The organism is Streptomyces aureocirculatus, from assembly GCF_000720475.1.
GTDB lineage: Bacteria > Actinomycetota > Actinomycetes > Streptomycetales > Streptomycetaceae > Streptomyces > Streptomyces aureocirculatus.
The window spans coordinates 114,833-345,518 of sequence record NZ_JOAP01000019.1 but is presented as its reverse complement, the minus strand read 5'-3'; the positions used below and the strand labels follow the sequence as shown (position 1 = coordinate 345,518).

Sequence of the window (230,686 nt, the reverse complement as noted above, 5' to 3'; positions counted from 1 at the left end):
TCCCCGTCGGGCATCGTGACGCGCGTACCCGCGGTGACGTACAGGCCCGCCTCGACGACGCACTCGTCGCCGAGCGCGATGCCGACACCGGCCTCGGCGCCGACGAGGCAGCGCTCGCCGATGACGATGCGGACGTTGCCGCCGCCGGAGAGGGTGCCCATGGTGGAGGCGCCGCCGCCGATGTCGGAGCCGTCACCGACGACGACGCCCGCGGAGATGCGGCCCTCGACCATGGAGGTGCCGAGGGTGCCGGCGTTGAAGTTCACAAAGCCCTCGTGCATCACGGTGGTGCCCTCGGCGAGGTGCGCGCCGAGCCGCACGCGGTCGGCGTCGCCGATGCGCACGCCCTTGGGGGCGACGTAGTCCGTCATGCGCGGGAACTTGTCGACGGAGGTCACCGCCAGGTGCAGGCCATCGGCGCGGGCGTTCAGGCGCACCTTCTCCAGGTCGTCGACGGCGACCGGGCCGAGCGAGGTCCAGGCCACGTTGGCGAGCAGCCCGAACATGCCGTCGAGGCTCTGGCCGTGCGGCTTGACCAGGCGGTGGCTGAGCAGGTGCAGGCGCAGGTACACGTCGTGCGCGTCCAGCGGCTTGTCGTCCAGGGACGTGATGACCGTGCGTACGGCGACGACCTCCACGCCCCGGCGGGCGTCGGGACCGATCGCCTTCGCGGCGCCCGCACCGAGCAGTTCCACGGCGCGCTCGGCGGAGAGCCGCTCGCTGCCCGCGGGGCCCGGCTCGGCGACGAGCTCGGGCGCGGGGAACCAGGTGTCGAGAACGGTGCCGTCGGCGGCGAGGGTGGCGAGCCCGGCGGCAACGGCGCCGGTAACGCGAGGAGCAGTCGTATCGGTCATGGGGGAAACCTAACCGGGGCGGGGGCGCGGAGGCGAACCGGTGACGGGGGGGCGTCTCAAGCGCCAGGCGTCCCGGCCCGCGCACCGGCGACTTCCCGGCCCACGCCGGTGGCTTCCCGGTCCGCACCACTGGTCTCCCGGCCGGCACCGGTGGCCTCCTGACCTGCACCAGTGGTCTCCCGGCCAGCACTGGTGGCCTCCTGACCCGCACCAGTGGACTCCCGGCCCGCGCCACGGATCGCGGGACCCGGTCCCGGCTCCGTGCCCGGCTCCGGGCGCCGCTCTCCCTCGCCCCGCCGCCCGGCCGCGAGGCCCCGCCGCCCGGCCGCGAGCACCACGGCTCCCGCGACCCCGGCAAGCACCGCGCACACCGGCCACAGCGCGCCCGGCGCCACCGTGTACAGGGCGCCTCCGAGCGGCGCCGCGAGCACCACGCCGCTCACGGACACCCCCGAGTACAGGCTCTGGAACCGCCCCTGCACATGGGCGGGGGCGTGGTCGGCGACGTATGCCGTGGCCGGGGTCTTGTACAGGATCTCCCCGGCGGTGAGCAGCACCATCATGGCGACGGCGGTCCCCACGCCCACGCCGAACGCGAGTACGCCGTACCCGGCGCCGACGAGCAGCACCCCGCCTCCGATGATCAGCAGCGGCCGCCGCCCGCGGAGCGCCAGCGTCACGGGCAGTTCAAGCAGCAGGATGAGGCCGCCGTTGACCGCGAGGAGCCAACCGTAGAACCCGGCGTCCAGGCCGTGCCGGCCGAGGTCGGTGGGGAGCGTCGAGTACTGCTGTCGGTAGACGAGGTCGGTCACGAGGATCACGGCGAGCAGCGTCATGACGGAGGGCCGCCGCCGCAGACACGCCCAGAGCCCGGGCCCGGCGGGGGGACCCTCTCCGGCGGTGCGCCGGGTTCCGCGCGCGGGCAGCACGCGCGCGGCGTACCCGGCGAACACCAGCGTCCCGATGCCGTCGACGACGAACAGCACGCCGTACGAGAAGTGGGCGATGACCAGCGCCCCGAGCGGGGGCCCCACCGTGAAACCCGCGTTGGCGGCGAACCGCATCACCGCGAAGCCCTGGCGGCGCGTGCCCTCCGGCACGGTCACCGCGACCAGCGCCGCGTTGGCGGCCCGTACACAGCCGCCCGCGTACTGGCTGAGCACCGGCACGACGTACAGCAGGGCGAGCGGCAGCACCGGCAGCGCGAGCACCCCGGCACCGCCGAGCAGCGAGCCGACGAGCAGCACGCGCCGGTGCCCGTAGCGGTCACCGAACCAGCCGCCGGTGAAGTTCCCCGCGACCTGCCCGGCACCGCCGATACCGCTGACCAGGCCCGCCTGCGCGACGGACAGACCGCGTTCGTGCGTCAGGTACACGAAGAAGTAGACGAAGGTGAAGGCCACCACCATGTTGAAGAACTGGCCCGCGGCGAGCAGCCACACGGTCCTCGGTACGTCGCGCAGCCCGCGCAGCATGCCACCCCCGGAGTACTAGTAAGTTCCTTTTGGGAACGGACTATGGCAGCATGCGAAGCTCCGGGTCAACGCCCCATCGGCCCGGGGAGAGTGTGAGGGACATGCCACGGCGGACGAGCCTCGGCGACGCCCACTGCGCCATCGCACAGGCGCTGGACGTCGTCGGCGACTGGTGGACCCTGCTGATCGTGCGGGACAGCGCCCGCGGGGTGCGGCGTTTCGACGACCTCCAGCGGGAGCTCGGCCTGTCCCGCAAGGTGCTCGCCGAACGTCTGCGGCTGCTCGTGGACGCCGACGTGCTGGCCCGAGTGCCGTACCAGGAGCGCCCGCCACGCCACGAGTACCGGCTCACCGCGCGCGGCAAGGCCCTGCTGCCGGTCCTGATCGCTCTGCAGGACTGGGGGGACACCTGGGTGTTGGGAGAGGGCGAGATGACGGCGACAGCACCGGCGAAGGTCTCGGCGGAGGCGCGGCGCGTCCATGAACTGATCGGCACGCGCGTGCCGGAACTGCGGCTGCCCAGGGACGAGGGCGAACCGGCGGACCCGGTGGCGGACGCGCCGTTCACGGTCCTGTACTGCTTCCCGGGCGCGTATGCCCGGAAGGACGCCTATCCGCCCGACTGGTCCGCGATCCCCGGCGCCCCGGGCTGCACCCTGGAGTCGTGCACGTACCGCGACCGCCTCGCCGAGTTCACGGCGGCGGGGGCGGCGGTGCGCGGGGTGTCGACCCAGCGACCGGACGAGCAGCGGGCGTTCGCCGAGAAGGAGGGGCTCCGCTTCCCGCTCCTGTCCGACGCGGAACTCACCCTCGCGGCGACCCTGCGCCTGCCCACGTTCCGCGCCGCGGGCGTGAGCCGTCTCAAGCGCCTGACCCTGATCGTGGACGCACAGCGGGTCGTCAGGGACGTCCAGTACCCCGTCACGGACGTGACGACGAGCGTCGAGGAGGCACTGCGGACCGTCAGCCGTCTGCGGGGCGAGGAGGACTGACCTTCGCGACGGCACGGCGGCCGTCAGCCGTCTGCGGGCCGAGGAGGACTGACCTCCATGGGCGGACCAGCCTCCGCGGCGGCACTGCGAGCCGTCAGCCGCTCGCGGGCCGAGGAGAGTCGGACTTCGCCGCGGCCAGAACCCGCCGGAGCATCTCCCGCGTGTACGCCTCGTCGTACTCCGCGCCCGTGAGCAGCACCTGGAGACAGATCCCGTCCATCATCGCGACCATGCCCCGCGCGGTGACGGGGTCCGTCCGCTCCCGCAGGACCTCGGCGACCCCCTCGCACCACTCGGCGGCCACCGGACGCAGGGCGGGGCGGCGCAGGGCGGCCAGATACAGCTCGTACTCCAGCTCGATCCCCTCCCGTCCCCCCGCGGCCCACTCGCCGAGCAGCGCCGCGAGCTCGGCGGGCAGGTCGGCGTCCGGGTCCCGGAGCACGCCGCGCTCCCGCACGAGTTGCGCGAACCCTTCGTTGGACTGCCGCAGCGCGGCCACCAGAAGGTCGTCGAGGGTCCTGAAGTGGTACGTGGTCGACCCGAGCGGCACATCGGCCTCGGCGGCGACGGAGCGGTGACTGAGGCCGGCGATGCCCTTACCGGCCGCGACCCGCATCGCCGCGTCGATGATCCGCTGCCGCCTCTCGGGGTCGTAGCGCCTGCCCATCAGTGGGCCCCGCCCAGGTTCAGGACGACGACGCCCGCGATGACGAGCAGGATGCCGGAGATCTTGACCAGGTTCGTCGACTCCCCGAGGAACAGCATCCCGATGACGGCGACCGCGGCGGTCCCGACCCCCGCCCAGATCGCGTAGGCCGTACCCACCGACAGCGTCTTCAGCGTCTGCGCGAGCAGCGAGAAGGCCAGCAGATACCCCGCGACGGTCAGCAGCGACGGCCAGAGCCTGCTGAATCCCTCGCTGTACTTCATGGCCGTCGTCCCGGCCACCTCCGCCGCGATGGCCGCGGCCAGCAGTCCGTATCCCATACGTACAAGCGTACACAACGATGCGTACGACTGTACATATGCAGGCGCATACGAAAGGGCCCGCACCGGTGGGTGCGGGCCCTTTCGGGGTGCTCGGCGGCGCTTCGCGCGGGCGGGGTCAGACGTTGAACCCCAGCGCCCGCAACTGCTCGCGGCCATCGTCCGTGATCTTGTCCGGGCCCCACGGGGGCATCCAGACCCAGTTGATCCGCAGCTCGTTGACGATGCCGTCCGTCGCGGACTTCGCCTGGTCCTCGATGACGTCCGTCAGCGGGCAGGCCGCGGACGTCAGCGTCATGTCGATGGTGGCGATGTTGGCGTCGTCGACGTGGACGCCGTAGATCAGGCCCAGGTTGACGACGTCGATGCCCAGCTCGGGGTCGACGACGTCGTAGAGCGCCTCGCGGACCTCCTCCTCGGATGCGGGCTTGGTCGTGAGGGTCTCGTTCTCGCTCATGCCGTCTTCCTTTCGGCCTCGGCGGCCTCGACGTCGGCGCCCAGTGCCTGCGCCGTCGCGTCCTTCCACGCCATCCAGCTCAGCAGAGCACACTTGACGCGCGCGGGGTACTTGGAGACACCGGCGAACGCGACCGCGTCCTCCAGGACCTCCTCCATCGCGTCGTCCGGCTCCAGCTTGCCCTTGGACTGCATCAGCTCCAGGAACACGGCCTGGATCCGCTGCGCCTCGGCGAGCTCCTTGCCGACGAGCAGGTCGTTGAGCACGGAGGCGCTGGCCTGGCTGATGGAGCAGCCCTGGCCCTCGTAGCTCACGTCCTCGATGCGGGCGCCGTCGTACTTCACCCGCAGCGTGATCTCGTCGCCGCACGTCGGATTGACGTGGTGCACCTCGGCGTCGCCGGGGCGAAGACCGCGCCCGTGCGGGTGCTTGTAGTGGTCCAGGATCACGTCCTGGTACATCGAATCCAGCTTCACACCAGCCAGCCCCTCAGCCGAAGAAGTTCCGTACGTGCTCCAGGCCGTCGGCGAGGGCGTCAATCTCGCCGGGCGTGGAGTACAGATAGAACGACGCTCGCGTGGTCGCGGGAATTCCGTACCGCAGGCAGACGGGGCGGGCGCAGTGGTGGCCGACCCGGACCGCGATGCCCTGCTCGTCGAGGACCTGGCCCACGTCGTGCGGGTGGATGTCGCCGAGCGTGAAGGAGATCGCGGCGCCGCGCTCCTCGGCCGTCGCCGGACCGATGATCCTCAGGTCGGGGACCTCAAGGAGGCGCTTGATCGCGTACTCGGTGATCGCCTGCTCGTGCTGCGCGATCCTGTCCATGCCGATCGAGGTCAGATAGTCCACCGCCGCGCCCAGGCCCACGGCCTGCGCCACCGGCGGGGTGCCCGCCTCGAACTTGTGCGGCGCCGGGGCGTACGTCGACGAGTGCATCGACACCGTCTCGATCATCTCGCCGCCGCCGAGGAACGGCGGCAGGTCCTCCAGGAGCTCCTGGCGGCCCCACAGCACGCCGATGCCCGTCGGGCCGCACATCTTGTGGCCGGTGAAGGCCACGAAGTCGGCCTGGAGGGCCTGTACGTCCATCGGCATGTGCGGCGCGGCCTGGGAGGCGTCGATCAGGACCAGGGCCCCGACCTCCTGGGCGCGGCGCACGATGGCCTCGACCGGGTTGTGGGTGCCCAGGATGTTGGAGACGAGCACAAAGGAGACGATCTTCGTCTTCTCCGTGATGACCTCGTCGATGTTCGACAGGTCGAGCCTGCCGTCGTCGGTGAGGCCGAACCACTTCAGCTTCGCGCCGGTGCGCTGCGAGAGCAACTGCCACGGCACGATGTTGGAGTGGTGCTCCATCTCCGTGATGACGATCTCGGTCTCGTGGTCCACGCGGTAGGGCTCGTCGGCCCAGCCGAGCATGTTGGCCACGAGGTTGAGCGACTCGGAGGCGTTCTTGGTGAAGATCACCTCGTCGCGGCTCGGCGCGTTGATGAACTCCGCGACCTTGTCACGGGCGCCCTCGTACAGCGCCGTGGCCTCCTCGGCGAGGACGTGCACACCGCGGTGGACGTTGGCGTTGTGCTGTTCGTAGTACTCGCTGAGCACGTCGATGACCTGGCGCGGCGTCTGCGACGTCGCCGCGTTGTCCAGGTACACCAGCTTCTTGCCGTCGTGGAGCGTGCGCTCCAGGATGGGGAAGTCCTTGCGGAGCGCCTCGGTGTCGAGGAGGCCGGGCAGCCCCTGGTGGGCCACTGTCACGCTGATACGCCACCCTTCGTGTATGCCTCGTAGCCCTCGGCCTCCAGCTTGTCGGCCAGCTCGGGGCCACCCGACTCGGCGATGCGGCCGTTCGCGAAGACGTGCACGAAGTCGGGCTTGATGTAGCGCAGGATGCGCGTGTAGTGCGTGATCAGGAGCGTGCCGACCGTACCCGTCTCGCGGAGGCGGTTGACGCCCTCGGACACCACGCGCAGGGCGTCGACGTCCAGGCCGGAGTCGGTCTCGTCGAGGATCGCGATCTTCGGCTTGAGGAGCTCCATCTGGAGGATCTCGTGGCGCTTCTTCTCACCGCCGGAGAAGCCCTCGTTCACGTTGCGCTCGGCGAAGGCGGGGTCCATCTGGAGCGCGGCCATCGACTCCTTGACCTCCTTCACCCAGGTGCGCAGCTTGGGGGCCTCGCCGCGGATCGCCGTCGCCGACGTGCGCAGGAAGTTGGAGACGGAGACGCCGGGGACCTCGACCGGGTACTGCATGGCGAGGAACATGCCGGCGCGGGCCCGCTCGTCGACCTCCATCTCGAGGACGTCCTCGCCGTCGAGGGTGACGGTGCCCTGGGTGATCGTGTACTTGGGGTGGCCCGCGACGGAGTAGGCGAGGGTCGACTTGCCGGAGCCGTTCGGGCCCATGATGGCGTGCGTCTCGCCCTGCTTCACGGTCAGGTCGACACCCTTGAGGATTTCCTTGGTGCCGTTCTCGACCTCGACGGTCACGTGCAGGTCGCGGATTTCAAGCGTTGCCATGGGTGCCTCAGGACTCCTGGGTGACGGAGGCGCGTACGTCAACGAGAACGCTGCCCCCTTCGATCTTTACGGGGTATACGGGGACGGGTCGCGTCGCGGGCAGGCCCGACGGCTTCCCGGTACGCAGGTCGAAGGCGGAGCCGTGCAGCCAGCACTCGATCTGGCAGTCGTCCACCTCGCCCTCGGAGAGGGAGACGTTCGCGTGCGAGCAGATGTCGTGGATCGCGAACACCTCGCCCTCGGTATGGACGACCGAGACCGGCGTGCCGTCGAGTTCCACCCGCTTCGGGGTGTCCTCCTCCAGCTCGCTCAGGTCACAGGCGCGTTCGAATGCCATCAGACGGACGCCTCCAGCTCCTCGTCGATCTTCACGAGGAGGCGCTCCTCGATGTCGTCGACACCGATCTGCTGGACCAGCTCGGCGAAGAAGCCGCGCACGACGAGGCGGCGTGCCTCCTGCTGCGGGATGCCGCGCGCCATCAGGTAGAACAACTGCTCGTCGTCGAACCGGCCGGTGGCGCTCGCGTGCCCGGCGCCGACGATCTCACCGGTCTCGATCTCCAGGTTCGGCACGGAGTCGACGCGGGCGCCGTCCGTCAGGACGAGGTTGCGGTTCATCTCGTAGGTGTCGGTGCCCTCGGCCTTGGCCTCGATGAGGACGTCACCGATCCACACGGCGTGCGCCTGCTCGCCCTGCAGCGCGCCCTTGTAGACGACGTTGGACTTGCAGTGCGGGACGTTGTGGTCGACCAGGAGGCGGTGCTCCTGGTGCTGGCCCGTGTCCGTGAAGTACAGGCCGAACAGCTCCGCCTCGCCGCCGGTGCCCGCGTACGTCACCCGGGGGTGCAGGCGCACGAGGTCGCCGCCGAAGGTGACCACGAAGGACTTGAAGGTGGCGTCCCGGCCGATCAGGGCGTTGTGCTGGCCGACGTGCACGGCCTTGTCGTCCCAGTCCTGTACGGAGACGACGGTCAGCTTGGCGCCGTCGCCGAGGACGTAGTCGACGTTGGCCGCGAGCGCGGCGTCGCCGGTGTGGTCGATCACCACGACGGCCTCGGCGAAGGCGCCGAGCTCGATGAGCTGGTGGCCGTAGGCGACCCCGCCCTCGCCGTGCACGGCGATGCGGATCGGCTCGGTGAGCACCGTCTCCTTGGGGACGGTGACGACACCGGCCTCCTTGAACGCGGAGTAGGCCTGGGCGGCGACGCGGTCCACGGGGACGCCCGCCTTGCCGAGCCGCGCGTCGTCACGGCCGACGGTCTCGACGACGACGGCCTCGGGGGCCTGGATGTCGATCTTCACACCGCCGCCGGTGGCGACCGCGGTGCCGTCGTGCAGCCCGCGGAGGCGCTCCAGCGGGGTGAACCGCCACTCCTCCTCGCGGCCGTGCGGCACCGGGAAGTCCGCCACGTCGAAGGACGGGGGCGCGCTCATGCGCGTGGCGACGGTCGACTCGGCGGCCACCGCGATCTGGCCCGCGGTGGTGGATCCCAGCGAGGGGGGTCCCCCCTGTCCGAGCGAAGTCGAGGACTTGGGGGCGTTCTGAGCCTCAGCCATGGCTGTCGGTCTGCTCTCTTCCTGCGTCACTACGTCGAGAAATCTGGCGGCTGCTTACGGGGGGCGGGTCTAGCCGACCGCGCCTTCCATCTGCAGCTCGATCAGCCGGTTCAGCTCCAGGGCGTACTCCATGGGCAGCTCCTTCGCGATGGGCTCGACGAAGCCGCGCACGATCATCGCCATCGCCTCGAACTCGGTGAGACCGCGGCTCATCAGGTAGAAGAGCTGGTCCTCGGAGACCTTGGAGACGGTGGCCTCGTGGCCCATGGACACGTCGTCCTCGCGGACGTCCACGTACGGATACGTGTCGGAGCGGGAGATGGTGTCGACGAGCAGCGCGTCACAGAGCACGTTGGACTTGGAGCCCGCGGCGCCCTCGCCGATCTCGACCAGACCGCGGTAGGAGGTGCGGCCACCGCCACGCGCCACGGACTTCGACACGATGTTGGACGAGGTGTTCGGCGCCATGTGGACCATCTTGGAGCCGGCGTCCTGGTGCTGGCCCTCGCCCGCGAAGGCGATGGAGAGGGTCTCGCCCTTGGCGTGCTCGCCCATCAGGTAGACGGCGGGGTACTTCATCGTCACCTTGGAGCCGATGTTGCCGTCGATCCACTCCATGGTCGCGCCCTCATAGGCCACGGCGCGCTTGGTGACCAGGTTGTAGACGTTGTTCGACCAGTTCTGGATCGTCGTGTAGCGGCAGCGGGCGCCCTTCTTGACGATGATCTCGACGACCGCGGAGTGCAGGGAGTCCGACTTGTAGATCGGCGCCGTGCAGCCCTCGACGTAGTGGACGTAGGCGTCCTCGTCGACGATGATCAGCGTCCGCTCGAACTGGCCCATGTTCTCCGTGTTGATGCGGAAGTAGGCCTGGAGCGGGATCTCTACGTGCACGCCCTTCGGCACGTAGATGAAGGAGCCGCCGGACCACACGGCGGAGTTCAGCGACGCGAACTTGTTGTCGCCGACCGGGATGACCGTGCCGAAGTACTCCTTGAAGAGCTCCGGGTGCTCCTTCAGGGCCGTGTCGGTGTCCAGGAAGATGACGCCCTGCTCCTCCAGGTCCTCACGGATCTGGTGGTAGACGACCTCGGACTCGTACTGCGCGGCGACACCGGCGACGAGGCGCTGCTTCTCCGCCTCGGGGATGCCGAGCCTGTCGTACGTGTTCTTGATGTCCTCGGGCAGGTCCTCCCAGGACTCCGCCTGCTTCTCCGTGGAGCGCACGAAGTACTTGATGTTGTCGAAGTCGATGCCGGAGAGGTCCGAGCCCCAGTTCGGCATGGGCTTCTTCTCGAACAGGCGCAGGCCCTTGAGACGGAGCTTGGTCATCCACTCCGGCTCGTTCTTCTTCGTGGAGATGTCCCGGACGACGTCCTCGTCGATGCCGCGCTTGGCAGAGGCACCAGCCGTGTCGGAGTCGGCCCAGCCGTATTCGTACTTGCCCAGGCCCTCGAGCTCAGGGTGGGCAGTCTCCGTGGGGAGAGTCATGCGGGGTTCCTCCCGGCCGTGCTTGCAGAAGTGTTGGCAGTGGTGTCTGTGACCGCAGGGGGCTGCGGGGCCGCCTTCGGGATGTACGTCGTACAGACGCCGTCTCCGTGGGCGATGGTGGCGAGCCGCTGGACGTGGGTCCCGAGGAGCGCGGAGAAGATCTCCGTCTCCGCCTCGCAGAGCTGTGGAAACTGCTCGGCCACGTGCGCGACGGGGCAGTGGTGCTGGCAGAGCTGCTCGCCCACCGGCGCGCTGCGCGCCGTAGCAGCGTACCCGTCGGCGGTCAACGCCTTCGCCAGGGCGTCGGTGCGCTGCTCCGGGGGAGCGGCTTCGACGGCCTGGCGATACGCCTCGGCCTGCTCGACGATGCGGGCGCGGGCGAATTCCGCGACCGCCGCCTCGCCGTGGGTCAGGGCGATCCAGCGCATGGCGTCGGCCGCGAGCTTGTCGTAGGACTGGTCGAAGGCGTCACGGCCGCAGTCCGTCAGCGCGAAGACCTTGGCCGGGCGGCCTCGGGTACGCGCGCCGTAGACCCGCTTCTCGCGGCCCTCGACCACGTTCTCCTGGACCAGGGCGTCCAGATGGCGGCGGACCGCGGCCTGGGTCAGGCCGAGCCGCCCCGCGAGGTCCGCGACGGTGGACGGGCCGTGGTCCAGGATGGAGCGCGCGACGCGGTTGCGGGTGGACCGCTCACCGGTCGCGAGCTCTTCCTGCGGAGCCCTCACGGGGGCCTCCCGAGCCTCGCCAACGTTTTTCACAACGCCATTGTTGCGTAATTCCTCAGAGCCTGACAACCCGCGTCCGGATCCGTGTTCGGTGCCGTGTGTCACTTAGGTTCACCTAAGCTGACCTGGGAAAAGATCTTTGATCGATCAATTCGGTGGCGCGTCCCCCTACCGTCCTGAAGACTCCCGGAACATGTCGACACCCCCTCTCACCGGGCCTTTGTGTACGCGTGACTCGCTCACGCAGGAGCTGAGGGCCCTCGGTCTGCGACCCGGCGACACCGTGCTCGTCCACACCTCGCTCAGCTCCCTCGGCTGGGTCAACGGCGGCGCGGAAGCGGTCGTCCGCGCCCTGCTGGACTGTCTGGGTGAAAACGGGACGCTGGTGGTACCCGCCCACTCCAGCGACAACTCCGACCCCGCCGAGTGGCAGCACCCGCCCGTGCCCGCCGAGTGGTGGCCAGCCATCCGCGAGACGATGCCCGCGTACGACCCGCGCACCGCCCGCACGCGCGGGGTCGGCATCGTCCCGGAGACCGTGCGCACCTGGCCGGGCGCCGTCCGCAGCGCCCACCCGCAGACCTCCTTCGCGGCCGTCGGGCCCCGCGCGAAGGCCCTGATGGACGGCCACGCCCTGGACTGCAGGCTCGGTGAGCGCAGCCCGCTCGCCCGCCTTGAGGCCGCCGGGGCGCGCGTCCTGCTCCTGGGCGCGGGCTTCGGCTCCTGCACCGCCTTCCACCTGGCGGAGTACCGGCTTCCGGCGCCGCCGCTCGTGGAGAACTCATTCGCCGTCATGACGGCCGAGGGCCGCCGCTGGATGACGGTGCGCGAGCCCTCGATCAGCGAGGACCGCTTCGACGAGCTGGGGGCGGACTTCGAGCGGGAGCGCCCGGTGGCGCGCGCGGCGGTGGGGGCTGCGACGGGCCGCCTCTTCCCGCTGGCCGAGGCGGTGGCGTACGCGCGGGTGTGGCTGCCGCAGCATCGGCCGCGGGGTGCCCCGTAAGGGGCGCGGGGCCGTGCCGGTGTGCGGCTCCGCCGCGTGAGCGCGGTCAGCGCGCGACAAGCCGCATACGCGCCTGCCGAGAAAGGCGCAGACGCGTCTGCGGGTATCGCGTGGCTGGTCGCGCAGTTCCCCGCGCCCCTTACGGGGCACCCCCCCAGGCCGGGACGGGGCGCCCCCCGGACGAGGGTTGCGCGGTCCTCTCTAGACTTCCCGGCATGGGAAATGAGTCCGTCGTCCAGGCCAAGGGTCTGGTCAAGCGGTACGGGACAAAGACCGCGGTCGACGGCCTCGACCTGGACGTCCGCGCGGCCGCCGTCACGGCGGTCCTCGGCCCGAACGGCGCCGGCAAGACCACCACCGTCGAGACCTGCGAGGGCTACCGCAGGCCGGACGCGGGCGAGGTCCGCGTCCTCGGCCTCGACCCGGTCCGGGAGGCCACCGCGCTGCGGCCCCGCATCGGCGTGATGCTCCAGTCCGGCGGCGTCTACTCCGGCGCCCGCGCCGACGAGATGCTGCGCCACGTGGCCAAGCTGCACGCCCACCCCCTGGACGTCGACGCGCTCATCGAGCGCCTGGGCCTCGGCTCCTGCGGCCGCACCACCTACCGGCGTCTCTCCGGCGGCCAGCAGCAGCGCCTCGCGCTCGCCATGGCCGTGGTGGGCAGGCCCGAACTCGTCTTCCTCGACGAGCCGACCGCGGGCCTCGACCCACAGGCCCGCCGGGCCACCTGGGGCCTGGTCCGCGACCTGCGCGCGGACGGCGTCTCGGTGATCCTCACCACGCACCACATGGACGAGGCCGAGGAACTCGCCGACGACGTCGCGATCATCGACGCGGGCAAGGTCATCGCCCAAGGCAGCCCCGAGGAGCTGTGCCGCGGCGGCGCCGAGAACACGCTCCGCTTCACCGGCCGCCCAGGGCTCGACGTCGCCTCCCTGCTCAAGGCCCTGCCACCGGACTCCGCCGCCGCCGAGCTCACCCCCGGCGCCTACCGCGTCAGCGGCACCGTCGACCCCCAGTTGCTCGCCACCGTCACCTCCTGGTGCGCCCAGCACGGCGTCATGCCGGACCGGATCTCGGTCGAACGCCACACTCTCGAAGACGTCTTCCTGGAACTCACGGGCAAGGAGCTGCGGTCGTGACCAGCACCACCGGCACATCGGGCACGCCCGGAACGTACACGCCCAAGCCGGGCGCCGCCCCGCTCCCCCGCATGATCGGCGCGCAGGCCGCCCTCGAGACGAAGATGCTGCTGCGCAACGGCGAGCAGTTGCTGCTCACCGTCGTCATCCCGACGCTCCTGCTCGTCCTGTTCAGCGCGGTCGACATCGTGGACACCGGCGACGGCAAGGCGGTCGACTTCCTCGCCCCCGGCGTCCTCGCCCTCGCCGTCATGTCGACGGCCTTCACCGGGCAGGCCATCGCGACGGGCTTCGAGCGGCGGTACGGCGTGCTGAAGCGGCTCGGCGCCTCGCCGCTGCCGCGCTGGGGCCTGATGGCCGCCAAGACGCTGTCCGTCCTGGTCACCGAGGTGCTCCAGATCGCGCTGCTCACCGCGATCGCCTTCGCGCTCGGCTGGTCGCCGCACGGGAACCCGTTCGCCGTCCTGCTGCTCCTCGTCCTCGGCACCGTCGCCTTCTCCGGGCTCGGCCTGCTGATGGCAGGCACCCTCAAGGCGGAGGCGACCCTGGCCGCCGCGAACTTGGTCTTCCTGCTCCTGCTGGTCGGCGGCGGCGTCATCGTGCCGCTCGACAAGTTCCCCGGCGGCGTCGAGTCGGCGCTCGGCCTGCTGCCCATCTCGGCGCTCTCCGACGGGCTGCGGGACGTGCTCCAGGACGGCGCGTCGATGCCGTGGGGCGACCTGGGGATCCTCGCGGTGTGGGCGGTGCTCGGGCTCGGGGCGGCGGCGCGATTCTTCCGCTGGGAGTAGCGCTTGCGCTGCGGGGCCAGGCGGAAGTCACGTAACCGGCGTCACAGATGGACCGGATACGTCCCCCTCGTGAAGCCGTGCACAAGCGGCCCCCTACGATGGGGCCGTGCCAAACGTGACCCGGGCCGAACTGGCTCAAGCAGCACGCAATCCGCTCGCCTTCATCGCGGAACGCTGGACCCCGACCGATCGGACCGTCCGGCGCGCGGTGCTCGCCTCGCTCGTGATGACGGTGGTCATCGTGGTCACCGGCGGCGCCGTCCGGCTCACCGGGTCCGGGCTCGGCTGCCCGACCTGGCCCAAGTGCACCGACGACTCCCTCACCGCGACCCATGAGATGGGTTTCCACGGCGTCGTCGAGTTCGGCAACCGCATGCTGACGTACGTGCTGTGCGCCGCCGTCGGCTGGGCCATCATCGCCGTGCGCTCGCAGAAGCCGTGGCGGCGCAGCCTGACCCGGTACGGGTGGGCCCAGTTCTGGCTGGTCATGGGCAACGCGGTGCTCGGCGGCATCGTCGTGCTCGTCGGCCTCAACCCCTACACCGTGGCCGCGCACTTCCTGCTCTCCACCGCCCTGATCGCGGTCGCCACGTCGATGTGGCAGCGCACGCGGGAAGGCGACGCGGAGCCCCGCCCGCTCGTCGGCAAGGCCGTCGCGCAGCTCGTGTGGGTCATGGTCGGAGTCTCGGTGCTGCTCATCGCCATGGGTACGGTGGTGACCGGCGCGGGTCCGCACGCCGGTGACTCCAGCGACGTACCGCGCATGAACGTCGGCGCGGTGGGCCTGGACTGGGAGGGCGTGACCAAGCTGCACGCCGTCCTCGCTTGGATCGTGGTGACGCTGACGTTCGCCCTGTGGTTCGTCCTGAAGGCGGTGGACGCGCCCCCCGGGCCGCTCGCCCGCACCCGGGACCTGTTCCTGATCCTGCTCGCGCAGGGCGTCATCGGCTACGTCCAGTACTTCACGGACCTGCCCGAGGCGCTGGTGGCGGCGCACATGCTGGGGTCGTGCCTGGTGTGGATCGGGGTGCTGCGGGTGCTCCTGTCGCTGCGCGAGCGGCCGACGGTCGCGCCGGGGGTCCCGGCACCGGCGGACCCGGCGCTCTCCACGGTCTGAACCCACCTCCCGCTCGCGGCGGTCTGAACCCACCTCCCGCTCGCGGCGGTCTGAACCCACCTCCCGCTCGCGGCGGTCTGAACCCACGTCCTGCTCGCGGCGGCCCGGTCTACTCCTCCGCCAGTCCGTAGACCCGCTCCGCGTTCCCCGCCGCGAGCAGCCCCGCCACGCGCTGCGCGTCCGTCAGCGACCACGCGCCGTCCGCGACCCAGGTGCCGAGCACCCGCCCGAGTGCCTCCCTGAACAGGTGCGCGCCCACCACATGCAGCTCGGGCAGTCCGTGCGCGCCGCTGGAGAACAGCAGCTTGCCGAAGGGGGCCAGCTCCAGGATCTCGGCGAGGACGGCCGCGGCCCTGGCCCCGGTCCGTACGAGCGCGGAGCCGAGGTCGGCGTACACATGCGGGAAGACACCCGCGAGATGGGCCGCCGCCCGGTGGTGCGGATAGGTGCCCAGGAGCACCAGATCGGTGCCGAGCCCGGCCGTGGCGCGGGCGAAGTCCTCGAAGGAGCCCTCCGGGTCGGCGGCACCCGCGTGCAGTTGCAGGGGCAGTCCGGAGGCCACGGCGATCCACAGCAGGTGCCGCAGCAGCACCGGGTCCGCGAGCTCGCCGCCCACCTGCCGTCCGGCCAGCCACCGCCCCGCCGCCCCGCGCACCTCGCCGGGCCCCGGCGGTTCGGCGGCGAGCGCCCGGCGCCCGCGCGCCCCCGCGACGGAGACGAAGGCCACGGCCCCGTTCGCGGCGCCGTGCACGGACTCGGCTAGGTTGGCGAGGAAGCAGTCGACCGTGCCGGAGGTGTCGGCGACCTGCTCGGCGAGGAGTTCCAGGCGGACGATCTCATGGGCGTCCGCCGCCCCGGCCGACGCCAGCTCACCGGGCCCTGTCAGGTCGCCGGGCAGACCGGTGTCGACGAGGTACGTCGTGATGCCGCTGCCGCGCAGCAGCAGCCGGCCCGCCTCCAGGACCCCGAGCTCGCGGCGGCGCGCGAGGTAGCGGGCGGGCGGACAGTGCGGTTCCAGACCGAGCAGCGGCGGACACCAGCGGCGCACGGCGAAACCCGTCTGGGTGTCGAAGAAGGTGGTGCCGGGGGCGGGCGGGCCCTCGCCCCGGCCGAGATGGGCCTCGAAGGTGCCGAGCCCCAGCTCCGTCCGCAGGACGCCGTGGCAGTGCTGGTCCACCAGGGACGGCGTTTCGATCATCCTGGCTCCCCTGCGTGGACCGTGTTCGTCTGGGTTCCGCAGAGCTCCTCAGAGCTCCTCAGAGTCCCTCAGCGTTCCGCTGTGTTCCTCTGTGTTCCTCTGTGTTCCCACGGTCCTAACGGGCGATCCCGGCATCAGGTGTTGCTCGCCGTGCCGCTCGGGGCCTTCCCCGCGCGTGTCTCAGCCGTTCGCCGGGCCGCCGACCTGGATGCCCGCCATGCGCGTCCACTCATACGGTCCGGTCTTCACCTTGGCCGCGAACTCGCCGTCGAAGTCCTCGTGGACGGTGATGCCGGACCGCTCCACGGCGCTCGTCGCGATCGCGTGGGTCGGCGCCACGAGGTCGCCCCAGTTGCCGTCCGCGCCGACGAGGACGATCCGCGCGCCCCGCTCGCCGATATAGGCGACCTGGCCCTCGGCCCCGCCGTGCTTCCGCGCGAACGTCGTGATCGCCTTGGCGAGCTTGGCGGCCGTGCGGTCGGCGCGGGCGGCCTCCTTGTCGGGCTTGCCGCTCGCAGCGGCCTTGTCCGTGGGGGCCGCGGCCTTGTCCGTGACGGTTTCGTCCGTGGCGGTGGCCTTGTCCGTGACGGTTTCGTCCGTGGCGGCGGCCTTGTCCGTGGCGGCCTTGTCCGTGGCGGTCCTGTCCGTGGCGGCGGTGTCCTGCTCCGCGCTCTGGTCCGTGCCTTGCTCCGTGTCAGCCATGGCACAGGATGCTACCGACGGGTAGATCGTTCGGCGACGCCCGGGTGACGTGGTCTCGGCCACGGTACGCCCGGAGTCGGCCCCCGGTCCGTGCGTACGTTCCGCCGCGCGCTGCCCCGTGGTAGGACCGGGGAACATGACCGGTCTGCTGATCGACGAGGTCTTCCGGTCCGCCGCGGGAGCGCACCCGCACCGCCCTGCCGTGGTGTGCGGGGATCGCGCACTCCGCTTCGCGGAGCTGGACGCGGCGGCCGACCGGGCCGCCGGGCGCCTGCGGGCGTGCGGTGTCCGGCGCGGCGACCGCGTCGTCTGCCTGACGGGCGACCTGTTCGCCGCGCTGCCGCTGTTCGCCGGGGCGGCGCGGGCCGGTGCGGTCTTCGTCCCGCTGGACCCCCGGGACCGGGGCGCGGCCTCCGTCCCTGTCGTACGGGCTGCGGCACCACACCTTGTCGTGACGGACGGGCCGTGGGCGGAGGCGCAGGTCGGGGCGGGGGCGCGGCTCGCCGCCGCGGTCGGGGCCCAGCACCTCGCACTCCCGAAACAGGAGGAACTCCTCGTACCGGTGCAGGAGGGACTTCACGTACCGATGCAGGAGGGATCTCATGTACCGGCACAAGAGGAACTTCTCGTACCGGCATACGAGGCCGCAGGGGTCGGGAAGCCCTGGGGCGGGCTGCCGCGACAGCCCGCCGGACGGTCACCGTCCGAGTCCGACGCCCACCTCATCCTGTTCACCGGCTCCGCCCCGCGCCCGCGAGGCATCGTCCTCTCCCACCGCGTGAGCGCCCTGCGCACCCACCCGGGGTGCAGGCCCGAGCCCCCTGGCACCCTGGTGTGCGGCTTCCCGCCGGGTCACCCGGCGGCCTGGACGGCCGTCCTGCGCCAGTGGCAGACCCGGGGCACCGTGGTCCTGCCCGCGGAGCCGGGCCCGGCGGCGGTCTGTGCGGCCGTACGTGAGCACAGGGCCACCCGTCTGACGGGCCCGCCCGACGTGTGGTGGGCCGTCCTGGACACGGCTCCCCACCAGTTGGCCCCCTTGCGCCTCGCCGTAGTGGAGGCGGCGGCTCCGGCCGACACGCCCCCGCAGTTGCTCGAAGCCATCCGCACCGCCACCCCCGCCGCGCTGGTACGCGCCGTCCTCGGCACCGCCGAGACGGGCGACATCGCCACGCTCGACCATGCCGACGTCCGCGCAAGGCCGGGTAGCTGCGGCTCGCCCGCGCCGGGTGTCGGGGTGCGGTTCGTGGACGGCGAGCTGTGGGTGCGCGGCCCGGCGCTGTTCGACGGGTACTTCGGGGACGCGAAGGCCACGGACGCGGTGCTCAGGGACGGCTGGTTCCGCACCGGCCGCACGGCCCGGCGGGACACGGACGGCTACCTGTATCCCGGCCCGGAAGCGGAACCGGTGGCGGAAGCGGAACCGGAAGCCGGACCGGAAACGGAAGCCGGACCGGAAACGGAAAGCGGGCCGGAAGCGGAAAACAGAGCGGCCCCGCCGTCCTGAGGACGACGGGACCGCTCACCGCTCGTACGGGAACCGCCGGGGGCTAGCGCAGGAAGGGATCCACCGCGACCGCCACGAACAGCAGCGAGACGTAGGTGATCGACCAGTGGAAGAGCCGCATCTCCTTCAGCTTGCCGCCGGTCGCCTCGGACTTGGCGCGGTTCTGAAGGCCGTGCGCCTCCCACAGCCACCAGCCACCAGTGACGAGGGCGACCGCGGTGTAGAACCAGCCGGTGTAGCCGAGGGGCTGCAACAGCAGCGAGACGGCGACCATGACCCAGCTATAGAGGACGATCTGGCGCGCGACGACCTTGTTGGAGGCGATCACCGGAAGCATCGGCACGCCCACGCGCGCGTAGTCCTCCTTCACCCTCATGGACAGCGGCCAGTAGTGCGGCGGCGTCCAGAAGAACATCACGAGGAAGAGGACGACCGGCGCCCAGGACATCGAGTTGGTGACCGACGACCAGCCGATGAGGACCGGCAGACAGCCCGCGATGCCGCCCCAGACAATGTTCTGGGAGGTGCGGCGCTTGAGGAGCATCGTGTAGACGACGACGTAGAAGAGCAGCGCGCCGAGCGAGAGCCAGGCGGAGAGCCAGTTGACGGTGAGGCCGAACAGGAGCGTGGAGACGACGGCGAGCGTGATGCCGAAGACCAGGCACTCCCGGGGGCTGACCATGCCGGTGACGAGCGGCCGCTGCGACGTGCGTTCCATGAGGGCGTCGATGTCGCGGTCGATGTACATGTTGAGCGCGTTGGCGCCACCGGCCGAGAGATAACCGCCCACACAGGTGAGCAGGACCAGTGTGAGGTCCGGGACCCCTTGCTCGGCGAGGAACATCACCGGAACGGTGGTGATCAGGAGCAGCTCGATGATCCGCGGCTTGGTCAGCGCCACGAACGCCTTGACTCGGGCCCCGAACGGCCGGTTGCTCGGGTTCTGGCTAGTCCCGATTACCCCCGCTGGACGGGATTCGACGGCCGTCACGCACACCCCTGACAGAGACTCCCAGCAAGCCTGCGTCGGACGTTCGGACATGAAGATCCGGTAAAGGCTCGCGCGTACCACGCCACTGTAGACGTTGCCCATACCTCGCCCTTCGCGGGGGTGGGTTCGTGTTGAGGGGCAACACGAGTGGAGTGGGAAGCGTCGCGCGCACCCGGTGCGCGGCGTCGTCGGGGCAACCGGAACCCGCCACCAGATGAGCAGTACCGCATTCACATGGTGAACGAGGCATTCCTTTCAGGAGGCGGATTCGAATCCGCCCCCGCAGTCTGGAATGACTCGAAAGAATGCACGTTCTTACAGCGGTAGGCTCGTCAGCGGCCGGTGGATCCATACGCCGCCGGCATTCGACATGTGGAGAGGAGCCCTGACCCAGGGTGAGCACCAAGCCGACCACCACAGACCTCGAGTGGACCGAACTGGACCAGCGGGCTGTCGACACCGTCCGCGTCCTGGCCATGGATTCCGTACAGAAGGTCGGCAACGGCCATCCGGGTACGGCCATGAGCCTCGCGCCTGCCGCGTACACCCTTTTCCAGAAGGTGATGCGGCACGACCCGGCGGACGCCGACTGGACCGGCCGCGATCGTTTCGTCCTGTCCGCGGGACATTCGTCTCTGACGCTTTACATTCAGCTCTACCTGGCCGGTTTCGGCCTGGAGCTCGATGACCTGAAGGCCTTCCGCACCTGGGGTTCGAAGACCCCTGGTCACCCGGAGTACGGCCACACGGTGGGTGTCGAGACGACGACGGGCCCGCTCGGCCAGGGCGTCGCCAACGCCGTGGGCATGGCGATGGCCGCCCGCTACGAGCGTGGCCTCTTCGACCCGGACACCGCGCCCGGCGAGTCGCCGTTCGACCACTACATCTACGCCATCGCCGGTGACGGCTGCCTCCAGGAGGGCATCTCGGCCGAGGCGTCCTCGATGGCCGGGCACCAGAAGCTCGGCAATCTGATCCTGCTGTGGGACGACAACCACATCTCGATCGAGGGCGACACGGAGACCGCGATCTCCGAGGACACCGAGAAGCGGTACGAGGCCTACGGCTGGCACGTGCAGCGCGTGGAGCCCAAGGAGGACGGCGACCTGGACCCGGCCGCGCTGTACGCGGCGATCCAGGAGGCCAAGGCCGTCACCGACCGGCCGTCCTTCATCGCGATGCGCTCGATCATCGCCTGGCCCGCCCCGAACGCGCAGAACACCGAGGCCGCGCACGGCTCGGCGCTCGGCGACGAGGAGGTCGCGGCCACCAAGCGCGTCCTCGGCTTCGACCCGGAGCAGTCCTTCGAGGTCGCCGACGAGGTGCTCGCGCACACCCGCGCGGCGCTCGACCGGGGCCGCGAGGCCAAGGCGACCTGGTCGAAGTCCTTCGCCGAGTGGCGTACGCAGCAGCCCGAGCGCGCCGCGGACTTCGACCGCATCGCCGCGGGCGAGCTGCCGGCCAACTGGGAGGAGAAGCTTCCGGTCTTCGAGACGGGCAAGGGCGTCGCGACGCGGGCCGCGTCCGGCAAGGTCCTGCAGGCGCTCGGCGCGGTGATCCCCGAGCTGTGGGGCGGCTCCGCCGACCTCGCGGGCTCGAACAACACCACGATCGACAAGACGTCGTCGTTCCTGCCGGAGGGCAATCCGCTGCCGGAGGCCGACCCGTACGGCCGTACGATCCACTACGGCATCCGCGAGCACTCCATGGCCGCGGAGATGAACGGCATCGCGCTGCACGGCAACACGCGCGTCTACGGCGGCACGTTCCTGGTCTTCTCGGACTACATGCGCAACGCGGTGCGGCTCTCGGCCCTGATGCACCTGCCGGTGACGTATGTGTGGACGCACGACTCCGTGGGCCTCGGCGAGGACGGCCCGACGCACCAGCCGGTCGAGCACCTGGCCTCGCTGCGTGCCATCCCGGGTCTGAACGTGGTCCGTCCTGCGGACGCGAACGAGACCGCTCTGGCGTGGCGCGAGATCCTCAGGCGCTACACCAAGGAGTTCGGCAAGGGCGCCCCGCACGGTCTGGCGCTGACCCGTCAGGGCGTGCCGACGTACGAGCCCAACGAGGACGCCGCCAAGGGCGGGTACGTCCTGTTCGAGGCGGAGGGCGGCACTCCCGAGGTCGTCCTGATCGGCACCGGCTCCGAGGTGCAGCTCGCCGTGGAGGCGCGTGAGCAGCTCCAGGCGGCGGGCGTGCCGACGCGTGTCGTCTCGATGCCGTCGGTCGAATGGTTCGACGAGCAGGACCAGGGGTACCGGGACTCGGTGCTGCCGCCGTCGGTCAAGGCGCGAGTGGCGGTCGAGGCGGGCATCGGCCTGACTTGGCACCGCTTCGTCGGGGACGCGGGCCGCATCGTCTCGCTGGAGCACTTCGGTGCGTCGGCGGACGCCAAGGTGCTCTTCCGCGAGTTCGGCTTCACCGCCGACGCGGTCGCAGCGGCGGCGCGGGAATCGATCGCAGCCGCTCAGCGCTGACGCCCATATACGACCAAGTAGGAGATGTAATTCCATGACAGACGCACTCAAGCGCCTCTCCGACGAAGGCGTCGCGATCTGGCTGGACGACCTGTCGCGCAAGCGGATCACGTCCGGCAACCTCGCCGAGCTGATCGACCAGCAGCACGTCGTGGGCGTCACGACCAATCCCTCGATCTTCCAGAAGGCGATCTCGGAGGGCGACGGCTACGACACGCAGCTCACCGACCTCGCCGCCCGCGGGGTCACGGTCGAGGAAGCCATCCGCATGATCACGACGGCGGACGTCCGTGACGCCGCCGACATCCTGCGCCCGGTGTTCGACGCGACCGAGGGCCAGGACGGCCGGGTCTCGATCGAGGTCGACCCGCGGCTCGCCCACAACACGCGCGCCACGGTCGCCGAGGCCAAGCAGTTGGCGTGGCTGGTGGACCGGCCGAACACACTGATCAAGATCCCCGCGACCAAGGCGGGCCTGCCGGCCATCACCGAGGTCATCGGGCGCGGCATCAGCGTCAACGTCACGCTGATCTTCTCCCTGGAGCGCTACCGCGAGGTCATGGACGCCTACCTCGCGGGCCTGGAGAAGGCCAAGGAGGCGGGCCTGGACCTGTCGAAGATCCACTCGGTGGCGTCGTTCTTCGTGTCCCGCGTGGACACCGAGATCGACAAGCGCATCGACGCCCTGGGCACGGACGAGGCCAAGGCGGTGCGCGGCAAGGCCGCCCTCGCCAACGCCCGGCTCGCCTACGAGGCGTACGAAGAGGTCTTCTCGTCCGACCGCTGGGCCGCGCTCGACAAGGCGCACGCCAACAAGCAGCGCCCCCTGTGGGCGTCGACGGGCGTCAAGGACAAGGCGTACAAGGACACGCTGTACGTCGACGACCTGGTGGCCCCCGGCACGGTGAACACCATGCCCGAGGCGACCCTGGAGGCCGTCGCCGACCACGGCCAGGTCACCGGCAACACCATCGCCGGTGCCTACGACCAGGCGCGCGCGGACATCGCGGCCCTGGAGAAGCTCGGGGTCTCCTACGACGAGGTCGTGCAGCTCCTGGAGGACGAGGGCGTGCAGAAGTTCGAGGCGTCCTGGAACGACCTGCTCAAGTCGACCGAGGCGGAGCTCAAGCGCCTTTCCCCCTCGGAGGGCTGACACCTTGACCGCAGTTCATGGAGCCAACCCGCTTCGTGACGCCGCGGACCGACGGCTCCCGCGTATCGCGGGGCCGTCGGGCCTCGTCATCTTTGGCGTCACGGGCGATTTGTCCCGTAAAAAGCTGATGCCTGCCGTCTATGACCTCGCCAACCGGGGCCTGCTGCCGCCCGGCTTCGCGCTCATCGGGTTCGCCCGCCGCGAGTGGCAGGACGAGGACTTCGCGCAGGAGGTGCACGACGCGGTCAAGCAGCACGCGCGCACGCCCTTCCGTGAGGAGGTCTGGCAGCAGCTCATCCAGGGGATGCGTTTCGTCCAGGGCAACTTCGACGACGACGACGCCTTCGAGCAGTTGAAGGACACCATCCAGGAGCTCGACGAGGCACAGGGCACGGGCGGCAACTTCGCCTTCTACCTCTCGGTGCCGCCGAAGTTCTTCCCGCAGGTCGTCCAGCAACTGAAGAAGCACGAGCTGGCGGACGCGCCGGAGGGCGCCTGGCGCCGTGCGGTGATCGAGAAGCCGTTCGGCCACGACCTGAAGTCCGCCAAGGAACTGAACGCGATCGTGCACGAGGTGTTCGCCCCGGACCAGGTGTTCCGGATCGACCACTACCTCGGCAAGGAGACCGTCCAGAACATCCTGGCGCTGCGCTTCGCCAACCAGATGTTCGAGCCGATCTGGAACCGGTCGTACGTCGACCACGTACAGATCACGATGGCCGAGGACATCGGCATCGGCGGCCGCGCGGGCTACTACGACGGCATCGGCGCCGCGCGCGACGTCATCCAGAACCACCTGCTCCAGCTCATGGCCCTGACCGCCATGGAGGAGCCCGCCTCCTTCGACGCCGACGCCCTTGTCGCGGAGAAGGCGAAGGTGCTCGGCGCGGTCCGGCTGCCCAAGGACCTGTCCAAGGACACCGTCCGCGGGCAGTACTCGGCGGGCTGGCAGGGCGGCGAGAAGGCCGTCGGCTACCTCCAGGAAGAGGGCATCGACCCCAAGTCGAAGACCGACACGTACGCCGCCATCAAGCTGGGTGTCGACAACCGCCGCTGGGCGGGCGTGCCCTTCTATCTGCGCACCGGCAAGCGCCTCGGCCGCCGGGTCACGGAGATCGCGGTCGTCTTCCAGCGCGCCCCGCACTCCCCCTTCGACCACACGGCGACGGAGGAGCTCGGGCAGAACGCGATCGTCATCCGCGTCCAGCCGGACGAGGGCATCACGGTCCGCTTCGGCTCGAAGGTGCCGGGCACCTCGATGGAGATCCGGGACGTGTCGATGGACTTCGCGTATGGCGAGTCCTTCACCGAGTCCAGCCCGGAGGCCTACGAGCGCCTGATCCTGGACGTCCTGCTCGGCGACGCCAACCTGTTCCCGCGCACGGAGGAGGTCGAGCTGTCCTGGAACATCCTCGACCCGATCGAGCAGCACTGGGACGAGAACGGCACGCCCGCGCAGTACCAGGCCGGCACCTGGGGGCCGGTCGAGGCGGACGAAATGCTCGCACGAGACGGACGGAGCTGGCGTCGGCCATGAAGATCGACCTGACGGACACCACGGCCAGCAAGATCAACAAGGCCCTCGTACAGGGCCGCCGCGCCATCGGCTCACCGGCCGTCGGCATGGTGCTCACCCTCGTCATCGTCACCGACGAGGAGAACGCGTACGACGCGCTGCGGGCGGCGAGCGAGGCCTCCCGCGAGCACCCCTCGCGGACCCTGGTCGTCATCAAGCGGGTCTCGCGCTCGCCGCGTGACCGTACGAGTTCGCGCCTCGACGCCGAGGTGCGGGTCGGCGCGGACGCGGGCACCGGTGAGACGGTGATCCTGCGCCTGTACGGCGAGGTGCTCAACCACGCCCAGTCGGTGGTCCTGCCGCTGCTGCTCCCGGACGCCCCGGTGGTGGCGTGGTGGCCGGTGAACGCCCCGCTCGACCCGGCCAAGGACCCGCTCGGTGCCCTGGCCCAGCGCCGCGTCACCGACACCTACGCGGCCGAGCAGCCCATCCACGAGCTGACCGCGCGCGCCGAGGCCTACTCCCCCGGTGACACGGACCTGTCCTGGACCCGCATCACACCGTGGCGCTCGATGCTGGCCGCCGCCCTGGACCAGGTGGCCTGCGAGGTCACCGGTGCGCAGGTGGAGGGCGAGGAGTTCAACCCGAGCGTCGAACTGCTCGCGATGTGGCTCGCGGAGCGCCTGGGCGTGCCGGTCAAGCGCACCCTTTCGCCGGGCCCCGGCCTGACAGGCGTGCGGATGGAGACCAACTGCGGCCCTATCGTCCTCGACCGTGCCGACGGCTCCCTCGCGACGCTGTCCATCCAGGGCCAGCCGAACCGTGCGGTCGCGCTCAAGCGCCGCGAGACGCCCGAGCTGATCGCGGAGGAGCTGCGGCGCCTCGATCCGGACGACACCTACGCGGCCGCGCTGAGGTTCGGCGTGGACCGGCTCGGTGAGCCGGTGGTGCCGGAGCCTTCGGTGGACGCGCGGGACGAGGAGTCCCCGGGGTCCGGCTCGGGGCCCTCCCGGGGTTCCGCCGCCGAGGGGGGTGCGTCCGGCGAGGATGACGCCTCCGGCAAGGGTGGCGCCCCCGGTGGGGGTGACGCGTCCGCCAAGGGCGACGCCTCGGGCAAGGGCGACGCCTCGGGCAAGGACGGTGGGAACACGTCGGGTACTGCCAAGAAGGCTGCGGCGAAGGCCCCGGCCAAGAAGGCGGCACCCAAGTGAGCACCGCCCCGCAGCTCGTCGTGCACCGCGACAAGGAGCTGATGGCCCGAGCCGCCGCGGCCCGGCTGATCACGAAGATCGTCGACGCGCAGGCCGCCCGCGGCTCCGCCTCCGTGGTCCTCACCGGCGGCCGCAACGGCAACGGCCTGCTCGCGGCGCTCAGTTCGGCGCCCGCCCGTGACGCCGTGGACTGGTCACGGCTCGACCTGTGGTGGGGCGACGAGCGGTTCCTGCCGGACGGCGACCCCGAGCGCAACTACACGCAGGCCCGCGAGGCCCTGCTCGACTCGGTGCCGCTCGACCCGGCGCGGGTGCATCCGATGCCCGCGTCCGACGGGCTCTACGAAGCGGACGCGGCGGCGGAGGCATACGCCACGGAACTCGCCGCGGCGGCGGGTCCCGAGGACCACGGCCCGGTCCCGACGTTCGACGTGCTGATGCTGGGCGTCGGACCCGACACCCATGTGGCCTCGCTGTTCCCGGAGTCGCCCGCCGTGCGGGAGACCGAGCGCACGGTGGTCGGCGTCCACGGCGCGCCCAAGCCGCCGCCCACGCGCGTCTCGCTGACCCTGCCCGCGATCCGGTCGGCCCGCGAGGTGTGGCTGCTCGCGGCGGGCGAGGACAAGGCGAAGGCCGCGGCGATCGCGCTGTCCGGGGCGGGCGAGGTGCAGGCCCCGGCGGCGGGAGCGTACGGCAGGGCGCGCACGCTGTGGCTCCTGGACGCGGCGGCGGCGTCACAGCTCCCGCGGGGGCTGTATCCCCCGGCGTCTGCTTGACGGCATGTCGGCTTGGCGGCACGCGTGTGTGACGGCTCGACGGCTTGGCGGCACGCGTGTGTGACGGCTCGACGGCTTGGCGGCACGCGTGTGTGACGGCTCGGCGGCACGCGTGTCTGACGGCACGTCGGCATGGCAGCACGCCCGCCTGACGGTACGACGGCTCGGCAGCACGCGTGTCTGACGGCACGTCGGCTCGGCGGCACGCGTGTCTGACGGCACGACGGCTCGGCAGCACGCCTGCTTGCGGGCACCTCAGCCGGACGGCACGCCCGCCCGCGGGACCTCCCGCCCGACGGCACCTCAGCCGGACGGCACCTCAGCCGGACGGCACAGCGTCTCCGGCCGCGCGAAGGGCCCCGGACCACAAGGTGGTCCGGGGCCCTTCGCGTTTCCGCGGTGCGCCACCCGGCGAGCAGCGGCCCAGGGGCCAGGGCTCAGCGCCCGCGCAGCTCCCGGTACTTGGCGACAAGCGCCGTGGTCGACGGGTCGAGGCCCGGGACGTCCGCGCCCTCCGTCAGGGCGGGCTCGACGCGCTTGGCGAGCACCTTGCCGAGTTCGACGCCCCACTGGTCGAAGGAGTCGATGTTCCAGACGGCGCCCTGCACGAAGACCTTGTGTTCGTAGAGCGCGATGAGCTGCCCGAGGACCGACGGGGTCAGCTCCCTCGCGAGGATCGTCGTCGTGGGGTGGTTGCCCTGGAACGTCTTGTGCGGAACAAGATCTTCCGGAACGCCCTCGGCGCGGACCTCGTCCGGCGTCTTGCCGAAGGCGAGCGCCTGCGTCTGCGCGAAGAAGTTGGCCATCAGGAGATCGTGCTGGGCGACGAGGCCAGGCCGCAGATCGGCCACCGGCTCGGCGAAGCCGATGAAGTCCGCGGGGATGAGCTTGGTGCCCTGGTGGATGAGCTGGTAGTACGCGTGCTGCCCGTTCGTACCCGGGGTGCCCCACACCACGGGCCCCGTCTGCCACCGCACCGGGTTGCCGTCACGGTCCACGGACTTGCCGTTGGACTCCATGTCCAGTTGCTGGAGGTAGGCCGTGAACTTGGACAGGTAGTGCGAGTACGGCAGAACCGCGTGCGACTGGGCGTCGTGGAAGTTGCCGTACCAGATGCCGAGCAGACCGAGCAGCAGCGGCACGTTCGTCTCCGCGGGCGCCGTGCGGAAGTGGTCGTCGACGAGGCGGAAGCCGTCGAGCATCTCACGGAACCGGTCCGGGCCGATGGCGATCATCAGGGAGAGGCCGATCGCCGAGTCGTAGGAGTAACGCCCCCCGACCCAGTCCCAGAACTCGAACATGTTGGCCGTGTCGATGCCGAAGTCGGAGACCTTCTCCGTGTTCGTCGACAGCGCCACGAAGTGCTTGGCGACCGCGCTCTCGTCCGCCCGCAACTCGGTGAGCAGCCAGTTCCGCGCGGACGTCGCGTTCGTGATCGTCTCGATCGTGGTGAACGTCTTGGAGGCGACGATGAACAGCGTCTCGGCGGCGTCCAGGTCCCGGATCGCCTCGTGCAGGTCGGCGCCGTCCACGTTCGACACGAAGCGGACGGTCAGCTCGCGGTCGGTGAAGGAGCGCAGCGCCTCGTACGCCATCGCGGGACCGAGGTCGGAGCCGCCGATACCGATGTTGACGACGTTCTTGATGCGCTTGCCGGTATGGCCGGTCCACTCGCCGGAGCGGACCTTGCCGGCGAAGGACGACATCTTGTCGAGCACGGCGTGCACACCCGGCACGACATTCCCGGCGTGCTCGCCGTCGACCTCGACGACCGTGTCGCGCGCGGCGCGCAGGGCCGTGTGCAGGACCGCGCGGCCCTCCGTGGTGTTGATCTTCTCGCCGCGGAACATGGCGTCGCGCAGACCGAAGACATCCGTGGCCGCGGCGAGGTCCCGCAGGAGCGCCAGGGTCTCGTCGGTCACCAGGTGCTTGGAGTAGTCGATGTGCAGGTCACCGACCTGGAGGGTGTACTTGTCGGCGCGCGCCGGGTCGGTGTCGAACAGCTCCCGCAGCCGCACCTCCCCGAGCTGCTCCTTGTGCTTGGCCAGCGCCGTCCATTCGGGCGTCTGATTCAGCCTGGTGCGGACTTCTGCATTCATCTCGGACTTCAGCTCTCTCTCGTGCAACCTGAGTACCGTGCGTGCGCCCCGGGGCCCCTCCAACCTAATTGATCAGCGCGCGCTTCGAGTCTTCTGCCCGCTGTCGGCGGACTTGCGCACGGGTCCGGCGGACTCGACCACGGGGATGAGGGCGATGACCGACAGCGCGAAGAGGGCGGCGGCGAGCAGCATCGGCGTGTTGGGGCCCCACAGGGCCGCGGCGGCCCCGCCGAGGACGGCGCCGAGGGGTGCTCCCGCGACCGCCAGGGTGCGGAACGCCGAGCTGACGCGGCCGAGAACGGCGGCGGGCGGACGCTGCTGCATGAGGGTGTGGCTGCTGACGTTCCACACCATCCCCATGGCCCCGAACAGGGTCATGCTCACGACCAGCGCCTTGAGGTCACGGACCGTGCCCATCGCCACGAGCGCGGCGACCTGGGCCGTTCCGGCGACGAGCACGCTGCGGACGCGCCCGAACCTGCGGGCGAGCCGCCCCGCCAGCGCACCGCCCACCAGGCTTCCGGCGGCGTAGGCCGTTATCGCCGCCGCGTACCCTCCGCTGCCGGCGTCAAGCCAGCGGGTGACGAGGACGACGAGGGTGGCCAGGAGCGCGCCTATGCCGACGTTGCCGAGCGCGGTCGCCACGCACAGGCCCCGCAACACCCGGTCCTGCCACAGGGCTCGCAGGCCGTGCGCGATGTCGCACCGCAGGGTGGCCCCCGCGGGTCTGGGCGGGCGCGCGGGCGCGGGCACCCGCAGGGAGGCCACGAGCGCGGCCGCGACCAGGTACGTCACCGCGTCGGCCGCGTACGGCAGGCCTGGGCCCGCGGCCATCAGGAAGGGCACCGCGGGCGCGGCGACGAGGCCGCCGGCGAACTGCTGACCGGTGAGCAGCCGGGCGTTCGCACTGCCCAGGGCTTCGCGGCTCACGAGGGCGGGAAGGAGTGCCGTGGCGGCGTTGTCGAACAGGGTCTGGAGGGTGGTGAGCAGCAGGGCCAGGGCGATGAGCAGGCCGATCGTGGCGTGACCGAGGGCGACGGCCACGGCGAAGGCGGCCACGAGCAGGCCGCGCACCACGTCCACCATCCACATGGCACGCCGCTGGTCCACCCGGTCGGCGACGGCACCGCCGAGCAGTCCGAAGACGAGCCAGGGCAGATAACCGCAGGCGGTGACCGAGGCGATCAGCAGCGGGTCGTCCGTGAGGGACGCGGCGAGCAGGGGCAGGGCGGCCTTGCGCAGCGCGTCGCCGAAGCTGGACAGGGCGGCGGCGCTCCACAGCCGTCCGAAGCCGCCGCGCCACGCGACGCTCCGCGTGCCGACGTCCGACGTCTCGACAGCAGTCGTCACAACTCCCCCTCCGCGCCGACCGGTTCACGGCCAGGCCCGGCGGTCCACCGAGCCGGGATCAACCGTAGACGCCACCACTGACACTCGGCCGAACGCGCCGCTGACCAGGCGCTCTCCGGGTGCTCTCCGGGTGCGGCGGCCATCGCCGGGCGCTGGAGGGGATACAGCTTCGGCCGGGCACCTCAGGATGCCCAGCCGGTTCATGTGCTAGATCTCGCCCCGCAGTTTGGCGAGCGCCTCCGCGAGGATGGCCTCGCCGTCCGCGTCGCTGCGCCGCTCGCGGACGTAGGCGAGATGCGTCTTGTACGGCTCGGTGCGCGGCGGGTCCGGGGGGTTGTCCCGGTCCTGGCCTGCCGGAAAGCCGCAGCGGGGGCAGTCCCAGGTGTCGGGGACCTGCGCGTCGCTGGCGAAGCTCGGCTGCGTCTCGTGCCCGTTGGAGCACCAGAAGGAGATGCGCAGCCGCGGCGCGGACTCACCGCGCTCGGCCTCGCCCATCGGCCCCGCCCCGACCCGGCTTCCCCGGATCGCGTTGCCACTTGCCACGGTCGTAACTCCCTGCGTGATGGTGCTGCCTGTGTCGAACGGCGGCTGCGCCGCGGGGTCGGCTGCGGCTCCGCTGCGGGCGCCTCAGTCTACGTAAGGCCCAACGCGCGTCCAGTGTTGGGAGTTACACCCCACCCCGACACGCAAGCCCCATGATAAGCCGCGCACGGGGGCGCGTACTGAACATGGGGCTATGAGCGGGACAGCGAACAACCGAACCGCCACCGAAAGGGCAAGCGGCTCACGCCTGCTGTCAGTTGTTGACCTTCATCAGGATGCCGAGCACGACAATGCTCGCGAACCACAGCAGACCGACCACGACCGTGATGCGGTCGAGGTTGCGCTCGGCGACCGAGGAGCCGCCGACCGACGACTGCATTCCGCCACCGAACATGTCGGAAAGGCCGCCGCCCTTGCCCTTGTGCATCAGCACCAGCAGCATCAGCAGCAGGCTGAAGACGATCAGGGCGATCGAGAACCCCATAACCACGGCTGGACCAACTTCCTCGGATCTGAATCGACGGATCTGAATCGACGACGGGGCCCGAGGCTGTGTTTGAGAGCGCGGAACGCTCGGAGACAGAGCCTCGGACCCCGCAAGAGTACGACGTATCGCCGCTAGCGCATACTCACTGGTGACGTCACTGGTCGCCGAAGCGAACGATCTTGACGAACTCCTCGGCGTCGAGCGCCGCACCGCCCACCAGGGCGCCGTCGACGTCCGGCTGCGCCATGATGTCGGCGACGTTCTTCGCCTTCACCGAGCCGCCGTACTGGATGCGGACCTTGTCGGCCAGTTCCTGCGAGTACAGCTCGGCGAGGCGGCCGCGGATCGCGCCGCAGACCTCCTGCGCGTCCTCGGGGGTCGCGACCTCGCCGGTGCCGATGGCCCACACCGGCTCGTAGGCGATCACGATGGACTCGGCCTCCTCGGCCGGTACGTCCTTGAGGCCGCCGTCGAGCTGGCTCAGCGTGTACTGGACCTGCTGGCCCGCCTTGCGGATGTCCAGGCCCTCGCCGATGCACAGGATCGGCGTGATGCCGTGCTTGAAGGCGGCCTTGACCTTGGCGTTGCAGATCTTGTCGGTCTCGTTGTGGTACTGGCGGCGCTCGGAGTGGCCGACAGCCACGTAGGAGCACTTCAGCTTGGCGAGCATCGGGCCCGAGATCTCACCGGTGTAGGCGCCGGAGTCCTGGGCCGAGATGTCCTGGGCGCCGTACTTGATCTTCAGCTTGTCGCCGTCGACCAGGGTCTGCACGGAGCGCAGGTCGGTGAAGGGCGGCAGGACGGCGACCTCGACGGCCTGGTAGTCCTTGTCGGCCAGCGCGAACGCGAGCTTCTGGACGTGGGCGATGGCCTCCAGGTGGTTGAGGTTCATCTTCCAGTTGCCCGCCATCAGCGGCGTGCGGGTGGTCTGATTCGTCATGAGGGGTGTCAGTTCTCCAGTGCGGCTAGGCCGGGGAGCGTCTTGCCCTCGAGGTATTCGAGGGAGGCGCCGCCACCGGTCGAGATGTGGCCGAATGCGTTCTCGTCGAAGCCCAGGGTGCGCACGGCCGCGGCGGAGTCGCCGCCGCCTACGACCGTGAAGGCCGACGAGTCCAGCAGCGCCTGGGCGACCGCCTTGGTGCCCTCGGCGTAGTCGGGGTGTTCGAAGACGCCCATGGGGCCGTTCCAGAAGACGGTGGCGGCGTCGGCGAGCTTCGAGGCGTAGAGCTTACGGGTCTCGGGGCCGATGTCGAGGCCCTCCTGATCGGCCGGGATGGCGTCCGCGGCGACCGTGGTCGGGTTGGCCGGGGCCTTCGTCTTCAGGTCCGGGAACTCACCGGAGACCAGGACGTCGAGGGGCAGGACGAACTCGACGCCGCGCTCATCGGCGCGCTTCAAGTAGCCCTGCACGGCCGGGATCTGGTCCTCCTGGAGCAGCGAGATGCCGACCTCGTGGCCCTGCGCCTTCAGGAAGGTGTACGCCATGCCACCGCCGATCAGGATGCGGTCGGCCTTCTCCAGGAGGTGCTCGATGACGCCGAGCTTGTCGGAGACCTTGGCGCCGCCGAGAACGACCGCGTACGGCCGCTTGACGTCCTCGGTGAGCTTCTTCAGGACACCGACCTCGGTGCTGATCAGGTAGCCGGCGTAGTGCGGCAGGCGGGCAGGCAGGTCGAACACCGAGGCGTGCTTGCGGTGCACGGCGCCGAAACCGTCGCCTACGTAGACATCGGCCAGTTCGGCGAGCTGATCGGCGAAGGCGCCGCGCTCGGCGTCGTCCTTGGCGGTCTCGCCGGCGTTGAAGCGCAGGTTCTCGATGACGGCGACCTGGCCGTCGGTGAGGGCGGCGACGGTGGCCTTGGCCGAGTCCCCCACCGTGTCGTCGGCGAAGCGGACCTCGGCGTCGAGGAGTTCACCGATCCGTCGCGCGGCCGGGGCCAGCGAGAACGCCGGGTCCGGGGCGCCCTTGGGGCGGCCGAGGTGTGACGCGACGACCACGCGGGCGCCCGCGTCGGCGAGCGCCCTGACGGTGGGCAGGACCGCGCGGATGCGGCCGTCGTCGGTGATGGTCGTGCCGTCGAGCGGCACGTTGAGGTCGGCGCGGACGAAAACCCGCTTGCCTGCGACACCGTCGGCGAGAAGTTCGTCGATCGTCTTCATGTAATAGGACTCCGTGACTGGGACTTCTGGAGAGGGGGCTCACGCACCACAGGGCCCGAACCGCGCCACCTTGCGCTGTCCGGACCCTGTGCTCACATCGAGATGCCTGGCTCTGAGACGCTGACCGCTTAGAGCTGGCCGCCGACGAAGACCGTGAGGTCGACGAGGCGGTTGGAGTAGCCCCACTCGTTGTCGTACCAGCCGAGGATCTTCACCGACTTGCCTTCCTGGACCATGGTCAGGGAGGAGTCGAAGGTGCAGGAGGCCGGGTCGCTGACGATGTCGGACGACACGATCGGGTCCTCGGTGTAGGAGAGGTAGCCCTTCAGGTCGCCGTCGTCGGCGGCCTTCTTGAACGCGGCGTTGACCTCGTCCTTGGTGACCTCGCGGGACACCTCGACGACCAGGTCGGTGGCCGAGCCCGTCGGGACAGGCACGCGCATCGCGATGCCGTCGAGCTTGCCCTTGAGCTGCGGCAGGACCAGGGCGGTGGCCTTCGCGGCACCCGTCGTGGTCGGGATGATGTTCTCGGCGGCGGCGCGGGCGCGACGCAGGTCCGAGTGCGGGAAGTCCAGGATGCGCTGGTCGTTGGTGTACGCGTGCACCGTCGTCATCAGGCCCTTGACGATGCCGAAGTTCTCGTCGAGAACCTTGGCCATCGGCGCCACACAGTTGGTGGTGCAGGAGGCGTTGGAGATGACGTGGTGGTTCGCCGCCTCGTACTTGTCCTGGTTGACGCCCATCACGATGGTGATGTCCTCGTCCTTGGCCGGAGCCGAGATGAGGACCTTCTTCGCGCCACCGGTGATGTGCTTCTCGGCGTCCGCCTTCTTGGTGAAGATGCCGGTGGACTCGATCACGATGTCGACGCCGAGCTTGCCCCACGGGATGTCGGCGGGGTTGCGCTCGGACAGCACCTTGATGGTGTGGCCGTCGACGGTGATGGTGTCCTCGGTGTGCGACACCTCGGCCTTGAGGCGGCCCAGGATGGTGTCGTACTTGAGCAGGTGCGCCGTCGTGGCGGTGTCACCCAGGTCGTTGACAGCCACGATCTCGATGTCCGCACCCTGCTCGAGCAGCGCGCGGAAGTAGTTGCGCCCGATGCGGCCGAAGCCGTTGATGCCTACGCGGATCGTCACGAACCGATCTCCTCGTTGGTACGCCGGTCTGAGACGCCGGCGAGATGTATGGGATGTCCCCGACCGCCTCCGACCCTACCTCTCTGAAGCCCCATAGGTGACATCGAGCGGGGCCGGAAACGACTCGATGGCCCGTACCCCTCGGTAGGGGTACGGGCCACCGGGTCCTTGGTCCTGACTACGCTGCGTCAACTGCGCAGATGTGCCAGGGCAGCGCCCATAAGAGCGGCCCTGCCGGCCTTTCCGGGCAGGTGCTCGAACCCGAAACCGAGCAGCACGCTGTCACGCGCTGTGACGGCCGCGTGGGGCTTGTAGAGCTCGCCGGTGCGCGCCCAGTCCCCTGTGATATTGGAGCTCCCCGCCGGGGGCGGAGCGACGGCCCAGGAGCCGAGCGAGGACTCGAATCCCTCGGTCTCGGTCGCGGTGCCGCCGACGACAAGCTGGGCGTTGTCGGCGAAGAAACCGCGCCCGCCGTCGGAGGGGTCGGTGACCGAGCTGAGCGACACCTCGACCTTCTTGCCCGCGTAGGCGCTGAGGTCGAAGGAGACCTGCTTCCAGCCGCCGGACGAGCCGGTGAAGCTGTTCCAGGCGCCACTGGTGCCGCTCGCCGTGCAGCTTGTCGCGCCGCGCGTCAGGTAGTGGCGCAGGAACGGGTGGGCGTTCATGAAGAAGCCCGCCGCGCACTGGGTGGGCACGGTGGCGGAGGTGGCGCCGCCCCGGTCCGGCAGCGTGGTCCAGTCGGCGGCGCCCGCGGTGTGCGCTTCGAGGAGCCCGTGGTCGAAGCCGGACTCCAGGCTCCAGTTGAGGGCGAGGCGCAGCTCCGGCCTGTCGGCGGCCGAGACCCCGGTCAGGTCGAAGGTGCGGGTGAGCCGCTTGTAGTCCCGGTCGGCGTGTGTCGCGGAGGCCATGCCCTGGCCCGCGAACGGCGCGTACGGGTTGGTCAGGCCCGGGTAGGAGCCCGCCGCGGCGCTCTTGAACTGCGGGAACTGCTTGGCGGGCAGGGTGTCGGAGGTGACGGTGAAGCGGCCCGCCTTGTCCAGCGGGTTGCCGTCGGCGGCGCCGAGCGGGCCCCCGGTGCCGGTGAGCGCGCCGCTGCCGGTGAAGCTCTGCGCGCCGGGCGCGGAGAGCCGTTCGTAGGCGCCCAGGTAGTACTGCGCGAAGTCGTCGGTCAGGGCCTCGCCGAGGTCGACGTCGCCGCCGGCCCGCTCGCCGGACTCGATGAGCTTGCCGCCCTCGTTGAGGTAGGCGCGCAGGGCCAGTTGGGTGGGCGCCCCGGGCACGGAGTCGCCGGTGTGGTGCACGACCGCGCGGAAGTGCGACAGGACGCCGAGGGGGTGCGGGGCGCCTCGTTCGGCGACGTCCCAGACGGCGGGCGTCCGGCCGTTCGCCTTGACGGCGTCGACGTACTTCTGGATCTGGGTGGCCTTCACGCCCTCCTCGGCGACGACGAGCGTGTCCGCTCGGGGGCGTTCGGCGACGGTGTACGTGAAGTGCTCGCTCTCGGTGCGGCCCTTCTTGGTGCGGCCGGTGAACCACACCTCGACCTTGTCGCCCGCGCGCGTGTCCTCGATCCCGGCGCGGTACTGGTCGAAGTACAGGTTGTCCTCGCCGCCGTAGGTCTCGCCGCCCTTCCAGCGCGCGAGGTCCTCGGTGTGCGTGCGGCCGCCGTCGATTCGGTAGCGGAGCTCCTTGTCGCGCACGGACCTGCGGGCGGTGACGGCGACCTCCTGGTCACCGCCGCGGGCGTAGGAGGTGGTGAAGGAGTCGGGGGTGAAGTCGGGCGCGTCGACGCCGGACACGGACACCGGGCGGTCGGGGTGCAGGGCGGTCTCGGCGACGGCGAGCGCGAAGGGCACGTTCTTCGCGAACTCCTGCTGTATCAGCTTCTCGTCGTCGGGGAAGGTGAAGATGGACGCGCAGTCCTCGGGCTTCCAGGCGTCGCCGGGGTCGACGTTCGACGCGGTCTGGCAGGTGGACATCTCCGGCGTGAACATCGCGATGCCGTTGACGTTGCCCGCGTGGCCGTCGGCCTCGCCGTTGGTGGTGTAGAGCTCGGAGGAGACCTGCGGGTGGTAGCCGGGGACCGCGGGCTTCTCGGGGGTGCCGGCGAGTGCCTTGTAGAGCACGTCGTCGGGGGTGGGCGTGGCGACCTGCCAGCCCACTCCGTAGAGGATCAGTTCGGCCGCCGAGTGGTAGTTGATCCCGTACGTGAAGCCGATGCGCTTCTGGAAGCGGTCGATCGCCTTCGTCTCGGGCTCGGACATCGCGCCGGTGCCGCGGTAGGTCTCCGAGGACGGGCTGGGGGACGAACCCTCGTTGTCGTAGCCCCACTTGTAGGCGAAGTTGCGGTTGAGGTCGACGCCGTCGCCCGCGGCGATCCGGCCGTCGCCGTCGATGTCGCGGAGGTTCTTGCGCCACTGGCGGTCGCCGTCGGCGGCGTGCGTGAAGTCGTAGCCGTCCGGGTTGGCGGAGAGCACGAACCACAGCTCGGTGGAGTTCACGAGCTTGGTGACGCGCTTGTTCTTGCCGTAGTTGTCCAGGTAGTGGTGCATCAGGCGGCGGGTCATCTCCGGGGTGATCCACTCGCGCGCGTGCTGGTTGGACATGTACAGCGTGGCGGGCTTGGAGCCGTCCTTGGACTTCTTGGCGCCCTTGGAGAGCTTCAGCGCGAGGATGTCCTTGCCCTGGAACGTCTTGCCGATGGAGACGACCTTGGTGATGCCGGGGTGGGCCCGCGCGGTCCTGACGATCTCCTCCTGGAGCCCGCCCTTGCCGCTGTAGGGCCGGTAGACGCCGTCCCCCGCGGCCTCGACCCGCTTCGCGGTGGCCGCGGAGACCTTGTGCTCCTTGAGTGCGATGCCCCGGCGCTCGAGCTTCTCGGCCTGGGCCTTCGTCAGATACAGCTCGACGCGGCCGGTGCCGTGCTCGGGCGCCTGCCCGGCGAGTTCGTGCGCGTCCTGGCCCGCCTCGACCAGGATCGGGATCTGCTTCTTGGTGACGTCGGCACGGTAGACCTGCACGGCTGTGCCGTCGTCGGTGGTCGTGGCCTTCGCCGGTCCGCTCGCCTGGGCGTGCGGTGCGGCGGCGAGTCCGCCGACGAGCAGTGCGCCTGCGGCGAGGATCGATCTCGCGCGCGCTCTTCGTCTCATGAGCCCCCCCTTGCAGTTGTCCGGCACGGTTGTGCGCGAACGCCAGGCTTGTCACCCTTCATGATCATGTCAATACGTCGGGTGGGCGGTTCCCCGCACGGGCGGGGCGGCAGCACGGGCGGGGCGGCAGCACGGCCGGGGCGGGGCGCGGCGAGCGCCGACGGCAACGAAGAAGCCGCCGGGGCCCGTGGGCACCGGCGGCTGACTGGGTCCGTGGTGGCGTCAGACCACCATGTTGTCGGCGAGCTCGTCGCTCAGATTGGACTCCGTACCCGGAATGCCCAGGTCCTGCGCCCGCTTGTCGGCCATGGCGAGCAGGCGCCGGATGCGTCCGGCCACGGCGTCCTTGGTCAGCGGCGGGTCGGCGAGCGCGCCGAGCTCCTCGAGGGAGGCCTGCTTGTGCTCCATGCGCAGCCGGCCCGCGGCCGCCAGGTGCTCGGGCACCTCGTCGGCGAGGATCTCCAGGGCGCGCTGCACCCGGGCGCCCGCGGCGACGGCGGCGCGGGCCGAGCGGCGCAGGTTCGCGTCGTCGAAGTTGGCCAGGCGGTTGGCGGTGGCCCGGACCTCGCGGCGCATCCGCCGCTCCTCCCAGGCGAGCACCGACTCGTGGGCGCCGAGCCGCGTCAGGAGGGCACCGATCGCGTCCCCGTCACGGACGACGACCCGGTCCACGCCGCGCACCTCGCGGGCCTTCGCGGCGATCTGCAGCCGCCGGGCCGCGCCGACCAGGGCGAGCGCCGCCTCGGGTCCCGGGCAGGTGACCTCCAGGGAGGAGGAACGGCCGGGCTCGGTCAGTGAGCCGTGCGCGAGGAACGCGCCGCGCCAGGCGGCTTCCGCGTCGCAGGTGGCTCCCGAGACCACCTGCGGCGGCAGCCCGCGGATGGGCCGGCCGCGACCGTCCACCAGACCGGTCTGCCGGGCCAACTGGTCACCGCCTGCAACCACCCGTACGACGTAGCGCGAGCCGCGGCGCAGGCCGCCCGGGGCCATCACGATCAGCTCCGAGCCGTGCCCGAAGATCTCCAGGATGTCCCGCTTGAGCCGCCGGGCCGCCATCGCCGTGTCCAGCTCCGCCTCGATCACGATGCGGCCGCTCACCAGGTGAAGGCCGCCCGCGAACCGCAGGATCGCCGAGACCTCTGCCTTTCTGCAGCAGGTCCGGGTGACGGGGAGTCGGGAGATCTCGTCCTTCACCGCTGCCGTCATCGCCATGGGCCGATCCTTCCATGCATCCGAAAAATACGGTCGTACGCGGCGGCCAGCAGCTCTGTGTCGTGCCTGGGGCTGCCGTCCTGCCGGGCCACCGGCGCCAGCTCCACCGTGGCGCCGAACCGCTTGGCGGCATCGGTGAGGGATCCACGGTCGGGCACGGCGGCCTCGTCGGCCAGCACCACGTCCAGGGCGAGTTTAGGGGCGTGTCGGGCCAAAACCTCCAAATGACGCTGCGGAGAGAACCCCTCGGTTTCTCCGGGCTGCGGCGCGAGGTTCAGGGAGAGCACCCGGCGGGCCTTGGTCTCCGTGAGCGCGTCGAGCAGTTCGGGCACGAGCAGGTGCGGGATCACGGAGGAGAACCAGGATCCGGGGCCGAGAACCACCCAGTCGGCGTCCAGGACGGCCTCGACGGCCTCGGGGACGGCGGGCGGGTCCTGCGGGACGACGTGCACGGACTGCACCTCGCCCGGCGTGAGCGCGACCGTGGCCTGGCCGCGGACGGTGTCCACGTCGTCGGGCCGGTCCGGGTCATGGCCCCTGACCAGCGCCTGGAGCTCCAGCGGCACGGCGGACATGGGCAGCACGCGCCCCTGCGCGCCGAGCAGCCTGCCGACCAGGTCGAGTGCCTGGACGTGGTCGCCGAGCTGCTCCCACAGGGCGACGATCAGCAGATTGCCGACCGCGTGCTCGTGCAGGTCGCCGCGGGACTGGAAGCGGTGCTGGATGACGCGTGCCCAGGTCTGGCCCCAGTCGTCATCGCCGCAAAGCGCGGCCAGGGCCTTGCGCAGATCGCCGGGCGGCAGCACCCCGAGCTCGGCACGCAGCCGCCCGCTGGAGCCGCCGTCGTCGGCGACCGTCACCACGGCGGTGAGGTCGCCGGTGATGCGGCGCAGCGCGGCGAGCGAGGCGGACAGGCCCATGCCGCCGCCGAGGGCGACGACCTTGGGCTGGGCGCCCCGCTTGCGGCCCATGCGGTTCAGGCGGAGCACCCGGCGGTTGGGCTTCATTCGCGCCCCATGTCCCGGTGGACGAGGACGGTCTCGACCCCGGCGGCGGTCAGCCGGGCGGCCAGCTTCTCGGACGTGGCGACGGAGCGGTGCTTGCCGCCCGTACAACCCACGGCGATGGTCACGTACCGCTTGCCCTCGCGGCGGTAGCCCGCGGCGATCAACTGGAGCAGTTCGGTGTAGCGGTCGAGGAACTCCTTGGCGCCGGGCTGGTTGAAGACGTACGCCGACACCTCCTCGTTGAGTCCGGTGTACGGGCGCAGCTCGGGCACCCAGTGCGGGTTGGGCAGGAAGCGCATGTCCACGACCAGGTCCGCGTCGACCGGCAGGCCGTACTTGAAGCCGAAGGACATGACCGTGGCCCGCAGCTCCGGCTCCTCGTCGCCGGCGAACTGGGCGTCCATCTTGGCGCGCAGCTCGTGCACGTTCAGGCTGGAGGTGTCGATGACCAGGTCGGCGTCGCCGCGCAGCTCGCGCAGGAGTTCGCGCTCGGCCGCGATGCCGTCGACGATGCGGCCGTCGCCCTGCAGCGGGTGCGGGCGGCGCACCGACTCGAAGCGGCGCACCAGGGCGTCGTCCGAGGACTCCAGGAACACGATGCGCCGGGTGACGTGCTTGGACTCCAGGTCCGCGAGGGACTGGCGCAGGTTGTCGAAGAAGCGGCGCCCGCGGACGTCGACGACGACCGCGATGCGCGCGACATTGCCCTGGGACCGGGCGCCGAGCTCCACCATGGTGGGGATCAGCGCGGGCGGCAGGTTGTCCACGACGAACCAGCCGAGGTCCTCCAGGCACTTGGCCGCCGTGGAGCGGCCCGCACCGGACATCCCGGAGATGATCACCAGTTCGGGGATGGCCGCTTCCGCCGCCTCGCCCGGTTCGATGGTCGTGCCCGTACTCACTTGCGCTCCGTCTTCGTCGTGCTCGCTCATGTCTCCATCCCCCGTCGTCTGTGTGCGGCGCCCACGCGCGTGGGCGCCCTAGCCGTTGCTCGGGGCCCGGTCCTGACCGGTCCCCTCCCCGTCGTGTGAGTCTCCCGCACCCGCGGGCGGCTCGCCGTCGTATGCGTCACCCGCGCGTGTGGGGGCCGCGAGCTCCTGCGGATCTGGCGCCCCCGCGGGCTCCTCCCTGTGGCCGGAGTCACCCGCGGGGGCGGGCGGCGCGTCCTGCTCGTCTTCCATGATCTCTCCGGTGGCGGTGTTCACGGCGGGTGCCACCGGTGCCGCCTGGGCGAAGGCCACCAGGACGGCCTCCGCCGTCTTGCGGCCTATGCCGGGCACCTCGCAGATCTGGTCGATGGTGGCCGACCGGAGTTTCTTCACCGAACCGAAGTGTTTGATCAGTGTCTGCTTACGGGCGTCGCCCAGACCGGGCACGTCGTCCAGCGGGCTCGACCGGAAGCGCTTGGTCCGCTTCATCCGCTGGTAGGCGATCGCGAAGCGGTGCGCCTCGTCCCGCACCCGCTGCAACAGATAGAGGCCCTCACTGGTGCGCGGCAGAATCACCGGGTCGTCCTCGCCGGGCACCCAGACCTCTTCGAGGCGCTTGGCGAGGCCGCAGACGGCGATGTCGTCGATGCCGAGCTCGTCCAGGGCGCGCTGGGCGGCGGCGACCTGCGGCTGCCCGCCGTCCACGACGACGAGCTGCGGCGGATACGCGAACTTCTTGGGCCGCCCGTCCTCCTCGGTGAGGCTCTCCTGCACCTCCTCCGAGGACCACTCGCCGGTCTTCTCCTTCTCGACCAGATAGCGCCGGAAGCGGCGAGTGATCACCTCGTGCATGGACCGGACGTCGTCCTGTCCCGCGAAGCCCTTGATCTGGAAGCGACGGTACTCGCTCTTGCGGGCGAGGCCGTCCTCGAAGACGACCATGGAGGCCACGACGTCGTCGCCCTGGAGGTGCGAGATGTCGTAGCACTCGACGCGCAGGGGGGCGCTGTCGAGGTCAAGGGCGGCCGCGATCTCCTCCAGGGCGCGGGAGCGGGTGGTCAGGTCGGAGGCGCGTTTGGTCTTGTGCAGGACGAGGGACTGCTGGGCGTTGCGCGCGACGGTCTCCATGAGGGCCTTCTTGTCGCCGCGCTGCGGGATGCGCAGCGACACGTTCGACCCGCGGCGCTGGGTGAGCCAGTCCTGGACGGGCTCCACGGGGTCGGGCAGCGCGGGGACGAGGACCTCCTTGGGGACGGCGTCGCCCGTCTCCTCTCCGTAGAGCTGCTGCAGGGCGTGCTCGACCAGGTCGGCCGTGGAGACGGCCTCGACCTTGTCCGTGACCCAGCCGCGCTGGCCGCGCACGCGCCCGCCGCGCACATGGAAGATCTGGACGGCGGCCTCGAGCTCGTCCTCCGCGACCGCGATCAGATCGGCGTCGGTGGCGTCGGCGAGGACGACGGCACTCTTCTCCATGGCCTTCTTGAGGGCCTCTATGTCGTCGCGGAGCCGGGCCGCGCGCTCGTACTCCATGTCCTCGGCGGCTTCCGTCATCCGGCGTTCCAGGCGCCGGATGTAGGTGCCCGTGCGGCCGGTCATGAACTCGCAGAAGTCCTCGGCCAGTTCGCGGTGCTCCTCGGGGGAGACGCGCTCGACGCAGGGCGCGGAGCACTTGCCGATGTAGCCGAGGAGGCAGGGGCGGCCGGTGCGGGCGGCGTTCTTGAAGACGCCGGCGGAGCACGTGCGGACGGGGAAGACGCGAAGGAGGAGGTCCACCGTGTCACGGATCGCCCAGGCGTGGCCGTACGGGCCGAAGTAGCGCACGCCCTTCTTTTTCTGACCGCGCATCACCTGCACGCGCGGGAATTCCTCGTTCATCGTCACCGCGAGGTACGGATAGCTCTTGTCGTCGCGGTACTTCACGTTGAACCGCGGGTCGTACTCCTTGATCCAGGTGTACTCGAGCTGGAGCGCCGCGGTCTCCGTGGCGACGACGGTCCACTCCACCGACGCCGCGGTGGTGACCATCGTGGCCGTACGCGGGTGCAGGTTCGCCAGGTCCTGGAAGTAGCTCGCGAGACGCTGGCGCAGGCTCTTGGCCTTCCCGACGTAGATCACCCGGCCGTGCTCGTCACGGAACTTGTAGACCCCCGGCGAGTCGGGGATCTGTCCCGGCTTGGGGCGGTAGCTGGAAGGGTCGGCCATGTCGGACAGCCTACTGGCGAGCAGTGACAGTCAGTCGCGGCAGCCGAACGCCCGGGTTCCGGTCGGCCTCCGGCCTGGGGCCCGGGACCGCCTCCGGCTCGGGGTGACCCGCCCGCCCTTGGAGGGGCGGGCGGGTGGGGAACGTCACGGCCGGAGGCCGTGACCACCTCAGCCCAGACGACGCCCCCGCCGCCGAACCACAGCGACCCCGGACAGACCGAGCGCGACCAGCGCCCCCACTCCGGCCACGGAGGAGGCGACGGTCACCGCCCCGCCCGCCCCGGCAGGGGACGCCGCGCTCTCGACCGGTGCCGAAGCGCCTCCGGCCGGACCCTGCGCGCCCTCGGCGAAGCCCCCGGCCTTGCCGGACTTCGCGTACGCCGACCCGGGCAGCTTGTCGCCGTACTCCTTGTGCACCCGCTGCTGATAGGCGGCGGTGGTCGTGCCCCCGGCACCGACCGCCCGCCGGGCGTCCTTGTCGAGCGGCAGGACGCGGGCACCGTTGGTGACGTACCAGGCGTTGATCTGCGGCTCGTGGAAGACGGTGCCTCCGGGGAGCTTGTCGGCGCCCACGCGCGCGTAGTGGGTCTCGTCGTCCCCGGTGGCGATGTTCACGATCTGCCAGGAGCCGCCCTGCCGGACGGACCAGAGGGAGGCCTCCTGGCCGTCGGCCGACACCGCCCTGCTGGCGAGGAACTCCATCCGGGCGATGGGCGCCCTCTCCTTGCCCGCGACGAAGTCCGGCGACAAGTAGTAGACGGGTACGGCCTTGTCGCCCGGCACGCGCGGGTCGGCCGCCGCCTTGGTGACGGCTCCCTCGCGGGCGAAGAAGCGGGAGAGCGTGTCCAGGGTCTTCGGGGCCTCGGCTGCTTCGTGGGCGGCGTCGCGGGCGGCCTCCGAGGGCGCGCTGGGCGCGGGCGGGGCGGGCGGCGCGGGACGGGCGGCCGGGCCCGGGTCGGCCGTGGCGTGCGGTGCCGCGAGGCCCAGGAGCAGCGCGGCGGCCGTCCCCGTGAGTGTGGCCTTCAGGATCTGACCGGTGCGGGTTTCGTGACGGGTCATCGCGCTCACGCCCCTATCCGGTACAGCGAGTGGGTCCAGGAGAAGGTGTTGTTGTTCACGTACCAGTCGTGGGAGGCCCAGTTGTAGCGGTCGCTGGAGGGCCAGGGGTCGCCCCAGTACACCCAGTTGTCGGCGGTGTCGTAGCCGTAGATGGTGTGCATGTGGCCGCCGCCGTTGGACCACAGGATGCGGGTCTCGATCGGGCGGTTGGCGTCGATCTCCGCCTGCACGGTGGGGTAGCGCAGCCAGCCCGTGACGTACGAGCCCCGGTTGATGCCCGCCCAGGCCAGGGCGTTCTGCACATTGCCCAGGGTGGCCTGGTTGTTGGGGCACTCGGTGTTCTGGTTGCGGCCGAAGGCGGCGTTGCAGAACTGGTTCTGGCTGTAGTTCTTCCCCAGGTACGTGGCGATGGTGTTGCCCGCCGCGGCCCAGCACCAGTTGGTCTTCTGCTGTGCCTGCATGGTGATGTTCAGACGCTTGGCCGCGAGAGCCGACGTGCCGGCCGCTCCCGAGGCGGCCGGAGCGTCGGTCGACGACACGCTGTGGGGAGACGGCGTCCCGTGGGGCGCGGCAGCGGCGGTGGCCGCCGGTACGGCGAGGAAGGCCGCCGCGGCGGCGGTGAGCGCGGAAATCCGTCTGCGACGGCTGAATCCGCTGTTTCTGTGGTGCATCGCGTTCCTCCCGAGCAAAGTGGGGTGAGAGGTGGAGGAGCGCGTCCGGACGCTGCGATTGAGCATCAAGTGTTGTCCGGTGCAGGTCAACACGCTTCAATGCGGAATGACTTGCAGCGTGAACGGCGGCGTACCCGTGTGAACACCGGTCGTACGCCCATCAGGCCGCCCGCCCCGGCCGGGGCGTACACCCGCGCGGCCGCAGTGAACGTTCACAGAAAGGACCTGCGGTGCGGCACGCCTCCCCCCACGCCTCCCCCGTCGCCTCTCCCCCTGTCACCCCTGTCACCCCCGTCGCCTCTCCTCCCGCCACTCCCTCCGCCTCTCCTCTCGCCACTCCCTCCGCCTCTCCTCCCGCCACCCCCTCCCTCGCTTCTCCCGCCCCGCCCTCGGACGACCGCGCGGAGGACCTGGCCACCGCCCTGCGCACCGGCCCCTTCCACGTCGCCCTGCGGGCCGCCATCGCCGCCCGGCGGCTGCCCCTGCAGCGCGTCCGCCACCACCTCGCGCGGGCGGGCGTCCATGTCGGCGTGACCAGCCTGAGCTACTGGCAGCAGGGCGCGCGGCGCCCCCAGCGCGCCGAGTCGCTGCGCGCCGTACGCGCCCTGGAGGAGATACTGCGGCTCCCCGAGGAGTCCCTGATCCGGCTGCTCGCCAAGGCCGACGAGCGACCGGACGCGGAGCGGCCCGCCGCCCGCTCGTACCGCTCCCTGATGGAGGCGTCGGACGTCCTGCAGTCGCTGCTCGCCGACCTGGAGGCGCCGCGCGACGGCGGTCTGCACACCGTCGGTCATCACGAGCGCGTACGCATCGGCGCGCACCGCGAACTCCTCGGGCGCGACTCCCAGCACGTCGTGCGCTCCCACAAGGACGGCATCGACCGTTACCTGGCCATCCATCACGGCGACCCCGGCTCCTCCCCCGAACACGTGGAGGTGCGCGCCCTGGAGAACTGTCGCACCGGCCGCGTGCGCTGGCACCACGACACCGGCGTCCTGGTCGCGGAGCTCCTGTTCGACGCGCGGCTACGGGCGGGCGACACCCATCTGTTCTGTTACGGCTTCGAGGACGGCACGGCCGGCACGAGCACCGAGTACGTACGCGGTTTCAGCTTCGCCGGCGGCCAGTACGCCCTTCAGGTCAGGTTCGCCGAGAACGCGCTACCCGTACGCTGCCACCGCTTCACCCAGCACTCGGCGGCCGCCCCGCGCCTGGGGCGCCAGGAGCTGACGCTGAGCGGCAGCCACCGGTCGGTGCACCTCGTGGAACCGCAGGTGCGGGCCGGGCTCGTCGGAATGTCGTGGGACTGGAGTTGAGCTCGGGGGCTCGGGCCCGGTCAGGCGCCTGGGCCCGCCACGATCTTGCCGCCTTCCACCTTCACCGGCAGCTCCTCCAGGGGTGACACGGCGGGCTCGCGGAGCACCTTGCCGCTCTTGGCGTCGAACTCGCTGCCGTGGCACTGGCAGGTCAGCTTGGAGCCCCTGAGCTTCTGGATGGGGCACCGCGCATGGGTGCAGATGCTGCTGAACGCCTTGTACTCGTCGTCGGCGATCCGGCTGACCACCACGTTCTCGTCGGTGTAGAGCTTGGCGGAGCCCACCGGGACCTCGTCGGCCGCGCCCAGGTCCACCGGCTCCTTCGGCGCCGACCGGTTGCCGTTGCCGCCGGTCGAGCAGGCGGCGAGCCCGAGTCCCGCTGCCGGGACGAGCGCGGCGGCGCGCAGCACGGTACGGCGGGCGGGGGACGTGCCGGGCATGGACTCTCCACAGGTCAGGGGGTTCAGCGACGCATAGACCCTACCGGGGGGCGATCCGGTGACCGGGTGCGGCTCCGCGGCGCCCGAGTGCCGCCCGCATCGACCGCACCCCGCTCCCGCGGGCCCTAGCCTGTGCGCAGGACGCCGCCGGTACGCCGTCGGGACACACCACCGGGGCACCGGAGCACGGGAGCACGGGAGCGCGGAAGGGGACCGTCAGTGATAGTCGTCGCAGGAGAGGCCCTGATCGACCTCGTTCCGCAGACCCCGACGTCACGGGACGAACGGCACGCGGCGCGGGTGGACGACGCCGGTGCCGACGCGGGCCGGAACCTGGGTGCGGGCCCGGGTGGGAACCTGGGTGCGGGCCCGGGCGCGGGCGCAGACCCGGGCGCGGGCGCAGACCCGGGCGCGAGCGCTGGCGCAAACCCAGGCGCGAGCGCTGGCGCAAACCCGGGTGCGGGCGCTGGCGCAAACCCGGGTGCGGGCGCCGAGGGCCGGGTCCCCGCCCTGCCCGCGCTGGCGCCGCGCCTCGGCGGCGGCCCGTACAACACCGCGATCGCCCTCGGCCGCCTCGGCTCCCCCACCGCCTTCTGCTCCCGGGTCTCGTCCGACGCGTTCGGCGACGCGCTGCTCGCGGGGCTGCGGGCCGCCGGTGTCGACGTGCGGTACGTCCAGCGCGGGGACGAGCCGACGACGCTGGCCGTCGCCTCGATCGGCGCGGACGGTTCCGCCGGTTACTCCTTCTACGTCGACGGCACCGCGGACCGCCTCTTCTCGGCGCCCTCCCGGCTCCCGGACGGCGTACGGGCGATGTCCTTCGGGACCTGCTCGCTCGCCCTGGAGCCGGGCGCGACCGCCTACGAGGAGCTGATGCGGGACGCGGCGGAGCGCGGCGTCTGCACGGCGCTCGACCCCAACATCCGCTCCGGTCTCATCCCCGACGCCGACGCCTACCGCGCCCGCTTCAAGAGCTGGCTGCCGTCGGTGACACTCCTGAAGGTGTCGGAGGAGGACGCGCGCTGGCTGGGCGGAACGCCCCAGGAGTGGCTGGCGGCGGGGCCCGCGGCCGTGGTGGTGACGCGGGGCGGCGACGGCCTTTCCGTCTTCACACGCGACGGCGGCGAGGTGTCCGTGCCCGGTGTCGCGGTCGACGTCGTGGACACGATCGGCGCGGGCGACACGGTCAACGCCGCGCTGCTGCACGCCCTTGACGCACGCGACGCGCTGTCCGCGGACGCGGTGGCGGGCCTCGGCGCGGACGACTGGCAGGCGGTACTGCGGTTCGCGGCGCGCGCGGCGGCGATCACCTGCTCGCGCGCGGGCGCGGAGCCGCCGTACGCGCGGGAGTTGGGCGAGGCGTAGAAGCGCCGGGCGGGGCGCAAGGACGCCAGGAGCCGTAGGGGCCCCAGGAGACGTAGGGCCGGGTCAGTCGCCCACCACGCGCAGGCCGCCGGGCCGACGGCCGTTCAGACGATCGAGCGCCGCCGTGGTGGCGTCGTCCGCGGGCAGGTGGACCAGCAGCCGCTGCCCGTCCACGTCCGGCAGGGCGAGCGACTCGTACGCGAGGCGCAGCGCACCCACCTGCGGGTGGGTCAGGCTCTGCACGCCGCTACGGCGCGGCACACCGGGGACACCTTCGATGCGCTCGGCGAACGGCTTCCCCGCGAGCACCGTCAACTCGTCGACGAACTCGCGCACATGGAGGTCGATCATCGGCGATTCGCTGCGCAGCACCGCGATCTGGTCGTCGGCGACGAGGTCCCACTCGGTGAACGCGGTGCGCGCCCGTACGTCGGTGAAGACGAAGCGCATCAGATTGGGCCTGTCGTCGTCGAGCAGTCCGAGGGGCCGGACGATCCGTTCGTAGCCCGTCGTGTACGTGAGGACGTCGCTGAGCCGGTTGAGCAGCACCGCCGGAGTGGGTTCGAGGCGGTCGACGAGGGCGCGCACGGTGGGGCGCACGGCCAGGGCGGGCGGCGGCGCCGCCGAGCAGCAGGGGTCGTCCGCCCCGCTGCTCGCCCGGTCGAGGCGGCGCAGATGCAGGCGCTCCTCGACGGTCAGCCGCAGTACGTCGGCGAGCGAACCGAGCACGGACGGCGAGGGGTTGCGGTCGCGCCCCTGTTCGAGGCGGGTCAGATACTCGACGCTGATGCCCGCGAGGGTGGCGACCTCGGAGCGGCGCAGCCCGGGGGTGCGGCGGCGCGGGCCGCTCGGCAGCCCCACTTCGGTGGGGGTGACGGCTTCGCGGCGGGCGCGCAGAAAGGCTCCCAGCTCGTTGTCGCTCACCGTTCGAACGTACCAGGACGCTTTCCGGCCTGGCCGCCCTCAGCGTGTCCCTGCCACTACCAGTCTCGGCCCGGCCTCCCTCGGGTTCCCGCGCCGCCGCAGAGTGGACGGCATGAGCTTCGAGACCAACACCGCCGCCGCTGATTCCCTGACCTCCACCGCCGTCCCCGCCCTGCCGTTGCCCGCGGGCCGCTGGGCGCACGACCCGCTGCACTCGGCCGTCAACTTCACCATCCGCCACCTCGGCATCTCCAAGGTGCGGGGCCGCTTCACGGAGTTCGACGCGGAGCTGGTGGTGGGCGAGACCCTGGAGGACACCGCGGTGAACGCCACCATCGCCCTGGCGTCGATCGACACCGGCAACACCGACCGCGACGCGCACGTGCGCGCCTCCGACCTGCTCGATGTGGAGCACCGTCCGACGATGGCGTTCCGTTCGCGGCGGATCACGGGCGCCGGTGAGGAGTGGACGATGGCGGGCGACCTGACGATCGGCGACGTCACCCGCCCGGTGACGCTCGCCGTGGAGTTCGGCGGCCTCGGCGCGTTCGGCGAGGTCCGGCACGCCGGCTTCGAGGCGACGGGCGAGATCCGCCGCAGCGAGTACGGGCTCACGTTCGCCCCCGGCATGCTCGGCGAGGTCGTGAAGATCCAGTTGGACATGCAGTTCTCGGAGCCGGGCACCGGGGAGGCGTAGGTAGCGGGTCCTGGGGTGCGTTGTCGCGGGCCCTGGCAACCCTGGCACACCGTTGTTGCGGCTACCGGGGTCCGGTGTCGCGACTACCGGGGTTCGGCCCCAGGAGGTACGCCGCGGTCATCGGGGCCGAAGGCGCCGTGCCGTCCCGCTCCCGCGGCGAACCGTGCGACGCCCTCGGCCGCTTCGGCGAGCGAGTGCAGGCCGTGCCGCAGTTCGCCCGCGAGGGCCTGCCGTTCGTTCAGCCCGTGCTGTTCGCGGGCGGAGAGCCGGTCGTGCCGCAGACAGGTCTGCGGGAACGCGGCGATCTCCGCGGCGAGCCGCTCGGCCGCCGCACGCCCGGCCCCCTTCGGTACGACGCGGTTGACGAGCCCCATGCCGAGGGCCTCCGCCGCGTCGACCGGACGACCGGTGAGTATGAGGTCCAGGGCGCGGCCCTCGCCGACGATCCGGGGCAGCCGCACCGTCCCGCCGTCGATGAGCGGTACGCCCCAGCGGCGGCAGAACACCCCGAACACGGCGTCCTCCTCGGCCACCCTCAGGTCGCACCAGAGCGCCAGCTCCAGGCCGCCCGCGACGGCGTGACCGGAGACCGCGGCGATCACTGGCTTGGACAGGTTCAGGCGCGTCGGCCCCATCGGCCCGTTGTCGGGACCGTCGGTGCCGTCGGTGCCGCTCGCGTCGTCGATCTCGGTGACGTCGTTGGCGTCGGGCGTGCCGAGGGCCTTGAGGTCGGCGCCCGCGCAGAAGGTGCCGCCCTCGCCCCACAGGACGGCGACCGAGGCCTCGGAGTCGGCGTCGAAGGCCCGGAAGGCGTCGGCGAGCGCACGGGCGGTGGGGCCGTCGACCGCGTTGCGCGCGTGCGGGCGGCAGAGGACGACCGTGGTGACGGGGCCGCTGCGTTCGACCCGCACGGGCGGGGCGTCGGGCTTGGCGTGCGTCGTCTCCTCGGTCATGGTCCGCCCTCTCCTCGCTGCTCTTGTCCGCGCCGGGCCCGGGGCCCGCACGGCCCAGCCGATCACGTCGGCGCACGCACAACAAGACGTCCGCGCGCCGTCCCTGCGGGGACGACGCGCTGACGTGACCGGAACCGGGGCCGGGGCCGGAACCGGGGCCGGGGCCGGAACCGGGGCCGGGGCCGGAACCGGGGCCGGGGCCGGGGCCGGAGAGACCGCCCCCCGAACCGGCCACGGACCGGCCCTGGCACTCAGGCCGTGCGAGACCGCGTGGCGGCCTTCTTGGCAGCACCCTTCTTGGCAACCGTCTTCTTGGGCGCCGCCTTCTTGGCCGCCGCCTGCCTAGTGGCCGCCTGCTTCGTGGGCGCCTGCTTCGTGGCCGCCTGCTTGGGAGCCACCTGCTTCGTGGGCGCCTGCTTCGTGGCTGCCTGCTTGGTGGCGGTCTTAGCCGTGGCCGTCTTCTTGGTGGTCGCCGCGGCGGCCACTGTCTTCCTGACGGTGGCCTTCTTCGCGCCCCTGCGCGCCTGCGGCACCGCCGCGTCGCTGATCCGGTCCGCGGCGATGATGTCCCGCAGGAACTTGCCGGTGTGGCTGGCGGGCACGCCGGCGACCTGCTCGGGGGTGCCCTCGGCGATGACGAGGCCACCGCCGCTGCCGCCCTCCGGGCCCATGTCGACGACCCAGTCGGCGGTCTTGATCACGTCGAGGTTGTGCTCGATGACGATGACCGTGTTGCCCTTGTCGACGAGCCCCGAGAGGACCGTGATGAGCTTGCTGATGTCTTCGAAGTGCAGACCGGTGGTCGGCTCGTCGAGGACGTAGACCGTGCGGCCCGTGGAGCGCTTCTGGAGCTCGCTGGCGAGCTTCACGCGCTGGGCCTCGCCTCCGGAGAGCGTGGGCGCGGACTGGCCGAGCCTGACGTACCCGAGGCCCACGTCGTGGAGGGTCCGCAGGTGGCGGGCGATGGCGGGCACCGCCTCGAAGAAGTCGAGCGCCTCCTCGATGGGCATGTCGAGGACCTCGGCGATGGACTTGCCCTTGTAGTGCACGTCCAGGGTCTCGCGGTTGTACCGCGCGCCGTGGCAGACCTCGCACGGGACGTACACGTCCGGGAGGAAGTTCATCTCGATCTTGATGGTGCCGTCGCCGGAGCAGTTCTCGCAGCGGCCGCCCTTGACGTTGAAGGAGAAGCGACCGGGGAGATAGCCCCGGACCTTGGCCTCCGTGGTCTCGGCGAACAGCTTGCGGACGTGGTCGAAGACTCCGGTGTACGTCGCCGGGTTCGACCGCGGGGTGCGGCCGATGGGCGACTGGTCGACGTGCACCACCTTGTCGACGAGGTCATCGCCCTCCACGCGCGTGTGCCGCCCGGGGACGGACCTGGCGCCGTTCAGCTCCCGGGCCAGGTGCGTGTAGAGGATGTCGTTGACCAGCGTCGACTTGCCGGATCCCGAGACGCCCGTGACGGCCGTGAGGACGCCGAGCGGGAAGGAGACGTCGATGTCCTGGAGGTTGTTCTCGCGGGCGCCGTGCACCGTGAGCCTGCGCGTGGGGTCGGCGGGGCGGCGGACGTCGGGGACGGGGATGGCCCGCTTGCCCGACAGATACTGCCCGGTGACCGACTTGTCGTTGTCGAGCAGCTCCTTCAGGGAGCCGCTGTGCACGACGTTGCCGCCGTGCTCGCCCGCGCCGGGGCCGATGTCGACGACCCAGTCGGCGACCTTGATGGTGTCCTCGTCGTGCTCGACGACGATCAGGGTGTTGCCCATGTCGCGCAGCCGGACAAGGGTCTCGATGAGGCGGTGGTTGTCGCGCTGGTGCAGGCCGATGGACGGCTCGTCCAGGACGTAGAGCACGCCGACGAGCCCGGAGCCGATCTGCGTGGCCAGGCGGATGCGCTGGGCCTCACCGCCGGAGAGGGTGCCCGCGGCGCGGTTCAGCGACAGATAGTCGAGGCCGACGTCGACCAGGAAGCGCAGCCGTTCGTTGACCTCCTTCAGCACGCGCTCGGCGATCTTCTTGTCGCGGGCGGTCAGCTTCAGCCTGGCGAGGAAGTCCGCGCAGTCGCTGATGGACATCGCGGAGACCTCGGCGATGGACTTCCCCATCACCGTGACAGCGAGGACGATCGGCTTGAGGCGCGTGCCCTCACAGGTGGGGCAGGGCACCTCGCGCATATAGCCCTCGAAGCGCTCGCGGCTGGAGTCGCTCTCGGCCTCGCTGTGCCGCCGCTTGACGAAGGGGACGGCGCCTTCGAAGGCGGTGGTGTAGACCCGCTCCCTGCCGTAGCGGTTGCGGTAGCGGACCTCGATCTGGGTCTTGTGGCCGTTCAGGAGTGCCTTCTTGGCGCGCTGCGGCAGGCCGGCCCAGGGCATGTCCGTAGCGAAGCCGAGCGCGTCGGCCAGGGCGCCGACCAGGCGTGCGAAGTAGTCCTTCGTGTGGCCGTGCGACCAGGGGTGGATGGCGCCCTCGTCGAGCGACTTGTCCTCGTCGGGGACGATCAGCTCGGGGTCGACCTCCATCCGCGTACCGATGCCGGTGCAGTCTGGGCAGGCGCCGAAGGGCGAGTTGAAGGAGAAGGAGCGGGGCTCGAGCTCTTCGAAGGACAGGTCGTCGTAGGGGCAGTAGAGGTGCTCCGAGTACATCCGCTCGCGCTCGGGGTCGTCCGCGGGGAGGTCCACGAAGTCCAGGACGACCATGCCGCCGGAGAGGCCGAGCGCGGTCTCCACGGAGTCCGTGAGGCGGCGCTTGGCGCTGTCCTTGACGGTGAGGCGGTCGACGACCACCTCGATGGTGTGCTTCTCCTGCTTCTTCAGCGTGGGCGGCTCGGAGAGCTGGATGGTCTCGCCGTCCACCCGGGCGCGGCTGTAGCCCTTCGTCTGGAGGTCGGAGAAGAGGTCGACGAACTCGCCCTTGCGCTCGCGCACCAGCGGCGAGAGGACCTGGAAGCGGCTGCCCTCGGGCAGCTCGAGGACCTTGTCGACGATGGCCTGCGGCGACTGGCGGGAGATCGGGCGGCCGCACTCGGGGCAGTGCGGCTTGCCGATGCGCGCGAAGAGCAGGCGCAGATAGTCATAGACCTCGGTGATGGTGCCGACCGTGGAGCGCGGGTTGCGCGAGGTCGACTTCTGGTCGATGGAGACCGCCGGGGAGAGGCCTTCAATGAAGTCCACGTCCGGCTTGTCCATCTGACCGAGGAACTGGCGGGCGTACGAGGACAGGGACTCGACGTACCGGCGCTGCCCCTCGGCGAAGATCGTGTCGAACGCGAGCGAGGACTTGCCGGACCCGGACAGACCGGTGAAGACGATGAGGGAGTCACGCGGGAGGTCGAGCGAGACATTTTTGAGATTGTGCTCGCGCGCGCCACGGACGATGAGACGGTCGGCCACGCCGGTCCGCACCTTTCTTGAGAGAAGTGACAGGGGCGGGGCCCCCGTCCTTCACAGACTAGAGCGACCCACTGACAACGCCGGGCTGGATCTCTGAGTGGACGAAGTCGGGGAGGGATGAAGCCCGACCATCAAGAGTGCCCGATGCCATCATCGAGCGTATAGCACGGGCATTCGATTTGCGGGGCTCATCCACCGCCTTCACCCGAACGTGTGGCGAAGCTATCGTCGGGCTCATGATTGATCATGTGCGCGACCTGGCGTCTGTACGTGACGCGACCGAACGGCTGCTCGCCGCAGCCACCGCCTTGGACGATGTCTCGACGGCCGAGCCGTCCCTGCTTCCCAACTGGACGCGGGGCCATGTCCTCGCCCACGTGGCGCGGAACGCCGACGCGCTCGTGAACGTGCTGGCCGGGCGGCCCATGTACGTGAGCGGTACCGCCCGCGACGCCGACATCGAGCGGGACGCGCCCCGGCCGATCGCGGCCCACCTCGTCGACCTGCGGGAGTCCGCCGCGCGCCTGGAGGCGCAGGCCGCGCTCCCCGCCGACTGGTCCCGTACCATCACGATGCGCAACGGCGTCACGGACTCGGCGTCACGGGTGCCGTTCCGGCGCTGGGTCGAGCTGGAGCTGCACCACGTCGACCTGGGGGTCGGGTACGAGCTCGAAGACCTGCCGGCCGAGTTCCTCACACGCGAGACCGACTTCCTCACCGACCGCTTCTCGGGGAACCCCGACGTGCCCGCGACCAGCGTCAGCGACGGCACGCGCGCGTGGCGCACGGGCCGCTCCGCGGAGAACCCCGAGGTGACCGTCACCGGCCCGGCTCCGGCCCTGGTCGGCTGGCTCGCCGGGCGCCGCGGCGGCGACGCCCTCGCGGCCGAGCTGACCTCCGAAGGCGGCCCTCTTCCCGCCCTCCCCCCGCTATAGGCTGGCGCCATGACGTACAGCGGAGCGGTGCGGGTCGGCGGAGCCGCGGACGTGCACGAGTTGCAGGACCTGATGATCTCCAAGGTCGCGGTCGGGCCGATGAACAACAACGCCTACGTGCTGCGCTGTCGGGCCACCGACGAGCAGCTCCTCATCGACGCGGCCAACGAGGCCCGGACGCTGCTGACGCTGATCGGTGACGACGGCATCGGGTCCGTCGTCACCACGCACCAGCACGGGGACCACTGGCAGGCGCTGGCGGAGGTGGTCGCGGCCACGGGTGCGCGCACGTACGCGGGCCGCGAGGACGCCGAGGGCATCCCGGTGCCCACGGACGTCCTGGTCGACGACGGCGACACCATCGCCTTCGGCCGGATCACGCTCACGGCCAGGCATCTGGTGGGCCACACCCCGGGCTCGATCGCCCTCGTGTACGACGACCCCCACGGCCACCCGCACGTCTTCACCGGTGACTGCCTGTTCCCCGGGGGCGTCGGCAACACCTGGAAGGACCCGGAGAGGTTCGCGAACCTCATGGACGACGTCGAGACGAAGATCTTCGGCACGCTGCCCGACGAGACGTGGGTCTACCCGGGCCACGGCGACGACACGACCCTCGGCGCCGAGCGGCCGCACCTCTCGGAGTGGCGCACGCGCGGCTGGTGATCTTGCTGGTGCGCGCGGGCTAGGCCCGCGCCACCAGCGCCGCCACCCGCTCGACACCGAACACGTACCCCTGCACCCCGCATCCGGCGATGACGCCGTCGGCGCGCTGGGAGACGTACGAGTGGTGCCGGAACGCCTCGCGCTGGTGGATGTTGGAGATGTGGACCTCCACCACGGGCAGTCCGTCGCAGGTGTTGAGGGCGTCCAGGATCGCAATCGAGGTGTGCGAGTACGCGGCCGGGTTGATGACGATGCCCGCGTGCTGCTCGCGCGCCTCGTGGATCCAGTCCACCAGCTCGCCCTCGTGGTTGGACTGGCGCAGGTCGACCGTCCCCCCGTGCGCGGCGGCCGCCTCGGCGCACATCGCCTCGACGTCGGCGAGCGTGTCGGTGCCGTAGATCTCCGGCTGACGCTTGCCGAGGAGGTTCAGGTTCGGCCCGTTGAGGATCATGACCGGGGCGGTGGCGAGGGTGTGGGGCACAGGGTCCTCCATGCGTCGGGCTACTGCTCACAGATGGTTTATCACGGTGCCTGAGCGCCGGTCCCAGCCTAGGCCGCCGCCATGATCACGCCCGCAGGACCACCAGGACCACCGGCCGGGCCGCGCCCCACCCGCCCCGCGCACCCGCTGTATCCGCCGAAGCCCGTTCCTGGCGACCGCATGGCGATCGTGTCGCCCTCGGCCGGTCTGCCCGGACTCTTCCCGCTCCCCTTCGAACTGGGCCTGCGGCGGCTGCGCGAGGACTTCCTCCTGGAGCCGGTGGAGTATCCGACGACGCGCAGGATGGGCGCCTCGCCGCGGGAGCGCGCCGACGACCTGCACGCCGCGTTCGCCGACCCGGACGTGAAGGCGGTCATGGCGAGCATCGGGGGCGACGACCAGATCACCGTCCTGCCGCATCTGGACCGGGAGTTGATCCGCGCCAGCCCCAAGCCGTTCTTCGGGTTCAGCGACAACACCAACCTGCACGCGTTCCTGTGGAGGGTGCCGAGCGGGTCGTGGAGGGCCGCACCTGGGGCGGCTGCCTGGAGATCCTGTCCGAGCTCCTGACGGCCGACCGCGAGGTGGCCCGGGACCCCGCCGAGTACAACGGGCATGTGCCGTTCCTGGAGACCACCGAGGAACTCCCCGCCGCCACCGAGGTGTTCCGGATCCTGCGCTGCCTCGGCGAGCGCGGACTGCTCACCCGCTTCGCCGCGCTGATCATGGGCCGCGCCAAGCGCTGGAGCTTCGAGCACCCCACCGGCCCCGAGGAGCGCACCCGTTACGCACACGAGCAGCGCGAGGCCGTACTCCGAGCGCTCTCCGCGTACGCCCGGCGGAGTACCGGGCCGCCAGGGCTGGCCGGGCCCGCGGTCGGCGGGGGTCCGGACCCGCAGGAGCTTGGCGAGGCGGGGCACCTTCGTGAATCGGCCGGTGTGATACGTCCCGGCGACCGAAGGCCACCGGCGTGGCGGTTGATGAACGCCGACGTGGTGGGGCCGTAGATCATCATCCCGAAGGAGGTGACGAGGGCCGCCGCGACGAGTGTGGTCAAGCCGCCCCCGAAGGCCGACCTCCGCACGCCCCCGTAACCGCCCGTCACACCGGGCAGTTGACGCAACGTGCACAATAGTCACTCTCCGTCAACAGAGCGGGCCCCAGGTGGCCCTTCGCTGCCACGGCTCGCCGCCGCGTCGCTGGCCGGAACGGCCATCGAGTTCTACGACTTCTTCATCTACGGCACCGCGGCGGCGCTCGTCCTCGGGCCGTTGTTCTTTCCGACCTTCTCCCCACTGGCGGGAACGCTCGCCGCGTTCGCGACCTTCGGTGTGGGCTTCGTGGCCCGTCCCCTCGGCTCCGTGCTCTTCGGGCATCTCGGCGACCGGCGCGGCCGGCGGCCCGTCCTGGTGCTCTCGCTGCTCATGACCGGTCTGGCCACCGTGGCCGTCGGCTGTGTGCCGACGTTCGAGTCGATCGGCGTGGCCGCTCCCCTGCTGCTCCTGGTGCTGCGCTTCGTCCAGGGCGTGGGGCTCGGCGGCGAGTGGGGCGGTGCGGTCCTGCTCACCGCCGAGCACGCACCGCCCGAGCGGCGCGCGCTGTGGTCGAGCTTCCCGCAGGTCGGCCCGTCGATCGGGTTCCTGCTGGCCAACGGCGTCATGCTGACGCTCTCGGCGACACTGACGGACGCCCAGTTCGCGTCCTGGGGATGGCGGATCCCCTTCTGGGGGGCGGGGCTCCTCGCCCTGGTCGGTCTCGTACTGCGCGCCTCGCTCGTGGAGAGCCCGGACTTCCTTCAGGTGCGCGAGCACGCGCGCGTGCCCTTCGTCGAGGTGGCGCGCGAGCACTGGCGCCTGGTGCTGCTCACCGCGGGCGCGCTCGCGGTCGGGTACGCGGTGTTCTACGCGGTCACGACGTGGTCTCTGGCGTACGGCGTGGAGCGGCTCGGCGTGAGCCGTACGGTCATGCTGGCCTGCATCATGGCGGCCGTCGTCGTCAAGGGCGCCCTGACGCCGGTGGCGGCCCTGCTCGGCGACCGGTACGGGCGGCGGCCGATGTGTCTTGCGGGGTGCGCGGCCACCGCCCTGTGGATGTTCCCGATGGTCGCGCTCCTGGCCACGGGGGAGCCGCTCCTGATGTTCTTCGGCTTCCTGGTGGCGATGCTCGCGTTCGTCTCGATGTTTGCCGTGGTCTCCGCCTATCTGCCCGAGCTGTACGCGCCCCGCGTGCGCTGCACGGGCGCGGCGGTCGGCTACAACCTCGCCGGTGTCCTGGGGGGCGCGCTCACGCCCATGGTGGCGACCGCGGCGGCCCGGGGCGAGGGCACTCCGTGGGGTGTGGCCGCGTATCTGGCGGCGATGGCGGTGCTGAGCCTCGGGTGCTTCGCGCTGCTTCCGGAGACGCGGCCCGCGCGGAAGGAGGTGGCGGTGCCGGTCGCGGGGTGACCGTACGCCGCTTCCCGGAAGCCGCCGGGGGGGCGTACGTGTGGTGCGGCGTGGTGCCCGGCCGGACCGCACGTACGCCCCCCGGGTGGGCACCAGCCCCGGCCGGACACCACGTCTCATGGATTGACCGCGAGCTCCAGGTACGCCGCGAACAGCACCAGGTGCACACCGCCCTGCAAGGGCGTGGCGCGTCCGGGAACGACCGTGAGCGTGCCGACGAGGACCGTGAGGACGAGCAGCACCATATGTGTCGAGCTGAGCCCGAGCACAAGCGGCCCGGACAGCCACACGGAGGCGATGGCGACGGCCGGGATGGTCAGGCCGATGCTGGCCATCGCCGAGCCGAGTGCCAGGTTGAGGCTGGTCTGGACGCGGTCCCTGCGGGCCGCGCGCACGGCCGCGATGGTCTCGGGAAGCAGCACGAGCAGGGCGATGATCACGCCGACCACGGCATGCGGCAGGCCCGCGGACTCGACGCCCGACTCGATGGTCGGCGACACGCCCTTGGCGAGCCCGACGACGCCGATCAGGGCGAGCCCGAGCAGGCTGAGACTGATGAGGGCGGTGCGCGCGGAGGGCCCTTCGGCGTGGTCGTCGGCGTCGACGACCTTGCCCTGCTTGGTGACCGGCAGGAAGTAGTCGCGGTGCCGTACGGTCTGGGTCGCGACGAACAGGCCGTACAGGACGAGTGAGGCCAGGGCCGCGAAGGTGAGCTGCGAGGTGGAGAACTCCGGGCCCGGCTTGGACGTCGTGAAGGTCGGCAGGACCAGGCTGAGCGTGGCCAGCGTGGCGACGGTCGCGAGCGCGGCACCGGTGCCCTCGGGGTTGAAGACGGCCACGCGGTGGCGCAGGGCGCCGGTCAGCAGACAGAGGCCCAGTATGCCGTTACAGGTGATCATGACGGCCGCGAAGACGGTGTCACGGGCCAGGGTCGCGCTCTTGTCGCCGCCATCGGCCATCAAGGTGACGATGAGGGCGACCTCGATGATCGTGACCGCCACGGCCAGGACCAGGGAGCCGAAGGGTTCGCCGACGCGGTGCGCGATGACTTCGGCGTGATGCACCGCCGAGAGCACGGCTCCGGCGAGGACCGCCGTCACCAGGGCGACGACCACACCCGGCAGATCGCGCCCCCAGGTGAGGACGAGGAGGACGACTCCGAGCACGGGCACGGCGGTCGTCCACCGCGCGGCGAGTGCCCGGAACTTAGGGATCATGTGATTGATGCTGCCCCGCTCACGGGAGGGCCGCGACTTCATGTGTGCCTTTCTACGCAAGAGCGGTGCACGGTCGACGACCGACCGTGCACCGCTCCGGGGTGGCTCTTCAGTGCGCTTACGCCTCGACGCTGTCCTTCTGGCTGTCGTCCTTGCCGGTAGGGCCGGTAGGGCCGGTAGGGCCGGTAGGGCCGGTAGGGCCAGTCGGACCGGCCTCGGACGCCTCGCGCTCGGCCTGCTTCCTGGAGGCCATGAGGCTGGTGATCGTGGTGATGATCAGCACGCCGCAGATGACGCCGAGCGACACCGGGATGGAGATCTCCGGGACGTGTACGCCGTTCTCGTGCAGGGCGTGCAGGACGAGCTTGACGCCGATGAAGCCGAGGATCACCGACAGGCCGTAACTGAGGTGGACCAGCTTCTTGAGCAGTCCGCCGATCAGGAAGTAGAGCTGCCGCAGTCCCATCAGCGCGAAGGCGTTGGCGGTGAAGACGATGTACGGGTCCTGGGTGAGGCCGAAGATCGCCGGGATGGAGTCCATCGCGAACAGGACGTCGGTGGTGCCGATGGCGAGCATGACGACCATGAGGGGCGTCAGGATCTTCTTGCCGTTCTTCTCGATGAACAGCTTCGTGCCGTGGTACCGGTCGGCGACGCCGAACTTCTTCTCGACGGACTTCAGGAGGCGGTTCTCCTCCCACTCCTCTTCTTCCTCGTCGGCACGCGCCTCCTGGATGAGCTTCCAGGCGGTGTAGATCAGGAACGCGCCGAACAGGTAGAACACCCAGGAGAAGCTGGCGATGATCGCGGCGCCGGCCGCGATGAAGATCGCACGCAGGACCAGCGCGATCAGCACACCGAACAGCAGCACGCGCTGCTGGAGGTGCGACGGCACCGAGAACTTCGCCATGATCAGGATGAAGACGAAGAGGTTGTCGACGCTCAGCGACTTCTCGGTGACGAAGCCCGCGAAGAACTCGCCGGACGCCTGACTCTCACCTGCTATCAGCAGGCCTATTCCGAACAGCACGGCGAGCACGATCCAGACGATCGTCCACGTACCGGCTTCCTTGATGGACACGTCATGCGGCTTGCGGCCGATGAAGAAGTCCATTGCGATCAGGGCACACAGACCGAGAACGGTCAGCACCCACAGGGTCATAGAAACGTCCACTGCGCCTCCGGCGTCGTACGGCTACTGATCAGCGTCGTCGCTGCCGGAGGTCTCTTCCACCCGGGCACGCTGTCCGCGCCACGGGCCGACGCCCCGGGACCGATGGCGGTCCGTATTGACGGGCACGTCGCGTACGGGAGTACTCCCCTCCGCACTGACAAGAGTACGCGAAACACCAAGGTTAGGTAAAGGGAGCGGCAAACAATGCCCAAGTGGCCAGGTCAAGACGGTAGATGAGCCGTGGACAGTCATTACGTCGACAAAGCCCGCCCGTGCTGCGGGCGGGCTTCGAGGGTAAGGAGTGACGGGCGGGCGAGAAGGGGTGAGGGGGTGGCCGTCAGCGGCTGCCGGTGCGGCGTGCCGCTCCCACCCGGTCCAGGACGTGGCCGAGCACCTCACTGCCCGGCGGCAGCGCAGGCGGCTCGTACGTCCACGCGTGGCCGACCCAGGGGTCCGCGAGGTGGTCCTCGGGCACCGGCGTCAGCCGCAGCAGCGCCCGCCACAGCGGGTCGAGCAGGGGACCGTACTCCGCGGCCTCCTCGCGGTCGGCGACCATCATCAGGTGCACGCCGACCGCGGGGCCCTCGTCGGCGAGGTAGCGGAGCTGGGTCACGGCGCGGTCGTCGAAGCCGTGGGGGAAGTCGTTGACGACGAGCAGTTGCTCGCCGGTGTCCAGGTCCTGCGGCAGCGCGTCGGCGACGCCGCCGCGGACCGCCATCTGCACCAGATCCACGCGCTGGGTGAGCCGGGTGAGCATGGCGGTGACACCGGCGGCGCCGGTCGCGGGCGGCTCGTCGAGGACTCCGGCGGTCACGAGCGGGGCGAAGGCGCTCGTGCCGGTGCCCGCGGCGTCGATGACGTGCACCGTGAACGCGCCGGGCGGATACGAGGCGAGCAGCCGGGCGGCGTGGGCGACGGCGCTGTCCAGGGCGAGGCGGCGCAGTTGGTCCGCGTCCGCGAGGGAGTCCGTGCCGGAGCGGCCGCTGTCGATCCACAGGCCGCGCTCCAGGGGCAGCCGGACGAGCATGGGGATGCGCAGCTCCGGGCGCTCGGGCAGGTGCAGGCCGCCGAGGCGCAGCGCCATCGGGACCTCCATGGGCGCGCGATAGCCCTGCCAGACGGGGCTCGACCAGTCGGCGAAGGCCACGGGCAGGGCCGGCTCCACGACCTCCGCCTCGGCGGCGAGCTGGGCCAGGTCGCGGTCGAGGGCGGCGCGCGCCTGGTCAACGAGGTCGCCGTGGCGGGCGCGGGCGGCGGCGCGCGCGGTGTCCCCGGTGCTGCCGATGCGGCTGCGCGGGTCGGAGAGGACCTTGTCGAGCTCCTGCTCCATGCGGGAGTCGGCGAAGTCCACGGCGCTGCGGTACGCGGCGGCCGTGCGGGCCAGGTCTTCGAACATGCCCCAGACCTGGTTGTAGAGCCGCTCCTCCGGGGACCAGCCGGTGGCGTCACCGGCGACGGGGGTGGGGTGCTGTCCGGGCGCCGCGGGGCGGGCCGTGGGCGGGGGCGGCGGGGGCGCGGCGGTCTGGCGGCGCGGGTGGGTGTAGTTCACGGGTCCGCCGTCGCCGGGCTGCGGCGGGACGGCGTCGCCCGGGCGCTGGGGTGCGGGTGCGCCGCCGTCGCCGGGCTGCTGGGCGGGGACGACGGGCTGGGCGGGGACCACGGGCCTGGCGGCGGGTTCGGCGGCCGGGTCGGGCGTGCTCGGCGGCTGGCCGGGGGCGGTGTGGCCCTGGGCCGCGGCGCGCACCCGGGCCTCGTCCGCGGAGCGGGGCGGGGGCGCGGCCACCGAGCGGGCCAGGCCGCGCGCCACCGCGTCGTTGATGGCGGTCGCCAGGTCCTGGGCCCTGGGCAGGCCCTGATCGGCGAGCATGTCGGCGAGACCGCCCGCATAGCCCTGGCCGACGGCGCGGACCTTCCAGGCGTCCCCCCTGCGGTACAGCTCCAGGGCGACGACGGCCGACTCGGCGGACAGGTCCGTGATCGTATAGCTGGCGATCTCGGTGCCGTCCAGGCCGGTGACGGCGACGAAGGGGGCGGCGACGGCGCCGAAGGTGACCGGGCCACCGACGCCGACCGGCAGCGCGAGCAGCACGTTCACCTGGTGCGCGCCGTCGGGCAGGGCGTCCAGGTCGACGGCGAGGCGGTGGTCGGCGGCCGCCTGCTGGGACACTTCGAGTCCCGGCAGGGTGGGCGCGCCGGGGTGCGCGACCCAGGACGTGCCGCGCACCGTGCGCTCGTGGTCGCTGAGCGTGGCACCGGCCACGATCGGCCTGCCGGCCGACACCCGGATCTCGAGGCGGGTGCCGGGCAGTGCGTGGTTCTGCCCCCTGACCAGCTCAGCCGTCATCGCGTTCGTTCCCCCTTGTGTCGGCCCCCTCACCGGGCCTGCGTACGGACTGCCGTGCCGGACAGCCGGTCTGCGGTACTACAGGTTGGCGCTTACAACTCTTCGGTGCCGTCAGCCGCGGTGCTCACGGCTGTGGTGCTCACGGCTGTGGTGCTCACGGCTGCGCTGCTCACAGGTGCGGCAGGATCGCCGGCATCAGGTCCTGGAAGGTGCGGCCGTTGGCGGGGTTGCCGAGGGCCGTCATCTGCCAGCCGGAGCCCGCGCGGTGCACCTTGGCCATGATCTGGGCGGTGTACTGGCCGCCGCCGTCGAGGGTGAAGCGGGCGAGCTCCTGGCCGTTGGTCTCGTCGACCAGGCGGCAGAAGGCGTTCTGCACCTCCTGGAAGGTCTGGCCGGTGAAGGAGTTCACCGTGAAGACGATCTGGTCGATGTGGACCGGGACGCGCTGCAGGTCGACGAGGATGGCCTCGTCGTCGCCGCCCTGGCCGACGCCGCCGACGAGGTTGTCGCCGGTGTGCCGCACCGAGCCGTCGTCGCTGACGAGGTGGCGGAAGAACACCACGTCGACGGGCTGCTTGTCGGCGAAGAGGACCGCCGACGCGTCGAGGTCGACCTCCCGGGTGCGGGAGCCGAACAGGCCGCGCCGCGGGGCCGCCTGCCAGCCGAGTCCCATGCGCACTGAGGTCAGCGCGCCCCCGTCGTTCTTCTGCAGGTTGATGGCCTGGCCCTTGGTCATGTTGACCGTCACGCGCTGTCCCCTTCTCGAACTGCCCCGACAACCGCCCGTTGCGGCGGTTGCCCGTTCACCCTATGCAGCCGTGTCCAGGGCGACGCACCCGGTCGGGCACTTTGTGTCGGTGTTGCAACACAGCGCTATGTCGAGGCGCAGCTCCGTGTCACAGCACGGGGCCATGTCGCAGCACAGCGCCGTGCCGCAACGCAGCGCTATGCCTGACCGGCTTCCTTCATCTGCCGCAGTTCCTTCTTCATCTCCGACACCTCGTCCCGCAGCCGGGCGGCGATCTCGAACTGGAGGTTCGCGGCGGCCGTGCGCATCCGCTCGGTCATCTCCTCGATCTGCGCGGCGAGTTCGGCGGCGGGGCGGTCCGTGGGTGCCTTCTTGGCACCCTTGCCCTTGGCGGATCCGGCCGCGGCGGCCTTCTTGCCGTCCTTGGCCGCGCCGCCGAGGGAGGGCACCGGGGCCTTGGCGCTCTTGCCGTCCTTCGCCTTGCGGTAGTCGGTGCCAAGGAGTTGTTCCGTGTCGACCTCTTCGCGTGCGATCGCCGACACGATGTCGTTGATCTTCTTACGGAGGGGTTGCGGGTCGATGCCCCTCTCCTTGTTGTACGCGATCTGCTTCTCCCGGCGGCGGTTGGTCTCGTCGATGGCCTTCTCCATCGCCGGGGTGATCTTGTCGGCGTACATATGGACCTGGCCCGAGACGTTGCGCGCGGCGCGGCCGATGGTCTGGATCAGAGAGGTCCCCGAGCGCAGGAAGCCCTCCTTGTCCGCGTCGAGGATCGCCACCAGGGAGACCTCGGGCAGGTCGAGGCCCTCCCGGAGGAGGTTGATGCCGACCAGGACGTCGTACTCACCGGAGCGCAGCTCGCGCAGGAGCTCGACGCGGCGCAGGGTGTCGACGTCGCTGTGCAGATAGCGGACCTGGATGCCGAGCTCCAGGAAGTAGTCGGTGAGGTCCTCGGCCATCTTCTTGGTGAGGGTGGTGACGAGGACGCGCTCGTCCTTCTCGGTGCGCTTGCGGATCTCGTGGACCAGGTCGTCGATCTGGCCCTCGGTGGGCTTGACGACGACCTCGGGGTCGACGAGGCCGGTGGGGCGGATGATCTGCTCGACGAAGCCGTCGCCGCGCGACAGCTCGTACTTGCCGGGGGTCGCCGAGAGGTAGACCGTCTGGCCGATGCGGCCGAGGAACTCCTCCCACTTCAGCGGGCGGTTGTCCAGGGCGGACGGCAGCCGGAAGCCGTGGTCGACGAGGGTGCGCTTGCGGGAGGCGTCGCCCTCGTACATCGCGCCGATCTGCGGGACCGTGACGTGCGACTCGTCCAGGACGAGCAGGAAGTCCTCGGGGAAGTAGTCCAGGAGGGTGTTGGGGGCGGTGCCGGGCGCGCGGTCGTCGAAGTGCATCGAGTAGTTCTCGACGCCGGAGCAGGAGCCGATCTGGCGCAGCATCTCCAGGTCGTACGTGGTGCGCATGCGCAGGCGCTGGGCCTCCAGCATCTTGCCCTGCTTCTCCAGCTCCGCGAGGCGCTCGGTGAGCTCCTTCTCGATGCCGGTGACGGCCTTCTCCAGGCGCTCCGGGCCCGCTACGTAGTGGGAGGCCGGGAAGACGTACAGGTGGTCGTCGTCGCTGATGACCTCGCCGGTCAGGGGGTGCAGCGTGGAGAGGGCCTCGATCTCGTCGCCGAACATCTCGATCCGGACGGCCAGCTCCTCGTACACCGGGAAGATCTCGATGGTGTCGCCGCGGACCCGGAAGGTGCCGCGGGTGAAGGCGAGGTCGTTGCGGGTGTACTGGATGTCGACGAAGCGGCGCAGGAGCTGGTCGCGGTCGATCTCCTCGCCGACCTTGAGCGGCACCATGCGGTCCACGTACTCCTGCGGGGTGCCGAGGCCGTAGATGCAGGAGACGGACGCGACCACGATGACGTCGCGGCGGGTGAGCAGCGAGTTCGTCGCGGAGTGGCGCAGGCGCTCGACCTCCTCGTTGATCGAGGAGTCCTTCTCGATGTACGTGTCCGACTGGGGGACGTAGGCCTCGGGCTGGTAGTAGTCGTAGTACGAGACGAAGTACTCGACGGCGTTGTTCGGCAGGAGCTCGCGGAACTCGTTCGCCAACTGGGCGGCCAGGGTTTTGTTCGGCGCCATCACGAGCGTGGGGCGCTGGAGCTTCTCGATCATCCACGCGGTGGTGGCCGACTTGCCGGTGCCGGTCGCGCCGAGCAGGACGACATCCTTCTCGCCCGCGCGGATGCGCTTCTCCAGGTCGGCGATGGCCGTGGGCTGGTCGCCACTGGGCTGGTACGGGCTGACGACCTCGAAAGGTGCCACCGTGCGTTCGATCTTCGATACGGGCCGCATGGAATCAACCGTACGACCCCCCACTGACAACGCCCCCCGCTCACCACTTCTGCGGGGCCCGTGCCTCCGGTCTGCGGCGGCTCCTGCGGGTGGCGGGGCGGGGTCCGCCGCGGCGGCTCACGTGTGCCGGCGTGCGGTCGCCGGAGCGTGGCACGGAGTACGGGGAGGTGCGCGGGCGGGCGGCGGCGGCCTTCAGGTCGGCCTTGCCCAGCATCATCAGCGGGTCGAACATCACGATGACGCCCGCGAGCAGCAGGAAGGCGAGCGGGCCGACCATGAGGGGGGCGAGGATCTCGGCGGAGGAGTCGCCGGAGGGCGCGGTGGACGGGCCGTGCAGGTGCACACTCACGGCGGCCATGCCGGTGTAGTGCATGCCGCTGACGGCGAGGCCCATGACGAGGCTGGCGCCGAGACTCCACAGGAAACCCCTGACCTGTCCCGCGGCCCACAGGGCGGCGATGGCGGCGACCACGGCGATCACCACGGACGCGGCCACGGTCAGGGTGTTGTACTCCAGCCTGCCGCCAAGGCGCATACCGGCCATTCCCAGGTAGTGCATCGACGCGATGCCGAGCCCGGTGATGGTGCCCCCGGTGAAGAGCGCGGTTCCGCTGGCGCCGCGGTAGCCGACGATGAAGATCCCGATGCCGACCATCACGATGGCGACGGCGAGGCTCGCGAAGGTCGTCGTCCGGTCGTAGTGGATCGGGGTGTCCTCCACGGCGAAGCCCATCATGGCGATGAAGTGCATCGTCCAGATGCCGGACCCGATGGCGGCCGAGCCGAGGGCGAGCCAGCCGGGCCGCCAGGAGTGCGCGACGAGCAGCGATCTCGTGGTGCAGCGCAGGCCGAGTGCCCCTCCCAGGCAGGCCATCAGATAGGCGACCACCGGCGTGACGAATCCGTAGCTGAAGCCGTCGACCGTGCCCTCCATGAGCGGTAGCCCTTCCGCCTGTCGTACGTGGATGTTCCGGAACGCCCCGTCTTCCCCGGCCGACGGCCGGACGAGGGGCCGTGGACTGAGGTGAGAGTAGGGCTCAGCCGTGAACGCACGACCGATTTTCCGGCAAAGAAACACGGGTTCCGCGCGCGGGGTCCTCACTTGAGGGGTTGGCGTTCAACCTGTGGCCATCCTGTACCTGTCAGTAGTTGGCCGTGCACTGTCATTCTCAAGCGGAACCCCCCGTGAGTCCTGACGCGAGGAGAACCCGTGTACGTACGCGCCGCCGCTGCCGCCACCGCCGCCCTGCTGGGGGCAGGCGCGCTCGTCCTGCCCTCCACCGCCGCCGCACAGACCCCCGCCGACGCCTCCGTTGCACTGGGGAAGCCGGCCGCCGCACACAAGAACCCCACAGTCGTGGCACACCGCGGCGCCTCCGCCTACGCCCCCGAGAACACGCTGGCCGCGATCGACAAGGCCGCCCGGATGGGCTTCCGCTGGGTCGAGAACGACGTCCAGCGCACGAAGGACGGCGAGCTCGTCATCGTCCACGACGACAACCTGAAGCGGACCACGGACGTCGAGGAGGTCTTCCCCGACCGCGCCCCGTGGAAGGTGAAGGACTTCACCGCGGCGGAGATCGCCAGGCTGGACGCGGGCAGTTGGTTCGGGAAGAAGTACAAGGGCGCGCGGGTGCCGACGCTGACGCAGTACATGAACCGCGTCTCGCGCAACCACCAGAGCCTGGTCCTGGAGATCAAGAAGCCGGAGCTGTACCCCGGCATCGAGCAGGACACCCTGCGGGTGCTGCGCGAGACGGGCTGGCTCGACCGCCGCCACGTCAAGAACAAGCTGGTCGTCCAGAGCTTCGGCGCGGCCACCGTCAAGAAGGTGCACGAGCTGCGGCCCGACATCAAGACCGGCTTCCTCGGCACGCCCGCGGCCGCCGACCTGCCGACGTACGCGAAGTTCTCGGACCAGATCAACTCGACGCACACGTCCATCTCCGCCGACTACGTAGCCGCGATCCACGGGCTGAAGGGCCCGCACGGCAAGCGCCTGGAGATCTTCACCTGGACCGTGGACGAGGCCGCCGCCGCCCAGCGCGTCGCCGGCTTCGGCGTGGACGGCATCATCACCAACAAGCCCGACGTCGTACGCAGGGCGCTTCACAACTGACGGACGGGCGCGCGGCACCGGCCCTGACGCGGCGGAACCATGGCGCCGCGGGACCACCGTCCCGCGGCGCTGTCAGTGGCCGGTCGTACCGTAAGCGTCATGAACGCCATGGGGCACCACGAGCAGGACCGGGACGAGCGCGGGCCACAGCCCCCGCGCCCCCGCGCCGTATGGGCCGTCGTCGACTCCGACATCGGCCCGCTGCTGCTGGCCGCGACGGACACCGGCCTGGTCAACGTCGTCTTCCACGCCACGCCCGACGTGCGTGACAAGGCGCTGGCACGGCTCGCGTCCCGCCTCGGCGCCGAGCCGGCCGAGGACCCCGCGTCGCCGCTCCTCGCGGAGCCCATACGCCAGTTGCGGGCGTACCTCGCGGGTGAGCTGCGCGACTTCGAACTGCCGCTCGACTGGTCGCTGATCTCCGGCTTCAACCGCCAGGTGCTGCGCGAACTGGCCACGGGCGTGCCCTTCGGCACGGTGGTGGGGTACGGCGACCTGGCCCGCCGCGTCGGCCAGCCCGGCGCGGCCCAGGCGGTGGGCGTGGCGATGGGCTCCAACCCACTGCCGATCGTGGTGGCCTGCCACCGCGTGGTGGAGCGCGACGGCGGCATCGGCGGCTTCGGCGGCGGCCTGGAGACGAAGCGGCACCTGTTGGCCCTGGAGGGGGTGCTGCCTGCGCCGCTGTTCTGAGGGGGCTCTGGGGCGCCCGGAAAGTCATGTCCCCGTCAGCGCCTTCCCTGGCACACTTCGCGCGTGGTCATATCCTCGCCGCCGCGGCCGGTACCCCGAAGTGCCGACTCTGTCGCCCCTGCCGTACTTGCCGTACTTACCGCCCACGCCGTCCACGCCGTCCACGCCGTCCTCGTGCCGGTCCCCCGCCGTCCGCGACGCCTCCGGTGTCCCCGATGAGCACCACGGGGCGGGCGACGGGATCCGGGCCCGTGGCCGGGGTGCCGATGGGCGTCGAGGAACTTTCCGTGCTGCGGCGCCGCGTCACCGCGGTCCTGGTCGCGAGCCAGATACTCGGCGGGCTCGGCGTGGCCACCGGCATCGCGCTCGCGGCCGTCCTCGCGAAGGAGGTCAGCGGCAGCGAGTCGCTGTCCGGGCTGGTGTCGACGGCGACCGTGGCAGGGACGGCGCTGCTCTCGGTGCCGCTGGCGGCGCTGATGACGGCACGGGGCCGGCGCCCCGGTCTCGTACTGGCATATGTGATCGGTGCGGTGGGCGCCGCCGTCGTGGTCGTGGCCGCGGCCGTCGGGAGCTTCCCGCTGCTGCTCGTCGGCATGGCGGGGTTCGGCGCGGCGTCGTCGGCCAACCTGCAGGCCCGGTTCGCGGCGGCCGACCTGGCCGAGCCCGACGGCAGGGCGCGGGCCATCTCGAACGTGGTGTGGGCGACGACGATCGGCGCGGTCCTCGGCCCCAACATCGCGGCGCCCGCGGGCCGCAGCGTCCGCGGGCTCGGCATCCCGGAGGCGTCCGGTCCCTTCGTGTGGGCGGCCGGGGTCTTCCTGATCTCGGCGCTGGTCGTGGCGGTGCTGCTGCGCCCCGATCCGCTGCTCACCGCGCGGGCGCTCGAACCCGCCGCCGAACAGACCGCCGGTGGCCGTTCGCTGCGGGCCGGGATCGCCGCGGTGGCCGCCTCCGGGCGGGCACGGCTCGCCCTGGCCACGGTCACCGTCGCGCACACCGCCATGGTCTCGATCATGTCGATGACCCCGGTCGACCTCGGCCACCACGGTGCGAGCATCGACCTGATCGGCCTGGTCATCAGCGGCCACATCGCGGGCATGTACGCGTTCTCACCGGTGATGGGGCGACTCGCGGACCGCGTCGGACGGCTCACCGTCATCGGCCTGTCCGTGGGGCTGCTCGGCTGCGCGGCGCTGCTCGCGGGAACCGCGGGGGGCAACCACGGGCAGACGGCCGCGGGCTTGTTCCTGCTCGGCCTCGGCTGGTCGGCGGGGCTCGTGGCGGGCTCCGCGCTGCTCACCGACTCCGTGCCGCAGGCCGCGCGCACCGCCGCCCAGGGCCTCTCCGACCTGACCATGAACGCCGCCGCGGGCGTCGGCGGGGCAGTCGCGGGCCTGGTGGTCGCGCGGGCGAGCTACGGCTGGCTCAACCTGGGTGCGGTGCTCCTGCTGCTGCCCCTGGCCGCGCTCGCCCTGCTCGGCCGCCGAGGGTGACCCTGCTGGGCCGCCGGGCGTGATCCGGCTCCACGGGCGGCCGTGACCTCCCCGACGACTGCGGTGATCCCGCCCGACAGGCGGCCATGACCTCCCCGACGACTGCGGTGATCCCGCCCGACGGCGGCGGTGATCTCACCCGAGCGCGGCCATGACCTCCCCGACCGCTGCGGTGATCCCGCCCGACGGCGGTGATCTCACCCGAGGGCGGCCGTGATCTCACCCGACGGCTGCGGTGATCCCGCTCAGCAGCCGGGTGAGACCTTGCTCAGCCGCCGAGCGTGATGTGGTACGCCTTGCGCAGCGTCTCGTGCACCGTCCACGTCGTACGGTCGCCCTCGCGCAGGACGGCCGCGTCGCCGGGGCCGACCTCCAGCACGTCGCCGCCCTCGACCGCGACGGTGGCGCGACCGCTGACGACCACGAAGAGCTCATTGGCCTCGGTGTCGGTCACCACGCCCGGCGTGATCTGCCAGATGCCGCGCAGTTGCTTGCCGTCGGCGGACTCCCACAGGACCTTGCCGGTGACCACGGGCTCGCCGGAGACGATCTGCGCCGGGTCGAGTGGCTCCTCCTCCAGCTCGACATCCGGAATGTGCACGGCAAAGGAGGCGACGTTCTGATCATTCGTGGTCATGGCCGGTCACCCTAATGGGTTTGCCGTGCCGCGCCGACCGCCAGGGATGAAGGGAGACCCGAGCGGCCCGACTGGCAGGAGGCTGACCGTGTTGGTGGTGTCCGACGAGGTACAGGCGGCTCTTTCCCGGCGGCAACCGGTCGTCGCCCTGGAATCCACGATCATCGCGCACGGGCTGCCGCGCCCGCGCAATCTGCGGGTGGCACTCGAACTCGAAGAGGCCGTGCGCGCCGAGGGCGCCGTGCCTGCGACGATCGCCGTCCTGGACGGTCGCCCCCGCATAGGCCTGTCCAAGGCGCAGTTGGAGCGGGTCGCCGGGTCCGACAGCATTCGCAAGCTGGGCCACCGTGCCCTGCCGCTCGCCGTCGCCACGGGTGCCGACGGAGCCACCACGGTGTCCGCGACCGCGTCCCTCGCGGCCCGCGCGGGACTTCGGGTCTTCGCCACGGGCGGCCTCGGCGGGGTGCACCGGGAGTGGACGCGCACCCAGGACGAGTCGGCGGACCTCGGCCTGCTCGCCCGGACCCGGATCACGGTGGTGTGCGCGGGGGTGAAGTCGATCCTGGACGTGGCGGCGACGCTGCAGCGCCTGGAGACGCTGGGCGTCTCGGTGGCCGGCTACGGCACCGACCGCTTCCCCGGCTTCTACCTCACGGACTCCGGGCACGGCGTGGACTGGACGCTGCGGACGCCCGCGGAGGTCGCCGCTGTCATGCGCGCCCAGGACGCGGTCGCGGGCCCGGAGTCGGCGCTCGTCGTGGCCAACCCGGTGGCGGAGGCCGAACAGCTCGAACCCGCCCTCCACGCGCGCGTACTGCACGAGGCACTGCGGGAGTGCGCCGCGCGGGGCGTGACCGGCCAGGCGGTGACCCCGTTCCTCCTCGACCACCTGATGCGCCACACCGACGGGGCCTCACTGGAGGCCAACCTCGCCGCCGTGCGCGGGAACGTACGCCTCGCCGCCCGGATCGCGGCGGCATGGGCACGGGGGTGACGGCTGCCGCCGGGCCGGGCGGGGCCGCTCCCGGGGCCCTGTTGGTCGTGGGTGACGTCGTCACGGACATCGTCGCCCGGCACCGCACCCCCCTCACGCCCGGCACCGACACGGCCGCGGCCATCCGCACCGTGCCGGGCGGCGCGGGCGCCAACGTCGCGTGCTGGGCGGCCCATTGGGGCTGCGCCGACGTGCGCTTCCTGGGGCGGGCCGGGGCCGATTCGGCTGCGTGGCACGAGGAGATGCTGGCCCGTGCCGCCGTACGCCCCCACTTGGCCGTCGACCACGACGCCCCCACGGGCACCGTGATCAGTCTGGTGGACGCGGCCGGTGCGGCGGCCGAGCGGACGTTCCTGACGGACAGCGGCGCCTCCCTGCGCCTGTCCCCCGACGACTGGACGCCCGCGCTGCTCGACGGCGTCGCCTGGCTCCATCTGTCCGGCTATCTGTTCTTCGCCGGGCCAAGCCGTGCCACCGCGCGGGCCGCGCTGACGGCGGCACGCGCGCGCGGGCTCACGGTCAGTGTGGATCCGGCGTCGGCGGGGTTCCTCGCCCGGTACGGGGCGGACCGCTTCCTGGCCGACACGGCAGGCGTGAGCGTGCTGCTCCCCAGTTGGGACGAGGCGGAACTGCTCACCGGGCTGCCCGCACCCGCGGACGCGGCGGCCGAGTTGAGCCGTCGGTTCCCCGAGGTGGTGGTCAAGCTGGGCGGGGAGGGCGCCCTTGCCGTACGGAGCGGGCGGGTGCGGGCCCGCGTACCCGCCGTCCGGGCGGACGTGCGGGACTCCACCGGGGCGGGTGACGCGTTCACCGGGGCGTTCGTCGCGTCGCGGCTCGCGGGGGCGGCGCTGCGGGACGCGGTGGCCGAGGGGTGCAGGGCCGGGGCGCGGGCGGTGTCACGGGTGGGGGCCCGGCCGGCGTGGCGGGCCCCGCTCCGCGAGGAGACGTGAAGGAACGTGCCGATGAACGTCATGAACCAGGTCATCACGACGTAACCGTCGGCGAACGTGATGACCGTGACGCGGCGTCGTGCGCGCGTGCGCCCCGCGTCAGGCCTTGCGCGCCCAGGCCGAGACCAGTGGGGCCGAGGCCGGGTCGACGGCGCGCTCGGCGATGTGGGCGAGGTGCCGCTCGATGTCGTCGTGCGTGGCGAGCCTCGCGGCGACCAGGTCCGCGCGCAACTGCTCGACGGTCGCGGACTCCAGGGCCGCGCTCGCCGGGGAGACGAGCGGGAAGTACGCGTCGGCCTCCACGTGACGCAGCCCAGCGGCACGCAGCAGCCGCGGCAGCATCCGCCCGTACGCGAGGTCGGTGCCGCGCTCGGCGAGCAGGGTGCGGACGCCTTTCCGCAGTTGGTTCGCCAACTCCTGTTCGGGCCCGTACTCGTCGGGGCAGGCGTGCGGCTGCAAGGCCTGGTCGGCCTCCTCGATCAGGAGTCTGCCGCCCGGTCGCAGCGCCCGGACCATGGCCCGCAGGGCCTGTTCGCGGTCCGGTACATGGGTGAGCACGAGGCGGGCGTGCACGAAGTCGAACGCCTCGGGGGGCGGCGAGTCGGCCGCGATGTCGTGGGCCCGTACCTGGACGGGCTGGCGCGCTGCGGGCCGCAGCGGCGCCGTGTCGGTGGCGGTGGCGAGGACGAGGCCGGTGGGTCCGACCCGCTTGGCGAGCCAGGACACGACGGACGTGCTGGTGGCGCCGACCTCCCAGCAGCGCCAGCCGGGCCCGACGCCGAGCCGTTCGATGTGCCGGAAGGTGGTGGGGTCGAAGAGGGCCGCGAAGGCGGTGCAGCGGGCCGCCGCCTCGCGTGGCCGACTGGTGAGGACATGTCCGTCGATTCGTGTCATGTGGCGATCATTACAGCTTCGGAGCGGAGTATTCCGTTCCCACAGGCCTCAGCGTGGTGTCGGACCGGACTGGCAGACTTGGTCATCAAGTCCAGCGCTAGGAGCTGCACATGTCGATGACGGACAACCTGCGGAAGGTCGGTGGCCTGCGCAAGGTGGGGAATCTGCGGACCGTCCGCGGATTGCGGAAGGTGGCACGGCTGACCCGGCGCGGTCCCCGTGTCGACCTCAGCCACCCCGCCCGCTCGCCGCTGGGTTCCTCCGTCGTCAAGTGCGTGACGTATCGCAAGGGTGTGCGTCAGGCACCGGGCCGTGACGGCGGTCTCGTCGAGGCCGTGGCGCAGATCCGCAAGAGCGACGACGGCTTTGTGTGGCTGGGGCTGCATGAGCCCACGGAGCAGGAGTTCGCGGACGTCGCCGACCTCTTCGACCTGCACCCGCTGGCGGTCGAGGACGCGGTGCACGCCCACCAGCGGCCGAAGGTCGAGCGCTATGGCCAGACGCTGTTCGCGGTGTTCAAGACGGTCTGTTACGTGGAGCATGCCGAGCTGACGGCGACCAGCGAGGTGGTGGACACCGGCGAGATCATGGTCTTCGTCGGCAAGGAGTTCGTGATCACCGTGCGGCACGGCAGGCACGGTTCGCTCGGACCGCTGCGCGAGCAGCTCGAAGGAACGCCGGAGCAGCTCGCGCAGGGCCCGGCCGCGGTGCTGCACGCCATCGCGGACCAGGTCGTGGACGACTATCTGGGGGTGGCGGACGCGGTGCAGGAGGACATCGACCAGGTGGAGGCGGACGTGTTCGCGCCCGAGGGGGCGCGAGGGGTCGACCCGGGCCGGATCTATCAGCTCAAGCGCGAGCTGCTCGAACTGAAGCGGGCGGTGGTGCCGCTCGGCCGCCCCCTCCAGGTGCTCGCCGCGAAACCGATCCGTCTGATCGCCCCCGAGATACAGGCGTACTTCCGCGATGTGGACGACCACCTCAAGCGCGTCACCGAGCAGATAGCGGCCTTCGACGAACTGCTCAACTCGATCCTTCAGGCGCATCTGGCCCAGGTGACGGTCGCGCAGAACGAGGACATGCGGAAGATCACGGCGTGGGCCGCGATCGTCGCCGTGCCCACCATGGTCTGCGGGATGTACGGCATGAACTTCGACCACATGCCCGAGCTGCGCTGGCGGTACGGCTACGCACTGGTGATGGGGGTGATCGCCACGGGTTGCCTCGCGCTGTACCGAGGCTTCCGGCGCAACGGCTGGCTGTGACGGGGGGGCCGTGACGAAGCCCGGCGGGGCCTAGCGGGGTCCGGCGGGGCCTGGCGGGGTCCGGCGGGGCCTGGTGGGCCCTGCCTCAGGACCGGGCGTAGACGCTCTCGACCCAGCCCGCGAGCTGCTCCTCGGTGAGGTGCTTGGCGAGGTCGGCCTCGCTGATCATCCCGACCAGGCGCTTGTTCTCGATCACGGGCAGCCTGCGGATCTGATGTCCCTGCATCTCCTCCAGTACGGCATCGACATCCGCGTCCGACGCCACCCAGCGCGGTGTGCCCTTGGCCATCTCGCCCGCGGTGACCTTGGCGGGGTCGTGTCCCATGGCCACGCAGCCGATGACGATGTCGCGGTCGGTGAGAATGCCGCACAGCCGTTCGTTCTCGTCGCTGATCGGCAGGGCGCCCACGTCGAGTTGGCGCATGAGCTGGGCGGCGCGGTCCAGGGTTTCGTGCGCGGGGATCCACTGGGCGCCCCGGTGCATGATGTCTGCGGCGGTGGTCATGGGTACCTCCCGGTGCCGGAGAGCCGGCGCGGCGCGGGAGCACCGCTGGTCCCGGCACCCGCATGGGCCCCGGCATCCCCATTGTCGCCGCCGTGCCGACGGGCCGCACCCGCAGTGCCGGGCGGCGGGGCTCACGGACAGGCGGCGGCAGGGCTCGCGGGCGGGCAGCGGGGTCAGCCGCTTCCGTTCCAGGCGGGGTGGCGGGGGTCGTCGGCGCGGACGACGACATCGGCCGCGGTGGTGGGCCCGGTCTCCGTCTCGTAGCGCTCGAAGGCGGGCAGGGTCCAGTGCTCCGCCTCCGGTGTGCGCCGTCGCAGGGCGCCGGGCGACAGCCGTACATGCACCGTCAGGTCGAAGGGGAACCAGTGGCCGAGCAGCAGGGGGCCGTGCAGCAACAGCAGCGCGCCGGGGGGGAGTTGGACGTAGGGGGTGCGGGTGGCGCGGTCGGCGTGCGGGTCCCACAGGTCGGGCAGGACCCGCCCCGTGCCGTCCGCCTCCAGCGGCCCGAAGACCTCACGCCACAGGGCGCCGGTGTCGAACCAACCGCTGTAGTAGGCCTCGACGTCCTCGTGCCCGTACTCCAGGCGGAGCGAGGCGGGCCGTAGGAACCCCTCGGTGCCGACGACGAGCGAGGGTCGTCCGCGCAGGCGCAGCGCCTCGCCCACCTGCCGGGCGAGTTCGCCCGGCCGGGCGGCGGGGGCGCCGTCGAAGGCGATCCGGGGCCAGGGGCCGCCGTCCTGCGGTTCGAGGTCGGCGAGACGGTCGGCGAGAGTGTCCGTGAGCCGTTCCCAGGTGATCGCTTCGAGTCGCACGGGCCCATGATGCCGCGACGTGCCACGCGGTCGCAGACCTGGCCCGGCAGCGGGCAGGCCACTAGGTTCACGTGACCGCCCGGCGGGCCAGGCTGTCGTCGCCCCCCTCCGTGGAACACGGTGGAACACGGTGGAACACGGGAGTATCAGACGCGGGCGCCCGGGAGTGTGAGACGAGGGCGTATGAGATCGCGGGCTCCGCGTATGGCTTCCGGGGCGTCGTGGTCATTGACTGGTCCCAGACAGTCCGCGTCGTTCGGGATCGGCGCGGTGCCCGTCCGGCCGGGGCCGGACCCAGCCAGGGAGTTGCCATGATCGAGGGACCCTACTTCGTGCTGACCGTGGTCGGTGCGGTGGCCTGCGGGCTCGTCGCCGGAGTGTTCATCGGCTTCTCCACCTTCGTGATGAGGGGCCTCGCCGCCCTGCCGCCCGCCCAGGGCGCCGCGGCCATGCAAGCGATCAACGTCGCGGCGGTCAAGCCCGCGTTCATGGCCGTGTTCATGGGGGCGACGGGCCTGAGCGCGGTGCTCGCCGTGGTGACGTTCGTGCTGTGGCCGGACGAGGGCACGGTGGAGCTGCTGCTCGGCTGCGCGCTGTATCTGTTCGGGTGCTTCGGTGTGACCGTCGCCGCGAACGTGCCACGGAACGAGGCCCTGGCGAAGGTCGACGCGGCGTCCGAGCAGGGCGCCGAGTACTGGCGTACGTATGTGGCCGAGTGGACGATGTGGAACCACGTCCGCACCCTCGCCGCGACCGCCGCGGCCTTCTCCTTCATCCTGGGCTTGACCTGACCCCGGCGCCCGCGCCCCTGCCCTGCCACCGCCCGCACCCCCTGCCCTGGCCCGGTGCCCTCGCCCTGCCCTGCCGCCGCCCTCGCCCTGACCTGCCGAGAACCCGGGCGCCGTCGCCAGGCAGCGCGCCTCCCGCACCGCATGCCGAGCACTCCTCGCCGACGTACCGTGGCGGAAGGACGCGGCCTACGCGTAGGGAGACGGCCATGGCCGACCCCAAGGGGTTCATGCGGCACCCGCGCCGGGAGTGGCCGCGGCGGCCGGTGGGCGAGCGGGTCAAGGACTGGGACGAGGTGTACGTACCCGGCGGTCTGCTGCCCTTCGTGGAGCAGCAGGCCGAGCGGTGCATGGACTGCGGGGTCCCGTTCTGCCACGAGGCCTGCCCGCTGGGGAACCTCATTCCGGAGTGGAACGGCCTCGTCTCGCGCGCCGACTGGCAAGCCGCCGCCGAGCGGCTGCACGCCACGAACAACTTCCCCGAGTTCACCGGACGATTGTGTCCGGCGCCGTGCGAGGCGGGCTGTGTGCTCGCCATCAACCAGCCCGCCGTGACCATCAAGAACGTCGAGGCCGCCATCGCCGACCGCGTCTGGGCGGACGGTCTCGCGCCGCCGCGGCCGCCGGGGCGGCTGAGCGGAAAGTCGGTCGGGGTCGTCGGGTCGGGGCCCGCGGGCCTCGCGGCGGCGCAGCAGCTCACGCGGGCAGGACACACGGTCGTCGTGTACGAGCGGGACGACCGGCCCGGCGGGCTGCTGCGGTACGGGATCCCCGCGTTCAAGATGGAGAAGGCGCAGCTCGAGCGCAGGCTCGCGCAACTGCGGGCCGAGGGCACCGGGTTCCGTACGTCGACGGCGGTCGGCAGGGACATCGGCGCCGCCAAGCTGCGGGCCCGCCATGACGCGGTGGTGCTCGCCGTCGGGGCCACGGCGTGGCGGGAACTTCCGGTGCCGGGGCGCGCGTTGGCGGGGGTCGTACAGGCCATGGAGTATCTGCCGCCGGCCAACCGCGTCTGCGAGGGGGACCTCGACGTCTCGCCGGTCTCCGCCGCCGGCAAGCACGTGGTGATCGTGGGCGGCGGTGACACCGGGGCGGACTGTCTGGGCACGGCGGTGCGGGAGGGTGCCGCGTCGGTGACGCAGGTGGACATCCGCGCGCTCCCGCCCGCGGAGCGGGACGAGGCGGTCGACCCCTGGCCGGTGTATCCCACCGTGCACCGGGTGTCGCCCGCCCACGAGGAGGCCGGTGAGCTGCGCTTCGCGCAGGAGCCCGACGTCGACGCGCGGCTGTTCGCGGCGTCGGCCCTGCGGTTCTCCGGGGACGGGACGGGGCGGGTACGGGCCGTCCTGCTCGCCGGCGTGGACGCGCGGCGGCGCCCGGTGCCGGGCGCGGAGCGCACGTTGCGGGCCGACCTGGTGCTGCTCGCCCTGGGGTTCCAGGGCCCCGAGGTGGCGGCGGGCGGCGCGGTCGCGGAGCTGGGGGTCGCGGTGGCGCCGGACGGAACGGTGGCACGGGACGAGGAGTACGCCACGGATGTGCCGGGGGTGTACGCCGCCGGGGACGCGGGGCGCGGCCAGTCCCTGGTGGTCTGGGCGATCGCGGAGGGCCGGTCGGCCGCGGCAGCCGTGGACCGCCACCTCATGGGCACGACAATGCTGCCGTCCCCCGTGACCGCGTCGTCCCGCCCCCTCAGGGCGTAATCGCCCCGCGCCCCCTCGGGGCATGAACGCCCCGCCCCCCTCAGGGCGTGAACGCCCCGCGCCCCCTCAGGGCATGAACGTCCCGCGCCCCCTCAGAACGTGACCAGATCACCCCCGCAGGGCGTGAACCACCAAGACGCCCCCCTCAGGGCGTGAACCCCCAAGGCTCCCCCGGCGGCGAACGCCAAGCCCCCGCCACCCCCACAGACCGTTACGGCCCCTTACGGGCAACCCCACCGAAGATGGGAAGCGGCCCGTCCCCGACGGGCGGCACCCGCTCGCCCAGTTCCGGATGCCACTCGTCAGCCACCGTCACCCCGGGCGGCACCAGGGTCAGCCCCTCGAAGAAGCGGATCACCTCGGTGCGGTCGCGCAGCGCGAGGTTCAGGGAGCGCGCCTTGTACAGGTCGCCCGCGGAGCGCGCCCGCTCGGGGGTGAACTCACCGGTGCCGTGCGTCAGCATTAGATAGCTGCCGGGCGGCAGCGCGGACACCAGTTCCCGTACCACGTCGTACGCGCCGTCCTCGTCGGGGACGAAGTGCAGGAGGGCGACGAGGGACAGTGCCACAGGCCGGGTGAAGTCCAGGGTCCCGCGGGCCTCCGCGAGGATCGCGGCCGGGTCGCGCGCGTCGCCCTGGATGTACTCCGTGGCGCCTTCGGGCGTCGACCGCAGCAGTGCCTCGGCGTGGGCGAGCACGATGGGGTCGTTGTCGCAGTAGACGACGCGGGTGTCGGGTGCCACGCCCTGGGCGATCTGATGCAGATTGGGTTCGGTCGGGATGCCGGTGCCGATGTCGAGGAACTGCCGGATCCCGGCCGTGGCGAGCCAGCGCGTGGCGCGCTGCATGAACGCGCGGTTGGCCCGCGCCACGGCCGGGATCCGTGGGTCCATGGCGACGAGCTGGCGGCCCAGCTCCTCGTCGACGGGATAGTTGTCCTTGCCGCCGAGCCACCAGTCGTACATCCGCGCGGGATGCGGCTTGCTCGTGTCGATGTACGCCGAGCCGCCCTGATCGCCCTGGGCCTGCTCCGTCCCGGTCATCCGTGGCTCCCCTGCCCCTTCACATGCCTCATCGACCAATTCACCGAATCACGCGTCATCCACGTACACAGTTGGCTCACCCACACGTGTCATGGCAGCACGTGTCACGACAGCAGGAAGTCCGCCTCCCCCGCCTTCGCCCCCTGTATGAACGCCCTGATCTCACCGTCGGTGTAGATCAGCGCGGGTCCGTCGGGGTCGGAGGACTGGCGGACGGCGACGCGGCCGTCGGCCAGCTTCATGGCTTCGAGACAGTTCCCGCCGTTGCCGCCGCTCCAGGGCTTGTGCCAGCCCTCGATACCCAGGTCGCGGGCCGGCATGCCGTTGTAGACCCGGGATCCGGACCCCGGTGGCCGGGAGTCGGCGCGGGCGTCGAGCCGGGACGCGGGGCCCGTGCCCGCACGGTGTCGATCTCGGTCCATTCACAGCTCCTTGCGGACATCCCGAAGGATCTCCTTCGTGCGTTGTGCGGTCGCGGCCTGGGCCGCCATGCGGTCCATGACCTCGAGGTGGGTCGCCACCTCGGTGCGCGCGTCCAGGTAGACGGCGCCGGTCAGGTACTCGCTGTAGACCATGTCCGGCAGCTCCGCCATGGCGAAGCGGAAGAGCACGAACGGGCCGAAAGTGCCGGGGTGCGGGCCTGCCGCGAACGGCGCGACCTGCAACGTCACATGCGGCAGCTCCACGGCTTCGAGCAGCCGGTCGACCTGCGCGCGCATCACATCGGGCTCGCCGACGGGCCTGCGCAGCGCGGTCTCGTCCATCACGACCCACAGCCGCGGCGCGTCCTCGCGGGCGAGCAGCGCCTGGCGCTCCATGCGCAGCGCCACATACCGCTCGATGTCCTCGGGCCTGGTCTGGCCGATGGCCCCCGAGTGCAGCACGCCACGCGCGTAGTCCTCCGTCTGGAGCAGCCCCGGCACGAAGTGCGGTTCGTAGGACCTGATGAGGCTCGCGGCGCCCTCCAGGCTGACGTACATGCTGAACCAGTTGGGCAGGATGTCGTGGAAGCGCTGCCACCAGCCGGGCTTGTTCGCCTCCTCGGCGAGCAGCACGAAGGCGTCCGCCTCTTCGTCCGTGACGCCGTACGCCTTCAGCAGGAGCTGGAGGTACGGAATCTTCAGGGCGACCTCGGCGGTCTCCATCCGGCGGACCGTGGCGGGGGCCACACGGAGTATCCGTGCGGCCTCGTCGCGCTTCAGACCGGCTCGTTCGCGCAGGTCCTGCAGGCGACGACCGAGAACGACCTGCCCGACGGTCGGCGCCGACCGCGGTTCGCTCACGTCCTACCTCCACCCACTTCGCGTCGCTCTCTGCATGTCTGCGCACCACCCGCGTTACCGTGCGTAACCGCTCTTCACTGCGTGTCGTGCCAACTCACGCCGCTTGGTGAGGCGTTGCGAGAAGTGTGCCATGCGCCGTCTCAAAGGAACACGTCACTGTGCACATTTCAGAGTGGCTCTTGCCAAGGTGTTCGCGCCGGGGCGATAGTGGAAAACGTGACTCCGCCCGCATCGTTAGGAACTGATGCCACCCGCGGCCGACTTGGTGCGTGCACCAGGGGCCGGACGCACGGTGGCGAGCCCTGTGCCACCTTCACCCTCGCCGCGACGCCGAGTTCCGTGGCGCGGGCAAGGCGGCTGACGCGCGACAGGCTCAGTTCCCTCGCGGTCGGCGACGACGCCTGCGACATCGCGGCGCTCGTCGTGTCCGAGCTGGTCACCAATGCGATCGTGCACACCGGAAGCCGTACCGTCGTCTGCGAGATCTGCACGGGTGCCGACACCGTGCGGATAGCCATACGCGACGAGGGCCACGGCGCGGGAGTGCCACGGCCGGCGGGGCCCAGGGGGCCCGACGAGGAGCATGGGAGGGGACTGCTTCTCGTGAGTGCCGTGAGCAGCGCATGGGGTGTCCAGGACTTCGGACCCGGCCTTTCGGTGTGGGCGGAGCTGCCAAGATCACCCGATCCGGCGGCGTGCTCCTTCGGTATGGAGGAGTTCGGTGTCGATGGGGTCGACGGTGTCGATGGGTTCGACGGTGTCGGCGGGTTCGACGCGGCGGCCTTCGGGTGACGCAAGGACGACGAGTACGGCTGGTACGACGAGTACGGCGAGTGCGGCCGGTACGACGAGTGCAGCAAGTGCGGCAATTGCGACAGTGATGTGGTCGGGGGATATGTGAGCACGGGGTCAGTGCGGCTGTTCGAGCTTGACACCTTGGTACGGCTCTCGCGAGAGCGGGAGCGGGCGGTCGGACGGCGGGTCGTGAGTGTGCAGCCAGTGGCACGGCTCGCCGTCCCCGCCGGAATGCGGCAGCCGCTCGGATGCGACGCGGTGGCCATACCGGCGGAGTTCGGACCGCAACTGCTCGCACGGCTCCCCCGCGTGGGCTGTGTGTACGAGGACGGGCCGCGCTGGTGGTGGATCGTGCCCGTGGATTCGGACGTGGCCCTGGAGTGGCCGCCCTCGGCGTACTACTCGCGCGGGGCCCTGTTGCCGGACTCGACGCGGGAACCCGTCCTGGTGCACCGCCCCGAGGACCCCGAAGGTCCCGGGAGCGCTGTCCCCTATACCCCGCCGATCCCCCTGTACCTGGCCCTGTGCCGGATGGCCGGGGCCGTGCCGGGGTGGGCGCGGGCGGTCCGGGCCTGATCCGGAGATGCCTCAGGGGTGCCGCCACACCCTTGCCCACACCCGAAGGGCGCCGCGCGGTCGACCGCGCGGCGCCCTTCACCGTGTGCGCGCGCCCTTCATCGTGTGCGCGCCTCATCGTGTGGGTGCCCTCACGGCGTCGAGGGCACCCCGGGTGAGCGTCAGGAATCAGCCAGATCCGCAGCACCTCGTACGATCACCAGAAACGCGTCGGTCGACAGATCCATCACGACTTCCGCGCGCTGTCCCTCACTGCGCCGGTCCCGCGCGAACTCCTCCGCGGGCCACGATCCACGCGGTCCGCCCGCCGGGAAGCTCTCCAGGACGACTCGTCCGTTCACCATCTTCTCGTTCCCCCGTGTACGACTGGTCTCTGCACCTGTGCGACTGGACTCTGCACCGGGTAGAACGCGCGGGGCACCCCGAGAACTCGCAACGTGACGCAACCGACACCGAGTTGGGGCCGTACGGAGGCGATCCTCACACGACGTGACGGCTTCAGTAGCCGTAGTCGTCGTACTCGTCGTGGTACCGCACCCGGTCGCTGCCCGCGGGGGCGCCCAGGGCGGAGGCGCGGCCCTTCGGCTCTTCCCACTCCTCCTGGCGGCCGAGGGCGGTGAGGTCGAGGAGGCTGGTGGTGGAGCCGAGGCCGTCGAGGCCGCGGCCGAACGTCGAGTACGTGTGGCAGACACGGTCGCCGTCGCGCAGGAAGCAACTGATCCCCGGCCGGTCGGTGATCCGTCCTTCGGCGTCCGCGTACGACGCGGCGAAGTCGCGGTTGAACTCGTCGCCGCACGCCGAGAACCACGGCACGACCCAGCCCATGCGGGCCTTGAAGGGCAGGATGCGGGTGAACGGGGCGCGCGAGACGGCGACGAATGTCGTGCCGCGGGCCCGCAGGTGCGCGAGGTGGCCGATCTGATCGAGGAACGCCGAGCAACTTCGGCAGCCCGCGTCCCACTCGGGGGCGAACATGAAGTGATAGACGATGAGCTGGTCGCGGCCTTCGAACAGGTCGAGCAGCGTCGCCTTGCCGTCCGCCCCGTCGAACAGATACTCCCGCCGCACCTCGACCATCGGCAGGCCGCGCCGCTCGGCGTTCAACCGGTCGCGGGCACGGGTGGCGGCCTTCTCCTTCGCGAGCAGCCTCTCGCGCGCGGCCAGCCACTCCGCGCGCGTGACGATGTGCGGCAGTCCCATGGCGCATTCCTCCGGATCCGGACCGCGGTGCGCGGCTCTCGGAAGGGCTGACCGGACGTCTCACAAGAACTCATCGGCGCTGTACGGGATTTCTGAAGCTTTTTCTCAGCGGGGCGGGCGCTCCGGGACGGGTACGACGGGGCAGGCGCGCCGCCTCAGTACACCACCGGCAGCGCGAGCAGCCCCCGCGCCCGCATCGAAGGACGCCACCGCAGCTCCTGCTCCGGTACGCCGAGCGCGAGCCGCGGGAAGCGTTCGAGGAGCGCGCCGATCGCCACCGTCAGCTCCAGGCGGGCCAGTGGCGCGCCCACGCAGTGGTGGATGCCGTGGCCGAGGGCGAGATGGCCGCCGGCGTCGCGGGTGATGTCGAGACGGTCCGGGTCGGGGAAGCGGTCGGGGTCGCGGCCCGCGGAGCCGAGGCCGAGGAACACGGTCTCCCCGGCGGGCACGGTCACCCCGCCGATCGTGACGTCCTCGCGGGCGAACCGCCGGATGGAGAACACCGCCGACGTGTCGTACCGCATGAACTCCTCGACGGCGCCCGCGAGTCGCGCCGGGTCGGCCCGCAGGGCGGCGAGCTGGTGGGGGTGGGTCAGGAGTGCGAGCACGGAGTTTCCGATGAGCTGCACGGCGTTCTCGTACCCGGCGAAGTGCAGCAGGAAGGCGAGCGACGTCAGCTCGTCCTCACTGAGCCTGTCGCCCTCGTCGCGGGCGGCGATCAGGTCGGAGAGCAGGTCGTCGCCCGGCGCCTTCCGCTTGTCCGCGATGAGGCCGGTGTAGAACCCGAGCATCGCGACGACCGTGTCCTTCGCGCGGTGGGGCCGCGCGGGGTCGGGGGCGATGAGGGCGTCGGTCCAGTCCGTGAAGTCGCGCCGGTGCGTTGCGGGCACGCCGAGGAGGTCGCAGATGGTGGCGATGGGCAGCGGCTCGGCGTACGCGGCCACGAGATCGGCGCGGCCCTCGCGCTCGACGGCATCGCGCTCGACGGCGTCGCGCTCGATGGCGTCGAGGAGCCGGTCGGCGGTGTTCCGCACGGGCTCGCGCAGGTTCTCGACGCGCCGCTTGGTGAACGCCTTGACGACCAGGCGCCGGATGCGGGTGTGGTCGGGCGGGTCCATGTTGAGCATGTTGGCGTCCAGGGCGGGCGGCAGCGAGAAGCCGCGGTAGCTCCCGGGCAGTGCGTGCCTCTTGTCCACCGAGAGCCGCTCGTCGGTGAGCGCGGCGCGTACGTCGTCGTAGCGCGTCACGAGCCAGGCCGGGCTGCCGTCGGGTCCGCTGATGCGCCGCACCGGGTCGCTCTCGCGCAGCCGCGCGTACGTGCCGTAGGGGTCGGTCATGAGCCCGTCGAGGGGAGCGGGAGCCGCGGGAGTCGCCATGGGGTCAGCCTAGGAAGCGGGGCCCGTCCCGGTGCCGCCGGGTCACCCGTCGTACGTCTGGATCCGTCCCCCGTGCCCCCGCTCGACCAGGGCGGGCAGCCGCTCGCCCAACTCCGCCACCACGGCGGGTACGTCGACGGTGAGCAGCTCGCGGTCCCGCATCAGGACGCGGCCGTCGACGATCGTCGTCAGGACATCGGAGCTGCGGGCGCTGTGCACCAGGGTCGCGGCGAGGTCGTGCACGGGCTGGGTGTGCGGTCCGGAGAGGTCGACGAGGACGAGGTCGGCGCGGCGGCCCACGGCGAGGGAGCCGATCCGGTCGCCGAGGCCGACCGCGCGGGCGCTCTGGAGCGTGGCGTGGTGCAGCGCCTGCCGGGAGCTGAGCCAACGCGGGTCGCCGGTGGTGGACTTCTGCACGAGGGCGGTGAGCGCCATGGCCTCCCAGACGTCGAGGGAGTTGTTGGAGGCCGCGCCGTCGGTGGCGAGACCCACCGGGATGCCGAGGTCGGCGAGGGCCCGCACGGGGGTGGGGCCCCAGGCGAACTTCAGATAGCCGCGGGGTGCGGTGGCGACGGCGACGCGTCCGGTGGCCGCGCCGATGAGGTCGAGGTCGCTCTCCACGATGCCGGTGCCGTGGGCGATCAGGACGTCCGTGTCGAGCAGGCCGGTGCGGTGCAGGACGCCGATGGGTGTCACGCCGTGCCGGGTGAGGCTGTGCTCGGTCTGGGCGCGGCTCTCGGCGGCGTGCAGATGTACGCGCAGGCCGTGTTCGCGGGCGAGTTCGGCGGTGGCGGCGAGGTCGGCGTCGTCGACGGTGTACGGGGCGTGCGGGGCCAGGCAGGTGGTGACGCGGCCGTCGGCGGAGCCCCGTCTGCGCAGGGCGAAGTCCAGGGACGCCGCCCGCCCCCCGGGTCCCTGGGACGAGAAGTAGGCCTGGCCCAGGCTGGCCCGCAGGCCGGTCCCCGCGACGACGTCGGCGACGGTGTCCATGGCGAAGTAGTGGTCGGCGAAGGTGGTGACACCGCCGCGGATCATCTCGGCGCAGGCGAGCCGCGCGCCGAGTTCCACGTCGCGCTCGCCGAGGTTGGACTCGATGGGCCAGATGTGGTCGTTGAACCACTCCTCCACCGGCAGGTCCTCCGCGATGCCCCGCAGGGCCACCATCGGGGAGTGGGTGTGGCAGTTGATCAGGCCGGGCAGCAGTGCCTGGCCGCGGGCGTCGATGCGTTCGACGGCGGCGAGCCCGGCCACGGCGTCCGCGGTGGTGATGTCGGCGATCACCCCGTCGCGTACGACGACGGCTGCGTCCTCGGCGAAGCCGACGCGTTCGGCCTCGTCGTGGACGAGGGCGGTGCAGCCCGTGACGACGAGGTCGGCGGGGCCGGATGCGGCAGGCACGGTCATCCGTTCACGGTACGGGGACTGCGCCGTTCCCCGCGCTGTCGCGGCGGGCGACCACGTACTCCTGAGCCGCCGCCCCACGGCCCGGGTGACGGCGACCGGCGCCGCGGGCACGGGCCTGCCGGACGCGGACGCGGCCTGGTCCCGGTCCCGGGTCGGGGAGCGGGACGGGGCCGGTCCCGGGCTCGGTCCCGCGACCGGGCGGTCAACCGCGCGGCACGACCGTCGAGAGGACCCCCGGCAGCGGGTACCAGTCCGACGACACGACGCCGGCGTGCCGCCCCGCGAGGAGGGCGACCCGGTCGCGGGCCTGGGCCTCGGCCGGGCGGACCGCGTCGATGGCGGGCGGGACGCTGTGGGCGTCGGACATGACGACGAAGTAGCGCCGGTCGGCGTACCACTTGGTGTCGACCGTGCCGCCCGCGTACGTCGACGCGGAACCGTCGAACAGCACGAACCACGGCCGTATCGAGGCGTCCGCGTACCGCGTACGGGGGTCGTTGGCCGCGGTGTCGGTGCCCCTGGTGTCGGCGCCGGCGGTGCCGGTGGTCGCCGTGTCGGTGGTGCCGGTGGTCGCCGTGTCGGCGGTCGCGGGCCCGGTGCGGCCGTCGGCCAGGGCGGGCGGGGCGGCGGTCAGCGCAGCGGCGGCGAGCGCGCATGCCGCCGCGAGGCCGACGGCCCTCCCTCGAACGGACGCAGCCTGCCGACCCGTCGTCGTCGCACGTTCCGTCACTTCGCGCACCGTCGTCCCCTCCGCCACACCGTCACATCGTCACATCGTCAAGTACCGGGCAACGTAGGGGACTCGCGTGTCGGGACGGAAGACGGCGCTTTACGGCCAGGCCTCGTGGCGCGGCGGATTCCCGGGACCGGGTCCTCTACTGTGAGCGGCCGTCGAGTTTCCGCACGAAAGGCGGCACACCCCCATGGCCCTCACCCTCACGCTCACCGGCCCGCGCCTCGCCCTGGCCGGGGCGGCCGCCGTCCTGGCGATCGGCGCGCCGACGGCGTACGCGGCCCTCGACGGCGACGAACCCGGCACGGCCGACCGGCGGCCCGCCGCGTCGGCGGGCAAGGAAACCTCGTCCACCACGCCGCCCCGCGGCGGCAAGCCCTTCGTGGAGACCCGCCTGTTCTTCGGCACCGAACGCCCCGACGGCGGCCCGGACGTGACGGACAAACAGTTCATGAGGTTCATCGACAAGGAGGTCACGCCCGGCTTCCCCGACGGCCTCACCATCCAGCAGGGCCGCGGCCAGTGGAAGGACAGCAACGGCAGGATCGAGCGGGAGCGGTCCTACGAACTGATCCTCCTCTACCCCACCGCCGAGGCGAAGAAGCGCGACGTCCTCATCGAGGAGATCCGCTCCGACTACGAGAAGAAGTTCGCGCAGGACTCGGTGGGGCGGTTGGACGACCGGGCCCGGGTGGACTTCTGACGCACCGGGCGGCCGGGCGGGCGGCCCACCGGCCGCCGGTCCCGACTACCCAAGCCGCACGTCTCCCACCGTATGGGCCTGGATGACGTTGCCGTGCTGCACGCCGCCGCTGATGCTGTTGTGCACGACACCGCCGGGCCCCTCGGCGCCGTCGGCGGGGGCAAGCTCCGCCAGCAGGGCGCGCAGTTCGGCGGCGGCCTCGGGATCGGCCCGCAGGGTCCGGCGCAGTTGGTTGCGCCACTCGGCCTGTACGTCCGCGGCGGCGGCAGCGGCGTCGGGGTCATCGGCGTCCCGCGCCGCCACCAACTCCTCGCGGGCTTCGTCGAGCTCACCGGCGATGGCGTCCTCACCACCCGCGGCACCCGCGGCGCCGCGCCGCGAGAAGAACCCCACGACCCGCTCCCGCGCGGCCGTCCACCCGTCCCCCACCATCGACTGCACGAGCGCCGTGGCTCCGGCCGCCGCGAGGGCGGCCAACTCTGCGTCCACCGGGTCTCCTTGTGTACGTCGCACTTCGCCGTAGCTCCTGAGGAGTCACTGGAGAGTCCAAGGTAGCGGCCGGAGCGGCCTCAGGTGGCGAGGAGTCCCGTAAGGGCTCCCGCCGGATCCACGTCCGGCGGGCCCTCCGGCCACCAGTCGGCTCTGCCCGGTTCGCTTCGGTACGGGTACCAGTAGCCGTCGCGTCCGTAGCGGAGCTGGCAGGTGCCGGTGGGGTCCGTGAGGCGGTTGCGGTCGATCGTCATGCGGGGCAGACCGGCCGCCGCCAGGGCTCCCCGGGCGCGGTCGAACGGTCCCGCAGGCGGGTCCCAGGCGGTTTCCAGGACCGCGAGGCCCTCCTCGTCGCCCTGGCGCCAGGCCGCCGCCGCGCGGGAGAGGTCGGCGGGGGCGTGGCCCACCGCGTGTGCCAGCTCCGCGAACTGGCGGCTGAAGGTGCGCCGGCCCGACAGGCCGGGGTGGGACGCGGCGAGCCGGATCGCGTCCTTCCAGGGGTCGGGGTCCGCGAAGGGCGGCGCGCCCTTCGTCAGGTGGGCGTGGGCCCGGGCGGCCGTGTCCATGGCGAGGAACTCCAGGGCCGCGGGGTCCGGGGCGCCGGGGGCGGAGGGCAGCAGGGGGGCCTCACCGGGGTGGGCCGGAGGTGGCAGCGGGGGCGGGAGCGGCGGGCGGTGGTCCGAGGCCAGGGCTTCGCGGGCGAGGACGCCCGGGAGCGGCGGGGGGTCGGCGGCAGGGCTTTCGGGGCCGCCCGGGGCGCGGGGGGTGTCCTGGGTCGCCGCGCGGGCGTTGCGGTGGGACAGCTCGTCCAGGATGTGCCGCTCCTCGCCGCCCCTGAGGAGGAGCAGGGCGAAGGGGTCGGCGTCCAGGATGCGGGCCGTCTGGTAGGTGAGGGCCGCCGCGTGTTTGCAGGGGTGGCCGCGGTCGGGGCAGGTGCAGGAGGAGATCAGGTCGCCGCGGCCGGGCAGGAGCCGGGCGCCGGTGCGGTCGGCGGTGGCCGCGAGGGCGTGCGGCATGTCCCTGGCGAGCAGGGACATGAGGTGCCCGGGGTCCGCGGCGGCCGCGTCGAGGAAGCGGTCCCAGTCCTCGGGGGTGAGGGTGCGCATGCGGAGTTCGGCACGGTAGGGGCGGGGGCGGCTGCCGTGTACGTAGGCGACGATGCGCCCCGGCTCGACGGTGATGGTGTCGACGTGCCCCGCACGCGCGTACGCGCGACCGCGCGCCAGGCGTGCCGGGTCCAGGGCGGACTCCTCAAGGGCGGCGATCCACGCGTCGCCCCACCAGGTCGACGCGAAGGGCGCCTCGGGGTCGGTGCGCGGGGGGAACGGCGGGAAGACCCGCGCACGGCCCCCACCGCCACCGCCGCGCGCGCTCCCCCCGCCCTTGCTCGGGGCACGGCCACCGCCGCCCGGGGCCGGGCCGCCACCGCTCGGGACACGGCTACCGCCGCTCGGGGCCGGGCCGCCACCGCCGCTCGGGGCACAGCCCCCGTCGTTCGGGGCACTGCCGCCACTGCTCGGAGCACCCCCGGCCAGGCTGCTGCCACCCCCCTCAGGGGCGCGGGGAACTGCGCGCTCAGCCCAGGAAATGCCGCAGACGCATCTGCCGAGCGAGCACGCAGACGCGTCTGCGGCTTCGCTGTGGCCGGCCGCGCAGTTCCCCGCGCCCCTGAGGGGGGTGCCACCCCCGGCCAAGACGCCGCCGCCTTCCGGCGGGGTGTCACCGCCGCGCGAGGGAACACGGCCTCCCCGCCCGCCGCTCCCGCGCCCCGTGCCGCTCACCGCGTCCTCCGCAGGGTCACCAGGTCCGCGAGTTCCGCGTCGGAGAGTTCCGTCAGGGCCATTTCGCCGCCGTCCCCGAGGACCGCGTCCGCGAGGGCCTGTTTGGCGGCGAGGAGTTCGGCGATGCGGTCCTCCACCGTGCCCTCGGTGATGAAGCGGTGGACCTGGACGGGCTGGGTCTGGCCGATGCGGTACGCGCGGTCCGTCGCCTGGTCCTCGACCGCGGGGTTCCACCAGCGGTCGTAGTGGACGACGTGCCCCGCCCTGGTGAGGTTCAGGCCCGTGCCCGCCGCCTTCAGGGACAGCAGGAAGACCGGCACCTCGCCCGCCTGGAAGCGGTCCACCATCGCCTCCCGCGCCGTCACCGGCGTACCGCCGTGCAGAAGCTGGACGGGCACGCCACGCGCGCCCAGGTGCGCTTCGAGGAGCCGCGCCATCTGCACGTACTGCGTGAAGACGAGCACCGAACCGTCCTCGGCCAGGATCGTGTCGAGCAGCTCGTCGAGTAGGTCCAGTTTGCCCGAGCGGGAGCGGGAGCGGGAGCCGGACCCGGAGCCGGAGTCGGTGGTGCCCGGGCGGCCGGCGCCCTCCTTCAGGTACTGCGCGGGGTGGTTGCAGATCTGCTTCAACGACATCAGCAGCTTCATGACCAGGCCGCGGCGTGCGATCCCGTCCGCCGCCTCGATGCGGGCGAGCGTCTCGCGCACCACCGCCTGGTAGAGCGCGGCCTGTTCACGGGTGAGCGGGACGGGGTGGTCGGTCTCCGTCTTCGGGGGCAGTTCGGGGGCGATGCCCGGATCGGACTTGCGGCGGCGCAGCAGGAAGGGGCGGACGATGCGGGACAGCCGGGCCAGCGCCTCGTCGCTCTCGGGGGTGCCGCCCGTCTCCGCGAGCCGCGCGTGCCGGGCCCGGAACGCCTTCAGCGGTCCGAGCAGCCCCGGTGTCGTCCAGTCGAGCAGCGCCCACAGCTCGGAGAGGTTGTTCTCCACGGGCGTGCCGGTGAGCGCGACCCGCGCCGCGGCGGGCAGGGTGCGCAGGGCCCGCGCCGTGGCCGCGTACGGGTTCTTCACGTGCTGCGCCTCGTCGGCGACCACCAGGTCCCAGTCGTGCGCGGCCAGTTCGGCCGCGCTGGTGCGCATCGTGCCGTACGTGGTGAGCACGATGCCGCCGTCGGGGATGCCGTCGAGGCCCCGGCCGGGGCCGTGGTAACGGCGGACGGGGACGTCCGGTGCGAAGCGTTCGATCTCCCGCTGCCAGTTGCCGAGCAGCGACGTCGGGCAGACGACGAGGGTCGGTTCGGGGCGCGCCCGGTGCAGGTGCAGGGCGATCAGGGTGACCGTCTTGCCGAGCCCCATGTCGTCGGCGAGGCAGCCGCCGAGGCCGAGCGCGGTCATGCGGTCCAGCCAGGCGAGGCCGCGGAGCTGGTAGTCGCGCAGGGTGGCCCTGAGCGCGGGCGGCTGCGGCACGGGGCGCGGTTCCGCGGTGAGGCGTTCGCGCAGCCCGGCCAGGGCGCCGGTGGGCACGGCGGCGACGCGTTCGCCGTCCACCTCCGCGGTGCCGGTGAGCGCGATCGTCAGGGCGTCCACCGGGTCGAGCAGGCCGAGGTCGCGCTTACGGGCCTTGCGTACGAGGGCGGGGTCGACCAGGACCCACTGGTCACGCAGCCGCACGATGGGGCGGTGCGCCTCGGCGAGGGCGTCCATCTCGGCCTCGGTGAGGGGGGTGGGGTCTGCGGGATCGGTGGGGCCCGCGGGGTCGGCGGGGTCGGTGCCGCCGCCGTGCCCGAGCGCCACCTGCCAGCGGAACTCCAGGAGTTGGTCCGCCTTGAAGAAGTCGAAGTTGTCCGCCGCGGTGCCCGGCGCGGGGCGCACCACGGCCGTGGCGGTGAGTTCCCGTGCCAGCTCCCGCGGCCAGTGGACGTCGACCCCGGCCGCGCCGAGCCGGGTCGCCGCGGTGCCGAGGAGGTCGTACAGCTCCTGCTCCGCCAGTGGGAGCACGTCGGGGCGCGGACGGTCGAGGAGGCGCCCGATCGGCGGCCACACGCGTGCCGCGCGGCGCACCGCCAGCAGGGTGTGCGCCTTGGCCCGCGACCCGAAGTGCTCAACCCCCGACCAGAGTTGAGCGGCGTCGACGACCAGGGTGGGGTCGGCGAGGCTGTGCACCTGGAGCACGGCGGCGGCTGCGCCGGGGGTTCCGGCGGAGCTGGCGGCGCCGGGGGCTCCGGGAGACCCGGCGGCCCTGGTGACCCCGGGAGGCCCGGCGGTCCCGGCGGTCCCGGCAGGCCCGGTGACCCCGGAAGACCCGGCGGTCCTGGTGACCCCGGCGGGCCTGGTGACCCCGGAAGACCCGGCGGTCCCGGTGGCCCCGGGAGGCCCGGCGGTCCTGGTGACCCCGGCTGGCCCGGCTGGCCCGGTGGCCCGGGAAGACCCGACAGGCCCGGTGGCCCCAGCAGGCCCGGCAGGCTTGGTGGCCCCAGCAGGCCCGGCAGGCCCGGTGACCCCAGCAGGCCCGGTGACCCCGGTGACCCCGGAAGACCCGGTGGTCCTGGTGACCCCGGCAGGCCCGGCAGGCCCGGTGGCCCCAGCAGTCCCGGTGATCCCGGTGGTCCCGGCGACCCCGTAAGACTCGGGGGTTCCGGCTGCCTCGCCCTCCCCCGCCGTCCACACCTCCCCCCCGTCGAAGAGATCCTGCGCCCGCAGATCCACCCGCAGCGACACCCGTACCCCGACGTCCTGCCCGGCGGCCACCTCCGCCGCCCACGCCCGTGCCCCGGGCAGCGACTGCGGCTCGCGCGCCGCGAACGGCGCACCGACGGCGTACGCTGCCGCGGGCGTGCGCGGCAGCGTGTCAACGACCGCGTCGACAAACGCCCTGACCAGGGCATACGGCTCGGGGAGCCGCAACGGCGGGCGACTGCCCGGCAGCGGCACCGCATGCGCGTCGGCAGGCATGGCGGCGGCGATGGCCCGCAACTGCGCGATGTCGTCGGCCCCCAGCGGCCCCGCCCGCCACGCGTCCACGTCCGCACCGGTGAGCCCGGGCAGGAGCTTGCCGCGGGCGGCCAGATGCAGGGCGTGCAGGGCGGCTGCGCGCCAGCACGCGGCGGCGGGGTGCAGGGCGCGGGGGTGCGCGGCGCCAGGCCTACCAGACCCACCGGGCCCACCAGGCCCACCAGGCCCACCAGGCCCACCAGGCCCACCAGGCCCATCGGCCAACAGCACCCCGACCCCCTCGGCCACCGGCGCGAGCAGCGCGGGCACGGCATGGCGCCGCACACCCGCGCCGTGCCGGCGTACGACGGTGATCTCGCCCTGGGCCCAGGGGCCGTCACCCGGCGAAGAACCTCCGCCCGGCCCACTACCCTCCGCACCGGACGGGCCGGCCTCACCAGGCACCGCATCCGCACCGGACACACCCGCACCACCCGGCAACCGGGGCAGCTTCCCGCCGTCCGGTCGCCACCACGCGATCCGGCCGTCCCGGGGCACATGTGCCGGGAGGAAGACGGCGGCGCAGGGGCGGACGAGCGCGGCGAAGGCGTCGACGTCGACCGTCGCCATCACCACCACCTCATCCGCTCCACACCCCCGCCTCCGCCACCTTAGGCGAGCCCACTGACACCACCGTCCGACCGCCACCCGGCCGCCGCCCGACCGCCACCCGGCCGCCGCCCGCCGGGCTCGCACCCTGAAAGGAAAGTTTCCTAACAATAATGCGTCCACATCCTTGACGCGAACATGCCCTCTCGTCACCATGCCTGAGACGGCCATCGCTCACCCCCCAGCCCCCCCACCACGCCCAGGAGGCGGACATGTCGCGCACCCCTCGTACTGGTGAAGGCCCCTCCAACTCCCGTAAGCACCAGGCCCGTTGGGTCGTGCCGGTCGCCGCGGCCGGGGCGCTCGCGCTCGTCGGCGGTGTGCTCCTGTGGTCGCCCGCCGACGAGGCGGACGCCGCTCCGTCGGCCAGGGCCGCGTTCATGGCTGTGGCCGCGGGTGACATCGCTGAACAGTGCACCAAGAGTGACAGCCGCTGCGCGCACCCGAAGACCGCCGCGCTCGTGCAGCAGATCAACCCGCGGTTCGTGCTGACCATGGGCGACAACCAGTACGACGACGCCCGCCTGAAGGACTTCCAGAAGTACTACGCGACCACCTGGGGCGCCTTCAAGAACAAGACCCGCCCGGTGCCCGGCAACCACGAGACGTACGACCCGGCGGGCCCGCTCAAGGGCTACAAGTCGTACTTCGGGTCCGTCGCGTACCCGGACGGCAAGAGCTACTACAGCTTCGACCAGGGCAACTGGCACTTCATCGCCCTGGACTCCAACAGCTTCGACAGCGCCCAGATCAACTGGCTGAAGAAGGACCTCGCCGCCAACGGCAAGAAGTGCGTGGCCGCGTACTGGCACCACCCGCTGTACTCCTCCGGCGAGCACGGCAACAACCCGGTCGGCAAGCCGGTCTGGAAGATCCTCGATGAGGCCGGGGCCGAACTCGTCCTCGGCGGTCACGACCACCACTACGAGCGGTTCGCCCCGCAGGACGCGAACGGCAGGGCCGACGCGGACGGCATGGTCGAACTGCTCGCGGGCACCGGCGGCGCCAACCCGTACAAGATCGAGGAAGTCCAGCCGCACAGCCAGAAGAGGATCACCAACACCCACGGTGTCGTGAAGCTCGACTTCACCGACTCCGGTTTCTCCTGGAAACTCATCGGCACGGACGGGTCCACGAAGGACAGCAGCCCGTCCTACGACTGCCGCTGATCCGGCGGGCTCGCGCAGATGTATCTGTCGACCACGGACGCGGTGGCCACGGCCAGAACCAAGGCCAAGGCCCAGCCCGAGGCCCAGTCCGAGGCCCAGTCCGAGGCCGGGGCCGGGGCTGGCCCCGGGGCTACGAAGGGTGCGGCCACGGGCTCGGGGCGCGGGCGCGTCACGGGTCCCGTTCTTGCCCTCGGCGCGGTCAGCCTCGTCACCGACATCTCCTCGGAGATGGTCGCCGCCGTGCTCCCGCTCTACTTCGTCCTCGGACTCGGCCTGTCCCCGCTGGCCTTCGGCTTCCTCGACGGCCTCTACAACGGCGCCACGGCGTTCGTACGACTCCTCGGCGGATACGCGGCCGACCGCGGCGGGCGGCACAAGCTCGTCGCGGGCTCCGGGTATCTGCTCTCCGCCCTGTCCCGGCTCGGGCTGCTGCTCGCGGGCGGCGCCACGGCCGGGATCGGGGCGGCCATCGCGGCGGACCGCCTCGGCAAGGGCGTGCGGACCGCGCCGCGGGACGCGCTGATCTCGCTGAACAGCCCCCCGGACGGCCTCGGCCGGGCGTTCGGGGTGCACCGGGCGATGGACACCACGGGCGCGCTGCTCGGCCCGCTCGCCGCGTTCGCGCTGCTGTGGGTGACGGCGGACGCGTACGACGCGGTGTTCGTCGTCAGCTTCTGCTTCGGCCTGTTCGGGGTGCTGCTCCTGGTGGCATTCGTACCGGGGCGGGAAGCGACGCGGACGCTGTCGGCGGGGCTTCGCCGCACGTCGGCGGTGGGGGGTGCGGGGGCGGGCGGTGTCGACGCGGGCGCAGGCACGGGCGGCGCGGACGCGGACGTGGGTGGCGCGGACGTGGGCGGGCGCGGCGCGGACGTGGGCGCGAGCCCGGGCGACGCGGGCAGCGCAGGCGGCACGGGGGGCACGAGCGGCACCGAAGCGAATGCGGCCGGAGGCGCGGGCAGCCCAGGCAGCACGAGCGGCACAGGCAGCGCGGGCGGCGCAGAAGCGAACGCGGCCGGAGGCACGAGCGCAGGTGCACGCCCAGGCCACCGCCCCCCGCCCCGGCCCCGCATCGGCACCCGCTCAGGCTCCCGCACCCCCAAGGCCACCCGCTCCCCCAAGGCCACAGGGTCCCCCAAGGCCGCAGGCTCCCCCAAAGCCACCCTCGCCCTCCTCCGCGTCCCCGCCTTCCGCCGCGTCTGCGCCGCCGCAACCCTCCTGGGGGCCGCGACCATCGGTGACGCGTTTCTGTATCTCCTGCTTCAGCGGCGCCTGGACTTCGCGGGGAGCTGGTTCCCGCTGCTTCCGCTCGGCACCGCTGCGGTCTATCTGCTGCTCGCCGTACCGGTGGGGCGCCTCGCCGACCGGCTCGGGCGCCGGGGTCCCTTCCTCGCGGGGCACGTCGCGCTGCTCGCCGCGTACGTCTTACTGCTCCTGCCCACCGGCGGTCGTCCACTCCTGCTCGGGGTGCTGCTCGCGCTCGGCGTCTTCTACGCCGCGACCGACGGCGTCCTGATGGCCCTCGCCACGCCCTGTCTTCCGGAGGGGCGGCGGGCGAGCGGCATGGCGGTGCTCCAGACCGGCCAGGCGCTCAGCAGGCTCCTCGCCGCGGCGGGGTTCGGCGCCGCATGGACCCTGTGGGGCATCGGGGCCGCCCTGACCTGCGCGGCCCTCACCCTCGTCGCCGCCCTCGCGGGCGCGGCCCTGCTGCTCCGCCCGACAAAAGGCCCGACGCCCCGCTCCCCCTCGGAAGGCACCGCATGACCCTCACCCCGCCCGAGGCCTCCACCCGTACGCGTGTCGTCGCCGTCGTGGCGGCCGCCGCGCTGCTCGCCGCCGTGGCCGTCACGTACACGGTGCGTGCCGTGCAGCGGGCGGAACCGGTCGCGTCCGGTTCGGAGTTCGCCCTCGACCCCGGCCACCTCTACTTCCGTTCGACGCAGGAGGGGGCGGGCCGCGTGGCCCGAGTGCCGGTGTCCGGCGCCGGGCCGCGCACCCCGCGGACCCCCGACGGCCCGTCCTGCGAGCGCTTCCACGCCGCCGCGGGTACCGCCCTGTGTCTGCTGCGCCGCCCGGGCATCCCGCCCAAGTCGTACGCCGTGGTCCTCGACGGGAAGCTGCGCGAGAAGCGGCGCGTCGCGCTCACCGGCATCCCCAACCGGGCGCGGGTCTCGGCGTCCGGGCGGATGCTGTCGTGGACGATGTTCACCACCGGCGACAGTTACGCGGGCGGCGACTCGTCCTTCTCCACCCGCACGTCGATCCTGGACACCCGCACCGGCTACCTGGTCAAGAACATGGAGGAGATCCCCCTCACCATCGAGGGGCGCCGCCACCACTCCCCCGACGTGAACTACTGGGGCGTGACCTTCGCCCGCGACGACAACCGCTTCTACGCCACCGTCTCGACGAAGGGCCGTACGCACCTCGTCCAGGGGGACATGCGCGAGTGGCGGGCGCGGGCCCTGCGCGAGAACGTCGAATGCCCGTCCCTGTCCCCCGACAACACCCGTCTGGCCTTCAAGAAGCGCGTCCGCGGCGGTACGAGGAACCCCTGGCGGCTGTACGTCCTCGACCTGCGAACGATGCGCGAGCACCCGCTCGCCGAGCACCGCAGCGTCGACGACCAGGCGGCATGGCTGGATGACGACACGCTGGCGTACGCACTGCCGGAGCGGGAGGGCCGGAGCACCCGCAAGCAGGACGTGTGGACGGTACGGGCCGACGGCACGGGCAGGCCCGCACTCCGCGTCCGCGGGGCGAGTTCACCGGCGGCGGTGCGCTGAAATCCGGATGCGCCCGCACCCGCCCGTCCCGCACGATGCCCTCATGCCACCCACACCTCCCGAACCACCCACACCACCCACACCGCCCACGCCTCCGACACCTCCCGCGCCTCCCGTGCCTTCCTCGGCCCCCGTGGTCCACCGCACCGTCGTCCCCTCCCTCTTCCCGCCCCCCGGCTACGCCCACGCGGCCGTCGTCGAAGCCGGTACGCGGCTCGCGTTCATGGCCGGCTCCGTGCCGCTCGACGCCGCGGGGAAGCTCGTCGGCGAGGGCGATCCGGTCCGGCAGGCCCAGCAGGTCCTCGCGAACCTCGACGAGGCGTTGCGCGCCGTCGGCAGCGATCCGACGCGGGTCGTGGCGAGCACGGTGTACGTGGTCGGTACCGAGCCCGGGGTGCTCTCCCAGGTGTGGGAAGTGGTGCGCGCCTCCGAGCTGTTGACCGTCGAGCCGCACACCTCGACGCTCCTCGGTGTGACGGTGCTCGGCTATCCGGGCCAGCTCGTGGAGATCACCGCCACGGCCGTCGTACCGGAGCGGACCGGCGCGTGAACGCGCCCGCGACGACGGCCGCCGTGACGCTGCGCCCCGCGACCGAAGCGGACGCGGGGGCCGTGGCCGACGTCCATCCGCGCTCGTACGACGCGGCCCTGCCCACGGTCCGCCGAGCCCATTCCGACGACGCCGACGACGGGGTACGGAACTTCCGTGACTAGGTGTTCCGGGCGCGCTGGGCCAGGCCCAGCGCGTACTCGGGCCACCAGGTCCCCGCCGCAGGCCCGCCGCGGCAGGTGCCGTCCGACTCGCCGGGCCGTTTGACCCACAGATAGGCGTCGACCGCGGGGTCGCCGGTGCGGGTGGTGGGCGGGGTGCCCAGGGCGCGTCCTGGCGGGTTGCACCAGGGCTTGTCCCCTCCCGTGTAGGCGCCGTTGCCGTTGCGGCTGGTGTCGACGACGAAGTGCTTGCCGCCCCCCAGGGCGCGCGCGACGCGGTGGCCGTACTCCGTACTCTCCTTGGTGGTGCGGTAGTTGGAGACGTTGAGAGCGAACCCGTCGGCCCGGGCGATGCCTGCCAGGCGCAGCGGTTCGACGAGGCGTTCCTCCTGCGGGATCCAGCTCGCGTTGCCCGCGTCGAGGTACACCTTGGCGCCGGGCTGCTGTTTGAGGCGGGCCACGGCGTGGGCGAGCAGCCCGTACCGCTCGGAGGCGTCGGCGACGTCGCAACCCGCGATCTGCTGGGCGACGGCGTCGGGTTCGACGATCACGTACGCGGCGCGGGTGCCGAGGCCCTTGGCGAACGCGTCGATCCACGCGCGATAGTGGTGGGCGTCGCGGGCCCCGCCCGACGAGTAGTCGCCGCAGTCGCGGTGCGGGATGAAGTAGGCGACGAGTACGGGGATGCGCCCTGCGGCGGCCGCCCTGTCGACGTGGGCGCGCACCAGGTCCCCGGGGCCAGGGCCGTCCTTGTTCAACCACTCCGCCTGCGCACGGCGCGCGATGCGCTCGACGAACCAGGCATCGGAAACCCGCCCGCTCTCACGCCAGGCCACGGCCTGGCGGGCGGCGTGGGTGTCGGGGTTCACCCAGAACTCCCCGGCGGAGGTGGGGGCGGGGGCCGTTGCGGCCGGGGCACCACCTGGCGTCGGGGCGGCTGCGGTCGGCGGGCCTGCGGTCGGCACGCGTACTGCGGGGGCGCCTGCCGTCGGCACGCGTGCTGCGGGGGCGCCTGCCGTCGGCACGCTTACGGTGGGGGCGCCTGCCGTCGCGGCGCTTGCCGTCCGGGCGGCTGCGGTCGGGGTACCCGCTGCCGCGACGGTGGTGCCGGTGAGGGTGGTGGCCAGGGCGGCGGCCGCGAGGGTGGCGCGCAGCCGGATTCGCCGCGTGCGGCGGGGGACGGTCGACAGGGTCACCGGACGGCTCCGCTCTCTGGGCACCGAAAGCTCTAGGCTCCCCCGCCCGCCCGGCCACTCACTCCACTGCCCGCACCTTTCACCCGTTCGGCCCCGCGCTCGGACGGCGGCAGGGCGCTCCTCCCCCACCCGCCCGCCCTTCCATCGCGCCGACGCGCTCGTCCGCAAACGCCGGACGGGCTGAAACTCTCGCCGCTGCGGCACAGTTTCACCCCGACCGCTGAGGATCTTTCAGCCCGTCATGGGGGTACCCCCTGCTCCTCAAGAACTTGGGGGAGTCTGAGGACGAGGCGCGGAGCGCCGATAAGCGGGGGTCCAGGGGGCGGCAGCCCCATGGTTACGGTGAAGGGGCGGGCCTGGGGCGCCCCGCGAGGGCAGCCCGCACCCCACCCGCCCCCGGCTTCAAGTCAACGCCGCGCCCACCGCAACGAACGCACAGATCAGCACGGCCAGCATGGCAAGCAACGGCCACACGAACCGCAGATACTTGTCGTAGCCGACCTTCGCGAGCGCAACCCCGCCGATGGTCACGGCGGTAGTCGGCACCCACAGATTCATCCACCCACTGGCCGCGGCCCACGCGGTGACGACCACGGCCCGGGAGACACCGGCGAAGTCGGCGAGCGGCGCGAGGATCGGCATGGCGAGGGTGGCGTGCCCGGACGTGGACGGGATGAGGAAGGCAAGCGGCAGGTTCACCAGGAACACGATCACCGCGAACACACCCGACGACGTGCCCTTCACGACCCCCTCGATCGAGTGCAGCACGGTATCCGTGATGCGCGAATTGTTCATGATCACCGTCACTCCGCGCGCCAGGACGATGACAAGCGCGGGCGAGATGAAGTCCGCCGCCCCCTGGGTGATCGTGGAGCTGAGCTTCTGCTCACCCATCCGCGCCACCAGTCCCACGAGCACCGCCGCGCACAGGAAGAGGGCAGCGAGCTGCGGGAAGGACCAGCCGAGTTCGAAGCCGTACGGGGTGGCGTTCGCGTCGCCCGTCAGCGCGCCGGCCCAGGGCACCACCGAGAAGATCATGAAGGCGAAGATCAGGGCGACGAGGACCAGGATCGCCTTGTGCAGGCCGGTGAGTTCGGGCACCTCGCCCTTCGCCGCCTCGGCCGCCACCCCCTCCCGGTCGCCGGGCAGAAAGCCGCTCAGGGAGCGCTCGGGGTCGTCGCGCACGCGTGTCGCGTACCGGACGACGTAGGAGACCGTGACGGCCGTGAGCACCAGCCACATCGCGAACCGCAGCACGATGCCGTCGCCGAGCGAGATGCCGGCGGCCGAGGAGGCGACGCCGGTGGCGAAGGGGTTGACGGTCGAGCACAGCACGCCGATGCCCGCGCCCAGGATGATCGCGCCGACGGCGGTCATCCGGTCGTACCCGAGCGCGAGCATCAGCGGCACGATGAGCCCGTAGAAGCCCAGTGTCTCCTCGGCGAAGCCCTCCACGGTGCCGAGGACGGAGAAGACGACCATGACGCCCGCGATGAGCAGCGCGCCGCGCTCACGGAGCCGGTGCGCGAGTCGGCCGATGCCCCGGTCGAGGGCGCCGGTCGCGAACACGACGGTGATGAACGCGCCGATGGCGAGAACGAAGAGGAACACGCCCGCGCTGCCGTACAGCTCACCGGCCAGGTCCGGGCCGACCTGTCCCGACGCGGTGTCCTGCACCCCGTAAAGGCCGTTGACCGGGGCGAGGAAGAGGTCGTTGAGGCGGTCGACGAAGGACCGGTCGTCGGGGACACGGTGGTAACTGCCCTCGACGGGTGCGCCCTTGTCGTCGCGGTCGTAGGCCCCCGGCGGCACCAGGAAGGCGAGCAGCCACACGGCGACGGTGACGATCGCGAGGACGGTGAGGGCGCTGGGGAAGCTGAACCCGCCCTTGGGAGCGGGTTTCCCGGCCCCGGGCCCGGTCGCCGTGGTGCTCACGCACGGCTCCCGTCTCCGCGGGCGGCGGAGGTGGCCGCGTACTCACGGACGAAGGCGCCGTACTCACGGACGAAGGCGCCGTACTCACGGACGAAGGCGCCGTGCGGCAGCTCCGCGACCGGCGCGGGCTGGGGCCCGGGGCACGCGACCGGGGGGATCGCGGCGAGGCGGACGAGGTCGGCGCGTGATCCGTCCATCAGTCGATCAGTCCTTCGACCGTGCGGGCGAGCTCTTGGGCCGTCATGGGCAGCACCTCTGCATACGGATATGTGCGTCATTTGCCGTTAACCGCCTGAATTATCGAATGTGCTCGCTCGCGGTTTCCGGACGGCTCGCCGGTCGGCCGCCGCCCCCGCACCGATGCCGCACTAAGGTCGGTGCATGGCCTCGGAGACTTCACCACGCACGGGCGAGCCGGACGGCGGCTCCGTGCGCGTCGACAGTTGGATCTGGTCCGTACGCCTCGTCAAGACCCGTTCGGCGGGCGCCGCCGCCTGCAAGGGCGGCCATGTGCGGGTCAACGGCGAGCGCGTGAAGCCGGCGCACGGCGTCAAGCCCGGCGACGAGGTGCGGCTGCGCCAGGCGGGCGGCCGTGAGCGCGTCGTGATCGTGAAGCGCGCCATCCGCAAACGGGTCGGCGCCCCCGTCGCCGTCGAGTGCTACGTGGACAACAGCCCGCCGCCGCCCCCGCGCGAGGCCGTCGCCCCCGCGGGCGTCCGCGACCGCGGCACGGGCCGCCCCACGAAGCGGGACCGCAGGGACATGGACCGCCTGCGGGCCCTCAACAGCCGCACGGGACCGATCTCGGCCCGTCCGGCGGCCGAGGACGAGGCCAAGGCCAAGGCCAAGGGCCGATGAGCGGGGGTTAGGAGGCACCAGCCCCCTGACTCCCTGGCCTCCTGTGCCGGCGCTGCTTCCGCTGCTTCCTGTGTCTCCTCTTCCGCTCGGCCCGTGCCGGGTGGACCCTGGGAGGAGGAGATGAGGTTCCATGCGCACAGGCAGTGAACCGGTGACTGCACGCAGCCCACTGCGCATGCGCTTCTGGTTCAGCGTATGGGGGCTGATCTGGGCGATCGCGGGCACGGTCGCGTTCGCGCTCGCCGGGCGCCCGCAGTGGGCACTGGCCTGCGGGGTGCTCTGGCTCGTGATCACCGTGGACATGGCGCTGGTCGTACGCCATATCCGGCAGGGCCCGCACTATCAGCCCGGCCGCGAGATCCCGCCGTACGAGCCCCCGCGCCCGCCACCGCGGCCCTGAACGCCCCGGAAAGCGGGCCCGGGCACTCCGAGAAGCAGCCCTGCGCGTCCCGGAGAGCTAGGAGCCGCCCTCGCCGTCGTCGAACCGTGCCGCCGCCAGATAGTCCGGCTGCGGATCGAGCGCGGCCGCGAGCCGGAAGTGGCGGCGCGCCTGATCGGGGCGCGCGGCGCGCTCATAGGTGCGCGCGAGGGCGAAGTGCGCGAACGCGTTGTCCGGCTCGCGCTCCAGGACGATGCTGAACTCCAGCTCAGCGGCGCGCAGTTGGGCCGAGGCGAAGAAGGCGCGGGCGCGCAGGAGGCGCGCCGCCGTGTTCTCCGGGTGGGCTGCGATCACGGAGTCGAGCAGCTTCACCGCACCCCGCGGGTCCCGGGCGGCGAGCAGTTGCTCGGCCGCGCGGAAGTCGATGACATGGCTCTCCGGGCTGCTTTCGGGCACGCCGGACTCCTTCCCTCACTCCCCAGGGCCAACACTCGCCGCCGCCCGGCGTATTCCGGGCCCGCTAGGGCCTGGCCCGGTTCCGCAGCTCCTGCCACACCTCGTCCACGCGGGGCGGCAGCTTCTCCAGGGTGCCGTCGTTGTCGATGACGATGTCGGCGATCTCCAGGCGCTTCTCCCTCGTGGCCTGGGCGGCCATCCGGGCGCGGGCGTCGTCCTCGGTCATGCCGCGCAGCCGTACCAGGCGGTCGAGTTGGGTCTCGGTCCTGGCGTCGACGACGACCACGACGTCGTACAGCGGCGCGAGGCCGTTCTCCGTGAGCAGCGGCACGTCGTGCACGACGACCGTGTCCTCGTCGGCCTCGGCCGCGGCCCGCTCCAGATCCGCGGAGCGCGCTCCCACCAGGGGGTGCACGATCGCGTTGAGCGCGGCCAGCTTCCCGGGGTCGGCGAAGACGATCGCGCCGAGCTTCGGGCGGTCGAGGGCACCGTCGGCGTCCAGGACGTCCGCCCCGAACTCGGCGACGACCGCGGCCAGGCCTTCGGTGCCCGGCGCGACCACCTCGCGGGCGATCCGGTCGGCGTCGACGAGCACGGCGCCGCGCTCCACGAGCAGCCGTGACACTTCACTCTTGCCGGCACCGATCCCGCCGGTCAGCCCCACTTTCAGCATGCTCGGCAGCTTAGGCGATGTCACATCTGGCGGGGCTGCCCCGTCCTGGGGGTGCAATCAGCTACAACGACACAGGAGTACGCCATGAATGCTCGCTTGAACCTCTTCGAGAGCCAGGTCGCGGCGAAGTTCGGCAGGCACCTCGTCGCGGCGGGACAGGTACTCGCGGAGTCGACGGTTCCGCACGCCACCCTCAACCTCGTCGCCGTCTGGCGCGAGGCCACGGTCTTCACCGACGCCGAGCGGGCCGCCCTGGAACTGGCCGAGCAGGGCACCCGTATCGCCGACGCCGCCGACGGGGTCACGGACGAGGTGTGGGCGAACGCGGCCAAGCACTATGACGAGGAGCAGCTCGCGGCCCTGGTGTGCGCCATCGCCCTCATCAACGCCTTCAACCGCGGGAACGTCATGATCCGGCAGCCCGCGGGCAGCTACGAGCCCGGCCGGCTCCACTGACGGCCCGGTGCCCGGCGACCGCGGGGCCGCCGGGCACTCACCCGCCGGGCACTCAGCCGCCGGGCACGGGGCCCTGGCGCCTAGCCGTCGCCCTCCCGCTCGGCGAGGAACCGCTCGAACTCGCGGCCGATCTCGTCGGCGGACGGTATGTCCGCGGGCTCCGCGAGCATGTTGCCGCGCGCTTCGGCGCCCGCGGCGGCGTCGTACTGGTGCTCAAGTCCCTGGACCAGGGCGACCAGTTCCTCGTCGCCCTCCTGGACCTGGCGGTCGATCTCGGTCTGGGTGCGGTGCGCCTCGGTGCGCAGGGTGTGCGCGACACCGGGCAGGACCAGGCCGGTGGCGGCCGTGATCGCCTCCAGGACGGTCAGGGCGGCGTCGGGGTAGGCCGAGCGCGCGATGTAGTGCGGTACGTGGGCGGCTACGCCGAGCACGTCGTGGCCGGCCTCCGCGAGGCGGTACTCCACGAGCGCCTCCGCGCTGCCCGGCACCTGCGCCTCGTCGAAGGGGCTCGCGTGGCCCGGGACGAGGTCCGTGCGGTTGCCGTGCGGGGTGAGGCCGACGGGGCGCGTGTGCGGTACGCCCATGGGGATGCCGTGGAAGTTCACGGCGAGCCGCACACCGAGGCGTTCGACGATCTCCCTGACAGCCGCGGCGAACCGCTCCCACTCGATGTCCGGCTCGGGGCCGGAGAGCAGCAGGAAGGGCGCGCCGGTGGCGTCCTGGAGGAGCCGCACGTCCAGCGTCGGCACTTCGTAGTCGCTCCAGCGGTCGCGCCGGAAGGTGAGCAGCGGGCGCCGGGCGCGGTAGTCCACGAGGCGGTCGTGGTCGAAGCGCGCCACGACCTGCCCGGGAAGGCTGTCCACGAGCCGTTCGACGACCTGGTCGCCGGTCTCGCCCGCGTCGATGTATCCGTCGAAGTGGTAGAGCATGACCAGGCCGGCCGACTCCTGGGCGAGTGCCATGTCGACGACAGCGAGGCCCTTCGGCTCCCATGCGTACAAACCCTGCGGATCAAGCACTGTGACCGCTCCTCCTCGTGTTCATTGAGCAGAACACGTACCGCGGGGTCCGCATTCCCACCCGCCGCGCATTCACAGCCTCCGCCGCTCCCCGCCCGGCAGCCACCATCGAGGTCTCCACGGCCGCCCAGCTCAAGGCGGCGCTGGGCTCGGCGGACCCGGGGGACACCATCCGCCTCGCGGACGGCACGTACACCGGGAACGCCAAGACCTCCGAAGCGGCGAACTCCGGCTCCCGGATCACCCTGACCGGCTCGTCCAAGGCCGTACTCAAGACCGGCGGCGGCTACGGCCTGCACCTCGACGGCGCCTCGTACTGGACCGTGCGGGGCATCACCGTCACCGGCGGCCAACGTGACGAACAACAGCGCCGGCTGCCGGACGTCGGTGTACGCGAACAACACGGTCAAGGGCGGCAGGGGGCTCACGAACATCCCCGTGACGCCGTGAGGAGGGCGGGGTCCGCACGCCGGGCCCCGCCCCCCGAGGGCGCCTACGAGTGCCAACCCCTCCAGCCGGTCCTCTCGTTGTCGTCTTCAGAGGTGCTGTAGACAGCTCCGGAGTCACGAGCGGTCAGAAAGACGTTGTAGTTGGTCAGCGCGGACATGAAGTAGTACAGCTCACCGTCATAGTTGAAGCGCATGCCGTCCCGCCAGTCGCACCGGCTCGCCCAGACGGCGTTGTGCGTCCAGCTCTTGTTGTCAGTGGCCAGACACAGACCGGTGGCCTTGTTCTGGAGCTGCTTGAACGGCAACGAACCCGAGTCCGTGCCACGCCAGTCCCACTGCTGGAAGTTGCTTCCGTTGCACTTCGACATGAAGACACTCGACGTACCACCGTCGATCTTCCCGCCGGTGAGGCACTGGTCCTGGTTCACCCCTATGTCGATGTTCTTGAAGGTCCAGTACTCGGGAGCCGGAGCCGCGTGCGCGGAGGCGGGCTGGAGGGCACCGATTCCGCCGGCAAGGGCGAGGGCCGCGATTCCGGTGCTCAGACGATTCTTGATCCATGTCGTGTGCATACGCGAAACATAGCTGGCGTCGTGCACCCTCCATCGGGGGCGAATGGGCGGAGAACCTGTGGAAAGGGTCGCCGATCGGCGAAGGAACGGTGGAGATTCACTTCCTCTTGTCAGGGCGGGCGCCAGGAAAACGTCCCTCGTTCCCCGACACGTCACCCTTCCCACTTGCGATCCGCGTGACGCCGTAGAGCCGCGGGGCCGGAAAGCACTGTGGGCCCGCACCATCCGGTGCGGGCCCACAGTCTTCAGCTACTGCCTAGGCAGAGCGACGCGAGGTCAGCTCTGGCCTCCGGCGAGCTTCTCGCGCAGCGCGGCGAGCGCCTCGTCCGACGCCAGGGCGCCGGAGTTGTCGTCCGACTCCGAGGAGTACGAACCGCCGCCGCCACCGCCACCACCGGTGCTGGCGGCCGGAGCCGCGCCACCGGGAGCGGCCGCACCCTCGGCCTCGGCCTGGGCGTCCGCCTCGCGGGACTTGATGACCTGGGCCTGGTGCTGCTCGAAGCGCTGCTGCGCCTCGGCGTACTGGCCCTCCCAAGCCTCGCGCTGGGTCTCGAAGCCCTCGAGCCAGTCGTTGGTCTCGGGGTCGAAGCCCTCGGGGTAGATGTAGTTGCCCTGGTCGTCGTAGGACGCGGCCATGCCGTACAGGGTCGGGTCGAACTCGACGGACGACGGGTCGGCGCCGAAGGACTCGTTGGCCTGCTTCAGCGACAGCGAGATCCGGCGACGCTCCAGGTCGATGTCGATGACCTTGACGAAGATCTCGTCGTTGACCTGGACGACCTGCTCCGGGATCTCCACGTGGCGCTCGGCCAGCTCGGAGATGTGGACCAGGCCCTCGATGCCCTCGTCGACGCGCACGAACGCACCGAACGGAACGAGCTTGGTGACCTTACCGGGAACGACCTGCCCGATCTGGTGCGTACGGGCGAACTGCTGCCACGGGTCTTCCTGCGTCGCCTTGAGCGACAGGGAGACACGCTCGCGGTCCATGTCGACGTCGAGGACCTCGACGGTGACTTCCTGGCCGACCTCGACAACCTCGGAGGGGTGGTCGATGTGCTTCCAGGAGAGCTCGGAGACGTGGACGAGACCGTCGACGCCACCGAGGTCCACGAACGCACCGAAGTTGACGATCGAGGAAACGACGCCGGAGCGGACCTGGCCCTTCTGCAGGGTCGTGAGGAAGGTCTGGCGGACCTCGCTCTGGGTCTGCTCGAGCCAGGCACGGCGGGACAGGACCACGTTGTTGCGGTTCTTGTCCAGCTCGATGATCTTGGCCTCGAGCTCCTTGCCCACGTAGGGCTGGAGGTCGCGGACGCGGCGCATCTCGACAAGGGAGGCCGGCAGGAAGCCACGGAGGCCGATGTCGAGGATGAGACCACCCTTGACGACCTCGATGACGGTACCGGTGACGATCCCGTCCTCTTCCTTGATCTTCTCGATCGTGCCCCAGGCACGCTCGTACTGAGCGCGCTTCTTGGACAGGATGAGACGGCCTTCCTTGTCCTCCTTCTGGAGGACCAGGGCCTCGATCTCGTCGCCGACCTTGACGACCTCGTTCGGGTCGACGTCGTGCTTGATCGAGAGCTCGCGGCTCGGGATAACGCCTTCGGTCTTGTAACCGATGTCGAGCAGGACCTCGTCCCGGTCGACCTTCACGATGACGCCGTCGACGATGTCGCCGTCGTTGAAGTACTTGATCGTCTCGTCGATCGCGGCGAGGAAGGCTTCCTCGTTACCGATGTCGTTGACCGCAACCTGCGGGGTGGTGGCGGTGGTCTCGGTGCTGCTCGTCATGTGGGAAAGGGCTCCGGTACGGACATTGAAGTCGTAGGTACTGCTTACGCCGGAGCCCGTTTCGCTCTGCAGAAGCCGGACAGCTTAGGAGACGCCGACTTCCTTGGTTCCCGAAGGAACGGAAAGCGCCTCGACAACCGAGGGGACATACAACAGACGCGAGCGCAACCTGCTATGTCTGAGGAACGCAGGCCCGCAGCGCAACTTGTAGCATACGGGGGCTGCGGTACAGGGTCAATGCGCGAAGGCGCACACCCGGGGCGGATCCCCGCATTCCCGGCACAAAACCTGTTGCCAGAGGCCACACGGGGCGCAGCACGCCCTGCCGCGCCGCATCCGGAGGGCCCCTCGCGGCCCGCGCCGGCCCGGCGGCACGGAACGGCACAGTACGACGATGGAGCGGATCATCCAAGAGCACGAGGCACCCGGCCTTCACGGGACACCCGACCCCGAACCCGCTGCCACCCGGCGCGACGCGGACGTCACCGAGAGCAGCCGCGCCAGCCGGGGCTGGTGGGACACGAACGCGGACGACTACCAGATCGAGCACGGCACCTTCCTCGGGGACGACCGGTTCGTATGGGGCCCGGAGGGGCTCGACGAGGTCGAGGCGGAGCTGCTCGGCCCGCCGGAGGAGCTGGCGGGCAAGGACGTCCTGGAGATCGGCGCCGGCGCGGCCCAGTGCTCGCGCTGGCTCGCCGCGCAGGGCGCGAGGCCGGTGGCCCTCGACCTGTCCCACCGCCAGCTCCAGCACGCGCTGCGGATCGACGCGGAGCGGATCGGCGCGGAGCGGTCCGGGGTGCCCCCGGTAGAGGTCGGCGCGGGGCGGGCCGGAGCGCCCCCGGTAGAGGCCGGCGCGGGGCGGGCCGGGGTGCCCCTTGTGCAGGCCGACGCGGGCGCGCTGCCGTTCGCGGACGGCTCCTTCGACCTCGCCTGCTCCGCGTACGGGGCGCTGCCGTTCGTCGCGGACCCCGTGCGGGTCCTGCGGGACGTGCACCGGGTGCTGCGCCCCGGCGGCCGCTTCGTCTTCTCCGTGTCGCACCCGGTGCGCTGGGCGTTCCCTGACGAGCCGGGGCCCGAGGGCCTCTCGGTCGCGGCCTCGTACTTCGACCGCACCCCGTACGTCGAGCAGGACGAGCAGGGGCGCGCGGTGTACGTGGAGCACCACCGGACGCTCGGGGACCGGGTGCGGGACGTGGTCGCGGGCGGCTTCCGGCTCGTGGACCTGGTCGAGCCGGAGTGGCCCGCGTGGAACACCCAGGAGTGGGGCGGGTGGTCGCCGCTGCGCGGGAACCTGATCCCGGGGACGGCCATCTTCGTGTGCGAACGCGACTGAGACGCGTTCCAGGGGTGTTCGGCGCGGGCGCCCGCGGCTGAGGTCCGTTCCGGGTCGGGTCGGCGGCGTACGAGACTGAGCGGGTGATCCGTGACGCCGCTCTGAACCTGCCCGTGCGCGAGGTGCTGCCCGCGCTGCGTGCCGCCCTTGAGGGGCCGGGTGCCGCCGTCCTGTGCGCGCCGCCCGGCACCGGCAAGACCACCCTCGTACCGCTCGCGCTCGCCGGGCTCGCCGCGGACGGCGGGGGCGGGGGCGGTCCGGTACGCCGGGTCGTGGTCGCCGAGCCCCGGCGCATCGCCGCTCGGGCCGCCGCACGGCGGATGGCGTGGCTGCTCGGCGAGCAGGTCGGGCAGCGCGTCGGCTACACGGTGCGCGGCGAACGCGTGGTCGGGCCGCACGCGCGCGTGGAGGTCGTCACGACCGGGGTGCTGCTGCAGCGCCTGCAGCGGGACCCGGAGCTCGCCGGTGTGGACGTCGTCGTGATCGACGAGTGCCACGAGCGGCACCTGGACGCCGATACGGTCGCGGCCTTCCTGGTCGACGTGCGCGAGGCGCTGCGCCCGGAGCTGAAGCTGATCGCGGCGTCGGCGACCACGGACGCGGAGGGGTGGGCGCGGGTCCTCGGTGGCGCCCCCGTGGTGACGGCCGCCGGGACCGCGCACCCCGTGGAGGTGGTGTGGGCGCCGCCCACGCGTCCCGTACGGCCGCCGCGCGGGACGCACGTCGACCCGGCGCTGCTCTCCCATGTCGCCGCCGTGGTGCGGCGGGCCCTGCGGGAGCGCACGGGGGACGTGCTGTGTTTTCTGCCCGGGGTGGGTGAGATCGGGCGGGTGGCGGCGCAGCTCGGGGCCGGGGGCGAGGTGGATGGCGTGAACGGCGGCGGGGGCGCGGGTGGTGTGGAGGTGCTTCAGGTGCACGGGCGGGCGCCCGCGGCGGTGCAGGACGCGGTGCTCGCGGGGGGTGCGCGGCGCCGGGTCGTCCTCGCCACGTCCGTGGCCGAGTCGTCCCTGACGGTGCCGGGTGTGCGGGTGGTGGTGGACTCCGGTCTCGCGCGGGAGCCGCGGGTGGACCACGCGCGGGGGCTTTCCTCCCTGGTGACGGTACGGGCTTCGCAGGCGGCCGGGCGGCAGCGGGCGGGGCGGGCCGGGCGGGAGGCGCCGGGAGCGGTGTACCGGTGCTGGGCGGAGGCGGAGGACGTGCGGCTGCCCCGGTTCCCCGCGCCGGAGATCAAGGTGGCGGACCTGACCGCGTTCGCGCTCCAGGCCGCGTGCTGGGGGGACCCCGGCGCTGCCGGGCTCGCTCTCCTGGACGCGCCGCCCGCCGGGGCGATGGCCGCGGCGCGGGATGTGCTCGCGGCGATCGGGGCGGTGGACTCGGGGACGGGGCGGGTCACCGACCGGGGGGTCCGGTTGTCCCGGGCCGGGGTGCATCCCCGGCTCGCGCGGGCGCTGCTCGACGCGGCGCCGCGGGTCGGCTCGCGACGGGCCGCGGAGGTCGTCGCTCTGCTCAGCGAGGAGCCTCCCCGTGCGTACGGGGATGATCTCGCCGGGGTGTTGCGGGCCGCGCGGCGCGGGGGTGATGCGTACGCGGCACGCTGGCGCCGCGAGACCTCCCGCCTCACGGCGTCCGCCAACTTGTCCTCGCCTTCGTCGTCCTCGTCCGTCAGCTCCTCGCCCTCGGCGCGGGGTATCTCCCACCCATCCGCCCGTGAACGTGGACCTGAACCTGAACCCGAGCTGGGGGGTGCTGGCGCTGCGGGCGAGGCGTCGCAGGTCGGGGGCGGGACCGGTGCCACGAGTGGGGGCGGAGGGCAGGGTGGGGGCCGGGGTCCCGGGGACGATTTCGTTGTCGGGGGTGTTGTCGCGTCGGGGTTTCCTGAGCGGGTGGGGCGGCTGCAGGAGGACGGGACGTATTTGATGGTGGGTGGGACGCGGGCCGAGGTCGGTGGGGGGTCGGGGCTTGCGGGGGCGCCGTGGATCGCGGTCGCGGTGGCCGATCGGCCCGTCGGTGCGGGGCACGCGCGGGTGCGGCTGGGGGCCGTGGTCGACGAGGACACGGCCCGCGCTGCCGCCGCCCCGCTGCACACGGAGCGGGACGAGGTGGCCTGGGCCGACGGCGACCTGCTCGCCCGGCACGTGGAGCGGCTCGGCGCGGTGGAGCTCGCGGTGCGCCCGCTCAAGGACCCGGACCCCGGACTCGTACGGGACGGGCTCCTTCAGGGGCTGCGGCGTGCGGGGCTCGGGCTGCTGCGCTGGGACCGGGACGGCGACGCGCTGCGCGACCGGCTGCGGTTCCTGCACCGGCACCTCGGCGCCCCCTGGCCCGACGTGTCCGACGACGCGCTCCTCGACCGGCCCGACGCCTGGCTCGAACCCGAGCTCGGCCGCGCCCGCCGCCGCGCCGACCTGGGCCGCATCGACGCGGGCCAGGCCCTGACGCGGCTGCTGCCGTGGGCCACCGGCGAGGCGGTGCGCCTCGACGAGCTGGCGCCGGAGCGCGTCGCGGTACCGAGCGGATCACGGATCCGGGTGGACTACACGAACCCCGAACAGCCCGTACTCGCCGTCAAATTGCAGGAGATGTTCGGGCTCGACGACACTCCGCGGGTGGCGGGCGTGCCACTGCTCGTGCACCTGTTGTCACCCGCGGGCCGCCCGGCCGCGGTGACCGCCGACCTCGCCTCGTTCTGGCGCGACGGCTACCGCTCCGTGCGCGCGGAACTGCGCGGCCGCTACCCGAAGCACCCCTGGCCCGAGGACCCCGCGACGGCGGCGCCGACACGGCACACCAAGGCCCGGCAGGAGCGGTCCTGAGTCACCGCCCGCGGCGGGGGCTCACGCGTTCGCAGGCTGCGGCTGCGGGTCCCGGTCCGTCGCGGGGGCCGGATCGCCGGGTCGGCGGCTGCGGGCCTCCAGCCACAGGGCGAGGGCGAGGAGCAGCGCGGCGAGGACGAGCAGGCCCCACGGCAGGTACGAGGTCATGAGCACGACCAGGACTCGCTGGGACTTGACCAGGTCGACGGTGTCCCGGATGTAGTCCTCGCGCATCTTCACGTGCCCGGAGAACGCGGTGACCTTGTCCCGGTCGCCGAGGAGGGTGCCGCCCCGCAGCTCCTCCCGGTGGATCTCCTCGCCGTACACGGGCGCCCCGGTGGTGGGTTCGACCCAGAACTTGCGGACCGTGGTGTACCAGCGCGTCGTACCCGTTTCGGCGATGGACCGCGGGGTGATGCCCTTGACGGGGAGTGTCTTGGGCAGGGGGACCTTGGTCCAGGGGATGGTCTGCTCGAAGTAGTAGACGTCGACGCCGCGGAACTTCTGTGCGCCCTTGTAGTGGATGGGCTTGGTGACGCGGGCCTGCGCGTCGAAGTAGGCGTAGTCCCGCTTCTCGGTGAGGAAGGGCCACTTGAACTCGATGCCCTCGCGCTTGACGGGGTCGCCGTCGACCGTTTCGCCGGTGGCGTGGACGGGTTCCTGGCTGTGGGCGTCGAAGATGTACCGCTCGGGGATCTTGGAGACCATTTTCCCGTCGGGCCCCTGGACGTAGGAGAGGCCGTCCCAGACCACGACGTCCCGCGAGGAGTCCCCGTCGTTCTTCTCGATCTTCTCGGACGCCTCGACGTTGCCCTTGAGGGTCTGCACGACGGTGATCTTCGGGACCTTCCTGGCCTTCATCGTGCCGTAGTCGATGAGGGTCGCGGGCTTCGCCTCCAGGACCATCGTCTGGTACCGGTCGGCGGGGATCTTGACCAGGCGGGGGAAGGCGTACCAGCGGAGCAGCGGGGACATGGCCGCGCAGAAGACGGCGAAGGCGAGCAGGACCAGGCCGGCCTTGCGGCGCATCTCGGCCCTCCCTACGGGTGCTCGGGGACGGTGGTGAGCAGCGGTTCGGGCGAGGTCTCGCCGGTAGGGGCGCCGATGGCGGTGACCGTCAGGACCAGGGCGAGGGCGACGGCGAGGCCGATGGCGGCGGCGATGAGGGCACGCATACGGGGTCTCCCGGGAACTGACTGTGCGTCAGGGCGGGGGCACCGTAGCAACGTGCGGGCCAGATGAGAACACGTCGCACACGAAACCGCCCCCGGCCCCGAGGGGCCGGAGGCGGTCCGGGTGCTGCGGCGGGACCTGGTGGGACCGGTGCGGGCGCGGTGCGGGCGCGGCGCGGGCGCGGTGCGGCTCTAGGCGGCCGGTGCGGCCACCTTCAGCTCGACGGTGAGCGTGGCTCCGCCGTTGGTGACGATGCGCAGGAGGTACGTTCCCTCGGTGTCGTCGGCGTACAGCTTCGGCAGCAGCAGCTTGCCGTCGGCGTCGGTCTTGAGCCCCTTGAGGGCACGCAGCGGCTTGCCGTTCGCGTCCTTGAAGTAGGGGCCCTTGTCGTTGGCGGTGGCGTCCCGCGCCGACCCGACCAGCGTGGCGGTCGCGGCGACGCCCGCGGCGCGCTCTCCCTCGTACGTCGCCTTGACGCGCAGGCGCTCGGCGAACTCCTGACCGGGGGCGCAGGTCAGCGGCTTGTCGCCGATGCGCTCCAGGGCGTCGGCGCGGGGTGCGGTGACGGTCGCGGGCACCTCGACGGCGCTCAGGGAGCGGTCCACGACGCGGGCCCGGACGGTGAACTCGCCGGTCCGCTCGCCCGCCCGGAGCTCGGGCGCCGTCGCCGTGCCGGTGGCGGTCGTGGTGACGGTGACGCTGCGGGCGCCGCCGTCGAACCGGGTGTCGGTGTCGCCGGAGACGGTGAACCGCACCTTGACCTTGGCGACGCCGAGGCCCGAGCGGGTCTCGGCCTTGACGGCGACGCGCTCCTCGAAGGCGTCACCGGCGGTCGCGGTGAGCTCGTCGGCGCCCGCGTTCGCCAGTTGGGCGACCTGCTCGGACGGCTTCGGCGGCCTGGGCTTGCCTGTGCCGTCGCCGGGCTTGCCCGGGGTGGGCGGCTTGTGGGTCCCGGTGTTGGGGTCGGAAGTGCCGGGCCGGTGTGTCTCGCCGGGCTGCTTGTCGGGCTTGTCGGGCTTGTCGGGCTTGTCGGGCGAGGGCAGCGGCCTCGGCCCGGGGGTGGGCGACGTGGGCGGGCTGCTGGGCCCGGGGGTGGGGCGCGTGGGCCGGTTCGGCCGGTTCGGCCGCGTGGTGTCGCTGCGGTCGTCGGGCAGGACACCGGTGCCGTCGGGGACCTCGTGGGTGCCCTTGCGGTAGTACTCCAGCCACGACAGGACCGTGTTCAGGTACTCCGTGGAGCGGTTGTAGCTGAGGATCGCGGCGTGCAGGTCGTCGTCGACGGCGAGGTCGCGGTCGTTCGCGCACAGGTAGTGGGCGGCGGCGAGCGCGGCGTCGTAGATGTTGTTGGGGTCCTTCTTGCCGTCGCCGTTGCCGTCCTTGCCGGCGAAGGCCCACGTCGACGGGATGAACTGCATGGGGCCGACGGCGCGGTCGTGCGTGGTGTCGCCGTCGTAGGCGCCGCGGTCGGTGTCGGTGATCTTCGCGAAGCCGTTGCCGTTGAGCACCGGGCCGAGGATCGGCGTGAACGTCGTGCCCTCGGCGTCGACGCGGCCGCCGCGGGCCTGGCCCGACTCGACCTTGCCGATGGCGGCGAGCAACTGCCAGGGCAGGTTGCAGTTGGGCCGGTCCGTGCGCACGGCCGTCTCGGCCTTCTTGTACGCGTCGAGAACGGTCGCGGGCAGGCCCGCTTCCCGCTCGCCGGTGCCGGGGCCGCCGGGCTTTCCGGTCGGCGGTACGGGGCTCTGCAGGGGCGGGAGGTCCGTGTAGTACGGCGAGTTGCCGGTCGCGGAGTCACCGTCCGGCGCCGGCGAGGAGCCCGCGGCACCCGCCCGGTCGTCCCGCGCGTCGTCGCTCGTCGCGCCCGGCGCCTGCGAGGCGGCCAGCGCCGCCACCGCCGCGGCGGCGACGGCGGTGGTCACCGCGGTCCTGCGCATCCGCCTGCCGAATACCGCCGTCATGTCCGTATGTCCCTCCCCTTGGCGACCCTGCCCCGCCCCGACTCCGCGCACCCGCGCGCCCTCCCGGAACGACTCAGGCGACACTACGACAACTTCACCAGCCGAGACACCTGTTCGTGCCCGATTTTCCCGATTACCGCGTCACAGCCCCGTCCCGATTCCACACGTTACGACCACGGCTGCTCGGCGTTCACGCCCAGAGGGCGACCTGGCGGCCCGCCCGGTGCCCCCCAAAGCCCGTCCGGTGACCCCCCATAGCCCGCCCGGCGCCCCCATAGCCCGTCCGGCGTTTGAGGACGAGCGCGCAGCGCGACAACCCACCCACGGCCCGCAGCCAAACACCCCCCGGGACGCGAAATCCAAGCCCGTCCGGCGCTTGAGGACGAGCGCGCAGCGCGACACCCCCAACCGGCAGCAACCCAAAACGCACTCCGCAGCCCGAGAAGCCCCCCCGGCCGAAGGCTAGTGAGCCGCCGACTCCCAGTCGGCACCCACTCCCACCGACACATCCAACGGCGCCCGCAGCGAGACAGCCCCCGCCATCTCCCGGCGGACGAGACCCTCGACCGCCCCCCGCTCGCCAGGAGCGATCTCCAGGACGATTTCGTCGTGGACCTGGAGCAGCATCCGCGAGGAGAGCCCCGCCTCCGTCAGCGCCCGGTCCACGTTCAGCATCGCGACCTTGACGATGTCCGCGGCCGTCCCCTGGATCGGCGCGTTGAGCGCCATCCGCTCAGCCATCTCGCGCCGCTGCCGGTTGTCGCTGTTGAGGTCGGGGAGATAGCGGCGACGGCCCAGCATCGTCTCCGTGTACCCCGTGGCGCGGGCCTCGTCGACAGCGCGGCGCAGATAGTCGCGCACCCCGCCGAAGCGCTCGAAGTACGTGTCCATCAGGGCACGCGCCTCCCCCGCCTCGATGCCGAGCTGCTGCGAGAGGCCGAACGCCGACAGGCCGTACGCCAAGCCGTACGACATCGCCTTGATCTTGCGGCGCATCTCGGCGTCGACGGCGGAACGCTCCACGCCGAACACCTGTGAGGCGACCGTGGTGTGCAGGTCCTCACCGGAGGTGAACGCCTCGATGAGGCCCTCGTCCTCCGACAGGTGCGCCATGACGCGCAGTTCGATCTGGCTGTAGTCGGCGGTCATCAGGGACTCGAAGCCCTCACCGACGACGAAGCCGCGGCGGATGGCCCGGCCCTCGTCGGTGCGCACCGGGATGTTCTGGAGGTTGGGGTCGGTCGAGGAGAGACGCCCGGTGGCGGCCACCGTCTGGTTGTACGTCGTGTGGATGCGGCCGTCCGCGGCGATCGACTTGACCAGGCCCTCGACGGTGACGCGCAGCTTCGCCTGCTCGCGGTGGCGGAGCATGATGACGGGCAGTTCGTTGTCCGTCTGGGCGGCTAGCCAGGCGAGCGCGTCGGCGTCCGTGGTGTACCCGGTCTTCGTCTTCTTCGTCTTGGGCAGGCCCAGCTCGCCGAAGAGGACTTCCTGGAGCTGCTTGGGCGAGCCCAGGTTGAACTCGTGGCCCGCCGCTGCGTGCGCCTCCTTCACCGCCTGCTGCACGGCGCCCGCGAACTGCTGCTCCATGGCCTCCAGATGGGCGCGGTCGGCCGCGATGCCGTACCGCTCCAGGCGGGCCAGGAGGGTGGAGGTGGGCAGCTCGACGTCCTTGAGGAGACCGGCGGCGTTCACCTCCTTCAGGCGGTCGCCGAAGGCGGTGCCCAGGTCGAGGATGGTGCGGGCGCGCACCATCAGCTCGTCGGCCGCGGCCCCCGCTGTGTTCTCGTCGTCCTCGTCGGGCTCACCGAACGCCAGTTGCCCGCCGTCCGCCGCCGCCGCGGGGACCAGCTCCCGGCCCAGATACTCCAGGGACAGCGCGTCCAGGTCGAAGGAGCGGCGGCCCGGCTTGACCAGATAGGCCGCGAGGGAGGTGTCCATGGTGATGCCGTCGACGCTCCAGCCGTGCTCGGCGAAGACACGCATCACCCCCTTGGCGTTGTTCAGGACCTTGGGCTTGCCGGGAGCGGCGAGCCAGGTCGCGAAGGCGTTCTCGTCGGCCTGGTCGAGGCGGGCCGGGTCGAACCAGCAGGCGGCGCCACCGGCCGCCGCGAGAGCGACCTCGGTGACCGAGCCGGCACCGAGCTGCCAGGAGTCGACCGTGGCCAGACCGAGGACCGCGTTGCCGTACTCGGCGAGCCAGCCCGCCAGCTCACCGGCGCCGAGGACCGAGCCGTCCAGGTCGATGCCCTCGGCGGGCGGGGCCTCCTCGGCCTGCTCCGCGCCCGGGTCCACGGCGAGCAGCCGCTCCCGCAGCGAGGGATTGCGGATCTCCAGGGTGTCGAGGACCATCGCGACGCCCTTGCGGTCGTACGCGGCACGCTCCAGGTCGGCGACCGACTTCGGCAGCTCCACGTCCCGCACCAGCTCGGTCAGACGGCGGTTGAGCCGCACCGCCTCCAAGTGGTCGCGGAAGTTCTGCCCGGCCTTGCCCTTGACCTCGTCGGCGCGCTCCACCAGCTCCGCGAACGAACCGAACTGGGTGATCCACTTCGCGGCGGTCTTCTCGCCCACGCCGGGGATGCCGGGCAGGTTGTCCGACGGGTCGCCGCGCAGGGCCGCGAAGTCCGGATACTGGGCGGGAGTGAGGCCGTACTTCTCCTCGACCTTCGCCGGCGTGAAGCGCGTCAGCTCCGAGACGCCCTTCGTGGGATACAGCACCGTGACGTGGTCGGTGATCAACTGGAAGGAGTCACGGTCACCGGTGACGATCAGGACCTCGAAACCGGCCGCCTCCGCCTGCGTGGCGAGGGTGGCGATCACGTCGTCGGCCTCGAAGCCGTCGACCGCGAACCGCACCGCGCCCATCGCGTCGAGCAGCTCGCCGATCAGCTCGACCTGGCCCTTGAACTCGTCGGGGGTCTTGGAGCGATTCGCCTTGTACTCCTGATACGTCTCGGAGCGCCAGGTCTTGCGGGAGACGTCGAAGGCCACCGCGAAGTGCGTGGGCGCCTCGTCGCGCAGCGTGTTCGCCAGCATCGACGCGAAGCCGTAGATCGCGTTCGTCGGCTGGCCCGTCGCCGTGGTGAAGTTCTCCGCGGGCAGCGCGAAGAACGCCCGGTACGCCAACGAGTGCCCGTCCATCAGGAGCAGGCGGGGACGCTCACCGCCGCCGGCCGGGGTCGCCTTCTTCGCCGCCTTCGCGGCGGGCGCGGACTTCTTCTTCGCTGCTGTTTCTGCCACGCCCCCGATCCTGCCACGCCCCACTGACACTCAGGCCACCGCGAGCCCGGCCGGCGCCTGTGTCAGTGGTGCGTGGGAGGATCGGAGACGTATCTCACGCATGCGCTCGAAGAGGAGCAGGCCATGGCAAGCAAGCCGCCCAAGGGCGATCCGGTCCAGGACGCGCCCCAGGTCACCGAGGCGCAGCACGCCGCCGCCGGTCTGCCCGCCATCGGCCACACGCTGCGCGTCGCGCAGAAACAGATGGGCGTGCGGCGCACGGCGCTCACCCTGCTGCGCGTCAACCAGAAGGACGGCTTCGACTGCCCCGGCTGCGCCTGGCCGGAGCCGGAGCACCGGCACACGGCGGAGTTCTGCGAGAACGGCGCGAAGGCCGTCGCCGAAGAGGCGACCCTGCGCCGCGTCACCCCGGACTTCTTCGCCGCGCACCCCGTCACCGACCTGGCCATCCGCAGCGGGTACTGGCTGGGCCAGCAGGGCCGCCTCACCCACCCCATGTATCTGGCGGAGGGCGCCGACCACTACGAGCCGGTGCCGTGGGAGCGGGCCCTCGACATCGTCGCCGAGGAGCTCACCGCCCTCGACTCCCCCGACGAGGCCCTCTTCTACACCTCGGGACGCACCAGCAACGAGGCGGCGTTCCTCTACCAGCTCTTCGCCCGCGAGCTCGGCACGAACAACCTCCCCGACTGCTCGAACATGTGCCACGAGTCCTCGGGCTCCGCCCTCACCGAGACACTCGGCGTCGGCAAGGGCAGCGTGCTGCTCGAAGACCTCCACAAGGCCGACCTGATCATCGTGGCCGGGCAGAACCCCGGCACCAACCACCCGCGGATGCTGTCCGCCCTGGAACAGGCCAAGCGCGGCGGCGCGAAGATCATCACGGTGAATCCGCTGCCCGAGGCGGGCCTGGAGCGCTTCAAGAACCCACAGACCCCCCAGGGCATGCTCAAGGGCACCGCCCTCACCGACCTGTTCCTCCAGATCCGCATCGGCGGCGACCAAGCCCTCTTCCGCCTCCTCAACAAGCTGATCCTGGAGACGCAAGGCGCCGTCGACGAGGACTTCGTACGCGAGCACACCCACGGGTACGAGGACTTCGTGGCCGCCGCCCGCGCCGCCGACTGGGACGAGACGCTGACCGCGACCGGCCTCGACCGCACCCGCATCGAGGAGGCGCTGCGCATGGTCCTCGCCTCCAGACGCACGGTCGTGTGCTGGGCGATGGGCCTGACCCAGCACAAGCACGCGGTGCCCACGATCCGCGAGGTCGTCAACTTCCTGCTCCTGCGCGGCAACATCGGCAGGCCGGGCGCCGGCGTGTGCCCGGTGCGCGGCCACTCGAACGTGCAGGGCGACCGCACGATGGGCATCTTCGAGCGGCCCGCGCCCGCGTTCCTCGACGCCCTGGAGAAGGAGTTCGGGTTCGCCCCGCCGCGCCACCACGGCCTGGACGTCGTCCGCGCCATCCGGGCGCTGCGCGACGGCAAGGCGAAGGTGTTCTTCGCGATGGGCGGCAACTTCGTCGCCGCCTCACCGGACACCGACGTCACGGAGGCCGCGATGCGACGCGCCCGCCTCACGGTGCACGTCTCCACGAAGCTGAACCGCTCGCACGCCGTGACCGGGGCGCGCGCCCTGATCCTGCCGACGCTCGGCCGCACCGAACGCGACGTCCAGGGCGGCGGCGAGCGGTTCGTGACCGTCGAGGACTCCATGGGGATGGTGCACGCATCCCGCGGCCGCCTCGATCCCGCGAGCCCCCACCTGCTGTCCGAGCCCGCCATCGTGTGCCGCCTCGCCCGCCGCGTCCTCGGCCCGAAGTCGGCGACGCCCTGGGAGGAGTTCGAGAAGGACTACGCGTCGGTGCGCGACCGCATCGCGCGCGTGGTGCCCGGCTTCGAGGACTTCAACGCACGCGTCGCACAGCCCGGCGGCTTCACGCTGCCGCACGCCCCGCGCGACGAACGCCGCTTCCCGACGGCCACCGGCAAGGCCAATTTCACCGCCGCGCCCGTGGAGTACCCACGCCTTCCCGCGGGCCGCCTCCTGCTCCAGACCCTGCGCTCCCACGACCAGTACAACACCACGATCTACGGCCTCGACGACCGGTACCGAGGCATCAGGAACGGCCGCCGCGTCGTCCTCGTCAACCCCGACGACGCCCGCGAACTCGGCCTCGCCGACGGCTCGTACACCGACCTGGTCAGCGAGTGGACGGACGGCGTCGAGCGGCGCGCCCCCGGCTTCCGCGTCGTGCACTACCCGACGGCGCCCGGCTGCGCCGCCGCGTACTACCCGGAGACCAACGTCCTGGTGCCGCTCGACGCCACCGCCGACACCAGTAACACCCCCGCCAGCAAGTCCGTGGTCGTGCGCCTGGAACAATCGACGACCGACTGAGCGTTCGCTCAGCAACCGGTGGGCCGCCACGGCGACCGCCGTCGTGGTGCACAGGTGTCGTCGACGAACGGAGCCAGGACCGATGGGTGAGCAGCACACGACGAAGTTCCCGCAAGAGGTCATCGACGAGTACGCCGCGCTCGGCGTCGACCTGCCCGCCCTGTTCTCCGCCGGCCACCTCGGCGACCGCATGGGCGTACAGATCGTGGAGGCCTCCGCCGAGCGCGTCGTCGGCACCATGCCGGTGGAGGGCAACACCCAGCCGTACGGCCTGCTGCACGGCGGCGCGTCCGCCGTCCTCGCCGAGACCCTCGGCTCGGTCGGCTCGATGCTGCACGGCGGCAGCACGAAGCTCGCCGTAGGCGTCGACCTGAACTGCACACACCACCGCGGCGTGCGCTCCGGCCTGGTCACCGGCGTGGCCACCCCGGTGCACCGGGGGCGCTCCACGGCCACGTACGAGATCGTCATCAGCGACGAGCACGGCAAGCGGGTGTGCACCGCCCGCCTGACGTGCATGCTGCGCCCCGCGACGACCACGGGCGACACGACCGACGGCCCAGGGACGGCACCCGGCAACAACACCACCGCCTGATCCCGGGCCTACGGCTCCGGCGCGCCGGTACGGGTACGGGCCGCGCCCGAGTAGGGGCGTAGGGGCCCCGCCCGTGTGCGGAGGTACGGGCGGCCGGGCCCGAGCGCGGACGCGTGGGCCCGGCCCGAGTACGGAATCGCGGGCCCAACCGAGCACGGACGCACAGACCCGGCCCGGGCATGGCCCCACAGCCCCGGCCCGCGTACGGAATCGCGGACCCGCCCGGGCACGAACGCACGAGGCCGCGCCCGAGTACAGGCGCACGGACCGGGCCCAGGTACGGAATCACGGGCCCAACCGAGCACGGACGCACACGCCCCGCCCGAGCACGGACGCACAGACCCGACCCGGGCATGGCCCCACAGCCCCGGTCCGCGTACGGAATCGCGGCCCTCCCGAGTACGGACGCACGGTGCCGGGCCCGAGCGCGGACGCGCGGAACCCCGCCCGAGCACCGGCGCGCGGAGCCCGGCCCGAGCACAGCCCTCACCCGAGCACGGGCTCACGGAGCCCGCCCCAGCACGGGCGCACTGGGCCGGGCCCGGCTGCGGACGCACGGAACCCCGCCCGGAGCACCGGCGCACAGCCCCCACCCGAGCACGGGCGCACTGGGCCGGGCCCGACTGCGGACGCACAGAGCCCGCCCGGAGCACCGGACGCGCGGAGCCCAGCCCGAGCACGGACGCACAGCCCGCGGGCCCCGCCCAAGCACGAACGCGGGCCCCGCCCAAGCACGAACGCGGGCCCCGCCCAAGCACGAACGCGGGCCCCGCCCAAGCACGGGCGCACGGGCCGACGCCTCGGCCCGTGTGCCCTCGCCGCGGTGGGCTCGCGCGGCGCGAAGCCGTCCGGGGCCGGAAACTGATGGGCGCCCAGCCCACACTCAGTGCGGGCCCACCACCGCCGACGGCAGCCCAGGCACAAAGCCGCTGGTGGCGCCCCGCCGGACGCGCTTCGCGCGCCCATGAACGAATGGCAAGGGGCCGACCACCCTCGCCGGTACGGCGTCCGGATAGCGGACATGCGTCGTCACCAACCGTATTCGCGGCACGCCGAACCGGTGCCATATCCACGTATCCCCCCGCACCCGGGCAGGCTCCGCACTCTTCACCGGGAAAACAGGAGTGCTACGCAAAAACACTCCTGACGCACACATTCACGAAAGCGGAAAAGTGCCCGGAATGCCGGACTCCATTCTTGAGAAGTAACACTGCGTAATGCCCGCGCAATCCCGCCGAGACCCACAGGAAGCACCTCGCATCCGCAAAAGATCATTTCCTCGCGGACGCGCCCCACATACGCCCCGAACACCGCTGTCATGAGTGAAACCAGTTAACGGTCCTGCACGTTTCCTGAGGTCAGGATCTGCCGAAGCATGCAGATTCCGCCACAACCACCCCCTGCGTTCCAGCGCGGAATACTCCGTGGCATAACAAGAGCGTCACAGCCTTGGCCCGACCACTCCACCTGGATCAATTGCCCCCTTAGAGTCACGGCCAGTCACCGCGCCGCCGGGCGCGAACTGAATTGCACGGCCCTGTACCACCACCAGTACGGCCCGGCGATCTTCACGGCACCTCCGCTGAGGTGGCCGCGCCAGGGAAAGGACCCATCGTGCGAAACCGTTCCGCGCTCATACTCACCACGGTGCTGACCACCGGAGCCCTCACCCTCACCGCCTGCGGGTCGCGCGACGACAAGGACTCCGACGACAACGGCGGCGGCGACAAGACCACGGTCACCATCGGCTTCGACGCCCCCCTGACCGGCGACCTCTCCGCGCTCGGCATCGGCATGCGCAACTCCGCCGAACTCGCCGTCAAGACCGCCAACAAGCAGAAAACGGTCGCCGGCGTCGAGTTCAAGCTCCAGCCCCTCGACGACCAGGCCCAGCCCTCCGTCGGCGGCCAGAACGCCCAGAAGTTCATCAGCAACAAGGACGTCATCGGCGTCGTCGGCCCCCTGAACTCCAGCGTCTCCCAGTCGATGCAGAAACCCTTCAACGACGCCGACCTCACCCAGATCTCCCCGGCCAACACCGGAACCGAGCTCACCCAGGGCGACGGCTGGAAGAAGGGCGACAAGAAGCGGCAGTTCAAGACCTTCTTCAGGACCGCCACCACCGACCAGGTCCAGGGCCAGTTCGCCGCCCAGTACCTGTTCCAGAAGGCGAAGATCAAGAAGGTCTACCTGATCGACGACCAGAAGACCTACGGCGCCGGCCTCGCCGCGTCCTTCAAGGACACCTTCACCGACCTCGGCGGCAAGATCGCCGGCCAGGACCACGTCAACCCCGAGGACCGCGACTTCAAGTCCGTCGCCTCCAAGGTCAAGGGCACCGACGCCCAAGCCGTCTACTACGGCGGCGAATACCCCGCCGCCGCCCCCCTCAGCCAGCAGATCAAGGAATCCGGCGCCAAGATCCCCTTCATGGGCGGCGACGGCATGAAGAGCGAAGAGTTCCCCAAACTCAACAAGAAGGCCGAAGGCGACCTCGGCACCTCCGTCGGCGCCCCCGTCGAAGAACTCCCCTCCGCGAAGAAGTTCATCACCGAATACAACAAGAACTACAAAGAGAACATGGAGACCTACGGCGGCGGCACCTACGACGCCACCTGGGCCATCATCGAAGCCGTGAAGATCGCCGTCACCGACAACGGCGGAAAGCTCCCCTCCGACGGCCGCGCCAAGGTCCTCGAAGCCATGAGCAAGGTCAAGTTCGACGGCGTCACCGGCAGCGTCTCCTTCGACGAGTACGGCGACACCACGAACACGATGATGACCGCGTACGAAATCAAGAGCAACAAGTGGACCTCGAAGTTCAGCGAGGCCTACAAGCCCCGCTAGACCCCGACCCACCCCATTGACTCCCGACCGCGCGGGAAGCGCTATCAGCGCTCCCGCGCGGTGCCATATCCGAACCACCCAACGGAGGGCGTGCGGTGAACGAACTGCCGCAACAGCTAGCCAATGGACTCATCCTCGGCGCGATGTACGGTCTCATCGCGATCGGCTACACGATGGTCTACGGAATCGTCCAGCTCATCAACTTCGCCCACGGCGAGATCTTCATGGTCGGCGGCTTCGGCGCCCTCACCGTCTCCCTGTGGCTACCCGACGGGTTCTCACTGCTCGCCGCGATCCCACTCATGATCATCGGCGGCGTCATATGCTCCGTCGCCGTCGGCACCGCCGCCGAACGCTTCGCCTACCGCCCCCTGCGCGGCGCACCACGACTAGCACCCCTCATCACCGCCATCGGCCTGTCCATCCTGCTCCAGCAGGCCGTCTGGAAGTGGTACCCCGAAGCCAAGAAGGACCGGACCTTCCCCCAGTTCAGCGGCGAACCCGTGCACATCTTCGGCGCCGACGTCCAACGCGGTGACTTCTTCCTCATCATCGCCGCCCCCCTGTGCATGCTGGCCCTCGCCTACTACGTCAACAAAACCCGCACCGGACGCGGCATGCAGGCCACCGCACAGGACCCCGACACCGCCAAACTCATGGGCATCAACACCGACCGCATCATCGTCATGGCCTTCGCCATCGGCGCCGCGTTCGCCGCCGTCGCAGCCGTCGGATACGGCCTCCACAACGGCCAGGTCGGCTTCAAAATGGGCTTCATCATGGGCCTCAAAGCCTTCACCGCAGCCGTACTCGGCGGCATCGGCAACATCTACGGCGCCATGCTCGGAGGCATCGTCCTCGGCGTCGCCGAAGCCCTCGCCACCGGCTACATGGCCGACGTACCCGGCATGGAACAGTTCGGCGGCGGCGCCTGGAAGGACGTATGGGCCTTCGCCCTCCTCATCCTCGTCCTCCTCCTCAGGCCCCAAGGCCTACTCGGCGAACGCGTCGCGGATCGGGCGTGATACCCATGACCACCAACACCACCAAGAACACCGGCGGCCCGGACAACTCCGGAAACGGTAACTCCGGCAACGGCAACTCCGGCAACGGCAAAAACTCCAGCAACACCAGCACCACCGCCAAAACCCCGGCGAACGCCCCCACCGCCACCCTGCCACTGCCCGCCACCGCAGCCCGCATCGCCGTCCTCGCAGGCTCCGCCACCGCCCTCATCGGCACCTTCCTCGCCTGGACCTGGACCACCGCCTTCCCCGGCAACCTCACCGTCACCGGCTACCCCGGCGGCCTCCAAGTCGTCACCCTCACCGGCGCCGCCCTCACCCTCCTCCTCGCCCTCTCCAGCCACGGCATCCGCGGCCTCGGCTGGCTCACCCCCGGCGGCACCAACAGCCCCGTACTCCTCCTCAGCCTCGGCGTCCTCGGCACCACCGGCTACACCATGGGCGCCATCGCCGAACACCTCGGCGGCATCGTCAACCTCGAACCCGGCGCCTGGATCTCCGGCATCGGCGCCCTCATCGCCACCATCGGCGCCCTCGGACTCCCCTCCGACCTACCCGCAGACGAACCCCACGCCGGACCCTGGCAACGCCTGCGCCACAGCCTCAAAGCACCCGCACCACAACGCGCCAAAACCCTCCCCGACTGGGTCGAGATCCTCATCATCGCCGCCGCCTTCGGCATCGGCCTCTACGTCCTCGCCTACGGCATCGAGGCCTACTCCGAACTCTTCATCGGCTTCCTCATCACCACCATCCTCGGCGCCACCGCACTCAACCGAGCCGGACTCATCCCCCGCCTCAACACCCTCACCGCCAAACACCGCAACGTCACCCTCACCGCCGCCATCATCGCCGCGGCCATGTTCCCCTTCACCCAGAGCGACGCCAGCTACGCCCTCATCGGCGTCAACATCCTCATCTTCGCCACCGTCGCCCTCGGCCTGAACGTCGTCGTCGGACTCGCCGGACTCCTCGACCTCGGCTACGTCGCCTTCCTCGGCGTCGGCGCCTACACCGCAGCCCTCGTCTCCGGATCCCCCGCCTCCCCCTTCGACGTCCACTTCCCCTTCTGGGCCGCCGTCCTCGCCGGCGCCGCCGCCTCCCTCGCCTTCGGCGTCATCATCGGCGCCCCCACCCTGCGACTGCGCGGCGACTACCTCGCCATCGTCACCCTCGGCTTCGGCGAGATCTTCCGCATCACCATGAACAACCTCAACGGCAGCGCGGGCCCCGACCTCACCAACGGCGCCCAAGGCATCCCCAACATCCCCGACCTCGAAATCCTCGGCTGGAACCTGGGCATCGAACACGAAGTCCTCGGCTTCACCCTCAGCAGGCCCGCCAACTACTACCTGCTGATGCTCTTCTTCACCGCCGTCGTCGTCCTCGCCTTCCGCCGCTCCGGCGAATCCCGCATCGGCCGCGCCTGGGTCGCCATCCGCGAGGACGAAACCGCCGCCACCGCCATGGGCATCAACGGCTTCCGCGTCAAACTCATCGCCTTCGCCCTCGGCGCCACCCTCGCCGGCTTCGCCGGCACCGTCCAAGCCCACGTCTCCTACAGCATCACCCCCGAGCAATACCTCTTCGCCAACACCGTGCCACCCAACTCCGCGTTCCTCCTCGCCGCCGTCATCCTCGGCGGCATGGGAACCATCAGCGGCCCCCTCATCGGCGCCGCCCTGCTCTACCTCATCCCCGCCAAACTCCAATTCCTCGAGGACTACCAACTCCTCCTCTTCGGCCTCGCCCTCATCCTGCTCATGCGCTTCCGGCCCGAAGGCCTCGTCGCCAACAAGCGCGCCCAGCTCGAATACCACGAGACCGACCAACTCGACGTACCCGACCAGCAGAAACTCCCCGAAGGCACCGTCGGCGCAAGCAAGGCGGGGGCGTGAACACCATGACCACCACAACCACCACAACCACCGTCCTCGAAGCCAGCGGCGTCACCATGCGCTTCGGCGGCCTCACCGCCGTACGCAGCGTCGACCTCACCGTCAGCACCGGCGAGATCGTCGGCCTCATCGGACCCAACGGCGCCGGAAAGACCACCTTCTTCAACTGCCTCACCGGCCTGTACGTCCCCACCGAAGGCAAGGTCTCCTACAAAGGCACCGTCCTACCCGCCAAACCCCACCTCGTCACCGACGCAGGCATCGCCCGCACCTTCCAGAACATCCGACTCTTCGCCAACATGACCGTCCTCGAAAACGTCCTCGTCGGACGCCACACCAGGACCAAGGAAGGCCTCTGGTCCGCCCTCCTGCGCGGCCCCGGCTTCAAAAAAGCCGAAGCCGCCTCCCACGCCAGAGCCATGGAACTCCTTGAATTCATCGGCCTCGCCCACAAAGCCGACCACCTCTCCCGCAACCTCCCCTACGGCGAACAACGCAAGCTCGAAATCGCCCGAGCCCTCGCCAGCGAACCCGGTCTGCTCCTGCTCGACGAACCCACCGCCGGAATGAACCCGCAAGAAACCCGCGCCGCCGAAGAACTCGTCTTCGCCATCCGCGACCAAGGCATCGCCATCCTCGTCATCGAGCACGACATGCGGTTCATCTTCAACCTCTGCGACCGCGTCGCCGTCCTCGTACAAGGCGAAAAACTCGTCGAAGGCACCTCCGAAACCGTCCAGGCCGACGAACGCGTCGTCGCCGCCTACCTCGGCACACCCTTCGAAGGCGCACCCGGCGCCGCGGAAGTCGCCGAAGTCGAAGCCGCAGAAGTCGGCGCCGCGCAAACCCCGGCCGACACCCCCGCGGACACCTCGGCGGACACCCCCGGGGACACCTCGGCGGAAGGAAAGACCCCGTGACCACACTGCTCGAAGTCGAAGACCTCAAGGTCGCCTACGGCAAAATCGAAGCCGTCAAAGGCATCACCTTCAGCGTCCAAGCCGGACAGGTCGTCACCCTCATCGGCACCAACGGCGCAGGCAAAACCACCACCCTCCGCACCCTCTCCGGCCTCCTCAAACCCCTCGCCGGAAAAATCATGTTCGACGGACAGCCACTCAACGGCGTCCCCGCCCACAAAATCGTCGCCCTCGGCCTCGCCCACTCCCCCGAAGGCCGACACATCTTCCCCCGCCTCACCATCACCGAAAACCTGCAACTCGGCGCCTACCTCCGCGACGACAAAGCAGACATCCAAAAAGACATCCAACGCGCCTACGACCTCTTCCCCATCCTCGGAGAACGCCGCAAACAAGCCGCCGGCACCCTCTCCGGCGGCGAACAGCAAATGCTCGCCATGGGGCGCGCCCTGATGTCACGCCCCAAACTCCTCATGCTCGACGAACCCTCCATGGGGCTCTCACCGATCATGATGCAGAAAATCATGCACACCATCACCGAGCTGAAATCCCAGGGCACCACCATCCTGCTCGTCGAACAGAACGCCCAGGCCGCGCTCTCCCTCGCCGACCACGGCCACGTCATGGAAGTCGGCAACATCGTCCTCTCCGGTACGGGACAGGACCTGCTGCACGACGAGTCCGTCCGCAAGGCCTACCTCGGCGAAGACTGATTTCTCCTGGCCCCTGGGCCCTGAGCAGCGAAGAGGGCGGGCACCCCGGTGTGGGGTGACCGCCCTCTCCTCGTTCTTTTCGGCTGCCCGCCGGTGGGGGCTCGGCGCGCAGTTCCCCGCGCCCCTTGCGGGGCCCTAGCCCTTCGCTGCCTTCTTCTCCTGGGCGTCCTCGATGACCGCCTCCGCCACCTGCTGCATCGACAGACGGCGGTCCATCGACGTCTTCTGGATCCACCGGAACGCGGCAGGCTCCGACAGGCCGTACTCCGTCTGAAGAACCGACTTCGCCCTGTCCACCAGCTTGCGCGTCTCCAAACGCTGCGTGAGGTCCGCGACCTCCTGCTCCAGCGCCTTCAGCTCCGTGAACCTCGACACCGCCATCTCGATGGCCGGGACCACGTCGCTCTTGGAGAACGGCTTCACCAGGTACGCCATCGCGCCCGCGTCCCTGGCCCGCTCGACCAGGTCTCGCTGGGAGAACGCCGTCAGCATGAGCACCGGGGCGATGGACTCCTCCGCGATCTTCTCCGCCGCGGAGATGCCGTCCATCACCGGCATCTTCACGTCCAGGATCACCAGGTCCGGCTTGTGCTCGCGGGCGAGCTCGATCGCCTTCTCACCGTCGCCGGCCTCACCCACGACGGTGTAGCCCTCCTCCTCCAGCATCTCTTTGAGGTCGAGCCGGATGAGGGCCTCGTCCTCGGCGATGACGACACGGGTCGTCAGCGGCGGGACGTGCGACTGTTCGTCGTCGGTCGTCTCTTCGGGCTGGGGCGACTCGGGGGCGGTCACGGAAGCTCCTCGTTCGGGGCAGATCTGCTTCCCATGAGCCTACCTAGCTGCGGTAAGGTGGTTGCGCGAGGGGGGACGCTCTCCCTTCTTTTCTTAGGCCCCAGTACTCCAACTGGTTAGAGAGGCCGCTCTCAAACAGCGGACAGTGTGGGTTCGAATCCCACCTGGGGCACCTTTCCTTACTTTCCAAGGTCACGTCGGAATCGATCAGCTTCACTTGATCGTGTACGCGGCTCCCATTCTCCCGCCAAAGGCGTCGCGGCCGCTCCAGCATCGACCGCATGTACGACATGGGCACACGCAAGCGTGCACTCGCGCTGGTTGCGCAAGGCCGCAGCCTGAATTCCGTCAGCAAGGAAACCGGCGTATCACGTGCGGCGATCCGCTCCTGGCAGACCCGGATCGAACCGCTCGTCATGAGCTCCGTCGGGTGTCCGAGGTGTGACGACACGCCGGGCAAGCCCGAGGATCAGTCCTCGTACGCCTACTTACTGGGCCTCTATCTCGGCGACGGCTGCCTCAGCCACCTCCACCGAGGCGTCTACTTCCTCCGCATCGCCTGCGCGGACGCCTGGCCCGGACTGATCGACGCCTGCGCCGCGGCGATGCAGGTGCTGCGCCCCGACAACAAGGTCTTCCGCGTCCAGCGCCAGGGCTGCCAGAACGTCACCTGCTACAGCAAGCACTGGCCCTGCTTCTTCCCGCAGCACGGCCCCGGCAAGAAGCACACGCGCACCATCGCGCTCGAAGCCTGGCAGCAGGAGATCGTCGACGATCACCCCTGGGAGTTCCTCCGCGGGCTCATCCACTCCGACGGCTGCCGTGTCATCAACTGGACTACCCGGATCGTCGGCGGCGAACGCAAGCGCTACGAGTATCCGCGGTACTTCTTCACGAATACGTCGACCGACATCATCCGGCTCTGCACGGACACCCTCGACCGGCTCGGCGTCGAGTGGAAGACGCTGCACCAGAGCCGCGCCGCCGTCACCGTCTCCATCGCCCGCAAAGCCTCCGTAGCCCTCATGGACGCCCACGTCGGGAAAAAGTACTGAGGGAGGGCCGGGCTAGCGGGGGCTGTCGGACTCGCCGATGTGGTGGACGCGGACCAGGTTCGTGGAGCCGGGGACTCCGGGGGGTGAGCCCGCGGTGATGATGACGATGTCGCCCGGCACGCAGCGGCCGATCTTGAGGAGCTGCTCGTCGACCTGGCGGACCATCGCGTCGGTGGAGTCGACGTGCGGGCCGAGGAAGGTTTCGACGCCCCAGGTGAGGTTGAGCTGGGAGCGGGTCGCAGCGTCGGGGGTGAAGGCGAGGAGGGGGATCGGGGAGCGGTAGCGGGAGAGGCGGCGGACGGTGTCGCCGGACTGGGTGAAGGCGACGAGGAACTTGGCGCCGAGGAAGTCGCCCATGTCGGCGGCGGCGCGGGCGACGGCTCCGCCTTGGGTGCGGGGTTTGTTGCGTTCGGTGAGGGGCGGGAGCCCTTTGGCGAGGATGTCTTCTTCGGCGGCTTCGACGATGCGGCCCATGGTGCGGACGGTCTCGATGGCGTATTTGCCGACGCTGGTCTCGCCGGAGAGCATGACGGCGTCGGTGCCGTCGATGACGGCGTTGGCGACGTCGGAGGCTTCGGCGCGGGTGGGCCGGGAGTTGTCGATCATCGAGTCGAGCATTTGGGTGGCGACGATGACGGGTTTGGCGTTGCGGCGGGCGAGTTTGATGGCGCGTTTTTGGACGATGGGGACTTGTTCGAGGGGCATTTCGACGCCGAGGTCGCCGCGGGCGACCATGATGCCGTCGAAGGCGGCGACGATGTCGTCGATGTTGTCGACGGCTTGGGGTTTTTCGACTTTGGCGATGACGGGGAGGCGGCGGTTCTCCTCGTTCATGATGCGGTGGACGTCTTCGATGTCGCGTCCGCTGCGGACGAAGGAGAGGGCGATGACGTCGAAGCCGGTGCGCAGGGCCCAGCGGAGGTCTGCTTCGTCCTTGTCGGAGAGGGCGGGGACGGAGACGGCGACGCCGGGGAGGTTGAGGCCTTTGTGGTCGGAGACCATGCCGCCTTCGATGACGGTGGTGGTGACGCGGGGGCCGTCGACGGCGGTGACTTCGAGGGTGACTTTGCCGTCGTCGACGAGGATGCGTTCGCCGGTGGTGACGTCGTTGGCGAGGCCGGCGTAGGTGGTGCCGCAGTGTTGGCGGTCGCCTTGGACGTCGGGTTCGACGGTGATGGTGAATTCGTCGCCGCGTTCGAGGAGTACGGGTCCTTCGCTGAAGCGGCCGAGGCGGATCTTCGGGCCTTGAAGGTCGGCGAGGGCGCCGACGCTGCGGCGGCTCTCGTCGGCGGCCTTGCGCACGCGCTGGTAGCGCTCCTCGTGGTCGGCGTAGGTGCCGTGGCTGAGGTTGAAGCGTGCCACGTCCATTCCGGCTTCGACCAGGGCTTTGATCTGGTCGTAGGTGTCGGTGGCGGGTCCCAGGGTGCAGACGATTTTTGCTCGGCGCATGTTTCGACCCTAGGCCTTACCGGTGGGTAGAGAATTGGCCGGGCGTGACTACTCAACGTCCTTTGCGTGAAGGGCTCTTGACAAGTGTTGAAGTGTGCGCGTGTTCGCTCCGATGAGCGCGTTCATTGGTCCATGGGGCGTTGAGTGGTCGCGGGTGTGAGGGTTGCCGTTGCTCAGAGTTGTGGTGGGTTCATGGTGAAGCGTGCGTTGACCTGTGCGTAGACGGATTGGCGTTGGGGTTCGAGGTCGAGGGCGGGGGTGGCTTCGGGGGCGCCGCCGTAGGCGGCGCGGGCCATGCCGGGGGCGGCGGGGCCGCCGAAGGCGTAGGGGGCGTTGTCGGCGCCGATGTCGGCGATCTCGACGAGGGCGGCGAGGGTGGTGCCGAGGGCTTCGGCGTATTCGCGGGCGCGTTGGACGGCTTCTTTGACGGCTTGTTGGCGGGCGGTTCGGTGGGCGGGTGAGTCGGGGCGCAGGGCCCACCAGGGGCCGTCGATGTGGGTGAGTTCGAGGTCGGCGACGCGGGTGGTGAGTTCGCCGAGGGCGGTGAAGTCGGTGAGTTCGGCGGTGATGTGGACGCGGCCGTGGTAGGTGCGGACGCGTTCTCCTTTGCCGCGTTTGGTGAGTTCGGGGGTGATGAAGAAGGCGCCGGTCTCTACGTGTTCGACGGCTTCGCCGTAGGTTTTGACGAGGTCGATGACGGCGGTGTTGCGGCGGGTGAGGTCGGTGAGGGCGTCGCGGCGGTCGGTGCCGCGGGCGCTGACGGTGATGCCGATGCGGGCGATTTCGGGGTCGACTTCGAGGTGGGCTTCGCCGCGGACCGCGAGGCGTGGGGCTTCGGGGGTGCCGTAGGGGGTGTTGGGGGTGGTTTCTTCGGTGGTCATGGGGTCACTTTCGCACTGCCTCGGGGTGCGGAACAGTCAACGGGACGGTCAACGGGACGGTCAACGGGACAGTCAACGGGGCGGTCACCGGATCGAAACCTGGTGGGTCTGTCGCGGAGGGCGTGGGCGGGACAGAATCTACGCGCGTTACTGCTGTTTGTTCGTGCTGTTCGTGCTGTTCGAGTATGTGAGGAGTTCGGGATGCCGTTGAACCGCAGGGGGTTCCTGGGTCGGTCCGCTGCCACGGGGGTGGGCGTGGCGCTGGCGGGTGGCGCGGTGGCGCAGTCGGCGGAGGCGGCGCCCGCGGTGCGGCGGGGTCGCGGGCCGCGTACGTACTCCTTCACGGTGATGGGCACCACGGATCTGCACGGCAACGTTTTCAACTGGGATTACTTCACGGACAGGGAGTTCGACGACAAGGACCACAACGATGTGGGTCTGGCGAAGATCTCCACGTTGGTGGATCAGGTTCGTGGGGAGAAGGGGCGTCGGAACACGCTTCTGATCGACGCGGGTGACACGATCCAGGGCACGCAGTTGTCGTACTACTACGCGAAGGTCGATCCGATCACAACTGCGCGGGGTCCGGTGCATCCGATGGCGCGGGCGATGAACGCGATCGGTTATGACGCGGCGGCGCTCGGTAATCATGAGTTCAATTACGGGATTCCGGTGTTGCGGAGGTTCGAGGAGCAGTGTGACTTTCCGCTGCTCGGGGCGAATGCGGTGGATGCGCGGACGCAGCGGCCCGCGTTCGCGCCGTACAGCATGCATCGGCTTCGTACGCCGTGCGGGCGTGATGTGCGGGTTGCGGTGCTTGGTCTGACGAATCCGGGGATCGCGATCTGGGACAAGGCGAATGTGCAGGGGAAGATGACGTTCCCGGGTCTGGAGGAGCAGGCGGCGAAGTGGGTGCCGCGGTTGCGGTCGTTGGGTGCGGATGTGGTGGTGGTGTCGGCGCATTCGGGGTCGAGTGGGACGTCGTCGTACGGGGATCAGTTGCCGTATGTGGAGAACGCGGCGGCGTTGGTGGCGGAGCAGGTGCCGGGGATCGATGCGATTTTGGTGGGGCACGCGCACACGGAGATTCCTGAGTATTGGGTGGAGAACAAGGCGACGGGGAAGAAGGTTGTTCTTTCGGAGCCGTTGAAGTGGGGGCAGCGGCTTACGTTGTTCGATTTCGATCTGGTGTGGTCGATGGGTCGTTGGCGGGTGGCGGGGGTGGGGGCGAAGGTCCTGAACTCCAATGCGGTGGCGGAGGACCGGCGGATCACGCGGCTGTTGGGTGGTGAGCACGAGAAGGTCGTGCGGTACGTGAATCAGGTGATCGGTACGTCGAAGGAGGCGATGAGTACTGCCGAGGGCCCGTACAAGGATGTGGCGATCATTGATCTGATCAGTCATGTGCAGGCGGAGACGGTGAGGGCTGCGCTTGCGGGTGGTGCGTATGGGAAGCTGCCGGTGCTTTCGCAGGCGTCGTGTTTCTCGCGGACGGCGAAGATCCCGGCGGGTGAGGTGACGATCCGGGACGCGGCGGGTCTGTATCCGTTCGAGAACACGTTGGAGGCTCGGGTGCTCACGGGTGCGCAGTTGAAGGAGTATCTGGAGTTCTCGGCGCGTTATTACGTGCGGACGGAGCCGGGGGTGCCGGTGGATCCGGCGGGGCTGACGAATGCGGAGAGCGTTCCGGATTACAACTATGACGCGTTGTACGGGGTGACGTACGAGATCGACATAGCGCAGCCTGTGGGTTCGCGGATATCGAAGCTGCGGTTCGGGGGGAGGGATGTCGATCCGGGGGCGGAGTTCGTGCTTGCGGTGAATAATTACCGGGCGAGTGGTGGGGGGAATTTTCCGCACATCGCGCGTGCGAAGCAGGTGTGGGTGAATTCCGAGGAGATCCGCAACACGATCATCGCGTGGGTGAAGGCGAAGGGCACGATCGATCCGGCGGAGTTCGCTTCGGTGGACTGGCGTTTGACGCGGGCGGGTACGCCGGTGTTCTAGGTGTTGGTTTCGGTGCCCCGTTTCTGGTGTCCGTCAGGGCGTGGGAAGCGGGGCACGGTCGTTTCCGGGTGGGGTCAGTTTTTGAGTCGGACGAGGTTGGTGTGCTGGGGGGTGCGGGGTGTGGGGGTGCGGGCTGTGGGGTCGGTGAGGCCGAAGGTGGTGAAGGCGGTGCGGTCGGGCAGGGGGTAGGGGTTGGTGCCGGTGAGGGTGTTGAGGATGGTGGCGCTGCGCCAGGCGGCGAGGCCGAGGTCGGGGGCGCCGACTCCGTGGGTGTGGCGTTCGGCGTTCTGTACGTAGACGTTGCTGCCGGTGGCGGTGATGGCGGGGTCGAGGAGGAGGCGGTACTGCGCGTCGATGCGGGGGCGTTCGGCGCTGTCGCGGCGCATGTAGGGGTCGAGGCCGGCGAGGAGTTGGTCGAGGGGGCGTTCGCGGTAGCCGGTGGCGAGGATGACGGCGTCGGTGGTGAGGCGGGAGCGGGTGCCTTCCTCGATGTGTTCGAGGTGGAGTTCGACGCGGGTGGTGGCCACGCGGCCCGCGGTGCGCACGGTGACGCCGGGGGTGAGGACGGTGTCGGGCCAGCCGCCGTGGAGGGTGCGCTGGTAGAGCTCGTCGTGGATGGCGGCGATGGTGTCGGCGTCGATGCCTTTGTGGAGTTGCCACTGGCCGGGGACGAGGCGGTCGCGTACGGGTTCGGGCAGGGCGTGGAAGTAGCGGGTGTAGTCGGGGGTGAAGTGTTCGAGGCCGAGTTTGGAGTACTCCATGGGGGCGAAGGCGGGGGTGCGGGCGAGCCAGTGCAGGTGTTCGGCGCCCGGGGGGCGGTGGCGGAGGAGGTCGAGGAAGATTTCGGCGCCGGATTGTCCTGAGCCGATGACGGTGATGTGGTCGGCGGTGCGGAGCCGGTCGCGGTGTTGCAGGTAGTCGGCGGAGTGGATGACGGGGACGGTGGGGGCGTCGGCGAGGGGTTTGAGGGGTTCGGGGATGTAGGGGGCGGTGCCGATGCCGAGGGCGATGTTGCGGGCGTGGGTGCGGCCGAGTGCTTCGGCTTCGCCGTCGGCGTCGAGTTGGGTGAAGTCGATGTCGAAGAGGGAGCGTTCGGGGTTCCAGCGGACGGCGTCGATCTGGTGGCCGAAGTGCAGGGCGGGGAGGTTCTCGCTGACCCAGCGGCAGTAGGCGTCGTATTCGGTGCGCTGGATGTGGAAGCGCTCGGCGAAGTAGAAGGGGAAGAGGCGCTGGCGGGCGCGGAGGTAGTTGAGGAACGACCAGGGGTTGGCGGGGTCGGCGAGTGTCACCAGGTCGGCGAGGAAGGGGACTTGGAGGGTGGCGCCTTCGATGAGGAGGCCGGGGTGCCAGTGGAAGGAGGGCTGTTGTTCGTAGAAGGCGGCGTCGAGCTTTCCGCGTTCGGTGAGGGGGTGGGCGAGGGCGGCCAGTGACAGGTTGAAGGGGCCGATGCCGATGCCGATGAGGTCGCGGGGTGCGGTGGGGGTGGTGGGTGCCTGCGCGGTCCTGTCGTGGCGGTGGGGCGTGTCGGGCGTGGCCGTCATCGGTGGCTGGTTCCTTCCACGAGCGTGAGCAGGGCCGTGAGGTGTTCGGTGCGGGTGTGTGGGTTGAGGAGGGTGGCTTTGAGCCAGCGGCGGCCGTCGATCGTGGCGCGGCCGAGGACGGCGGTGCCGTTGTCCAGGAGTGTCCTCCGGACCTGGGCGATGTGGTCGTCGTCGGCGTCGGTTGGCCGGAACAGGACGGTGCTGATGGTGGGCTTGTCGTAGAGGTCGAAGCGGGGGTGGGCGGTGATGAGGTCGGCGAGTTCGCGGGCGCGGTCGCAGACCTGGTCGACGAGGGCGCCGAGTCCGGTGCGGCCGAGGGCTTTGAGGGTGACGGCGATCTTGAGGGCGTCGGGTCTGCGGGTGGTGCGCAGGGAGCGGCCGAGGAGGTCGGGCAGGCCTGCTTCGGTGTCGTCGTCGGCGTTGAGGTAGTCGGCGCGGTGGGTGAGGACGGTGGTGTCGGTGGGGTCGCGGACGGTGAGGAGTCCGGCGGCGGCGGGTTGCCAGCCGAGTTTGTGCAGGTCGAGGGCGACGCTGTCGGCGCGTTCCAGGCCGTGGAGCTTGGGTCTGTGGGTGTCGCTGAAGAGGAGTCCCGCGCCGTAGGCGGCGTCGACGTGGAGTCGGGCGCCGTGGGCTTCGCAGAGGTCGGCGATGTCGGTGAGGGGGTCGATGAGGCCGGCGTCGGTGGTGCCCGCGGTGGCGGTGACGAGGTAGGCGTCGGCGGGTCCGGAGAGTTCGGTGCGTGCGGTGAGGGCTTTGTCGAGGGCTGTGGGGTCGAGGACGCCTGCGGGTGTGGGCACGGTGATGGGTTCGGGGAGTCCGAGGAGCCAGGCGGCGCGGCGCAGGGAGTGGTGGGCGTTGGCGCCGACGAGCAGGTGCAGGGGGCGTTGGGGCCGACTGGGGGTGGTGGTGTGTTCGCGGGCGAGGAGCAGGGCGAGTTGGTTGGATTCGGTGCCGCCGGTGGTGATCAGGGCGTCGCCGGTGCCGGTGCCGTGGACTTCGGCGGCGAGGGTGGTGGTGAGGAGCGCTTCGAGGGCGGAGGCGGCGGGGGCTTGGTCCCAGGAGTCCATGGAGGGGTTGAGTGCGGACGCGGCTAGGTCGGCGGCTGCGGCGAGGGCGAGGGGTGGGCAGTGCAGGTGGGCGGTGCACAGGGGGTCGGCGGGGTCGGCTGCGCCTGCGGTGATGGCGCGGATGAGGGTGCGCAGGGCGTGGTGGGCGCCCGTTCCGTGGGTGGGCAGGAGGTTGCCTGCGGCTTCGCTGACGCGGGTGGTGACGGTGGTGGGGCCGCCGCTGGGGAGGGGGCCGCCGCGGGTCTCGGCGCCCTCGGTGAGGGCGGCGAGGGTCGTTTCGAGCAGGGGCCGCAGGGCGTCGGGGCCGTTGGTGCCTCCGGCGAGGGGCGGCGGGGTGCTCATCGGTGTCCTCCGGGGCGCGGGTGGGGTTTCCAGCGTGGCCGCGTGGTGTTCGGTTTGCCCGGGGGGCTCAACGATCCGGACCTGAAAGGGGTATTGCTCATGGGGGGAGTTTGCGGGGGGTGGGGGTGGGGTGGTAGGCCCTGGCGGGGGCTCCCCCGATCCCGCCCCTTTCCCGGCTGTGTCCATTGGCGGCTCCGCCGCGCAGGGGGCTCCGCCACCAGACCCCCGTATCGGCCTGCGGCCTCGTCCTCAATCGCCGGACGGGCTGGAACCCTGCGGCACCGGCAAAGCCCGGGCGAGGGCTACCGCAGCCGTACCTCCCCCGCTCCCTCCGCCCCCTCCACCTCAAGCACCCACACCTCGTTGGCTCCCTCCCGGAGGGCAGGGGCGGGTACGTACAGGGATTGTTGCGGCCCGATCCCCCAGTAGCGCCCCAGGCAGAAGCCGTTGACCCATGCGAAGCCGCGGCCCCAGTTGGTGAGTTCGAGGTCGGCGTCGCCGGGGTCGTGGAGGGTGAGGGTGGCGCGGTGGAGGCCGGTCGCGCCGGGGAGGGGGCCGGTGTCGGCGGGGAGGTCGCGGACGGGGGCGGGGTCGGTGAAGGCGGTGAGGGGGAGGGCGACGGCCCGTACGCCGTGGACGTACTGGCGTTCGTGGAGGATGCCGCCGGTGATGCCCTTGGGTTCGCCGAGCCGGGGGCCGTAGCTGACGCGGCCGAGGGATTCCGTCCAGAGGGTGACGCGGGCGGGCCCGGCGATGGGTTCGGGCAGGGTGGGGGCGTCTTCGGTGAGGACGCCGGCGGGCAGGCCGTCGATGTGGACGACGGCGCGGTCGCGCAGTCCGCGCACGCTCAGGGGGTGGGGCTCGCGGGGGCCGGGGATGTCGACGGTGTAGCGCACCAGGCCCCGGTCGACGCCGAGGTCCTCGAAGGTGGGGGGTACGGCGTGTTCGGTCTCGGGGCTGCCGATGCCGTCGGCGAGGGTGTCGAGGGCGACCCGGTCGGTGAAGTGGACGACGGCGGGGGCGGCGAGGGTGGGCGGGGGTGGCGGCGGGTCGGGCAGGGGGGCGTCGGCGTAGGGGGCGAGGACTTCGCGGAACAGCCGGAACTTCTCGGTGGGGCGGCCGTGTTCGTCGATGGGCGCGTCGTAGTCGTAGGAGGTGACGTCGGGTTGCAGGGTGCCGTCGTGGAGGCTGCCGCCGCGGTTGGCGCCCGCCCAGCCCGCGAAGCTGGTGCCGCCGTGTGCCATGTAGAGGTTGACGGAGGCGCCGCACTCCAGGATCTCGCGGAGCGCGTCCGCGGCGTCCCGGGGGTCGCGTACGACGGGTTCGGCGCCCCAGTGGTCGAACCAGCCGCACCAGAACTCCATGCACATCAGGGGTCCCTTGGGGCGGTGGCGGCGCAGTACGGCGAAGCCTTCGCGGGCGCGGGAGCCGAGGTTCACGGTGGCGAGGACGCCGGGGATGCTCCCGCCGGTCAGCATGTGGTCCTCGGGGCCGTCGGAGGTGAACAGTTCCGCGGTCACGCCGTGGGCGCGCAGGAGTTCGGTGAGGTGGCCGAGGTAGACCTGGTCGGAGCCGTAGCTGCCGTACTCGTTCTCGACCTGCACCATGATCACGGGTCCGCCGCGGTCGTGCTGGCGGGAGACGACCTGGGGCAGGAGCCGGGCGAACCAGCGTTCCACGTGCGCGAGGTAGGTCTTGTCGCGGGTGCGGGCGCGGGTGCCGGTCTCGGCCGTCAGCCAGTACGGCAGTCCGCCGTTGTCCCATTCGGCGCAGATGTAGGGGCCGGGGCGGACGATGGCCCACAGTCCGGCGGTGTGGGCGGCGTCGAGGAAGCGGCCGAGTGCGGTGATGTCGTGCAGTTCGCCGGGGCGGGGTTCGTGCATGTTCCAGGGGACGTACGTCTCCACGCAGTTGAGGCCCATGGCCTTGAGCGTGGCGAGCCGGTGGCCCCACTGTGCCTCGTGCACGCGGAAGTAGTGCAGTGCCCCGGAGAGCAGCCGTACGGGCCGCCCGTCCAGTTCGAAGTCGTCCGTGCCCACCTTGAAGGTGTCGCCGTGGGCGCCGGGGTCGTCGGCGGCCGTGCTGTGTCTTTCGTCCATCGTATCCATCGTGTCCCTCGCGATCCCTGCTGCGGCCACGATTGCCTCTGGCGGGCGGCACGGTCCATGGACAAAGATCGAGCCGGGTTGGACGCAGTGGTCCGCACGGTCAGGCGTTCGGGAGGAAAGGGGCGGCGGCGGATGTATCACACCTGGATGCGGTATTTCACGCCGAGCCCGGTCCATCACCGGCTCGGCCTGGTGTGTCTGGGCGTGGGCCTGCAGCACGGCACGCTCCCCGCTGTCGGGCCGCGCACCCTCGACCATCACGTCGCCCTCGTCGTCAGTGCGGGCAGCGGCTGGTTCCGGGCGCCGGACGGGCGGCGCGGGGCGGTCACGGCGCCCGCGCTGATCTGGCTGTCGCCGGGGGTGCCGCATCACTACGGCGCCGATCCGGAGACCGGCTGGGACGAGTGCTTCGTGGACTTCACGGGCCCGGCCACGGCGACGTACGCGGAACTCGGCTACATCGACCCGGACCGGCCCGTGGTGCCGCTTGCCGATCCGGACGCGGCCCGTGCCGTCGTCGGCCGCATCGCCCGCGCCGCCCGGCGTGGAAACCCGCTGCTCGAGGTGGAGACCAGTGCCGCGGTGCACGAGCTGCTCGTGACGCTGCGCCGGGCCCGCGCCGACACGGCGCCCGACGGCGACCCCGTCCTCAAGTCCCTGGCCCGGGACGCGTTCACGGCGCTGTCGGTGACCGAGCACGCCGCCCGGCACGGCATGACGCCCGCGGAGCTGCGCACGGCCGTGCGCCGGGGCGCGGGGTGCAGCCCCAAGGACTATCTCCTCGGCATCCGGCTCGGGCGCGCCAAGGAGCTCCTCGCGGCCACCGAGCTGCCCGTCGCCGCGGTCGCCCGGCGGGTGGGCTACGACGACCCGGCCTACTTCTCCCGGCTGTTCACGCGCCGTGTCGGGGTGGCTCCGGTGCGCTTCCGTGAGCAGCAGGGGCGGGCGGTGCCGGGTGGCTGGTCGCAGCAGGTGCCCGATCCCGAACATCCGCCCACTCTGCCGTCCTTCGGCGGGGCGCCCGATGGCACGTAGGCTCATCTGCCATGACCACTCACCACACCAGTGACGACAACGGCGCCACGGGAACGGGGGCGGCGGAGGGCGGCATCGACCCCGCCGTGCGCGCCGAGCTGTCCCGCCTACGGGACAGCATCGACAACATCGACGCCGCGGTCGTCCATATGCTCGCCGAGCGCTTCAAGTGCACCCAGCAGGTCGGTCACCTCAAGGCCAACCACCAGTTGCCGCCGGCCGACCCGGCCCGTGAGGCCCGTCAGGTGGCCCGTCTGCGCCAGCTCGCGGAGAACGCCAAGCTGGACCCCGCCTTCGCCGAGAAGCTCCTGAACTTCATCATCGGGGAGGTGATCAGGCACCACGAGAGCATCGCGGACGGCAACAACCGCTGAGGGGACCCCTGAACGGGCGTGCGCCGGATCAGGCACCATGGCCAGATGTCCGTTCTGACGCGCGACGAAGCGCAGACCCGAGCCCAGCTCCTCGACGTACGGCGGTACGAGGTCGATCTCGACCTGACCACCGGTGAGGACACCTTCGACTCCCGCACGGTGATCACCTTCACCGCGGCGGCGGACGGCGACACCTTCGTCGAGTTGAAGCCCGCGAGGCTGCGCTCCGTCACGCTCGACGGCACCGCCCTGGACCCGGCGGACCTGGACGGCAACAGGCTGGCGCTGTGTGGTCTGACGGCGGGCGAGCACGAGTTGCGGGTCGACGCCGCCATGGCTTACTCGCGTACCGGTGAGGGCATGCACCGGTTCACCGATCCCGCCGACGGGGAGACGTACGTCTACACGCAGTTGTTCCTTGAGGACGTGCAGCGTGTGTTCGCGGCCTTCGACCAGCCGGATCTGAAGTCCGTGTTCGCGCTGACGGTCGCCGCGCCGAAGGGCTGGACGGTCCTCGCCAACGGGGTCACCGAGCATGTGGGCGGTGGCCGCTGGCGGGCGGCGCCGACGCCGCTGATCTCCACGTATCTCGTCGCGGTCGCCGCGGGGCCCTGGCATTCGGTGCGTACCGAGCACCGTGGTCTTCCGTTCGGCATCCACTGCCGGCGCTCGCTCGCGCCGCATCTGGACGCGGACGCCGATGAGCTTCTGGACGTCACCCGGGCGTGCTTCGACCGCTATCACGAGAAGTTCACGGAGCCCTATCCGTTCGACTCCTACGATCAGGCGTTCGTCCCGGAGTTCAACGCGGGTGCCATGGAGAACCCGGGACTTGTGACCTTCAGTGACGAGTTCGTCTTCCGGTCCGCGGTGACCGACACCCAGCGTCAGACGCGTGCGATGGTCGTCGCGCACGAGATGGCGCACATGTGGTTCGGGGACCTGGTGACGCTGGCGTGGTGGGACGACATCTGGCTGAACGAGTCCTTCGCCGAGTACATGGGCTATCAGACCCTCACGGAGGCCACCCGTTTCTCCGACGCGTGGGTGGACTTCGGTGTCGCCCGCAAGTCCTGGGGGTACGACGCCGACCAGCGGCCCTCCACCCATCCGGTGGCGCCCGACCCGGACGCGGTCCCCGACACGGCGTCCGCGCTGCTCAACTTCGACGGCATCTCCTACGCCAAGGGTGCGAGCGCGCTGCGTCAGCTCGTGGTGTGGCTCGGGGAGAAGGACTTCCTCGCGGGCATCAACGCGCACTTCGCGCGTCACAGGTTCGGCAACGCGACCCTCGCCGACTTCATCGACAACCTCGCCTCGGCGACGGACCGCGACGTGCACGACTGGGCGCGGGCGTGGCTGCGGACCACGGGCGTGGACACGTTCACGCCCACCGTCACGGACAGCGGCCGTGAGTGGACCCTCACCCTCGGCCGTGCGGGCAGCCGCCCGCACCGTGTCGCCGTGGGCGTGTACGACAGGGACCTGTCCGACGGGCGGTCCCTGGTGCTTCGCGAGCGGTACGAGACGGACGTGCCGGCGCGGGCGGAGCCGGTGGTGCGCGACGGTGGCAGGCCCGTGCTGATCGTGCCCAACGACCAGGACCTGACCTATGCGAAGGTCCGCCTCGACGAGGTGTCGCAGGATACGGTCCTCACCTCGCTCTCCGGTGTTCCCGACGCGCTGACCCGTGCGGTGCTGTGGAACGCGCTGCGTGACATGGTGCGCGACGGTGAGCTGGCCCCTGCCGTCTATCTGGAGGCGGCCCGCGCCCATCTGCCCGCGGAGAGCGACCTCGCCGTCGTCTCGGGCGTCCTCGGTTTCGCCGGTGCCGTCGTCGCCGACCGGTACACGCCCCTCGACGGCAGGACCGCCGCCCTGGCCACGCTCGACGCGCTGTGCCAGGACGTGATCCGGCGTACCGAGGACGGTTCGCAGCCCGGGTTGCGGCTCATCGCCGTGCGGGGTGTCATCGACTCCGCGACGCAGCCCGAGCCGCTCACGACCTGGCTCTCGCAGGGTGCGGTGCCCGGCGGGCCGGAGCTGGACCCGGAGCTGCGCTGGCGGATCCTTTGCCGGCTCGCCGTGCTCGGCGCGGTCGACGGGGCCGCGATCGCCGCTGAGCTGCGCCGCGATCCGAGCGCGACCGGTCAGGAGGGTGCCGCGCGCTGTCGTGCGGCGCTGCCGGACGCGACCGCCAAGCGGCAGGCGTGGGATGCCATGTTCGGGTCCGACGAGTTGTCCAACCATCTGTTCACGGCCACGGCGCAGGGCTTCTGGCAGCCCGGGCAGGACGCTCTCGTACGGACTTATGTGCCGCGTTTCTTCGAGGACGCGGTGGCGTTCGCAGATCGTCGGGGGCCCGCCATGGCCGAGGCCGCGGGGCGGCACGCCTTCCCGAGGTCCGCCGTGGACGAGGAGACGCTGCGCCTGGGTGAGCGCTGCCTCGATCGCACGGATGTACTGCCCGCGCTCCGCCGCCGTCTGGACGACCAGTTGGACGACCTGCGGCGGGCGTTGCGGGTGCGGGGCGGTGCCGGGCAGGGGTGAAGGGGGGCCGGGGTCCTGGGTCGTTGGGCCTAGGTCCGCGGTCCCGGTCGCCGGTCGGTGATCTCCACCCCGGTGATGATCCGGTGGCCGCGGGCCGCTGCCTAGGGTCGATCTTGACGCATGGCGGGGCGGGGCAGCACCGTCCCGCGGCGGGCCGGGGCCCTACCGCGCCGGCCCGTGCCGTCCCGAGCGTCCCGAACCCGAGGAGTCCCTGTGATCGTCGTGACCGGTGCCACCGGCAACGTGGGCCGTGCCCTCGTCTCCCTGCTCGCCGACGAGGGTGTGCCCGTGCGCGCCCTGACCCGTGACCCGGCGCGTGCGGGTGCCATGCCCGGGGGCGCCGAGGTGGTCCGCTTCGCGCCGTCGGCCGAACCCGCCGCCATGGCCGAGGCGTTCGCGGGTGCCGACGCGCTGTTCCTGCACCTGGCGGCGGGCGGTGAGCACACCGCGGCGCTCCTGGAGGCCGCGCGTGCCGGTGGTGTCCGGCACGTCGTCGCCCTCTCGTCGATCATCGTCGACCACGACGACGCCGCCGGGCACCCCCTCCATGACGTGCACGCCGCGCTGGAGGAGCACGTCCGTGCCAGCGGGCTCGACTGGACGTTCCTGCGGCCGGGCGCCTTCAGCACCAACGCGCGGCAGTGGGCGGCGCAGATCCGCGCCGGTGACACGGTCCGCGGTCCGTTCGCGAAGCTGCTCCTCGCGCCGGTCCACGAGGGCGACATCGCCGCGGTCGCCGCCCGCGCCCTGCTCGACACCGCGACGCACACCGGCGCCGTGCACAGCCTCACCGGGCCCGAAGCCCTCACCACCGAGGAGCAGGTCCACCAGTTGGGCCGGGCTCTCGGCCGTGACCTGCGGTACGTGGAGATCTCCCCCGCCGAGGTGACCCCCGACATGTTCCCGCACGTCGAGCCGGAGATGCTGCCGGTGTTCCTGGCGTCCCTGGGCGCGGCCGTCGGCGGCGACACGGACCTGACGACGACCGTACGGGACGTCACCGGGCGTCCGGCGCGGACGTTCGCGCGGTGGGCCGAGGAGCACGCCGACGACTTCCGCACGCGGGCCGCCGCCTGACAGCACCCCGGCACCCTTGCGCGGGCCGCGCGTCCCGGGGCCGCGCTGCCTGAACCGCCCGCGCTCGCCGGGGGCCGCGCTACACCTCCCGCACCTCGAACGCGTCCAGGACGAACTCCGCCTTGCCGTCGTCGCCGACCTTGCGCAGTCCGACCCAGGCCTCCCCCTCGGCGGGCGCGGTGAACTCGTAGGACAGTTGGGTCGGCGCGGTGGCCACGGGCAGGGCCTCGCGGGACAGTTCGCGTGCCCCCGGCTCGTCCACGGCCGTCACCCAGGCGTACTGTCCCGCCTTCTCGTTCTCGTACCGGAACGACACCCGGTAGCGTCCGCCCGGCGCGAAGCGGGCGGTGTGCGGGACGGTGCGGTGGACGAGGCCGCTGTTCTCCCCGCGGGACTTCAGGGACTGGGTGCCGTCCACGACGTCGTCGACCGCCTTGCCGTTCCAGTTGCGCTGGGTGTAGGGCGCGTGCCGCTGCGCGATGTGGGTGCGCGGGTCGGTGGCGCCCCCGGCGTCGCCCTTCACGAACGGCCCCCAGCCCTGCGGCACGTCCTCGAAGTCCTCGCGGGCGAGCACGCCCCGGCCGAGCGGCGGCCGCGCCCCCACGGCGACGACCCGCACGTTGTCGAACCGCACCCGCGCCCGCCCTGCCTCGGCGCGCAGCGCGAGGTGGACCGCGCCGCCGCCGTCGGGCACGGTGAAGTACGTGAACAGGCGCTGGAACCGGGTGCCGTGCTTGCGGTCGGCGGCGACGAAGTTGACCGCGGTGGAGGTGTGCGTCCAGTTGGCGGCGGTGACGCCGTCGGCGGTGCGCACCTGAAGGGTGGCGCGGCGCCGCTGTCCTGCCTCGTCGCCCACTTCTACCTGCACGGACGCGGCGTACGTACCGGGTTTCAGGCGGCGCAGGCGCTGGCTCACGGAGGCGGCGCCGCCCGCGGCCACCACCAGTTCGTGGTCGCCCAGCTCGCTGCGTTCGACGGTGGCGGGCCCGGTGACCTGCCAGGCGTCCAGGTTCCCCGCGTGGAAGCCGGGGTCGCGCAGGGGGGTGCCCTGGCCCCAGTCGGGGTCGGGGGCGCGCCGGACGCGGGTGCGGTGGACGACGTAGGGCTGTCCGGCCCGCGCGTCGAGGGTGATCTTCCCGCGGCGTACGGGTACGTCGGCGACGAAGGCGCGGCCCTGGTCGGTGAGGCGGTACAGGGCGACCTTGCGCAGTCCGGCCCAGCCCCGGGGCAGGGACCAGGTGCTCGCTCCGCCGCGGGGGTGGTAGTGGTAGAGCTGCTGCGGGTCGGTGGCCCTGCGCGGCTCCCAGGGCAGCAGATAGCTGCCGCCGTCGTAGACGAGCCGGTTGTCGGTGGTGATGCGCCGGGCTCCGCCGTCGGCGTCCGTCACGGAGGTGGCGCCCGCGCCGAAGAACGTGATCTCGTGCTCGGTCCAGGACTTGATGGGCTGCGCCTGGAGGTACTTGGCGGGCAGCGCGTGCGTCCAGATCAGGTCGTAGAAAGCGGTCCAGTCGGTCTTGCCGGTCCAGCCGGAGAAGGTGCCCATGCGGGCGGCGCCGAGCAGGGTGGGCCACTTGTCGGCGAAGACGTCCTTCTGGTGGTGCCGGATGAAGCGGATGAGCTGGGAGTTGATGCCGCGTGAGGTGTCGGGCCCGTAGTCGGTCTCGGTGGCCCAGTGCGACCACAGGGCCGAGCGTTCGAAGCCGTGGCCCCATTCGCTGGTGACCATCCAGCCCTGCTCGCGCAGGGTGCGCTGGAGGCGGTCGGAGGTCCAGCCGGACTCGCGGAAGACGTCGATGTAGAGGGTGTTGAGGGCCGGGTGCGCGTCGCGGCGCAGCTCGGCGAAGCGGCGCACGATGTCGCCGGAGACCAGGTCGCGGCGCTGGTCGATGCGGTAGCTCTGGTCCAGCCAGTCCCACTGCTCGTTGCTCTTGTCGACGAGTTTCTCGGAGAAGGCGTTCGCGACCGGGTAGGACTCGGTGGCGTTGACGTGCACACCGAAGTCGCTGTTCCACTTGGCGCCCTCGCTCACGAGGGTGTTGAGGTCGGCGAGGCCGCCGGCGCGCGTGTTGTAGTTGCCCGCGTAGTCGGGGTGCGCGGAGTCGTGGCCCTCGGACTGGTAGCCCTTGAGGAGCGTGTACTGGCGCAGGCCGTCGGTGGCGAGGTGGATGCGCTTGACGTCGTCGAGGGTCGCGAGGAACGGGTTGGTGGCCTGCGAGGCGAAGTTGAAGGGGATGTGCGGGACGACGCGCAGGTGCTGCTCGTCGGCGCCGAGCGGGTTGACCATGATGTCGCGGAAGGCGATGGCGGCGTCCTGCCAGTCGACCTTGCCGTCTCCGTTGCGGTCGCCGGTGACGACGACGGTCGCGTACGGCAGCGGCTCGGTGGCGTCCACGGGGGCGGTGGCGGCGCGGTGCGTCCACTGGCCGGGGGTGAGCCGCGCCTCGACGTGGCCGTCCTTGCGTACGGTGTGGCGCCACAGGCGGCCGTTCTCCCAGGTGGTCTCCCCCGTGGGCTTGTCGTAGACGGTGTTGGTCTCGACGGCGCCGCCGAGTGCGTCGTGCGCGAGCACCGCGTACGCGCAGCCGCTCGGGGCGGCGGCGGGTGTGTCGGGGGTGAGCCGCACCAGGGTGTCACCGCTCTTGGCCTTGTCGAGCTGCACCCTCGCGGCGAGCAGGGTGGCGCCGGGCTGGTCGCTGCGCACGGAGAGCAGGGCGAGGCCGGGGATGCGGAGGGTGCCGACGCGCAGCGCCGCGGTGTCGTCGATCCTTGTGACGCGCCAGTGGACCTGGCGGCCCTTCACGGCGATCTCCACGTCGACGCGGGTGCCGCCGTCGAGGGTGAGGGTGTACGCGGCGCGGTCGCCGCGCAGCGCCACGGAGACCTTCGGCGTGTGCTCCTTCTCGTCGATCAGGAGCGTGGTCACGGGGTCGGGCTGGCCGTGCAGGACGGCGCGGCTCGCTCGGTCGGTGTACGAGACGACGCGCGGGAAGCCGGTGGCGACGCGGACGTCGAGGGCGGAGGAGCGCAGGACCGCCTCGTCGGCCGCGGCGGCGGTCCCGGTGGCCGGTGCCGCGTGCGCGGCGGTGCCGGCTCCGACGGCGGCGCCCATCCCGGTGATCCCGGCGATCGCTCCCGAGGCGACCACGGCTCTGCGGCTCGGCCCGGCCTTGGGCCCGGGCGTCTGTGACGGCAGCATGAACGCACCCTCCGTGGGACGGAACTCGTGACGGGACGGAATTCGTGACGAGACGGAATTCGTGTCGGTCACGATGCGCCGCGCGGGACGAGGGCGCCCATGGACAAAGACGGGAGAGGTCTTGGACTAACGTCGCCCCTCCACGCGGCCCGGCCACTCCTCCACGCGGCCCGGCCGCTCCCCCGCGCCGCCCGGCCGCTCCCCCGCGCTGTCCGACTGCCCGGCCGTTCCCGGCGCTACCCGGTTTCGCCCCGGTCGGGTCGCGCGGGGGCACGGCTGCCCGGCGCCGCGCTACCCCGCCGCGCCCTGCCCGTACGGCAGCACCGCCCGTACCTCCCAGCCGCCGTCCGCGGTCGGCCCCGCCGTCAGGGTGCCGCCGAGGGCCGTGGCGCGTTCCTCCAGGCCGGTGAGGCCGAAGCCGCCGCGGTCGGTGCCCCGCGGGGCGGGCGCGGCGGTCGGCGCGGCGCGGTGTCCGCCGTCGTCGGTGACGCGGACCTCCAGGCCGCCCTCGACGAGCCGCACACCGACGTGCACCGACCTCGCCCCGGCGGCGTGTCTGCGTACGTTCGTCAGCGCCTCGCGCACGATGTGGTGCGCCGTGGCGGCGAGATCGGCCGGAAGCCGCTCCTGAAGCCCGGGTTCCACCGTCACGGTGACCGGCGGCCCGGTGGCCGTGTGCGTCTCGGCGAGGTCGCGCAGCGCGGCGAGCCCGGCCAGGGGCACGGTCGGGGCCGCGCCCTCGCGGAGCACCCGTACCAGGCGCCGCATCGCGCCGAGCGCCTCGTCGCCCGCGTCGGCGATGCGGGTGAACGTGGTGGCGGCGGCGTCGGCGCCGATCGCGGTGAAGGACGCGGCGCGGGCCTGCACGACGATGCCGGTGACGTGGTGGGCGACCAGGTCGTGGAGCTCCCGGGCGAGTTCGAGGCGTTCGGCGGCGCGCACCGCCTGCACGTCCCGTACCCGCTGCGCCTGCTGTGCGCGGAGCAGCAGCGAGAACGCGCTGACCACGGCGGCGAGCGCGGAGAACAGGAGCGTGAAGCGGCCCGGGGACGCGTCCCGTACGGGGGCGGCCACGCAGGCGAGCGCGAGCAGCGGGCCGAGGACGGCGGCGGGGCGGGCGGGCAGCCGCAGCAGGACGCCGGTGAGCAGCACGAGCAGCGCGATGGCCTCGCCCATGCCCCAGACGGTCCCCGGCCGCGTGCTGAGGAACACGTACAGCGTGGCGGCCCAGGAGACCCCGGCCGCCGTCCAGGCGCGCAGGGCCAGGGGCGGCCGTGCCCAGGGCACGGCGCACAGGCAGCACAGGATGCCCGCGGTCCACACGGCGGCGCGCGGCCCGGTGGATCTGCCGCCCAGGGTCAGGCCCTCGACGGTGACGAGGAGGACGAGCACGGCGGCGAGCAGCAGTCGGGCCGCGGTGCGGCGCTCGGGGTACCGGTCGAGGAGGCGCGCGTACCGGTCGAGGAGTCCGGGGCCTGCGGGGCGGCGCCGCGGCGGGTCCTGCGGGCGGGCGCTCACGCGGTGCGGGTGGCGAGGCCGCTCTCCCAGGCCCAGGCGGCGATCTCGACGCGGTTCCTGGCGTCCAGCTTGGTCTGCACGTTGGCGAGATGGGACTTGACCGTGGACAGGGAGACGAACAGTTCGGCGGCGATCTCGTTGTTGGTGCGGCCGCGGGCGAGGGCGCGGACGACGTCCTGTTCGCGCTGGGTGAGGGGTTCGGCGGGGGTGCGGGACGCGGGGGCCGCGCCGGGGGCCAGTTCCCGCAGCAGCCGTACGGTGATCGCGGGTGAGACGAGGGCGTCGCCGGCGGCCGCGGCGCGCACGGCCTCCACGAGCATGGCGGGGCTCGCGTTCTTCAGCAGGAACCCGCTGGCGCCCCCGTGCAGCGCGGCGTGCACGTACTCGTCGAGGTCGAAGGTGGTGACGATGACGATGCGGGGGCGCACCGCGCCGTGGGCGGTGAGGCGGCGAGTGACTTCGAGGCCGTCGAGACGGGGCATGCGGATGTCGAGGAGGAGCACGTCGGGGTCGTGTTCCTGGACGGCGGCGAGGGCGTCCTCGCCGTCGACGACGTCGGCGAGGACCTCGATGTCGGCCTGGCTCTCCAGGATCATGCGGAAGCCGGTGCGGACCATCTCCTGGTCGTCCGCGATGACCACCGTGATCGCCATGTGCTGCCGCCCGCCCTTGCCCGAAGCCTGTCCCGTACGGCCCCGAGTGTTCCATATGGGGACATACTCGGCGGGAGGTGGAGGGACGTACTCGGCGGCAGTGGAGGGACGTACTCGGCAGGAGGCCGGACAGTTGGGGCGCACGAAGCGGGGCCGGGTGCGTTCCGCGCGACCCGGCCCCGCGACTCAGCCGCTCACCGTGCGGGCACTGTGGGGTGCCCGGTGGGTCAGAGCTGGTTGGCGTGCTTGGTTACGTCGGCCGCGAAGGTCGACACCTCGGTGTAGACACCGGGGTACTGCGGGCGGGCACAGCCGTTGCCCCAGCTCACGATGCCGACCTGGATGAACGCGCCGGCGTCGTCCTTGCGGAACATGGGGCCGCCGGAGTCGCCCTGGCAGGTGTCGACGCCGCCCACGTTGAGCTTGCCGGCGCAGATCTCCTCGCCGGGGATGATGTCGCCGCCGTAGGCGGACTGGCAGGCGGAGTCACTCACGAAGGGGACGGTGGCCTTGAGCAGGTAGCGCTGCTGCGCGCCGCCCTCGCGGTTGGCGCCCCAGCCGGCGACGGTGAAGTCGCCCTTGTTGTACCTGGTGTCGGTGGCGATCTTCAGCGTGGGCTGGTTGATCGGCTTGGCGAGCTTGATGAGCGCCCAGTCCTTGCCCTTGCCGTTGTAGCCGGGTGCCTGGAGGACCTTGGTGGACTTGACCTTGATGGCGCTTGAGCTCTGCAGGTCCACGACGCCGCCGGTGGCGGTGATCGAGGTGTTGTTGCCCGAGCCGTCGACACAGTGGGCCGCGGTCAGGACGACGTCCTGCTTGAGGAGAGAGCCGCCACAGCCCATCGAGAGACGGACCATGAACGGGAATTCACCCTGGGCGGCACGCACACCGCCGACGACGCGCTCGCCGGGGTTGGGGCCGGGGTGCGGGGCGGCCTGGGCGACGACGGGCTGCAGGCTGGCGACACCGAGGGCGACCGACCCGAGAACGGCGGCTCTCTTGACTCCACGGAACTTCGTCTTCAACTTCTTGCCCCTTCGTGGGAGTTGTGGGGGGTTGCGCACGCGGCGGGCCCATACCGCACGCGCCGGAGCACTGCATGACATGAGCCCGCCAAGCGTTGTTGGATTATGAGGAGGGCCACACACGGGCGACAAGGGGCGGTTTTCGGCCAGGGGTTCGTGTGCGGGCTGGTAACCGGTGCGCGCGACCCCCGTAGAGTGGGGACGAATTGGACTGTGCGCGCGGAGCGGCTCAGGGGGTGGCGGCGTGGCGGACGGCGGCCCCGTGGAGCACGGCTATCCCCATCTTCAGACGGTGCGCGCGGCCGTCACGGCGCTGTACCGACGGCTCTCCTACGACACCGTGCACACCTTCGACACCAGCGTGGCGCCCGCGGACGTGGCCTTCTGCGACGAGGACGACCTGTATCTGGGTGTGCAGCGGGTGGCGCGCGAGATGGTGCGTCATCTGCGGCTTCCGGATGCCCGCGTGATCGTGTCGTTCCGCGAGATGGAGCACGCGGCGTACGTCGAACTGGCCGCGGGCCCCGAGTACTTCATCGAGCTGAACGACCGCTTCCGCACCCACCGCAAAGACATCGGCGCGGCCCTGGCGCACGAGGTGATGCATGTGTATCTGCACCGCCTCGACCTGTCGTTCCCCGGCACCCGGGCCAACGAGATCCTGACCGACACGGCGACGACGTATCTGGGCGCGGGGTGGCTGCTGCTCGACGCGTACCGCGAGGACCGGGCCTCGTCGCAGAAGCTCGGCTATCTGACGCCGGAGGAGTTCGGGTACGTCCTCGCCAAGCGGGCCCTCGCGTTCGGCGAGGCGCCCGAGACCTGGTTCACCAGCCCGCAGGCGTACACGGCGTACACGAAAGGGCTCGCGCGGGCCCGTCAGGACGAGCAGCAGCCGCCCCTGACCGCGGCGGGCTGGGCGGGCAGGCGGCGGTACGCGAAGGACCGCCGCCAGGCCCAGGACCGGGGCGGGGCGGCCGGTCCGCGCCCCGGCGGCCCTTACGCCTTCTCACGCTCCGACGGCACGGGCCCGCTGCGGGTGACCTTCCCGTGCCCCACCTGCCACCAGCGGATCCGGGTCCCCGCACGGGGCCGCATCCGGGCCCGGTGCGGGCTGTGCCGGACGGTTCTGGAGTGCGACACGTGAGCGAGTCGGCTGCGGTTCGGTGGGTGCCCAAAAGGGGCGCGGGGAACTGCGCGACCCAGCCACAACGTGCCCGCAGGTACACGATGCCCGGCGCGGCACATCCAGCCGGGCGCTCAGCCGCCCCTCCCGCGCGCGGGCCGGATGAGCCGCGACGGCAGTTGGCCCGCGTCGGTCACGCAGCCGCGCTGCGCCCCCGGCCCCCGCGCCTGCCGCGCCCTCCGCGGCCCCGGGACGCGCCACCCGCGCCGGACGCGTTGCCCGCGCCGGAGGCACGGCTGCCCGGGCCCTTGCGCTGTGCGGGGACCTGGACGGGCGGCGCGATGACGACCGGCACGCCGGACGGTTCGCGCGCCCCGGTGATCGTGACCAGTTCCGCGGAGGAGGAGCGGACCGCCACCGTCTGCGGGGTGATGCCCGCGTCGGACATGAGCCGCGTCATCTCGCGCTTCTCGTCGGGCAGGACGAGCGTGACGACGCGCCCGGACTCCCCAGCCCGCGCGGTGCGCCCGCCGCGGTGCAGATAGTCCTTGTGGTCGACGGGCGGGTCCACGTTCACGACCAGGTCGAGGTCGTCGACGTGGATGCCGCGGGCGGCCACGTTGGTGGCGACGAGCGCGGTGACCTCACCGCTCTTGAACTGCTCCAGGGTGCGGTTGCGCTGCGGCTGCGAGCGCCCGCCGTGCAGCCCGGAGGCGCGCACGCCGTTGGCGAGGAGCCGCTTGGTGAAGCGGTCCACGGCCCGCTTGGTGTGCAGGAACAGGATGACGTTGCCCTCGCGGGCGGCGATGCGCAGCGCGACGGCCTTCTTGTCCGTCTCGTCGGCGACGTACAGGACGTGGTGCTCCATCGTGCTCACCGCGCCCGCGGACGGGTCGACGGAGTGCACGACGGGGTCGCTGAGGTAGCCGCGTACGAGCCGGTCGACGTTCCGGTCCAGGGTCGCGGAGAACAGCATCGTCTGGCCGCCCGGCTCCACCTGCTTGAGCAGCGCGGTGACCTGCGGCAGGAAGCCCATGTCGGCCATCTGGTCGGCCTCGTCGAGGACGGTGACGCGGACCTGGCCGAGGTGGCAGTCGCCGCGCTCGATCAGGTCCTTGAGGCGGCCCGGGGTGGCGACGAGCACCTCGACGCCGCGGCGCAGCGCGGTGGCCTGCTTGTTGATCGACATGCCGCCGACGACGGCGGTGACGCGCAGGTTCACGGACGTGGCGTACGGCGCGAGCGCGTCGGTGACCTGCTGGGCCAGCTCGCGGGTGGGGACCAGGACGAGGGCGAGGGGCTTGCCGGGCTCGGCGCGGCGGCCCGCGGTGCGCCCGAGCAGGGCGAGGCCGAAGGCGAGGGTCTTGCCGGAGCCGGTGCGGCCGCGGCCGAGCACGTCGCGGCCCGCGAGCGAGTTCGGCAGGGTCGCGGCCTGGATCGGGAACGGCGTGGTGACGCCCTGCGCGGCGAGGGTCTTCAGGAGCGCCTCGGGCATGTCGAGGTCACCGAAGGCCTCGACGGCGGGCAGCGCGGGGGTGGTGCTCTCGGGCAGCGCGAAGTCCGCGGGGGCGGTGCGTGCCGCGGGGCGGGACGTCTTGCGGCCACCGCGGCCGCCGCCGTTCACCGGCCGCTTGCCGGCATCGCCCGAGCTCTTGCCGCGGGCGGCCGAGCCGGCGGCCGCGCCGCGGGTGGCGGCACCCCCCGCCGCGCCACGGGTGGAGGAGCCCTCCGCGGAGCCTCCCGTGCCGCGCGTGGCCGAGCCTGCCGTGCGGGCATTCGTTGAGCGCCGGCGGGCGGGGCGCGCGGGACGGTCGGAGCGATTCATGGGGCAAAGCCTTCCTGGCCGGTGACAGCACACAAGCCGGGACCCGCACCGTGGAGGTGCGGGCCCCGGCTGCGAGGTTCGCGATCCGCGACAATCAGGCGGGAACGATGTTCTCGGCCTGCAGGCCCTTCTGGCCCTGGGTCACCTCGAAGGAAACCTTCTGACCCTCAAGGAGCTCACGGAAGCCCTGGGTGGCGATGTTCGAGTAGTGGGCGAAGACGTCGGGGCCGCCGCCGTCCTGCTCGATGAAGCCGAAGCCCTTTTCCGAGTTGAACCACTTCACGGTTCCGGTTGCCATATCAATCTCCTCAACAGGGGCAGATTAAGGAGAGCCACGGAATTGTGGTCCTCCCAGCGCCGCATTGACCCCCATCCGGAGAGACCGGAGTCCGGCCCTAAAGAGCCGGAAAAACAAAATAATGCGCCCTCGGAGCATCCCGGCAGGCGCACATAAAGTTCATGGGTACCAAAACTGCAACACTCAACTCTAACACGAGCCCCGTCCCCGGCAACGGGGGGCCACCAGGAACGGGACCCTCCCCCCGGCGGCCCCCCGCTGCCGGGGCCGGACCCCTCACCCGGTGTGCTCCGTGGCCCGCCCCGGCAGCGCCAGGACCAGGAGCCGGAGCGCGTCGGCGTGATGGCTCGCCTGGCCGCGGCGGGCCGGGCCAACAGCGCGGTCACCGTGATGTTCCATTCGGCCGTCGCCGCCCGGCAGGGCCTGAACGCCACCGAGAGCAAGACGCTCGACCTGCTGCTGCGCAAGGGCCCGCTCACCGCCAAGGACCTGGCCGCCGAGACCGGTCTCGCGCCCGCGTCCGTGACCGGCCTCGTGGACCGCCTGGAGACCAAGGGCTACGCACGCCGGGTGAAGCACCCCACGGACAAGCGGCGCGTCCTCGTCGAGATCCGCATGGAGAAGATGTCGGGCATGACGGAGGTCTTCGCGGACTGGGCGCGCGAGGTGGAGGAGCTCTGCGCGGACTTCACGACCCCGGAGCTGGAGACGGTCATCCGCTTCCTGGACGGCGCGGCGGAGCGGCAGCGCCGGGCGGCGGCCCGGCTCTCCCGGTAGCACCGGCCCCTCATTCCCTCCCTCTTCACGCGGACGCGCCACGAACCGCGCGCGGTTCGCCGCGCCGCTGCGCGACATCGCGGCGGGCGGGGCGGCCGGGCGGCTCCGTACCACCGCACGGCGGGCAAGGACCGTACCGGCTGGACCACGTACGTCCTGCTGAGCGCCGTGGGCATGCCCGCGCGCACCGCCGTGGACGGCTACTTGGCCTCCGGCACTTTCCGTGCCGCGTACGACACGAAGGCGGACGCGGGGGCGCTGCTCACGCTGCGCCGGGCGGGGGTGGGCCAGACGTGGCGGGCGGGCCGACGATGCCGCGCTCGCGCGCGGCGGCCAGCCACTGCGGGAACTCGCCGACCAGGCGGTCGTACAGCTCGTCGTCCGACAGTACGAAGGGGTCCTTACCGGCGTGGAAGAACCCGGCGTTGTCGACGACGCGCCGGTCGGGGACGGAGAGCTCGTCCAGCCTGCGCAGATAGTCGAACTGCTTGCTCGCCGGGTTGCCGAAGCCGATGAACTGCCAGAACAGCGGCAGTTTCGCCGCTTTGCACAGGTACCGCTCGGCGGCGGCTCTGCTGAGCGGGCCGCCGTCGGTCTGGAAGACGACGAGGGCGGGCGCGGAGCTGCCGCTGTCGAGGTAGTGGTCGATGACGGCGTCCATCGCCAGGTGGTAACTGGTCTGCCCCATGTGGCCGAGACCGGCGACGATCTCCTCGATCCGGCCGTGGTGGCGGGCCAGTTCGACGTCGGCGACCGCGTCCACGTCCGTGGAGAAGAAGACGGCCGGTACGACACCGTCGTCGTCGAAGTGCGCGGCCAGACCGAGCACGCGGTCGGCGAGCGCCTGCACGCTGCCGTCCTGGTAGTAGGGCCGCATGGAACCGGAGTGGTCGACGACGAGATACACGGCGGCACGCTCCCCCGCAAGCCCGTGCGCCCGCACCCGCCGCCCCGCCGCCTTGTACAGACTGACCAGCCGCGGAGCCACGGCCTGCACCTTCTCCAGACTGATACCACCGCCCACCGTCAGCCGCCGAGAAAGTCGAGGACGAGCCGCTGGAACTCCGCCGCCCGCTCCGCGTACGCCAGATGCCCGCAGCGCGGGAACACGTGCAGCCTGGCGTCGGGCATGGCCTTGAGCGCGACGAAGGCACCGTCGACGGGATTGACCCGGTCCTCGCGGCCCCAGGTCAGGAGCGTGGGGGCGGTGACCCGGTGGGCCTCGCGCCACAGCATGCCCGCTTCCGGCCACTTGGCGAAGGCGGCTCCGATGCGCCGGGCGCCGATCCTGGCCTCGGGGTCGATGGCCTGCGCGTACCGCTCCTCGACGAGTTCGTCGGTGACGAGGGCGGGGTCGTGCACGAGGGAGGTGAGGAAGCCGCGCAGGTGCGCGCGGGTCGGCTCGGCCGCGAGGTTGACGTCGACGAGCCGTTTGACGCCCTCTGTCGGCTCGGCGGTGAACAGGTTCAGGGCGAGGCCCGCGGGCGCCGTCAGGACCAGTTGGTCGACGAGGTCCGGGTGGTCGAGCGCCATCCGTACGCAGACGCCGCCGCCCAGGGACGCACCCGCGAAGTGCGCCTTCCCGATGCCGAGTTCACCCAGGAGCGCGGCCACGGCGTCCGCGCTGAAGGCGAAGAAGTCCTTGTCCAACTCGGGCTTGTCGGACCGGCCGAAGCCCAACTGGTCGACGAGGAGCACCCGGAAGTGCGGTGCGAAGGCGGCCAGCGAAGGGCCGAACGCCGACCAGGCGGTGGCGCCGGGCCCACCGCCGTGCAGCATCACGAGGACCGGCGCGCCGGGATCGGCCGGGCCCCCCTCGTGAAAGTGCAGGACGAGACCACCGGCCCGGCGGGTGCGTGAGGTGTTCTCGTACGTGTACGGAGACGGACCCCGCCCGTCACTGATGATCGTCACCCTGCTCATGCTACGCACAGCCGGACGAAGAAAAAGCCCGTCCGGCGCTTGAGGACGAGCGCGCAGCGCAACAAGACCCCAACCCCCACGCACAGCCGGACGAAGAAAAAGCCCGTCCGGCGCTTGAGGACGAGCGCGCAGCGCAACAAGACCCCAACCCCCACGCACAGCCGGACGAAGAACAAGCCCGTCCGGCGCTTGAGGACGAGCGCGCAGCGCAACAAGACCCCAACCCCCACGCACAGCCGGACGAAGAACCAGCCCGTCCGGCGCTTGAGGACGAGCGCGCAGCGCGACAAGACCCCGGCCCCGGCGGGGGGCACGGCTACACGGGGCGGTCGGTGAACGAGGGCAGCGCGAAGACCCTGACCTTCGCGGGGTCGGACATGAGCTCCACAAGCGGCAGCACCAGCTCCCAGAGGTCCCGTCTGCCGACCTCGCGCACGAGCGCGTCGAGCTCCGCGTCGGTCAGCTCCGCGGCCCGGTCCGCCACGACCTTGCGGGAGTCCTCGGGCAACACCTCGACCAGGGGCAGGAACTCCGCCCACAGACCGGTGGCGACGACGGCGGGCACCACCCCGCCGAGGACGCCGGCGTCCCGCAGCGACGGCAGCCCGGCCACCGTGCGCAGCTCCGCCTCGCCGAGCAGCGCGACCAGCGGCAGCAGTGACTCCCAGAGTTCCTGCTCGGCCACGGTCGTCACGAGCGGGTCGAGCAGTTCGGGCGGCTGCGCCGCGGCCAGGGCCGCGATCCGCGCGCGCTGCGCCCCCGTCACCATCCCGGCCACGGCGAGCGCCTCGGGCCAAAGGCCGTCCGCCGCGGCGGTCGCGATGACCGCCGCGAGCCGCTCCTCGCCCATGAGTTCGACGATCTGGCCGAGCCGTTCGGGGAGGTCGATCAGGAAGCCGGTGCGCAGCACCACGGGGTCGGCGACCTGCGGCAGGATGCGCCGCAGCGCACTGTCGCGGAGGTGGCCGACGAAGCGTCCCATCGTGATGTGGTCCTCGCGTTCGGCGAGGGCGACGGCGATGCGGACGACCAGGTTCTCGTCGAGGCGGTCGACGATGCCGCTGATCCGCCGGGGGTCGAGGTGGGCGCACGACTCGGCGGTGAAGGGCACGGGCAGTTTCTCGATGATGTCGGCGGCGCGGGCCGGTTCGAGGCGGCCCGCGACGGCGGCGGCGAGGCGGGGGCCGAGGGCCTTCTGGGAGATCGCGGCGGCCACCCCGGCGGGCACGAGTTTCGTGGCGGACGCGATCCGGTCCAGCATCTCCGGCGACCGGTCGTACAGCGCCGCCACACAGTCGCCGCGGAAACGGCGTACGTCGTCGGCGGGCAGTTCCCGCAGGAACGCGAGGCAGCCCGGGTCCACGTCGAGGAGACGGGCGGTCTTCAGGACCTCGGCCCTGGCGCGCAGCTTGTCCATGCCGTCCTCGCCCCCGGCCTAGCGGAAGAGGATCCGGCGCACCGGACCCCGGGCCAGTGCGGGCACCAGCTTCAGGGCCTCTTCGGCCGTCTGGTTCAGGCCTGAGGCCCTGCTCTCGCGCTCCGTGCGCAGCGCGCCCGCGAGCAGCGCGAGCCGCTCGGGCGCGAGGCGGGCGAAGGACTCCGGGGGCCGGGTCCCCAGCTCCGTCTTCAGTGTCTCCAGTGCTTCGGTCGCTTCGGTGCTCACAGGACCTCCCGAGGTGCGCTGGGCTTGGAGGTCCCGAGAGTGGAGCGTAATTGACTAATAGTCAATAGCGGCGGCGGGGCACGGCCGGGGCAACGCGAAGGGGGGCGGGGACAGGTGCGTGGCACCCTGCCCCCGCCCCCCTTCGGCGGATGTCAGCCCTCGCCGGGCGTCAGCCCTTGACGGCTCCCGCCGCGAGGCCCGAGCCGAGCCTGCGGTGGACGAGCACGAAGAAGATCATGACGGGCACCGTCACCAGTGTGGAGCTGGCCATGACGGGGCCCCAGGACGTGGTGTTCTCCCCGAAGAACTGGAAGATGCCCACGGCCGCCGTGTACTTCTCGTCGCCCTTCATGAAGGTGTACGCGAAGACGAACTCGTTCCACGCCGTGATGAAGGCGAAGATCGAGGTGGCCACGAGGCCCGGCGCGACCAGCGGCAGGAGCACCGACCAGAACATCCGGAACCAGGAGGCCCCGTCGATGTACGCGGCTTCCTCGATCTCCTTGGGCACGGCCGCGACGAAGCCGCGCAGGGTCCAGATCGCGAACGGCAGCGAAAGGGCGATGTAGACGATCGACAGGCCGAGCAGCGAGTTGAGCATCTCGTAGTCCCGCATCTGGATGAACAGCGGGATGACCAGGGCTTCGAGGGGCACCATCTGCACGATCAGAACCATGATCAGCACGGAGGTGCGGAACTTGAACTTGAAGCGGGCCACCGCGATCGCCGCGAACAGCGAGAGCAGCGCGGCCGCCAGGATCGTGGCGATGCCGACGATCGCCGAGTTCAGCAGGTACTGACCGAAGTTGCCGCGGTCGAAGACGAAGTCGAAGTGCTCGAAGCTGACGCCGCTCGGCAGCAGGTCCGAGCCGCGTGTCAACGCCTTCGGGTCGAAGGCCGTGGAGACCATCCAGTAGACCGGGAAGAGCGTGAAGACGAGCAGCGACGCCACGGCGAGCGGCAGGCCGATGCGTGAGGCGAGCGTGGTGCGGCGGGCTGTCACAGGTCCTCCCCCTGCCGGAACAGTGTGCGGACGTAGACGACGGTGATGAGGAGGAGGAGCAGGGTGAGCAGGACGGCCGCCGCCGAACCCGCGCCGTAGTCGTTCTTGGCGAACGCCTCGATGTAGGAGTACACGCCGAGGTTGTAGACGTCGGGATTGGAGCCGCTGCCTCCGGGCATCAGGAAGACCTGCGTGAAGACCTTGAAGTCCCAGATGGTGGAGAGGATGGTCACGACGAGGAACACCGGCTTGATGGTCGGCACGGTGATCTTCCAGAACCGCTGCCAGGCGTTGGCGCCGTCGATCTCCCCGGCCTCGTACAGCTCCTTGGGGATCGTCAGGAGCCCCGCGAGGACGGTGATCGCCACGAACGGGAAGCCGTGGTGCACGACGTTGAGGGTGGCGATGCCGTAGAACGGCAGGCGGTCGGTGAACCAGTTGGTGGTCTCGGCGTCGATCAGGCCCATGGAGTCGGCCATCTGGCTGACCATGCCGTCCTCCGGCGAGAACAGCCAGATCCAGACATAGGTCCCGGTGACCGCGGGCATCGCCCAGGCGGCCAGGATCGACACGGAGCAGATCAGCTTCCAGGTCGGGCCGAGCCGGTTGAGCAGCAGTGCCACGGCCGTGCCGAGCGCCACGGTCAGGCCGACACAGGCGAGCGCGAAGAACACCGTGTTGGGCAGGACCGTCTTCCACAACAGTTCGCTGCTGAGCAGGTCCCTGTAGTGGTCGAAGCCCGTCCAGGTACTCTCACCGCCGCCGAACTTGACCTTGTAGTCCTGCAGCGACAGCTTGCCGACCTGGATCAGCGGCCACAGCAGCAGACCCGTGAGCACGATCAGCGAGGGCGCGAGCAGGATCCAGGGGCGGGTGAGGGTGACCATCTTCTTGCGACGGCGTGCGGCCTCACCGTTGTCGATCGGGTGCGGGCGGAGGTCCGAAGAACCGGAGGATCCGGCCTTCGAACCGTCGCCGACGAGCATCTCTTTCACGGTGGTTACTTGTCCTTGGCGAAGATCGCGTCCATGTCCTTGGCCGCCTTGTCAGCGGCCTCCTTCACGGACGACTTGCCGGTGAGGATCGACTGCACCATCCCCGGGATGACCTGCGAGGCCTGGATCTCGCCGTACGCCTTGGTCTTCGGCACCGTGGCGCCGGCCTCGATCATCTGCTTGGCGAACGGCTCGACCAGCGGGTCCTTCTGGCCCTCGATCTTCTTCAGCTCGGAGTTCTGACCGGGGAAGTAGTTGGTCTGCTTGGCCCACTTCGCGGCGAAGTCACCCGTGGTCATGAGCTTGATCAGCTCCCAGGAGAGGTCCTTGTTGTCCGTGTTGAACGCGGACAGATAGGAGCCGCCGACGAAGGACTTGCTCATCCCGCCGTTCTGGCCCGGGACCGGCACGACGCCCAGCTTGCCCTTGAGCTTCGGGTTCGCCTCCACGATGGCCTTCGGCGTCCAGTTGCCGCCGACCGACATGGCGATCTGGCCCTTGTTCCAGGCGTCGCCGACCTCCTTCTCGGTCCAGGTGTTCACCTTGGCCGGGGAGACCTTGTCCTTGGTGGCGAGGCCCGTGTAGTACTCCAGGCCCTTGATGGACTCGGGCGAGTTGATGCCGGACTTCCACGAGTCGCCCTGCTGGGTGGCGAGTTCACCGCCGCCGCCCCAGACGAAGGCGGTCGCGAACATCTCCGCGCCGCCCGCCACCGGGAACGGGATCATGCCCGGCTCCTTGCCCTTCAGCGTCTTCGCCGTGGCCTGGAGCTCCTTCCAGGTCGTCGGCGGCTTCAGGTCGTGCTTCTCGAAGATGTCCTTGCGGTAGACGATGGAGCGCACGCCCGCGTACCACGGCATGCCGTACTGCTTGCCGTCCAGGGTGCCCGCGTCCTTCAGGCCCTCGACGAGGTCGTCGGCGAGACCCGACTCCTTCACGTCGTCCGTGACGTCGACGAGCGCTTCCGTCTCCGCGAACTGCGGCACCCAGGTCGTGCCGACCTCCGCCACGTCCGGGACCTGGTCCTCGCCGCCCTCGATGGCCGTCGTGAACTTCTTCTGGGCGGTGGCCCACTGCTGGTACTCGACCTTGATCTTGGCACCGGTCTTCTTCTCGAAGGCGGCGCCGACCTCCTTGAAGAAGGGCCGGGGGTCGGGGTTGGTGCCCTCCATGATCCACACGGTGAGCGTCTTGCCCTTGCCGTCGGCCTTGTCGCCGCTGCCGCCGTCGCCGTCATCGCCGCACGCGGTTGCGGTCAGACCGAGCGTCAAGGCGATACAACCCGCCGCGATGACACGTCGCTTCATGCCGGCCCCCTTCAGGTTCATTTGGTGGAAGCGATTCTGGTCACACAGAGTGTGGGCGGTCTAGACCCTTTCGGCGAAGCGGCCGAACCGTAATCACCGTTGCGCGGTGCGCTACGCCGTGCAACTGCCGTTGCGTCGCTCGCAATGGTGTGTTAACCCCCCGGGCACCGAAAAACGCGACGCCCACCCAGTGTCCGGTCGGGGACAAGGCAGGCGTCGCGCCAGTTCCGTACGCCGTTGTACGGGACGTATGAAGGGGCCGTACGGGCTACACCGTAAGCGACCTGTCGGTCGGGCGAATGGGCGAGGGAAGATCACTCGCACCGGTGAGGAAACGGTCCACGCCCCTGGCCGCGGAGCGGCCCTCGGCGATGGCCCACACGATGAGCGACTGACCGCGGCCCGCGTCACCGGCCACGAAGACACCGGGAACGTTTGTCTGGAAATCGCCGTCACGGGCGACGTTGCCGCGCGCGTCCAGGTCGAGCCCGAACTGGTCCACCAGACCGTTCTCACGGTCCGTGCCGGTGAAGCCCATCGCGAGGGTCACCAACTGGGCGGGGATGCGCCGCTCGGTGCCCGGCTTCGGGGTGAGCCTGCCGTCCACGAACTCGACCTCGACCAGGTGCAGGAACTGCACGTTCCCGTCCTCGTCACCTTCGAAGTGGGTGGTCGAGACGGAGTAGACCCGCTCGCCGCCCTCCTCGTGGGCCGAGGTGACCTTGTAGAGCATGGGGAACGTCGGCCAGGGCTGGCCGGGGGCCCGCTCCTCGCCGGGGCGGGGCATGATCTCCAGTTGGGTGACGGAGGCCGCGCCCTGCCGGTGCGCCGTGCCGACGCAGTCCGCGCCGGTGTCGCCGCCGCCGATGACGACGACGTGCTTGCCCTCGGCGGAGACGGGCGTGGTGACGTAGTCGCCCTCCTGCACCTTGTTGGCGAGCGGCAGGTACTCCATGGCCTGGTAGACGCCCTTGAGCTCACGGCCGGGGACGGGCAGGTCACGGGCGGTGGTGGCACCGGCGGCGATGACCACGGCGTCGTAGCGCTTGCGCAGCTTCGCGGCGTCGATGTCGCGGCCGATCTCCACGCCGGTGCGGAACTTGGTGCCCTCCGCGCGCATCTGCTCGATGCGGCGGTTGATGTGCCGCTTCTCCATCTTGAACTCGGGGATGCCGTAGCGCAGCAGGCCGCCGATGCGGTCGGCGCGCTCGTACACGGCGACGGTGTGCCCGGCCCGGGTGAGCTGCTGGGCGGCGGCGAGGCCCGCCGGGCCCGAGCCGATCACGGCGACCGTCTTGCCGGAGAGCCGCTCGGGCGCCTGCGGCGCCACGTCACCGGTCTCCCAGGCCTTGTCGATGATGGAGACTTCGACGTTCTTGATGGTGACCGCGGGCTGGTTGATGCCGAGGACGCACGCCGCCTCGCAGGGCGCGGGGCACAGCCGGCCGGTGAACTCCGGGAAGTTGTTGGTGGCGTGCAGGCGCTCCTGCGCCGCCGACCAGTCCTCGCGGTAGGCGTAGTCGTTCCACTCGGGGATGAGGTTCCCCAGCGGACAGCCGTTGTGGCAGAACGGGATGCCGCAGTCCATGCAGCGCGAGGCCTGCTTGGAGATGATCGGAAGCAGCGATCCCGGGACGTAGACCTCGTTCCAGTCCTGGACGCGCTCCCCCACCGGGCGGGTCTTGGCGACCTCGCGGCCGTGGTTCAAAAAGCCCTTGGGATCAGCCATTGGTCGCCGCCTCCATCATCTTCTCGGTGATCTCGGTCTCGGAGAGACCGGCTCGCTCGGCGGCGTCCTTGGCGGCGAGCACTGCCTTGTACGTACGGGGGATGATCCTGCTGAAGCGGGCCGCGGAGGCGTCCCAGTCCACGAGCAGCTTCTCGGCGACGGTGGAGCCCGTCTCCTCCTGGTGGCGGCGCACGACGTCGTGCAGCCACTGCTTGTCGGTGTCGTCCAGGGGCTCGACGGCCGCCACGTTCCCGGCGTTGACGTTGTCGCGGTCCAGGTCGATGACGTACGCGACGCCGCCCGACATGCCGGCCGCGAAGTTGCGCCCCGTCTCGCCGAGGACGACCGCGTGGCCACCGGTCATGTACTCGCAGCCGTGGTCGCCCACGCCCTCGGACACCACGAGGGCGCCGGAGTTGCGTACGCAGAACCGCTCGCCGGTGCGGCCGCGCAGGAACAGCTCGCCGCCGGTCGCGCCGTAGGCGATGGTGTTGCCCGCGATGGTGGAGTACTCGGCGAGGTGGTCGGCGCCGCGGTCGGGGCGTACGACGATCCGGCCGCCGGAGAGGCCCTTGCCGACGTAGTCGTTGGCGTCGCCCTCCAGGCGCAGCGTCACACCGCGCGGCACGAACGCGCCGAAGGACTGGCCCGCGGAGCCGGTGAAGGTGATGTCGATGGTGTCGTCGGGCAGGCCCGCGCCGCCGAACTTCTTCGTCACCTCGTGGCCGAGCATGGTGCCGACCGTGCGGTTGATGTTGCGGATGGCGACCTGGGCGCGGACCACCTGGGCGTCCTGGAGACAGTCCGCGGCGAGCGCGTCGGCGGCCAGCTTGATCAGCTCGTTGTCGAGGGCCTTCTCCAGGCCGTGGTCCTGGGCGACGACCTGGTGGCGCACGGCGCCGCCGGGCAGGTCGGGGACGTGGAACAGGGGTTCCAGGTTGAGGCCCTGCGCCTTCCAGTGGTCGACGGCCCGCTCGGTGTCGAGGAGTTCGGCGTGGCCGACGGCCTCCTCGATGGAGCGGAAGCCGAGCTCGGCGAGGAGCTCGCGGACCTCCTCGGCGATGAACTCGAAGAAGTTCACGATGTACTCGGCCTTGCCGCTGAAGCGCTCGCGCAGCGTGGGGTTCTGCGTGGCGATGCCGACCGGGCAGGTGTCCAGGTGGCAGACGCGCATCATGACGCAGCCGGACACGACGAGCGGCGCGGTCGCGAAGCCGAACTCCTCGGCGCCGAGCAGCGCGGCGATGACCACGTCACGGCCGGTCTTGAGCTGGCCGTCGGTCTGTACGACGATGCGGTCGCGCAGGCCGTTGAGGAGCAGGGTCTGCTGGGTCTCGGCGAGGCCGAGCTCCCAGGGGCCGCCCGCGTGCTTGAGCGAGGTCAGCGGGGAGGCGCCGGTGCCGCCGTCGTGGCCGGAGATGAGGACCACGTCCGCGTGCGCCTTGGAGACACCCGCGGCGACCGTGCCGACGCCGACCTCGGAGACCAGCTTCACGTGGATGCGGGCCTGCGGGTTGGCGTTCTTCAGGTCGTGGATGAGCTGGGCGAGGTCCTCGATGGAGTAGATGTCGTGGTGCGGGGGCGGCGAGATCAGGCCGACGCCCGGGGTGGAGTGCCGGGTCTTGGCGACCCACGGGTAGACCTTGTGGCCGGGGAGCTGGCCGCCCTCGCCGGGCTTGGCGCCCTGGGCCATCTTGATCTGGATGTCGTCCGCGTTGACCAGGTACTCGGAGGTGACGCCGAAGCGGCCGGACGCGACCTGCTTGATGCTGGAGCGCCGCGCCGGGTCGTAGAGCCGGTCGGCGTCCTCGCCGCCCTCACCGGTGTTGGACTTGCCGCCCAACTGGTTCATGGCGATGGCGAGGGTCTCGTGCGCCTCCTTGGAGATGGAGCCGTACGACATGGCGCCGGTGGAGAAGCGCTTGACGATCTCGGAGGCGGGCTCGACCTCGTCGATGGAGATCGGCTCCCGGCCCTCCTTGAAGCCGAACAGGCCGCGCAGGGTCATCAGGCGTTCGGACTGCTCGTTCACGCGGCCCGTGTACTGCTTGAAGATGTCGTAGCGGCGGGTGCGCGTGGAGTGCTGGAGGCGGAAGACCGTGTCGGGGTCGAACAGGTGCGGCTCGCCCTCGCGGCGCCACTGGTACTCGCCCCCTATGTCGAGGGCGCGGTGCGCCGAGGGAACACCGGAGACGGGGTAGGCCTTGGCGTGCCGGGCGGCGACCTCCGCGGCGATGACGTCGATGCCGACGCCGCCGATCTTGGAGGTGGTGCCGTTGAAGTACTTCTCGACGAAGGACTCCTCAAGGCCGACGGCCTCGAAGACCTGGGCGCCGCGGTAGGAGGCGACGGTGGAGATGCCCATCTTGGACATCACCTTCAGCACGCCCTTGCCGAGGGCCTTGATGAGGTTGCGGATCGCCGTCTCGGCGCCGCCGTCGGTGGCTTCGAGGAACGTGCCCGCGCGGACCAGGTCCTCGACGGACTCCATGGCCAGGTACGGGTTGACGGCGGCGGCGCCGAACCCGATGAGCAGTGCGACGTGGTGCACCTCGCGCACGTCGCCCGCCTCCACGAGCAGGCCGACCTGGGTGCGCTGCTTGGTGCGGATGAGGTGGTGGTGGACGGCCGAGGTGAGAAGGAGCGAGGGGATGGGGGCGTGCTCGGCGTCGGAGTGCCGGTCGGAGAGCACGATCAGGCGGGCACCGGCCTCGATGGCGGCGTCGGCCTCGACGCACATCTCCTCGATGCGGGCGGCGAGGGCGTCGCCGCCGCCGCTCACCCGGTAGAGGCCGGAGAGGGTCGCGGCCTTCATGCCCGGCATGTCGCCGTCGGCGTTGATGTGGATGAGCTTGGCCAGCTCATCGTTGTCGATCACCGGGAAGGGCAGGGTGACGGACCGGCAGGACGCGGCCGTCGGCTCCAGGAGGTTGCCCTGCGGGCCGAGGGTGGAGTGCAGCGAGGTGACGAGTTCCTCGCGGATGGCGTCGAGCGGCGGGTTGGTGACCTGCGCGAAGAGCTGCGTGAAGTAGTCGAAGATCAGCCGCGGGCGGTCGGAGAGCGCGGCGATCGGCGTGTCCGTGCCCATCGAGCCGATCGGCTCCGCGCCCGCCTTGGCCATCGGCGCGAGCAGGATGCGCAGCTCCTCCTCGGTGTAGCCGAAGGTCTGCTGGCGGCGCGTGACGGAGGCGTGCGTGTGCACGATGTGCTCGCGCTCGGGCAGGTCGGAGAGCTCGATGCCGCCGGCCTCCAGCCACTCCTGGTACGGCTTCTCGGCGGCGAGGCCCGCCTTGATCTCGTCGTCCTCGACGATGCGGTGCTCGGCGGTGTCGACGAGGAACATCCGGCCGGGCTGCAGGCGGCCCTTGCGGACGACCTTGGCGGGGTCGATGTCGAGGACGCCGACCTCGGAGCCGAGGACGACAAGGCCGTCGTCGGTGACCCAGTAGCGGCCTGGGCGCAGGCCGTTGCGGTCGAGGACCGCGCCGACCTGGGTGCCGTCGGTGAAGGTGACGCAGGCCGGGCCGTCCCAGGGCTCCATCATCGTGGAGTGGTACTGGTAGAAGGCGCGGCGGGCGGGGTCCATGGAGCCGTGGTTCTCCCACGCCTCCGGGATCATCATCAGGACCGAGTGCGGCAGCGTGCGCCCGCCGAGGTGAAGGAGTTCCAGGACCTCGTCGAAGGACGCGGAGTCGGAGGCGTCCGGCGTACAGACGGGGAAGATCCGCTCCAGGTTGCCGTCGCCGAACAGGTCGGAGGCCAACTGCGACTCACGGGCGCGCATCCAGTTGCGGTTGCCCTTGACGGTGTTGATCTCGCCGTTGTGCGCCACGAAGCGGTACGGGTGCGCGAGCGGCCAGCTCGGGAAGGTGTTCGTGGAGAAGCGCGAGTGGACGAGCGCGATGGCCGTGGCGAAGCGGCGGTCGGACAGGTCGGGGAAGAAGGGTTCGAGCTGGCCGGTGGTCAGCATGCCCTTGTAGACGATGGTGCGGGCCGAGAGCGACGGGAAGTAGGTGGCCGCCTCGCGCTCGGCGCGCTTGCGCAGCACGAACGCCTTGCGGTCCAGGTCGAGCCCGCTCGTGCCGTTGGACACGAACAACTGCCGGAAGACCGGCATCGTCGAGCGGGCGGTGACGCCGAGCAGTGTCGGGGCGACCGGCACCTCGCGCCAGCCGAGCACCGTCAGGCCCTCTTCGGCGGCGATCGTCTCGATCCGCGAGACGGCTTCGTCGGGGCTGGTGGTCGGCAGGAAGGCGATGCCCACGGCGTACTCGCCCGGGGCGGGCAGCGCGAATCCGGCGGCCTCGCGCAGGAACGCGTCCGGGACCTGGAGCAGGATGCCGGCGCCGTCGCCGGAGTCGGGCTCGGAACCGGTGGCCCCGCGGTGTTCGAGATTGCGCAGTACGGTCAGCGCCTGCTCGACGAGCTCATGGCTCGCCTCACCGGTGAGGGTGGCCACGAACCCGACACCGCAGGCGTCGTGTTCGTTCCTGGGGTCGTACATCCCCTGGGGGGCGGGGCGACCGTCCATGGGCGACCAGGCGTCGGAACGCATCGGCACTCCCGTCGTCGTGATGGGGGCAACCTCCCGGGCGAAAAGGGGCTCCGGGGGCGCGAGCGGCGATAGGGACGACGTTGGCCCTGGCTAAATTTCGTGCAGGTTACATGATGGACCGCTTCTCGAAAAGCGGATACTTCATTCCAGCATGTGGACAGAGCGCTCCGGGGTGGCGAGCGGAGAAAAGGGGCTCCGGCGGACAGATCGGTGACCGCGGGCCCGGAGCGCCACAGGCCTCATTGCCCGCAGCGCTTACGGCTCATGCCCAGCCATCAAGGAATCGAAACCGCACGGTAACGACTACTTATGCAGGATCCTGCATACACCTGCGGCCGCCTATCCTACGGCCGTCCCGAACAGACTGCCCAGGGCGTACGTCACACCCGCCGCGACACCGCCCAGAGCCAACTGCCGCAGGCCGCTGAACCACCAGGACCGCGCGGTCACCCTGGCTACCACCGCACCGCACGCGAAGAGCCCGACCAGGGCGAGCAGCACCGCGGGCCACAGGGCGTCGGCGCCGAGCAGATACGGCAGTACGGGCAGCAGCGCGCCAAGGGCGAAGGCGCCGAAGGAGGACACGGCGGCGACCAGCGGCGAGGGCAGGTCGCCCGGGTCGATGCCGAGTTCCTCGCGGGCGTGTATCTCCAGGGCCTGCTCCGGGTCCCTGGACAACTGCCGGGCGACCTCGCGGGCGAGATCGGCCTCGACGCCGCGCGACTCGTAGAGCGCCGCGAGCTCCCGCTCCTCGTCCTTGGGGTGCTTGCGCAGTTGCCCGCGCTCCACGTCCAGCTCCGCCTCGACCAGCTCGCGCTGCGAGGCGACGGAGGTGTACTCGCCCGCCGCCATGGAGAAGGCACCGGCCGCGAGGCCCGAGAGGCCGGTGATGACGATGGTCTGCTGCGAGACGGATCCGCCCGCGACACCGGTCATCAGCGCGAGGTTGGACACCAGGCCGTCCATGGCGCCGAACACGGCGGGGCGCAGCCAGCCACCGTTGACGTCACGGTGGGTGTGGTTGTCGCGGTGCGCCTCGTGCAGTGTCGCTTCGGTCTCGATGATGGCCATGGCGGACCCGTGCTCCTTCCTCGCGTGGACGGGGACACGTGGCGCGCCCTCGTACCCCGCGCAACACGGACAGGGCCCCCTCGGGCCCCGTCTCCTCCCCCTGAACAACATCGAAAGTACGCGCGAAAAATCCCGCCCGCCAGCAAGGAAGGCCGTACTTACCTGCGAAAACACGCCGCCGGAGTGATGTCGAGCGGGGTGACGGCCGGTACAGCGCGGACCACCGCCAACCCGCCGACCCGGGTCGTGATGCCCGCCGGCCCGCGTCGGGCGGTGCTGTTGGCGTTGGCGACGTCCTCGTCGACACCGATCGCCGGCGCGAACATCCGCGCCGCACCCGGTCGGTCGCCCACCGGCGGTGCGTACACGAAACAGCCGAGGAGCCCGTACCGCCGGCACGCCCCTGTCAGCCTGCCGGGGTGGGGGCGGACTCGGAGCAGCGCGACGTACTCGCGGAGGCGGTGGCGTGGGCGGCACGCAGCCTCCCGGCTCGGCCGCCAGCGCCCGTCCTCGCGGGCCTGCTGCTGAAGGCCGAGGACGACACCGCCCGGCGGGCGGGGGCCGGTGAGCTGGGCACGCTTCGCATCGGATACAGCCTCAGCACCGGGGCCGAGACGGCTCCGGCCCTGGTGGACAAGCTGATTCGCAGCAGTCCCGGACTTGAGGTCGGCGCGGTCCCGATGGCGACGCCGGAGATCTCCCCCGCGGTCGCCGACGGCCGCATCGACGCCGGGATCACCCGCGGTGAACAGTTGGGCCGTGGCGTGCGCCGGTACCTGCTGCGGCGTGCGCGGATCGGCGTCCAATTGGCGCAGCACCATCCGCTGGCCGAACACCCGGAGATCGAGATCGCCGCCGCGGCCGCGTATCCGCTGCGGCTCCCCGACCGTGCGGCCAACCCCGTGATCCACGACCAGTTCGCCGCACTGTTCCGCGATACCCGGCCACATCCCCGCTTCCACCCGCCCGCGGTCTCTTTCGACATGTCACAGCGCGACCTGCGCGACGGGCTCACCCTCGCCCCGGCCGGCGAGGCCGCCGCCGCGGCACCACCGCCCGGCATCACCTGGCGACCGCTGCACGGCGCACCCAGCCTGTCGATCCACCTGGTCCTTCCGCGCGAACAGTCGCCACTGCACCGCCGCGTCCGTACCCTCGCCAAAACCCTGGCGCACGAGCTGCACTGGCTGTCGGACTGACCCTGCCGGCCGGCCACTTCGTGGACAGAGCGGTGGTGAGGGAGGCAAGCGGCACCCTACGTCTCGCGGACCGGCCCCGCCGACGCAGCCACGCTCGGCATACCGGCCCGCACAGCGGACGTCGCCGCTCCCCCGCACAGCCCGCCGCAGGCGAACCCGCCTCGGCCCTCCCCGCACAGCCCGCCGCAGGCGAATCCCGCCGGGACGGCGGGCCACCCCGGCGAACCGTCCCGGCGGTGCCGGGCTGCGCTCAGGCCTTCTCGGCGGCCGACTCCGCGGTCCCCTTGGACTTCGAGTCGGCCTCGACAGAGCCGGAGCCGGAGTCGGAGTCGGTGGAGCCGGAGCCGGAGTCGGCGGCGTCCGAGGGCTCGCTCTCGTCGGCCTTCGCGCCGTCGCCGCCCAGGGCCCCGGGGCCAGGGGAAGGCTCCACGACCTCCTCGCGCCCCGGCCGCGTACGCGCCGACACCACGAGGTAGACGAAGGCGAGCACGAAGACGGCGAGAGCGGTCCAGTTGTTGAGGCGCAGGCCGAGGAACTCATGGGCGTCGTCGACGCGCATGTACTCGATCCAGAAGCGGCCCATGCAGTACGAGGCGACGTAGAGGGCGAAAGCACGGCCGTGGCCGAGCTTGTAGCGGCGGTCGGCCCAGATGACCAGGACGGCGACGCCGATGCACCACAGCGACTCGTACAGGAAGGTCGGGTGGTAGGTGCCGGGCACCCGCCCGTCCTCCGCGGACGTGATCTTCAGGGCCCACGGCAGGTCCGTCCCCCTGCCGTACAGCTCCTGGTTGAACCAGTTGCCCCAGCGGCCGATCGCCTGGGCGACGGCGATGCCGGGCGCGAGGGCGTCGGCCCACGCGGGCAGCGGGATCCCGCGCCGGCGGCAGCCGATCCAGGCGCCGACCGCGCCGAAGGCGATCGCGCCCCAGATGCCGAGCCCGCCCTCCCAGATCTTGAAGGCGTCCACCCAGTCACGGCCGTCGCTGAAGTAGAGCTGATAGTCCGTGATCACGTGGTAGAGGCGGCCGCCGACGAGCCCGAAGGGCACCGCCCACACGGAGATGTCCGCCACGGTGCCTGGTCGGCCGCCGCGGGCGATCCATCGCTTGTTGCCGAGCCACACGGCAACGAAGACGCCGATGATGATGCAGAACGCGTAGCCGCGCAGCGGGATGGGGCCGAGGTCGACCACTCCGCGGGACGGGCTGGGGATGTAGGCAAATTCCATGGCAGGGTCGACGCTACCGTGCCGGGCGGGGGCGACGGCAGCCAGCCCGGCAACGGGTCAGTAACGGGACCGGGCGGCCGGGCGCCGCCCGTCCCCGCGTCGGGCTACTGGTTGGCCTTCTCCACCCGGTCCTTCAGCTTCTGGGGCGTCAGCGGGTTCTTCTGGTCGCTGAAGATGTCCTTGCCGTCGAGCAGGACCGTGGGCGTGCCGCGCAGCTTCGCCTTCTGGAAGGCCTCGTTGGACTTGCCGACCCAACTGTCGTGGCTGCCGTCGTTCACACACTTCTTGAACGTGTCCGTCACCAGTCCTTCGACCTTCCCTGCGAGGTCGAGGAGCTTGTCGTTGTCCCCGAAGGCGTCGTCCGGCTCCGGGGGCTGGTTCTTGAACAGCTCGTCGTGGTACGGAGCGAACTTGCCGGCGTCCTGGGCGCAGGCGGCGGCGTTGGCGGCGCGCAGGGAGCCGCTGCCGCCCATGTTCCCGTCGATGAGGGTCGCCAGGTGATACTCCACCTTCAGCTTGCCCTGGGTGGTCAGCTCGTTGATCGTCGAGCGGTACATGTCCTCGAACTGCTTGCAGGCCGGGCAGCGGAAGTCCTCCCAGACCGTGAGCCGGGACTTGGCGCTGTCCTTGCCGAGAGGGATGGAAAGTCCGCCGTCGCCGCTGGCCCCCTTGGGCACGACGACCGGGCCCGAGGTGTCCTTCTTCTTGTCGTCGCCGGAGTTCGCCGCGAGCAGGCCGACGACCGCGGCCAGGGCGAGCACCCCGACGACGGTCACGCTCACCAGGAGCACCCGGCGCCGCTTGTCGCGCGCCTTCTGCCGCTCTCGCTCTTCCGCCATCCGCTCGCGGGCCGTTCGCTTGCCTTCTCGGTTCATCTCGCTCACACCCGGGCAAACGAACCGGGGAGGCCCCAGCGTGCCTCCCCGGCTCAAGGCCACCCTTAAGGATTACGCGTGTCCGCGCACTCCTTCGGCGAGTTCACTCGCGAGCGCCCGGACCGCGGCGACGCCCGCCGCCTCGTCGGCGGCGTCGAGCATCCGCTGGACGAACGCGGAACCCACGATGACGCCGTCGGCGAAGCCCGCGACCTCGGCGGCCTGGCGGGCGTCGGAGACCCCGAGGCCGACGCAGACCGGCAGGTCCGTGGTGGCGCGGGTGCGCTCGACCAGGTTCTGCGCCTGGGCGCCCACGGACGCGCGGGTGCCGGTGACCCCCATCAGCGAGGCCGCGTACACGAACCCGGAACCGGCCGCGGTGATCGTCGCGAGCCGTTCGTCCTTGCTGCTCGGGGCGACCACGAAGACCGTGGCGAGGTCGTGCTTGGCGGCGTGCTCGCGCCACCGGGCCGACTCCTGGACCGGCAGGTCGGGCAGAATGCAGCCGGCGCCGCCCGCCTCGGCGAGTTCGGCGGTGAACCGCTCGACGCCGTAGCGGTCGATGGGGTTCCAGTACGTCATGACGAGGACGGGCTTGCCGGTGGCCTCGTGCGCGGCACGCACCGTCCGCATCACGTCCGCGATCTTGACGCCGCCGCGCAGGGCGATGTCGTCGGCGGTCTGGATGACGGGCCCGTCCAGGACGGGGTCACTGTGCGGCAGGCCGACCTCGACCACGTCCGCGCCGCCGTCGAAGGCCGCCTTGATCGCCTCGATGCCGCCGTCCACGGTGGGGAAGCCCGCGGGCAGATAGGCGATGAGGGCGGACCTGCCCTCGGCCTTCGCGGCGGCCAGGGTCCGGTCCAACAGCTCGATGTTGCCGCTCACTTGGCGTCCCCCTCGATCTCGGCACTCTCGCCCGCGGCGTCCGCGGCGACGGTGGCGTCGGTGTCGTACAGGTTGAAGTAGCGGGCGGCGGTGTCCATGTCCTTGTCGCCGCGCCCCGACAGATTGACGACGAGCAGACCGTCCTTGCCGAGCTCCCGGCCGATCTCCAGGGCGCCCGCGAGGGCGTGCGCGCTCTCGATCGCCGGGATGATGCCCTCGGTACGGGAGAGCAGGCGCAGGGCCCGCATCGCGGCGTCGTCGGTGACCGCGCGGTACTCGCCGCGGCCGCTGTCCTTGAGGAAGGCGTGCTCGGGGCCGATGCCGGGGTAGTCCAGGCCCGCGGAGATCGAGTACGGCTCGGTGATCTGGCCTTCCTCGTCCTGGAGCACGTAGCTGCGCGAGCCGTGCAGGATGCCGGGCTCGCCCGCGGTGAGGGTGGCCGCGTGCTCACCGGTCTCGATGCCGTGTCCCGCGGGCTCACAGCCGATGAGGCGTACGCCGGTGTCCGGGATGAAGGCGTGGAAGAGGCCGATGGCGTTGGAGCCGCCGCCGACGCAGGCGACGGCGGCGTCGGGCAGCCGTCCGGCGCGCTCCAGGATCTGCCGCCTCGCCTCCACGCCGATGACGCGGTGGAAGTCGCGGACCATGGCGGGGAAGGGGTGCGGGCCCGCGACGGTCCCGAAGAGGTAGTGCGTCCTGTCCACATTGGCGACCCAGTCGCGGAACGCCTCGTTGATGGCGTCCTTCAGGGTGCGGCTGCCGGACTTCACGGCGATGACCTCGGCGCCGAGCATCCGCATGCGGGCCACGTTCAGGGCCTGGCGCTCGGTGTCGATCTCGCCCATGTAGATGGTGCAGTCCAGGCCGAACAGCGCGCAGGCGGTGGCCGTGGCGACGCCGTGCTGGCCCGCGCCCGTCTCGGCGATGACCCGGGTCTTGCCCATCCGCTTTGTGAGCAGGGCCTGCCCGAGAACATTGTTGATCTTGTGTGACCCGGTGTGGTTGAGGTCCTCGCGCTTGAGGAACACGCGGGCGCCGCCTGCGTGTTCGGCGAACCTGGGCACCTCGGTGAGGGCGCTCGGGCGGCCCGTGTAGTTCACAAGGAGGTCGTCGAGTTCGCGGGCGAACTCCGGGTCGGACTTCGCCTTGTCGAACTCGACGGCGACCTCGTCGACGGCGGCGACGAGGGCCTCCGGGATGAACTTGCCGCCGAACGCGCCGAAGTAGCCTTCGGCGCTCGGGGTGCGACCCTCCGGGTCGGGGATGAAGTACTCGCTGGGCATGTGGAACCTCACGTGGAGTGGGGTGGGCTGTGGTCACCGTCTGCGCGGGGGCCTTGCCGGCCGGGGGTAGGGGGCGACTGCCCCGCCGCTGCGCGGCGGATTGCTCCCACCCACCCACCCGTGACTCTCCGCCCCAGGTGCGGGTACGGAAGCCGGGGCACCGCCCCGTCCAGGGTGCGGGACTCCCGCCCAACCGGGGACCCAGGAGGCAGGCCCTCGTACTTGGGTACGGGACTCCCACCCGCCCGGGGGTCCAGGGGGCGGAGCCCCCGGTTTCGGGAAGGGGTGGGCTCGGGGAAGTTTGATCCGCCGCGACGGCGAGCAACCCGGACGACGGGGTCCGGCGGTGCCGAAGTGGCCCCAGACCTCAGGGCCCCCGCAGGGGCCTAGGCGTGTCGTCGGCGCAGGCGAAGGCGAAGGCGCGCGTCACGCGGGCGCCATCGCATGCCGTTCACCTGCCCGGGCTCGTCCCCGATGACATACCGCACCCGACGCCCGTACACCCGCCGAGCAGGCGCCCTGCACCCCCGAGGACGGCACCCGCGCGCCAGCCGCGCGTACGGGTCACGGACCCCGGCGGCGGGCACCGGCGCCGCCGCCGACCGCACGCACGCGCGCCCGCCGTCCGGGCGTGAGCCCGGGCGGACGGCGACGGCGCGGCGGTCGGAACGCATCGGCGGATCAGCCCCGCCCGTGCCGCAGCGCGGGGTGCGCCCCGGCGGCGACGAGGTCGGACACGGCGGACCTCGGGTTGCCGCCGGTGACGAGGGACTCGCCCACGAGCACGGCGTCGGCCCCGGCGTTGGCGTAGGCGATGAGGTCGTGCGGCCCGCGCACCCCGGACTCGGCGATCTTGACGACGGAGTCGGGCAGCTCGGGCGCGACCCGCTCGAAGGTGGCGCGGTCGACCTTGAGCGTCTTCAGATCGCGGGCGTTGACGCCGACGACCTTCGCCCCGGCGTCCACGGCGCGCTCGGCCTCGTCCTCGTCGTGGACCTCCACGATCGGGGTGAGGCCGATGGACTCGGCGCGCTCGATCAGCGACTCCAGGGCCGCCTGGTCGAGGGCGGCGACGATCAGCAGGGCGAGGTCGGCGCCGTACGCGCGGGCCTCCCACAGTTGGTACGAGGTGACGATGAAGTCCTTGCGGAGCACCGGGACGTCGACCTTGGCGCGGACGGCCTCCAGGTCGGCGAGCGAACCGCCGAAGCGGCGCTCCTCGGTGAGCACGGAGATGGCGGCGGCGCCGCCCGCCTCGTAGTCGGCGGCGAGGCCCGCGGGGTCGGCGATCGCGGCGAGCGCGCCCTTGGACGGGCTGGAGCGCTTCACCTCGCAGATGACCTTGACGCCGTCGCCGCGCAGCGCGGCCACGCCGTCCTTGGCGGCGGGAGCCTTCGCCGCGCGCTCCTTGAGCTCGTCGAGGCTGACGCGCGCCTGTCGCTGTGCGAGGTCGGCACGGACTCCGTCGATGATCTCGTTGAGCACACTCACGCGAGCGGCCCCCTTCCAGGACGGTTGAACCTACGTTCAAGCACTGCAGCGGTACTCGGCCCGCCCTCGGCGGGCGACCCCATGGTCACTGCGATGGTATCCGCAGCGGGGCGAAGGACCCGCATCCGGTTGACACGGGTCCCACCACCTGGACATTTGCCAGACGCCCGGCGGAGTGCTAGGGCCCGTCCGGCACGTCGGACAGGCCCCTGCGGGACCTGGAGGGCTCAGGGGTCCTAGGGGGGCGGCCTAGGGGTGCAGCCAGGCGCCGAAGGGCAGGTTCCGTACGAGGGTGAACAGGGCGAGGACGGCACCGACGCCCCACAGTTGCGCCCGGCCGAGCCGGAGCCCCACCGGGCGTCCGCGCGCCGCGGCGGCCGCCCACAGGACCCACACCACCGCCAGGACGCCGAAGCCGGCGACGGCCACCGCGTTGGCGCCGAGCGCCGCGGGCAGGTCGCCGTGGGCGAGGGCGTGGGCGCCGCGCAGGCCGCCGCAGCCGGGGCAGTACAGGCCCGTGTAGTACAGAAGCGGGCAGGCGGGGTAGTGGCCCGGTTCGTTCGGGTCGACGGCGGCGACGTACGCGAAGGCCGCGGCGACCGAGCCGAGCACGGCGAGCGGCACTCCCAGGCGCCGGAGCGCACCGTCCGCGCCCGGGGGCGCGGCGGTCTCCGGATCTGTGTTCACCCGGACATTGTCTCCCGCACGGCACCGGGACGGCCGGATCCGGTACGCCGACGGGGCGGCGGGACCCGTACGCCCGCCGAGGCGCTGGCCCCGTACGCCCGTCGGCGCGCCGGACCCCGGTACGCCGACGGGGCGGCCGGTAGGTGTTCCGGCCGCCCCGTGGGCGAGGGTTCCGCGTCGGGGTCAGCTCTCGGAGCCTGCCATCCGGGCGGGCCGCTGCGGCTTCTGGCCGAGGCCCGCGAGGCGCATGGCGCCGCCCACGATGCCACCGACGAGGGTGAGTGCCAGGCCGGCCCAGAAGCCGATGGGGTTGTCCATCACCATGAACGCGCCCGCGACACAGAAACCGATGAAGGCGATGATGACACCGGTCCAGGCGGCCGGGGTGTGACCGTGTCCGTGGCTGCTGCCCGCCATGACTTGCTCCTCGTAGCTATGCGTGTGGGGTGGTGCGCCGGCCCGGTTCGCCGGTGTCGCGCCACCGTGAGTCGGACGCTCGGCATCATTGTCCCGTACCCGCGCGTATGCCCGCGCGCGGGGGTGTGTGCCGGGCCCGGGCGCGTCGGGCGGGGCTAGGCCTCGCGGGTGGGGTCCTCGCCGCGGTCGATGGCCTTCCACAGGTCCTCGGGGCGGTCCGGGTCGGGGGCGCGGCGCGGTGCCCGGGGGCGGGGGGCGCCGTCGCGTTCGTAGCGGCCCGACATCGCGGGCCAGTGCCGGCCGCGGACCAGGGCGAGAAGACCGGCGGCGAGGATCAGCGCGCCCGCGGCCACGGCCGCGTAGGGCCAGCCGGTGTGGCTGAGGTCGGAGATCCGCTGGGCGGTGTCGCCGGAGGTCTCGGCGGCCTTGTCGTCGAGGGCGGCGCTGTCGTCCGCGCCGAGCAGCGCGGACACGATGATGCCGACGCCGCTGAGCGCGAGCAGCAGCGACACGAGCAGCCGGCCCGTGCGGCGCACGGCGAAGACGGCGACGAGCGCGGCCAGGCCCACTATCGCGAGGGCCGCGGGCACGCCCGTGACGTCGCTGCCCTTGGCGGTCAGCGGGAAGTCGCCGCCCGCGACGGCCGCGGTGCCGTGCGCCCAGGACTGCCGGGACGCGAGCAGCGCGAGGGCCGCGCCGGCGGCGCCGAGCAGCAGGGCGGCGGCGAGGCTGCGCCGGCCACCGCGCGGGGCGGGGTCGGCGGCCACCTGCGGCGCGTCCTCGGTACGGGGCGTTGGTACTGCAGAAGTCACCCGTCTACTATCCCTCACGGCCCGCGGCAGCGTGCAGGCGGTTCGCGGTATGGATGGCGCGCAGCACGGCGGCGGCCTTGTTACGGCACTCCGTGTCCTCGGCGACGGGGTCGGAGTCGGCCACGACCCCCGCTCCGGCCTGCACGTACGCCGTGCCGTCGCGCAGGAGCGCGGTGCGGATGGCGATGGCGGTGTCGGAGTCGCCCGCGAAGTCGAGGTAGCCGACGCAGCCGCCGTACAGGCCGCGCCGGGACGGTTCGAGCTCGTCGATGATCTGCATGGCGCGGGGCTTGGGAGCGCCGGAGAGGGTGCCCGCGGGGAAGCAGGCGGTCAGGACGTCGAAGGCGGTGCGGCCCCCGGCGACCTGTCCGGTGACCGTCGACACGATGTGCATGACGTGGGAGTACTTCTCGACGGACATGAAGTCGACGACCTCGACGGAGCCCGGCTCGCAGACCCGGCCCAGGTCGTTGCGGCCCAGGTCGACGAGCATCAGATGCTCGGCGCGCTCCTTGGGGTCGGCGAGGAGCTCATCGGCGAGCGCCTGGTCCTCCTGCGGGGTGGCGCCGCGGTGCCGGGTGCCCGCGATGGGGTGGACCATGGCGCGCCCGTCCTCGACCTTGACGAGGGCCTCCGGCGAGGACCCGACCACGTCGAACGCCTCCCCGTCCCCGTGGGGGAACTGGAACAGATACATGTACGGCGAGGGGTTGGTGGCCCGCAGCACGCGGTAGACGTCGAGGGCGCTCGCGTCGCAGGGGGTCTCGAAGCGCTGTGACGGCACGACCTGGAAGGCCTCGCCGGCGCGGATGCGCTCCTTGATGTCCTCGACCGCCTCCTGGTACTGCTCGCCGCCCCACAGCGCGGTGTACTCGGGCAGCTCGGACGGCGGCAGGACTGCGGGGGGCTGGGAGACGGGCCGGGAGAGGTCCGCCTCCATGGCGTCGAGGCGGGCGACGGCGTCGGCGTGGGCCTCGTCGACGCCGCTGGCGAGGTCGTTGTGGTTGATCGCGTTGGCGATCAGCAGGACGGAGCCGTCCCAGTGGTCGAGTACGGCGAGGTCGCTGGTGAGGAGCATGGTCAGCTCGGGGAGCTTCAGGTCGTCCCGCTCCCCCGGGCCGATCTTCTCCAGGCGGCGCACGATGTCGTAGCCGAGGTAGCCGACCATGCCGCCGGTGAACGGCGGCAGGCCCGCGGCGCCGGTCAGGTCGCGCGGGGTGTGCAGGGTCTCGATGGTGGCGCGCAGGGCGGCCAGCGGGTCGCCGGAGACGGGGACGCCGACGGGCGGGGTGCCGAGCCAGTGGGCCTCGCCGTCGCGGACGGTGAGGGTGGCGGCGCTGCGGACGCCCACGAACGAGTACCGGGACCACGTACGGCCGTTCTCCGCGGACTCCAGGAGGAAGGTGCCGGGGCGCTCGGCGGCGAGCTTGCGGTAGAGCCCGACCGGAGTGTCGCCGTCCGCGAGGAGCCTGCGGCTGACGGGGATCACTCGGCGGTCGGTCGCGAGCTTGCGGAAGGTCTCCAGGTCCATGGGGACAGACCCTACTGACCCGGTGCGGGGGTGTCGGACACCGGAAGCACGTCGGCGTCGAAGCAGGTGCGGGTGCCCGTGTGGCAGGCCGCGCCGACCTGGTCGACCTGGACGAGTACGGTGTCCGCGTCGCAGTCGAGGGCCACGGACTTCACGTACTGGACGTGCCCGGAGGTGTCTCCCTTGACCCAGTACGACTGCCTGCTGCGCGACCAGTAGGTGCAGCGGCCCGTCGTCAGGGTGCGGTGCAGCGCCTCGTCGTCCATCCAGCCGAGCATGAGGACCTCGCCGGTGTCGTACTGCTGGGCGATGGCGGGGACCAGTCCTTCGGCGTTGCGCCTGAGGCGGGCGGCGATCTTGGGGTCGAGGCTGCTGGCCTTGGGCGATGCGGTCATGGGGCCATTGTGGGCCATGGTGGCCGCCCGCTCGGCGCCTGCCCGGGGGACGTCCACTGTGCGGACCGGCGCGCCGGTCGTAGGCTGGCTCCATGTCGACCCATGCCAAGCGTGAACGACTTCTCCTCGCCGATCTGTTGGAAGCCGCGGGACCGGACGCTCCCACCCTCTGCGACGGTTGGCGCACCCGCGATCTCGCGGCCCACGTGGTGGTGCGCGAGCGACGCGCGGACGCCGCGGGCGGAATCCTGATCAAGCAACTCGCCTCGCGCCTCGAGCGGGTGCAGGCAGAGTTCGCCGCCAAGCCGTACGAGGAGCTGATCCAGCTCATCCGTACGGGACCGCCGCGGTTCTCGCCCTTCAACCTGAAGCAGGTCGACGAGGCGTCGAACTCGGTGGAGTTCTACGTCCACACGGAGGACGTGCGCCGGGCCCAGCCCGACTGGACGCCGCGCGACCTCGACCCGGTCTTCGCCGACGCCCTGTGGTCCCGCCTGGAGCGCCTCGCCCGCGTCGTCGGCCGCAAGGCCCCGGTGGGCCTGGTCCTCCGCCGCCCCGACGGCCAGACAGCGGTGGCCCACCGCGGCACACCGGTGGTCACGGCAACGGGCGAGCCCTCCGAGCTACTGCTTTTCGCCTTCGGACGCCAGGAAGCGGCGGACGTGGAACTGACCGGCGAGAAGGACGCGGTCGCGCGGCTGCACGAGACGAAGCAACTGGGGCTCTGAGGGAGGCGTCGGCCGCGGGCTGTGCGCCGACGTCCGCTGGACGGGAGCGGGCCGCCGTCGGGGGGTGAGCGGACCGCCGCCGGGCTGTGCGGACCCCGGCCGAGCCGGAAGCGGACGGCTACCGGGGCCGTGAGCGGACCGGCCAGGGCCGAAAGCGGACCGCCGCCGGGCTGTGCGGGTGGCGGCCGGGCTGGGAGCGGGCCGCCGCCGAGCCGCGAGCGGACCCCGGCCGAGCCGGAAGCGGACGGCTACCGGGGCCGTGAGCGGACCGGCCAGGACCGGAAACGAGCCACCGTCGGGGGCGGAAGCCGACAGCCTCCGAGCCGGAAGCGGACCCGCCAGGACCGAAAGCGGGCCGCCGTCGGGGGCGGAAGCCGACAGCCTCCGAGCCGGAAGCGGACCCGCCAGGACCGGAAACGAGCCACCGTCGGGGGCGGAAGCCGACAGCCTCCGAGCCGGAAGCGGACCCGCCAGGACCGGAAGCAAGCCACCGCCAGGGCCGGGAGTGGACGGCCGCCGAGCCGTGAGGGTCCGGCGCCAGGCCGGAGGCCGAGCGGCGCGGGACGGCGGCGGAGGGCGCGCTGTGCGTGCCCGTCGCCGCCGTCCCGGCCGATCCTCACCCGTGGTGCCGCGGCTTACCCGTGGACGGCCGCGGGGCTACCGCCGTCCGGCGGTGTCACCGCGGCGGTCGCGGGGCTACCGCCGTCCCGGCGGTGTCACCGCTGGGACGGCCCGCCGCCCTGGTCCCCGCCCAGTTGGTCCCTGAGCTTGTCCTGGGCCGAGTCGACCTGGCCGCTGTACTTGCCCTGGGTCTTGCCATCGACAAAGTCACCGGCCTTGTCAATGCCCTGCCCAGCCTTGTCCTCGTGACCCTTGAGCATCTGCTTCAGCTTGTCCATCACAGACATAGCCGGCCTCCTTGCTGTCGTCGGTCACCTCAAGCATGGGCTCCGCGTCCGCCCCTCGCATCCGCACGCCCCGCAGCCCCACCACGCCGCCCAGCGCGCTCACCGAAGCCCCCGCCACGAAGACCGGCCCGGTGCCCCAGGCGCCGACGGCGACCCCGGTCAGCGGGTAGCACAGCGGCGGTACCCCGAGCGTGAGCAGCCCGGACACCGAAGTGACGCGTCCCAGGTAGGCGGGGTCGGTGACCGCCTGGACCAGGGCCCCGGCCAGCGCCCCGCCGAGCCCGAGCATCAGCCCGACGAGCAGCGCCGCGAGCACGCCCCAGGCGACGGACGGTACGAACGGGAGGGCGGCGAGCGCGGCGGCGCCGGGCAGTGCCGCCCACGAGAGGACGGCCCCCGGCCGCGCGAACCTTCCGCGCAGCGCCACCAGGAGCGAGGCGAGCCCCGCCCCCAACCCGAACCCGGCGACGACCCACCCCATCCCCGCCGCGCCCCAGCCCCGCTCGTCGGCGAGCAGCACGAGCCCCACGTTGGCGGGGCCGGAGAAGCCCATCTCGGTCACGGCGATCACGATCATGAGGGGTGCGAGCACCGCGTGTCCGCGCACGTACCGCAGCCCGCCCGCCAGTTGCCGCCGGGGGGACTCCGCCCGCCCCGCCACGTCGTCGGCGGGCAGTTCCCTGATCCGTACGGCGAGCAGCAGCGGCAGTGACACGGCGAAGAGCAGCCCGGCCACGGCGAAACCGGCCGCGGGGCCGCCGAAGGCTACGGCCGCGCCGCCCAGCGGGGCCGAGGTCACCGTCGCCGCCCGATGGGCGAGCCCGCGCATCCCCTGGACCCGGACGAGCTCGCCCGGGGCCGTGATGCGCGGCGGCAGCGCGCCCACGCCCGGCAGGAACAGCGCGTCCGCCACCCCGAAGACCAGGGCCGCCGACGCGAGCAGCCAGAACGCGGGCGCCGAAAGCAGCAGCACCCCGGCCACGGCGAGGATCACCACGCAGCGCACGGCGTCACTGCCGACGACCACGCGACGCGGCCCGAAGCGATCGGCGAGGACACCGCCGACAAGCATCAGGGCAGCACGCGGCACGGCGCCCACGGCGAGCACGAGACCGGTCTGGGCGGCGTCGCCGCTGCGGGCCGCGGCCCAGGACAGGGCCACGAAGTAGACGCTGTCGCCGACCATGGACGCGGTGTAGGCGGTGAGCCAGCGCAGGACGTTGCCGTCGCGGTGGGCCGGTGTCCCGGGGGACGTGTCCGTGTGGGGCGGCGTGGCGGTCACGGGCGCGCCCCTCAGGTCCTGAACGGGAAGCCGTACAGGTGCAGGGCGACGTTCTCGCGCCCTTCGGCGTCGCCTGCCTCGTGCGCGGCGTTGCCGGAGTCGGCGTACCTCCTGACGACGGCGCGCACCTCGTCGGACAGCGCGGCGAGTTCGGCGGCGGTGAGCCGGAGCAGGAAGTCGGCGCCGACGGCCGCGGACTGCCACTCGGGGCTCCAGGCGGGCTGCTCGTCGAGGTAGCGGAGATAGGCGTCGGTGCGCTGGTCGACGATCGTGCGGGCCACGGCGGTGTGGGCGGCGAGCTTCTCGGGTGCGTCCTCGAAGTCCCGCCGGTGCAGGCTCAGGCCCTCCTGCGCGGGCTGCCACCAGCGTTCGCGTCCGTCACCGCGCTGCGCGCCCGGCGCCTCCTCGATGAGGCCGTGCTCGGCGAGCTTGCGCAGGTGATAGCTGACCAGCGAGACGGCGCCGTCGACCTCTTCGGCGAGCTGCGAGGCGGTGGCCCTGCGGCGCACGTACAGGGAGCGGTACAGCTTCTGTCGCAGTGGATGGCCGAAGGCCTTCAGCGTGCCGAGGTCGGTGATGCGGCGGTCTTCTGGCGTACCGCTCGCGCCGGGCTTGTCACTCATGCCGCCACGCTAGGCAGGAAAGAAAAGTTGCGCAATCATTTTTGCGCAACTTTTCTTTCCTGTCGGCGCGTGAAAAGGCCCCGGTCACCCTGAGGTGGACCGGGGCCGAGTGGCCTGCCCCCGCACCGGGGCGGAGCCCTAGCGCACAGGGCTCCCCGCGGCGCGCAGCGTCTCCTTGACCTCGCCGATGCGCAGATCGCCGAAGTGGAAGACGGAAGCCGCGAGCACCGCGTCGGCGCCCGCCGCGACGGCCGGCGGGAAGTGGTCGAGGCGCCCGGCGCCGCCCGACGCGATGACGGGAACCGTGACGTGCTTGCGGACGGCTTCGATCATCTCGATGTCGTAGCCGTCCTTCGTGCCGTCGGCGTCCATCGAGTTCAGAAGGATCTCACCGGCGCCGAGCTCGGCCGCCCGGTGCGCCCACTCGACGGCGTCGATACCGGCCGACCGTCGGCCGCCGTGCGTGGTGACCTCGAAGGTGCCGGAGGGCGTGCGCCGCGCGTCCACGGAGAGCACGAGCACCTGCCGCCCGAACCGCTCCGCGATCTCCCGGATCAGCTCGGGGCGGGCGATGGCCGCGGTGTTCACGCCCACCTTGTCCGCCCCGGCCCGCAGCAGCTTGTCGACGTCCTGAGCCGTGCGGACGCCACCGCCGACGGTGAGCGGGATGAAGACCTGCTCGGCGGTGCGGCGGACCACGTCGTACGTCGTCCCGCGGTCGCCGGAGGACGCGGTGATGTCCAGGAACGTCAGCTCGTCGGCGCCCTCGGCGTCGTACACCTTGGCCATCTCGACGGGGTCGCCCGCGTCACGCAGGTTCTGGAAGTTGACGCCCTTGACGACCCGGCCGTTGTCCACGTCCAGGCAGGGGATGACCCTTACGGCCAGCGTCATGCGGGGTCTCCTCGGAAAGCTTCCAGCTCCACTTCGACCAGGATGCGCGAGTCGACGAAACCGGAGACGACCGCCATGGTCATCACCGGGCGCACGGAGTCGAAGACCTCTTTGTGCGCCCGGCCCACCGCGTCGACGTCCCGCGCGTGGGTGATGAGGAGACGCACGGCCGTCACGGACTCGGGGCCGAGCCCGAACTCGGCGATCGCCGCAAGGGCGTTGGCCATGGCTACCCGCGCCTGCTCGTAGGGGTCGCCCTCGCCGTACAGGATGTCGTCCTTGAAGGAGGTGGTGCCGCCGACCACGACCCGGTCACCCGCCGCGACCGCCCGCGCGAACCCGAAGGCGTCTTCCCACGGGCTTCCGCTCTGCACCCGCCGTACACCGCTCATGACCGCACCGCCTCAAGAGCCGCTTCCAGGGTGAACGCCTCGGCGTACAGCGCCTTGCCGACGATCGCGCCCTCCACGCCCTGCGGCACGAGCTCGGCGATGGCCCGCAGGTCGTCCAGGGACGAGACGCCGCCGGAGGCGACGACCGGACGGTCCGTGGCCGCGCACACGGTGCGCAGGAGCTCCAGGTTCGGGCCCTGGAGGGTGCCGTCCTTGGCGATGTCGGTGACCACATAGCGCGCGCAGCCCTCGGCGTTCAGGCGCTCCAGGGTCTCGTACAGGTCACCGCCGTCGCGGGTCCAGCCGCGGCCGCGCAGCGTGGTGCCGCGCACATCGAGGCCGACCGCGATCTTGTCGCCGTGCTCGGCGATGACCTTGGCGACCCACTCGGGGGTCTCCAGGGCCGCGGTGCCGAGGTTGACGCGAGTGCAGTTGGTGGCGAGGGCCGCGGCGAGGGTGTCGTCGTCGCGGATGCCGCCGGAGAGTTCCACCTTGATGTCCATGGCGGCCGTGACCTCGGCGATCAGGGAGCGGTTGTCGCCGGTCCCGAACGCCGCGTCCAGATCGACCAGGTGCAGCCACTCGGCGCCCGACCGCTGCCAGGCCAGGGCCGCCTCCAGCGGGGAGCCGTAGGAGGTCTCCGAGCCGGACTCGCCGTGGACGAGGCGTACGGCCTGGCCGTCGCGGACGTCGACGGCGGGAAGGAGTTCGAGGGTGCTCACAGGGTTCCGATCCAGTTGGTGAGGAGCTGGGCGCCGGCGTCGCCGGACTTCTCGGGGTGGAACTGGGTGGCCCACAGGGCGCCGTTCTCGACGGCCGCGACGAAGGGCGCACCGTGCGTGGACCAGGTGACCTTGGGGGCGCGCAGCGCGGGGTTCGCCGTCTGAAGGGTCCAGTCGTGGACCGCGTACGAGTGCACGAAGTAGTAGCGCTCGTCCGGGCCGAGGCCCTTGAACAGCTCGGAGTCGGCGGGCGCGGCGACCGTGTTCCAGCCCATGTGGGGCACGATGTCGGCCTTCAGGGGCTCGACGGCGCCGGGCCACTCGTCCAGGCCCTCGGTCTCGACGCCGTGCTCGATGCCGCGCTCGAAGAGGATCTGCATACCGACGCAGATCCCGAGGACGGGGCGCCCGCCGGAGAGGCGGCGTCCGACGATCCAGTCGCCGCGCGCGTCCTTGAGCCCCCGCATGCAGGCGGCGAAGGCGCCGACGCCCGGCACCAGGAGGCCGTCGGCGTTCATGGCCGCGTCGAAGTCACCGGTGATCTCCACGTCGGCGCCCGCGCGCGCCAGGGCGCGCTCGGCCGAGCGGACGTTGCCGAAGCCGTAGTCGAAGACGACGACCTTCTTGGACCGACCGGAAGCAGAACCGGTGGCGGAGGCGGAACCGGAAGCGGAGGCGGAACCGGTGGTGCTCAATTCCATACCTCCAGACGGACGATGCCCGCGATCAGGCACATACCGGCGGCGACGGAGAGCAGCGTGATGACGCTCTTGGACTGCTTCTGCTTGGCGAAGGAGTAGACGCCGCCGAGCAGGAAGAGCCCCACGAAGAGCAGCAGGGTGGAGATGCCGTTCATGGCTTACAGCGCACCCTTCGTGGAGGGGAGGATGCCGGCCGCGCGCGGGTCGCGCTCACTGGCGTACCGCAGCGCGCGGGCCAGCGCCTTGAACTGGCACTCCACGATGTGGTGGGCGTTGCGGCCGTAGGGCACGTGGATGTGCAGCGCGATCTGGGCCTGCGCCACGAAGGACTCGAAGATGTGCCGGGTCATCGTCGTGTCGTAGGTGCCGATCATCGGCGCCATGTTCTCGGGCTCGGTGTGCACCAGGTACGGGCGTCCCGAGAGGTCGACGGTCACCTGGGCGAGCGACTCGTCGAGCGGCACCGTGCAGTTGCCGAAGCGGTAGATGCCGACCTTGTCGCCGAGCGCCTGCTTGAAGGCGGAGCCGAGGGCCAGGGCGGTGTCCTCGATCGTGTGGTGCGTGTCGATGTGCAGATCGCCGTCGGTCTTGACCGTGAGGTCGAACAGGCCATGGCGGCCGAGCTGGTCGAGCATGTGGTCGTAGAAGCCGACTCCGGTCGCCACATCGACCTTGCCGGTGCCGTCGAGGTCGATCTCGACGACGACCGATGTCTCCTTGGTGGTCCGCTCGACCCTGCCTACGCGGCTCATGCGTCCTGCTCCTTCTTCAGTGCGCGTACCGCATCGAGGAACGCGTCGTTTTCGGCGGGGGTTCCGGCGGTGACGCGCAGCCACCCCGGCACTCCGTTGTCCCGGACCAGGACGCCCCGGTCGAGGATCTTCCGCCAGGTCTCGTGGGCGGCGCCTTCGCCTTCGAAGCGCCCGAACTGCACGAAGTTGGCGTCCGAGTCCGTCACCTCGTAGCCCATCGCCCGCAGCTCGTCCACCAGGCGGTCGCGCTCGGCCTTCAGCCGGTCCACGTAGCCGAGGAGCGTGTCCGTGTGCTCAAGGGCGGCGAGCGCGGTGGCCTGGGTGACGGCCGACAGGTGGTACGGCAGGCGCACCAACTGCACGGCGTCGACGACCGCCGGGTGGGCGGCGAGATAGCCGAGGCGCAGGCCCGCGGCGCCGAACGCCTTGGACATGGTGCGTGAGACGACCAGGTGCGGCCGCCCCGCGAGCAGCGGGAGCAGCGAGTCGCCGTGGCTGAACTCCACGTACGCCTCGTCGACGACCACGATGGACGGCTTGGCCGTCTGCGCGGCGTCGTACAGGGCGAGGACGGCCTCGCGCGGGACGGCGTTGCCGGTGGGGTTGTTGGGGGTGGTGATGAAGACGACGTCCGGCCGGTGCTCGGTGATCGCCGCGACGGCGGCCGGGACGTCGATGGTGAAGTCGTCGTGGCGCGGCCCGGAGAGCCAGTTGGTGCCGGTGCCGCGCGCGATCAGGCCGTGCATCGAGTACGAGGGTTCGAAGCCGATGGCCGTGCGGCCCGGGCCGCCGAAGGTCTGGAGCAACTGCTGGATGACCTCGTTGGAGCCGTTGGCAGCCCACACATTGGCGAGCGTGACCTCGTGGCCGCCGGTCCGTGTCAGGTACTCGGCGAGCCGCGTGCGCAGCTCCACCGCGTCCCGGTCCGGGTAGCGGTTCAGGTCCCTGGCGGCCTCGCGCACGCGCTCGGCGATCCGTTCGACGAGGGGCTCGGGCAGCGGGTAGGGGTTCTCGTTGGTGTTCAGGCGTACGGGTACGTCGAGCTGGGGCGCCCCGTAGGGGGACTTGCCGCGCAGCTCGTCGCGCACGGGCAGGTCGTCGATCCCGAGGCCGCTCACCGGCACACTCTCGCTCACTGGCCCGGCACCTTCCATCCGAACCGCGCCTTGACCGCCGCGCCGTGCGCGGGCAGGTCCTCGGCCTCGGCCAGTGTCACCACGTGGTGCGCGACGTCGGCGAGTGCCTCGCGGGTGTAGTCCACGATGTGGATGCCGCGCAGGAAGGACTGGACGGACAGGCCCGAGGAGTGGCACGCGCAACCACCCGTCGGCAGCACGTGGTTGGAGCCCGCGCAGTAGTCGCCGAGCGACACCGGGGCCCAGGGGCCCACGAAGATCGCGCCCGCGTTCTTGACCCGGTCGGCGACCGCGGCGGCGTCCCGGGTCTGGATCTCCAGGTGCTCGGCGCCGTACGCGTCGACGACGCGCAGGCCCTCCTCCAGGTCGTCGACGAGCACGATCGCGGACTGCCTGCCCGCGAGGGCGGGGGCGATCCGGTCCTCGACGTGCTTGGTGGCGGCGACCTGCGGTTCCAATTCCTTGGTGACGGCGTCGGCGAGGTCCGCGGAGTCCGTGACCAGGACGGCGGCGGCCAGCGGGTCGTGCTCGGCCTGGCTGATCAGGTCGGACGCCACGTGCACGGGGTCGGCGGTGTCGTCGGCGAGGATCGCGATCTCCGTGGGCCCGGCCTCGGTGTCGATGCCGATGAGGCCCGTGAAGTACCGCTTGGCCGCGGCGACCCAGATGTTGCCGGGCCCTGTGACCATGTTGGCGGGCGCGCACTCGGCCGTGCCGTACGCGAACATCGCGACGGCCTGGGCGCCGCCGACGGCGTACACCTCGTCGATGCCGAGCAGCGCGCAGGCCGCGAGGATCGTCGGGTGGGGCAGGCCCCCGAAGTCGGCCTGCGGCGGGGAAGCGAGCGCCATGGAGGCGACACCGGCCTCCTGCGCGGGCACCGCGTTCATGATCACGGAGGACGGGTAGACGGAGCGGCCGCCCGGCGCGTACAGACCGACGCGCTCGACCGGCACCCACTTCTCGGTGACCGAGCCGCCGGGGACGACCTGGGTGGTGTGCGGGGCGCGGCGCTGGGCGCGGTGGACGGCGCGGGCGCGGCGGATGGACTCCTCCAGGGCCGCGCGGACGTCGGGGGCGAGCTGTTCGAGGGCGTCGGCGAGGGCGGCGGCGGGCACCCGGACCCGCTCGAGGCGCACACCGTCGAACTTCTCCGCGTACTCGATCAGTGCCGCGTCGCCACGATGATGCACGTCCTCGCAGATCGGCCGCACCTTCTCCAGGGCGGCGGCGACATCGAAGTCGGCACGGGGCAGCAGGGCGCGCAGAGCGGAGCCCGACGGAAACTCCGTGAGGGCATCGCCGCGCAGATCGATTCGAGAGATCACATGGCCAATTCTCGCAGACCGCCGGAGGCGGCCGGTCGCCCGTATCAATGGCTGATACGTCCCGCCCCGCCCCGGGCGCGCCATCCTGCGTTCAACGGAAGATCACGTTCACCAACGGCGTTCAGGCGGTCACACAGCGGGCATGAACAGGTGTACGTCACATGTGCGCGCCGCGGGCGGTTCACGGGAGGACATCAGCAGTGGTCGACGACACCGGCATCGGGGACCCGCCGGACGGGCTGACCGCCGCGGAGATGGGCATGTGGCAGGCCTTCCGCAACGGCAGCATGTACGACCTCCGGTCCGGGGACACCGCCATGGACGACCCGCACGGCGGCCACCCCTGGGGCCCCGAGCGGAGCGTGCGGGCGCGCATCGTGTGCTGGCTGCTGCTCGGCGGGCCGCCCGCGCTGGCCGGGCGGGTGTCGGCCCTGAAGCTGACCGGGGTGCAGATCACGGACGTGCTCGACCTGGCGGGCGGCACGGTCGTGCCGTACACGGAGCTGAAGGGCTGCCGCTTCGAGAAGGAGGTGCTGCTCCCCGAGGCGCGCTTCACCACGCTGCGGATGGTCGACTGCTCCATCCCGCGCCTGGAGGCGGCCCGCCTGCACACCGAGGGCGATCTGCATCTGCCGCGCTGCCGCGTCCACAACGGCATGCGCCTCACGGACGCCCACATCGGCACGGACCTGCTGCTCAACCAAGCCGTCGTCTACCGCGACCGGCGCGCACGCTCGGTCATGGCCGACGGCCTCACGGTCGGCCAGGACCTCCAGGCCGAGATGCTGGAGTCGCACGGCGAGCTGAGCCTGCGCGGCGCCAAGATCGGCGTCAGCCTGAGCCTGCGCGGCAGCCGCCTGTCCAACCCCTACGGCCGCCGCGCCCTGAACGCGCCCCAGCTCACCGTCGAGCGCACCCTCTACCTGACCCCGGCGGGCATCGGCAATCCGCCGCACACCAGTGGCACGACGCCCGCGCGCGGGACCCGGGTGCAGCGCTTCGAGTGCGAGGGCGGGGTCCGGCTCGACGACGGACGCTTCGGCGACGCGGTGGATTTCGGCCAGGCCAGGTTCATTCTCCAGAGCGACCAGGAGGTGTCGCTGCGCCGCGTCCAGACGCCCGAGCTGCGCTTCCTCTCCGAGGCGCCCCGGCGCGGAAAGATCGTGCTCTCCGGCGCCCGGGTGGTGAACCTGATGGACCGGGCTTCGAGCTGGCCGGGGCCCGGTCAGCTCCAGATGGGCGGGTTCACCTACGAGAACCTGATCCCGCAGGGCAGCTTCCCGCTGTCACGGCGCCTGCAGTGGGTGACGGCTGCCACGGCCGAGTACAACCCCGAGCCGTACGAGAAGCTCGCCACCGTGCTCCGCAACGGCGGCGAGGACGCCGACGCCCGCGAGGTGCTGCTCGCCAAGCAGCGCCGCCGCCGCGAGACGCTGCCCCCCGCGGCCAAGCTGTGGGGGTACGCGCAGGACTGGACGGTCGCCTACGGCTACCGCCCGGGGCGGGCCGCGCTGTGGATGGCGGTGCTCTGGGCGGCCAGCGCCGTCGCCTTCTCCCGGGCGGACCATCCCCCGCTCAAGCCCGGTGAGCACCCCGACTGGAACCCCTCCCTCTTCGCCCTCGACCTGCTGCTCCCCGTCATCGACCTGGGCCACGACGCCTACTGGCAGCTCCGCGGCGGCTGGCAGTGGCTGGCGACGGCACTGATCCTCAGCGGCTGGGTCCTGGCGACGACGGTGGCGGCAGGCGCGACACGCCTGCTCCGGAGGTCGTAGCGTTTCCGGCCCGCTCCGATGGGACTCGGCCCGTGGCCGACGCGTTTCAGCCCGTCCGGCGTCCTGGGACTCGGCCCGGGCCGACGCATTCCAGCCCGTCCGGCGTTTGAGGACGAGGCCGAAGGCCGACAGGGGGAAAGGGGCGAAGCCCCATAGGCTCCGCAGCCGAACCGTTACCGAGCACAGGACAACCATCGACCCACCCCACCCGTCAACACACGCGACCAGCAATACGCACCGTTCCCGGACCACGAACGGCCGACGAACGCGACCCGGGCGTGAAGGGGGACAGACAGATGCCGCTCCTGCGCGCCCTGATCCGTACCGCCCGCATGATCCGGCACACCCCCCGCCTGGCCGCAGGCCTCCCCCCGGACGACGAGGTGCTGCTCGACGTGCCGGACGACCGCCTCGGCCCGGCCCTGGTCGCCGCGGGCCGCGGTGAGTACGGCCCGGCAGCCAAGCTCCTCGCCACCACCCGCGAGGCCGCCGAGTGGGAGAACCGCGACCGGTACGCGACCCGCCTCGCCGCCTTCGCCCGCTCCCGCGCCGAGTGGTTCGACGACTGGCTGTCCGCCGCCCCGCACGACCCGGACGCGCTCCTCCTCAAGGCCGAGCTCGCGGTGGTCCGCGGCTGGGAGTCGCCCGCACGCGCGGAACTCCTGCGCGAGGTGAGCCCGCTGCTCACCGCGGCCGCCGACGCCGACCCGCGCGACCCGGTGCCGTGGCGCATCGCGCTCGACCACGCCCGCGGCACACACGCCTCGCACTCGGAGTTCGAGGAGCTGTGGGCGCAGGCGGTGCGCCGCTCCTCGTACCACTACGGCTGTCACACCTCGGCCCTGATGTATCTGTCGGCGCACTGGTACGGCTCGCACACCGAGTGCTTCGCCTTCGCGGAGCGGGCGGCGGCGGACGCGCTGCCCGGCTCGCTGATACAGGCGCTGCCGGTGCGCGCGGCGTTCGCCTATCTGACCAGTGCGGCCGGGAACCTGCCGCGCGAGCGCCTGGACAAGGCCGCCGACCTGGCGATCGCCCTGTCCGGCGAGTACGCGGCAGGGGACCCCTGGCCCGCCGAGGTCCGCAACCTCCTCACCCATGTCCTGATCCGCCTCGAACGCTGGCACGACGCCCTCGACCAGCTCCACCTGATCGGCCCGAACGCGACGTCGTTCCCCTGGGACCGGCTCTCCGACGACCCGCTCGGGCAGTTCCTGGAGCTGCGGGACGGGGTGCGGATAGAGGTGGCGTCGCGGACACCGCTGCGGGCGCGGGGCGGGCGGGCGGACGGCCCGGGTGTCGACGGCCGTTAGGCTTTCGGATCGTGACGACCGTCCGGCTTCCGCTCTTCCCGCTCGACTCGGTGCTGTTCCCGGGGCTCGTGCTGCCCCTGAACATCTTCGAGGAGCGCTATCGCGCCATGATGCGCGAACTCCTGAAGGTTCCCGACGAGGAGCAGCGGCAGTTCGCCGTCGTGGCGATCCGGGACGGCAGGGAGGTCGCGCCGAGCGCGCCCGGACTCCCCGACCAGACCGCGCAGCCCCAACACGGCCCCGCAGCCGGCTTCGGTGACGACCCGCTGCGCGCCTTCCACGAGGTGGGCTGCGTCGCGGACGCGGCGACCATCCGCGAGCGCGAGGACGGCGGCTTCGAGGTCCTCGCCACCGGTACCACCCGGGTGCGGCTGCGCTCGGTGGACGCGTCGGGTCCGTTTCTGACCGCCGAGCTCGAACCGCTGGAGGAGAAGCCGGGCGACGAGGCGGGCGCGCTCGCCGAGGGTGTGCTGCGGGCCTTCCGCTCGTACCAGAAGCGGCTCGCGGGCGCCCGGGAGCGCTCCTTGGCCTCCGGCACCGAGCTGCCCGACGAACCATCGGTGGTGTCGTACCTGGTCGCGGCCGCTGCCGTGCTCGACACCCCCACCAAGCAGCGGCTGCTCGAAGCCACCGACACCGCGTCCCGGCTGCGCGACGAGCTGAAACTCCTTCGCGCCGAGACCGCGATCATCCGTAATCTGCCGTCGTTGCCCGCGACGGAGCTGACGCGCGGCACGACCAGCCTCAACTGAGCTACGGACCTGATCCGCGAGACCCACGGACGTGATCCGCGTACCTGACCTACGAAGCCGAGCCGGGAAGCGACCAGCAGCGTGGCGAAGAAGCAGAAGAAGACGCAGGCGGGCGGCACTCCCGCGACGGTCGCCCTGACCCGGGCGGGCACACCCTTCACCGTGCACTCCTACGATCACGACCCCGCCCACCCCAGCTACGGCCAGGAGGCCGCGGAGGCGATGGGCGTCTCGCCCGACCGGGTCTTCAAGACACTCGTCGCCGACGTCGACGGGGAGCTGACCGTGGCGGTCGTGCCGGTGGCCGGGACGCTGAACCTGAAGGCCCTGGCCACGGCGGTGGGCGGCAAGCGGGCGACGATGGCGGACCCGGCCGCCGCCGAGCGCACCACCGGCTACGTCCGCGGCGGCATCTCGCCCCTCGGCCAGCGCAAGCAGCTCCGCACGGTCCTCGACGACTCGGCCGACGGCCATCCCACGATCTGTGTCTCGGCGGGCCGCCGCGGCCTGGAGGTGGAGCTGGCCCCCGCCGACCTGACCGCGCTCACGGGCGCGGTGCTCGCCCCGATCGGGCGTGAATGAACCCTCGACGGGGCCCCGGTCCTCGACTAGGACCACTCCCATGTCGAAGAAAACACGCAAGCGGAAGTGGCGGACCAAGAAGGGCAAGGCCAACCACGGCAGACGCCCGGCCTGAGGACCCCGAGTTCCCTGAGGCCCCGAAGATCGGTGGCGGCTACCGCTCCGGTGCCCCGTACGGGTCGCGGTAGCCGTCGTCGTACGCGGTGGCGGGCTCGGGGTCCCGGGGCCCGAAGAAGCCCGTCAGCGCGAGCTGGACGACCATGGCGGCGACCGGCCACGCGAGCAGCACGCCCTTGGCCTTCAGCTCCATGGGCGCGTCGAAGACGACGCCCCGCCCCACGGACTTGGCGTGCGCCACCACATCCGTCTCCGGGCCGACCCACACGCCCACCTTCCAGGCGAGCACGGCGCCGAGCAGTGAGCCCGCCGCGAGACCGACGACGAGCGGGATACCGCCGCGCCTGCGCACCAGGAACACCACGAGGGCGCTGACGAACCCGAACGCGAGCCCAAGGAGAGTGAACGTTCCGTCGCCCCCGATGGCCTGCTCGCCCTCGGTGTCCTTGAGGAAGACCGCCTTGTCGTCGGCGATCAGCGGCACGCGCGGCGCGAGCCACAGCCACAGCAGCCCGAGCAGCACGCCGGACGCGGCCACCGCGACCGCGATCACCACGGCGTCCCGCACCTCGGCCCTCATGCCGGGGCCGTCCTCCTCGCGCGCCTGCTCGGGTACGGGCCCGGCGGCCCGCGCGGGCTCACGCCACGGGTCGGCGGGCTCTTCGGACTCGTTGTCCGGCTTGTCGTGCGGCGGCTGGGAGGGGGTAAGCGGTGCGGTCACGCACACATGGTGCCAGCTCCATCTGAGAACCGCGCCACCGGACGGCGGATCCGGGTCAGCGGACGGCGGCCCGCCGGTAGGCCCAGGTGGCGACCGCCAGCGAGGCGACGCCGACACCCGCGCACACCGCCAGGTCGAGCGCCACGGCGCCCCAGTCCGGGTCGGCATCGAAGGTGCGGGCGAGGGCCTCCACGCCGTACGTGGACGGCAGCAGGTCGCGCGCGTACTGCAGCAGTCCGGGCATCCGCTCGGCCGGGAGCACACCGAGCAGCAGCGCCGCGGACATGCCCATCTGGCCGAGCAGGGTGGCCAGTTCGGGCCGCGGCGCGAGCAGGCCGAGCGCCGCCCCGAGCCCGGCGAGCGCGGCGCCGGACAGCGGGACCACCGCGGCGAGCACCCACAGGTGCGTCAGCGGCAGGCCGAAGAGACCGCAGCCGACGACGGCGGTGACGACGGTGCCGGGCACCGTGAAGGAGGCGTACGCGGCGGCGGCGCCGAGGACGACGGCGGCGGGCGGCACGGGCAGGGTGGCGTAGTGGTCGAGGCCGCCGTCGCCGCGGAGCTGGCCGAAGTACTGGGCGAGCAGGTTCAGCGCGACGAACGCGACGACGAGGACGGAGGACCCGGCCACGACGGCGTGCGCCTCGTCGCCGCCGTCCACCACGCCCCGCATCAGGACCATGATGCCGACGGACTGGAACGTGGCGACGAAGAGCAGCGGGATCCGCGCCACCCGGGCACGCGACAACTGCGCCCGGTAGACCGCGGCCAGGGCCGGCATGAGCCGCGCCCGCGCCCCGAGCGGCGCCGCGGCGTCCGGCGGCACCCGCACGGCACCTTCCTCGGCACGCACGACGGCTTCCAGGGGAACGGCACTCAACGGACAACCTTCCTGCCGACGTCCTGACGCTTACAGCCGAGCTGACACCCACGACCGCCGTGACGCGCACGACCGCCGTGACGCTTACGGTCGACCTGACGCGCACGGCCAACGTGACGCTCACGGCCGACCTGACGCGCACGGCCGCCGTCCGCACGGCTCCGTACCCCGCCGTCCCTGTTCGGGGTCACGGGTGGGCGGGTGGGAGAGATCCGCCGCGCAGCGGCGGGACACAAATCCCCACCTCGAACAGAACCGGTCACACCTTCACCAGCCCGTCCCCGCCCCGCCCGCCAAGGGCGAGATACACATCCTCCAGGCTGGGAGTGGCCAGAGTGAAATCGTCCAACGCGGCAAAGGCGCCCCCGCCAGTAACCGCGGCGACGGCCGCCCGAGCCTCCTCCGGAGCAAGCCGCAGCGTCCACTTGCGCCCGGACTCGACGGCCGACGAGCGCAGCGCGGCGACCTCCGGCACGTCGACGGGCGCCCGCTCGCGCCACACGAGTTCGACCCTGACCTCCCCGGCGACCTGTTCCTTGAGTCCGCCGGGGGTGTCGCAGGCGATGACCCGGCCGTGGTCGAGCACGGCGACCCGGTCGAGCACGGTCTCGGCCTCGATGACGTTGTGGGTGACCAGCAGAACCGTCGTGCCGCGCTCGGCCCGCCGCCGGTCGACCGCGCCCCACACGGCCCGCCGCGCCACCGGGTCCATGCCGGTGGTCGGCTCGTCGAGCACGAGCAGCGGCCGCTCCCCCACCAGGGCGGTGGCGAAACAGGCCAGCCTGCGCTGCCCGCCGGAGAGCTTCTTCAGGGGGCGGCCCGCCAGGCCGGTGAGGCCGAGCTCCGCCATGACGTCGTCGCGCTCGGCCCGCGCCCGGGCGGCGTCGAGGCCGCGCAGGCGCGCGGTCGTCTCGACGGCCAGGGAGACGGTCAGCTCGTCCAGGGCGGTGGACTCCTGCCCCAGATAGGCGAGGAGCCGGGCGGCCCGCTCGGGGTGGCGCACGATGTCGTGGCCGAGCACGTGCACGCTGCCGCTGTCGGGTCGCATCAGGCCGGTGAGCTGGCGTACGAGGGTGGACTTGCCGGCGCCGTTGGGGCCGAGGAGGCCGAAGATCTCACCGCGGCCGACCTCGATGCCGAGGCCGTCGCTGGCCCGCACCTCGGGCGTCGCGGGCCTGCCGCGGCGGCCGCGGGCGGCGGGATAGACCTTGACGAGGTCGCGCACCACGCAGACGGCATCGCTGCCGTGTCCCTGCCGGAGCCCTTGTCGGACCGCCTGTGCCGCGCGCGTACTCACGAAGGACGAGACTACGGGGTCCGATGTCCGGTATGGCGCCCGGGGCCGCCGTCGCGCCCCTCACTCCCCCATCGGGCCGTGCTCGGCGGCGGTCCGCACATCGATCTCACGCCAGAAGCCCGCCCGGATCGCGTACCGGTCGTGCTCGTCGATCTGGTCGTCCTTGTGGGCGAGCAGACCGAACCGGGCCGCGTACCGGAGCAGTTCACCGTCGACGCGGTGCGGGATGCGCGGATACATCGTGGCGAGCTTCTGCACGTTGTGCTGCTCGGGCAGGCGGCCCATCCAGCGGCGGGCGAAGACCTGGCCGACCTCGAAGGGGTCGCCGCCGACGGTGGTGATGTCCTCCTCCCGGTCGGCCCAGCGCTGCTCGGCGGTGGTGAGCTGGGCGAGGGTGGGCAGCGCCGCGGCCTCGGGGGGCTCGGCGGGTGTGCCGGGGCGGTCCACCCAGCCCTTGTCGGAGGACCAGCGCAGCGTCGCGTTCGCCGGTTCCTTGGCGGGCGGCGCGCCCGGGCCGCGCAGGGCGGCGAGGTCCTTGGGGGTGGGGACGCCCTTGGTGGCGGGGACGCGCTCCCCGTTCCGCTCGCCCGGGGAGGCGGTGGCGGGGTGGTGCGGGGGCGCGGGCGGGCGTGCCCGGTCGGCGCCGGTGGCGAGCGCGGACTCCGGCAGCGGCGCGGAGAGGATCGCGGCGATCTCCGGGCGGGGCGCGGGCGCCGGGGCGCAGACGCCGGTCAGCTCCTTGGCCTGGACGGCCTTGGTGATCCAGATGCGGTCGAGGACGCGGCGCTCGTCGGCCTCGGCGACCAGGTCCTCGGACTGGTTGTAGTCGCCGTCGGCGGCCTGCACGGCCCAGAGGTGGACGGCGACGCCGTGCTCCTTGGCGGCCATCATGCCGGGCAGCAGATCGCCGTCGCCGGTGACGAGGACGACGTCGGAGCAGGCGCGGTTGCGGGCGAGCTCGGTCAGCTCGGCGTGCATGGCGGCGTCCACGCCCTTCTGCGCCCAGCGCCCGTCGCTGCGGGTCAGCGCGCCCAGGCGCACGGTGACGCGGGGCATCACGCGCAGTCTGCGGTGCTCCGGCTGGGGTACGCGGTCGGGGGCGCCGTCGAACCAGTAGATCCGCAGCAGGGGGCGCTCGGTGTCGGACTCGGCGCGCTCGCGCAGGCCCTGGATCAGGGCGGAGTGATCGACGGTGATCCTGGACCGGGACGGCTCCCCCGCGAGGAGGCTCGCGGCGGCCCCCAGCAGATACCCGGCGTCCACCAGGACGATGCAGCGGTCCACGCGATCCACCCTCTTTCCCTGGTTTCCTGAAGGTGCCCGAAGGTCCCACAGATCCCGGGCGGGGACCTGGAGATTCAAAGGATCGGGAGATCCGGCGGATCCTGGAGGTTACTTCGGGTTTCCTTCGAGTCTGCCCGACCTCGGGGAGGTTAACGGCCGGAACTCGATCTTCGGCGTGGCGTATCCGCTCTGTACCCGCCGGCAGGTCTTATTACGCACGGTAATTATCCGAAATGCGCTCTTCGCATAGTTATGTGAGCCTGATCGCGTCATGGCCCCCAGATTCCCCTCAGGAGGAAGATCACCATGGCCAAGAACAAGAACCGCAAGCAGGCCGCCCAGGAAAACCGCTCCTCGCAGGCCGAGCGCGCCTCGGAAGAGGCACGGTCGGCAGCCACCGAGGCGCAGCAGGCCATGCAGACGCAGGCCCAGGGCAGCCCGGCGGATGTTGCCCGTAAGCACCAGCGCCGCTTCGGCCACAACTGACGCAAGCACAGGCACACCTCAGGGGCGCACCCGCATCGAGTGCGCCCCTGAGTCACGCCAGGATCCGCAGGGTCGGCCCGCCTCGCAGACGACGCGCGGGCCGAGCCCGCCCGGTAGGACCGTCCGCGGGCTCAGCCCGCCAGGCAGGACGGGCCGAGCAGCACCTTCAGGTCGCCGAAGAGCGCCGGGTCGGGCTTCACGCGGTGCCGGTCGAGCCGGAGCACGGTGGTCTTCTGGGCACCCTGGAGCTTGATCCGCACCTCGCTGTTGCCCTTGTGGTGGCTGAGGATCTCGCCGAGGCGGGTGACCATCGGCGGGCTCACCTTCACGGTCGGGATGGTGATGAGGACGGGGGCGTTGGTCCCTGCGTTCGACAGATCCGGGACCTGCATCTCCATCGCGACGAGGCGGGGGACGTCCTCACGCTTGTCGAGGCGGCCCTTGACGAACACCACCGCGTCCTCGACCAGTTGCGTCGACACCAACTGATACGTCGCCGGGAAGAACATGCACTCGATCGAACCGGCGAGGTCCTCCACGGTCGCGATCGCCCACGCGTTGCCCTGCTTGGTCATCTTGCGCTGCAGACCGGAGATGATCCCGCCGATCGTCACCACCGCGCCGTCGGAGAAGTCCCCGCCGGTCAACTGCCCGATCCCCGCGTCCGCCTTGTCCGACAACACATGCTCAAGCCCGAACAGCGGATGGTCGGACACGTACAGACCCAGCATCTCCCGCTCCTGGGCGAGGAGATACGTCTTGTCCCACTCATCGGTGGAGAACTCCACGTCCAGACCGAACCCCGGCTCGTCCGACTCGTCCTCCCCCATCCCCCCGAACAGGTCGAACTGCCCCTCGGCCTCCTTGCGCTTGACCGCCACCACATTGTCGATCATCGGCTCGTACTGCGCGGTCAGGCCCTTGCGGGTGTGCCCCATGGTGTCGAAGGCACCCGCCTTGATCAGCGACTCCGTGGTGCGCTTGTTGCACGCCGCCGCCTCCACCTTGTCCAGGTAGTCCGGGAAGGAGGCGAACTTCCCCTTCGCCTTGCGCGAGCGGATGATCGACTCGACCACGTTCGTACCGACGTTGCGCACCGCCTCCAGACCGAACAGGATCACGTCGTCACCCTGCGCGGCGAAGTTGTGCACCGACTCGTTCACATTCGGCGGCAGCACCTTGATACCCATACGCCGGCACTCGTTCAGATACACCGCCGACTTGTCCTTGTCGTCCTTCACCGACGTCAGCAGCGCCGCCATGTACTCCGCCGGGTAATTCGCCTTCAGATACGCGGTCCAGTACGTGACGAGGCCGTACGCGGAGGAGTGCGCCTTGTTGAAGGCGTATCCGGCGAAGGGCACCAGGACATCCCACAGGGCCTGGATCGCGGCGTCCGAATAGCCCTTCTTCTTGGCGCCCGCCTGGAAGAGAACGAAGTTCTTCTCCAGTTCCTCGGGCTTCTTCTTGCCCATCACGCGGCGCAGGATGTCGGCTTCGCCGAGCGAGTATCCGGCGATGATCTGGGCGGCCTTCTGCACCTGCTCCTGGTACACGATCAGGCCGTAGGTGAGACCCAGGGTCTCCTTCAGGGGCTCTTCGAGCTCCGGGTGGATCGGGGTGATCTCCTGGCGGCCGTTCTTGCGCTCCGCGTAGTTGATGTGCGAGTTCATGCCCATCGGGCCCGGCCGGTAGAGGGCCGAGACGGCGGAAATGTCCTCGAAGTTGTCGGGCTGCATCTGGCGGAGCAGCGAGCGCATCGGGCCGCCGTCGAACTGGAAGACGCCGAGGGTGTCACCGCGGCAGAGCAGTTCGAAGGTCTTGGGGTCGTCGAGCGGAAGGCTGAGCATCTCCAGGTCGATGCCCTTGTTGGCCTTCACCATCTTGACGGCGTCGTCCATGATCGTGAGGTTGCGCAGGCCCAGGAAGTCCATCTTGAGCAGGCCGAGCGACTCGCACTGCGGATAGTCCCACTGCGTGATCGTGACGCCGTCGGTGTGCCGCACCCAGATCGGGGCGTGGTCCACGATCGGCTCGCTGGACATGATCACGCCGGCGGCGTGCACACCCATCTGCCGGACCAGGCCCTCCACGCCCTTGGCGGTGTCGATGACCTTCTTGACGTCCGGCTCGTTCTCGTACATCCCCCGGATCTCGCCCGCCTCGCTGTAGCGCGGGTGGGTGGGGTTGGTGATGCCGTCGAGGTCGATGCCCTTGCCGAGGACGTCGGCGGGCATGGCCTTGGTGAGCCGGTCGCCCATGGCGTAGGGGTAGCCGAGGACGCGTGCGGAGTCCTTGATCGCGTTCTTCGCCTTGATCTTGCCGTACGTACCGATCATGGCGACCTTGTCCTCGCCGTACTTCTCGGTCACGTACCTGATCACTTCGACGCGCCGGCGCTCGTCGAAGTCGATGTCGACATCGGGCATGGACACGCGCTCGGGGTTGAGGAACCGCTCGAAGATCAGCCCGTGCGTGATCGGGTCGAGGTCGGTGATGCCCATGGCGTACGCGACGATCGAGCCTGCCGCGGAGCCGCGGCCGGGGCCGACGGCGATGCCGTTGTTCTTGGCCCACATGATGAAGTCGGCGACCACCAGGAAGTAGCCGGGGAACCCCATCTGGATGATGATGTCCATCTCGTACTCGGCCTGCTTCTGGCGGTCCTCGGGGACGCCGGCCGGGTAGCGGCGCTGCATGCCGCGGCGTACTTCCTCCTGGAACCAGGTGACCTCGGTGAAGCCTTCCGGGATGTCGAACTTCGGCATCAGGTCGCGCTTCTCGAACATGCCGCTGGTGTCGATCTGCTCCGCCACGAGCAGCGTGTTCGCACACCCCTCCTGCCAGGCGTCGGAGGAATCGACGGCGTACATCTCCTCCGTCGACTTCAGGTAATAGCCCGTCCCGTCGAAACGGAAGCGATCCGGGTCCGACAGGTTCTTGCCCGTCTGAATGCACAGCAGCGCGTCGTGCGCCGTCGCCTCATGCGCGTACGTGTAATGCGAGTCGTTCGTCACCAGCGGCGGAATGCCCAGCTTCTTGCCGACCCGCAGCAGATCCTCACGGACGCGCCGCTCGATGTCGATGCCGTGGTCCATCAGCTCCAGGAAATACCGGTCCTTGCCGAAGATGTCCTGGTACTCCGAAGCCGCCTTCACCGCCTCGTCGAACTGCCCGAGCCGCAACCGCGTCTGCAACTCACCCGACGGGCACCCCGTCGACGCGATCAGGCCCTCCGACCACTGCGCGATGGTCTCCTTGTCCATCCGCGGCCACTTCTGCAGCCACCCCTCGGCATACGCGTCCGAGGAAAGACGGAACAGATTGTGCAGACCCTTCCGGTTCGCCGCCCAGATCGTCTTGTGCGTATAACCACCCGAACCCGACACGTCGTCGCGCTTCTGGTGCGGCTGCCCCCACTGGATCTTCCGCTTGTTGCGCCGCGACTCCGGCGCCACATACGCCTCGATCCCGATGATCGGCGTCACGCCCGCCTTCTTCGCCGAATGGAAGAAGTCGTACGCCCCGTGCAAATTGCCGTGATCGGACATCGCGATATGCGTCATGCCCATCTCGTTGCACGCGTTGAACATGTCCTTCAGCCGCGCGGCACCGTCCAGGAGCGAGTACTGGGTGTGGACGTGCAGGTGCGTGAAGGGCGGCTTCGACACGGCTTGGGCCTCCGGGTGGGACTCTGCGGGCGGCGGGGGTGGACAGCGTGGAAGTCTAGTCCCGCTCGCTGACACCGGCCGGGCACTCGGGAGTACGGTCGTCCGTTGGAGAGGAGGGCGGAGAGCCGTCCCCCCCATGTCATGCACCAGGAGGCACCCCCCGATGTCGGTCCCGCAGCCCCCCGCCGACCAGCGCGGCGAGGAGATCCTCGCCGTCTTCGGCACCGCGTTCGGCGAGCTGCTCGCCGCCGACCCCGCAGCGTTCCGGGTGAAGTTCCGGAAGATGGCGGCCTCTGCCTTCGCCTTCTACCGCGGCACGGCCTGCCTCTTCTACCACGACCTGGAGGGCGAGCACGCGGACGGCGGGAAGCACGGCGGTCCCTACGTGGACGACCGCACGGGCCGGGTGTGGATCCACGGCGACCTGCACGCGGAGAACTTCGGCACGTACATGGACTCCCAGGGCCGCCTGATCTTCAACGTCAACGACTTCGACGAGGCGTACGTGGGCCCCTTCACCTGGGACCTGAAGCGCCTCGCTGCCTCCCTGGCCCTGATCGGCTACACCAAGGCGCTCAGCGACGAGCAGATCACGGACCTCGTGCGCACCTACGCCGCGGCGTACCGCGAGCGCGTCCACGACCTGGCGACGGGCGCGAAGAGCGACGAGGTGCCGCCCTTCACCCTGGACACCGCCGAGGGCCCGCTCCTCGACGCCCTGCGCGCGGCCCGCTCCCTGACCCGCTTCGAGCTCCTGGACTCGATGACGGAGATCCGTGACTTCGAGCGCCGCTTCGCGTCCGGCGGCGGCTCCATCGAGCTCGACGCCGCCACCCGGTACAAGGTCCTTGCCGCCTTCGACGGCTATCTGGAGACCCTCCCCGAGTCCTCCCTGGCCCGCCCGGACTCCTACCGCGTGAAGGACGTCGTGGGCCGCCGCGGCATCGGCATCGGCTCCGCGGGCCTGCCGTCGTACAACATCCTGCTCGAGGGCAACAGCGACGCCCTGGAGAACGACGTCGTGATCTATCTCAAGCAGGCCCAGACCCCGGCGGTCTCCCGGCACATCACGGACCCCGCGATCCGCGACTACTTCCAGCACGAGGGCCACCGCACGGTCATCTCGCAGCGGGCCCTGCAGGCGCACGCCGACCCCTGGCTCGGCTGGACCGAGCTGAACGGCACGGGCCAGCTCGTCGCCGAGGTCTCGCCGTACGCGGTGGACCTCGACTGGTCGGACATCGACGACGTGGAGGAGATCTCCGCGGTGGTGGCCGACCTGGGCCGGGCCACGGCGACGATGCACTCCGCGGCGGACGACGAGAGCGGCCACTCCGACCTGGTGCCGTTCTCCACGGAGCGCGCCATCGACGCCGCCATCGCCGCCGACGAGGCGGGCTTCGCCGACCTCCTGGTGGACTTCGCGCACAGCTACGGCGCACGGGCCCGCGCGGACCACCAGATCTTCGTCGACCTCTTCCGCAACGGCCGCATCCCGGGCCTGTAGCCCCGATGCGGCCGGTCGTCGGATGCACAGGGACTTCCGCAGGGACTTCCACAGGGACCCTTTAGGGGTCTCTTACGACGGCACATGGCACACTCAACTGCGCGATGGACATATCAGGGACCCAGTGGAGAGTGGCGCGCGCGGCAGTGTTCACGGCCCTTGTCGTGACGCTCTCCGCCGCGTCGCACGTCCTGCTGTCCCGCGCCCCGCTGCCGCTCATCCCGGTCGCCGCGGTGAGCGCCGCCGTCTTCGGACTCGCGTACGCCCTCGCGGGGCGCGAGCGCGGCTTCGGCGCGATCGCCACCCTGCTCATCCCGCTGGAACTCGCCGCGGACACGGTGTTCACGGCGGGCCAGCACGTCTGTTACGGCCAGGCGGGCGGCCCGGTCGCGGGCCCGCTGCGCTCCGTCGGCTTCGACGTGCTGTGCGGCGGCGGCAGCGTCGGCACGCCCCTGGCCCGGATGGCGGGCGGCGAGAGTCACGGCGCCGCCGCGGTGCTCGCCGACGCCGACCCCGCCGCGGCCTGGCTGCTGCTCGCCGCGCACGTCGGGACCGGGCTGCTCGCGGCCTCCTGGCTCGGGCGCGGTGAGCGTGCCGTCGCCGGACTGCTGCGCGCCGCTGCCGCGGCGACGTTCCGGCCGCTGATCCTCGCGGTCGCGGCGGTGGCCCCGCGCGGCGAGCCCGCGCGCCGCCTGCCGCGCCCCGTCCGCCGGGCGCCGGTCGTCCGCAGCAGACTGCTCGTGCACATCGTGGGACGGCGTGGACCGCCGTGCTCGGCCGCATTCGCCTGAGCACAGCAGTGTCCCCCCTGCCACACCACGGAGAAGAATCATGAGCAAGCGCAACAGCCAGGCATCCAAGCAGGCGGCCCGCGAGCGGATCCGCGCCCAGCAGGAGGCCGAGCGCCGGCGCGAGAAGCGCAAGCGGTCGATCCTCGTCGGCGCCTCCATCCTCGGTGTCCTCGCCATCGCGGGCGGTGTCTCGTACGCCGTCATGCAGAACAACAAGCCCGGCTACTGGGACGAGGCCAAGGACCAGAAGCTGGTCAAGCCGGCCAACACCAGCGGCGCGAACGGCACGACCGTCATCGTCGGCAAGGCGAGCGCCAAGAAGACCCTGAAGATCTACGAGGACCCGCGCTGCCCCATCTGCGCGAGCTTCGAGCAGACCGTGGGCCCGACGGTCGAGAAGGACCTCAAGGACGGCAAGTACAAGGTCCAGTTCGTCGGCGCCACCTTCCTCGACAACAGCTTCCCCGGTGAGGGCTCCCGCAACGCGATGAGCGCACTCGGTGCCGCCCTGAACGTCTCCCCCGACGCCTTCCTCGCCTACAAGAAGGCGCTGTACTCGACCGACAACCACCCGGCCGAGCAGGACGACAAGTTCAAGGACGACTCCTACCTGCTGAAGATCGCGAACGAGGTGCCCGAGCTCAAGAAGAGCGCGGCCTTCAAGAAGGCGGTCGAGGACGGCACGTACGACCGCTGGGCCCTGGAGGTCTCGGACGCGTTCGGCGACAACGAGGACAAGGTCGAGGGCACCCCGGCCGTCGTCATGAACGGCAAGCAGCTCAAGGGCGCCGACGGCAGGAACGCGCCGATGACCGTCGAGGAGTTCAACAAGGCCGTCGACGCGGAGATCAAGGGCTGATCCAGGAGTTATCACGCAAGCGCAGTAGGCGTGTTGCGGAAGAGCGGGCGAACTTTCGGCAGTCGCCCGCTCTTCGCCGTTACCGGTCCGTAGGGTCCGCCCTGTGACCAGTCGAATAGACAACAACTCCGTTGCGCCCGCCGAGGTTTCCGAGAGATCCCCGGACGCCTCCCGCGCCCCGCGCCGCCGCACCGTCGTCAAGGCGGCGGCCGCCACCGCCGCCCTCGCCGCCCCGCTCGCGGCGATACCGGCCGCCCGCGCCGCCGACGGCCCCGCCTTCCTGCACGGTGTCGCCTCCGGCGACCCGCTGCCCGACGGCGTCCTGCTGTGGACGCGCGTCACCCCGACACCCGACGCCACCCCGGGGTCCGGCAGGGGCCCGGACGTCGAGGTGCGCTGGGAGGTGGCCGAGGACAAGGGCTTCACCCGGGTCGTCGGCAGCGGCGCGCTCTCGGCGAAGGCCGCGGGCGACCACACCGTCAAGGCCGATGTAAGGGGCCTGCGCCCGGCGAGCACCTATTACTACCGCTTCATCGTCGGCAAGGAGGGCAACGGAGGCAACGGGGACAGCGAGTCGCCGGTGCGCTCCCCCGTGGGCCGCACCCGGACCGCGCCCGCCCACGACGCCTCCGCGGCCGGGGTCCGCTTCGGCCTCGTGTCCTGCTCCAACTGGGAGGCCGGGTACTTCTCCGCCTACCGCCACCTGGCCGCGCGCACCGAACTCGACGCGGTCCTGCACCTCGGCGACTACCTCTACGAGTACGCGTCCGGCGGCTTCGCCTCCTCGGGCGACGTCGTACGCGAGCACCGGCCCCGGCACGAGATCCTCACCCTCGCCGACTACCGGACCCGGCACGGCGCCCACAAGACCGACCCCGACGCGCAGGCGATGCACGGCACGCACCCGGTGATCGCGATCTGGGACGACCACGAGGTCGCCAACGACGCCTGGTCCGGCGGCGCGGAGAACCACACCCCGGACACGGAGGGCCCCTGGGCCGCACGCGTGGCCGCCGCCAAGCAGGCCTACTTCGAGTGGATGCCGGTGCGCCCGGCCACCGAGGGCACCGTCTACCGCCGGCTGCGCTTCGGCAGCCTTGCCGAGCTGCACCTGCTCGACCTGCGCTCGTTCCGCTCGCAGCAGGCGGGCGTCGGCAGCGGCGATGTCGACTCCCCCACGCGGACGATCACGGGCCGCGCCCAGCTCGACTGGCTGAAGTCCGGCCTGACCGCGTCGAACGCCACCTGGCAGTTGGTCGGCACCTCGGTGATGATCTCACCGGTCGCCTTCGGCTCCCTGCCCGCGTATCTCCTGAAGCCGCTCGCGGAGCTGCTCGGCCTGCCCGAGGGCGGTCTCGCCGTCAACACCGACCAGTGGGACGGCTACACCCACGACCGCAAGGAGCTGATCGGGCACCTGCGCGACAAGGCCGTCCGGAACACGGTCTTCCTGACCGGTGACATCCACATGGCGTGGGCCAACGACGTGCCGGTGACCGCCGCCACGTACCCGGCGTCGCCGTCCGTGGCCACGGAGTTCGTCGTCACGTCCGTGACCTCCGACAACGTCGACGACTTCCTGAACGTCGCGCCGCACACCCTCTCGCTCGTCGGCGTCGCCGCGATCAAGGCCGCCAACCGCCATGTGAAGTACCTGGACATGGACTCCCACGGATACGGCGTCCTGGACGTCACCAAGGAGCGGTCCCAGATGGACTACTACGTCCTCTCCGACCGCACCGACCCGCACGCGACCTCGTCGTGGGCACGTTCGTACCGCACCTTGAGCGGAACGCAGAAGGTCGAGCGGGTGCACGCGCCGGTGCGCTAGCCCCTGCCCTGTCGCCCATGAGTGGCCGTGGGGACATGGTCGACGGGCCCTTCGAACTGCTGGAGCGGCTCGGCAGCGGTGGCATGGGCACGGTGTGGCGGGCGCGCGACACCGTGCTGCACCGCGAGGTGGCGCCGAGGAGGTCCTGCCTCAGGGCCCACGGCCTCGCGGACCGGAGCCTCGGGGACCGGAGCCTCGGGGACCGGAGCCTCGCGGACCGGAGCCTGGGGGACCGGAGCCTTCAGGCCCGGAGCCCCCGCGTCCTGAACCGGCGGGCCCTGAACCGGCTGGTGAGGCCCCGCGGGAGGTGCGGGGGCAGGAGGCCTCGCGGAGGAACGTGAGTCCGCTGCGCCGCGCCTCCACCCTGGCCACGCTGGCCGCGGTGCTCGACGAGCCGGTGCCGCCACCGGTGCGCTCGGGCCCGCTCGCGCCGGTCCTGCGGGCACTCCTCGTACGGGACCCGGCGCTGCGGCCCACGGCGGACCGGCTCGACGGGATGCTCACGGCGGTGGCGGAGGGAGTGTCGTGACAGCCCCCCGAGACCGCGCCGAGGCCAGGCCCGTCCCTCGCGGGTGACGCCCGGCGGCGCACGCCGGTGATCGTGGCCGCGGTCTCGGTGGCCGTCGCACTCGTGGCGGGGACGGCGCTGGCACTGGCGCTGCGGGACGGCGGGAGCGACGGCGCCGAGGGCGGCGGCCGCGGTACGAGCAGTGCCGCAACCGGAGCGTCCCGCACCTCGGATCCGGCCGGGCGGCCCACCGACAGGGCCCGCACGCCGTCCGCCTCGGCGCCCGCCCCGCCACCCTCCGCCGCGACCGGGTCGCCGCCCGGCTGCCCGCCCGGCCCGTCGGGCGGCTCCCCGCCCGGCCCCCGCCCGGCCCGTCGGCCGGGTCGTCGGCCGGGTCGTCGGCCGGGTCGTCGGCCGGCTCCGGACCCGCCTCGTCGGCTCCGCCCGCGGCCGGGCGCTGGATCGCGCAGTTGCACTCCGAGCCGGACAGCTCGTCCGCCGCCACGCGCGACCGCAAGCTCGCCGCCCTGCGCAGGGCGGTGCCGCAGGCGCGGTACCCGCACAGCGACGACTACGCCTCGCTGCGTCCGGGCTTCTGGGTGTTCTACGCGCCCGGCCCCTTCGCCGACGGGCGCACGGCGCTGCGGTTCTGCGCGGCGCGCACGGCCGCACCACGGGAAGGGCGTGCCTGGGGCGCCGTCTCAGTGACAGCGGCGCGGACGTGGGGCTGCGCTGCAAGCCGCCCGCGAGCAGCCCGGTGGGGCGCCGCACGCGCTCCTGAGCGGGTGCCGCCGCCGCTGGTACGTGCCTACAGGCTGTCGAGGAATCCCAGCGCCGTACGCCATGTCGCCTCCGCCGCCTCGGCGTCGTAGTCGTCCAGGTCCGGGTCGGTGTACAGGTGTCCCGCGCCCGGATAGCGGTAGACCTCCACGTCGGCCCCGGCGCGGCCCATCCGCAGGTACCAGGCGCTGAGCCAGTCGTCCGTCTCGAACGCGTCCGGCTCGGCGACGTGCAACTGGACCGGCAGGTCGGCCACGGACGCGTTCTCGGCGATGTCCGAGGTGCCGTGCAGCAGGAGCAGGCCGCGCGCCTTGTCGTCGCCGAGGGCGAGGGTCTGCGCGGTGGCGGCGCCCAGCGAGAAGCCCGCGTACACCAGGCCCCGCTCGGAGTAGGGCGCGGCGGCGAGCACCGCGCGCTTCAGGAGCTCGTCGGTGCCGAGCTCCTCCCTGAAGGCCAGCCCTTCCTCGACGGTCTCGAAGGTGCGGCCCTCGAAGAGGTCGGGCGTCCACACCTCGTGACCTGCCGCGCGCAGTTGGTCGGCCGCCGCGTGCACCGCGGGCCGCAGCCCGTACGCCGAATGGAAGAGCATGATGTTCATGGAGCCATCGTGCCACCTGCCTTCCAGGTCGGGGCGCACGTGCACCTACCCTCGGAGGCATGGAGAACGTACTGCGTCCGTTGATCGTCGTCGGCGGCTCGGTCGTGCTCACGCTGGCCGTCGGCTGGCTGGCCGACTGGGTGCTGCGGCGTGCCGACGCCCGGCGCCCCCACCAACCGCTGTGGGGGCTGCTCCGTCGCTGCCGGGTGCCGCTACAGGTGGTCATGTGCACGGCTCTGCTGCGGGGCTCGTACTCGCAGGCGGAGATCGCCAAGGAGCACACCGCGGGCCTCGCCAGAACGCTCACCCTTGTGCTCATAGGCTCGGTGGCCTGGCTGGCCGTGCGGGGCTCGGCCGCCGTGGTGGAGTCCTCGTACGCGCGCTACGCCCACGCGCACCGCGACCCGGCCCGGGTCCGGCGCGTCCGTACGCAGGTCACGCTGATCCAGCGGGTGGTCGCGGCCATCGTGGGGGTGGTGGCGGTCGCCGCGATGCTGCTGACCTTCCCCGCCATGCAGGCGGCCGGGACCTCGCTGCTCGCCTCCGCGGGCATCCTCGGCATCGTCGCCGGTGTGGCCGCCCAGTCCACCCTCGGCAACCTCTTCGCGGGGCTGCAGATCGCCTTCGGCGACATGGTGCGGATAGGCGACACGGTGGTGGTCGACGGCGAGTGGGGTGTCGTCGACGAGATCACGCTGACGTTCCTGACCGTACGGACCTGGGACGAGCGGCGGATCACGATGCCGGTGTCGTACTTCACGTCGAAACCGTTCGAGAACTGGTCCCGCGGCGGGGCCCAGATGACCGGCACCGTCTTCTTCCAGCTCGACCACACGGCCCCGGTGGCGGCCATGCGGGAGAAGCTGCAGGAGATCCTGCGCGACTGCGCGGCCTGGGACGGCCGTGACTGGGGCCTCGCCGTCACCGACACCACCCCGAACACCGTCCAGGTGCGGGCCCTGGTGACCGCCAAGGACGCCGACGACATCTGGACGGTGCGGGTCACGGTGCGCGAGCGGATGGTCGCCTGGCTGACCGAGCACCATCCGTACGCGCTGCCCCGGGTCAACACGGCCTGGGCGGCGGAGTCGCCGAACGGGGACCGTCCGCGTCCGGTGACGCCGCACGTGCCGCGCACGGGCCGCGGCTGACGGCACCGGAACACGGCGGCCGCCCCCTGACCTCCGGGAGGGGGCGGCCGCTCGGCGTCAGCGCAGGCTGCGTACGTCGAGGTGGTGCAGCACCCGGTCCACGATCTCCGGGTCGTAGCCGGGTTCGCTGCGCGCGGACAGGACCTCGTGGCGGGCGGCCGACATCATCTCGCGCTGGACGCGCTGGAAGGCCTTCATCCGGTCGACGCGCTTGATGTGCCGCTCGCGGCGCTCGTCGTCCACGATGTCCGGGCTGATCCGGGCGCCGATGTCGAAGGCGCCGCGCAGCAGCCGCTCGGAGATCTCCTCGGGCAGCTCCTCGACGTCCTCGATCTCCTTCAGGCGCGCCTTGGCGGCCTTGGCGGCGCGCACCGCGAGCTCGCGCTCCAGTTCCCGCTCGGCGTCGGTGTCGGCCCGCACGCCGAGCTTCTTCACCAGCCACGGCAGGGTGAGGCCCTGTGCGACGAGCGTCGCGACGATCACACAGAAGGCGATGAAGACGATCTCGTCCCTGGCGGGGAACGGAGCCCCGTCGTCCGTCTTCAGCGGAATGGCGAGAGCCAGCGCGACCGACGCCACGCCACGCATCCCCGACCACCACATGACGACGGTCTCACGCCAACTGGTCGGGATCTCCTCGTCGTAGTCCCTGCGCTTGTGCAGCCGCTTGGCGAGCCAGGTGGCCGGAAGCAGCCACAGCAGCCGTACGCCGACGACGACGGCGACGATGGCGGCGCCCCAGCCCGCCATCTCCCACTCGCGTCCGTCGGCCGTGCCGAAGACGTTGTGCAGTTCGAGCCCGATGAGGCCGAAGGCGACACCGGTGACGAGCGTGTCGACGATCTGCCAGAAGGACTGTCCGGTGATCCGGCCGAGTACGTCGTCCGCGTCGGTGGCCTTCTCCGCGAGGTAGAGCGCGGTGGTCAGGACGGCGAGGACGCCGGAGCCAAGGAGCTCCTCGGCGAGCACATAGGCGACGAACGGCACGAGGAGCGTCAGACCGGTCTGCAGGGTGGCGTCGTCGAGCAGGGCCATCAGCTTGTTGGAGAGCCAGCCGAGTACGAGGCCGACGGCCACGGCGACGACGGCCGAGAGCACGAGCTGTCCCGCGGCCGCGGACCAGGAGAAGTCGCCGCTGACGGCGGCGGCGATCGCCACGTGGTACAGCACGATGGCGGTCACGTCGTTGAAGAGGCCCTCGCCCTCCAGGATCGACACGAGCCGCCGTGGCAGCCCGAGCGACCCGGCGACGGCGGTCGCGGCCACCGGGTCCGGCGGGGCGACGAGCGCGCCGAGCGCGACGGCGGCGACCAGCGGGAGGCCCGGCACCACGGCGTTCGCGACGGCGGCGACGGCCGCCGTGGTCACGAACACCAGTGCCACGGCGAGCAGCAGGATCGGCCGGATGTTGGCCGCGAACTGCCGCCACGACGTGCGCTGCACGGCCGCGTACAGGAGCGGCGGCAGGACGAGCGGCAGGATGAGGTCGGGCGGTACGTCGACGTTGGGCACGAACGGCACAAAGGCGAGGACGCCCCCGACGAGCGTCATGAGCACCGGCGCGGGCAGCCCGATCCGGTCCCCCACCGGCACGGTGACCAGAGCCCCCAGCAACAGCAGGAGCAGCAGTGCCAGTTGATCCACGGGGTGCCCTCCGGCGGTGGGAGACGAGAACGATCAGTCCCTCAACCTTGCCACGCACCCCGCTCGATCGAGCCGAACGACTAACGCAGCGCCTTGCGCATGGCCAGGTGCTCGATCCCCGCGTCGAGGAACTCCGCCCCGTACGCCACGTACCCGAGGCGTTCGTAGAACCCCAGCGCATGCGTCTGCGCGTGCAGGTCGACGGCGGTGAGCCCGCGCGCGCGGGCGGCCTCCTCGATGGCCCCGACCAGCGCGGCCCCGGCCCCGAGTCCCCGCGCGGAGCGCACCACGGCGAGCCGGCCGAGGGCCCCCACACCCGTGTCCGGGTCACCGTTCTTCACGACAGCGGCGGCACCGGTGAGCAGCCGCCCCGCCCCCACGGGCACCCCGTCACCGGCCCGCACGGCGAGCACGTGCACGGCCCCCGCGTCGTACTCGTCGTACTCCAGGTCCTCCGGCACCCCCTGCTCGGCGACGAAGACCTCCTTGCGCACGGCGAAACAGGCGTCCAGGTCCCCCTGGTCCTCCGCGACCCGGCAGGTCACCCCGGCGCGGCGGACGTCGTCCGCGGCGGTCACGCGCTCTCCGCGCGGACCCGGTCGAGCGCCTGCTGGAGGTCGTCGGGGTAGCCGCTCTCGAACTCCGCCCACTGGCCGTCGCCGGGGTGCTCGAAGCCGAGCCGCATCGCGTGCAGCCACTGGCGGGTGAGGCCGAGGCGCTTGGCGAGCGTGGGGTCGGCGCCGTACGTCAAGTCGCCCACGCAGGGGTGCCGGTGCGCCGACATGTGCACACGGATCTGATGGGTGCGGCCCGTCTCCAGCTTGATGTCGAGCAGGGAGGCGGCGCGGAAGGCCTCGATCAGGTCGTAGTGCGTGACGGAGGGCTTGCCCTCGGCCGTGACCGCCCACTTGTAGTCGTGGTTCGGGTGGCGGCCGATGGGGGCGTCGATGGTGCCGCTCATGGGGTCGGGGTGGCCCTGCACCAGGGCGTGGTAGCGCTTGTCGACCGTGCGCTCCTTGAACTGTCGCTTCAGCGAGGTGTACGCCCGCTCCGACTTGGCGACGACCATCAGGCCGGAGGTGCCCACGTCCAGGCGGTGCACGATGCCCTGGCGCTCGGCGGCGCCGGACGTCGAGACGCGGTATCCGGCGGCGGCCAGGCCACCGATCACGGTCGTGCCCGTCCAGCCGGGGCTCGGGTGCGCGGCCACGCCCACCGGCTTGACGATCACGACGATGTCCTCGTCGTCGTGCACGATCTCCATGCCCTCGACGGGCTCGGCGACGATCTGCACCGGGGCGGCCGCCTGCGGCATCTCCACCTCCAGCCAGGCTCCGCCGTGCACGCGCTCGGACTTGCCGGCCACCGCGCCGTCGACCAGCACCTTGCCTGCGGCCGCGAGCTCGGCGGCCTTCGTACGGGAGAAACCGAACATGCGCGAGATGGCGGCGTCGACGCGCTCGCCCTCAAGGCCGTCAGGTACGGGCAGGGTACGGATCTCGGGAATCGTGCTCACCCCACGAGTATGCAGGAGGGGTGTCAGTCCTTGTGCACGGTGCCGTCGGGGTCGAGCCCGCGGAAGGAGAGCAGCACGATCAGGATGCCGCCGCAGACGATCGCGGAGTCCGCGAGGTTGAACACCGCGAAGTTCTTCGGCGCGATGAAGTCGACCACCGCGCCCTTGAAGAGGCCGGGCGAGCGGAAGATCCGGTCGGTGAGGTTGCCGAGGGCGCCGCCGAGGAGCAGGCCGAGCGCGATCGCCCAGGGCAGGCTGTACAGCTTGCGGGCGAGGCGGGCGATCACGACGATCACGGCCGTGGCGATCACCGTGAAGATGATGGTGTACGCCTCACCGAAGCCGAACGCGGCGCCCGCGTTGCGGATGGCGCTGAAGCGCAGCAGGTCGCCGACGACCTCGATCGAGTCGTGGTGCTCCAGCTTGGCGACCACGATCATCTTGCTGATCAGGTCGAGGGCGTACGCGAACAGGGCCACGCCGAACAGGACGGCGATCTTGCGCCGCCCCTTGGGGCGCTCGTCCGCGAGCTCCTCGCCCTTGGGCGACGCGCCGTCCTTGGGGCCGGGTCCTCCCGTGGCGCCGGAATCGGACTGCTCCGGTCCGGCTCCCGACGCCTCAGGGATGTCCGGCGTACCGATGATGCGCTCCGCCTCTGCCACGTGAGTCCCTCGACCTAGGTACCTGACTGGGGACGAGGGTACGGCACACACGTACGGTGCACGGCGTCCAGGCCACGCTCAGTAGCGCCGTTCCTGCTTCTGCTTGCACTCCACGCACAGGGTGGCGCGCGGGAAGGCCTGCATGCGTGCCTTGCCGATGGGGTTGCCGCAGTTCTCGCAGAGGCCGTACGTGCCCGCGTCGAGGCGCTCGAGGGCGCGTTCCGTCTGCTCCAGCATCTCCCGGGCGTTGGCGGCGAGCGCCATCTCGTGCTCCCGGGTGATGTTCTTGGTGCCGGTGTCCGCCTGGTCGTCGCCCGCGCCGTCCCCCGAGTCCCGCATCAGGCCCGCGAGGGCCGTCTCGGACGCCTCGATCTCGGTCCGCAGCCGCATCGTCTCGGACGTCAGCTCCGTCCGTGCCTCGGCGACCTCCGCCGGGGTCCACGGGTCCTCGCCGGGCCGCACCGCGAGTTCGCCGGGCGCCGCCGCCGCGGCCCGCGCCTTGGGCACCGCATCCGGCTTCTTCGCCGCCGTCGCCGTGCCCGGAGTCTTCTTCGCAACCACCGTCGTGGCTCCCGTCGTCTCCGCGGCCTGAGCCGCACCGTCGGCCGCGGACGCGGCCGTCTTCCTGGCCGTACGCTTTCCGGCCCCGGGGCCCTTGGCGGCGCCCGTCGCCTTCTTGGACGCAGTCACCCCGCCCTCCACCTCCCCGCCCACTCCCCCCACCTCACCCGACCGCACACCTACGGCCTTCTGAGCGGCAGCCTTCTCGCCCCCACCCTTCGTGGCGCCCGCCTTCGCACCGACAGCCGTCTCGCCGCCACCCGCCCCCTTGGCAGCCGCCTTCTTGGCACCGGCTTTGCTGGCACCCGCCTCCTTGCCAGCCACTTTGCTGGTGCCTGCCTCCTTGGCAGCCGCCTTACTGGCGCCCGCCTCCTTGGCACCAGCTTTGCTGGCACCCGCCTCCTTGCCAGCCACTTTGCTAGCGCCTGCCTCCTTGGCACCCGATTTGCTAGCGCCCGTCTCCTTGGCAGTCGTCTTGACGGCGGCCGTCTTCACGGCAGCCGTCTTGGCAGCCGCCCTGCTAGTGGCTGGCTCCTTGGCACCCGCTTTGCTGACACCCGCCCCCTTGGCAGCCACTTTGCTGGCGCCCACCTTCTTGGCAGACGTCTTCGCGGCAGCCGTCTTGGCAGCCCTCTTCGTAGCAGCCGCCTCTGTGGCAGCCGCCTTCGTAGGGGCAGCCTTCGTGGCGGCAGCCTTCTCCTCCGCACCGCCGCCCTTCTCGGCAGAGACCTCCTCGGCAGAGGCGGCAACCCCCGCGGCAGCGGTCTTCGACGTCTTCCTGGGCGGGGCGAAGGTCTTCTTCGACCCCGTCGAGGAGGACACCCCACCCGCCCGCACCGTCTTGACCGCGCGGGCGGCCTTACCCCCCGCAGACCCAGCCGCCCCAGCGGCTCCCGCGCCGGTGGATCTGTTCGACGCCGGCTGATGTCCGGCGGTCTTTTTCGCCACCATGGCCGCGGCCCCTTCACATATTGTGATCTTGCACGCGAATCGTGCTGGGACGATAAATCGACCCCACGCCCGCGGCAACGGGGCACGCCGCCCGATGCACCCGCCCCGCGGGGGCCGCGCGACGAGCCTGCAAGCGTTGTGCCCAGCTCCCCGCCCCGTAAATCCGCCGAGGACAGCGCGCGAGGACCCGTCGGCGGGCGTCTCGCCATTCGGGTCAGTGCGGGCCCGCCACCCCACCCCGCCCGGCCCCGCCGAAAACCCCCGTTCCACCCGGCCCGCCGAAAACCGGTCGGCCGCCCCCGCCCCGGCGCCGTACACTGACCGGAGCGAGAAGCGTGGATGGGGACGAGTAGCGGCGTACGCGGCCAGGAGCGACCCGGGGACGGTGTGAGCCCGGGGGCGAGCGCGACGTGAAGATCACCCCGGAGCCGCCGGAAGAAAGCCGCAGCAGCCCCGAGCCGGGGCGGACGCGGCGAGTAGACCCGGCATCGCGACCCCAATGAGGGGGCCTGCCAGGGCGCCACGAGCGCCAGGAAGGCCAAGGAGGGTGGTACCGCGGGAGCGCAGCAGCGCAGCCTCTCGTCCCTCCGACGGAAGGGAAGAACGTCCGCCGGAGGAAGCGCGAACATGACACCGCCCCCGCAGTACCGCCAGGTGCCGGCCCAGGTCGACCTGCCCGCCCTGGAGCACGCCGTGCTCGACTTCTGGCGCGAGCAGAAGATCTTCGCCAAGAGCCTGGAGCAGTCCGAGGGCCGCCCCGAGTGGGTGTTCTACGAGGGCCCGCCCACGGCCAACGGCATGCCCGGCGCCCACCACATCGAGGCCCGCGTCTTCAAGGACGTCTTCCCGCGCTTCCGCACCATGCGCGGCTACCACGTCGCCCGCAAGGCCGGCTGGGACTGCCACGGCCTGCCCGTCGAGCTGGCCGTCGAGAAGGAACTCGGGTTCAACGGCAAGAAGGACATCGAGGCGTACGGCATCGCCGAGTTCAACGCCAAGTGCCGCGAGTCGGTGACCCGGCACACCGACGCCTTCGCCGAGCTCACGACCCGCATGGGCTACTGGGTCGACCTCGACGAGGCGTACCGCACGATGAACCCGGAGTACGTCGACTCCGTCTGGTGGTCCCTGAAGGAGATCTTCAACAAGGACCTGCTCGTCCAGGACCACCGCGTCGCCCCCTGGTGCCCCCGCTGCGGCACGGGCCTGTCGGACCACGAGCTGGCGCAGGGCTACGAGACGGTCGTCGACCCGTCCGTCTACGTCCGCTTCCCGCTCACCGGCGGCCCCCTCGCGGGCGAGGCCGCCCTCCTGGTGTGGACGACCACCCCGTGGACGCTGGTGTCCAACACGGCCGTCGCCGCGCACCCGGACGTCACCTACGTGGTGGCGACCGACGGCAAGGAGAAGCTGGTCGTCGCCGAGCCCCTCCTGGAGAAGGCCCTCGGCGAGGGCTGGGAGGCCACGGGGCAGTCCTTCACCGGCACCGAGATGGAGCGCTGGACCTACCAGCGCCCCTTCGAGCTGGTCCCCTTCCCCGCGGAGGCGCACTACGTCGTCAACGCGGACTACGTCACCACCGAGGACGGCACGGGCCTCGTCCACCAGTCCCCCGCCTTCGGTGAGGACGACCTGAAGGTCTGCCGTTCCTACGGCCTGCCGGTCGTGAACCCGGTCCGCCCGGACGGCACCTTCGAGGAGGACGTCCCGCTCGTGGGCGGCGTCTTCTTCAAGAAGGCGGACGAGAGCCTCACCAAGGACCTGGCCGACCGCGGCCTGCTCTTCCGGCACATCGCGTACGAGCACAGCTACCCGCACTGCTGGCGCTGCCACACCGCGCTCCTCTACTACGCCCAGCCGTCCTGGTACATCCGCACCACGGCCGTCAAGGACCGGCTCCTGGAGGAGAACGAGAAGACCAACTGGTTCCCCGACTCGGTCAAGCACGGCCGCTTCGGCGACTGGCTGACCAACAACGTCGACTGGGCGCTGTCCCGCAACCGCTACTGGGGCACCCCGCTGCCCATCTGGCGCTGCGCGGAGAACCACCTCACCTGCGTCGGCTCGCGCGCGGAACTCACCGAGCTGACCGGCACCGACCAGTCGGACCTCGACCCCCACCGCCCCTTCATCGACGACGTCACCTTCACCTGCACCCACAAGGGCTGCGCCCTCGAAGCGGTGCGCGTGCCGGAGGTCATCGACGCCTGGTACGACTCGGGCTCGATGCCGTTCGCGCAGTGGGGCTACCCGTACAAGAACAAGGAGCTCTTCGAGAGCCGCTACCCCGCCCAGTTCATCAGCGAGGCCATCGACCAGACCCGCGGCTGGTTCTACACGCTGATGGCGGTCGGCACCCTGGTGTTCGACAAGTCGTCGTACGAGAACGTCGTCTGTCTCGGCCACATCCTCGCCGAGGACGGCCGCAAGATGTCCAAGCACCTGGGCAACATCCTGCAGCCGATCCCGCTCATGGACCAGCACGGCGCCGACGCGGTCCGCTGGTTCATGGCGGCCGGCGGCTCCCCGTGGGCGGCCCGCCGCGTCGGCCACGGCACCATCCAGGAAGTCGTCCGCAAGACCCTCCTGACGTACTGGAACACCGCGGCCTTCCAGGCGCTGTACGCCCGTACGTCGCAGTGGGCCCCCTCGGACACCGACCCGGCCCCCGCCGACCGTCCGCTCCTCGACCGCTGGCTGCTCAGCGAGCTGCACGCGCTCACGGACCAGGTGACGCAGGCCCTGGACGCCTACGACACCCAGCGCGCGGGCAAGCTGCTCTCCGCCTTCGTGGACAACCTCTCCAACTGGTACGTCCGCCGCTCGCGGCGCCGCTTCTGGCAGGGTGACGCGGCCGCGCTGCGCACGCTGCACGAGGTCATCGAGACGGTCACGCGCCTGCTCGCCCCGCTGACGCCGTTCATCACGGAGCGCGTCTGGCAGGACCTGGTCGTGCCGGTCACGCCGGGCGCCCCGGAGTCGGTGCACCTGTCCTCCTGGCCGGAGGCGGACCTGTCGGCGATCGACCCGGACCTTTCGAAGCAGATGGTCCTCGTGCGCCGCCTGGTCGAGCTCGGCCGGGCCACGCGCGCGGAGTCGGGCGTCAAGACCCGCCAGCCGCTGTCCCGCGCGCTGATCGCGGCGTCGGGCTTCGAGTCGCTCGACCCGGAGCTGCGCGCCCAGATCACCGAGGAGCTGAACGTCTCCTCCCTGGCGTCGCTCTCCGACGTCGGCGGCTCCCTGGTCGACACCACCGCCAAGGCCAACTTCCGAGCCCTCGGCAAGCGTTTCGGCAAGGGCGTCCAGGCGGTCGCCAAGGCCGTCGCCGAGGCCGACGCGGCCGCCCTGTCCCTCGCCCTGCGCGCGGGCACGGCGTCGGTGGAGGTCGACGGCGAGCAGGTGAGCCTCGCCCCGGACGAGGTCATCATCACCGAGACCCCGCGCGAGGGCTGGTCGGTGGCGTCCGACTCCGGCGCCACGGTCGCCCTCGATCTGGAGCTCACGGACGAGCTGCGGCGGGCGGGCCTGGCCCGCGACGCCATCCGCCTGATCCAGGAGGCCCGCAAGAACAGCGGCCTGGACGTGGCGGACCGGATCGCCCTGCGCTGGGCCGCCACGGACGAGGCCACGGCCACGGCCCTCACGGACCACGCCGCCCTCATCGCCGACGAGGTCCTCGCCACGGACTTCGCCTCCGGCGAGGCGGACGACACCTACGGCGAGCCCTTCAAGGACGACGCCCTGAACCTCACCTTCCGCCTCCGCAAGGCGTAACGGCGCCCCCGAAGGCCCGGTCTCCGCCGCTCACCCGGCCAAGACCGGGCCTTTGTCGTACCCAGCCCCGGCGCCGGGTGCCCGTAACGCGGGCGTGCGCACAAAAGGGCGGAGCCCCCGGAAAACACCGGGGGCTCCGCCCTGTAAAACTGCCGACGCCTAGGGCGTACTGAGGGCCGTCAGTTGTCGTCCTCATCAATGAGGAACCCACGCATCGGAGACGGAGCCTGCTGCATGGGCTGCTGCCCCTGCGGCCGCACCGGCGCCATCGGCTGCGTCATCGCCGGCGACATCTGCTGCTGCCCACCGTAGGACGGCGCGCCCGGGGACTGGTTGCCCCCCATCGACTGGTTGCCGCCGTAGGACGGGGCACCCGCGCCGGCCGATGCCATGGAAGGCGTCGGGGACGGCGGCAGCGAGGCGGTCGCCGGAGTCCGCGGCGGGGCCAGCGAGTCATCGGCCTGCGTCTCGAGCTGACGAAGCTGCGACTCCAGGTAGGACTTCAGACGCGTGCGGTACTCACGCTCGAAGCCCCGCAGGTCCTCGACCTTGCGCTCCAGCGTGGCGCGGGCGGACTCCAGGGAGCCCATCGCGACGCGGTGCTTCTCCTGCGCGTCCCGCTCCAGGGCGTCGGCCTTGGCACGGGCGTCCCGCTCCAGCCCCTCGGCGCGCGAACGGGCCTCGCCGACGATCTTGTTGGCCTCGGAACGGGCCTCCGCGATCGCCTGGTCGGCGGTCTGCTGCGCGAGGGAGAGGACACGGGCGGCGCTGTCGCCGCCGGGGCCCTGTCCGGGCTGGGGCATCTGCGGACCGTGGCCGCCCATGGGACCGCCCATCGGGCCACCCATCTGACCCTGACCCATCGGACCCTGGCCCATCGGACCCGGACCCTGACCCATCGGGCCCTGGCCCATCTGACCCTGGCCCATCTGCCCCTGACCCATTTGACCCTGACCCATCTGGCCCTGGCCCTGCGGACCACCCTGCGGGCCGTGCCCACTGGGTCCCGCGGGCAACTGCGGCGCACCGCCCGGAAGCTGCGGCGGACCGCCCATCGGGTGCTGCTGCTGCGGCGGCACCGGCTGCGGACCCGATATTGCGGCGGGCACGGGGGCGCCGGGGCCGCGCTGGTCCTGCGGGCCCTCGGGTCCACCGGGGCCGCCGGGGCCACCAGGACCGCCGGGACCCTTGCGCATGCCGCCCTGCTGCTGGTTCTGCGCGGCGGCACGCGTGGCCGCGGCCAGCTTGGCGCGCAGGTCCTCGTTCTCGCGGAGCAGACGGGTCAGTTCGGCCTCGACCTCATCTAGGAAGGCATCGACCTCGTCCTCGTCATAGCCTTCTCGGAGGCGGACGGTCGTGAACTGCTTGTTCCGCACGTCCTCGGGGGTCAGCGGCATCTCTTCACCTCAACGTATTCGTCGGCATTCGGCAAGAACGTAGTTGACATCGCGCTCACAGCTTGCTCACGACGGTGATCAGGATGTAGACGATGATCATCAACACGAAGAAGGACAGGTCGAGCGCCACGCCCCCGAGACGCAGCGGCGGAATGAACCGCCGCAGAAGCTTGAGCGGTGGATCGGTGACAGTGTAGGTGGCCTCCAGAACGACCACCATCGCCTTGCCGGGTTGCCATGAGCGGGCGAACTGGAAGACGTAGTCCATGACCAGTCGGAAGATCAGCACGATGAGGAAACACATCAACGCGATATGGATCACTTGCAGGACCACGCCCATGTTCGCGTTTCCCTCTCCCCTGTTCTCAGTCGAGTTCGTGCCGTGTCGATCCGATGATTGCTGTCTACTGCACGTGCGTCTCAGCTCTGGTTGAAGAACCCGCCCTCTGCGATGCGGGCCTTGTCCTCCGCCGTGACATCGACGTTAGCAGGCGACAACAGGAACACCTTCTGTGTCACTCGTTCGATACTGCCATGCAGACCGAAGACAAGACCGGCCGCAAAGTCGACAAGTCGCTTCGCGTCCGTGTCGTCCATCTCCGTCAAGTTCATGATCACCGGGGTGCCTTCGCGGAAGTGTTCCCCGATGGTACGGGCTTCGTTGTAGGTCCGGGGGTGGAGTGTGGTGATGCGGTAGGGCTCACGCTCGGACACGACCTTGGGCATGATCACCGGTGCGTTCTTCTCCAGGCTCTGGCGTTCGGGTGTGATGGATGCCACGGGGGCGATTCGTGCCGGACGTCCCGATTCAGCGGGGAGCGAAGCGGCGCGGGGCGCCGGGTCGCGCGGCGCCGGCGGCTGTACCACTCGTACCGATTCATCCCGATCCAAGTCCCGGTCCGACAGGTGGGACTGGTGCGACTGGTGCGGCGGCTCGTGCCGCCGGCGGTCGCGCTCCGGCTCCGGCTCGGGCTCGAAATCGTCGTCGGGGTCGAATCCCCGACCGTCGTAACCGTCGTCCTCCACGAGGCCGAGGTAGACCGCCATCTTGCGCATCGCGCCGGCCATGCTCTGAGTCCTCCGCTCTGTGGTGGATCGAGAGGTCCGTCGTCATCAACTGCCCGCGATCCACGAGGTATCCCCGCCGAACTGCGGGAATGACCATATTTTCTGCTGTGGTCCGACTTCTTGGCGACGTTACCCGAGCCCGCGTCGGACTCCGAGTACCGCCGTACCGACGCGCACATGTGTCGCACCGGCCGCCACAGCCTCTTCGAGGTCCGCACTCATCCCTGCCGACACCATGTTCGCAGTTGGATGGGTCACGCGCAGGGCAGTCGACAAATCCATCAGCCGCTCGAACGCCGCCCGTTGCCGGCCCGCGTACTCCCCGGTGAGCGGCGCGACAGTCATCAGACCGTCGAGCCGAAGCCCCGGTGCTCCGGCCACCGCCGCCGCCAACTCCTCGATCCCGTCCGGCGCCACCCCGCCGCGGTCGCCCCGGCCTCCGACCCCCGCGTCCAGTGCGACCTGGAGCAGACAGCCGATCTCGCGCCCGGCGCGCACGGCGTCCTTCGACAGGGCCGTGACCAGCTTGGTCCTGTCGACCGACTGCACCACGTCCGCGTAACCGACCACGGAACGCACTTTGTTGGTCTGCAACTGACCCACGAAGTGCCAGTCGAGGGGCAGATCCGAGCAGGCGGCGGCCTTCGGGGCGGCGTCCTGGTCGCGGTTCTCGGCCACGTGGCGCACGCCGAGTTCCGAGAGAAACCGCACATCGCTCGCGGGGTAGGTCTTGGTGACCACGATCAGGGTCAGTTCCTCGCGCTTGCGGCCCGCGGCCGCACAGGCCGCCGCAATGCGCTCTTCCACTTTCGCCAGATTTGCGGCGAGTTCCGCCTTACGGTCCGTCATGCCTCATCAGTCCAGCCAGACATAGCCCGCGAGCCGACCGGTCGTGCGGTCGCGGCGGTACGAGAAGTGGTCACCCGACTCGAGCGTGCACACCGGCGACTGCTCCCGGTCGCGCACTCCGAGCCGGTCGAGCTGGGCGTGCACTCCGGCGGTCACGTCGACCGCGGGCGTGCCCCAGCTCGTCTCGGCGTACGCCGCGGGTTCCACGGCGGCCACGTCGGCGCGCAGGTCCGCGGGCACTTCGTAACAACGGCCGCAGACCGCGGGCCCCGTGCGGGCCACGATCCGCTCCGGCCTCGCGCCGAGGCCCACCATGGCCTCGACGGCCGCGGGCACCACCCCGGCGACCATGCCGGGGCGCCCGGCGTGCGCGGCCGCGGTGACTCCCGCGACCGGGTCGGCGAGCAGCACCGGAGTGCAGTCGGCGGTGAGCACCGCGAGAGCGAGGCCGCGCCGGGCGGTGACCACGGCGTCGACCGCCGGGATCTCCTGCTCGGCGGACCAGGGCGCGTCGACCACCGCGACGTCCCGGCCGTGCACCTGCCTCATCCAGACCACGCGCGCGGGGTCGAGGGCGAGGCTCTTGGCGGCCAGTTCGCGGTTGCGGTGTACGGCTTCGGGGTCGTCGCCGACCGCGCCGCCGAGGTTGAGCGCCTCGTACGGAACGGCGCTCACCCCGCCCCACCTGTCGGTGAAGGCGAAGTGCGCGCCGCTCGCGGTGCTCGTGGTGGAGCGCTGGTCTATCACTTCAGGAAGTCCGGCACGTCCAGCTCCTCGGCCTGGCTGTCCTGGTGCAGACGCGTCGAGGGGACCTGTGGCGGCGCCGACGGCGACGACGGGGGCTCGCTCGCCTGAGCGGCGGGCTCGGGCTGCTCGGCCGGGGCGGCGGAGTCCTCGCGCGCCGTGACGCTGCCGAGGCCCCCGAACGCCGGGGCGGGGCGGGCCGGTTCGCTCGGCCGGGCCGGGGTGACCGGTTCCTCGCGCTTGGCGGACGCCGAGCCGAGGACGGTGTCCCGCTTGGACGGGGGCTGGCCGCCGTCGAAGCCCGCCGCGATGACGGTGACCCGCACCTCGTCGCCGAGGGCGTCGTCGATGACCGCGCCGAAGATGATGTTCGCCTCCGGGTGCGCGGCCTCGCTGACCAGTTGGGCGGCTTCGTTGATCTCGAACAGGCCGAGGTCGGAGCCGCCGGAGATGGAGAGCAGGACGCCCCGGGCGCCGTCGATGGACGCCTCCAGGAGCGGTGAGGAGATCGCCATCTCGGCCGCCGCCACGGCGCGGTCGTCGCCGCGGGCCGAGCCGATGCCCATGAGCGCCGAACCCGCCTCGGACATGACCGACTTGACGTCGGCGAAGTCGAGGTTGATCAGGCCGGGCGTGGTGATGAGGTCGGTGATGCCCTGCACGCCGGAGAGCAGTACCTGGTCGGCCGACTTGAAGGCGTCGAGCACGCTGACCTGGCGGTCCGAGATGGACAGGAGCCGGTCGTTGGGGATGACGATGAGGGTGTCGACCTCTTCGCGGAGCTCGGCGATGCCGTCCTCCGCCTGGTTGGCGCGGCGGCGGCCCTCGAAGGTGAAGGGCCGGGTGACCACGCCGATCGTCAGGGCGCCGAGGGAGCGCGCGATGTTGGCGACCACGGGCGCGCCGCCCGTTCCGGTGCCACCGCCCTCGCCGGCCGTCACGAAGACCATGTCGGCCCCCTTGAGGACCTCCTCGATCTCCTCGCGGTGGTCCTCGGCGGCCTTGCGGCCGACGGCCGGGTTGGCTCCGGCGCCGAGTCCGCGGGTGAGTTCCCGGCCGACGTCGAGCTTGACGTCGGCGTCGCTCATCAACAGGGCTTGCGCGTCGGTGTTGATGGCGATGAACTCGACGCCCTTGAGACCGACCTCGATCATCCGGTTGATGGCATTGACACCACCGCCGCCGACACCGATGACTTTGATGACTGCGAGGTAGTTCTGCGGTGCTGCCACGTCGAAGGCCTCTCGCCTCGAGTTACGTGTCGTCGTCTCGCACTGCCGCGAAACGTCGACTGATGCCGAATGGGACGGTCCGAACGCCGACCCGAACCCTAACGCTGAAGTTTAGGGTTACCAGTGTGTCTGTTCCTTGGACTCTTCCGAACAGGACACTAAGTCGACAAGTGGCGCGCGTTCAACGAACACGCCGAACCTCCCGTTTTTCTTTTCACCCTATGTGATCAGGCGGAGCACTGCCCATCCAGGGTGCTGGCCTGCGTCGATGTACGTCAACTCGCGGATGACGCAGGGGCCGTGGGGACGCTCACGTCGAAGTGCCGTGCCTTCGGAACTGCTTTCATGAGCGCGGCAAGTGCCTCGGCCTTCGCGCGCCCCTTCTCGCCACTGCCCCACAGGACCGTGCGCCCGTCGCGCAGCCGCAGCGAGATGGAGTCGTACGAACGGACCTTGACGGCCAGGGTGTCCGCGGCGACGGCGCCCGGCAGGGCGGCCACCACGCGGACGGCCTCGCGGCGCAGCCGCTCGGCGTCGAAGCGGCGGAGGCTGGCACCGGCGCTGCCGTCGGGGTCGGTCGCCATTTCCAGGAGCGGGGTGTCCCGCGGAGCCTTCTCGACCGTGGCGAACCGGACACCCTTCGCATCCACTTCGATGAACTTTCTGCCCTTTTTCATCAGCAGTACCGGAGTGCGCTCCGTCACTTTCAGGCTGATTCCGTGGGGCCAGGAGCGAGTGACAGCAACCGCGTCAATTCGGGGCAATTCTCTCCGCAGCCGCTCCTCGATGGCTCCGGAATCGACCGAAATCAGCGGTCCGCCGAGCGGGACGCCGGCCGCCGCGCGCACCTCGTGCGGCTTGAGCGCCATCGTGCCGGAGGTCGTCACCCGCTCCACCCGCAGCCAGGGCGAGCCGTAGAGCACCCAGGCGCCGCCGCCCACGAGCACGGCGAGCGCGGCCGTCACGACGATCAGGGTGCGCAGCCGCAGACCCCCCGGCAGCCGCGACAGGCGCGGCAGCCGCGGGCGGCGGGGGCGCGGGCGGGACGGGCGGGACGGCCCAGAACCGGCCCCCCGTCGTTCGGCGGTCGTCGGTCCGGCCCGTCCGGCCACTGTCCCTGCCTTCTCTCACGCGCTGCGGCGTGACGCAATCGCCTCGTACACCATGTTGACGAGGAGGTCGTCGGCGTCCCTGCGCCCGAACTCCGAGGCGGCGCGGGACATCTCGTACAGCCGGTGCGGGTCGGCGAGTACGGGCAGGACATTGCCCTGGACCCACTCGGGCGTCAGTTCCGCGTCGTCGACCAGCAGTCCGCCACCGGCCTTGACCACCGGCTGGGCGTTCAGCCGCTGTTCGCCGTTGCCGATGGGCAGCGGGACGTAGGCGGCGGGCAGCCCGACGGCGGACAGCTCGGCGACGGTCATCGCGCCCGCACGGCAGAGCATCATGTCCGCCGCGGCGTACGCGAGGTCCATCCGGTCCACGTACGGTACCGGGATGTAGGGGGGCATCCCGGGCATGTTCTCCACGTACGGCATTTCGTTCTTCGGGCCGACCGCGTGCAGGATCTGGATGCCCGCCCGCTGGAGGACCGGAGCGACCTGCTGGACGACCTCGTTCAGGCGCCGGGCGCCCTGGGAGCCGCCGGAGACGAGCAGCGTGGGCAGGTTCGGGTCGAGGCCGAACGCGGCGCGGGCCTCGGGGCGGACCCGGGCGCGGTCGAGCAGCGCGATGGTGCGGCGCAGCGGGATGCCGATGTAGCGCGAGCCGCGCAGCTTGCTGTCGGGGGTGGAGACCGCGACCCCCGAGGCGTACCGGGAGCCGATCTTGTTGGCCAGACCGGGGCGCGCGTTGGCCTCGTGCACCACGATCGGCACTCCCGCGCGCTTGGCAGCGAGATAGCCGGGCAGCGCCACATAGCCGCCGAAGCCCACCACGCAGTCGGCCTTGGTGCGCTCCAGGATCTGCTCGGCCGCCTTGATGGTGCCGCGCAGCCGGCCCGGCACCGTGATCAGCTCGGGCGTGGGCTTGCGCGGCAGGGGTACGGCGGGGATCAGGGCGAGTTCATAGCCCCGCTCGGGTACGAGTCGGGTCTCGAGGCCGCGCTCCGTGCCCAGGGCCGTGATCCCCACGGTCGGGTCCTGCCTGCGCAGGGCGTCCGCGAGGGCGAGCGCAGGCTCGATGTGGCCGGCGGTCCCCCCACCGGCGAGTACGACATGCACCGAAATTCACCGCTCTCCGGACGAGCGCGCCTTGACGCGCCGTCGCATCGTGTTCCATCTCACCCGAGGTTGCCGCATGGCCAGGGCCGCCTTCGCCGCCGGTTCCTCACGCGCGAAGGCGATGAGGAGCCCGATGGCGAACATGGTCGGCAGCAGGGCCGAGCCCCCGTAGGAGAACAGCGGGAGCGGGACACCGGCGATCGGCAGCAGACCGAGCACCGCACCGACATTGATCACGGCCTGGGCCGTGATCCAGGTGGTCACGCCTCCCGCGGCGTACCTCACGAAGGGGTCCTCCGTGCGTCCGGCCACGCGGATACCCGCATAGCCTAGAGCCGCGAACAGGGCGAGGACCGACAGTGTCCCCGCCAGACCGAGTTCCTCACCGGTGATGGCGAAGATGAAGTCGGTGTGCGGTTCGGGCAGTTGACCCCATTTTTCCACACTCGCGCCGAGGCCGGAACCGAAGAATCCGCCGGAGGCCAGGGCGTAGATGCCGTGCACGGCCTGCCAGCACTGGTCGCTCGGCCCGGGATCGGTGGCGCCGATGCAGCCGAGCCGGGCCATGCGGTTGGGGCTCGTTTTGATGAGGATCACACCGAGGACGGCGGCGATGCTCAGCACACCGGCGAACAGCCGCGTCGGCGCCCCTGCCAGCCACAGCAGGCCGAAGAGGATCGCGGTGAGGATGATGGCCGTCCCCATGTCGCCGCCCAGCATGATCAGGCCAAGCAGTATGAAGGTGACGGGAACGAGCGGCACCAGCATGTGTTTCCACTGGGTGAGCAGGCGCTTGTCCTGTTTCCGCGCCAGCAGGTCCGCGCCCCAGAGCACCAGGGCGAGCTTGCCGAACTCACTGGGCTGGAGCTGGAAGGGACCGCCCAGATAGATCCAGTTCTGATTGCCGTTGACGCTGCGCCCTATCCCCGGGATCTGTACGAGCACCATCAGGAAGACGGAAGCGGCGAGCATCGGGTAGGAGAGCGCCCGGTGCAGCTTCACCGGCACCCGCATGGCCACGAGCAGCAGTCCCGCGCCGAGCACCGCGGCCACGAACTGCTTGCGGAAGAAGTAGGACGCGGGCAGGTTGAGCTGCAGCGCCTGGATCATCGACGCCGAGTAGACCATCACCAGGCCGAGCGCGGTGATCAGCAGACTGCTGCCGAAAATCAGGTAGTACGCCGTCAGCGGCCGGTCCCAGGCCCGCCGGGCCCGGAGGTACAACTGCCGCAGCGGGCTCACGGTGGCCGCCGGGGCGGTGCGCGGGCGCGGGGGGCGCTTGGGGGTGCGCGGCGTGCGCACAGGAGCTCGTCCGGGCATCAGCGAGCCCCCGTACCGAGGGCCACAGGTTGCGTACCGGCGGCTACCGGTCCCGCACCGAGGGCCACCGGTCCCGTACCGCCGAGGGCCACAGGTCCCGTACCGGCGGCCACCGGTCCCGTACCAAGGGCCACCGGTCCCGTACCGAGGGCCTCAGGCCCCCTCCCGGCGGCCGCGCGGCCCGTCCCGGCTCCCGGCCGTCCACGGAACCCCCGCCACGACGGCGTACGAACGCTTGCCACGGCTGCCACGTGCCCTCCTTCGGGTGCCGGGCGCCCCCGGACCACCGCTGGGCCCGCCGTCAGGCGCTCGCGCCGAGTTCGCGGACGGCTGCCGCGAACGCGTCACCACGCTTGTTGTAGTTGGTGAACATGTCCATCGACGCACAGGCGGGCGCCATCAGGACGGTGTCTCCCGGCCCCGCGAGCCGTGCCGCCTGCCGTACCGCCTCGGACATCGCACCAGTGTCCGTCCGGTCGAGGTCCACGACCGGGACCTGCGGGGCGTGTCGCGCGAGCGCTTCGCTGATCAGCGCGCGGTCGGCGCCGATCAGGACGACGCCCTTGAGCCGCGCGGCGGCACCGGCCACCAACTCGTCGAAGGTGGCGCCCTTGGCGAGGCCACCGGCGATCCACACGATCGACTCGTAGGAGCCCAACGACGCCTGCGCGGCGTGGGTGTTGGTGGCCTTGGAGTCGTCGATGTACGCGACCCCGTCGACATCGGCCACGTGCTCCATGCGGTGGGCGTCCGGGCGGAAGGCGCGCAGGCCCTCACGGACCGCGGACGCGGGCACGCCGTAGGCGCGGGCGAGGGCGGCGGCGGCCAGGGCGTTGGCGATGTTGTGCGGCGCGGGCGGCCGTACGTCCGCGATCTCCGCGAGTTCCTGGGCCTGCTTCTGGCGGTCCGGCACGAAGGCACGGTCGACCAGGATGCCGTCCACGACTCCCAGTTGGGAGGGGGCGGGCGCGTTCAGCGTGAAACCGATGGCCCGGCAGCCCTCTTCGACGTCGGCGTCGCGGACCAGGTCCTCGGTGGCCTTGTCCGCGACGTTGTAGACACAGGCCACCTGGTTGCCCTCGTAGACGCGGCCCTTGTCGGCGGCGTACGCCTCCATGGAGCCGTGCCAGTCGAGGTGGTCGGGCGCCAGGTTCAGGACCGCCGCGGAGTGCGCGCGCAGCGAGGGCGCCCAGTGCAACTGGTAGCTGGAGAGCTCGACCGCGAGGACGTCGTACTCCTGCTCGCCCGTGACGACGTCGAGGAGCGAGACACCGATGTTGCCGACGGCGGCGGTGCGCAGGCCCGCCGCCTCCAGGATGGAGGCGA

Annotated in this window: 201 protein-coding genes, 1 tRNA gene and 7 pseudogenes (2 of these 209 cut by a window edge); 75 read left to right on the top strand and 134 right to left on the bottom strand. The window is 71.4% G+C overall.

Features of this window, described 5'->3' with window-relative positions; translation table 11 throughout:
- A protein-coding gene (dapD, locus tag IG78_RS0119115) for a 2,3,4,5-tetrahydropyridine-2,6-dicarboxylate N-succinyltransferase (protein ID WP_030564765.1) crosses the window boundary here: on the bottom strand, positions 1-854 show its 5' portion. 136 nt of this gene lie to the left of the window's left edge; the window shows 854 of its 990 coding nt (coding positions 1-854); it begins with the start codon at positions 852-854; its stop codon lies beyond the left edge, outside the window.
- Positions 855-910: 56 nt separating this feature from the next.
- Entirely contained in the window at positions 911-2,329 is a 1,419-nt protein-coding gene (locus tag IG78_RS0119110; protein ID WP_078965577.1) for an MFS transporter, read from the bottom strand.
- A 101-nt stretch (positions 2,330-2,430) separates the two neighbouring features.
- On the opposite strand from IG78_RS0119110, the gene IG78_RS0119105 reads away from it, so the two are divergent.
- A complete protein-coding gene (locus IG78_RS0119105) occupies positions 2,431-3,321 on the top strand; it encodes a winged helix-turn-helix transcriptional regulator (protein ID WP_030564761.1) in 891 nt (296 codons plus the stop codon).
- A 94-nt stretch (positions 3,322-3,415) separates the two neighbouring features.
- On the opposite strand, the gene IG78_RS0119100 is transcribed toward IG78_RS0119105, so the two are convergent.
- The 10 genes from IG78_RS0119100 to IG78_RS0119055 all read right to left on the bottom strand — a co-directional run bounded on the left by IG78_RS0119100 (position 3,416) and on the right by IG78_RS0119055 (position 11,090).
- Positions 3,416-3,988: a TetR/AcrR family transcriptional regulator gene (locus tag IG78_RS0119100; RefSeq protein ID WP_037686317.1), complete on the bottom strand. Its 573-nt coding sequence runs from the start codon at positions 3,986-3,988 to the stop codon at positions 3,416-3,418.
- Entirely contained in the window at positions 3,988-4,308 is a 321-nt protein-coding gene (locus tag IG78_RS0119095) for a DMT family transporter (RefSeq protein WP_030564759.1), read from the bottom strand. The genes IG78_RS0119100 and IG78_RS0119095 overlap by 1 nt, the downstream gene beginning before the upstream one ends.
- A gap of 118 nt (positions 4,309-4,426) precedes the next feature.
- A complete protein-coding gene (locus IG78_RS0119090) occupies positions 4,427-4,765 on the bottom strand; it encodes a metal-sulfur cluster assembly factor (protein WP_030564757.1) in 339 nt (112 codons plus the stop codon).
- Positions 4,762-5,241, bottom strand: coding sequence for a Fe-S cluster assembly sulfur transfer protein SufU (gene sufU / locus IG78_RS0119085; RefSeq protein WP_030564755.1), 480 nt, complete (start codon positions 5,239-5,241; stop codon positions 4,762-4,764). Before sufU ends, IG78_RS0119090 begins: the two co-directional genes overlap by 4 nt.
- Positions 5,242-5,254: 13 nt before the next feature.
- Positions 5,255-6,523 (bottom strand): cysteine desulfurase, encoded by a 1,269-nt coding sequence (locus IG78_RS0119080; RefSeq protein ID WP_078965575.1) that lies wholly within the window; start codon positions 6,521-6,523, stop codon positions 5,255-5,257.
- On the bottom strand, positions 6,520-7,284 hold the full coding sequence (sufC, locus tag IG78_RS0119075; RefSeq protein WP_030564751.1) for a Fe-S cluster assembly ATPase SufC: 765 nt from the start codon (positions 7,282-7,284) through the stop codon (positions 6,520-6,522). The genes IG78_RS0119080 and sufC overlap by 4 nt, the downstream gene beginning before the upstream one ends.
- Before the next feature lie 7 nt (positions 7,285-7,291).
- Entirely contained in the window at positions 7,292-7,621 is a 330-nt protein-coding gene (locus tag IG78_RS0119070; protein ID WP_030564750.1) for a non-heme iron oxygenase ferredoxin subunit, read from the bottom strand.
- Entirely contained in the window at positions 7,621-8,841 is a 1,221-nt protein-coding gene (gene sufD / locus IG78_RS0119065) for a Fe-S cluster assembly protein SufD (protein WP_030564748.1), read from the bottom strand. Before sufD ends, IG78_RS0119070 begins: the two co-directional genes overlap by 1 nt.
- Before the next feature lie 69 nt (positions 8,842-8,910).
- Positions 8,911-10,332: a Fe-S cluster assembly protein SufB gene (gene sufB / locus IG78_RS0119060; RefSeq protein WP_030564746.1), complete on the bottom strand. Its 1,422-nt coding sequence runs from the start codon at positions 10,330-10,332 to the stop codon at positions 8,911-8,913.
- Positions 10,329-11,090, bottom strand: a complete 762-nt coding sequence (locus tag IG78_RS0119055) for a helix-turn-helix transcriptional regulator (protein ID WP_037686315.1) — start codon at positions 11,088-11,090, stop codon at positions 10,329-10,331. Before IG78_RS0119055 ends, sufB begins: the two co-directional genes overlap by 4 nt.
- A 160-nt stretch (positions 11,091-11,250) precedes the next feature.
- Between IG78_RS0119055 and IG78_RS0119050 the strand changes: the two genes are divergently transcribed.
- From IG78_RS0119050 to IG78_RS0119035, 4 genes are all read left to right on the top strand, one after another.
- On the top strand, positions 11,251-12,060 hold the full coding sequence (locus IG78_RS0119050) for an AAC(3) family N-acetyltransferase (protein WP_030564742.1): 810 nt from the start codon (positions 11,251-11,253) through the stop codon (positions 12,058-12,060).
- A gap of 215 nt (positions 12,061-12,275) precedes the next feature.
- Positions 12,276-13,202 (top strand): ABC transporter ATP-binding protein, encoded by a 927-nt coding sequence (locus IG78_RS0119045; protein ID WP_030564740.1) that lies wholly within the window; start codon positions 12,276-12,278, stop codon positions 13,200-13,202.
- Between the two features lie 71 nt (positions 13,203-13,273).
- Entirely contained in the window at positions 13,274-13,990 is a 717-nt protein-coding gene (locus tag IG78_RS0119040) for an ABC transporter permease (RefSeq protein WP_051852759.1), read from the top strand.
- A 106-nt stretch (positions 13,991-14,096) separates the two neighbouring features.
- Positions 14,097-15,107: a COX15/CtaA family protein gene (locus tag IG78_RS0119035; RefSeq protein ID WP_030564736.1), complete on the top strand. Its 1,011-nt coding sequence runs from the start codon at positions 14,097-14,099 to the stop codon at positions 15,105-15,107.
- 109 nt (positions 15,108-15,216) lie between these two features.
- Here IG78_RS0119035 and IG78_RS0119030 read toward each other — a convergent pair whose 3' ends face one another.
- Together IG78_RS0119030 and IG78_RS0119025 are read right to left on the bottom strand one after the other, a co-directional pair.
- Positions 15,217-16,305: an amidohydrolase family protein gene (locus IG78_RS0119030; RefSeq protein ID WP_030564734.1), complete on the bottom strand. Its 1,089-nt coding sequence runs from the start codon at positions 16,303-16,305 to the stop codon at positions 15,217-15,219.
- Positions 16,306-16,485: 180 nt separating this feature from the next.
- Positions 16,486-16,800 (bottom strand): annotated as a pseudogene (locus IG78_RS0119025) (hypothetical protein); the annotation flags it as partial.
- Positions 16,801-17,143: 343 nt separating this feature from the next.
- On the opposite strand from IG78_RS0119025, the gene IG78_RS0119020 reads away from it, so the two are divergent.
- Positions 17,144-18,511: an AMP-binding protein gene (locus tag IG78_RS0119020; RefSeq protein WP_030564730.1), complete on the top strand. Its 1,368-nt coding sequence runs from the start codon at positions 17,144-17,146 to the stop codon at positions 18,509-18,511.
- 43 nt (positions 18,512-18,554) lie between these two features.
- Here IG78_RS0119020 and IG78_RS0119015 read toward each other — a convergent pair whose 3' ends face one another.
- Entirely contained in the window at positions 18,555-19,508 is a 954-nt protein-coding gene (locus tag IG78_RS0119015; protein ID WP_078965591.1) for a heme o synthase, read from the bottom strand.
- 389 nt (positions 19,509-19,897) lie between these two features.
- Between IG78_RS0119015 and tkt the strand changes: the two genes are divergently transcribed.
- Genes tkt through pgl form a run of 5 tightly spaced genes read left to right on the top strand, consistent with a single transcriptional unit; the run spans position 19,898 to position 26,641 of the window.
- Positions 19,898-21,985: a transketolase gene (tkt, locus tag IG78_RS0119010; protein ID WP_030564725.1), complete on the top strand. Its 2,088-nt coding sequence runs from the start codon at positions 19,898-19,900 to the stop codon at positions 21,983-21,985.
- A gap of 34 nt (positions 21,986-22,019) precedes the next feature.
- Positions 22,020-23,138, top strand: coding sequence for a transaldolase (gene tal / locus IG78_RS0119005; RefSeq protein ID WP_030564723.1), 1,119 nt, complete (start codon positions 22,020-22,022; stop codon positions 23,136-23,138).
- A 4-nt stretch (positions 23,139-23,142) separates the two neighbouring features.
- On the top strand, positions 23,143-24,675 hold the full coding sequence (gene zwf / locus IG78_RS0119000) for a glucose-6-phosphate dehydrogenase (RefSeq protein ID WP_030564720.1): 1,533 nt from the start codon (positions 23,143-23,145) through the stop codon (positions 24,673-24,675).
- Positions 24,672-25,865 carry a glucose-6-phosphate dehydrogenase assembly protein OpcA gene (opcA, locus tag IG78_RS0118995; RefSeq protein ID WP_030564719.1) on the top strand — a complete coding sequence of 398 codons (1,194 nt, stop codon included), beginning with the start codon at positions 24,672-24,674 and terminating at the stop codon, positions 25,863-25,865. The genes zwf and opcA overlap by 4 nt, the downstream gene beginning before the upstream one ends.
- Complete coding sequence (gene pgl / locus IG78_RS0118990) at positions 25,862-26,641, top strand: 6-phosphogluconolactonase (RefSeq protein WP_030564717.1); 780 nt, start codon at positions 25,862-25,864, stop codon at positions 26,639-26,641. Before opcA ends, pgl begins: the two co-directional genes overlap by 4 nt.
- A 437-nt stretch (positions 26,642-27,078) precedes the next feature.
- Here pgl and pgi read toward each other — a convergent pair whose 3' ends face one another.
- The 14 genes from pgi to IG78_RS0118920 form a co-directional block, all read right to left on the bottom strand.
- Positions 27,079-28,740, bottom strand: a complete 1,662-nt coding sequence (gene pgi, locus IG78_RS0118985) for a glucose-6-phosphate isomerase (RefSeq protein WP_030564715.1) — start codon at positions 28,738-28,740, stop codon at positions 27,079-27,081.
- Between the two features lie 72 nt (positions 28,741-28,812).
- Entirely contained in the window at positions 28,813-30,090 is a 1,278-nt protein-coding gene (locus IG78_RS0118980; RefSeq protein ID WP_051852745.1) for an MFS transporter, read from the bottom strand.
- A gap of 207 nt (positions 30,091-30,297) precedes the next feature.
- Positions 30,298-30,633 carry an RNA polymerase-binding protein RbpA gene (locus IG78_RS0118975; protein WP_003957010.1) on the bottom strand — a complete coding sequence of 112 codons (336 nt, stop codon included), beginning with the start codon at positions 30,631-30,633 and terminating at the stop codon, positions 30,298-30,300.
- Between the two features lie 253 nt (positions 30,634-30,886).
- On the bottom strand, positions 30,887-31,117 hold the full coding sequence (gene secG, locus IG78_RS0118970) for a preprotein translocase subunit SecG (RefSeq protein ID WP_030358806.1): 231 nt from the start codon (positions 31,115-31,117) through the stop codon (positions 30,887-30,889).
- Positions 31,118-31,274: 157 nt separating this feature from the next.
- Positions 31,275-32,060 carry a triose-phosphate isomerase gene (gene tpiA, locus IG78_RS0118965; protein ID WP_030564711.1) on the bottom strand — a complete coding sequence of 262 codons (786 nt, stop codon included), beginning with the start codon at positions 32,058-32,060 and terminating at the stop codon, positions 31,275-31,277.
- 8 nt (positions 32,061-32,068) lie between these two features.
- On the bottom strand, positions 32,069-33,280 hold the full coding sequence (locus IG78_RS0118960) for a phosphoglycerate kinase (protein WP_030564709.1): 1,212 nt from the start codon (positions 33,278-33,280) through the stop codon (positions 32,069-32,071).
- Between the two features lie 128 nt (positions 33,281-33,408).
- Positions 33,409-34,419: a type I glyceraldehyde-3-phosphate dehydrogenase gene (gap, locus tag IG78_RS0118955; RefSeq protein ID WP_030564707.1), complete on the bottom strand. Its 1,011-nt coding sequence runs from the start codon at positions 34,417-34,419 to the stop codon at positions 33,409-33,411.
- A gap of 188 nt (positions 34,420-34,607) precedes the next feature.
- Positions 34,608-37,568, bottom strand: coding sequence for a M14 family metallopeptidase (locus tag IG78_RS0118950; RefSeq protein ID WP_030564698.1), 2,961 nt, complete (start codon positions 37,566-37,568; stop codon positions 34,608-34,610).
- A gap of 222 nt (positions 37,569-37,790) precedes the next feature.
- Positions 37,791-38,780, bottom strand: a complete 990-nt coding sequence (whiA, locus tag IG78_RS0118945) for a DNA-binding protein WhiA (RefSeq protein ID WP_030564696.1) — start codon at positions 38,778-38,780, stop codon at positions 37,791-37,793.
- The gene (locus IG78_RS0118940) at positions 38,771-39,787 is read right to left on the bottom strand and encodes a gluconeogenesis factor YvcK family protein (RefSeq protein ID WP_051852744.1); all 1,017 of its coding nucleotides are present in this window, start codon (positions 39,785-39,787) and stop codon (positions 38,771-38,773) included. The genes whiA and IG78_RS0118940 overlap by 10 nt, the downstream gene beginning before the upstream one ends.
- The gene (rapZ, locus tag IG78_RS0118935) at positions 39,784-40,719 is read right to left on the bottom strand and encodes an RNase adapter RapZ (RefSeq protein WP_030564692.1); all 936 of its coding nucleotides are present in this window, start codon (positions 40,717-40,719) and stop codon (positions 39,784-39,786) included. The genes IG78_RS0118940 and rapZ overlap by 4 nt, the downstream gene beginning before the upstream one ends.
- Positions 40,720-40,767: 48 nt before the next feature.
- Positions 40,768-42,918, bottom strand: coding sequence for an excinuclease ABC subunit UvrC (gene uvrC / locus IG78_RS0118930; RefSeq protein WP_078965573.1), 2,151 nt, complete (start codon positions 42,916-42,918; stop codon positions 40,768-40,770).
- A 168-nt stretch (positions 42,919-43,086) separates the two neighbouring features.
- Positions 43,087-43,977: a hypothetical protein gene (locus IG78_RS0118925; RefSeq protein WP_030564689.1), complete on the bottom strand. Its 891-nt coding sequence runs from the start codon at positions 43,975-43,977 to the stop codon at positions 43,087-43,089.
- Between the two features lie 5 nt (positions 43,978-43,982).
- Complete coding sequence (locus IG78_RS0118920) at positions 43,983-44,648, bottom strand: papain-like cysteine protease family protein (protein ID WP_030564688.1); 666 nt, start codon at positions 44,646-44,648, stop codon at positions 43,983-43,985.
- 410 nt (positions 44,649-45,058) lie between these two features.
- On the opposite strand from IG78_RS0118920, the gene IG78_RS0118915 reads away from it, so the two are divergent.
- Complete coding sequence (locus IG78_RS0118915) at positions 45,059-45,964, top strand: hypothetical protein (RefSeq protein ID WP_051852757.1); 906 nt, start codon at positions 45,059-45,061, stop codon at positions 45,962-45,964.
- 20 nt (positions 45,965-45,984) lie between these two features.
- On the opposite strand, the gene IG78_RS0118910 is transcribed toward IG78_RS0118915, so the two are convergent.
- A complete protein-coding gene (locus IG78_RS0118910; RefSeq protein WP_030564684.1) occupies positions 45,985-46,404 on the bottom strand; it encodes a Rieske (2Fe-2S) protein in 420 nt (139 codons plus the stop codon).
- Positions 46,405-46,914: 510 nt separating this feature from the next.
- On the opposite strand from IG78_RS0118910, the gene IG78_RS0118905 reads away from it, so the two are divergent.
- Complete coding sequence (locus IG78_RS0118905) at positions 46,915-47,769, top strand: carbohydrate kinase family protein (RefSeq protein WP_051852756.1); 855 nt, start codon at positions 46,915-46,917, stop codon at positions 47,767-47,769.
- A gap of 63 nt (positions 47,770-47,832) precedes the next feature.
- On the opposite strand, the gene IG78_RS0118900 is transcribed toward IG78_RS0118905, so the two are convergent.
- On the bottom strand, positions 47,833-48,693 hold the full coding sequence (locus tag IG78_RS0118900; RefSeq protein ID WP_030564680.1) for a helix-turn-helix domain-containing protein: 861 nt from the start codon (positions 48,691-48,693) through the stop codon (positions 47,833-47,835).
- 112 nt (positions 48,694-48,805) lie between these two features.
- On the opposite strand from IG78_RS0118900, the gene IG78_RS0118895 reads away from it, so the two are divergent.
- Complete coding sequence (locus tag IG78_RS0118895; protein ID WP_030564678.1) at positions 48,806-49,390, top strand: YceI family protein; 585 nt, start codon at positions 48,806-48,808, stop codon at positions 49,388-49,390.
- Positions 49,391-49,473: 83 nt separating this feature from the next.
- On the opposite strand, the gene IG78_RS0118890 is transcribed toward IG78_RS0118895, so the two are convergent.
- Both IG78_RS0118890 and uvrA read right to left on the bottom strand, forming a co-directional pair.
- On the bottom strand, positions 49,474-50,343 hold the full coding sequence (locus tag IG78_RS0118890; protein WP_051852743.1) for a crotonase/enoyl-CoA hydratase family protein: 870 nt from the start codon (positions 50,341-50,343) through the stop codon (positions 49,474-49,476).
- 251 nt (positions 50,344-50,594) lie between these two features.
- Complete coding sequence (uvrA, locus tag IG78_RS0118885) at positions 50,595-53,735, bottom strand: excinuclease ABC subunit UvrA (protein WP_037686371.1); 3,141 nt, start codon at positions 53,733-53,735, stop codon at positions 50,595-50,597.
- A 236-nt stretch (positions 53,736-53,971) separates the two neighbouring features.
- Here uvrA and IG78_RS0118880 point away from each other — a divergent pair, with 236 nt between their 5' ends.
- Both IG78_RS0118880 and IG78_RS0118875 read left to right on the top strand, forming a co-directional pair.
- Positions 53,972-54,670 (top strand): maleylpyruvate isomerase family mycothiol-dependent enzyme, encoded by a 699-nt coding sequence (locus IG78_RS0118880; RefSeq protein WP_030564673.1) that lies wholly within the window; start codon positions 53,972-53,974, stop codon positions 54,668-54,670.
- A 9-nt stretch (positions 54,671-54,679) separates the two neighbouring features.
- Positions 54,680-55,336, top strand: coding sequence for an MBL fold metallo-hydrolase (locus IG78_RS0118875; RefSeq protein ID WP_030564672.1), 657 nt, complete (start codon positions 54,680-54,682; stop codon positions 55,334-55,336).
- 11 nt (positions 55,337-55,347) lie between these two features.
- On the opposite strand, the pseudogene aroQ reads toward IG78_RS0118875, so the two are convergent.
- Positions 55,348-55,817: pseudogene (gene aroQ / locus IG78_RS0118870) on the bottom strand (type II 3-dehydroquinate dehydratase); the annotation flags it as partial.
- A 180-nt stretch (positions 55,818-55,997) separates the two neighbouring features.
- Between aroQ and IG78_RS45910 the strand changes: the two are divergent.
- Together IG78_RS45910 and IG78_RS0118860 are read left to right on the top strand one after the other, a co-directional pair.
- Positions 55,998-56,665: pseudogene (locus IG78_RS45910) on the top strand (LD-carboxypeptidase); the annotation flags it as partial.
- Positions 56,666-56,992: 327 nt separating this feature from the next.
- Positions 56,993-58,261, top strand: a complete 1,269-nt coding sequence (locus tag IG78_RS0118860; protein WP_037686368.1) for an MFS transporter — start codon at positions 56,993-56,995, stop codon at positions 58,259-58,261.
- 116 nt (positions 58,262-58,377) lie between these two features.
- Here the strand turns inward: IG78_RS0118860 and IG78_RS0118855 are convergent, their stop codons facing one another.
- From IG78_RS0118855 to IG78_RS0118830, 6 genes are all read right to left on the bottom strand, one after another.
- A complete protein-coding gene (locus IG78_RS0118855; RefSeq protein WP_030564669.1) occupies positions 58,378-59,478 on the bottom strand; it encodes a calcium:cation antiporter in 1,101 nt (366 codons plus the stop codon).
- A 118-nt stretch (positions 59,479-59,596) separates the two neighbouring features.
- The gene (locus IG78_RS0118850) at positions 59,597-60,652 is read right to left on the bottom strand and encodes a TerC family protein (protein ID WP_078965570.1); all 1,056 of its coding nucleotides are present in this window, start codon (positions 60,650-60,652) and stop codon (positions 59,597-59,599) included.
- Between the two features lie 337 nt (positions 60,653-60,989).
- The gene (locus tag IG78_RS0118845) at positions 60,990-62,996 is read right to left on the bottom strand and encodes a TerD family protein (RefSeq protein ID WP_030564659.1); all 2,007 of its coding nucleotides are present in this window, start codon (positions 62,994-62,996) and stop codon (positions 60,990-60,992) included.
- A 169-nt stretch (positions 62,997-63,165) separates the two neighbouring features.
- Entirely contained in the window at positions 63,166-63,744 is a 579-nt protein-coding gene (locus IG78_RS0118840) for a TerD family protein (RefSeq protein ID WP_030564657.1), read from the bottom strand.
- A gap of 197 nt (positions 63,745-63,941) precedes the next feature.
- Entirely contained in the window at positions 63,942-66,095 is a 2,154-nt protein-coding gene (uvrB, locus tag IG78_RS0118835; protein WP_030564655.1) for an excinuclease ABC subunit UvrB, read from the bottom strand.
- Positions 66,096-66,135: 40 nt separating this feature from the next.
- A complete protein-coding gene (locus tag IG78_RS0118830; RefSeq protein WP_030564653.1) occupies positions 66,136-67,029 on the bottom strand; it encodes an MHYT domain-containing protein in 894 nt (297 codons plus the stop codon).
- Between the two features lie 276 nt (positions 67,030-67,305).
- On the opposite strand from IG78_RS0118830, the gene IG78_RS0118825 reads away from it, so the two are divergent.
- The 3 genes from IG78_RS0118825 to IG78_RS0118815 all read left to right on the top strand — a co-directional run bounded on the left by IG78_RS0118825 (position 67,306) and on the right by IG78_RS0118815 (position 70,397).
- A complete protein-coding gene (locus IG78_RS0118825) occupies positions 67,306-68,214 on the top strand; it encodes a glycerophosphodiester phosphodiesterase (protein WP_030564652.1) in 909 nt (302 codons plus the stop codon).
- Positions 68,215-68,322: 108 nt separating this feature from the next.
- A complete protein-coding gene (locus IG78_RS0118820; RefSeq protein WP_030564650.1) occupies positions 68,323-68,904 on the top strand; it encodes a methylated-DNA--[protein]-cysteine S-methyltransferase in 582 nt (193 codons plus the stop codon).
- Positions 68,905-69,119: 215 nt separating this feature from the next.
- On the top strand, positions 69,120-70,397 hold the full coding sequence (locus tag IG78_RS0118815; RefSeq protein ID WP_030564648.1) for an MFS transporter: 1,278 nt from the start codon (positions 69,120-69,122) through the stop codon (positions 70,395-70,397).
- 268 nt (positions 70,398-70,665) lie between these two features.
- Here the strand turns inward: IG78_RS0118815 and IG78_RS0118810 are convergent, their stop codons facing one another.
- Positions 70,666-71,034 (bottom strand): cupin domain-containing protein, encoded by a 369-nt coding sequence (locus IG78_RS0118810; RefSeq protein WP_030564646.1) that lies wholly within the window; start codon positions 71,032-71,034, stop codon positions 70,666-70,668.
- Between the two features lie 46 nt (positions 71,035-71,080).
- On the opposite strand from IG78_RS0118810, the gene IG78_RS0118805 reads away from it, so the two are divergent.
- Both IG78_RS0118805 and IG78_RS0118800 read left to right on the top strand, forming a co-directional pair.
- Positions 71,081-72,028, top strand: a complete 948-nt coding sequence (locus tag IG78_RS0118805; RefSeq protein ID WP_051852739.1) for a pseudouridine-5'-phosphate glycosidase — start codon at positions 71,081-71,083, stop codon at positions 72,026-72,028.
- The gene (locus IG78_RS0118800; protein ID WP_030564642.1) at positions 72,013-72,978 is read left to right on the top strand and encodes a carbohydrate kinase family protein; all 966 of its coding nucleotides are present in this window, start codon (positions 72,013-72,015) and stop codon (positions 72,976-72,978) included. The genes IG78_RS0118805 and IG78_RS0118800 overlap by 16 nt, the downstream gene beginning before the upstream one ends.
- Positions 72,979-73,077: 99 nt before the next feature.
- On the opposite strand, the gene IG78_RS0118795 is transcribed toward IG78_RS0118800, so the two are convergent.
- Positions 73,078-73,872 (bottom strand): methyltransferase domain-containing protein, encoded by a 795-nt coding sequence (locus tag IG78_RS0118795; RefSeq protein WP_030564640.1) that lies wholly within the window; start codon positions 73,870-73,872, stop codon positions 73,078-73,080.
- A 110-nt stretch (positions 73,873-73,982) separates the two neighbouring features.
- Here IG78_RS0118795 and IG78_RS0118790 point away from each other — a divergent pair, with 110 nt between their 5' ends.
- Positions 73,983-75,137 carry a magnesium and cobalt transport protein CorA gene (locus IG78_RS0118790; protein WP_030564639.1) on the top strand — a complete coding sequence of 385 codons (1,155 nt, stop codon included), beginning with the start codon at positions 73,983-73,985 and terminating at the stop codon, positions 75,135-75,137.
- Positions 75,138-75,222: 85 nt separating this feature from the next.
- Here the strand turns inward: IG78_RS0118790 and IG78_RS0118785 are convergent, their stop codons facing one another.
- Positions 75,223-75,642, bottom strand: a complete 420-nt coding sequence (locus tag IG78_RS0118785; RefSeq protein ID WP_030564637.1) for a CBS domain-containing protein — start codon at positions 75,640-75,642, stop codon at positions 75,223-75,225.
- A gap of 173 nt (positions 75,643-75,815) precedes the next feature.
- Complete coding sequence (locus IG78_RS0118780) at positions 75,816-76,454, bottom strand: nucleoside/nucleotide kinase family protein (RefSeq protein WP_030564635.1); 639 nt, start codon at positions 76,452-76,454, stop codon at positions 75,816-75,818.
- A 311-nt stretch (positions 76,455-76,765) separates the two neighbouring features.
- Between IG78_RS0118780 and IG78_RS0118775 the strand changes: the two genes are divergently transcribed.
- Entirely contained in the window at positions 76,766-77,245 is a 480-nt protein-coding gene (locus tag IG78_RS0118775; protein ID WP_030564633.1) for an anthrone oxygenase family protein, read from the top strand.
- A 206-nt stretch (positions 77,246-77,451) separates the two neighbouring features.
- On the top strand, positions 77,452-78,942 hold the full coding sequence (locus tag IG78_RS0118770) for a glutamate synthase subunit beta (protein ID WP_030564631.1): 1,491 nt from the start codon (positions 77,452-77,454) through the stop codon (positions 78,940-78,942).
- 211 nt (positions 78,943-79,153) lie between these two features.
- Here the strand turns inward: IG78_RS0118770 and IG78_RS0118765 are convergent, their stop codons facing one another.
- The 3 genes from IG78_RS0118765 to IG78_RS0118755 form a co-directional block, all read right to left on the bottom strand.
- On the bottom strand, positions 79,154-79,984 hold the full coding sequence (locus IG78_RS0118765) for an SAM-dependent methyltransferase (protein ID WP_030564630.1): 831 nt from the start codon (positions 79,982-79,984) through the stop codon (positions 79,154-79,156).
- Between the two features lie 104 nt (positions 79,985-80,088).
- Entirely contained in the window at positions 80,089-80,304 is a 216-nt protein-coding gene (locus IG78_RS0118760; protein ID WP_051852755.1) for a DUF397 domain-containing protein, read from the bottom strand.
- 102 nt (positions 80,305-80,406) lie between these two features.
- Positions 80,407-81,267 carry a helix-turn-helix domain-containing protein gene (locus tag IG78_RS0118755; protein WP_030564626.1) on the bottom strand — a complete coding sequence of 287 codons (861 nt, stop codon included), beginning with the start codon at positions 81,265-81,267 and terminating at the stop codon, positions 80,407-80,409.
- A gap of 81 nt (positions 81,268-81,348) precedes the next feature.
- On the opposite strand from IG78_RS0118755, the gene IG78_RS52160 reads away from it, so the two are divergent.
- The gene (locus tag IG78_RS52160; RefSeq protein WP_225882222.1) at positions 81,349-82,059 is read left to right on the top strand and encodes an ATP-binding protein; all 711 of its coding nucleotides are present in this window, start codon (positions 81,349-81,351) and stop codon (positions 82,057-82,059) included.
- 192 nt (positions 82,060-82,251) lie between these two features.
- Positions 82,252-82,638, top strand: a complete 387-nt coding sequence (locus tag IG78_RS0118745) for a hypothetical protein (RefSeq protein WP_404827751.1) — start codon at positions 82,252-82,254, stop codon at positions 82,636-82,638.
- A gap of 161 nt (positions 82,639-82,799) precedes the next feature.
- Here IG78_RS0118745 and IG78_RS45905 read toward each other — a convergent pair whose 3' ends face one another.
- The 5 genes from IG78_RS45905 to IG78_RS52670 all read right to left on the bottom strand — a co-directional run bounded on the left by IG78_RS45905 (position 82,800) and on the right by IG78_RS52670 (position 87,348).
- The gene (locus tag IG78_RS45905) at positions 82,800-82,982 is read right to left on the bottom strand and encodes a hypothetical protein (RefSeq protein WP_031129283.1); all 183 of its coding nucleotides are present in this window, start codon (positions 82,980-82,982) and stop codon (positions 82,800-82,802) included.
- A 154-nt stretch (positions 82,983-83,136) separates the two neighbouring features.
- Positions 83,137-83,838: a DUF899 domain-containing protein gene (locus IG78_RS0118740; RefSeq protein ID WP_030564619.1), complete on the bottom strand. Its 702-nt coding sequence runs from the start codon at positions 83,836-83,838 to the stop codon at positions 83,137-83,139.
- 155 nt (positions 83,839-83,993) lie between these two features.
- On the bottom strand, positions 83,994-85,214 hold the full coding sequence (locus IG78_RS0118735) for a cytochrome P450 family protein (RefSeq protein WP_030564617.1): 1,221 nt from the start codon (positions 85,212-85,214) through the stop codon (positions 83,994-83,996).
- 42 nt (positions 85,215-85,256) lie between these two features.
- Positions 85,257-86,618, bottom strand: coding sequence for an amidohydrolase (locus IG78_RS0118730; RefSeq protein WP_030564615.1), 1,362 nt, complete (start codon positions 86,616-86,618; stop codon positions 85,257-85,259).
- A 202-nt stretch (positions 86,619-86,820) separates the two neighbouring features.
- Complete coding sequence (locus IG78_RS52670; RefSeq protein WP_404827750.1) at positions 86,821-87,348, bottom strand: PI-PLC domain-containing protein; 528 nt, start codon at positions 87,346-87,348, stop codon at positions 86,821-86,823.
- 193 nt (positions 87,349-87,541) lie between these two features.
- On the opposite strand from IG78_RS52670, the gene IG78_RS0118720 reads away from it, so the two are divergent.
- Positions 87,542-88,054: a DUF3574 domain-containing protein gene (locus IG78_RS0118720; RefSeq protein ID WP_030564613.1), complete on the top strand. Its 513-nt coding sequence runs from the start codon at positions 87,542-87,544 to the stop codon at positions 88,052-88,054.
- Between the two features lie 45 nt (positions 88,055-88,099).
- Here the strand turns inward: IG78_RS0118720 and IG78_RS0118715 are convergent, their stop codons facing one another.
- From IG78_RS0118715 to IG78_RS51385, 3 genes are all read right to left on the bottom strand, one after another.
- Positions 88,100-88,543, bottom strand: coding sequence for a hypothetical protein (locus IG78_RS0118715; RefSeq protein WP_030564612.1), 444 nt, complete (start codon positions 88,541-88,543; stop codon positions 88,100-88,102).
- Positions 88,544-88,623: 80 nt separating this feature from the next.
- The gene (locus IG78_RS0118710) at positions 88,624-90,237 is read right to left on the bottom strand and encodes an SWIM zinc finger family protein (RefSeq protein WP_347400155.1); all 1,614 of its coding nucleotides are present in this window, start codon (positions 90,235-90,237) and stop codon (positions 88,624-88,626) included.
- An 83-nt stretch (positions 90,238-90,320) separates the two neighbouring features.
- Entirely contained in the window at positions 90,321-93,884 is a 3,564-nt protein-coding gene (locus IG78_RS51385) for an SNF2-related protein (protein ID WP_225882221.1), read from the bottom strand.
- Positions 93,885-94,135: 251 nt separating this feature from the next.
- On the opposite strand from IG78_RS51385, the gene IG78_RS0118700 reads away from it, so the two are divergent.
- The 6 genes and pseudogenes from IG78_RS0118700 (at position 94,136) to IG78_RS45890 (ending at position 98,589) form a co-directional block, all read left to right on the top strand.
- Complete coding sequence (locus IG78_RS0118700) at positions 94,136-95,092, top strand: metallophosphoesterase family protein (protein ID WP_030564609.1); 957 nt, start codon at positions 94,136-94,138, stop codon at positions 95,090-95,092.
- 18 nt (positions 95,093-95,110) lie between these two features.
- A pseudogene (locus IG78_RS0118695) lies at positions 95,111-96,313 on the top strand (MFS transporter); the annotation flags it as partial.
- Entirely contained in the window at positions 96,308-96,853 is a 546-nt protein-coding gene (locus tag IG78_RS52665) for an MFS transporter (protein ID WP_404827755.1), read from the top strand. The pseudogene IG78_RS0118695 and the gene IG78_RS52665, both read left to right, overlap by 6 nt.
- Positions 96,850-97,875, top strand: coding sequence for a TolB-like translocation protein (locus IG78_RS0118690; RefSeq protein ID WP_030564606.1), 1,026 nt, complete (start codon positions 96,850-96,852; stop codon positions 97,873-97,875). Before IG78_RS52665 ends, IG78_RS0118690 begins: the two co-directional genes overlap by 4 nt.
- A 133-nt stretch (positions 97,876-98,008) precedes the next feature.
- The gene (locus IG78_RS0118685) at positions 98,009-98,425 is read left to right on the top strand and encodes a RidA family protein (protein ID WP_030564604.1); all 417 of its coding nucleotides are present in this window, start codon (positions 98,009-98,011) and stop codon (positions 98,423-98,425) included.
- Positions 98,422-98,589, top strand: a complete 168-nt coding sequence (locus IG78_RS45890) for a hypothetical protein (RefSeq protein WP_199813304.1) — start codon at positions 98,422-98,424, stop codon at positions 98,587-98,589. Before IG78_RS0118685 ends, IG78_RS45890 begins: the two co-directional genes overlap by 4 nt.
- Here IG78_RS45890 and IG78_RS0118675 read toward each other — a convergent pair.
- The 3 genes from IG78_RS0118675 to IG78_RS0118665 form a co-directional block, all read right to left on the bottom strand.
- A complete protein-coding gene (locus IG78_RS0118675; RefSeq protein ID WP_225882220.1) occupies positions 98,586-99,782 on the bottom strand; it encodes a glycoside hydrolase family 6 protein in 1,197 nt (398 codons plus the stop codon). The genes IG78_RS45890 and IG78_RS0118675 overlap by 4 nt on opposite strands.
- 402 nt (positions 99,783-100,184) lie before the next feature.
- Positions 100,185-101,717: a YfcC family protein gene (locus IG78_RS0118670; protein WP_030564601.1), complete on the bottom strand. Its 1,533-nt coding sequence runs from the start codon at positions 101,715-101,717 to the stop codon at positions 100,185-100,187.
- Entirely contained in the window at positions 101,714-101,914 is a 201-nt protein-coding gene (locus tag IG78_RS0118665; RefSeq protein WP_030564599.1) for a hypothetical protein, read from the bottom strand. Before IG78_RS0118665 ends, IG78_RS0118670 begins: the two co-directional genes overlap by 4 nt.
- Before the next feature lie 184 nt (positions 101,915-102,098).
- On the opposite strand from IG78_RS0118665, the gene IG78_RS0118660 reads away from it, so the two are divergent.
- Together IG78_RS0118660 and IG78_RS0118655 are read left to right on the top strand one after the other, a co-directional pair.
- Positions 102,099-102,575, top strand: coding sequence for an RNA-binding S4 domain-containing protein (locus tag IG78_RS0118660; RefSeq protein ID WP_051852737.1), 477 nt, complete (start codon positions 102,099-102,101; stop codon positions 102,573-102,575).
- A gap of 130 nt (positions 102,576-102,705) precedes the next feature.
- Positions 102,706-102,975, top strand: a complete 270-nt coding sequence (locus IG78_RS0118655; RefSeq protein ID WP_030564596.1) for a DUF6343 family protein — start codon at positions 102,706-102,708, stop codon at positions 102,973-102,975.
- A gap of 57 nt (positions 102,976-103,032) precedes the next feature.
- Here the strand turns inward: IG78_RS0118655 and IG78_RS0118650 are convergent, their stop codons facing one another.
- Together IG78_RS0118650 and coaE are read right to left on the bottom strand one after the other, a co-directional pair.
- Positions 103,033-103,410, bottom strand: a complete 378-nt coding sequence (locus IG78_RS0118650; RefSeq protein WP_030564594.1) for a tetratricopeptide repeat protein — start codon at positions 103,408-103,410, stop codon at positions 103,033-103,035.
- 64 nt (positions 103,411-103,474) lie between these two features.
- Positions 103,475-104,083, bottom strand: coding sequence for a dephospho-CoA kinase (gene coaE, locus IG78_RS0118645; RefSeq protein WP_030564592.1), 609 nt, complete (start codon positions 104,081-104,083; stop codon positions 103,475-103,477).
- 84 nt (positions 104,084-104,167) lie between these two features.
- On the opposite strand from coaE, the gene IG78_RS0118640 reads away from it, so the two are divergent.
- Positions 104,168-104,539 carry a carboxymuconolactone decarboxylase family protein gene (locus IG78_RS0118640; protein WP_030564590.1) on the top strand — a complete coding sequence of 124 codons (372 nt, stop codon included), beginning with the start codon at positions 104,168-104,170 and terminating at the stop codon, positions 104,537-104,539.
- Positions 104,540-104,619: 80 nt separating this feature from the next.
- Here IG78_RS0118640 and IG78_RS0118635 read toward each other — a convergent pair whose 3' ends face one another.
- Entirely contained in the window at positions 104,620-105,558 is a 939-nt protein-coding gene (locus IG78_RS0118635) for a PAC2 family protein (protein WP_030564588.1), read from the bottom strand.
- Positions 105,559-105,611: 53 nt separating this feature from the next.
- On the opposite strand from IG78_RS0118635, the pseudogene IG78_RS45885 reads away from it, so the two are divergent.
- A pseudogene (locus tag IG78_RS45885) lies at positions 105,612-105,914 on the top strand (right-handed parallel beta-helix repeat-containing protein); the annotation flags it as partial.
- A gap of 137 nt (positions 105,915-106,051) precedes the next feature.
- Here the strand turns inward: IG78_RS45885 and IG78_RS0118625 are convergent.
- Positions 106,052-106,579, bottom strand: coding sequence for an RICIN domain-containing protein (locus IG78_RS0118625; protein WP_030564584.1), 528 nt, complete (start codon positions 106,577-106,579; stop codon positions 106,052-106,054).
- Between the two features lie 276 nt (positions 106,580-106,855).
- The gene (gene rpsA / locus IG78_RS0118620; protein ID WP_030564582.1) at positions 106,856-108,376 is read right to left on the bottom strand and encodes a 30S ribosomal protein S1; all 1,521 of its coding nucleotides are present in this window, start codon (positions 108,374-108,376) and stop codon (positions 106,856-106,858) included.
- 322 nt (positions 108,377-108,698) lie between these two features.
- Here rpsA and IG78_RS0118615 point away from each other — a divergent pair, with 322 nt between their 5' ends.
- Together IG78_RS0118615 and IG78_RS0118610 are read left to right on the top strand one after the other, a co-directional pair.
- Positions 108,699-109,712 carry a class I SAM-dependent methyltransferase gene (locus IG78_RS0118615; RefSeq protein ID WP_404827754.1) on the top strand — a complete coding sequence of 338 codons (1,014 nt, stop codon included), beginning with the start codon at positions 108,699-108,701 and terminating at the stop codon, positions 109,710-109,712.
- Positions 109,713-109,795: 83 nt separating this feature from the next.
- A complete protein-coding gene (locus IG78_RS0118610) occupies positions 109,796-112,525 on the top strand; it encodes an ATP-dependent RNA helicase (RefSeq protein ID WP_030564578.1) in 2,730 nt (909 codons plus the stop codon).
- A gap of 21 nt (positions 112,526-112,546) precedes the next feature.
- On the opposite strand, the gene pgfA is transcribed toward IG78_RS0118610, so the two are convergent.
- The 4 genes from pgfA to polA all read right to left on the bottom strand — a co-directional run bounded on the left by pgfA (position 112,547) and on the right by polA (position 118,800).
- Positions 112,547-113,554: a cell envelope lipid trafficking protein PgfA gene (pgfA, locus tag IG78_RS0118605; protein ID WP_030564576.1), complete on the bottom strand. Its 1,008-nt coding sequence runs from the start codon at positions 113,552-113,554 to the stop codon at positions 112,547-112,549.
- An 11-nt stretch (positions 113,555-113,565) separates the two neighbouring features.
- Positions 113,566-113,700: an SPW_0924 family protein gene (locus IG78_RS48115; protein WP_107054938.1), complete on the bottom strand. Its 135-nt coding sequence runs from the start codon at positions 113,698-113,700 to the stop codon at positions 113,566-113,568.
- Positions 113,701-113,889: 189 nt separating this feature from the next.
- Positions 113,890-115,656, bottom strand: a complete 1,767-nt coding sequence (locus tag IG78_RS0118595; protein WP_030564574.1) for a lytic transglycosylase domain-containing protein — start codon at positions 115,654-115,656, stop codon at positions 113,890-113,892.
- A 462-nt stretch (positions 115,657-116,118) separates the two neighbouring features.
- Positions 116,119-118,800: a DNA polymerase I gene (gene polA, locus IG78_RS0118590; protein WP_225882231.1), complete on the bottom strand. Its 2,682-nt coding sequence runs from the start codon at positions 118,798-118,800 to the stop codon at positions 116,119-116,121.
- Positions 118,801-119,022: 222 nt separating this feature from the next.
- Here polA and IG78_RS0118585 point away from each other — a divergent pair, with 222 nt between their 5' ends.
- The 7 genes from IG78_RS0118585 (at position 119,023) to IG78_RS0118555 (ending at position 129,300) form a co-directional block, all read left to right on the top strand.
- Complete coding sequence (locus tag IG78_RS0118585; RefSeq protein ID WP_030564570.1) at positions 119,023-121,302, top strand: FdhF/YdeP family oxidoreductase; 2,280 nt, start codon at positions 119,023-119,025, stop codon at positions 121,300-121,302.
- An 82-nt stretch (positions 121,303-121,384) separates the two neighbouring features.
- Positions 121,385-121,897 carry a PaaI family thioesterase gene (locus IG78_RS0118580; protein ID WP_051852736.1) on the top strand — a complete coding sequence of 171 codons (513 nt, stop codon included), beginning with the start codon at positions 121,385-121,387 and terminating at the stop codon, positions 121,895-121,897.
- A 1,614-nt stretch (positions 121,898-123,511) separates the two neighbouring features.
- On the top strand, positions 123,512-124,744 hold the full coding sequence (locus IG78_RS0118575) for a branched-chain amino acid ABC transporter substrate-binding protein (RefSeq protein ID WP_030564565.1): 1,233 nt from the start codon (positions 123,512-123,514) through the stop codon (positions 124,742-124,744).
- 95 nt (positions 124,745-124,839) lie between these two features.
- A complete protein-coding gene (locus IG78_RS0118570; RefSeq protein ID WP_030564564.1) occupies positions 124,840-125,769 on the top strand; it encodes a branched-chain amino acid ABC transporter permease in 930 nt (309 codons plus the stop codon).
- A 5-nt stretch (positions 125,770-125,774) separates the two neighbouring features.
- Positions 125,775-127,667: a branched-chain amino acid ABC transporter permease gene (locus IG78_RS0118565; protein WP_249926115.1), complete on the top strand. Its 1,893-nt coding sequence runs from the start codon at positions 125,775-125,777 to the stop codon at positions 127,665-127,667.
- Positions 127,664-128,587, top strand: coding sequence for an ABC transporter ATP-binding protein (locus IG78_RS0118560; RefSeq protein ID WP_037686308.1), 924 nt, complete (start codon positions 127,664-127,666; stop codon positions 128,585-128,587). The genes IG78_RS0118565 and IG78_RS0118560 overlap by 4 nt, the downstream gene beginning before the upstream one ends.
- Positions 128,584-129,300, top strand: a complete 717-nt coding sequence (locus tag IG78_RS0118555) for an ABC transporter ATP-binding protein (protein ID WP_030564559.1) — start codon at positions 128,584-128,586, stop codon at positions 129,298-129,300. Before IG78_RS0118560 ends, IG78_RS0118555 begins: the two co-directional genes overlap by 4 nt.
- Before the next feature lie 135 nt (positions 129,301-129,435).
- Here the strand turns inward: IG78_RS0118555 and IG78_RS0118550 are convergent, their stop codons facing one another.
- The gene (locus IG78_RS0118550) at positions 129,436-130,092 is read right to left on the bottom strand and encodes an ANTAR domain-containing response regulator (protein ID WP_030564557.1); all 657 of its coding nucleotides are present in this window, start codon (positions 130,090-130,092) and stop codon (positions 129,436-129,438) included.
- 97 nt (positions 130,093-130,189) lie between these two features.
- Between IG78_RS0118550 and IG78_RS0118545 the strand changes: the two genes are divergently transcribed.
- Positions 130,190-130,264 (top strand) — tRNA-Leu (locus tag IG78_RS0118545).
- Between the two features lie 109 nt (positions 130,265-130,373).
- Positions 130,374-131,147, top strand: a complete 774-nt coding sequence (locus tag IG78_RS0118540) for a helix-turn-helix domain-containing protein (RefSeq protein ID WP_030564555.1) — start codon at positions 130,374-130,376, stop codon at positions 131,145-131,147.
- A 12-nt stretch (positions 131,148-131,159) separates the two neighbouring features.
- Here IG78_RS0118540 and pyk read toward each other — a convergent pair whose 3' ends face one another.
- Positions 131,160-132,596, bottom strand: coding sequence for a pyruvate kinase (gene pyk, locus IG78_RS0118535; RefSeq protein WP_030564553.1), 1,437 nt, complete (start codon positions 132,594-132,596; stop codon positions 131,160-131,162).
- Between the two features lie 173 nt (positions 132,597-132,769).
- Positions 132,770-133,477, bottom strand: a complete 708-nt coding sequence (locus tag IG78_RS0118530; RefSeq protein WP_030564551.1) for an SIMPL domain-containing protein — start codon at positions 133,475-133,477, stop codon at positions 132,770-132,772.
- A gap of 201 nt (positions 133,478-133,678) precedes the next feature.
- Between IG78_RS0118530 and IG78_RS0118525 the strand changes: the two genes are divergently transcribed.
- Complete coding sequence (locus IG78_RS0118525; RefSeq protein WP_030564550.1) at positions 133,679-135,484, top strand: bifunctional metallophosphatase/5'-nucleotidase; 1,806 nt, start codon at positions 133,679-133,681, stop codon at positions 135,482-135,484.
- Between the two features lie 74 nt (positions 135,485-135,558).
- Here the strand turns inward: IG78_RS0118525 and IG78_RS0118520 are convergent, their stop codons facing one another.
- The 3 genes from IG78_RS0118520 to IG78_RS0118510 all read right to left on the bottom strand — a co-directional run bounded on the left by IG78_RS0118520 (position 135,559) and on the right by IG78_RS0118510 (position 140,533).
- Entirely contained in the window at positions 135,559-137,025 is a 1,467-nt protein-coding gene (locus tag IG78_RS0118520) for a lysine N(6)-hydroxylase/L-ornithine N(5)-oxygenase family protein (RefSeq protein WP_037686306.1), read from the bottom strand.
- The gene (locus tag IG78_RS0118515; RefSeq protein ID WP_030564546.1) at positions 137,022-138,434 is read right to left on the bottom strand and encodes a pyridoxal phosphate-dependent decarboxylase family protein; all 1,413 of its coding nucleotides are present in this window, start codon (positions 138,432-138,434) and stop codon (positions 137,022-137,024) included. The genes IG78_RS0118520 and IG78_RS0118515 overlap by 4 nt, the downstream gene beginning before the upstream one ends.
- A 302-nt stretch (positions 138,435-138,736) precedes the next feature.
- Positions 138,737-140,533, bottom strand: coding sequence for a glycoside hydrolase family 35 protein (locus IG78_RS0118510; RefSeq protein ID WP_051852735.1), 1,797 nt, complete (start codon positions 140,531-140,533; stop codon positions 138,737-138,739).
- 141 nt (positions 140,534-140,674) lie between these two features.
- Here IG78_RS0118510 and IG78_RS0118505 point away from each other — a divergent pair, with 141 nt between their 5' ends.
- The 4 genes from IG78_RS0118505 (at position 140,675) to IG78_RS0118490 (ending at position 145,578) form a co-directional block, all read left to right on the top strand.
- Complete coding sequence (locus tag IG78_RS0118505; protein WP_030564542.1) at positions 140,675-141,577, top strand: helix-turn-helix domain-containing protein; 903 nt, start codon at positions 140,675-140,677, stop codon at positions 141,575-141,577.
- 11 nt (positions 141,578-141,588) lie between these two features.
- Entirely contained in the window at positions 141,589-141,951 is a 363-nt protein-coding gene (locus IG78_RS0118500; protein WP_030564540.1) for a chorismate mutase, read from the top strand.
- A gap of 45 nt (positions 141,952-141,996) precedes the next feature.
- On the top strand, positions 141,997-144,501 hold the full coding sequence (gene pepN, locus IG78_RS0118495; protein WP_030564538.1) for an aminopeptidase N: 2,505 nt from the start codon (positions 141,997-141,999) through the stop codon (positions 144,499-144,501).
- Positions 144,502-144,714: 213 nt separating this feature from the next.
- Positions 144,715-145,578: an NAD(P)H-binding protein gene (locus tag IG78_RS0118490; protein ID WP_030564536.1), complete on the top strand. Its 864-nt coding sequence runs from the start codon at positions 144,715-144,717 to the stop codon at positions 145,576-145,578.
- A gap of 79 nt (positions 145,579-145,657) precedes the next feature.
- Here IG78_RS0118490 and IG78_RS0118485 read toward each other — a convergent pair whose 3' ends face one another.
- The 4 genes from IG78_RS0118485 to IG78_RS0118470 form a co-directional block, all read right to left on the bottom strand.
- The gene (locus tag IG78_RS0118485; protein WP_030564534.1) at positions 145,658-148,774 is read right to left on the bottom strand and encodes an endo-alpha-N-acetylgalactosaminidase family protein; all 3,117 of its coding nucleotides are present in this window, start codon (positions 148,772-148,774) and stop codon (positions 145,658-145,660) included.
- 291 nt (positions 148,775-149,065) lie between these two features.
- Complete coding sequence (locus IG78_RS0118480) at positions 149,066-150,292, bottom strand: sensor histidine kinase (RefSeq protein WP_078965565.1); 1,227 nt, start codon at positions 150,290-150,292, stop codon at positions 149,066-149,068.
- Positions 150,289-150,945: a response regulator gene (locus IG78_RS0118475; protein ID WP_030564530.1), complete on the bottom strand. Its 657-nt coding sequence runs from the start codon at positions 150,943-150,945 to the stop codon at positions 150,289-150,291. The genes IG78_RS0118480 and IG78_RS0118475 overlap by 4 nt, the downstream gene beginning before the upstream one ends.
- A 227-nt stretch (positions 150,946-151,172) precedes the next feature.
- On the bottom strand, positions 151,173-151,970 hold the full coding sequence (locus tag IG78_RS0118470) for a S1 family peptidase (protein WP_030564528.1): 798 nt from the start codon (positions 151,968-151,970) through the stop codon (positions 151,173-151,175).
- Positions 151,971-152,214: 244 nt separating this feature from the next.
- Here IG78_RS0118470 and IG78_RS0118465 point away from each other — a divergent pair, with 244 nt between their 5' ends.
- Positions 152,215-153,117, top strand: a complete 903-nt coding sequence (locus tag IG78_RS0118465) for a hypothetical protein (protein ID WP_030564526.1) — start codon at positions 152,215-152,217, stop codon at positions 153,115-153,117.
- 175 nt (positions 153,118-153,292) lie between these two features.
- Here the strand turns inward: IG78_RS0118465 and IG78_RS0118460 are convergent.
- Together IG78_RS0118460 and IG78_RS0118455 are read right to left on the bottom strand one after the other, a co-directional pair.
- Positions 153,293-154,921, bottom strand: a pseudogene (locus IG78_RS0118460) (DEAD/DEAH box helicase); the annotation flags it as partial.
- 94 nt (positions 154,922-155,015) lie between these two features.
- Positions 155,016-155,219 (bottom strand): cold-shock protein, encoded by a 204-nt coding sequence (locus IG78_RS0118455; RefSeq protein ID WP_030564522.1) that lies wholly within the window; start codon positions 155,217-155,219, stop codon positions 155,016-155,018.
- A gap of 285 nt (positions 155,220-155,504) precedes the next feature.
- Between IG78_RS0118455 and IG78_RS0118450 the strand changes: the two genes are divergently transcribed.
- Positions 155,505-155,996, top strand: coding sequence for a MarR family winged helix-turn-helix transcriptional regulator (locus IG78_RS0118450; protein ID WP_037686303.1), 492 nt, complete (start codon positions 155,505-155,507; stop codon positions 155,994-155,996).
- A 12-nt stretch (positions 155,997-156,008) separates the two neighbouring features.
- Positions 156,009-156,170: pseudogene (locus IG78_RS51380) on the top strand (tyrosine-protein phosphatase); the annotation flags it as partial.
- Between the two features lie 88 nt (positions 156,171-156,258).
- On the opposite strand, the gene IG78_RS0118445 reads toward IG78_RS51380, so the two are convergent.
- The 12 genes from IG78_RS0118445 to IG78_RS45875 form a co-directional block, all read right to left on the bottom strand.
- On the bottom strand, positions 156,259-157,020 hold the full coding sequence (locus tag IG78_RS0118445; RefSeq protein ID WP_030564518.1) for a vWA domain-containing protein: 762 nt from the start codon (positions 157,018-157,020) through the stop codon (positions 156,259-156,261).
- Positions 157,021-157,022: 2 nt separating this feature from the next.
- Positions 157,023-157,910: an alpha/beta fold hydrolase gene (locus IG78_RS0118440; RefSeq protein WP_225882218.1), complete on the bottom strand. Its 888-nt coding sequence runs from the start codon at positions 157,908-157,910 to the stop codon at positions 157,023-157,025.
- A gap of 5 nt (positions 157,911-157,915) precedes the next feature.
- Positions 157,916-158,209, bottom strand: coding sequence for a hypothetical protein (locus tag IG78_RS0118435; protein ID WP_157855809.1), 294 nt, complete (start codon positions 158,207-158,209; stop codon positions 157,916-157,918).
- A 26-nt stretch (positions 158,210-158,235) separates the two neighbouring features.
- Positions 158,236-159,336 carry a hypothetical protein gene (locus tag IG78_RS0118430; RefSeq protein WP_030564511.1) on the bottom strand — a complete coding sequence of 367 codons (1,101 nt, stop codon included), beginning with the start codon at positions 159,334-159,336 and terminating at the stop codon, positions 158,236-158,238.
- 18 nt (positions 159,337-159,354) lie between these two features.
- A complete protein-coding gene (locus IG78_RS0118425) occupies positions 159,355-159,582 on the bottom strand; it encodes a hypothetical protein (protein ID WP_030564509.1) in 228 nt (75 codons plus the stop codon).
- A gap of 169 nt (positions 159,583-159,751) precedes the next feature.
- A complete protein-coding gene (locus IG78_RS0118420) occupies positions 159,752-160,585 on the bottom strand; it encodes a carbohydrate ABC transporter permease (RefSeq protein WP_030564507.1) in 834 nt (277 codons plus the stop codon).
- Positions 160,582-161,571, bottom strand: a complete 990-nt coding sequence (locus IG78_RS0118415) for a carbohydrate ABC transporter permease (protein ID WP_030564505.1) — start codon at positions 161,569-161,571, stop codon at positions 160,582-160,584. Before IG78_RS0118415 ends, IG78_RS0118420 begins: the two co-directional genes overlap by 4 nt.
- A 14-nt stretch (positions 161,572-161,585) precedes the next feature.
- A complete protein-coding gene (locus tag IG78_RS0118410; RefSeq protein WP_030564503.1) occupies positions 161,586-162,887 on the bottom strand; it encodes a sugar ABC transporter substrate-binding protein in 1,302 nt (433 codons plus the stop codon).
- 268 nt (positions 162,888-163,155) lie between these two features.
- Positions 163,156-164,616, bottom strand: a complete 1,461-nt coding sequence (locus IG78_RS0118405) for a glutamate synthase subunit beta (protein ID WP_030564501.1) — start codon at positions 164,614-164,616, stop codon at positions 163,156-163,158.
- Positions 164,609-169,120, bottom strand: a complete 4,512-nt coding sequence (gene gltB, locus IG78_RS0118400) for a glutamate synthase large subunit (protein ID WP_030564499.1) — start codon at positions 169,118-169,120, stop codon at positions 164,609-164,611. Before gltB ends, IG78_RS0118405 begins: the two co-directional genes overlap by 8 nt.
- Before the next feature lie 390 nt (positions 169,121-169,510).
- The gene (locus IG78_RS0118395; protein WP_030564497.1) at positions 169,511-170,242 is read right to left on the bottom strand and encodes a VIT1/CCC1 transporter family protein; all 732 of its coding nucleotides are present in this window, start codon (positions 170,240-170,242) and stop codon (positions 169,511-169,513) included.
- A gap of 158 nt (positions 170,243-170,400) precedes the next feature.
- Positions 170,401-170,595 (bottom strand): hypothetical protein, encoded by a 195-nt coding sequence (locus IG78_RS45875; protein WP_404827741.1) that lies wholly within the window; start codon positions 170,593-170,595, stop codon positions 170,401-170,403.
- Positions 170,596-170,661: 66 nt separating this feature from the next.
- Here IG78_RS45875 and IG78_RS0118385 point away from each other — a divergent pair, with 66 nt between their 5' ends.
- Positions 170,662-171,441: a LysR substrate-binding domain-containing protein gene (locus IG78_RS0118385; RefSeq protein WP_107054936.1), complete on the top strand. Its 780-nt coding sequence runs from the start codon at positions 170,662-170,664 to the stop codon at positions 171,439-171,441.
- A 250-nt stretch (positions 171,442-171,691) separates the two neighbouring features.
- On the opposite strand, the gene lgt is transcribed toward IG78_RS0118385, so the two are convergent.
- From lgt to hisI, 11 genes are all read right to left on the bottom strand, one after another.
- Positions 171,692-172,672, bottom strand: coding sequence for a prolipoprotein diacylglyceryl transferase (gene lgt, locus IG78_RS0118380; protein ID WP_030564493.1), 981 nt, complete (start codon positions 172,670-172,672; stop codon positions 171,692-171,694).
- A gap of 104 nt (positions 172,673-172,776) precedes the next feature.
- Positions 172,777-173,556 carry a DsbA family protein gene (locus IG78_RS0118375; RefSeq protein WP_030564491.1) on the bottom strand — a complete coding sequence of 260 codons (780 nt, stop codon included), beginning with the start codon at positions 173,554-173,556 and terminating at the stop codon, positions 172,777-172,779.
- Positions 173,557-173,619: 63 nt separating this feature from the next.
- Positions 173,620-174,435: a tryptophan synthase subunit alpha gene (gene trpA / locus IG78_RS0118370; RefSeq protein WP_030564489.1), complete on the bottom strand. Its 816-nt coding sequence runs from the start codon at positions 174,433-174,435 to the stop codon at positions 173,620-173,622.
- Positions 174,432-175,718, bottom strand: coding sequence for a tryptophan synthase subunit beta (gene trpB, locus IG78_RS0118365; protein WP_030564487.1), 1,287 nt, complete (start codon positions 175,716-175,718; stop codon positions 174,432-174,434). The genes trpA and trpB overlap by 4 nt, the downstream gene beginning before the upstream one ends.
- Before the next feature lie 386 nt (positions 175,719-176,104).
- Positions 176,105-176,392, bottom strand: a complete 288-nt coding sequence (trpM, locus tag IG78_RS52660; RefSeq protein ID WP_404827740.1) for a tryptophan biosynthesis modulator TrpM — start codon at positions 176,390-176,392, stop codon at positions 176,105-176,107.
- Between the two features lie 7 nt (positions 176,393-176,399).
- Entirely contained in the window at positions 176,400-177,209 is an 810-nt protein-coding gene (trpC, locus tag IG78_RS0118360; protein WP_030564485.1) for an indole-3-glycerol phosphate synthase TrpC, read from the bottom strand.
- 249 nt (positions 177,210-177,458) lie between these two features.
- Positions 177,459-177,896 carry a DUF2752 domain-containing protein gene (locus tag IG78_RS0118355; protein ID WP_030564483.1) on the bottom strand — a complete coding sequence of 146 codons (438 nt, stop codon included), beginning with the start codon at positions 177,894-177,896 and terminating at the stop codon, positions 177,459-177,461.
- Between the two features lie 183 nt (positions 177,897-178,079).
- Complete coding sequence (locus tag IG78_RS0118350) at positions 178,080-178,313, bottom strand: HGxxPAAW family protein (protein WP_030564481.1); 234 nt, start codon at positions 178,311-178,313, stop codon at positions 178,080-178,082.
- 155 nt (positions 178,314-178,468) lie between these two features.
- On the bottom strand, positions 178,469-179,125 hold the full coding sequence (locus tag IG78_RS0118345; protein ID WP_030564479.1) for a TIGR02234 family membrane protein: 657 nt from the start codon (positions 179,123-179,125) through the stop codon (positions 178,469-178,471).
- Between the two features lie 7 nt (positions 179,126-179,132).
- Complete coding sequence (locus tag IG78_RS0118340) at positions 179,133-180,656, bottom strand: anthranilate synthase component I (protein ID WP_030564477.1); 1,524 nt, start codon at positions 180,654-180,656, stop codon at positions 179,133-179,135.
- Positions 180,657-180,667: 11 nt separating this feature from the next.
- Complete coding sequence (hisI, locus tag IG78_RS0118335; protein WP_030564475.1) at positions 180,668-181,051, bottom strand: phosphoribosyl-AMP cyclohydrolase; 384 nt, start codon at positions 181,049-181,051, stop codon at positions 180,668-180,670.
- 92 nt (positions 181,052-181,143) lie between these two features.
- Here hisI and IG78_RS0118330 point away from each other — a divergent pair, with 92 nt between their 5' ends.
- Entirely contained in the window at positions 181,144-181,779 is a 636-nt protein-coding gene (locus IG78_RS0118330; protein WP_030564472.1) for a TIGR03085 family metal-binding protein, read from the top strand.
- Positions 181,780-182,495: 716 nt separating this feature from the next.
- Here the strand turns inward: IG78_RS0118330 and IG78_RS0118325 are convergent.
- The 11 genes from IG78_RS0118325 to hisD all read right to left on the bottom strand — a co-directional run bounded on the left by IG78_RS0118325 (position 182,496) and on the right by hisD (position 190,517).
- Positions 182,496-182,687, bottom strand: coding sequence for an antitoxin (locus IG78_RS0118325; protein WP_030564470.1), 192 nt, complete (start codon positions 182,685-182,687; stop codon positions 182,496-182,498).
- Positions 182,620-183,969, bottom strand: a complete 1,350-nt coding sequence (locus IG78_RS0118320; RefSeq protein ID WP_063760768.1) for an MFS transporter — start codon at positions 183,967-183,969, stop codon at positions 182,620-182,622. The genes IG78_RS0118325 and IG78_RS0118320 overlap by 68 nt, the downstream gene beginning before the upstream one ends.
- 11 nt (positions 183,970-183,980) lie before the next feature.
- Entirely contained in the window at positions 183,981-184,592 is a 612-nt protein-coding gene (locus IG78_RS0118315; RefSeq protein ID WP_030564466.1) for an ArsR/SmtB family transcription factor, read from the bottom strand.
- A gap of 138 nt (positions 184,593-184,730) precedes the next feature.
- On the bottom strand, positions 184,731-185,486 hold the full coding sequence (gene hisF, locus IG78_RS0118310) for an imidazole glycerol phosphate synthase subunit HisF (protein WP_030564464.1): 756 nt from the start codon (positions 185,484-185,486) through the stop codon (positions 184,731-184,733).
- Positions 185,483-185,878, bottom strand: coding sequence for a Rid family hydrolase (locus tag IG78_RS0118305; RefSeq protein ID WP_030564462.1), 396 nt, complete (start codon positions 185,876-185,878; stop codon positions 185,483-185,485). Before IG78_RS0118305 ends, hisF begins: the two co-directional genes overlap by 4 nt.
- Complete coding sequence (gene priA / locus IG78_RS0118300) at positions 185,875-186,600, bottom strand: bifunctional 1-(5-phosphoribosyl)-5-((5-phosphoribosylamino)methylideneamino)imidazole-4-carboxamide isomerase/phosphoribosylanthranilate isomerase PriA (protein ID WP_030564460.1); 726 nt, start codon at positions 186,598-186,600, stop codon at positions 185,875-185,877. The genes IG78_RS0118305 and priA overlap by 4 nt, the downstream gene beginning before the upstream one ends.
- Positions 186,597-187,295 (bottom strand): imidazole glycerol phosphate synthase subunit HisH, encoded by a 699-nt coding sequence (gene hisH / locus IG78_RS0118295; RefSeq protein ID WP_225882217.1) that lies wholly within the window; start codon positions 187,293-187,295, stop codon positions 186,597-186,599. The genes priA and hisH overlap by 4 nt, the downstream gene beginning before the upstream one ends.
- A complete protein-coding gene (locus IG78_RS50160; RefSeq protein WP_030564456.1) occupies positions 187,292-187,456 on the bottom strand; it encodes a hypothetical protein in 165 nt (54 codons plus the stop codon). The genes hisH and IG78_RS50160 overlap by 4 nt, the downstream gene beginning before the upstream one ends.
- A gap of 3 nt (positions 187,457-187,459) precedes the next feature.
- Complete coding sequence (gene hisB, locus IG78_RS0118285; protein WP_030564453.1) at positions 187,460-188,053, bottom strand: imidazoleglycerol-phosphate dehydratase HisB; 594 nt, start codon at positions 188,051-188,053, stop codon at positions 187,460-187,462.
- Complete coding sequence (locus IG78_RS0118280; protein ID WP_030564451.1) at positions 188,050-189,171, bottom strand: histidinol-phosphate transaminase; 1,122 nt, start codon at positions 189,169-189,171, stop codon at positions 188,050-188,052. The genes hisB and IG78_RS0118280 overlap by 4 nt, the downstream gene beginning before the upstream one ends.
- A 14-nt stretch (positions 189,172-189,185) precedes the next feature.
- Entirely contained in the window at positions 189,186-190,517 is a 1,332-nt protein-coding gene (gene hisD / locus IG78_RS0118275) for a histidinol dehydrogenase (protein WP_030564449.1), read from the bottom strand.
- Between the two features lie 254 nt (positions 190,518-190,771).
- Here hisD and IG78_RS0118270 point away from each other — a divergent pair, with 254 nt between their 5' ends.
- The 5 genes from IG78_RS0118270 (at position 190,772) to IG78_RS53060 (ending at position 195,054) form a co-directional block, all read left to right on the top strand.
- Positions 190,772-192,292, top strand: coding sequence for an oxidoreductase (locus IG78_RS0118270; protein WP_404827753.1), 1,521 nt, complete (start codon positions 190,772-190,774; stop codon positions 192,290-192,292).
- A 296-nt stretch (positions 192,293-192,588) separates the two neighbouring features.
- Positions 192,589-193,605 (top strand): hypothetical protein, encoded by a 1,017-nt coding sequence (locus IG78_RS0118265; RefSeq protein WP_030564444.1) that lies wholly within the window; start codon positions 192,589-192,591, stop codon positions 193,603-193,605.
- A gap of 11 nt (positions 193,606-193,616) precedes the next feature.
- A complete protein-coding gene (locus IG78_RS0118260) occupies positions 193,617-194,357 on the top strand; it encodes an LON peptidase substrate-binding domain-containing protein (protein ID WP_030564442.1) in 741 nt (246 codons plus the stop codon).
- An 81-nt stretch (positions 194,358-194,438) separates the two neighbouring features.
- Positions 194,439-194,939 (top strand): Cys-tRNA(Pro) deacylase, encoded by a 501-nt coding sequence (gene ybaK / locus IG78_RS0118255; protein WP_030564440.1) that lies wholly within the window; start codon positions 194,439-194,441, stop codon positions 194,937-194,939.
- A 40-nt stretch (positions 194,940-194,979) separates the two neighbouring features.
- Complete coding sequence (locus IG78_RS53060; RefSeq protein WP_488356434.1) at positions 194,980-195,054, top strand: hypothetical protein; 75 nt, start codon at positions 194,980-194,982, stop codon at positions 195,052-195,054.
- A gap of 39 nt (positions 195,055-195,093) precedes the next feature.
- Here IG78_RS53060 and IG78_RS0118250 read toward each other — a convergent pair whose 3' ends face one another.
- The 4 genes from IG78_RS0118250 to IG78_RS0118235 all read right to left on the bottom strand — a co-directional run bounded on the left by IG78_RS0118250 (position 195,094) and on the right by IG78_RS0118235 (position 199,238).
- A complete protein-coding gene (locus IG78_RS0118250) occupies positions 195,094-195,777 on the bottom strand; it encodes a hypothetical protein (RefSeq protein ID WP_030564438.1) in 684 nt (227 codons plus the stop codon).
- Positions 195,778-195,832: 55 nt separating this feature from the next.
- A complete protein-coding gene (locus tag IG78_RS0118245) occupies positions 195,833-196,657 on the bottom strand; it encodes an ABC transporter permease (protein ID WP_030564437.1) in 825 nt (274 codons plus the stop codon).
- Positions 196,658-196,916: 259 nt separating this feature from the next.
- Positions 196,917-197,954, bottom strand: coding sequence for an ABC transporter ATP-binding protein (locus IG78_RS0118240; protein ID WP_078965554.1), 1,038 nt, complete (start codon positions 197,952-197,954; stop codon positions 196,917-196,919).
- Positions 197,955-198,014: 60 nt separating this feature from the next.
- Entirely contained in the window at positions 198,015-199,238 is a 1,224-nt protein-coding gene (locus IG78_RS0118235) for an NYN domain-containing protein (protein ID WP_030564433.1), read from the bottom strand.
- Positions 199,239-199,544: 306 nt separating this feature from the next.
- On the opposite strand from IG78_RS0118235, the gene IG78_RS0118230 reads away from it, so the two are divergent.
- The gene (locus IG78_RS0118230) at positions 199,545-199,724 is read left to right on the top strand and encodes a hypothetical protein (RefSeq protein ID WP_030564431.1); all 180 of its coding nucleotides are present in this window, start codon (positions 199,545-199,547) and stop codon (positions 199,722-199,724) included.
- 131 nt (positions 199,725-199,855) lie between these two features.
- On the opposite strand, the gene dnaE is transcribed toward IG78_RS0118230, so the two are convergent.
- Entirely contained in the window at positions 199,856-203,395 is a 3,540-nt protein-coding gene (dnaE, locus tag IG78_RS0118225; protein WP_030564429.1) for a DNA polymerase III subunit alpha, read from the bottom strand.
- 163 nt (positions 203,396-203,558) lie between these two features.
- Here dnaE and IG78_RS0118220 point away from each other — a divergent pair, with 163 nt between their 5' ends.
- The 6 genes from IG78_RS0118220 (at position 203,559) to IG78_RS49235 (ending at position 209,763) form a co-directional block, all read left to right on the top strand.
- Entirely contained in the window at positions 203,559-204,902 is a 1,344-nt protein-coding gene (locus IG78_RS0118220; RefSeq protein WP_030564427.1) for a DUF2252 domain-containing protein, read from the top strand.
- 104 nt (positions 204,903-205,006) lie between these two features.
- A complete protein-coding gene (locus IG78_RS0118215; RefSeq protein WP_030564425.1) occupies positions 205,007-205,693 on the top strand; it encodes a hypothetical protein in 687 nt (228 codons plus the stop codon).
- A gap of 40 nt (positions 205,694-205,733) precedes the next feature.
- Positions 205,734-206,552: a thioredoxin domain-containing protein gene (locus tag IG78_RS0118210; RefSeq protein WP_030564423.1), complete on the top strand. Its 819-nt coding sequence runs from the start codon at positions 205,734-205,736 to the stop codon at positions 206,550-206,552.
- 115 nt (positions 206,553-206,667) lie between these two features.
- A complete protein-coding gene (locus IG78_RS0118205; RefSeq protein WP_051852747.1) occupies positions 206,668-208,383 on the top strand; it encodes an alkaline phosphatase D family protein in 1,716 nt (571 codons plus the stop codon).
- A gap of 337 nt (positions 208,384-208,720) precedes the next feature.
- A complete protein-coding gene (locus IG78_RS48100; protein ID WP_051852732.1) occupies positions 208,721-208,912 on the top strand; it encodes a hypothetical protein in 192 nt (63 codons plus the stop codon).
- Positions 208,913-209,361: 449 nt separating this feature from the next.
- A complete protein-coding gene (locus tag IG78_RS49235; protein WP_157855808.1) occupies positions 209,362-209,763 on the top strand; it encodes a hypothetical protein in 402 nt (133 codons plus the stop codon).
- Here the strand turns inward: IG78_RS49235 and IG78_RS0118190 are convergent.
- Positions 209,700-210,269: a dienelactone hydrolase family protein gene (locus IG78_RS0118190; protein WP_030564416.1), complete on the bottom strand. Its 570-nt coding sequence runs from the start codon at positions 210,267-210,269 to the stop codon at positions 209,700-209,702. The two genes, IG78_RS49235 and IG78_RS0118190, sit on opposite strands and share 64 nt — an antisense overlap.
- A gap of 59 nt (positions 210,270-210,328) precedes the next feature.
- Here IG78_RS0118190 and IG78_RS0118185 point away from each other — a divergent pair, with 59 nt between their 5' ends.
- Positions 210,329-211,420, top strand: coding sequence for a mechanosensitive ion channel family protein (locus IG78_RS0118185; protein WP_030564414.1), 1,092 nt, complete (start codon positions 210,329-210,331; stop codon positions 211,418-211,420).
- Positions 211,421-211,477: 57 nt separating this feature from the next.
- Here IG78_RS0118185 and IG78_RS0118180 read toward each other — a convergent pair whose 3' ends face one another.
- The 5 genes from IG78_RS0118180 to IG78_RS52435 all read right to left on the bottom strand — a co-directional run bounded on the left by IG78_RS0118180 (position 211,478) and on the right by IG78_RS52435 (position 216,217).
- Positions 211,478-213,064 (bottom strand): Na+/H+ antiporter, encoded by a 1,587-nt coding sequence (locus tag IG78_RS0118180; RefSeq protein WP_030564412.1) that lies wholly within the window; start codon positions 213,062-213,064, stop codon positions 211,478-211,480.
- Between the two features lie 80 nt (positions 213,065-213,144).
- A complete protein-coding gene (locus tag IG78_RS0118175; RefSeq protein ID WP_404827739.1) occupies positions 213,145-213,642 on the bottom strand; it encodes a GNAT family N-acetyltransferase in 498 nt (165 codons plus the stop codon).
- The gene (locus IG78_RS0118170) at positions 213,639-214,580 is read right to left on the bottom strand and encodes an RluA family pseudouridine synthase (protein ID WP_030564408.1); all 942 of its coding nucleotides are present in this window, start codon (positions 214,578-214,580) and stop codon (positions 213,639-213,641) included. Before IG78_RS0118170 ends, IG78_RS0118175 begins: the two co-directional genes overlap by 4 nt.
- A 23-nt stretch (positions 214,581-214,603) precedes the next feature.
- Positions 214,604-215,242, bottom strand: coding sequence for a signal peptidase II (lspA, locus tag IG78_RS0118165; RefSeq protein WP_030564406.1), 639 nt, complete (start codon positions 215,240-215,242; stop codon positions 214,604-214,606).
- A 78-nt stretch (positions 215,243-215,320) separates the two neighbouring features.
- Positions 215,321-216,217, bottom strand: coding sequence for a TraR/DksA family transcriptional regulator (locus IG78_RS52435; RefSeq protein WP_347400154.1), 897 nt, complete (start codon positions 216,215-216,217; stop codon positions 215,321-215,323).
- Between the two features lie 49 nt (positions 216,218-216,266).
- On the opposite strand from IG78_RS52435, the gene IG78_RS52430 reads away from it, so the two are divergent.
- Together IG78_RS52430 and ileS are read left to right on the top strand one after the other, a co-directional pair.
- A complete protein-coding gene (locus IG78_RS52430) occupies positions 216,267-216,728 on the top strand; it encodes a hypothetical protein (RefSeq protein WP_051852731.1) in 462 nt (153 codons plus the stop codon).
- A gap of 653 nt (positions 216,729-217,381) precedes the next feature.
- Positions 217,382-220,528, top strand: a complete 3,147-nt coding sequence (gene ileS / locus IG78_RS0118150; protein WP_030564400.1) for an isoleucine--tRNA ligase — start codon at positions 217,382-217,384, stop codon at positions 220,526-220,528.
- 179 nt (positions 220,529-220,707) lie between these two features.
- On the opposite strand, the gene IG78_RS0118145 is transcribed toward ileS, so the two are convergent.
- The 10 genes from IG78_RS0118145 to murD form a co-directional block, all read right to left on the bottom strand.
- On the bottom strand, positions 220,708-221,925 hold the full coding sequence (locus tag IG78_RS0118145; protein ID WP_030564398.1) for a DivIVA domain-containing protein: 1,218 nt from the start codon (positions 221,923-221,925) through the stop codon (positions 220,708-220,710).
- 55 nt (positions 221,926-221,980) lie between these two features.
- Positions 221,981-222,265 carry a YggT family protein gene (locus IG78_RS0118140; protein WP_030564396.1) on the bottom strand — a complete coding sequence of 95 codons (285 nt, stop codon included), beginning with the start codon at positions 222,263-222,265 and terminating at the stop codon, positions 221,981-221,983.
- 80 nt (positions 222,266-222,345) lie between these two features.
- Positions 222,346-222,993 (bottom strand): cell division protein SepF, encoded by a 648-nt coding sequence (locus tag IG78_RS0118135; protein ID WP_030564394.1) that lies wholly within the window; start codon positions 222,991-222,993, stop codon positions 222,346-222,348.
- A gap of 129 nt (positions 222,994-223,122) precedes the next feature.
- Positions 223,123-223,842 carry a YggS family pyridoxal phosphate-dependent enzyme gene (locus IG78_RS0118130; RefSeq protein WP_030564392.1) on the bottom strand — a complete coding sequence of 240 codons (720 nt, stop codon included), beginning with the start codon at positions 223,840-223,842 and terminating at the stop codon, positions 223,123-223,125.
- 6 nt (positions 223,843-223,848) lie between these two features.
- Positions 223,849-224,589: a peptidoglycan editing factor PgeF gene (gene pgeF, locus IG78_RS0118125; protein ID WP_030564390.1), complete on the bottom strand. Its 741-nt coding sequence runs from the start codon at positions 224,587-224,589 to the stop codon at positions 223,849-223,851.
- The gene (gene ftsZ, locus IG78_RS0118120; protein ID WP_030564388.1) at positions 224,586-225,818 is read right to left on the bottom strand and encodes a cell division protein FtsZ; all 1,233 of its coding nucleotides are present in this window, start codon (positions 225,816-225,818) and stop codon (positions 224,586-224,588) included. The genes pgeF and ftsZ overlap by 4 nt, the downstream gene beginning before the upstream one ends.
- A 275-nt stretch (positions 225,819-226,093) precedes the next feature.
- Positions 226,094-226,930 carry a cell division protein FtsQ/DivIB gene (locus IG78_RS0118115; protein ID WP_030564386.1) on the bottom strand — a complete coding sequence of 279 codons (837 nt, stop codon included), beginning with the start codon at positions 226,928-226,930 and terminating at the stop codon, positions 226,094-226,096.
- A gap of 15 nt (positions 226,931-226,945) precedes the next feature.
- Positions 226,946-228,040, bottom strand: coding sequence for an undecaprenyldiphospho-muramoylpentapeptide beta-N-acetylglucosaminyltransferase (gene murG / locus IG78_RS0118110; protein WP_030564384.1), 1,095 nt, complete (start codon positions 228,038-228,040; stop codon positions 226,946-226,948).
- A 6-nt stretch (positions 228,041-228,046) separates the two neighbouring features.
- Positions 228,047-229,360, bottom strand: a complete 1,314-nt coding sequence (ftsW, locus tag IG78_RS0118105; RefSeq protein WP_030564381.1) for a putative lipid II flippase FtsW — start codon at positions 229,358-229,360, stop codon at positions 228,047-228,049.
- 301 nt (positions 229,361-229,661) lie between these two features.
- Positions 229,662-230,686: the 3' portion of a UDP-N-acetylmuramoyl-L-alanine--D-glutamate ligase gene (gene murD / locus IG78_RS0118100; RefSeq protein ID WP_030564379.1), read on the bottom strand. 403 nt of this gene lie beyond the right edge of the window; the window shows 1,025 of its 1,428 coding nt (coding positions 404-1,428); the start codon falls outside the window, past its right edge; it ends in the stop codon at positions 229,662-229,664.

Coding starts and splice junctions, on each gene's coding strand:
- uvrC (WP_078965573.1), bottom strand. CDS start 42,918: ATGGCCGACCCTTCCAGCTACCGCCCCAAGCCGGGACAGATCCCCGAC.
- IG78_RS0118770 (WP_030564631.1), top strand. CDS start 77,452: ATGGCCGACCCCAAGGGGTTCATGCGGCACCCGCGCCGGGAGTGGCCG.
- trpB (WP_030564487.1), bottom strand. CDS start 175,718: ATGCCCAGCGAGTACTTCATCCCCGACCCGGAGGGTCGCACCCCGAGC.
- IG78_RS51385 (WP_225882221.1), bottom strand. CDS start 93,884: ATGGCGACGGTCGACGTCGACGCCTTCGCCGCGCTCGTCCGCCCCTGC.
- IG78_RS0119105 (WP_030564761.1), top strand. CDS start 2,431: ATGCCACGGCGGACGAGCCTCGGCGACGCCCACTGCGCCATCGCACAG.
- IG78_RS0119020 (WP_030564730.1), top strand. CDS start 17,144: ATGACCGGTCTGCTGATCGACGAGGTCTTCCGGTCCGCCGCGGGAGCG.
- polA (WP_225882231.1), bottom strand. CDS start 118,800: ATGGACGGGCACTCGTTGGCGTACCGGGCGTTCTTCGCGCTGCCCGCG.
- IG78_RS0118315 (WP_030564466.1), bottom strand. CDS start 184,592: ATGAGTGACAAGCCCGGCGCGAGCGGTACGCCAGAAGACCGCCGCATC.
- IG78_RS0118130 (WP_030564392.1), bottom strand. CDS start 223,842: ATGACGGACCGTAAGGCGGAACTCGCCGCAAATCTGGCGAAAGTGGAA.
- IG78_RS0118340 (WP_030564477.1), bottom strand. CDS start 180,656: ATGGACCTGGAGACCTTCCGCAAGCTCGCGACCGACCGCCGAGTGATC.
- IG78_RS0118475 (WP_030564530.1), bottom strand. CDS start 150,945: ATGGCGATCACGGTGGTCATCGCGGACGACCAGGAGATGGTCCGCACC.
- IG78_RS0119030 (WP_030564734.1), bottom strand. CDS start 16,305: ATGATCGAAACGCCGTCCCTGGTGGACCAGCACTGCCACGGCGTCCTG.
- IG78_RS0118405 (WP_030564501.1), bottom strand. CDS start 164,616: ATGGCTGATCCCAAGGGCTTTTTGAACCACGGCCGCGAGGTCGCCAAG.
- IG78_RS0118580 (WP_051852736.1), top strand. CDS start 121,385: ATGGGTGAGCAGCACACGACGAAGTTCCCGCAAGAGGTCATCGACGAG.
- uvrB (WP_030564655.1), bottom strand. CDS start 66,095: ATGCGGCCCGTATCGAAGATCGAACGCACGGTGGCACCTTTCGAGGTC.
- IG78_RS0118230 (WP_030564431.1), top strand. CDS start 199,545: ATGGCCAAGAACAAGAACCGCAAGCAGGCCGCCCAGGAAAACCGCTCC.
- IG78_RS0119045 (WP_030564740.1), top strand. CDS start 12,276: ATGGGAAATGAGTCCGTCGTCCAGGCCAAGGGTCTGGTCAAGCGGTAC.
- IG78_RS0118455 (WP_030564522.1), bottom strand. CDS start 155,219: ATGGCAACCGGAACCGTGAAGTGGTTCAACTCGGAAAAGGGCTTCGGC.
- IG78_RS0118330 (WP_030564472.1), top strand. CDS start 181,144: ATGTCGACCCATGCCAAGCGTGAACGACTTCTCCTCGCCGATCTGTTG.
- IG78_RS0118655 (WP_030564596.1), top strand. CDS start 102,706: ATGCGCACAGGCAGTGAACCGGTGACTGCACGCAGCCCACTGCGCATG.
- IG78_RS0118665 (WP_030564599.1), bottom strand. CDS start 101,914: ATGGACGGATCACGCGCCGACCTCGTCCGCCTCGCCGCGATCCCCCCG.
- IG78_RS45905 (WP_031129283.1), bottom strand. CDS start 82,982: ATGGTGAACGGACGAGTCGTCCTGGAGAGCTTCCCGGCGGGCGGACCG.
- lgt (WP_030564493.1), bottom strand. CDS start 172,672: ATGGAATTTGCCTACATCCCCAGCCCGTCCCGCGGAGTGGTCGACCTC.
- IG78_RS0118830 (WP_030564653.1), bottom strand. CDS start 67,029: ATGGAGGGCACGGTCGACGGCTTCAGCTACGGATTCGTCACGCCGGTG.
- sufD (WP_030564748.1), bottom strand. CDS start 8,841: ATGGCTGAGGCTCAGAACGCCCCCAAGTCCTCGACTTCGCTCGGACAG.
- IG78_RS0118565 (WP_249926115.1), top strand. CDS start 125,775: ATGACCACCAACACCACCAAGAACACCGGCGGCCCGGACAACTCCGGA.
- IG78_RS0118920 (WP_030564688.1), bottom strand. CDS start 44,648: ATGCACCACAGAAACAGCGGATTCAGCCGTCGCAGACGGATTTCCGCG.
- pyk (WP_030564553.1), bottom strand. CDS start 132,596: ATGCGCCGAGCAAAAATCGTCTGCACCCTGGGACCCGCCACCGACACC.
- hisI (WP_030564475.1), bottom strand. CDS start 181,051: ATGACCGCATCGCCCAAGGCCAGCAGCCTCGACCCCAAGATCGCCGCC.
- IG78_RS0118795 (WP_030564640.1), bottom strand. CDS start 73,872: ATGACACGAATCGACGGACATGTCCTCACCAGTCGGCCACGCGAGGCG.
- IG78_RS0118785 (WP_030564637.1), bottom strand. CDS start 75,642: ATGACCACCGCCGCAGACATCATGCACCGGGGCGCCCAGTGGATCCCC.
- IG78_RS0118720 (WP_030564613.1), top strand. CDS start 87,542: ATGGCCCTCACCCTCACGCTCACCGGCCCGCGCCTCGCCCTGGCCGGG.
- IG78_RS0118510 (WP_051852735.1), bottom strand. CDS start 140,533: ATGGACGAAAGACACAGCACGGCCGCCGACGACCCCGGCGCCCACGGC.
- IG78_RS0118880 (WP_030564673.1), top strand. CDS start 53,972: ATGATTGATCATGTGCGCGACCTGGCGTCTGTACGTGACGCGACCGAA.
- IG78_RS0118875 (WP_030564672.1), top strand. CDS start 54,680: ATGACGTACAGCGGAGCGGTGCGGGTCGGCGGAGCCGCGGACGTGCAC.
- IG78_RS0118325 (WP_030564470.1), bottom strand. CDS start 182,687: ATGTCTGTGATGGACAAGCTGAAGCAGATGCTCAAGGGTCACGAGGAC.
- IG78_RS0118210 (WP_030564423.1), top strand. CDS start 205,734: ATGAGCAAGCGCAACAGCCAGGCATCCAAGCAGGCGGCCCGCGAGCGG.
- IG78_RS0119040 (WP_051852759.1), top strand. CDS start 13,274: ATGATCGGCGCGCAGGCCGCCCTCGAGACGAAGATGCTGCTGCGCAAC.
- IG78_RS0118430 (WP_030564511.1), bottom strand. CDS start 159,336: ATGGACAAGCTGCGCGCCAGGGCCGAGGTCCTGAAGACCGCCCGTCTC.
- IG78_RS0118625 (WP_030564584.1), bottom strand. CDS start 106,579: ATGCACACGACATGGATCAAGAATCGTCTGAGCACCGGAATCGCGGCC.
- IG78_RS0119050 (WP_030564742.1), top strand. CDS start 11,251: ATGTCGACACCCCCTCTCACCGGGCCTTTGTGTACGCGTGACTCGCTC.
- IG78_RS0118700 (WP_030564609.1), top strand. CDS start 94,136: ATGTCGCGCACCCCTCGTACTGGTGAAGGCCCCTCCAACTCCCGTAAG.
- IG78_RS0118760 (WP_051852755.1), bottom strand. CDS start 80,304: ATGCCGGCCCGCGACCTGGGTATCGAGGGCTGGCACAAGCCCTGGAGC.
- IG78_RS0118845 (WP_030564659.1), bottom strand. CDS start 62,996: ATGACGGCTGAGCTGGTCAGGGGGCAGAACCACGCACTGCCCGGCACC.
- IG78_RS50160 (WP_030564456.1), bottom strand. CDS start 187,456: ATGAACGGCATCTCCACCCTGCTGCTCTTCGTGGGGCTCTTCCTGCTC.
- IG78_RS0118540 (WP_030564555.1), top strand. CDS start 130,374: ATGTACGACATGGGCACACGCAAGCGTGCACTCGCGCTGGTTGCGCAA.
- IG78_RS0119070 (WP_030564750.1), bottom strand. CDS start 7,621: ATGGCATTCGAACGCGCCTGTGACCTGAGCGAGCTGGAGGAGGACACC.
- IG78_RS0118820 (WP_030564650.1), top strand. CDS start 68,323: ATGGGGCACCACGAGCAGGACCGGGACGAGCGCGGGCCACAGCCCCCG.
- IG78_RS0118735 (WP_030564617.1), bottom strand. CDS start 85,214: ATGGCGACTCCCGCGGCTCCCGCTCCCCTCGACGGGCTCATGACCGAC.
- IG78_RS0118925 (WP_030564689.1), bottom strand. CDS start 43,977: ATGACCCGTCACGAAACCCGCACCGGTCAGATCCTGAAGGCCACACTC.
- pgi (WP_030564715.1), bottom strand. CDS start 28,740: ATGAATGCAGAAGTCCGCACCAGGCTGAATCAGACGCCCGAATGGACG.
- IG78_RS0118910 (WP_030564684.1), bottom strand. CDS start 46,404: ATGCCCGGCACGTCCCCCGCCCGCCGTACCGTGCTGCGCGCCGCCGCG.
- IG78_RS0118730 (WP_030564615.1), bottom strand. CDS start 86,618: ATGACCGTGCCTGCCGCATCCGGCCCCGCCGACCTCGTCGTCACGGGC.
- rapZ (WP_030564692.1), bottom strand. CDS start 40,719: ATGAGCGAGCACGACGAAGACGGAGCGCAAGTGAGTACGGGCACGACC.
- IG78_RS0118515 (WP_030564546.1), bottom strand. CDS start 138,434: ATGAGCACCCCGCCGCCCCTCGCCGGAGGCACCAACGGCCCCGACGCC.
- IG78_RS0119100 (WP_037686317.1), bottom strand. CDS start 3,988: ATGGGCAGGCGCTACGACCCCGAGAGGCGGCAGCGGATCATCGACGCG.
- ileS (WP_030564400.1), top strand. CDS start 217,382: ATGACACCGCCCCCGCAGTACCGCCAGGTGCCGGCCCAGGTCGACCTG.
- IG78_RS0118395 (WP_030564497.1), bottom strand. CDS start 170,242: ATGGCCATCATCGAGACCGAAGCGACACTGCACGAGGCGCACCGCGAC.
- gltB (WP_030564499.1), bottom strand. CDS start 169,120: ATGTACGACCCCAGGAACGAACACGACGCCTGCGGTGTCGGGTTCGTG.
- IG78_RS0118265 (WP_030564444.1), top strand. CDS start 192,589: ATGCCGCTCCTGCGCGCCCTGATCCGTACCGCCCGCATGATCCGGCAC.
- whiA (WP_030564696.1), bottom strand. CDS start 38,780: ATGGCGATGACGGCAGCGGTGAAGGACGAGATCTCCCGACTCCCCGTC.
- IG78_RS0118800 (WP_030564642.1), top strand. CDS start 72,013: ATGGGCACGGGGGTGACGGCTGCCGCCGGGCCGGGCGGGGCCGCTCCC.
- IG78_RS0118940 (WP_051852744.1), bottom strand. CDS start 39,787: ATGAAGCCCAACCGCCGGGTGCTCCGCCTGAACCGCATGGGCCGCAAG.
- tpiA (WP_030564711.1), bottom strand. CDS start 32,060: ATGACGAATCAGACCACCCGCACGCCGCTGATGGCGGGCAACTGGAAG.
- IG78_RS0119110 (WP_078965577.1), bottom strand. CDS start 2,329: ATGCTGCGCGGGCTGCGCGACGTACCGAGGACCGTGTGGCTGCTCGCC.
- IG78_RS0118890 (WP_051852743.1), bottom strand. CDS start 50,343: ATGACCGAGGAGACGACGCACGCCAAGCCCGACGCCCCGCCCGTGCGG.
- IG78_RS0118215 (WP_030564425.1), top strand. CDS start 205,007: ATGGACATATCAGGGACCCAGTGGAGAGTGGCGCGCGCGGCAGTGTTC.
- IG78_RS0118270 (WP_404827753.1), top strand. CDS start 190,772: ATGGGCATGTGGCAGGCCTTCCGCAACGGCAGCATGTACGACCTCCGG.
- IG78_RS0118660 (WP_051852737.1), top strand. CDS start 102,099: ATGGCCTCGGAGACTTCACCACGCACGGGCGAGCCGGACGGCGGCTCC.
- IG78_RS48115 (WP_107054938.1), bottom strand. CDS start 113,700: ATGCGTGCCCTCATCGCCGCCGCCATCGGCCTCGCCGTCGCCCTCGCC.
- opcA (WP_030564719.1), top strand. CDS start 24,672: ATGAAGATCGACCTGACGGACACCACGGCCAGCAAGATCAACAAGGCC.
- sufC (WP_030564751.1), bottom strand. CDS start 7,284: ATGGCAACGCTTGAAATCCGCGACCTGCACGTGACCGTCGAGGTCGAG.
- IG78_RS0118640 (WP_030564590.1), top strand. CDS start 104,168: ATGAATGCTCGCTTGAACCTCTTCGAGAGCCAGGTCGCGGCGAAGTTC.
- IG78_RS0118185 (WP_030564414.1), top strand. CDS start 210,329: ATGGAGAACGTACTGCGTCCGTTGATCGTCGTCGGCGGCTCGGTCGTG.
- IG78_RS0118790 (WP_030564639.1), top strand. CDS start 73,983: ATGTCGATGACGGACAACCTGCGGAAGGTCGGTGGCCTGCGCAAGGTG.
- IG78_RS0118765 (WP_030564630.1), bottom strand. CDS start 79,984: ATGACCGGGACGGAGCAGGCCCAGGGCGATCAGGGCGGCTCGGCGTAC.
- IG78_RS0118595 (WP_030564574.1), bottom strand. CDS start 115,656: ATGACGGCGGTATTCGGCAGGCGGATGCGCAGGACCGCGGTGACCACC.
- pepN (WP_030564538.1), top strand. CDS start 141,997: ATGTCCGTTCTGACGCGCGACGAAGCGCAGACCCGAGCCCAGCTCCTC.
- IG78_RS0118855 (WP_030564669.1), bottom strand. CDS start 59,478: ATGATCCCTAAGTTCCGGGCACTCGCCGCGCGGTGGACGACCGCCGTG.
- IG78_RS0118740 (WP_030564619.1), bottom strand. CDS start 83,838: ATGGGACTGCCGCACATCGTCACGCGCGCGGAGTGGCTGGCCGCGCGC.
- IG78_RS0118960 (WP_030564709.1), bottom strand. CDS start 33,280: ATGAAGACGATCGACGAACTTCTCGCCGACGGTGTCGCAGGCAAGCGG.
- hisF (WP_030564464.1), bottom strand. CDS start 185,486: ATGACGCTGGCCGTAAGGGTCATCCCCTGCCTGGACGTGGACAACGGC.
- IG78_RS0118220 (WP_030564427.1), top strand. CDS start 203,559: ATGTCGGTCCCGCAGCCCCCCGCCGACCAGCGCGGCGAGGAGATCCTC.
- IG78_RS0118190 (WP_030564416.1), bottom strand. CDS start 210,269: ATGAACATCATGCTCTTCCATTCGGCGTACGGGCTGCGGCCCGCGGTG.
- trpM (WP_404827740.1), bottom strand. CDS start 176,392: ATGCGTTCCGACCGCCGCGCCGTCGCCGTCCGCCCGGGCTCACGCCCG.
- IG78_RS0118815 (WP_030564648.1), top strand. CDS start 69,120: ATGAGCACCACGGGGCGGGCGACGGGATCCGGGCCCGTGGCCGGGGTG.
- IG78_RS0118805 (WP_051852739.1), top strand. CDS start 71,081: ATGAAGGGAGACCCGAGCGGCCCGACTGGCAGGAGGCTGACCGTGTTG.
- tal (WP_030564723.1), top strand. CDS start 22,020: ATGACAGACGCACTCAAGCGCCTCTCCGACGAAGGCGTCGCGATCTGG.
- IG78_RS0118140 (WP_030564396.1), bottom strand. CDS start 222,265: ATGGGCGTGGTCCTGCAAGTGATCCATATCGCGTTGATGTGTTTCCTC.
- rpsA (WP_030564582.1), bottom strand. CDS start 108,376: ATGACGAGCAGCACCGAGACCACCGCCACCACCCCGCAGGTTGCGGTC.
- IG78_RS0118500 (WP_030564540.1), top strand. CDS start 141,589: ATGACCACTCACCACACCAGTGACGACAACGGCGCCACGGGAACGGGG.
- IG78_RS0118485 (WP_030564534.1), bottom strand. CDS start 148,774: ATGCTGCCGTCACAGACGCCCGGGCCCAAGGCCGGGCCGAGCCGCAGA.
- ftsW (WP_030564381.1), bottom strand. CDS start 229,360: ATGCCCGGACGAGCTCCTGTGCGCACGCCGCGCACCCCCAAGCGCCCC.
- pgfA (WP_030564576.1), bottom strand. CDS start 113,554: ATGCGCCGCAAGGCCGGCCTGGTCCTGCTCGCCTTCGCCGTCTTCTGC.
- coaE (WP_030564592.1), bottom strand. CDS start 104,083: ATGCTGAAAGTGGGGCTGACCGGCGGGATCGGTGCCGGCAAGAGTGAA.
- IG78_RS0118145 (WP_030564398.1), bottom strand. CDS start 221,925: ATGCCGCTGACCCCCGAGGACGTGCGGAACAAGCAGTTCACGACCGTC.
- IG78_RS0118585 (WP_030564570.1), top strand. CDS start 119,023: ATGGCAAGCAAGCCGCCCAAGGGCGATCCGGTCCAGGACGCGCCCCAG.
- IG78_RS0118895 (WP_030564678.1), top strand. CDS start 48,806: ATGAGCTTCGAGACCAACACCGCCGCCGCTGATTCCCTGACCTCCACC.
- sufB (WP_030564746.1), bottom strand. CDS start 10,332: ATGACTCTCCCCACGGAGACTGCCCACCCTGAGCTCGAGGGCCTGGGC.
- IG78_RS0119090 (WP_030564757.1), bottom strand. CDS start 4,765: ATGAGCGAGAACGAGACCCTCACGACCAAGCCCGCATCCGAGGAGGAG.
- IG78_RS0118305 (WP_030564462.1), bottom strand. CDS start 185,878: ATGAGCGGTGTACGGCGGGTGCAGAGCGGAAGCCCGTGGGAAGACGCC.
- IG78_RS0118525 (WP_030564550.1), top strand. CDS start 133,679: ATGCCGTTGAACCGCAGGGGGTTCCTGGGTCGGTCCGCTGCCACGGGG.
- IG78_RS0118690 (WP_030564606.1), top strand. CDS start 96,850: ATGACCCTCACCCCGCCCGAGGCCTCCACCCGTACGCGTGTCGTCGCC.
- IG78_RS0118520 (WP_037686306.1), bottom strand. CDS start 137,025: ATGACGGCCACGCCCGACACGCCCCACCGCCACGACAGGACCGCGCAG.
- IG78_RS0118810 (WP_030564646.1), bottom strand. CDS start 71,034: ATGACCACGAATGATCAGAACGTCGCCTCCTTTGCCGTGCACATTCCG.
- IG78_RS0118350 (WP_030564481.1), bottom strand. CDS start 178,313: ATGGCGGGCAGCAGCCACGGACACGGTCACACCCCGGCCGCCTGGACC.
- IG78_RS0118505 (WP_030564542.1), top strand. CDS start 140,675: ATGTATCACACCTGGATGCGGTATTTCACGCCGAGCCCGGTCCATCAC.
- IG78_RS0118530 (WP_030564551.1), bottom strand. CDS start 133,477: ATGACCACCGAAGAAACCACCCCCAACACCCCCTACGGCACCCCCGAA.
- IG78_RS0118415 (WP_030564505.1), bottom strand. CDS start 161,571: ATGCTCGTCGGCGACGGTTCGAAGGCCGGATCCTCCGGTTCTTCGGAC.
- IG78_RS0119095 (WP_030564759.1), bottom strand. CDS start 4,308: ATGGGATACGGACTGCTGGCCGCGGCCATCGCGGCGGAGGTGGCCGGG.
- IG78_RS0118950 (WP_030564698.1), bottom strand. CDS start 37,568: ATGAGACGAAGAGCGCGCGCGAGATCGATCCTCGCCGCAGGCGCACTG.
- secG (WP_030358806.1), bottom strand. CDS start 31,117: ATGGGGTTCTCGATCGCCCTGATCGTCTTCAGCCTGCTGCTGATGCTG.
- hisB (WP_030564453.1), bottom strand. CDS start 188,053: ATGAGCCGCGTAGGCAGGGTCGAGCGGACCACCAAGGAGACATCGGTC.
- IG78_RS0118410 (WP_030564503.1), bottom strand. CDS start 162,887: ATGAAGCGACGTGTCATCGCGGCGGGTTGTATCGCCTTGACGCTCGGT.
- IG78_RS0118775 (WP_030564633.1), top strand. CDS start 76,766: ATGATCGAGGGACCCTACTTCGTGCTGACCGTGGTCGGTGCGGTGGCC.
- IG78_RS0118135 (WP_030564394.1), bottom strand. CDS start 222,993: ATGGCCGGCGCGATGCGCAAGATGGCGGTCTACCTCGGCCTCGTGGAG.